This window comes from Methylorubrum aminovorans, assembly GCF_022179725.1.
Taxonomy (GTDB): Bacteria; Pseudomonadota; Alphaproteobacteria; order Rhizobiales; family Beijerinckiaceae; genus Methylobacterium; species Methylobacterium aminovorans.
The window spans coordinates 111,534-318,377 of sequence record NZ_BPRC01000002.1 but is presented as its reverse complement, the minus strand read 5'-3'; the positions used below and the strand labels follow the sequence as shown (position 1 = coordinate 318,377).

The window sequence follows — 206,844 nt, the reverse complement described above, 5'->3', positions numbered from 1 at the left end:
GATCAACGGCTCCAACTCACCCCACTGTGCGTCTGACAGCATCACGTCTCCTCATTCGAAACCGAGAAAACGCCAAAATTCGCAATCCGTTCAGGCGACGACAGGCCCTAGGGCCGGGGAGGGAGAATAGCCGCCCTTATCCCGGCTGCCACATCGATAATCCTCAGGTACTGCGTCGCGCTGACTATGCAGCAGCAGTCTCATCAGAACGAGCTGCGAGGAGATCGCGCTCATGATAGACAAGCTGCTTGCCGGCCTTGATGGCTGCATGAGTGTTCTTCTCAGCCAACGCGTTTTGTATAACTGACATAAACGAGGCGGCGCTGGGCATCATTTTCATGATATCAACAGCTTGGAGGAAGAAAAGATTTTCCACTTCGGCAGGATCTTCAGACAGGTGGAGCACCTGAAGGGTGACGCATAACTTCTTGCACGGTGTATCTGCCTCGCTCTCGTGTATGATCTCTCCTTCACGGAGGAACTTGCACTGGTTCTCGATCAAGAAATTGCTGTTTCTGCTGCCGTTCCTGATCGAAGCGCCGTTGATAATGAGACGCTCAAATGGCTTCAGTGTGATGCGAAGCGGCATAGCCAGATCCTTTTGATGGGCCATGCGTTCTTGGCAACGAAGTTTTAATTATTCGGAAACGCGCTTCGCTTTTCGCAATCGATTTAAGTCGGCATCAACATCTGGCTGTTATCCCTATTCGGCCGCGACAAGGCGGTTTCGATCCGAATATGGATTACTGCAAATGTCTTCCAACATCACGCTCTCAGCTGCGACACGCCAGAACCTGCTCTCGCTGCAGGACACTGCTAGCCTGCTGTCGACGACGCAGAACCGCCTCTCGACCGGTAAGAAGGTGAACAGTGCGCTCGACAGCCCCGTCAATTTCTTCACTGCTCAGTCCCTGAATTCGCGTTCCACTGGTTTGTCGAGCCTTCTTGACGGGATCAGCAACGGCATTCAGACGATCCAGGCTGCTGCAACGGGCATCACCAACCTGCAGAAACTGACCGATCAGCTGAAGTCGACTGCTCAGCAGGCGCTCTCAGCTACGTCTGCCTTCACCTCCAAGGCGACGCTTACCTCGAAGGCGCTCAACGGCGCTGTCGATACCAACCTGCTCTCCACCGGCCCGACCGAGGCGCTGAGCAACGTGCCCAGCATCGTCGGCGCCGGCGCCGCTCAGGTCACCACCGGTACAGTCACCACTTTGACCGATGCAAACATCGGGGCTATGACCGGATCCAAGACTCTGAAGATCGACGGTGTCGACCTGACTCTTGACTTCGACGGGCCGATCACCACCCAGGCGACCCTAACGAACTCCATCAACACGCAGCTGTCGGCTGGTGGCTCTTCCGTCACCGCGGCCATCACCGGCGATACGCTCGTGCTGACTGGCACGGCGACGAGCGGCCGCTTCCAGGTGGCCAGCGGCCAGGGTGCGACTGACCTGCTCGGTGCCACGCCCGCTCTCACGACGCCGGCCACCATCACTGCCGCCAACCTGACCGGCTCGACGAAGGCGCTCGCGCTTGGATTCGCGGACGGCGACAGCTTCACGGTGAATGGCTCCTCCGTCACCGTGTCCAGGACGGACACGCTCGACACCCTAGCCCAGAAGGTGGTCTCCGCAACCAAGGGCGAAGTCAGCGCAACTTTCGATGCAACGGCTGACAAGTTCACCTTTAAGGCCAAGGACGCCAAAACGGCCGTCAACCTCGCTAACGGCTCGACTGCCACTGCCCTGGTGTCAAATCTGGGCTACACCGCGACCACCCAATTCGCCTCCGGCAAGGGTACGCCGACCTCGACGGCCGATCTGGCCAACAAGGTTCTGACGGTCACGGTCGGCACAGGCGCTACCGCTAAGACGACCGCCCTCACCTTCGGAACTGGTGCCGGCCAAGTCTCAACCCTCGACCAATTGAACGATGCCTTGGCGCCCGCCAACGCACAGGCATCGATCGACTCCACCGGGCGCCTCTCGATCTCGACCAGCAACGACGCTGGCTCGCAGCAGTTGAAGCTCGGCGGCGATGCCACGGGTGCCGCTAACTCGTTCCTGACTACGAATGCTACTGCCACGATCGGCGGTGACGGGCAGGCGGCACGCAACAAGCTGGTGAACGACTATAACAATCTGCTCACGCAGATCGATCAGATGTCGAATGACTCCAGCTTCAATGGTGTCAACCTTCTGCGCGGCGATCAGATGAAGATCTCGTTCAACGAAGAGCAGAGTTCATCTATCAATGTAAAGGGTGTCGCAACCACAGCCGAAAGCTTGAAGCTGAAGGCGGTGACGGCCGACGACTTCAAGGATAACTCTTCAATCAACAACGTGTTCTCCTCGATCAAATCGGCGGGCGATACCTTGAAGTCTCAGGCTTCGACTTTTGCGTCGAACCTTTCGGTCGTGCAAAACCGGCAGGACTTCACGAAGCAAGTGATCAACGTTCTCGACACTGGTTCGGCCAACCTGACCAACGCAGATCTGAATGAAGAGGCAGCTAACTCGCAGGCGCTCTCGACCCGCAACTCGCTGGCAATCTCGGCGCTGTCTCTGGCCAACCAGTCGCAGCAGGGCATCCTGCAGCTTCTCCGCTAACCGCTCCGTAGCTTCGTAGTTGGAACGGCCAGGGCACTGCCTTGGCCGTTTCTTTTCGCTTTGTTAACCAGATCCCTGAAGTCTGCGCCGAGGGATAAAACCTAGGATTAGGTATGTCGCGGCAAGCAGCCTCGCATGGCGATCTGTCATCGGCACCAGAGGCCGAGACCATATGTGAGCGCATCTATATGCTCTTGCAGTGCATTCACGATACTAATGAGCATAATAAACTTGAGAATGAAATCGTTGTGCTGGTAAATGAATTGATGTCAGTGACAAGAGCGTATGATGTCTTGTTTTTGTATCTTCATGACAGCTTAATAGATCTAAATTTTGGGAAGGCCTTGCAAGTAGGAAAGCTGCTGCTTCAGCATGGGGCAGTGCTTAATAGCATTGCGTCCGAAAGTTTTATCGGGCGCCCAGGCCTCCTAAACTGAGCCTTACAGAAATCCACCGCCTGCGTGATCTTTGAAGACGTTCGCCCTTCGGATGTAGCCGACGACGGTGCGCGGATCGCGGTGTCCCCTCACGTTCATGATGCGCGCAAGATCCGCGCCCGAGCGCGACACCGGTCGGAACAGAGGCGCTACAGGAAGTCGATGCCCGCGTGATCTCGGAACGGATCACGCTTTCAGACCGAGCCGCGAAGGGTCCAGCGAGGAAGGCCAGCCCGAGACAGATCGTCGGCGCTGGTGGGCCTTCGCCCGGTGCTAAGACGAGGGCAGTCCCGGCCGGTCATGCCCGCGCGCTGCCCCTGCCGCAGGGAGGGTTTCAGGAGCATCCCGACTTCTTCGGCTCAGATGATGCCTGGGTCTCGCTCGGTGCCGCCCTGGAATACGCTGGCGGGCTGATGCCGCCCAAGGTTGCTCGCGCCGTCAGGCTGGCACAGCGGGCGCGCTCGATGACACAGGAGGCGGTCGCCCGACATATCGGGATCTCGCGTCCGCAGCTGGCGAATGCGTTGCAGGGGCGGTTCGGGCTCAGCCGGAGCGCCGCGGCGAACCCGTGTGCGTGGCTCGCAGCCGCCTAAAATCAGCAAAGATCATTAGCCATCACACCGCGAGCGAAGCGAGGATGCTCCTGCCCGAGGCGCGCCAAGCTGCGCACGATCGCAAGAACCTCACGGCGCATCTGATCGTCCTCAATTTCGGCAAAAGCTCGAAGCAGATCGACAGCGCCGTCGGTGGGTAGGAGGGCGGGCTCGCACAAGCTCCAACAGATTTAACCCTACAGGTAGGTGGCTGGATCTATGAGTGGGCGAGAGACGTGGCAAAAGCAAACCAGACCAGAGTGTTCATAAGAAAAGGAGAGATCTTTTTCCTGAATGACGCACTCATACGGGCGCACGACTCCGTTAATATAGAGATTATGATTTCAGATACATTCCTTATGCCAAGTCAAATTGTTTCAGAAGGCAGTTTAGTGTCGCCTCTCCATAAGGCATACTACTTTGTACAGCAGATGTTGATCGAGCCTGTTTTCAAGGATCGCTGGCAAAATAGCCTATATGCCTGTCTCGTTGATGTGCCGTTGGACCTTCGAGAAAAGGTACAAGAAGCTGAACAGGCAGGGAATTTGCAGAAGGCGCTTGGAACAATTCGTCAAGAGGTAAAAAATCTGCGAGCCCACTGAACTAGCCGATGGCCAACAATTTGGCCGAAGGAGTTATTAACTGTTGTGCATCATCACGTTGTCGCTCCTAAATCTTTTAAGCGCTTGATAACTGCTGCCATCTAGAACCGGAGGGCCGGTCATGATCGCGTTTGAAAAAACGCAGCGGCAGTCAAAGCGCGGTGGAGCAGACTTAAGAGTCTGTAGGCATGATGCCGATCTATCGAACCGGTGAGAGCCCGAGGTGTAGTGCGTTGCAGGTTAGGCTCATTCGCTGAGCCTATAGGCATGATGCCGTTCTGCTTTCCCGGTGTGAGTCCGGATGTCCTTCTGCTCACTTCTCCCGTTTTAGGATCGAAGCACTGTGACCAGCCTGCTCACTAATAATTCCGCGATGACAGCGCTGACGACGCTGAAGAGCATCAACACTCAGCTCGACGCGACTAGCAATCGCGTTTCGACTGGCCAGCGCGTCTCGAACGCCGCGGATAATGCCGCCTACTGGTCGATCGCCACGACGGTTCGCACCGATAACGCTTCACTCTCGGCTGTGAAGGACTCGCTGGGCCTCGGCTCCTCGGCGGTCGACACCGCCTATAATGGTCTGAACTCGGTCCTGTCCGACCTGCAGAATATGCGCGCCAAGCTGCAGACCGCCCTGCAGCCGGGCGTCGATCGCTCGAAGGTGCAGACTGAAATCGCGGCGCTCCAAAGCAAGATGAAGGCGACCGCCGACTCCTCGAACTCGTCGGGTCAGAACTGGCTCTCGGTCAACTCGTCCACGTCCAACAGCGCCTACCAGGCGACGCAGAAGGTTGTGGCGGGCTTCTCCCGCGACAGCGCCGGCACGATCAACTTCTCGATGATCAATGTGAACGTGCAGAGCATCAAGCTGTACGACACCAATTCGACCAGCGTCACGACGGCGGCGACGAACGCGAAGATCGCCGGCACGACCTCATTGACCGGAACGGGCGCCTTCAGCGCCGGTGCTGGCACCGCTGACTTCAGTGGGCCGAACGAGGTGAGCATGACCTTCACGCTGGGCGCGACCTCGACGACGGTAAATCTGAACGCTGCCGCGCTGAAGTCGGCCGCGAAGGATCTCACAAAGGTCACGACCGACGAGTTCCTGTCGGCCCTCAACAACCAGATCGCCGCTTCCTCGCTCAGCGGCAAGATCTCGGCGGGCCTCGACGATGCTGGCCGTCTGACCTTCACCACCACCGACACGGGCGCCTCCACCTCTCTGGACGTCAAGGTCGCCAACCCCTCTGCCACCAACAAGAAGCTGATCGACGTCGGCTTCGGTACGACCGCCGGTGTGGCAACTTCAGCTATCGTCACGGGCGGTCAGTTCACCACGTTCGATCTCTCGGGGTCTAACTCTAAGACCATCTCCATCAACGACGGCACGACCACGAAGAACATCACCCTGAACGCAGCGAGCTTCACGGCACTCGGTGCTGCAGCCACCTCGGCGAACAACACCGCCGTCAACGGCGCCGACATCGCCGCGATGCTAAACACCACGCTCTCGGCGGCGACGGCGAGCAAGGTGAGCGCCTCGTTCGCGGGTGGTCGCCTTACTCTGACAAGCTCCGACACGGGCGTTGCCAGCACGGTGACCATCGCCGGTGCCGATGCGGCTGGCTACGGGTTCGCGGCCGCTACGACGAACGGTCTGGCCGCCAGCACGGTGGTGGCACGGACGGCGTCAGGTACCAATGCCGGCACGACGCAGGCCCAGGGCATCCTCGACACCAATGTCGGGACCTACAACGCGCAGTTCGGTGGCGGTAGCTACTCGATCACCGACATCGACATCTCGAAGCTCGTCGGCACCAACGGCGACGCTGACCTCTCCGCGGTGATCACCGCAGTGGACAAGGCAATCTCGAAGGTGACTGATGCCGGCACCAAGCTCGGTGCCAGCAAGACCCAGATTGACGGTCAGAAGTCCTTCGTCGACACGCTGATGAAGGCCAACGACCGCACCATCGGCATCCTGGTCGACGCCGACATCGAGGAGGAGTCGACAAAGCTGAAGGCGCTTCAGACCCAGCAGCAGCTCGCGGTTCAGGCGCTCTCGATTGCCAACTCGGCCAGCCAGACCGTCCTCTCACTCTTCCGCTAAGCAAAATAGAAAACAATTAGGAACGGCCGGGCGAGTCCCGGCCGTTTTCGTTTTCAGGTCCTATAAGCCGTAGGGGCCGCGGAACAGGTCGCCGAGCGCCTTTCGCCTGAACAGCGTCCACCAGCGCCGCCGCATGTGTTCCGGTCGATCGTGGAGCATGTGGCAGCGCTGACACCATGCTGCGAGGTTCGCCGCGGAGTTGTCGGCTGTGTCGTGGTTCCGGTGGCCGGTGGCGAGCACGACCCGCGTTGTTCGGATCTCGCCGAGCACGTCGGCCGCATCGACCTCGATGCAGACGAGCCCACCCGTCCCATCGCGCCAGGAGGCCGCCTCGTCGTCCCACCAGCGCCCATCACCGAGGCAGAACACCGTGCGCCCGTGCGGACGCTGGCACGCTTCGCACCGCCCCTTGGCGCGGCCGAAGCGGATCACCGCCGAGAGCTGCGGCCAGTCGATTGGGTAGAAGAAACGGTGCTCGCGCCGGATCGGCATGGCAGGACATCGAGGCCAATGGCTACGCTTCTGCGTAGGCTGCGGCGCCGGCCCTGGTCGAGTGGCAAGAAATCACGCCCGACGAATAAGCGCCGTCGGGCGCGGCAGAGATTAAGCTACCGCTTGCCGTCGCCCCGACGAACGCGGCGCGCGCGTCACGGTGTACGGAGCCGCCAGCGCTTCGAAAGGAAGCTTCCAGGCCGCGCTAATGCCCCGGATCATATCGAGCGTCAGAGCCCGCTTCCGGTTCATGACCTCCCGCGTGAACAATGGCGCGCCGTCCTCCCTATCGCGACCAAGGGCTGTTCCCCTCGGAGGCAGAGATCGCCCGCCGTCTCAGCCAAGATCCGACAGACTGGATGGCGAAGGCAATCGTACTGGAGCGTGACGGGCTCCCGCGCATCGATCCGTTGATGGGCGCCCGCTACTGGCCGGCTGTGCTGGGTTACTGGAGTCGGCGCTACGGTCTCTCCCACGTCGAGGTCTCCTGCCTCGACGGACAGGAGAACCTCGATGTCCTCTGAACTCAACGCACCTGGCCTGAAGCGCCGCAAGCGCAAGAATGGCCCCGATGTCGGCTACTGGGTCGCTCGCACCGACCTCGTGAAGGCCGGCTACCGCCCGGAGATCGTGCGGCTGCCCTACGGCCTCGACGATCCGGCACAGTACGCGCTCATCACGGCGACGTGCATGCGCCTGCAAGCCGAGATGCTGGAGTGGTCCTCCGGACGTGGGCGCGAAAAGAACTGCTTCGACGGCACAATTCGCGGCCTCTCGCGGCGCTATCAGGTTGACGAGGCGAGCCCGTTCCGCCGGATCAAGCACACGACGCGTGAGAAGGACGTTCACGTCCTCCGTATCATCGAAAAGGCTTTCGGTGACCGGGCACTGGATGCCCTGAAGCTGGAGGACTTTTGGCGCTGGTACAACGCGGCCAAGCGGCCGAAGTCGCCCGGCGGACCCGAGCGAGTGCGCCGTGCCTGGGGCATCATGAAGAAGCTCCGGGAAATGGTCTCTTATGGCGTGTCGGCCGAGTTGGCATGCTGCGCCAGGGTGAAGGCGATCCTAACCGAGGTGCGGTTTCCGCAGCCGGCCCGGCGGCGCGTCACGCTCGATCTTGCCCATGTCGAGGCCTTCATTTCGATGGCCACCGAGATGGATCGGCTGTCGCTGGCTCTTGCTACGGCCCTCCAGCTCGACACGGCGCTTCGGCAGAAGGACGTGATCGGGGAGTGGGAGCCGATCCCGGCTGGCGACGCCGCCACCGGCATCGTCCTCAACGGCCATTGCTGGGTGGGTGGCCTGACGTGGGCCGATGTGGTGCTCGACGGTATCACGCGAAAAGTGACGTCGAAGACGGGCGCTATCGCGGCGCACGATCTGACGCTCTGTCCGCATGTCCAGGCGGTCGCCGCGCAGATCCCAGTCGAGCGCAGGGTCGGGCCTCTGATTGTCGATGAAAAGGCTGGCCGGCCCTACGCCGGAGACGCCTTCGGTCGCGAGTGGCGGGTCGTGGCACGTGCGGCCGGCATTCCGGATGCAGTCTGGAACATGGACGCGCGGGCTGGGGCCATCACGGAAGCCGAGGATGCGGGCGCCGATCTCGACGATACCCGGGCCGCCGCAGCTCACACACAAGCTTCGACCACGGCGCGCTACTCGCGCGGCGCAGTCGGCAAATCACGCAAGGTGGCGGCGCTTCGTATCGCCAGTCGAGGCGTGAAGAACGGCGCCTGAACAGACCATAGGGAACGCGGTGGGGAACATGGGGAACGCGAGGTCAGCGATAGGGCATTGAAAAGGCTGACGCTTCAGCAGATTAGGTGGAGCGGGCGATCGGGATCGAACCGACGACATTCAGCTTGGGAAGCTGACGTTCTACCACTGAACTACGCCCGCATCCGGCCGCGCTCGGCGCAGTGACCTGCCCTCGAGCCGGAGCGTGCTTTTCGAGCGGCAAGGCTTCGAAAGCACTCCATTTTCATAAGCGATGGCGGGCGCCTGTCCACCCCTAAAATGCACCTGCGCCGGGTCGCGTCATCCGTGCGCCGGCGCTGCGGCCGGCGATCAGCCAGTAGACGAGGCCGGAGGCGATGCCCGTCACGAGAAGGATCGCGGCGAGGCGTGTCTCCGCGCCCGCTGCCGCCGCGCCGGCGGCCGGCGGGGGGCCGCCGCGGGCAAGCCAGGGCAGGAGCGCCGTGAGTAGTCCTGCCGCGCCACCGTACCAGAATGGGGAGCGCAGACCGAGCGTCTCGCCCACGAGCGCAACCAGCGTCGGCGGCAGGATCAGCAGGAGGCCGAGCGCCTGGGCGAGGAGGATCACGGCCATCACCGCCATGTCCGGCGGAAGGCCCTGCGCGAGATCCGACAGGCCGGAGAAGAGTCCGACGAGGCCAAGTTGGCCCAGCGCATCGCGGAAGGTCGGATCGAGGAGCACTCCGGCGCCGAGGGTCAGCGCGCCGGCCGGAATCGCCAGGATCAGGGCGATGACGGAAAGGAGGAGGCGTCCGAGCCACGTCATCGGTGATCGGGTCCTTCTCTCGCTCCGCCGGAGCCGGCGCGGGAGAGATCGATAAGCCGGCCGAGCCGGACAGGGCAACGGCTTCCGCTCTGCGTCCGAGGCACTTGTCCGGTCACCCATGCGCCGTGCGCGGGGCGCGGGGATGGCACCCACCCAAACGATTGGGCGGATGCCAGCGAACCGCTCAGCAATCGAGCGTGGTGTCGCGCTCCCATTGCGTCAGATGGCGGCAGTAATCGTCCCATTCCGTGCGCTTGAGCTTGAGGTAGCTCGGCACGAAGGCGCCGAGCGCCTCGTTGAGGACCGGGCTCGCCTCCAGCGCGCGAAGCGCGTCGAGCAGGTTGAGCGGCAGGCGCTTCACGCCCTCGACCGTGTGGCCGTCGGTGTACATGTTGATGTCGAGGCGCTGGCCCGGATCGCGTTGCTGACGGATGCCGTCGAGGCCGGCGGCGAGGATGCCGGCCTGGAGCAGGTAGGGGTTGGCCGCACCATCGGCGAGGCGGAACTCGAAGCGCCCGCCATCGGGAATGCGGATCATGTGGGTGCGGTTGTTGCCCGTATAGGTCACGGTGTTGGGCGCCCAGGTCGCGCCGGAGGTGGTGCGCGGTGCGTTGATGCGCTTGTAGGAATTCACGCACGGGTTGGTGAGCGCGGCGAGCGCGTCGGCCGAGTGGATCAGGCCGCCGATGAAGTGGTAGCCGATCTGCGACAGGCCGATCTCGTCCGAGCGGTCGGAGAAGACGTTCTGGCCATCGCGCCAGAGCGAGACGTGGGCGTGGCAGCCCGAGCCCGTCAGGTCCATGAAGGGTTTCGGCATGAAGGTCGCGCGGAAGCCGTGCTTCTCGGCGATCGAGCGGGTCATGTACTTGAAGAAGGCGTGCCGGTCGGCGGTCACGAGCGCGTCGTCGTAGTCCCAGTTCATCTCGAACTGGCCGTTCGCGTCCTCGTGGTCGTTCTGGTAGGGCTTCCAGCCGAGGCTCAGCATCGCGTCGCAGATTTCGGTGATCACCTCGTAGCGGCGCATCAGGGCGGATTGGTCGTAGCAGGGCTTGGTCTGCTTGTCGGCGGTGTCGGCGGGCTCCGAGCCGCAGGGCGTGATCAGGAAGAACTCGCACTCGACGCCGCTCTTCATCTGCAGCCCCTCGCGGGCCGCTTCCTTGATCAGTCGCTTGAGGATGTTGCGCGGGCCCTGCTCGACCGCCTTGCCGTTCATGACGAGGTCGGCGGGCAGCCAGCCGACTTCCGGCTTCCAGGGCAGTTGGATCAGCCCTTCCGGATCGGGCATCGCCAGGAGGTCGGCATCGGCCGGGCTCATGTCGAGCCAAGTGGCGAAGCCGGCAAACCCCGCGCCGTTGCGGCAGGTGCTGGCGATCGCGGCGGCCGGCACCAGCTTGGCGCGCTGGGTGCCGAACAGGTCGGTGTAGGAGACGAGGAAATACTTGATGCCGCGTTCCCGGGCGGCGGCTTCGAGTTCGTGCGTCATTGCAAGAATCCTCCCGGCTTGGTGGTTCGGCCCCATCGCCACAAAAGAAAGAGGGCCGCCCTCGAAGCCTCGGGAGCGGCCCTCGCAGATCACATGCCGGACGCCGTCGGGTTCTTGCCCGGAATCCAGCCGGTCCCGGCGAGCGGCACCTGCGCCATCGCCGCGGCCTCGATGGTGAGCGCCACCAGATCCTCGGGTTCGAGGTTGTGCAGGTGGCTCTTGCCGCAGGCCCGCGCGATGGTCTGGGCCTCCAGCGTCATCACCGCGAGGTAGTTGGCGAGCCGGCGGCCGGCGAGCTCCGGATCGAGCCGCTTGGCCAGTTCCGGATCCTGCGTGGTGATGCCGGCGGGGTCCTTGCCCTCGTGCCAGTCGTCGTAGGCGCCGGCCGTGGTCCCGAGCGCCTCGTACTCCGCCTGCCAGCGCGGATCGTTGTCGCCGAGCGCAATCAGGGCGGCGGTGCCGATGGCGACCGCGTCGGCGCCGAGCGCCAGCACTTTGGCGACGTCCGCGCCGGAGCGGATGCCGCCGGAGACCACGAGCTGCACCTTGCGGTGGAGCCCCAGATCTTGAAGCGCCTGAACGGCGGGGCGGATCGCGGCGAGCGTCGGGATGCCGACATGCTCGATGAACACGTCCTGGGTCGCGGCGGTGCCGCCCTGCATGCCGTCGAGCACCACCACGTCGGCGCCGGACTTCGCGGCGAGCGCGGTGTCGTAGTAGGGGCGCGAGGCGCCGACCTTGACGTAGATCGGCTTCTCCCAATCGGTGATCTCGCGCAGCTCCTCGATCTTGATCGCGAGGTCGTCGGGCCCGGTCCAGTCCGGGTGGCGGCAGGCGGAGCGCTGATCGACGCCGGGCGGCAGGCAGCGCATGCCGGCGACGCGCTCGGTGATCTTCTGGCCGAGCAGCATGCCGCCGCCGCCGGGCTTGGCGCCCTGGCCGATCACCACCTCGATGGCGTCGGCCTTGCGCAGGTCGTCCGGGTTCATGCCGTAGCGCGACGGCAGGTACTGGTAGACCAGGGTCTTGGAGTGGCCGCGCTCCTCCGGCGTCATGCCGCCGTCGCCCGTGGTGGTGGAGGTGCCGGCGATGGTGGCGCCGCGCCCGAGCGCTTCCTTGGCGTTGGCCGAGAGCGAGCCGAAGCTCATGCCGGCGATGGTGACCGGCGTCTTCAGGTGGATCGGCTTCGAGGCGAAGCGCGCGCCCAGCACCACCTCGGTGCCGCAGCGCTCGCGGTAGCCTTCCAGCGGGTAGCGGCTGATCGAGGCGCCGAGGAACAGGAGGTCGTCGAAATGCGGCAGGGCGCGCTTCGCGCCGGCGCCGCGGATGTCGTAGATGCCGGTCGCCGCCGCGCGGCGGATCTCGGACATCACGTCGGGGGTGAAGGTCGCCGACAGGCGCGGCTTGGTGCGCGGAGGCTGGCGATGATCGGTCATCAGTAGGCTCCGGCGTTGTCGACGTGGAAGTGGTAGAGGGTGCGGGCCGAGCCGTAGCGACGGAACTCGCTCGGGTTCACCTCGCCTGCGAGGCCGGCGGCGGCGAGCTTGTCGGCGAGCTCCTTGAGGTGCTCGTCGCGCATCTCTTTCTCGACGCAGTCGGCGCCGAGGCTTTTGACCGAGCCGCGCACGTAGAGCTTGGCCTCGTAGAGCGAATCGCCCAACGCCTCGCCGGCATCCCCCAGCACGGTGAGCGTACCGGCCTGAGCCATGAAGGCCGACATGTGGCCGATCGAGCCCTTCACGACGATGTCGACGCCCTTCATCGAGATGCCGCAGCGCGCGCCGGCATTGCCGTCGATGATGAGCATGCCGCCATGCGCCGTGGCGCCGGCCGACTGGCTGGCATCGCCCCGCACGTGGACGAGGCCGGAGATCATGTTCTCGGCCACCCCGACGCCCGCATTGCCGTTGACGAGAACGGTCGCGAGCTTGTTCATGCCGGCGCAGTAATAGCCGACATTGCCCTCGATCTCGACGCTGACGGGGGCGTCGAGCCCGGCGGCGATGGCGTGGCGCCCGTCCGGACCGGTGACGGTCCAGTGGGTCTCGTTGGTGTCGGGCCGCAGGGCGTGGAGCGCCCGGTTCAGCTCGCGCAGGGGCGCGGATCGCAGGTCGAAGCTCGGCATCACTGGCGCTCCCCGGAGGCGTGGCGGCTGCTGCGCTCCCACGCGTAGACCTTGGCCGGCTCGGGCTCGAACACGCGGGCGGTGTCGATGCCGGGCAGGCCGACCAACGCCCGGTACTCGGAGCCGAAGGCGACGTAGTCGTCGGTCTCGGCCATCACGGCGGGTTTGCAGGCGATGGGGTCGCGCACCACGGCGAAGCCCGTCTCGGTGCCGACCACGAAGGTGAAGAAGCCGTCGAGATCGGTCAGGCTCGATTCCAGCGCCTGCTTCAGGGACGCGCCCTCGCGCATGCGCCAGCTCAGGTAGCCGGCGGCGACCTCGGTGTCGTTCTGTGTGACGAAGCTCAGGCCCTCGTGCCGGAGGCGGCGGCGCAGGTCGTTGTGGTTCGACAGCGAACCGTTATGGACGAGGCACTCGTCGGTGCCGGTCGAGAACGGGTGGGCACCGTTCGTCGTCACCGCGCTCTCTGTGGCCATGCGGGTGTGTCCGATGCCGTGGGTGCCGGACATCTTCTCCAAGGTGAAACGCTCGGCGACGGACGCCGGCAGGCCGACCTCCTTGTAGATCTCCATGCGCCGACCCGCGCTCACCACGTCGATGCCCGGCGCGTTGGCCTTGAGCCAAGCGCGGATCTCCGTCTCGCGCTCCGCCGGGACGGACAGGACGGAGTGGGTGTCGCGCTCGGTCGTCTCAGCGGAGAGAGACAGCGCACCTTCCATCTTCGAGACAGCTTCGCGCAGGGCCGAGGCGCCGGGACCGCGCAGGGTCAGCTTCACGCTGCCCGTATCCGAGACGCCGTCCGAGCCGTACACCGCGAAGCCCGCACTGTCGGGGCCGCGATCGGTCATCGTCTCCAACATCTTGGAGAGCATCGCGCCGAGCTGCGGTTCAAGCTTCGGATTCTTGAGGAATAGTCCGACAATACCGCACATCGGCGTCGCCCCGTCCGTTCGTTCACTTGGGAAAGTGATCGCACGGTGGTGCGACGACGTCAACTTTCAAGCACGAAAATTTCCTCTCATGAAACGAAGGGGCTTGGGCCTGGGCAGCTTCGATCCTCCCCTTCCGTCATCGCGAGGCAAGGCCGAAGCGATCCGGGGCGCCGCATTTTCCCGGGAGGTCGTGCCGCCGAATCGCTTCGCTGACGCTCGCGATGATGAAGGGAGGGAAGGACAAGCGCTGGCCTCGGTCTCAACCCTCCGCTTCCTGGCGGTGCCGTCGCCGCTCGGCCCGCGACAGCTCGTCGGCGCTGGCAAAACCCGTCGCGGTGGCGATCTCGGCGCGGCTCAGCGCGCTCTCGCGGCCGAGCTGGTGCGCCCGGTCGAGGCGAAGGTGCAGGTAATGGCGGTGGAGGCCCCGCCCGAGACGGTCGCGAAACAGCCGCTCCAACTGACGCACGGAGACGTGGGCGAGATCCGCCAGGGCCTCGCGCGGCAGCGGCGCCTCGAGGTTCGCCTCCATCGCCGCGAGCACCCGCAGCAGGCGCGGGTCGCGCACGCCGAAGCGCTGGCGCAGGTCCATCCGCTGCGGGCTGAGGCCCTCGCGGATCTGGTTGTGCAGGAACCAGTCGCTGACGCCCGCCGCGAGCCCGGCACCGTGGTCGCGCCCGATCAGGTCGAGCATCAGATCCAGCGCCGCGATGCCGCCGGAGCAGGTGATGCGATCGCCCTGGATTTCGAACAGCGAGCGGACCACGTCGATCTCGGGATAACGCTCCTCGAAGGCCGGCACGTGTTCCCAGTGCAGCGTGCAGCGGCGCCCGGCGAGCAGGCCGGCGCGGGCGAGCAGATACGGGCCGCCGGAGATGCCGCCGAGCGTCGCCCCGTGCCGGGCGAGCCCGCGCAGCCACGCGAACAGGGCGGGATCGTCGAATTCGGCCGGATTGCCGCCGGCGCAGACGAAGATGCGGTCGGCGTGCGCGCTCGCGCCCACGGTGACGTCGGTGAGGATGCCGAGTCCGTTCGAGGCCTGCACCACGCCGCCACCGGGTGCGGCGTGCCACCAGCGATAGAGCTCGCAGCCCGACAGCGTGTTGGCCGCGCGCAGCGGTTCGACCGCCGCGGTGTAGGCCATCAGCGGAAAGTCCGGCACCAGCACGAAGCCGACCGTGCGCGGGGCGGGTGTGACGGCCCGCGGCGCCCTGCGCCCGGAGCGCGTCCGGCCGGTCGGTTCGTGTGCCTCATGCATTTCGACGTGATGTGCCGGAATCATGTCGCGAAATGCAAGTCCAACTGCGGGCGATGTTCGCTAGTGATGGGGCGAGCGACACTCCTCCGGCGATTGAGCGGATTCCCGCATGCGCTACTCCCTCTTCAGCGTCCTGGGACAAGCCCTGCGCGGCCAGCGCGACTGGACCCCGCAATGGCGCGACGCCGCCCCGCAGGACGCCTACGACGTGGTCATCGTCGGCGGCGGCGGGCACGGGCTCGCCACTGCCTACTACCTCGCCAAGGAACACGGCATCACCAACGTCGCCGTGCTGGAGAAGAGCCACATCGGCTCGGGCAATGTCGGGCGCAACACCACCATCGTGCGCTCGAATTACGGCTTGCCCGGCAATATCCCGTTCTACGAGCGGTCGATGAAGCTCTGGGAGGGGCTGGAGCAGGACATCAACTACAACGCCATGGTCAGCCAGCGCGGCGTGCTGAACCTCTACCACTCGGACGCCCAGCGCGATTCTTACGCCCGCCGCGGCAACGCCATGCGGCTGGCCGGGATCGACGCGGAGCTCCTCGACCGCGAGGGCGTGCGCCGCCTCGTGCCGTTCATCGATTTCGACAACGCGCGCTTCCCGGTGAAGGGCGGCCTGCTCCAGCGCCGCGGCGGCACCGTGCGCCACGACGCCGTGGCCTGGGGCTACGCCCGCGCCGCGAGCGACCGCGGCGTCGACATCGTCCAGAACTGCGCCGTCACCGGCATCCGCCGCGAGAACGGGCGCGTCACCGGCGTCGAGACCAGCCGCGGCTTCATCCGCGCCAACAAGGTGGCGATCTCGGTCGCCGGCTCCTCATCCCTGCTCGCCGGCATGGTGGACATGCGCTTGCCGATCGAGAGCCACGTGCTCCAGGCCTTCGTCAGCGAGGGCGTGAAGCCCCTGATCGATGGCGTGATGACGTTTGGGGCCGGTCACTTCTACGTCAGCCAGTCGGACAAGGGCGGCCTCGTCTTCGGCGGCGATATCGACGGCTACAATTCCTACGCCCAACGCGGCAACCTCCACACCATCGAGGACGTGATGGAGGGCGGCATGGCGCTGTGGCCCGGCCTCGGGCGCCTGCGGCTGCTGCGCCACTGGGGCGGCATCATGGACATGTCGATGGACGGAAGCCCGATCATCGACCGCACCGATATCGGCGGCCTCTACCTCAACGCCGGCTGGTGCTACGGCGGCTTCAAGGCGACGCCGGCCGCGGGCTTCTGCTTCGCCCACCTGATCGCCCGCGACGAACCGCATGCGGATGCGAGCGCCTACCGCCTCGACCGCTTCGCCACCGGCCATCTCATCGACGAGAAGGGCATGGGCGCCCAGCCCAACCTGCACTGACGCTTCCTTGGCGGCGCCCGCTGCAGCGGGCACCGATCTCGAAGAGGACGATACGCCATGCGCATCCGATGCCCCCATTGCGGCGAGCGCGACAACGGGGAGTTCAGCTACCTCGGCGACGCCGCGCCTCAGCGTCCCGACGGGATGGAGGCCTCGGTGCAGGCCATGCACGACTACGTCTATCTGCGCGACAACCCGGCCGGGACGATCCGCGAGCTCTGGTACCACGCCGCCGGATGCCGCTCCTGGCTGGTCGTGACCCGCGACACCCGCACCCACGCGATTGAATCGGTGGAGCCGGCGCGCGACGTCGCGCGGGCGCGCCGCTCGGGAGAGGCCGCATGACCACGCTCGCCCTTCAGCGTGCCGAGGCTCCTGCCTCCATGGCCGCAGACACGCAGCCGTTCCGCACCGCCGCTGGCGGCCTGATCGACCGCAACCGGCCGCGCGATTTCACCTTCGACGGCCGGCGCCTCACCGGCTTCCACGGCGACACCCTGGCCTCGGCCCTGCTCGCCAACGGCGTGCGCCTCGTCGGCCGCTCGTTCAAGTATCACCGGCCCCGCGGCATCCTCTCGGCCGGCTCGGAGGAGCCGAACGCCCTGGTGGAACTTCGCTCCGGGGCGCGGCGCGAGCCCAACACCCGCGCGACCATGGCCGAACTCTACGAGGGGCTGGAGGCGACGAGCCAGAACCGCTGGCCCTCGCTCGCCGTCGATGCGCTCTCGGTCAACGCGCTGCTCTCACCGGTCTTCGCGGCGGGCTTCTACTACAAGACCTTCATGTGGCCGGCCGCGTTCTGGGAGAAGCTCTACGAGCCGATGATCCGGCGCGCGGCGGGCCTGGGACGTGCCGCCGACGCTCCCGATCCCGACACCTACGACCACGCCTACGCCCATTGCGACGTGCTCGTCATCGGCGGCGGCCCGGCCGGCCTCTCGGCGGCTTTGGCGGCCGGCCGCTCCGGGGCCCGTGTCATCCTCGTCGACGAGGACTTTTCGACCGGCGGGCGCCTTCTGGCCGAACGGCGCGAGATCGGCGGCGCGAGCGGGGCCGAGTGGGCCGCCCGCGCGCTGGCCGAGTTGGAGAGCCTTCCGGAGGTGCGCATCCTGTCGCGCACCACCCTGTTCGGCGTCTACGATCACGGCGCCTACGGCGCGGTCGAGCGTGTCTCCGACCATCTCGCGGTCCCCCCGGCCCACACCCCGCGCCAGCGGCTGTGGCGGATCGTGGCGCGGCGCGCGGTGCTCGCGGCCGGCGCCATCGAGCGCCCGCACGTCTTCGGCGGCAACGACCGGCCCGGTGTGATGCTGGCCGGCGCGGTACGGACCTATCTCAACCGCTACGGCGTGCTGCCGGGCCGACGCCTCGCCGTGTTCACGTCGAGCGACGACGGCTGGCGCACCGCCGCCGACATCCTGGCCGCCGGCGGGGGGCTTGCGGCGGTGATCGACACCCGCGCCTCTATTCCCCCTGCGTTACGCCGGATGGCGGAAGCCGCAGGCGCCCGGGTGGTGGCGGGCGGCTATGTCGCCGGCACCAAGGGCCATCTCGGCTTGAGCGCGATCCAGATCGTGGACGGCTACCACAGCACGGACGTCATCACCTGTGACGGCCTCGCCATGGCCAATGGCTGGAACCCGATCGTCCATCTCGACTCGCACCTGTCCCGCCGGCCGGTCTGGGACGAGGCGATCCACGCCTTCGTGCCGGGCGCCCTCCCCTCCGGCATGCAGGCGGCAGGCGCCGCCGCCGGGCGCTTCACCCTGGCCGAATGCCTGGAGACCGGCGCGCGGGCCGGCGCCGAGGCGGCGAGCGCCTGCGGCTTCACCGCGACGCCCGAGGCCACACCGCAGACCGACCCGGAGCGCGTCGATCACACCCCGCTCTGGCGCGTGCCCAAGCCCCGCGGAAAGGCTTTCGTCGATTTCCAGAACGACGTGGCCGCCTCCGACGTCGAACTCGCCCACCGCGAGGGGTTCCGCGCGGTCGAGCTGCTGAAGCGCTACACCACGCTCGGCATGGCGACCGACCAGGGCAAGACTTCGAACCTCGCCGGCCTCTCGATCATGGCCGAGCTGACGGGCAAGGACATCCCGAGCGTCGGCACCACGGTGTTCCGCCCGCCCTTCACGCCGGTCGCCATCGGCGCCTTTGCCGGCCATCACCGGGGAAAAGAGTTCCGCGCCACCCGCCATGTCCCGTCCCACGCCTGGGCCGAGGAGAACGGCTGCGTCTTCGTCGAGACCGGTTTGTGGCTGCGCCCGGCCTACTTCCCCCGCGCCGGCGAGACCGACTGGCTCGACACGGTGGTGCGCGAGGTCGAGACCGTGCGCGCCCGCGTCGGGATCTGCGACGTCACCACGCTCGGCAAGATCGACATCCAGGGCCCCGACGCGCTCGCCTTTATCGAGCGGGTCTGCGCCAACCCCTTCGCGACGCTCCCCGTCGGCAAGGCGCGCTACGCCGTGCTGCTGCGTGAGGACGGTTTCGTCATGGATGACGGCACCGTCGCGCGGATGGGCGAGACGCACTACGTCATGACCGCGTCGACGGCGAACGCCGCGCGAGTGATGCAGAACCTCGAATTTTGCCGGCAATGGTTGTGGCCGGACCTCGATGTGCAGCTCGCCTCGGTCAGCGAGCAATGGGCGCAATACGCGGTCGCCGGCCCCCGCGCCCGCGACACCCTGCGCCGGATCATCGATCCCGGCTTCGACATCGGAAACGAGGCCTTTCCGTTCCTGGCCTGCGCCGACATCACCGTCGGCGGCGGCATCCCGGCGCGGCTGTTCCGCATCTCGTTCTCGGGCGAACTCGCCTACGAGTTGGCAGTGCCCGCAAGCTACGGGGATGCCGCGTGGCGGGCGGTCATGCAGGCGGGCCTGCCCTACGGCATCACCGCCTACGGCTCCGAGGCGCTCTCGGTCATGCGCATCGAGAAGGGCCACGCGGCCGGCGCCGAGATCAACGGGCAGACCACCGCCCGCGACCTCGGGCTGGGCGGGATGCTCGCCAAGAAGAAGGATTACATCGGCCGCCTGATGAAGGAGCGCCCTGCGCTCACCGATCCGGATCGGCCGATCCTGGCGGGCTTCCGACCGGTCGATCCGAGCGCCCGGCTGCGGGCGGGCGCGCATTTCCTGAGCCTCGATGCGGAGCCGAGCCTGGAGGCGGATGAGGGGGTGATGACCTCTGTCGCCTATTCACCGAGTCTGAGGATGTGGATCGGTATCGGCCTGATCCGGCGCGGGACGGAGCGCCACGGCGAGCGGGTCCGCGCCACCGATCCGGTGCGCGGCGCCGATATCGAAGTCGAGATCTGTTCGCCGGTCTTCGTCGATCCCAAAGAGGAGAAGCTGCGTGTCTGAGCCGGCAACGACCCGAGCTTTGGCCTCCCAGGCGCCCTCAACGCTCTGGCGCCCCCGCGGCGCCTGGGAGGGGGCCGGAAAGACCGGACGGTACGGCGCGGCGAAGGGGCCGGCCGGCATCCGCCTGATGCTCCGCGACGGATTCGGGCTCGCCACGCTCATCGCTGCGGACGGAAAGGAAGCCGACTTACGAGCGATCCTGACGGAGCGCTTCGGCCTGTCCCTGCCGGAGGCCGGCGCGGCGCATATCGAGGGCGAGCGCGGTCTGGTCTGGTCCGCGCCCGGCCAGTGGCTGGCGGTGGCGCCGTCGCCGCGCGATTTGCGGGACCTGCCCGAGGCCCTGCGCGGCGTCGCGGCGGTGACCGACCAGAGCGACAGCCGCGCCCTGGTGCGGATCTCCGGCCCGCAGGCGCGCGCCATGCTGGCCAAGGGTGTAGCGGTCGATCTGCATCCCCGCGCCTTCGGGCCGGGGCAGGTTGCGGTGACGAGCATCGCCCATATCGGCGTACAGCTCTGGCAACGCGATGCCGAGCCGACCTACGAGATCGCGGTGGCCCGCAGCTTCGCCGGAAGCTTCTGGCACTGGTTGGAGCACGCGGCCGCCGAGTTCGGCTACGAGGTCGAGAACGCGTAGGCTTCCGATCAGCGCCAGCCGAAGAAGTGCCGGTAGGCGGCCTCGCCGTCCTGTAACGGCATGGTCAGGCGCCCCGTCCGGTCGATGAGGCCCCAGCGCCCGCCGACCATGGAGGCGGGCTCGCGTCCGTCCGAGCGGCAGCCCTCGCAGACCAGCGCCTCGCCGCGTGCGTTGAACGGGAAGGCCCAGTCGTAGGGCGTGGCGAGGACGAGCCGCAGCCGGCGGTCGGAGAAGGCGACCTTGCCGTCCCGCCAATGGCGCACGAGGCCCTGCGCGAACGGGTCCGGCCCGTTGTCGAGGGTGAAGACGGGCAGTGCGAGGCCGTCGCGCCGAACCCAGAGACAGCCGATCCCCGGCACGCGCAACTCGGCCAAGCCGCGCTCGAAATGCATCCGAGCGGCGTGGGCCGGAGCGACCCGGACCATCCCGCCCTCGCGCCGGGCGCAATGCGCGTACTGGTCGAGATCCCGACGGAAGTAGGCGCAGGCCAGCGGATACGCGGATGCCGCGCCCTGGCCTGCACTGAGCGCCGGTAGAGGATACGCCGCCAGAGCCGCGAGGATGGCGATCACCCCTCGTGCGGTCGGACACCCGCTCCGGCTGCGAGGCCGGAATGACACGGTTTCCGGTTGGTCGCCTCGGGCTTGTCCCCCTTCGTCATTGCGAGCGTCAGCGAAGCGATCCAGCCGCGCGACATCTCCGAATCGGGCGCGCGGTGGGATCGCTTGCGCCGAGCCTCGCGATGACGGGCGAAGGGCCGAAGGGACCAAGCGGAATTCGTATGACGCGGCGCTGATCGCTGTCGTGAGCATCGGCCGGCTCTACGCGTCTCCCGTGTGGTGGGCAAACCGTGCCAGTCGAAGGCGACTACCCCACCCCGGTCGGCCCGTCGATCACCCGCCGCACCCGGCGGGCCAGCTCCATCCGCTTGTAGGGCTTGTTGATGATCTCGAACTCGGTGCCGCCCGCGTCGGTGCGCTCCATCGAGGCCTCGGCGTAGCCGGTGGTGAGCAGCACCTTGATCTTGGGCTGGCGCTCGCGCGCGGCGCGGGCCAGCATCACGCCGTTCATGCCGCCGGGCATGATCAGGTCGGTGAACAGCAGGTCGATGCGCCCCTCGCCGTCGAGGATGTCGAGCGCCGCCCTCGGGCCGTCGACCACGGTGACCCGGTAGCCGAAATCCTCCAGGATGATGCCCGCGGTGGCGGCGACGTCGGGCCGGTCGTCCACGACGAGCACCGTCTCGGTGCCGTGCCGGTCGGCGGCGCGAATCGAGGGCTTGTGCTCGTCCTCGGCTTTCTGGTCGGAGGCGGGGAACAGGAGCCGCACCGTCGTGCCATGTCCGACCTCGGAATAGATCTTCACCGAGCCGCCCGACTGCTTGGCGAAGCCGTAGACCATGGCGAGCCCGAGCCCCGTACCCTTGCCCTCCTCCTTGGTGGTGAAGAACGGCTCCATGACGCGGGCCAGGATCTCCGGCGGCATGCCGAGGCCGGTATCGGTGACCGAGATCACCACGTAGGCGCCCGGCGGTACGGTCTTGTAGAGGGCGGTGTCCTCGTCCTCGATCAGCAGGTTCTCGGTCCGCACCGTCACCGAGCCGCCCTCCGGCATCGCGTCGCGGGCGTTGATCAGGACGTTGAGCAGGGCGACCTCGGCCTGGGTCGGATCGATGCGGGTGGTCCAGAGATCGGGCGCGAGCACGGATTTCAGCACGACGTCGTCGCCGAGCGTCCGCCCGGCCATCTCGCCCATGCTCTCGACGAGGCCGTTGAGGTTCAGGAGCCGCCCCTCCAGCCGCTGCTTGCGCGAGAAGGCGAGGAGCTGGTGGGTGAGCTTGGCGGCGCGGTCGGTCGCCGCCCGCACCGCCTCGCCGGCCCGGCGCATCCGCGACACGTCGAGGGTGGGGTGGTCGAGCAGCGCCAGCATCACTTCGTTATGGCCCGACACCACCTGGAGCAGGTTGTTGAAGTTGTGGGCGATGCCGCCGGTGAGCTGGCCGAGGCTCTCCATCTTCTGGGCCTGATGCAGCGATTCCTCCGCGTCGCGGCGGCGCGACACGTCGAGTTGCGAGCCGAAGAAGTAGACGAGGTCGCCCGAGCGGTTGAACACCGGGCTGACGAACAGCGCGTTCCAGAACGAGGAGCCGTCCTTGCGGTAGTTCAGAACCTCGGTCGCGAACTCGCGATGCTCCCGGATCGCGTCACGCACCTCCGAGATGGTGTCGCGGTCGGTGTCGCGGCCCTGAAGGAAGCGACAGTTGTTCCCAATCAACTCCTCGATCGTGTAGCCGGTCATCCGGATGAAGGCCCGATTGGCGAAGATGATCGGGTTGTCCGGCTGGTGCGGATCGGTGACGATCATTGGCATGCGCGTCGTTTCGACGGCCGCGAAGAAGATGTCGTGATGCTGATCGACGACGCCCGAAGCACCGCTGCCAATGACGGGCGTATTCGGCCCGGGTGCCCTGGGCTTCTCGGGTGACGAGGGCATCGAAACTTTCCAGCGGGTACGACCCACTGGGTCGGATTGCGCGTGTCAATCCGAAGCTACAACAGCGCGTTCCCGATGAAATGGCGGTTTGAACGCTTCGTGAACGACACAAGGTCGCATAGTCATTTCTGAAGTTGTCGGTGGCCGGACCCGGCAGGCCGGGTCCGGCATAGCGATCAGACGTGGATCGCGCGCTTGTCGACCGCGAGCGCGGCTTCCTTGACCGCTTCCGTCAGCGTCGGGTGGGCGTGGCAGGTGCGGGCGATGTCCTCGGCGGAGGCCGCGAACTCCATCGCCACCGCGACCTCGGCGATGAGGTTGCCGGCATCCGCCCCGACGATGTGCACGCCGAGCACGCGGTCCGTCTTCTCGTCGGCCAGGATTTTCACGAAGCCGTCGGTGGTGCCGTTGGCCTTGGCGCGGCCGTTGGCCGTGAAGGGGAACTTGCCGGCTTTGTAGGCGATCCCGTCCTTCTTCAGCTCCTCCTCGGTCTTGCCGACCGAGGCGACCTCCGGGAAGGTGTAGACCACGTTCGGGATCACGCCGTAATTCACGTGGCCCGACTGCCCGGCCAGGATCTCGGCCACCGCGACGCCCTCGTCCTCGGCCTTATGGGCCAGCATCGGCCCGGCGATGACGTCGCCGATGGCGTAGATGCCGGTGACGTTGGTGGCGTAGTGGCTGTCCGTCTCGATCCGGCCCTTGTTGTCGGTCGCCACACCCACCGTCTCCAACCCGAGCCCCTCGGTGTAGGGCACGCGGCCGATGGCCACGAGCACCACGTCGGCCTCGATTTTTTCCGACTCACCACCTTGAGCCGGCTCGACGGTGACGGTCGCGCCGCCGTTCTTGCCGACCTCGACGCCGGTCACCTTGGTCGAGAGCTTGAAGACCATGCCCTGCTTGGCCAGGATGCGCTGGAACTGCTTGCCGACCTCGCCGTCCATGCCGGGCAGCACGCGGTCGAGATACTCGATCACCGTGACCTCGGCGCCGAGCCGGCGCCAGACCGAGCCGAGTTCGAGCCCGATCACGCCCGCGCCGATCACCACGAGGCGCTTGGGCACCGCGCTGAGTTCGAGCGCGCCGGTGGAGGAGACCACCGTCTTCTCGTCGATCTCGACGCCCGGCAGCCGCGTCACATCGGAGCCGGTGGCGATGACGATGTTCTTGGTCTCCAGCATCTGGTTGCCGCCGTCATCCGAGATCACCTCGACGCGGCCGGCCCCGGCGATGCGGCCGCGGCCGTGATAGGTGTCGACCTTGTTCTTCTTGAGCAGGAACTCGACGCCCTTGGTGTTGCCGTCGACGCCGCCCTGCTTGAACGCCTGCATCTTCGTCAGATCGAGTTTCGGCGTGCCGACATCGATGCCGAGTTCACCGAAGTGCTTGTTGGCCTCCTCGAAGGCCTCCGAGGCGTGCAGCAGTGCCTTCGAGGGGATGCAGCCGACATTGAGGCAGGTGCCGCCATGCGTCGCCCGCTTCTCGACCACGGCGGTCCTCAGCCCGAGCTGGGCGGCGCGGATGGCGCAGACATAGCCGCCGGGGCCGGTGCCGATGACGACGAGATCGTAGCTCATGGTTGGGTCTGTCCTCGTGATGGCGTGTCGGTTGAGCCGGTGCGCTCCCAGGCCTCGATGACGGCGAGGAGTTGCGGCGACCGGGGTGTCTTGAGGGAGCGGGCGTAAGCCGGATAGGTCTTCCGCTCGTCGCCGAACTGCAGGTACGGCGGCATCAGGGTGGGCGCGCCGTGCCGGACGAGGCGTTCGAGCGCCTCCGGCTTGTCGAGGCGGATCGCTTCGAAGGTGAAGGTGCCCCCGACGGCTTCGATCGGCGTCTCGGGTGCGATCCGGCCCGCATCGAGCAGGGCTGCGAAGGCGGCACGATCATCGGACTTCAGCGCCGCGTAGCCCCGCTCGCTGTCGCGGCGCTGCTCCGGTGTCAGCCCGGCCAGGGCCGCGGCGACGGCGATCTCCTGCGGATCGCGCCCGTCGCCGTTCTCGATGATCCCGAAATCCGTGACGAGCCGGAGCGGCTGCCCGGCTGCATCGAGGCCCCAGTACGAGGCGTAGACGCCGTCACCCCAGCCGCTGGAGAAGACCGCGACCCGCGCCGGATCATCCGGCAGCGGCCGGTGCATGACCCAGTTCAGGTTCGAATCCTTCAGCTCGCCGGCCAGCACGTCGTCGTAATAGTTGCTGTAGCCGGCCCGCTTCTGCTCCTGCGCCTCGCGACGCGCCATCGCGGCGCGCGCGGCCGTGTCCATGAAGCAGCCGAGGCCGGCATCGACGGGATAACCGAAGATCTCGCCCGCCTTCAGGCTGGCGATGTCCTGGCCCGGCACGAGGGCGAGTTCCCAGCGCGCCGGCGTCCCGTCGGCGAAGCCAAGCTCGGCCAGGGCGACCCGACCTTGCGCCTGATAGAGCGTGACGGGATAGTCGCCCGGCGCGACCCGGCGGGTGAAGGCCTCGCGCTCGGGCTGCACCAGCGGATCGGTGGCGATTACCGCCCCGTTCGGCAGCGGCAGGGGGCCGAGCACCATGCGCGTGATACCCCGCTCCCGCAGAGCGTCGTCGGGCAACCCGGTCACGGACAGGTTGGACTCATTCTCGCGAGGATCGTAGGGGGCATCGGCCACCGGCTGGTCTCCTTCGCGGCTCGCCCGTTGCCACGGGAAGAGCTTGGCGAGCGAGGCCGCGAGGCCCGCCGCGACCGCCGCCGCGGCGAGACCGAGGGCGATGCGCCGGCCTGGGTCGGTCAATCGAGGCATGGTCACACGCTCGGCCGCGCCCGGCCCCCTGCGCCCGGCCGGGAGCCGGCGCGAGCGTAGGGGCGGGTGATGCGGCCGCGTCGGATCAGAGGTCGAGCACGAGGCGGGCCGGATCCTCCAGCGCCTCCTTGACGCGAACGAGGAAGGTCACGGCCTCCTTCCCGTCGACGATACGGTGATCGTAGGAGAGCGCCAGATACATCATCGGCCGCGCTTCGATCTTGCCGTTCCGCACCACCGGACGCTCCTCGATGCGGTGCATGCCCAAAATGCCCGATTGCGGGGCGTTGAGGATCGGCGTCGACATCAGCGAGCCGTAGATGCCGCCGTTGGTGATGGTGAAGGTGCCGCCCTGCATCTCGTCGATGGAGAGCTTGCCCTCGCGCGCCTTCTTGCCGAAGCCGGCGATCTTCTTCTCGATGCCGGCGATCGACAGGTCGTCGGCGTCGCGCACCACCGGCACGACCAGGCCCTTATCGGTGCCCACCGCGATGCCGATGTGGTAGTAGTTCTTGTAGACGAGGTCCTGCCCGTCGATCTCGGCATTGACCGCCGGCACGTCCTTGAGCGCGCCGATCACCGCCTTGGTGAAGAAGCCCATGAAGCCGAGCTTCGTCCCGTGCTTCTTCTCGAAGATGTCCTTGTACTGCGAGCGGAGCGCCATCACCGCGCCCATGTCCACGTCGTTGAACGTGGTCAGCATCGCCGCCGTGTCCTGGGCGCTCTTGAGGCGCCGGGCGATGGTCTGGCGCAGCTTCGTCATCCGCACGCGCTCCTCGCGCGCGGCGTCGTCCGGTGCGGACGGCGCCCGCGGCGGGGCCTTGGTCTCGGTCCTGGCCTCCTGAGCCGGAGCCTTCGGGACGCCCTTGTCGATGGCGGCGAGCATGTCGCCCTTGGTCACGCGGCCGTCCTTGCCGCTGCCGTTGAGGCTGGCGGGATCGATGCCGGACTCGCGGGCGAGCTTGGCCACCGCCGGACCGCTCTCGTCGGCGCCGCGGCCCCCCGCCGGCGGGGCGTCGCCGTGGCTGCCGTAGGAGGCGGAGGATTCCTGGGCGGGCGCCTCCTTGGCAGCCTTGCCCTCGCCCTTCTCCTCGCGGCTCTGCGTCTTGGTCTCGGCGGGCTCGGCGCTCTTCGGGGCCGGCTTGCTCGCGCCCTTCTCGGCAGCCTTGCCGCCCTCGACGATCGAGCCGAGCACCGCGCCGGGCTCCACCGTCTCGCCGTCCTTGACCAGGATCTCGCCGAGCTGGCCCGCGGCCGGAGCGTTCACCTCGAGCGTGACCTTGTCGGTCTCGAGTTCCACCAGCGGCTCGTCGGCGGCCACCGTGTCGCCGGGCTTCTTGAACCAGCGGCCGATCGTGGCCTCACTGACGGATTCGCCGAGCGTGGGGACGAGGATATCGGTCGCCATAATCTGTGTTCACCGGAGTTTCGGGACGCGCCTCGGGCGGCGCGGCCCCGGTTGGTGGATCGAGCGAGAGGGGGACCGGCGGATCAGACCGCCAGCGCCTCGTTGAGGAAGGCCTGGAGCTGGGCGAGGTGCTTCGACATCAGCCCGACCGCGGTCGAGGCCGAGGCCGGACGGCCGACGTAGCGCGGGCGCTTCGAGGCGGAGCCGGCCTGGCCGAGCACCCAGTCGAGATAGGGCTCGACGAAGGTCCACGAGCCCATGTTCTTGGGCTCTTCCTGACACCACACCACCTCCGCGTTGCGGAAGCGGCTCATCTCGTTGGCCAGCGCCTTGAGCGGGAAGGGATAGAGCTGCTCGACCCGCATCAGGTAGACGTCGTTGACGCCGCGCTTCTCCCGCTCCTCGTAGAGGTCGTAATAAACCTTGCCGGAGCACAGCACGACGCGGCGGATCTTGTCGTCGCGGGTGAGCTTGATGCCGCTCTCGTCGTGCTCGGCGTCGTCCCACAGGATGCGGTGGAAGGTCGAGCCCTCCGCGATCTCCTCGATCTTCGAAACCGCCCGCTTGTGGCGCAGGAGCGATTTCGGCGTCATCAGGATCAGCGGCTTGCGGAAGTCGCGCTTCAACTGACGGCGCAGGATGTGGAAGTAGTTCGAGGGCGTCGAGCAGTTGGCGACCTGCATGTTGTCCTCGGCGCACATCTGGAGATAGCGCTCCAGACGGGCGGAGGAGTGCTCCGGCCCCTGGCCCTCGTAGCCGTGGGGCAGCAGCATCACGAGGCCGGACATGCGCAGCCACTTGCGCTCGCCCGATGAGATGAACTGGTCGATGATGACCTGTGCGCCGTTGGCGAAGTCGCCGAACTGCGCCTCCCACAACACCAGGGAGTTCGGCTCGGCCAGAGAATAGCCGTACTCGAAGCCGAGCACCGCCTCCTCGGAGAGCATCGAGTTGATGACCTCCAGGCTCGCCTGCCCCTCGCGCACGGAGTTGAGCGGCGTGTAGCGCTGCTCGTTCTCCTGATCGATCACCACGGCGTGGCGCTGCGAGAAGGTGCCGCGCTCGACGTCCTGGCCTGAGAGCCGGACGCGATGGCCCTCGATCAGCAGCGAGCCGAAGGCCAGCGCTTCCGCCGTCGCCCAGTCGATGCCGACGCCCGTCTCGACCGCCTTGGCGCGGTTGTCGAAGAAGCGCTGGATCGTGCGGTGCAGGTGGAAGCCCGGCGGCGGCGTGGTGATCCGGGTGGCGATGTCGCGCAGGGTCTCGACCGGCACGCCGGTGCGGCCGCGGCGCGGATCGTCCACGTCCTCGCGCACCGCCTTGAAGCCGGACCAGCGCCCGTCGAGCCAGTCGGCCTTGTTCGGCTTGTAGCCGCCGGCGATGTCGAGCTCGCTCTCCAGCATGGAGCGGAACTCGGCCTTGCGCGCGTCGAGCTGCTCCTGGGTGACGTCGCCCTGCTCGACGAGCTTCTTGCCATAGGTTTCCAGCGCGGTCGGATGCTTGCGGATGCGCTGGTACATCTTCGGCTGGGTGAAGGCCGGCTCGTCGCCCTCGTTGTGGCCGAAGCGGCGATAGCACAGCATGTCGATCACGACCGGCTTGCCGAACTTCTGTCTGTATTCGGTCGCGACCTTCGCGGCGAAGGTCACGGCCTCGGGGTCATCGCCGTTGCAGTGGAAGATCGGGGCTTCCACCATCTTCGCCACGTCGGACGGATAGGGCGAGGAGCGCGAGAAGCGCGGGTCGGTGGTAAAGCCGATCTGGTTGTTGATGATGAAGTGGATCGAGCCGCCGGTGCGGTGGCCCTTCAGGCCGGACAGCCCGAAGCACTCCGCCACCACGCCCTGGCCGGCAAAGGCCGCGTCGCCGTGGATCAGGAGCGGCAGCACCTTGCGGCGCTCGACATTCGGCTTGGCCTTCTGGTCCTGCTTGGCCCGCACCTTTCCGAGCACCACCGGATCGACGATTTCGAGGTGGGACGGGTTGGCGGTGAGCGAGAGGTGAACGGTGTTGTCGTCGAAGGCGCGGTCGGAGGAGGCGCCGAGATGGTACTTCACATCGCCCGAGCCCTCGACCTCAGCGGGTGAGGCCGAGCCGCCCTTGAACTCGTGGAACACCGCGCGGAAGGGCTTGGCCATCACGTTGGTGAGCACGTTCAGCCGGCCGCGATGGGCCATGCCCAGCACGATCTCTTCGACGCCGAGCGCGCCGCCGCGCTTGATGATCTGCTCCAGGGCCGGGACCATCGACTCGCCACCGTCGAGGCCGAAGCGCTTGGTGCCGGTGTACTTGAGATCGAGGAATTTCTCGAAGCCTTCCGCCTCGATCAGCTTGTTCAGGATCGCGCGGCGCCCTTCCGGCGTGAACGAGATTTCCTTGTCCTTGCCCTCGATGCGCTCTTGGAGCCACGCCTTCTCCTCGGGATCGGAGATGTGCATGAACTCGACGCCGAGCGTCTGGCAGTAGGTGCGCTCCAGGATGCCGACGATCTCGCGGATCGTCGAGAATTCCATGCCGAGCACGTTGTCGAGGAAGATCTTGCGGTCCCAGTCGCTCTCCTGGAAGCCGTAATGCTGCGGATGCAGCTCCTCGTGGTCGCCGCGCGGGGCGAGCCCGATCGGATCGAGCTTGGCGTGCAGGTGGCCGCGCATGCGGTAGGCGCGGATCAGCATGATCGCGCGCACGGAGTCCTTGGTGGCCTGCTCGACCGAGACGCCGGTGGCGGCAACGATCGCCGCGCCCTTGGCCGAGTCGCCGGGCTTTCCCGGTTGCGCCTTGGCCTGGATCTTCTCGCCGAGAGCCCTTTCCAGGGCGCCCCAATTGCCGTCGAGCGCGGAGACGATCTCGCCGTTGAGCGGAACCGGCCAGTTGGGCTTGGCCCAGGAGGCGCCCTCGGCGTTCTTCTTCACCAGGGCGTCGTCCTCGCCCAACTCCTTAAAGAACTGCTGCCACTCGGGATCGACCGAGTTCGGGTCGCGGGCATAGGCTGCCTGCAATTCCTCGATCCAGGCGGCGTTGGCGCCGTAGAGGAAGGAGGTTTGGAGAAGCGCTTCGTTCGCGTCCTGGCGTGCCATCGCTGCCTGTCCTACCGCTCGGGCGGCGCTGTTCCAGCGGGCCGCCGCGTCGTGTCCGATCCGGCGGCCGGGCTGAGCGGGGAGCTACCGCCCCACGTCGCGCCTCCGGATCCGGCCGGGGCGCGGACGCGCCCCGGCTTGTTCTTCCACATGGGTCGCCCGAGCTTGCGTGCGGTGCAACACAGCCAGGCAGGTCCCGGTTACAGACCCCATCAACCCTTCAGCACTTCCACGAGGGTGGAGCCGAGACGGGCCGGCGAGGGCGAGACGCGGATGCCCGCCGCCTCCATCGCCGCAATCTTATCCTCGGCTCCGCCCTTGCCGCCGGAGATGATGGCGCCGGCATGGCCCATGCGGCGGCCGGGAGGCGCCGTACGGCCGGCGATGAAGCCGACCATCGGCTTCTTGCGGCCGCGCTTGGCCTCGTCGGCCAGGAACTGCGCCGCCTCCTCCTCGGCCGAGCCGCCGATCTCGCCGATCATCACGATCGACTCGGTCTTGGGATCGGCCAGGAACAGCTCCAGCATGTCGATGAACTCGGTGCCCTTGACCGGATCGCCGCCGATGCCGACGGCGGTCGTCTGGCCGAGGCCGGCATTCGAGGTCTGGAACACCGCCTCGTAGGTCAGCGTACCCGAGCGCGAGACGATGCCGACCGAGCCCGGCTTGAAGATGTTGGCCGGCATGATGCCGATCTTCGATTGGCCGGCGGTGACGACGCCGGGGCAGTTCGGCCCGATCAGGCGCGACTTCGAGCCTTCGAGCGCGCGCTTGACCCGCACCATGTCGAGCACCGGAATGCCCTCTGTGATGCAGACGATCAGCGGGATCTCGGCCTGGATCGCCTCGCAGATCGCGTCCGCCGCGCCGGGCGGCGGCACGTAGACGACCGAGGCGTCGGCGCCGGTGGCCTCGCGCGCCTCGGCCACGGTGTCGAACACCGGCAGGCCGAGATGGGTCGAGCCGCCCTTACCCGGCGAGGTGCCGCCGACCATCTTGGTGCCGTAGGCGATGGCCTGCTCGGAGTGGAAGGTGCCGTTCTTGCCGGTGAAGCCCTGGCAGATGACCTTGGTGTTGGCGTCGATCAGGATGGACATCGGTCAGCTCAGCCCTTCTTCACGGCGGCGACGATCTTCTGCGCGGCGTCGTCGAGATCGTCGGCGGGGATCACGTTGAGGCCGGAGTTCCGGATGATCTCCTTGCCCTCCTCGACGTTGGTGCCCTCAAGCCGCACGACGAGCGGCACTTCCAGGCCGACCGCCTTCACCGCCGCGATCACGCCGCGGGCGATGACGTCGCACTTCATGATCCCGCCGAAGATGTTGACGAGGATGCCCTTCACCTGCGGATCGGCGGTGATGATCTTGAAGGCCGCCGTGACCTTCTCCTCGGAGGCGCCGCCGCCCACGTCGAGGAAGTTCGCCGGCTCCTCACCGTAGAGCTTGATGATGTCGAGCGTCGCCATCGCCAGGCCCGCGCCGTTGACCATGCAGCCGATTGTGCCGTCGAGCGCGATGTAGGCGAGGTCGTATTTCGAGGCTTCGATCTCCTTGGCGTCCTCTTCCGTTTCGTCGCGCAGCGCGACGATCTCGGGGTGGCGGTAGAGGGCGTTCGAGTCGAACGAGATCTTGGCGTCGAGGCACTTGAGAGCGCCGTCGCCGGTGAGCACCAGCGGGTTGATCTCCAGCATGCTCATGTCCTTGGCCGTGAAGGCCGCGTAGAGCTTTTCCGTCAGCGCGCCCGCTTCCTTGGCCTGGGCGCCCGAGAGGCCGAGCGCCTTGGCGACGGCACGGCCGTGATGAGGCATGATGCCGGTGGCCGGATCGACCGAGAAGGTGACGATCTTCTCAGGGGTGTCGTGGGCGACCTGCTCGATGTCCATCCCGCCTTCGGTCGAGACGACGAAGGCGACGCGGCCGGTCTCGCGATCGACCAGCATCGACAGGTAGAACTCGGCGGCGATCGAGGCGCCTTCCTCGATGTAGAGGCGGTTGACCTGCTTGCCGGCCTCGCCGGTCTGCACCGTCACCAGCGTCGCCCCGAGCATCTCGCCCGCGAACTGCACCACCTCGTCCTTGGACTTGGTGACGCGCACGCCGCCCTTGGCGCCCGCGGGCGCGCCCTTGAAGGTGCCCTTGCCACGCCCGCCCGCGTGGATCTGCGATTTCACCACCCAGACCGGGCCGCCGAGCGCGTCGGCCGCGGCGGCCGCCTCTTCCGGCTTGAAGATCGCCACGCCGCGGGAGACCGGCAGGCCGAACTCCTTCAGGACGGCTTTGGCCTGGTATTCGTGGATATTCATCGAGACCTCGTCGAGCGGATAGGGCCTAGCCAATAGCGTAGAGTGGCAGTGGAGCGAAGGGCGTCGAGGCCGCCCGTTCGCCGTTCACGGCCCGCTCTTCGCGGCTTTTCACACGAGCTTCTCGTTGATGCCCTGGCAGGCCGCGATCAGGCCCTTCACGGAGTTGACCGACTTCTCGAACATCGCCTTCTCGGCCTCGTCGAAGGTCACTTCGAGGACGCGCTCGACGCCGTTCTCGCCGATCACCACGGGCACGCCGACATAGAGGCCGTCGATGCCGTACTGGCCGTCGAGATAGGCGGCGCAGGGCAGAACCCGCTTCTTGTCGCGCAGGTAGCTCTCGGCCATGGCGATGGCAGAGGCCGCCGGCGCGTAGAAGGCCGAGCCGGTCTTCAAGAGGTTGACGATCTCGCCGCCGCCCTTGCGGGTGCGCTCGACCATGGCGTCGAGCTTCTCCTGGGTAGTCCAGCCGAGCTTGACCAGATCGGTCAGCGGCACGCCGGCCACCGTCGAGTAGCGGGTCAGCGGCACCATGTCGTCGCCGTGACCGCCGAGCACGAAGGCGGTGACGTCCTCGACCGAGACGCCGAACTCTTCCGCGAGAAAGTGGCGGAAGCGGGCGGAATCGAGCACGCCGGCCATGCCGACGACCTTGTTGGTCGGGAGCCCCGAGAACTTCTGCAGCGCCCACACCATCGCGTCGAGCGGGTTGGTGATGCAGATCACGAAGGCGTCGGGAGCGTGCTCCTTGATGCCGGCACCGACCGCTTCCATCACCTTCAGGTTGATGCCGATCAGGTCGTCGCGGCTCATGCCGGGCTTGCGCGGCACGCCCGCCGTCACGATCACGACGTCGGCGCCGGCAATGGCCGAATAGTCGCTGGCGCCGGAATACTTGGCATCGAAGCCGTCGACCGGGGCGGATTCGGCGATGTCGAGCGCCTTGCCCTGCGGCACGCCGTCGACGATGTCGAACAGCACCACGTCACCGAGTTCCTTGAGGCCGGCGAGGTGGGCGAGCGTGCCACCGATCTGCCCGGCTCCGATGAGCGCGATCTTGCTGCGTGCCATGGGTGATCTAGCCTCCGGTCGGAATTCGCGACGGTTCGGAAAAACGTGTCAGCGATGTCGCGGATGGTGCGCTGCGGCCGAACCTTCGCCGATCCATTCTGATGCGGGCGGTGTTTGGCGGAAAAGCCACAGGCCTTCAACCCGACGAAGGTCCGGGTCAGCGTGGCCGGATCGCGGCCGAAGACGCCTCCGCAGCAATGAGGCTTTTAGAAAAACTTTGAAATTCAGATGCTTGGCCTCCTTGATGGCGGCAAAGAACAGCCGGCAAGGGGTTGGTGACAGTATTTTCAGTCTGTCATTCCACGCTAATTCTGTCGCGCCGCGATGCAGCGGCAGCCTCATATTTCGTATTCAGAAAGTTCCTGTCCGCAGGGCCCGCTGAATCGACTGGATCACGGCCCCGAGACGGGCATCCAGCAGGTCGCGGGGCACGTCCGCATCGTGCTGGATCGCCACCGGATGGGTGAAGCGATAGCTCGCGTCGAAGATGACGGCGATGGCGCGCTCGCGGTCGCGGGCGGCGAAGACGCCGGTGCCGATGCCTTCCTCCACGACGCGCTCGACGAGGGCGCGCAGACGCACACGGTGGCGGCGGGCGATCGGACGGGAGGCGACGGTGGCATCGAGATGCACGGCGAACAGGTTGGGCTCGCGGGTCAGCATCTCGCTCTGAGCGTTGGCGAGCGCGCTGATGAAGCGCTCGATCTTGTCGTCGGCAGGATCGGGCGCGTCGGCGATGCCGGCGAGTTCGGTTTCGAGGTCGCGCAGCCAGCGCCCGGCGACGGCGTCGAGCAGGGCGTCCTTCGACGGGAAGTAGCGGTAGACGTTGGCATGGGTCATGCCTGCTTCTGCAGCGACCGCCACCACGGTCACCCGTTTGGGCCCGAGCCGGGTCAGGTGTTCCGTGGCGATGGCCAGCAACCGCGCATCCGTCGAGACCGGTGTGGGTCTGGCGCGGGCCGCGGGGCCGCTGAGGCGTGAGGGGCGGGAGGAACCGGCGCGCGGATCGGAGTTCGGATCATTCGCCTCCCCCTCGCTATCGGTCAGGGTGACGGGAAGGGAGAGAGATCCGTACGGCAACATGACTTTCCTGGCACTGAGACAACAAGCGTGGGGGCACTCGACGAGGCAAGCCTAGTCGAGAGCGGTGCCGTCCCACGCGCTCGCGTACGAGCCTTCCCGTCCACGCGACACTTTGCAACCCCTAACAGTCATGGTTTTTGTACTGATCCCGTTTGGACAAGGGGCGGGAAGAGACTGAAGGGGTTTCGACTCGGCGCCGACGGCGGTACCGGACGCTTCGCCGTGTCCGCAAAACCGTCTATGACCGCCCGATGACCGCTCCCCTGCCGCCGGCGCCGCCGCTTGGCGAACCGATTGAAGCACGCCTGCGCCGTGGCCTCGGAGCCCGATCGATCGTGCTCGTCGGCCTGATGGGGGCGGGCAAGAGCACCGTCGGCCGCCGCCTCGCCAGCCGGCTCGGCCTGATGTTCAAGGACGCCGACCACGAGATCGAGGCGGCGGCCAAGCTCACCATCGCCGACATCTTCGCCATCTACGGCGAGGCGAGCTTCCGCGAGGGTGAGGAGCGCGTGATCGCGCGCCTGCTGCGCGAGGGGCCGATGGTGCTGGCCACCGGCGGAGGCGCCTTCATGCGCGAGGCGACGCGGGCGCGAATCGCCGAGGGCGGCATCTCGGTCTGGCTCAAGGCCGATCTCGATGTGCTGATGCGCCGCGTGCGCAAGCGCAACACGCGCCCTCTTCTCCAGACGGAGGATCCGGAAGCGACCATGCGTGCGCTGATGGAGGTGCGCCATCCCGTCTATGCCCAAGCCGATGTCACGGTCTTGTCCCGCGAAGTGTCCCATGACCGCGTGGTGGAAGACGTGATGGAAGCCCTCGACCTTCACATCAACCCGTCCCGCGTGTCCCAATCGCAACATTTGACATATTCCATGAAGCAACCGTCAACGCGCGTGAACGTTCCTCTCTCGGGCGGGCGTGAATACGATATCCGCATCGGACGCGGCCTGATCGACGCGGTGGGCGCGGAGGCGCGCGATCTCGGCGCGAGGGCCGCGGGCATCGTCACGGACGAGACGGTCGCCGGGCTCTACGGCGAGCGCGTGCGGTCGAGCCTCGAGGCCGCCGGCCTGCGTTGCGGGATCATCGCCGTGCCGCCGGGCGAGGCCTCGAAAAGCTACGCGGAATTCGCCCGCGTCAGCGATGGTTTGCTGGCTCATAAAATCGAGCGCGGCGACCTCGTGGTGGCGCTCGGTGGGGGCGTGGTCGGGGATCTCGCGGGCTTCGCGGCGGCCTCGCTGCGCCGCGGCGTCCGCTTCCTCCAGGTTCCGACGACCCTGCTCGCGCAGGTTGATTCCTCCGTCGGCGGCAAGACCGGGATCAACTCGCCGTTGGGAAAGAACCTGATCGGCGCCTTCCATCAGCCACGCCTCGTTCTGGCCGATACCGCCACCCTCGACACGCTCTCCGAGCGCGAGATGCGGGCCGGCTATGCCGAGGTCGCCAAGTACGGCCTGATCGGCGACGCCGACTTCTTCGAATGGTGCGAGGCGAACTGGGCCGGCATCTTCTCCGGCGGGTCCGAGCGCGACGAGGCGGTGGCCGCCTGCTGCCGCGCCAAGGCCGGGGTCGTGACCCGCGATGAGCGGGAGGATGGCGAGCGGGCCCTGCTCAATCTCGGCCACACCTTCGGCCACGCCCTGGAGCGTCTGACCGGCTACGACGCCGCCCGCCTCGTCCACGGCGAGGGCGTCGCGATCGGGCTGGCGCTCGCCTTCCGCTTCTCGGCCCGGCTCGGCCTGTGCCCTGGCCAGGATGCCGGGCGCGTGGCCAACCATCTCGCGCTCGCCGGCCTGCCGACCCGCCTGAGCCAAGTGCCGGGCGGGGCCGGCGATCCCGACACGCTCCTCGACGCCATGGCCCAGGACAAGAAGGTCCGCGATGGCCAGCTCACCTTCATCCTCGCCCGCGGCATCGGCCAGAGCTTCATCGCGCCGGGGATCGATGCGGGCGAGGTGCGGGCGTTCCTCGAGGAGGAATTGCGGGGCTGAGGCGCGTGACCCGCGCTTTCCCGGCCTCTGCCCGAAATCCAGCGCAGTCGCGTTCCCGCCCGAATGCGCCTATATGAGAGCCGTTCCAGCTTCCTAAGGTCTTGAGCCATGGCGACGGCGTCGTTCGACTCCGCCCCGGGCGCATCGCGCGCCCTCCCCGCAATCGAGAAGGCCCCCGAGGTCACCGCCCTCTCGACCCTGCCCGGCCGCAAGGCCTCCCTCGTCGGCCTGACCCGCGAGGGATTGAAGCAGGCGCTCATCGGCATCGGCGTGCCCGAGCGCGAGACGCGGATGCGGGTGAGCCAGGTCTGGCACTGGATCTACGTGCGCGGCGCGCGCGAATTCTCCGAAATGACCAATGTCGGCAAGGGGCTGAAGGCGCAGCTTGCGGAGCACTTCACGCTGGAGCGGCCGGAGGTCGTCACCGAGCAGGTCTCGCGCGATGGCACCCGCAAGTGGCTGCTGCGCATGGCGCCCACCGGGGCGCACGACCACAATCGGGGCGCCGAGATCGAGTGCGTCTACATCCCCGGCGACGACCGCGGCACGCTCTGCGTCTCGTCCCAGGTCGGCTGCACGCTGACCTGCTCGTTCTGCCACACCGGCACGCAGCGCCTCGTGCGCAACCTCTCGACGGCCGAGATCGTCTCGCAAGTGGTCGTCGCCCGCGACGCCCTCGGCGACTTCACCGGGCAGATGCCGGGCAAGGATGGCGGCGAGGCCGGGCGGCTCGTCACCAACATCGTGTTCATGGGCATGGGCGAGCCGCTCTACAATCTCGACGCGGTGATCGACGCCATCGCGGTGATGTCGGACCAGGAGGGCCTCGCCCTCTCGCGCCGCCGCATCACGGTCTCGACCTCCGGCGTGGTGCCGCAGATCGAGCGGCTGGGGTTGGAGGCCAACGCCATGCTGGCGATCTCGCTGCACGCCGTGCGCGACGATCTGCGCGACGAGCTAGTGCCGCTCAACCGCAAGTACCCGATCGCGCAGTTGCTCGACGCCTGCCGGAACTATCCGGGCCTCAGCAACGCCCGGCGCATCACCTTCGAGTACGTGATGCTGAAGGGCGTCAACGATTCGGACGCCGACGCCCGCGCCCTGGTGCGCTTGCTCAAGGGCATCCCGGCCAAGATCAACCTGATCCCGTTCAATCCCTGGCCCGGCTCGAAATACGAGTGCTCGGACTGGGAGCGGATCGAGCGCTTCTCCGAGATCGTCTTCACCGCCGGCTACGCCTCGCCGGTGCGCACGCCGCGCGGGCGCGACATCCTGGCGGCCTGCGGCCAGCTCAAGAGCGAGACGGAGAAGCTGCGGGCGCGTGCCCGGATGATGCTCGAAGAGGGCATGGGCGCCGAGGCCGTCTACGCCGACCAAGTCGACTGAAAGTAACCCTCGCCGTCATGGCGAGGTGACACTGACGCTATCCAGGACGCCGACCTTTTCGAAGTGGGCACGCCGCTGGGTCGCTTCGCATCCGCTCGCGATGACGGCGCGCGCGGCATCGACCCGTTCGACGACCCCTCCCCCGCGAGAGGGAGGGGAAGCGCGCGTTACGCCGCGATCGGTGCGGCGACCGGCTCGGCGGCGCGCACGTCGGCATCGACATGGCTCTCGAAGCGGGTGAAGTTCTCTCGGAACATCGTGACGAGGCGGGTGGCGGTCTCGGCGAAGGCCGCCTTGTTGGTCCAGGTCTCGACCGGCGAGAGCACCTGCGTCTCGACACCGGGTACCTCGACCGGCACCGAGAAGCCGAAATACGGATCGCGCCGGAACTCGGTCTGTGCCAGCGAGCCGTCGAGCGCCGCCGAGAGCAGACGGCGGGTGACGCGGATCGGCATGCGCCGCCCGGTTCCGACGCCACCCCCGGTCCAGCCAGTGTTGACGAGCCAGCAATCGACGCCGTGCTCGGCCATCAACTGCCGCAGCAGGTTGCCGTAGACGCTCGGGTGGCGCGGCATGAACGGCGCGCCGAAGCAGGTCGAGAAGGTCGCCTCCGGCGCCGTCAGCCCGCGCTCGGTACCCGCCACCTTGGCGGTGTAGCCCGAGAGGAAGTGGTACATCGCCTCGGCGCCTGTCAGCTTGGCGATCGGTGGCATCACGCCGAAGGCGTCGCAGGTCAGCATCACGATGTTCTTGGGGTGCCCGGCGCGCCCGGTGGCGCTCGCATTGGCGATGAAGTCGAGCGGGTAGGCGCAGCGGGTGTTCTCGGTCAGCGAGGCGTCGTCGAAATCCGGCACGCGGGTGAGCAGGTCGATGACGACGTTCTCCATCACCGTGCCGAAGCGCTCGGTGGTGGCGTAGATCTCCGGCTCGGCGTTGCGCGAGAGCCGGATGGTCTTGGCGTAGCAGCCGCCCTCGAAGTTGAAGATCCCGTCCCGGCTCCAGCCGTGCTCGTCGTCGCCGATGAGCTGGCGCGAGGAATCGTTCGACAGGGTCGTCTTGCCGGTGCCGGACAATCCGAAGAACAGGGCCGAGTCGCCGGTCTGGTCGAGGCTGGCATTGGCCGAGCAGTGCATCGGCATCACACCCGCGCCGGGGAGCACGTAGTTGAGATAGGTGAAGACCGACTTCTTCATCTCGCCGGCATAGGCCGAGCCGCCGATCAGCACGATCTTCTGGCTGAAATCGATGGCGATGACGGTCTTGGAGCGGCAGCCGTGCCGGGCCGGATCGGCCTGGAAGCTCGGCAGGTCGATGATCGTCAGCTCTGGCACGTACTGGCTGAGTTCGTCGCGCTCGGGGCGGATCAGCAGGTTGCGGATGAACAGGGAGTGCCACGCGAGTTCGGTGTAGACCCGCGCCCGCACCCGGTGGGCCGGGTCGGCACCGCCGTAGAGATCCTGGGCGAACAGCTCCTTGCCGCGGGCATGGGCGCGGAAATCGTCGAGCAGCGTGGCGAACTGCTCGGGCGTGATCGAGCCGTTGTTGTCCCACCAGATCTCGTTCTCGGTGCTGGCATCGCGCACCACGTACTTGTCCTTGGGCGAGCGGCCGGTGTGGCTGCCGGTGGTGGCGACCAGCGCGCCGCCGCGGGCGAGCTGCCCCTCGCTGCGCCGCAAGGCTTCTTCATAGAGGCGGGGTGCTTCGAGGTTCCAATGCACGGCGGCGAGATCGGTGAGGCCGATCGCCTCCGGTCCATGGGCCGCGTTGAATTCACCGATGGTCTTCACGGGTTTTCTCTCCCTCACGGCCCCTGATCGCGCCGTCGCGCCGGTCTCTCCGGCTGTTTCGCGTCTTCTGGCGAGGCGTCCGTGCGGTCGGTCAGGGCCGCCGCACGCAGGTTCTCCGCCCCGGTTGCCCAATGGATCGGTCTCGGGCTGGGCCGTCAACTAATCCTTGGTATGGGCTCAAATTAAATTTGCGTGCCGGCTTCTCGGGGGATGGCCGCCCGTCGGAATCGGGAACGGGCAAAATGCCGGCGGAAGGCCTATGTGAGGGAGGGCGCCCGCCGTCCGTCCCCAGCCACAGCCGTATCGCCCCGCATGCCCCAAGCCGTCGCCGGCCCCGAGATCGAGCGTCTGATCCAGCTACTCGGGCGCATGCCGGGGCTGGGACCCCGCTCCGCCCGCCGGGCCGCGCTCCAACTGATCAAGAAGCGCGAGACCTTGCTCAGCCCTCTGGCCGACGCGATGCGCGTCGCGGCCGATCGCATCGTCGTGTGCCGCTCCTGCGGCAACGTCGATACCAGCGAGCCCTGCACGATCTGCCGGGACGAGACACGCGACCCCACCACCCTCGTGGTGGTCGAGGACGTGTCCGATCTCTGGGCCCTGGAGCGCTCCGGCGCGGTCAAGGCGCGCTACCATGTGCTCGGCGGCGTGCTCTCGGCGCTCGACGGGGTGCGGCCCGAGCACCTCACCATCGGCCGCCTCGTGGAGCGGGCGGGCGAGCCCGGAATGAAGGAGATCATCCTGGCCCTGAACGCCACGGTCGATGGCCAGACCACGGCCCACTACGTCACCGAATCGCTCAAGCCTTTCGGATTGACGATCACCCGCCTCGCCCACGGCGTGCCGGTGGGCGGCGAGCTCGACTATCTCGACGAGGGCACGCTCACGGCGGCGATCCGCAGCCGCACGGCGTTCTAAGGACGGTCGTTCCGTGCGGAGCGAGAACGAGGGCCGCGCGGGGACAATCATCACGCTCAAGCCGCACGGCACGGCGAGAGGTCCGGACCGGGGTTCGAGGCTGCCTGCTCGACGCTCCCGTTCGGAGCGATCCCGTAACGGCTTCTTAAATCACACCATGACAAATCTGGTCGCGGACCGGCGCGGTTGTGCCGAAAGACAGTATTTCCCGCACGGACCGTCCCGGCTCGACCATGATGGATCTTCAAGCAGATCAGGGTCCTGGCCGTGGGACGAAGTTCCAGGGTCCGAAAAATCAAGGTCCGAAAAATCAAGTTCCGAGACATCAAGCGCCGGGATCTGAAGTCCCGCGGCTCCACGAGCGGCTGGCCACGCCCTTCGTGGTGCGGATGCTCCTCCTGAGCCTCGCTGCGGTTATGCTCAGCAAGGCGCTGCGCTACGCCGGGCTTCTTCCCGCTCAGGAACTCACGGATTTCGATGCCTTCCACGTCGCTGGCCGGATGGTGTGGCGGGGCGACATCGCGCAGGCCTACCATCTTCCGACTCTGCTCGAGGTGCAGAAGGCTCTCACCGGCGAACAGGCGTTCCTGCCCTGGACCTATCCCCCGCCCTTCAACCTCGTGGTGGCGGCGCTCGCACCTCTGCCGATCAGTCTCGCCTATCTCGTCTTCGCCGGCTCGACGCTCGCGGCCTACCTGCTCGTCCTGCGCCGGATTGCCGGGCCGCACTTCGCGACTGTCGTCGTCGCGCTGGCGCCGGCCCTCTTCATCGCGGTGGCCGGCGGCCAGAACGGCTTTCTCACCGGTACGCTGATCGGGCTGACGGCCCTCGGTCTCCTCGGCGGGCGGGCGCTGGCCGGGCTGCCGCTCGGCCTGATGGTGATCAAGCCGCATCTTGCCGTCGGGCTTGCGGTCTGCGCCCTCGTTCTGCGCCGCTGGCGATGCCTCGGGCTCGCCGCCGCGACGGCGGCGCTCGCGCTCGCCCTCTCCACCCTGATGCTCGGCCCGGCGATCTGGCCGGCCTTCCTCGGCGGCGTGGAGGAGGCCAAGGCGTTTCTCGCCGCGGGCGCCTACCCGCTCTTTCGCATGATCTCGGTCTATGCGTGGCTGCGCAGCCTCGATCTGCCGGCCGGCCTCGCGCTGGCGGCGCAGATGGCGACGGCGGTCGCGGTCCTCGGCCTCATCCCGCTCGCCCTCTGGAACGGCATGCCGCGGCGGCAGGTCGTGGGCCTTGCCGCGATGGCCAGCCTGTTCGTCAGCCCCTACGCCTACGACTACGACCTGCCGCTCTACGGCATCGCCCTCGCTCTGCTGCTGCCCGACCTGCTCCGGCAGGCGCGTCGAGGGCAGGTGCTTGTTCTGTTCGCGCTCGGCTGGATCGTCGGTGGCTACGGCATCGTGGCGACGCCGCTGCACGAGGCCCTGAGCGGATCGGCCCTGGTAACCTCCGTCGGGATCTCGCTCGCGGCCCCGCCCTTCCTCCTCCTGCTCGCGCTGGTCTGGCGCATCCTGCGCCGGACGCAGACCCTGGCCGTGCCGGATTCGGTGGAGGCCACGGCCGCACCGGCCCGCACGGTTGCCGCCTGAGCGCCCGGCGATGCACGCGAACCCTGCCCTCGCCGATGCCGGCCCGGAGGCGCGCAGCCTGCGAGCGATTTCCGGCTGGGGGCGCTATCCCCGCGTGGCCAGCGAAATTCTGACGGCGGATGCGCCCGAGACCCTGCCCGCGCTCCTGCGCGGCCGGCGGGGCGTGATCGCGCGGGGCGCCGGGCGCGCCTACGGCGACGCAGCCGTGGGCCAGCGCACCACGTGCCTGACCGGCGCCCTCGACAGGATCCGCGGCTTCGACCCCGCCACGGGGCGGCTGCGGGCCGAGGCCGGCGTCATGCTGGCCGACATCGTCCGCACCTTCCTGCCGCGGGGCTTCTTCCCGCCGGTCGTGCCCGGCACGCAGTTCGTGACGCTGGGCGGGATGATCGCCTCCGACGTTCACGGCAAGAACCACCACCGCGAGGGCGGCTTCGGCGCCCATGTCGAGGCCTTGACGCTGCTGACGCCCGACGGCGTCCCGCGTGCCTGCTCGCGTGAGCAAGACCCCGATCTCTTCGCCATGACGCTCGGTGGGATGGGGCTGACCGGCACGATCCTCGACGCCACTGTCCGCCTGCGGCCGGTCGAGAGCGGCTGGATCTGCCAGCAGACGCGCGTTGCCGCCGACCTTCCGGCGATGCTGCGGGCGCTGGATGAGGACGATGCGGCGACCTACTCGGTCGCCTGGATCGACTGCCTCGCCCGCGGATCCATCCTCGGGCGCGGCCTCGTCTATCGCGGCGAGCATGCGGACCGCGACACCTGCCACGCCGCCGGACGGGACCTTCTTCCGCTCCCAACCCGTAGCCGGCTTACAGTGCCGCCTGGACTGCCGGGCTGGACCCTGAACCGCGCCTCCGTCACGGCCTTCAACGCGCTCTACTTTCACCGAGGGAGGGTGGCGCCGGCCTCGGGTCTCGTGCCGTGGCAGAGCTATTTCTTCCCCCTCGATGGGCTGGCGGCCTGGAACCGCCTCTACGGCGCCCGCGGCTTCGTGCAGCACCAATGCGTCGTGCCCCGGCGGGGCGCCGAGTCCGTCCTGGCCGGAATCCTCGATCGGGTCGCCCGGCTCGGCACCGCCTCGCCGCTGGCCGTGCTCAAGCGGCTCGGCCCTGGCGGGCACGGGTTGTCCTTCCCGATGGAGGGCTACACGCTGGCCCTCGACCTGCCGGCAAATGCAGCGACCTTCGCTCTGCTCGACGCGCTCGACCGAAGCGTCGTTGCGGCTGGCGGACGGCTCTACCTCGCCAAGGATGCCCGCCAGAGCCGGGATACCTTCGAGGCGGGCTATCCCGCCCTCGCCGCCTTCCGAGACCTCCGGCGCCGGCTCGGCGCCGACGGGGTGCTCGCCTCCCGCCTCTCCGCGCGCCTGGGATTGTGATGGCCGGAACCCTGCTCCTCGTCGGGGCCACCTCCGATATCGGTCACGCCGTGGCCACGCGCTACGCCGAGGGCGGCTGGCGCATCCTGCTGGCCGCGCGCGATCCCGAACGGGCGCGGCGCAACGCCGACGATCTCAGGGCGCGACACGGGGTCGATGTCACGCTGCTGCGCCTCGATATCCTGGAGAGCGAGGGCTTCGCCGCGTGGCTCGACGGGCTGCCGGTCTGGCCTGACACCGTGGTCTGCGCAGTCGGCGAACTCGGCGACCAGGGTAGGGCCGAGGGCGACCTCGCCCATGCCGAGGGGGTGATGCGGACGAATTTCCTGGGGCCGTCGCTGCTGCTCGGTCTCGTCGCCGAGCGCTTCTCCGCGCGCGGTCGCGGCGCCATCGTCGGGATCAGCTCGGTCGCCGGCGACCGGGGGCGCGGCTCGAACTACGTCTACGGTGCCGGCAAGGCCGGCTTCACCGCCTTTCTCTCCGGCCTGCGCAACCGCCTGGCCAAGAGCGGGGTCCGGGTGGTGACGGTGAAACCCGGCTTCGTGCGCACCCGGATGACTCGGAACTTGCGCCTGCCGCCGCTCCTGACCGCCGAGCCGGTCGAGGTCGGGCGGGCGGTCTATGCCGCCGCGGAAGGGCGCGGGAGCGATGTCGTCTACGTGCGCAAGATCTGGCGCCTCGTCATGACGGTGATCAGTGCGATCCCCGAGCCCGTGTTCAAGCGCCTGCGGCTGTGACCGCGCATACCTCTCCCGTCGGCATTTGACCGCCTCCGCGCCGCCGCCTATCTCCGGCTGAGGCAACGCGTTTTCGCGCGCGTTCGCACAACCCTTGCCCCTCCCGGCCCGGAAGCCATGACCGTCCGCCCCCTCGTCATCCTGCCCGACGCGCAGTTGCGCCGCATCTCCGAGCCGGTGAGCGCGATCACCGACGAGATCCGCACGCTCGCCCGCGACATGATCGAGACGATGTACGACGCCCCCGGCGTCGGCCTCGCCGCGATCCAGATCGGGGTGGCGAAGCGCGTCGTCACCATCGACACCTCGAAGGACGAGAACGCCAAGAACCCGACCGTCTACCTCAATCCGGAGATCGTCTGGTCGTCCGAGGAAAGGCGCGTCTATGACGAGGGCTGCCTGTCGATCCCCGAATTCTACGGCGAGGTCGAGCGGCCGGACCGGGTCCGGGTCCGCTACATGACCCTCGACGGCGAAACCGTGGAGCAGGAGGCCGACGGCCTGCTCGCCACCTGCCTCCAGCACGAGATCGACCACCTCAACGGCGTGCTGTTCATCGACCACCTGTCGAAGCTCAAGCGCGACCGGGTGATGAAGAAGTTCACCAAGGCCGCCAAGCGCGACGCCGCCTGAACGGACCCGATGCGCATTGTCTTCATGGGGACGCCGGATTTCGCCGTCCCCACCCTCGACCGTCTCCACGCCGACGGCCACACCATCGCCGCCGTCTACACCCGCGCCCCGGCCAAGGCTGGTCGCGGCATGGCGCTGAAGCCCTCTCCCGTCCATGCCCGCGCCGAGGTCCTGGGCCTGCCGGTGCTGACACCGGCGACGCTGAAGAGCGAGGCGGCGGCGGAGGATTTCGCCGGGCACGGGGCGGACGTGGCCGTCGTCGTCGCCTACGGCATGCTGCTCCCCCAAAGAATCCTCGACCTGCCGCGCCACGGTTGCCTCAACCTGCACGGTTCGCTGCTGCCGCGCTGGCGCGGCGCCGCGCCGATCCAGCGTGCGGTGATGGCGGGCGACGCGATGAGCGGCGTCGGCGTGATGCGGATGGAGGCCGGGCTCGATACCGGCCCCGTGGCGATGGAAGAGCGCATCGCGATCACCGAGGGCATGACGGCCGGTGAGTTGCACGACGCCTTGATGCCGCTCGGCGCCGACCTGATGGGGCGCGCGATCCGGGCGCTGGACCGGGAGGGCCTCACCTTCGTGCCGCAAGCCGAAGAGGGCGTCGTCTACGCCCACAAGATCACCAACGAGGAGGCGCGGATCGACTGGTCGCGGCAGGCCACGGAGGTGGCGCGCCACATCAACGGGCTGTCGCCGTTTCCCGGCGCCTATTTCGAGGCCGATCTCGGCAAGGGCCCGGAGCGGGTGAAGGTGCTTCGGGCGTTGCCCGCGGACGGGTCCGGCGCGCCGGGCACGCTGCTCGACGCCGCCTGCACGGTGGCCTGCGGCACCGGCGCGGTGCGGCTCATCGAACTGCGCCGGGCCGGCAAGGGCGGCGTCGCGAGCGGCGAGGAGTTTTTGCGCGGGGCGCGGCTGGCGGCGGGAGCCTCCTTCGCGTGAGCGCGCCCGTCTGATGCCCCGCTACAAGCTCGTCATCGAGTATGACGGCGGACCGTTCTGCGGCTGGCAGCGTCAGGCCGACGACCCGACCGTGCAGGCGGCGATCGAGACCGCCGTGACGCGGTTCTCCGGCGAGACCGCGCGGCTGACCTGCGCCGGCCGCACCGATGCGGGGGTGCACGCCATCTATCAGGTCGCCCATCTCGATCTCGCCAAGGACTGGCGCACCGATACCGTGCGCGACGCGCTCAACGCGCACTTGCGCCCACAGCCGGTCTCCATCCTCTCCGCCGAATCGGTGACGGACGCCTTCGACGCGCGGCACTCGGCGATCCGGCGGCACTACCGCTACCGCATCCTCAACCGGCGCAGCCCCGCCGCGCTGACCCGCGCTCATGTCTGGCACGTGCCCTGGCCTCTCGACGCCGGGCTGATGCACGCGGCCGCCCAGCGCCTGCTCGGCCGCCACGACTTTTCCGCCTTCCGCGCCGCCGAGTGCCAGGCGAACTCGCCCGTGCGCACGCTCGAACAGCTCGACGTGACACGCGAGCGGATGGGCCTGTTCGAGGAAATCGTGATCGCGACCTCGGCGCGTTCCTTCCTGCACCATCAGGTGCGGGCCATGGCCGGCACGCTGATGCTCGCCGGCTGCGGCCGCCTCTCCGCCGACGATGTGGCCGAGATTTTGGCCACCAAGGCCAAGCATCGCTGCGGGCCGCTGGCGCCGGCCTGCGGGCTAACCTTCGTCGGCGTCGACTACGACGAGAAGTAGCCCTCCAGCACCCGACCGTAGATCGCGGTGAGCCGTTCCAGATCCACCACGGCCACCCGCTCGTCGGTCTCGTGCATGGTGCGCCCGACGAGGCCGAACTCGATCACCGGGCAGGCATCCTTGATGAAGCGGGCGTCCGAAGTGCCCCCCGTCGTAGACAGGGCCGGGCGCCGCCCGGTCTCGGCTTGAATCGCGTCCGCCACCCGATCGACGAAGGTGTCGGGCTGCGTGAGGAAGGCCGGCGAATTCGAGGGCTGAAGGTCGAGGCTGAAGCGCACCGTATTGCCGGCTGCCGCCTCCAGCCGCCGCCGGATCTCGGCCCCGAGGGTGTCGGCCGTCCAGTCGTCGTTGAAGCGCACGTTGAACACGGCTTTGGCCGAGGCCGGGATCACGTTGGTGGCGGGGTTGCCGACATCGATCGTCGTGAATTCGAGGTTCGAGGCGTCGAAATGCGCGGTGCCGCCGTCGAGCGGTTCGGCGATCAGCGCCGAGGCGAGGCGCAGCAGGCCAGGAATCGGGTTCTCGGCCCGGTGCGGATAGGCGACGTGGCCCTGGCGCCCCTGCACGGTGAGACGCCCCGTGAGCGAGCCGCGCCGGCCGATCTTGATCATCTCGCCCAGCGTATCGGGATTGGTCGGCTCGCCGAGCAGGCAGTGGTCGAAGCGCTCGCCCCGCCCTTTCGCCCATTCGAGCAGCTTGACGGTGCCGTTGACCGCCGGCCCCTCCTCGTCGCCGGTGATGAGGAAGGCGATGGAGCCGCCGAAATCCGAGCCCCTTGCGTCGAGGAAGGCGAGTGCCGCAGCGAGCATGCAGGCGATGCCGCCCTTCATGTCCACCGCGCCGCGTCCGTAGAGGAAGCCCTCGGCGACCTCGCCGGAGAAGGGCCCATGGGTCCAGGAGTCCATCTCGCCCGGCGGCACCACGTCGGTATGGCCGGCGAAGACGAGGACGGGACCCTTTGTCCCGATGCGGGCGTAGAGATTCTCGATGTCCGGCGTGCCGGGCTCGGAGAAGACCGGGCGCTCGACGGAGAAGCCCGCGCGCGCGAGGACGTCTGCCAGGAACGACAGCGCGCCCCCCTCCTCCGGGGTGACGGAGGGGCAGCGGATCAGCGCCTGGGCGAGGGCGAGGGGGGAATGGTCGGACAAGGGCGGTCCCGGTGGCTCGCTTCTCCCATCCTGTCCCTCATCCCGGGGTGCCCGCGTCGGCGGGCCTCGAAGGACCGTCCAGTTCCCGTGCGATCCCTGGAGGATCCTTCGAGGCCTCCGCTCCGCTCCGGCACCTCAGGATGAGGAATTCGGGTGGGAAACAGTGACTCTTCATTGGTGGGCCAGCCGTAGCACGCAGCCGCCCTGCGCGCAGCAAGCCCTGACCCGCTTCCGCCGCCGGCCCGAGGCGCTTACATGGCGGGCATGGCCCTCTCGTCTGACGAAATCGAACGCTACGCCCGCCACCTCGTCCTGCGCGAGGTCGGCGGCCCGGGTCAGGCCCGGCTGAAGGCCGGCCGCGTGCTCGTCATCGGCGCGGGCGGGCTCGGCGCGCCGCTGATCCAGTACCTCGCCGCCGCCGGCATCGGCACGATCGGCATCGTCGATGACGACACCGTCTCGCTGTCGAACCTGCAGCGGCAAATCATCCACGGCACGCCCGATATCGGCCGCCCGAAGGTCGAGAGCGCGGCCGAGGCCGTCGCCCGTCTCAACCCGCATGTGCGCGTCGAGACCCACGCCTGCCGCCTGACGCCGGAGAACGCCCCGGCCCTACTCGAAGGCTACGATCTCGTCGCCGACGGCTCCGACAATTTCTCGACTCGCTATGCCGTCTCGGATGCCTGCTTTGCCGGCAAAAAACCGTTGGTGACGGCGGCGCTCGGCGCCTTCGACGGCTCGCTCACCACGATCCGCGCGCACGAGACCGGATCGGGGGGCGAGCCGAACCCGACCTATCGCTGCCTGTTCCCGAGCCCGCCGCCGCCGGGCAGCGTCGCGCCCTGCGCCGAGGCCGGCGTGCTCGGTGCGCTTGCCGGCGTGATGGGCTCGCTGATGGCGATGGAGGTGATCCGGGGGCTCGCCGGCTTCGGCGAGCCCCTGGTCGGGCGCCTGCTGATGGTCGATGCCCGCTCAATGCGCTTCGAGACGCTTCACTATGCCTGGGACCCGGACAACCCGTTGAACGGGGCCGGGGTCAGGACAGGCCCGGAAGCCGCACCGGCGGAGCAGACGCCTCAGCCGCGTTGAGGCAGCACTTCTTGAACTTCTTGCCCGAACCGCAGGGGCAGGGATCGTTGCGCCCGACATCCTTGAACGGGTTCGTGACCGGCTGGCCGTAGGATTCCTCCGTCCAGGCCAGCGCCTCGACCGGATCGTCGAGCGTGCCGTAGCGGTCCCCGAATTCGCTCAGGTCCGGCGGTTCGGCACTGGCTTGGCGCAGCGCCTTGCGGAACCACGCGGCATCGCTGAATTCGTCGGTGAGGCGGCCGTCACGCCGGGCCGCCTGCGATCGCGGCGCGAGATCGGTCAGGCCGAGATAGGCGATCGCCTCCTCCCAGCCGACCCAGGCCATGTCGCCCTCGACCGCAGCCTGCGCGGCGTCGAAGCGGAGCAGCAGGGCGCGGGCATCCTCTAGCGGCAGGCGGCCCTGCCGGGTCAGGTAGGCCAGGGCGGTGAAGGCCTCGTTGCGGATGAAGCCGTCGGCGGCGCTATCGAGAATCAGCGCGTGGAGCGGGCCGGCATCGCCATCGAAGACGCTGGCGATGATGCGGGCCGTAGTGATCGTGGTGGCGTCGCCGAGCAGCGCTTCGACGGCTTCACCGTCCTGATGCAGCAGGCGCATCAGAGGCGCATAGACCCGCGGGTCCCTCGCCGCGGCCAGGGCGTGCAGGCCCCAGAACAGGAGGTTGGCCTCGTGCTCGCTCGGCGCGTCGGGATCCTCCGCCGCGGTCGCGAGCAGCCCGAGCACGGCCTCGGCGATCGCCTCCGGTTCGGTCACGGCCTGCCGGAGGGCGTCCTTCGGCATGTGCTCGGCGACGGAAAGCCGCTCGATCAGGTCCGCGTCCATGGCCCTGCCTCCTTCGATCACGAACGGAGCGTCGCTCCGGTCTTCTTCGACACCTCGGCGACGATCTTGGCGCTTACTGCCTCGATCTCCGCGTCGGTCAGCGTGCGCTCGGAGGGCTGCAGCCGCACCGCGACCGCGACCGACTTCGATCCTTCCGGGATGCCGGCGCCTTCGTAGAGATCGAACACCTCGATCCCGGTGATCAGCTTGCGCTCGGCCCCCTGGGCCGCCTTCAGGATGTCGGCCGCTTGCACGTCGCGCGGGACGACGAAGGCGAAGTCGCGGGAGATCGCCTGGAGGTCGGAGAGCGCCAGCGCCGGCTTCGCCTTGGTCGGCCGGTGGCGCGGCAGCGGCAGGGCATCAAGGGTGATCTCGAAGGCGACCAGCGTGCCCTTCAGGTCCATCGCCTTCAGGAGCCGTGGGTGCAACTCGCCGAAGTGGCCGACCACGTTTTTTGGCCCGAATTGGAGCGTGCCCGAACGGCCGGGATGCAGCCAGTCGGGGCCGCCGGCCACGATCTGGAGACCGCCGGTCGGCACGCCGAGGGCCGCGAGCAGCGCGAGCGCGTCGGCCTTGGCCTCGAACGCGTCGACGGTGTCCGCCGCGCCGCTCCAGTGCCGCCCGGCGCCAGCGTGCCGCGCCGTGCCGCGACGCAGGCCGGTGGCGCGCAGGGACTGACCCTCCGGCTCGTCGCTGGCGAAGCACTGGCCGACCTCGAACAGGGCGGTGTCGGGGAAGCCGCGGTCGGCATTGCGCTGCGCCGCTCGCAACAGGCCGGGCACGAGGCTCGGGCGCATGTCGGAAAGGTCGGCGGCGATCGGATTGGCGAGCGCCAGATCGGCCTTGCCTCCGCCGAACAGGCGCGCGTCCTCGTGCGGAATGAAGGAATAGGTCACCGCCTCCAGCATGCCGCGGCTCGCCAGCGCCCGCTTGGCGAGGCGCCCGCGCCGCTGCAGCACGGTGAGCATCGGCTCGACCGCCACGGTCTCGATCCGCGGCAGCGGCTTCGGCTCGATCCGGTCGAGGCCGGCAATGCGCACGATCTCCTCGACGAGGTCGGCCTTGCCCTCCACGTCCGGCCGCCAGGACGGCGGCAGCACCTTCACCCGGTCTCCCGAGCCGGAGATGTGGAAGCCGAGGGATTCCAGCGTCACCTTCATCTCGGCCCGCGACAGCTCGATGCCGGCGAGCCGCCGCACCTCGGTCCAGGGGAAGTCGATGACGCGGTCGAGATCCGGGATCTCGCCGGAGATGGTGGCCTCGCTCGGGCTGCCGCCGCAGAGATCGATCACGAGGCGGGTGGCGAGGTCGAGGCCCGGCAGGGCGAAGGCCGGATCGACGCCGCGCTCGAAGCGGTATCGCGCGTCGGTGATGATGCCCAGCCGCCGCCCGGTGCGGGCAATGTTGCGCGGATCCCAGAGCGCCGACTCGATCAGCACGTCGGTGGTGGTCTCGTCGCAGCCCGAGGCCTGCCCGCCCATGATGCCGCCGATCGACTCGACGCCGTTGCCGTCGGCGATGACCACGGTATCGGAATCGAGCCGGTAGGTCTTGCCGTCGAGCGCGACGAGGCTCTCGCCGTCTTCCGCGAGGCGCACGGTGAGGCCGCCCGCGACCTTCCCGGCGTCGAAGACGTGCAGCGGCCGGCCGCGGTCGAAGGTCATGTAGTTGGTGATGTCGACGAGCGCGTTGATCGGGCGCAGGCCGATCGCTCGCAGGCGCTTCTGCATCCACTCGGGAGAGGGGCCGTTCTTCACGCCGCGCACGAGGCGCAGCGCGAAGAGCGGGCAGAGCCCCTTGTCGTGCGCGTCGAAGCGCAGCGTCACGGGGGTCGGGCAGGCGCCCTCGCCGCGGACCGGCGGCATCGGCTCGCGCTTGAGGGTGCCGATGCCGGTGGCGGCGAGATCGCGGGCGATGCCGTGGATCGAGGCGCAGTCCGAGCGGTTCGGCGTCAGATTGATCTCGATCACCGGATCGTCGAGCCCGGCCCAGAGGGCGTAAGGCGTGCCGACCGGTGCATCCTGAGGAAGGTCGAGGATGCCGTCGTGATCCTCGCTCAAGCCCAGTTCCGCGCCAGAGCAGAGCATGCCGCGGCTCTCGACGCCGCGGATCGTGCCGACCGAGAGGGTGATGTTCTTGCCCGGCACGTAGGTGCCCGGAGGCGCGAAGACCGAGAGCATGCCGCTGCGCGCGTTCGGCGCGCCGCACACGACCTGGAGCGGCTGGCCGTCGCCGGCATCGACCTGACACACCCGCAGGCGGTCGGCGTTGGGGTGCTGCTCGGCCGAGATGACCCGCGCGATCACGTAGGGGCGAAGCGCGGCGGCCTTGTCCTCGATGCCTTCGACCTCGAGGCCGATCCGCGTCAGAGTCTCCGCGATCGCGTCGAGGGAGGCCTCGGTGTCGAGGTGGTCCTTGAGCCAGGAGAGGGTGAATTTCATCTCAGAACATCCTCGCGGCCGCCGGAGCGGGCCGGGCCGGGATCAAAGTCGGGGCGGCGGGGCTCAGGCGGTCAGGCCGCCCACGAGGCTCGGCACGTCGATCGGCCGGAAGCCGTAATGCTCCAGCCAGCGCACGTCCGCCTCGAAGAAGGGGCGCAGATCCGGCATGCCGTATTTGAGCATGGCGAGCCGGTCGATGCCCATGCCGAAGGCGAAGCCCTGGACCTGATCCGGGTCGAGCCCGCCGCTGCGCAGCACGTTCGGGTGGACCATGCCGCAGCCCAGGATCTCGAGCCAGTCGGTGCCCTCCCCGAAGCGCAACTCGCCGCCTTTGCGCGAGCACTGGATATCGACTTCGGCCGACGGCTCGGTGAAGGGGAAGAACGAGGGACGGAAGCGCATCGTCACCGCCTCGACCTCGAAGAAGGCGCGGCAGAACGATTCCAGTACCCATTTCAGGTTGGCGATGTTGGCCGAACGGTCGATGACGAGCCCCTCGACCTGATGGAACATCGGGGTGTGGGTCTGGTCGGAATCGTGCCGGTAGGTGCGGCCGGGCATGATCACCCGGATCGGAGGCTGCTTGGCCCGCATGGTGCGCACCTGAACCGGCGAGGTGTGGGTGCGCAGGAGCTTGCGCCGTCCGAGATGGTCGGGCGCCAAGAAGAACGTGTCGTGCATCTCCCGCGCCGGGTGTCCCTCGGGGAAGTTCAGCGCGGTGAAGTTCAGCTCGTCCGTCTCGATGTCCGGCCCTTCCGCTACCGAGAAACCGAGATCGGCGAAGATCGCGGTGATCTCCTCGATCACCTGGCTGATCGGGTGGATTCGGCCGCGGATCTCCGGTGCCTCGCGAAGCGGCAGCGTCACGTCGATGCGCTCGGCGGCGAGCCGCGCGTCGAGGGCGGCGTTCGCCAGCGCCTCGCGCTTTTGCGAGAGCGCGCCCTGCACCCGGTCGCGCAGGCCGTTGATGAGGGGGCCGCGCTCCTTGCGTTCGTCGGGCGTCATCGTGCCTAGCGTCTTGAGCAGTTCGGAGACGCTGCCCTTCTTGCCGAGGGCTGCCACCCGCAGGGCCTCGAGGCCGGCCTCGTCCCCTGCCTGCTCGATCTGCCCGAGAAGATCGCGTTCGAGAGCGTCGAGATCCATCACCACTGTCCTTGGCCAGTCGTCCGGGACTGCCTTCGCGCGTCGTTCGCATTCCTGCAAGCGCGCGATCGAGGCGGGCCGGGGCCGCCGGGCGAACATGCCCCGGCCCAAATGAAGAAGGCGCGGCGCTTGCCGCGCCGCGCCTTGTCAAAGCTTCGATCGTTCCGCCGTTCGGCGGAGCGCGATCAGGCGGCCTTCGGCAGGGCCGACTTCGCCTTCTCGACCACCGCCGCAAAAGCGGCCGGCTCGTGGATGGCGAGCTCGGAGAGGGCCTTGCGATCCACCTGGATGCCGGACTTGGCCAAGGCATCGATGAAGCGGGAATAGGTCAGGCCGTGCTCGCGCACCGCCGCGTTGAGCCGCTGGATCCAGAGGGCGCGGAAGGTGCGCTTCTTGTTCTTGCGGTCGCGGTAGGCGTACTGCAGACCCTTCTCCACCGCCTGCTTGGCGATGCGGATCGTATTCTTGCGCCGGCCATAATAGCCCTTGGCGGCCTTCAGAACCTTCTTGTGCTTCGCGTGACTGGTCACGCCACGCTTGACGCGGGCCATGGGAAATCTCCTGGAACGTTAAGACAAAACAGATCGCGAGGGGTGGAAGAACTTACCGCTGGTTCGGCAGGAAGTACTTCTTCACGTTGGCGGCATCGCCCTCGAACAGGGTCGTGGTGCCGCGCAGGTTGCGGATCTGCTTGTTGGTCCGCTTGATCATCCCGTGGCGCTTGCCGGCCTGGGCGTAGACCACCTTACCGGTGCCGGTAACCTTGAAGCGCTTCTTGGCGCCCGACTTCGTCTTCAGCTTGGGCATTTGGCTCTCCTGAAACGCGACAGCGATCCGACCGGCGGCCGGCACTTCGCGCTTGAATGCTGCTGGAGCAACGGGAACCGCCACGGCAGCCCTGATCGGCCGGGCGGTTCAACGCGGGCGGCTTATGGCAGAAACCGTTTCTCGTTTCAATCGACTGCGGACGCAACAATCGCCCTCAAGCGTTCGGCGGCGCTGTCAGGCGCTCTTGAGAGCGCGCAGCGTGGAATAGTCGTGCTCCGCGACGGCTTTCGACAGATCGTGGGCGGTCTGGAGATTCATCCAGAATTCTGGTGTGGTCCCGAAGAACCGGCCGAGGCGGCACGCCGTGTCCGCGGTCATCCCGCGGCGACCGCGCAGAAGCTCGCTGATGCGGTTTGCAGGCACCTCGATCGCTTTGGCCAGAGCATTGGCGCTCATGTCCAAGGGCCGAAGGTACTCTTCGAGCAGGATCTCGCCCGGATGGGTTCTGATGCGAGCCATGCCGCATCCTCCTTCAGTGATAATCGACGATCTCGACGTCCTCTGGCCCCGAACTGTCCCATCGGAAGCAGATGCGCCACTGATCGTTGATCCGGATGCTCCACTGGCCCTCGCGATCACCCGATAGCTTCTCCAGACGGTTGCCGGGCGGGCTGCGCAGGTCGCTGACGAAGGAGGCAGCGCTCAGCATATCGAGCTTACGCTCGGCCGCCGCCTGAAAGGACCGCCAGCGGCGATGGCACACGCCGTGCAAGTCCAGCGCTTCGGTGTGTCTGTCGCGGTAGCTGAGGATCATGGATCTGCTATTGTACGGACAGCGTACAACTCTGTTCGAGGCCCTGCAAGCGGGTGGCTGCCGTGCGCGATCCTATTCCGCGCTGCGGCGAGCATCTGTGGAAAGAGAGCATTCGGTGGGCTTGCAAAGATTGCCGCTCGCCCCAGTCGCCGGGCGGAACCATAAACCTTGGCTGTCTGTTTCGTTCATGTCCTGCTCAGGCCGCGTCCCCCATTAGTCTGCCCAACATCCCTATTTCCTGTCACAGGAGACGTCTTCGTGCGCATTGCCCAGGTTGCCCCGCTCGCGGAAGCCGTGCCGCCGAAGTTCTATGGCGGCACCGAGCGTGTCGTTTCGTGGATCACGGAAGAACTCGTCCGCCAGGGTCACGACGTGACCCTGTTCGCGAGCGGTGATTCCCAGACTTCGGCGAAGCTCGCCGCCTGCCATCCGGAAGGCCTGCGCCTTCTCGGCTACCGCGATCACACCGCGGGCCATCTCGCCATGCTGCACCACGTGCATCGCCGGGCGCACGAGTTCGACGTGATCCACTTCCACATCGATCTGCTGCAGTATCCGATGTTCGAGGATCTGTATCACAAGTGCCTGACGACCATGCACGGTCGCCTGGACGTGCCGGACTTCATGCCGGTCTACAATACGTTCACGGGCATGCCGCTGGTGTCGATCTCAGATAACCAGCGCGAGCCGATGCCGGAGAGCTCCAACTGGCTGGCCACGATCCATCACGGCCTGCCGAAGGAGAACTGCCCCTACTATCCGGACGCCAAGGGCGGCTACCTCGCCTTCCTCGGCCGCATCTCGCCCGAGAAGCGCCCCGACCGCGCGATCGAGATGGCCATCCGCTCCGGCATCCCGCTGAAGATCGCCGCCAAGGTCGACAAGGCCGACCAGGAATACTGGGACGAGACGATCGAGCCGATGATCCACCACCCGCTGGTGGAGTATATCGGTGAGATCAACGAGGAGCAGAAGAAGGACTTCCTCGGCAACGCCCTGGCGCTCGCCTTCCCGATCGACTGGCCGGAGCCCTTCGGCCTCGTGATGATCGAGGCGATGTCGGCGGGTACGCCGGTGATCGCCTTCGGCAACGGCTCGGTGCCGGAAGTCATCAAGGACGGTGTCTCGGGCTTCATCGTCAACACGATGGACGAGGCGGTCGAGGCCTGCCGCAAGGTCAAGGATCTGCCGCGCGCCGGCGTCCGTGCCTATTTCGAGGGCCGCTTCACGGCCGAAGTGATGGTGCGCAAGTACGTCTCGGCCTACGAGCAGCTCCTGGCCGGCCAGGGAAACGTGATCAAGATGCCCGCCGCCGGCGCTTTCTCGCCCCAGTACGGTGAACTGAACGGCACCGCCCACGGCCCGATCCACGTCGCCGCGATGCCGGCCTGAACGGCGCGACAAACTCTCTTCCGGCCCCTCGCCGGGGCCGGGAGAGCGCCTAACTGAACGGGTCCGACGGGGCCGCCGGTCGCTGCGAGGCACCCGGCGGCCTTCGTTTTGCGAGGGCGACCTCGCTCGCATCGGATCAACGGCAAAAAGGCGCTTCGCATGGCGGCACAGGACGACGCAGCCCATCTTCACGCCGAAGGCTCCGAGGAGCGGACGGCCTCGAAATTCGGCCTGCTCGACGCCGACGAGAACCTGCCGCAGTACCATATCGAGGCGCAGGCCTCCCTGGTGGACCGCCCCTTACGCGCCCTCAAATACGGCGAGGCCTTCGCCGTTCTCGACAGCTACGGCGACATCGGCTGGACGCCGGGGCCGGAGGGCCTCTACTTTCAGGACACGCGCTACCTCTCGCGTCTCGCGCTGACGATCGAGGACGAGCGGCCGATGATGCTGTCCTCGGCGATCCAGGACGACAACGGGGCGCTCAGCGTCGATCTCACCACCCCCGACATCCGGCTCGACGCGGGCGACGAGACCTCGATCCCCCGCGAGCTCATCGCCATCGAGCGCACCAAGTTCCTGTTCAAGGGCGCCTGCTACGACCGGATCGGCCTGCGCAACTACGACACCCGCCGCCGTCACTTGCGCATCGGCATCACCTTCGACGCCGATTACCGCGACCTGTTCGAGGTGCGCGGCTCCGACCGGACGAATCGCGGCAAGCGCACGGTCGAGCGCCGCAGCGAGACCGAGGTGCAGTTCCGTTACGCCGGTCTCGACGAGATCGTGCGGACCACCTCGGTGCATTTCGGGCCGAAGCCGCGGACGCTGGAGCCGGGCAAGGCCGAGTTCGTGGTCGAGCTGGAGCCCGGCGCCAACACCTCGCTGTTCATCCGCGTGGTCTGCCAGTCGCACCGCGCCTATACCAGCGCGCCGGGTCCCGAGAAGGCGGGCGAATCCGCGGCGCTCGCCCTGTCGCGCGCCGCCGGCAGCCTCGCCGAGCAGCCGGACCGGCATTTGAGCGAAGGGCGCATCTTCGCGCGCGCCTACCGGGACAACCGCCGCGACCAGCGCCAGATCACCGCCGGCATCACCACGATCATCTCCTCGAACGACCAGTTCAACGAGGGGCTCTGCCGCGCGACGGCCGACCTCTACATGCTGGCGACCCGCACGCAGGAGGGCATCTACCCGTTTGCCGGCATCCCCTGGTACTCCACCGTGTTCGGGCGCGACGGCATCATCACCGCGATGATGGCGCTCTGGATCGACCCGAATTTCGGCAAGGGCGTGCTGCGCTTCCTCGCCGCGACCCAAGCCAAGGACGTCGATCCGGCGGCGGATGCACAGCCTGGCAAGGTGCTCCACGAGACCCGCCGCGGCGAGATGGCGATGCTCGGCGAGGTGCCCTTCCGCCACTATTACGGCACCATCGACGGTACACCGCTCTTCGTGATGTTGGCGGCGCAGTATCACGAGGTGACGGGCGACCTCGACACGATCCGGGCGATCTGGCCGCAGCTCAAACTGGCGCTGGACTGGATCGACCAGTACGGCGACCGCGATGGCGACGGCTTCGTCGAATATGCCCGCGAGACCGAGCAGGGGCTGGCCAACCAAGGCTGGAAGGACAGCCACGACTCGATCTTCCACGCCGACGGCGCCATGGCCAAGGGGCCGATCGCCCTGTGCGAGGTTCAGGGCTACGTCTACGCCGCCAAGCGCGGTGCGGCGCGTCTCGCGAGTCTCTTGGGCGAGGACGACCTGTCCGTCCGCCTGACCGGACAGGCCAACACGCTGCGCGAAAACTTCGATAAGGCGTTCTGGTGCGAGGAGATCGGCACCTACGCGCTCGCCCTCGACGGGGCCAAGCGGCAATGCGCCGTGCGCTCCTCGAACACCGGCCACGCCCTGTTCACGGACATCGCCCTGCCGGAGCGGGCCCCGCAGGTCGCGGCGCAGCTCCTGTCCAACGATGGCTTCAATGGCTGGGGCATCCGCACCATCGCCAAGGGCGAGGCGCGCTACAATCCGATGTCCTACCACAACGGCTCGATCTGGCCGCACGACAACGCGATCTGCGTCCTCGGGCTCGCCCGCTACGGCCTCAAGGAGGAGGCGGCGCGGGTGTTCGAGGGGATGTTCGACACCAGCCTGTACTACGACCAGAAGCGGCTGCCGGAGCTGTTCTGCGGCTTCATGCGGCGGCGCCAGCGCGGACCGGTGAGCTATCCCGTGGCCTGCTCGCCCCAGGCCTGGGCGGCGGCGGCCCCCTTCGCCTTCCTGGCGGCCTGCCTCGGGCTCGAAATCGACCACGCCCGCAACCGCATCCGCTTCCGCAACCCGATCCTGCCGCGCTTTCTCGAGGCGGTGGAGCTGTTCAACCTCAAGCTCGGCGACTCGCGGGCCGATATCCGCCTGCACCGCCACGGCGGCGACGTCACGGTGGCGGTGACGCGACGCAGCGGCGACGTGCAGATCTCGATGCTGAAATAGGGTTTCCGCGTGATGCCGGCGGTCTCGTTTCCGAGGCTGTCGGCAGCGCTTCAAGTAAAAACGAAAAATGCGCCGCCCCCACAAGGGAGCAGCGCATTTGCAGACGAGCCTTTTCCGCGGGACAGCGGAGAGGTCGAAACGTGTCAGCGCGGCGCCAGGATCATGATCATCTGGCGGCCTTCGAGCATCGGCTCGCTCTCGACCTTGGCGATCTCCTGGGTCTCCTGCTTCACGCGCTCGAGGAGGCGGAGGCCGATATCCTGGTGGGCGATCTCACGACCGCGGAAGCGGAGGGTGACCTTGACCTTGTCGCCTTCCTCGAAGAACCGTTGCACGGCCTTCATCTTCACGTCGTAATCGTGCTTGTCGATGCCGGGGCGGAGCTTGATCTCCTTCACCTCGACCGTCTTCTGCCGCTTGCGGGCCTCGTTCTGCTTCTTCTGTTCGTTGAAGCGGAAGCGCCCGTAATCGAGGAACTTGCAGACGGGAGGGACGGAGTTCGGCGCGATCTCGACGAGATCGAGCCCGACCTCTTCAGCCATGGCCAGCGCGTCGAAGAAGGGCACGACACCCCGGTTCTGCCCGTCCTGGTCGATGAGCTGGACGTCGCGGACGCCGCGGATGTCCCGGTTTGCGCGCGGCCCGTCCTTCTGCGGGGCCGGCATGGCTCTCATTGGTCTGCGAATGGCTCAGTTCTCCTGTATCAACGACAAAACGGCAGCCTGAGAGCCACCGCGTCTGGCGAGCCCCGGCCACCGATTGATCCGGCTCGGCCGGACGGCACTAACTTGGCAAATCTTCTTGCCGAGTCAACTCGCGGGACTGATTTCGGTTCACCCTGTCACGTTTTCGCTCGGTTCAGAAGCTCGGCGTAGACGCCCAAGGTGCCTTCGATCATCCGGTCGAGGGAGAAATTCGCCTCGACATGGGCTTGCGCCCGCCGGGCGAGGCCATCGCGGGCGCTGGCACCCAGCGACAGCGCCTCCTTCAGCGCGTCGGCGAGAGCGGCCGCGTCGCCCGGCGGCACCCGCCAGCCGGTGCGCTGGCCGGGCTCGACGTCGGGGGGCGCCAGCACCGTCTCGGGCACGGCGCCGAGATCGGAGACGACCACGGGAATGCCGAGCGCCTGCGCTTCCACCGCCGAGCGGCCGAAGGCTTCGGGCTCCACCGAGGGCACCGCGACGACGGAGGCCGCGCGGAAGGCCGCCGGCATGTCGGTGCAGTGGCCGACGCGGCGCACGATGCCGCTGAGGTTGCGTGCCTCGATCAGTGCATCGAGTTCGCGCTCGTAGGCCGTGCGTCCCTGCGGATCGCCCGCGAGCACCACGGCGAAGTCGGCGAGACCGAGGTCGCGCAGACGGGCGGCGGCCTCGATCAGCACGCGCTGGCCCTTCCAGGCGGTGAGCCGGGCGGCGAGCAGGACGACCCGCTCGTGCGGGGCCACATTCCAGGCCCGGCGCAGGCTCTCGACCCGCGCAGCCGAGACCGCGGAGGGCGTGAACGCCGCCAGATCCGTGCCGCGATGGATCACGCTGATCCGCCCCCCGGCCTGATCGGGGTGGGTCCGGCGGATCAAGTCGGCGGTGTAGTGCGAGTTGGCGATCACGACGTCGCCCCGCGCCATCACCGAATTGTAGAGGACCTTGACGCTGGTCCGCCCCGAATAGCTGCCGTGATAGGTCGTCACGAAGGGCAGCTTCAGCCGCCGCGCCGCGCCGAGCGCGACCCAGGCAGGCGCCCGGGAGCGGGCGTGCAGGATCTGCACGTTCTCCCGGCGGCAGAGCCGGGCGAGGCGCTCGACGTTGAGCGCCATAGCCAGCGGATTCTTGGTGTTGGCCGGGAACGGCACCCAGATCCCGCCCTTGGCCTGCAACTCGCCGACGAGCCGGCCGCCTTCCGTTGCCACAAGCGGACGCGCCCCGGCCTCGGCGAGTGCGGCGGCCACGTCGACGGTGGTGCGCTCGGCACCACCCGCCTCCAGGGCCGGGATGATCTGCAGCACCGTGACACCCGCCAGGGGCGAGGTCTCGGACATCTGCACCGGGCCGCCCGACAGGCTGCCTCCGTTCATCGCGTCACCCGAGACGGGACGGTCGCTTGGGACTGTATCATGGGGTAAGGATCGTCCCGCGGCTTTACGGTTCGGTAAACGAAGCGTCGCCGAGTTGTTTCAGAATCACAGGATTTTGCGCGCCCGTGAGCGATCCGGAGACTTCACCGGGCGACTTGCCCATCGTGACACTCGATGTCGCAAGCTCCTCCCCGCGCCGTCTGGCGGTGCGGGTGCGGGAGGGTGAAGGGCCGCCGGTGGTCTGGCTCGGCGGCTTCCGCTCCGACATGCGGGCGACGAAGGCCGCTGCCCTCGACGCCTGGGCTGCCGAGAACGGCCGGCGGATGGTGCGGTTCGACTATTCCGGGCACGGCGAGTCGGAGGGGCGCTTCGAGGACGGCACCATCTCCGATTGGCTCGCCGACGCCTGCGCCGTCATCGACCGCTACGCGAACGAGCGGCCGATCCTCGTCGGCTCGTCGATGGGGGGATGGATCGCTTGCCTCGTCGCCCGCGAGCGGGCGCGGCGCGGGGCCGAGATTGGCGGAATGGTGCTGATCGCGCCCGCCCTGGACTTCACAGAGGCGCTGATGTGGGACGCCTTCCCGGCGCAAGTCCGGCAGACTCTGGAGCGCGACGGCGTCTGGTATCGCTCGACACCCTACGCCCCGGAGCCGGACCCGATCCGCATAGCGCTGATCGAGGACGGGCGGCGCCATCTGCTGCTCGATGCGCCGCTCGAGCCGGGCTGTCCGGTCCACATCCTTCAGGGTATGGCCGATCCGGATGTGCCCCATCCGCACGCGCTGCGCATTCTTGAGCGCCTGCCGGCGCATGGATCGCGGTTGACGCTGATCAAGGATGGCGACCACCGCCTATCGCGGCCCGAGGATATCGACCTCCTCGTGCGCACGGTCGCGGCGATGGCCTGAAGGCGCGTCCCCGCCCTGCGGCGGGGATGCGGCCTCGGTGCGGGTTCAGTGCAGGCTCACCGGGTAAAGCTGGTGGGCCATGGCGTTCGCCACGGCGACCTCGCGGGAATCGGTGAGCAGGATCGGCGCGCCGCTCGCCGAGAGCAGGGCGAACAGGTCGAGGCCCGGGCCCATCTCGGGCGCCTGCGGGAACAGGGTGCGCACCTCGTCCGAGCGGATCGGCCGGACATAGGCGATGTGCCCCTCGCCGAGTGCTGCGAACTCCGCCGGATCGATGGCGGGGGTGGCGGTCGTGTCGATGGTCAGGTCAGTCGTGGTGACGTCGGTCATGGATGCCCTCCTTCGAGGCAGAGCGTTGAACCGGATATGGTCCCGCACATCGGCAGCGACAAATCCGGGTTGGGATTGAGGTCGGGGTGACGGCCGGGTTCGGCCTGCGCTTCATCGACGCGGTCTGGCGCGCCGCGCGGTTCACGCCCCGCGTCTCGGATCCGTGTCACGGATCCTTGGCGGCGATCGCGATCTTGCGCACGATGCGCTCCGGCTCCGGGCGGGCGAGATCGATCGCGAGCAGGCCGTTCGACAACTCCGCCCCCAGCACCTCCATGCCGTCGGCGAGGAGGAAGGCCCGCTGGAACTGCCGCGCGGCGATGCCGCGGTGCAGGAACTGGCGGGACTTGTCATCGACCTGCCGGCCGCGCACGACCAGTTGGTTCTCCTCCAGGGAGATATCGAGCTGGTCCTGCGTAAATCCGGCCACCGCGAGCGTAATGCGCAAGCGTTCCGGCTCGCGCTCGCTGCGGGTGATCCGTTCGATGTTGTAGGGCGGATACCCGTCGCTCGCGGCCTTGGAGACACGATCGAGTGCCTGCTCGATCTCGTCGAAGCCGAGCAGGAACGGATACCCGAACGGAGACGGCCGCGTCATCGTCACTCAAACCTCCGGCAAGGCCCTGGGGATCGACAGGCGTCGTTCCCTTGGCGGCACCTCGCGGTTTCGAGCCCGCCTCGCGGCAGCGCTCTTGAGTCGGGATATGGAAAGCGCCGAAGCCCCGATCAAGGGCGCGGCCGGAGGCGCCGACGCGCGCTGGCGAGCGGCCGCTCGGGACGAAACGGCAAATTAATTCGGGATGAATGGGAAGCCGCGCCGGCTGGAGGCCGCCTGCTCCAATAGTTTGGAATTGCTCTGAAATTCTTTGCAAACCTTGATCAACACCCTGCTTGTCGGATAGGGACGCCGACAAACGTACACGGTGCTGTGGGGAGCGCCGGGCGTGATCTTTGCTGTATCCGCACATCGCCAAACGGCCGGGAACGGCGTCGCGGTGATCCGGCTCCGGGAGGGCGGCGCCGACCGGCGCGGTCGAAATCCGGCGGGGGAAACGTCTGCGGGACGGCCGACGTCCTTCGGGCTTGAGGCTGGGCATTCCGCTTCAAATGACCCGGAGTACCGTGCGGTTAGGGAGATGAGATCGTCGTGAAGCAGAAAGGTTGGGGAATGGGGCGTGCAATGCCGGGACGCAGCGGGATCGGGGGACGTCTCCTCGCGGGCATCACCCTCGCCGCATTCCTGACCGCCCCGGTTCCGGCCGCGATGGCGCAGGATGGAACGCCGGCGGCCAAGTCGGATGCCACCAAGTCGGATGCCGCCAAGTCGGAGTCCAAGCCGGATGCCTCTCCCCTGAAGATCGAGCTGAACCGGCTCGAACCCGCGGGCGAGGCCTGCCGCACCTACATGCTCGTCGACAACAGCCGCGGCCCCGCGCTGAAATCGCTCAAGGTCGATCTGTTCGCCTTCGACACTGAGGGCGTCGCTCAGAAGCGCCTCGCCGTCGAACTCGGACCGGTCCAGGAGAAGAAGACCGTGGTCCGGCTCTTCGACTTCGCCGGCCTCGCCTGCCCGAAGATCGGCCGCCTGCTGCTCAACGACGTGCTCGCCTGCGAGGGCGGCGACGCCACCCGCGAGACCTGCCTGGAGCGGATCGAGCCCGCAACCAAGACATCGGCCGCCTTCGACCGCTGAAGCCGGCCGCGCCCGTCCCGCCGGCCCGGCCGGCGTGACGGACGATCCCCAGAGCCACGAGGAGTCACACATGGATCCGACGTCCGTGCCCGCCGAGGCGGTCGCTACAGCCCACGACATGTCGTTCATCGGCCTGTTCCTTCAGGCCGACCCGATCGTCAAAAGCGTGATGATCCTCCTCGTGGTGGCCTCGCTCGCCTGCTGGACCGTCGTGTTTGAGAAGCTGGTGCGGCTTGCAGCCGCCAAGCGGCAGGCCAAGGCGTTCGAGGCGATGGTGCGCTCGGAGGGCACCATCGACACGTCGCAGAAGGGCATCGCCGGCCACGTGGTCAAGGCCGGGCTCGACGCGTGGCGCGACCAGGATTCCAGCGAGAGCCGGGCCGAGCGCCGCGAGCGGATCGAGCGGGCGATGAAGGGCGCGCTCGGCGTCGAGGTGAAGCGTCTCCAGGCCGGCCTGTCGCTGCTGGCGACCTCGGGCTCCACCGCGCCCTTCGTCGGCCTGTTCGGCACGGTCTGGGGCATCATGAATTCGTTCTCGTCGATCGCGAAGAGCCAGGACACCAGCCTCGCGGTGGTGGCCCCCGGCATCGCCGAGGCGCTGTTCGCCACCGCCATCGGCCTCGTCGTCGCGATCCCGGCGGTGATGGCCTACAACAAGCTCTCCGGCGACGTCGCCCGCATCCAGTCGGGCTTCGTCTCCTGCATCGCGGTGCTCGGCAATCGCCTCGCCCGCGATCGCGGCCCCCACGCCCGCGCCGCCGCGGCCGAATAAGCCTCCGCGCGTAAAGCACCCCGTAACCCTCGACGCGACGCCCGCCCGGTTCGGCGGGGCGCCGCCGACGCCCGGGAGGGCGATGTCATGGCCATGGGAACCGTTCGTTCGGCGAGCGACGACGAGGACGGCCTCGACGCGACGCCGATGTCCGAGATCAACGTCACGCCGATGGTCGACGTGATGCTGGTGCTGCTGATCATCTTCATGGTCGCGGCGCCGCTGATGACGACGGGCGTGCCGGTGCAACTGCCGAAGACGACCGCCGCCAAGGTGGCGCAGTCGCAGAAGCCGCTCGAAGTCTCCATCGACAAGGACGGCATGCCCTACATCGCCAAGGACGGCTTCACGCCGGACACGATCCTGCCGCGGCTCAAGCAGCTCAAGGCGGAGAACCCGGATCAGGTCGTGCTCGTGCGCGGCGATCGGGACGTGCCCTACGGCAAGATCATGGAGGTGATGGGCCTCGTCGGCCAGGCGGGCTTCACCAAGGTCTCGCTGATCGCCCAGTCGGGCGGCGCCGCGCCGGCCGCAGGGACCGCCCGTTAACCCGATGGCCGCCCCCAAGCCAGCCCCGAAGGCCGCCGCCATGCCGCCGATGCCGGCCCCGATGCCCGCCCCCCTGCCCGCTCATGCCGGTCACGGGCTGCCCTCGGGTCCCTCCGACGGGGGCGGCCAGGGCCGCCTCGCGGCTGCCTTCGCCCTGGCCCTGGCGCTCCACGCCGCGGGGCTCCTCGGCATCGCTTATCTGCGCCTGACGCCGCCCTCTCCCCCGGGGGAGCAGGAGATCACGATCGATCTCGCGCCTCAGATGATGGAGGCCGAGACTCAGTCGCCCGCCGAAACCCAGCAATCGGAAGCGATTCCGGAAGAGGCCAAGCCCGAGGGCGAGCCGGAGACGGCCCAGCCCGTGGAGACCCCGCAGGAGGTGCAGCCGCCGCCCCCGCCGGAGATGACACAGGTCGCCCCGGAGGAGGTGCAGCCGCCCCCGCCCACCGAGATGACGCAGGTGATGCCGGAGGAGGTGCAGCCCCCGCCTCCGCCGCCGGAGGCCGTCACGGAGGCCCCGCCCGACACGCCGCCCCCGCCGCCGGAAGAGCAGATCATCGCGTCCGAGGCGCAGGAGGCGGAGCCGCTGGCGCCGCCGCCGCCGGTGGCGGCGAAGCCCGAGCCGCCCAAGCCCGATCCCAAGATCGAGGAGCGCCGCAAGGCCGCGCTGGAGAAGAAGCGCGAGGCCGAGCGCGAGGCGCGCCGCAAGGAGATCCTGGAGAAGAAGCGCGAGGAGGCCCAGAAGGAGGCGCGGATCAAGGCGGCCAAGGCGAAGGCCGAGCGCGACGCCGCCCGGCGCGCCCAGGCCGCGCAGGCGGGCAATTCGCAGCGCAGCTCCGCCGCGACCTCGCGCCAGAGCGCGACGGGATCGGCGGCCGCAGCCAGCGATCCCAACGCCATGGCCGCTTGGCGCGGGGCGCTCGCCTCGGCGATCAAAGGGCGCATGAACCGTGAGGCGGCCGCCGGCACCAGCGGCGGCGTGGCCACCGTGCGGTTCACCGTGAGCCGTTCCGGCGCGGTGAGCGGCGCGGCCTTGGTCGGCAGCAGCGGGGTCGGCGCCATCGATGCCGCCGCGCTCGCAGCGGTGCGCGGCAGCCTGCCGCCAGCGCCGGCCGGTGTTACGCAGTCGAGCCTCGCCGTCACCGTACCGCTGCGCTTCAGCCCCGGCCGCTGAGGCCGGCATCGTTCTCCCCTCCGCCGCGTTGTCCCGCTCACAGCGGACGGCGCGGCGGATGACGGTCTTCTTCACCAGCGACACGCATTTCGGCGATCCGCGGATCCTGCGGATCGACCGGCGCCCCTTCCCGGACCTGCCGACGCACGATGCGGCCCTGGTCGAGGCCTGGAACGCCGTCGTCGACCCCAAAGACAGCGTCTGGCATCTCGGCGATTTCGCCCTCGGTCCGCCGCCCGAACGCATCGCGGCCCTGCTCGCCGCGCTCCACGGCAAGAAGCACCTCATCATCGGCAATAATGACGGCCCTGCCACCCTGGCGGCGCCCGGCTGGGCCTCGGTGGCGCATTACGCCGAGACCGAGGTCGAGGGCCGCCGGCTCGTGCTGTGCCACTACGCCTTCCGGACCTGGAACGGCCTCGGCCGGGGCGCGATCAACCTGCACGGCCACAGCCACGGCCGGCTCAAGCCGATTCCGCGCCAGTACGATGTCGGCATCGATGCGCAGGGCCTGCATCCCGTCACCCTCGACCAGATCCTCGTCTCCCGCCGGGGACGCGGCGGGAAAGTTCTCGGTCGCGCGGATGCCGCCGGGGCGCAGGAGGAACCGATCGAGACTGCGCCGGCCGAAAGGTCCGCCAAGAAGCGGCGCAGATCCGGTCAAGGGCTTTCGGAACCATCGGCTTAGCGTCACCGTTCAAATGACCGACACGGACGGCGATGCAACGGCCTCAGCAGTGACGACACTGTGCGGCCCGCGGGTCGAGCGTTCTTTAACCTTTCCATGACTTCGGTCGAACCAGCGTCGGTCTGCCCATGCGTCACCTCATGCGACACACCGCTCTCGCCGGCCTCGCGGCCTCTCTTGTTGGCGTCTCCCTCGTCTCCTCTGCGCTCGCGGCGCCCGGCTGCATCGACGGCCGCCGCAAGATCCAGGAGGCCAGTGCGCTTCGCTATCAGGCGCGCCAGGAGGCCAAACTCGGCAATCACGACAGGGTCTGCGACACCCTCGATGAGATCGGCGACCGCTACCACGAGGCGCAGGATGCCTTCGAGGATTGTGGGGCCGACATCGTCTCGATCGATCTGCGCAGCGAACTCCGCTCCCTGCGCGTCGCCAAGCACGTGAACCGCTGCGACTGATCGGGGCTCTGCCCCATCGAACTACGGGACGTCACCTAACGCGGTGTTGTGAAAGCCGGAATCGCCCCGGGGACGGGTGCGGTCCCGCACTGCGAAGCCTTGGCTTACGGCCCAGGTTCATCCCAACGAAACGACTCGATTCGCGCCGGACGAAACCTCTCATTCCCCTCAGGATTCTGCCATGATCACCACCGACAGCAGCCGTCGCCAGCCCGCCGCCGAGATGCAGACCGGCCCGTCCTTCACCGCGGCTCTGTGCGGCTTCCTCGGCAGCACGGTCGCGACGACGATGGTGATGTTTCTGCTCAGCAGCAGCGTCTGAGTTCAGTCCGCGAAGTTCACGGCGCGACCGACCAGAGGCGGTTGGGCGAGAACAGCATCTCCGGCTTGCCGACCTGCAGGGCAGTCTTCGGCGCCGGGCATTGGGGTGTCGCCTCGGAGCGCGGCGGCGGTGCCACCGCCGCCTGAGCGGGGGGCACGAGACCCAACCGCAACTGCACCGTCGGGTGCCGCGCGGCGGTGATGGTGGCGACACCGGCGATGATGCAGCCGGCCATCAATCCGAGAAAGAAGTTCGTCATCTGAAGCGGGTTCCGAACCCGATGCGGCACGGATGGGCGACGAGGCCGGCCACGGCGAAGCACTCTCTCCCTTTCGGGGCGCCAATACGGCAGAACCCTCGCATACCTGCTTTTAACAAAGCAGATGCATGATTCGTCCGCGACCGGCCGAGGGCGGCGCTGGGAGAACTCCGATCATGCAGTATGCGGCCAATGCCTACGCGAAAGTCGCGCGCGTGGCGCTCTCGCCTCGGGAGGCCGAGGCCGCCGTTCTGCTGAAGGCCGCCGGCCGTCTGCAGGCCCTCGGGCCCAAGGTCGAGATGGGGGCTGCCCTCAACGAGGCGCTGACCTTCAATCAGCGGGTCTGGACGATTCTGGCGTCTGCCGCGACCGAGCCGAGCAGCCCGCTTCCCATCGAGGTGCGCAACGGCATGGCCCAGCTCTCGACCTACGTGTTCCACACCATCGTGGACGCGATGATCGAGCCGACGGCGAAGAAGATCGAGTCCCTGGTCTCGCTCAACAACCACATCGCCGCGGGTCTCCAGGGCGATGCCGGGCCGGGGGCCTGAGTTGCTCGAACGCGGTGTCTCTCAGCCATAACCGGCCCGAGCGCTTCGGGACTGTGCCCGTCGGGTCCCGAGCGGCGTGTCTCCCGCCGTAGAACCAGCACATCCTTCGCCGGAAAGTGTTCCCGTCATGCGAAGGGACGCGGCCGGATGAGGTGCGCATCCGCCCGCGGGCGTCGCACGATCTCCGGACACGTCCTGACCGCGCGCGGCCTTTCGCGGAATGGCTCGTCGTCGGGCTCGACCGAGCGACGCTCAGGCAGTCTTGGCGATGCGCTCGCCCGGATAGGGCGCCGTTTCCCGCGCATAGGCGCGTGCCTTGAGGATCACCTCGTCGGGGATCTGCATCACCACGTCGCCGGTCTGCGGATCGGTGACCCGAAAGACGAGGCTTTGGCTCTCCGCATCGCGGGTATAGGCGCGCCGCTCCGGTTCGGACGGCCTCGCCTCGCTCTCCGGACTCACCGCGACGGTGACCGCGGGATCGAGCACGCGGGAGGCCGGAGCCTCGTCGCGGAGGGCCTCGGCGACGGGACGGATGGGGGTGACGGGTGCGGTCGAGATCGGCGGCGGGGAGGCCGCGGCCCTGATCGGGTCCATGGCTGCATTCCTTCGAGTTTCGGCACGAGGCCGGTCCTCAGAAGATTGCGCGCGTCGCTACCGGAGTCTTAAAGGCCGCCGCTTGTCCCCCGGCAACGGCCGGCACCCTGACTGAACCGTAAAGATTACCTGAAGATTTTTCACGACTGGGCCGGCAAACTGATTTGGGGAGGATGGCGGTCCTTCCGGGCCGCCATCCTCTGCTTCAGATCCGGTCTACTCCGCGGCGTCGACGTAGAGCTTGCCGCCCTCGGCCAGGAACTCCTGCGACTTGGCCGCCATGCCGGCCTCGCGCTCCGCCTCGGAGAGCGGCTTGGCTTGGCCCAGCACAACGCCGGCCTCCTCCATGGCGAGCACGTCGGCGCGCAGGTCCTGCGTGATCTTCATCGAGCAGAATTTCGGGCCGCACATCGAGCAGAAATGGGCGACCTTGTGCGCGTCCTTCGGCAGGGTCTCGTCGTGGTAGGCGCGCGCCGTGTCGGGATCGAGCGAGAGGTTGAACTGATCCTCCCAGCGGAAGTCGAACCGGGCGCGGGAGAGCGCGTCGTCGCGCAGCTGCGCGGCCGGGTGGCCCTTGGCGAGATCGGCGGCGTGGGCGGCGATCTTGTAGGTGATGACGCCGGTCTTCACGTCGTCGCGGTTCGGCAGGCCGAGATGCTCCTTGGGCGTGACGTAGCAGAGCATCGCCGTGCCGAACCAGCCGATCATCGCCGCGCCGATACCGGACGTGATGTGGTCGTAGCCCGGCGCGATGTCGGTGGTCAGCGGGCCGAGGGTGTAGAACGGCGCCTCGCCGCACTCGCGGAGCTGCTTCTCCATGTTGACCTTGATCTTGTGCATCGGCACGTGGCCGGGGCCCTCGATCATGGTCTGGCAGCCCTTATCCCAGGCGATCTTGGTGAGTTCGCCCAGGGTCTCCAACTCGGCGAACTGGGCCGCGTCGTTGGCATCCGCGATCGAGCCGGGCCGCAGGCCGTCGCCGAGCGAGAACGACACGTCGTAGGCCCGCATGATGTCGCAGATCTCGTCGAACCGCTCGTAGAGGAACGATTCGCGGTGCCCGGCGAGGCACCAGCGCGCCATGATCGAGCCGCCGCGCGAGACGATGCCGGTGGTGCGCCGGGCGGTCAGCGGCACGTGGGCGAGCCGCACGCCGGCATGGATCGTGAAGTAGTCGATGCCCTGCTCGGCCTGCTCGATCAGCGTGTCCTTGAAGACTTCCCAATCGAGTTTCAGCGGGTCGCCGCCGACCTTCTCCAGCGCCTGGTAGATCGGCACGGTGCCGATCGGAACGGGCGAGTTGCGCACGATCCACGAGCGGATGTTGTGGATGTTGCGGCCCGTCGAGAGGTCCATGACCGTGTCCGCGCCCCAGCGGATCGACCAGACCAGCTTCTCGACCTCTTCCGCGGCCGAGGAGGTCACGGCCGAATTGCCGATATTGGCGTTGATCTTGACCAGGAAATTGCGGCCGATCGCCATCGGCTCGAGTTCGAGGTGGTTGATGTTGGCCGGGATGATGGCGCGGCCGCGGGCCACCTCCTCGCGCACGAATTCCGGCGTGATGAAGGGCGGCACCGCCGCGCCGAAGCTCTGACCGTCGGCGAGCGCGGCCTCGGCGCGCTCCAGCATCTGCTCGCGGCAGGCGTTCTCGCGATGCGCGACGTAGATCATCTCCTCGGTGATGATGCCGGCGCGGGCGAACTCGTACTGCGTCACCATCTGGCCGGGTTCGGCCCGGCGGATCGTGCGCTCGGCGGGGCACGGGGCGACGAGCTTGTCGGCCGCGGCGAACCCGTTGTCCTCGGGCTTCACGTCGCGGGGCTTCACCGCCGCGTAGCCGCGCCCGACGATCCAGGGCTCGCGGACGGGGGCCAGACCCTTCTCGAGGTCGATCGCCGCGTCGGTCTCGGTGTAGGGCCCGGACGGATCGTAGACCCGCACCGGCTCTTCCTTCGGATCGGAGAGGGCGATCTCGCGGTAGGGCACGCGGATGTCGGGGCGGCCGGGGACTTGGGCGTAGACTTTTTTCGAGCCCTGGACCGGGCCGGTGGTGACGCTGGCAGGGCTGCCGTTGGGGAGATCTTTGGGACGGACGGGTGCGTTCATCGCTGTCGCTCCTGAAGTGGGAGACGACCCGTGGTCCCGACGATGGTGCGGATGGCCGCAACTGCTTCGAGCAGCGGCCACTGGTTCCCGTCCCTCCGCCGGTACGAGCCGGATCAGGTTCAAGGGTCAGGGCGCCAGCCCACTCTCAGCCCCCTCACGGGGCCCCCCTCGGAACGATTCCAACCTCTTCCCTGCTGCGATCCTTGTCAATGCATCGCCGGAACGGTCCGATTTGGAGGAAACATTTTTCCGTTTCGGAAGAGGGCGGCTGTCACGGCCAGGGCAACGAAGGGAACGGAGGCCCGAGATCGCGGTGGCGGCCATTGGCAATCGGGGGCCGAGATCGAATCGGGCATTGCCTCAGGCGGTCGCCCTGTGTCACGGCGCGAAAGCTTGACCATGTGCCGCGGATGCGAGCCACGCTTTCGACGAAAAACTCACCAATTGCGGCAGGAACCTCCCTTTGGCGACCGCGAGCGGCGGCTTGGGTGTGGATGACGCCCGGTCGGCGGGTGGCCATGCGCCCGCCTTTTCGCGACACACGATGGCGATGAGCACGATCATCCCTTTCCGCCGCCCTGCCCCCGTGACGCCGGCCCGCGCCGGTTGCGACGTGGCGGCCGTCGCGGGCGACCTTCTGGTCGTGCTGGATCAGCTCGAAGGGCTGGTGGCGCGGGCCGCCCATATGGACCGACCGCGGATCGAGGTGGAGCGCAGCGTGCAGCACCTGCTCGATGCGATCAGCGCCGTCGAGCGGGCCTCGGATACGCTGGGCGAAGGCAGCAGCATCTCCGAACCGGCCTGAGTCGAGATCCGAGGCTGGGATTTAAGCCCCTGCGTTCAGGACGCTCGTTATGATCGTCCCGTAATGGCACGCGGTCGCGGCGAGGACGAAACCGTGCCAGATCGCGTTCTGGAACGGCAGGCTCCGCCAGACGTGGAACACCACGCCCACGGAGTAGAGCAGGCCGCCGACGGCGAGGAACCCGAGCGCCGATGGGGTGAGCCCTGAGATCACCGATTCGTAGGCGAGCACGCCGCTCCAGCCCAGCATCAGGTAGAGCACGATCGAGACCCGGTCCCAGCGCCCCGGCATCAGGATCTTGATGGCGATGCCGGCGAGCGCCACCGTCCAGATCAGGGCGAGAAGCGTCCAGGCGACGGGACCGGAGCCCACCAGCGCCACCACCGGCGTGTAGGTGCCGGCGATCATCAGGTAGATGAAGGCGTGGTCGAGCCGGCGCAGGATCCACTTGCGCGGACTGACCGGCCACATGTTGTAGGCGGCGGATGCGCCGAGCATGGCCAGCATCGCGGTGGCGTAGACCAGCAGAGAGGCCCGCTCGATCCAGCCGAGATGGGTCAAAGTCGCGGTGACAACCAAGGATACCGCACCGAGAAGCCCGAGAACGAGGCCGGCGATGTGGACCACACCGTCCGCACGCAATTCGCGCGGCGTGTAGTTCCAGGTCAGCGCGATCGGGCGTCCGTCCTCGGCCAGAAACATCCCCTGCTCCCATGCTGGCGAGCTATTTAATTCTATAGAACCACGAGTTGTTCCACCGTCGAACTACCGAGTGCGTCGTCTTCCACCGAAATTGTCGCTGCGACGACTGGCATCCAACGATTGCGCCGCAAGATAAGCCGAATTTTATGCTGCATCGCAGTCGGCCGAGGTGCTGTTTCCAGCATCGGGACCAATGGCGAAGATTTCGTGACCCTGCCCCGGGAGCGAGGCAGGTTTCACGCCATTCGGAAGGGATGAGGCGCGTTTGCTTCAGGCGCCGCGGCCGACGAGCGTTTCCAGGCCGATCGGCACATCCCCCGCCTCGGGCGCGGCGGCGGCGGGCACGCCGAGGCTGAGGCGGGCGTGGACGGTCGCCATGATCAGCACCGCCATGGCGAAGACCTGATGCGCGAGCCCGGCCCAGAGCGGCACCTGCAGGAGCAGGGTGACGATGCCGAGACCCATCTGCGCCGTGGCGAGTACCGCCACGCCCATTGCCCGCCCGGCGGCGGCGCCGGGCGCCGCGCGGACGGCCTGGATCGCGTGGGCGAGGGCCGCCAGCACGACGAGATAGGCGAAGAGGCGGTGGTTGAACTGCACCAGAGCGAGATTGTCGACGAAGTTCTCGATCCAGGGCACCTTGTCGAACAGCACCCGGGCAGGCGGTACGAGAACGCCGTCCATGTCGGGCCAAGTGTTGTAGAGCAGGCCCGCCTTCGAGCCGGCGACGAGCCCGCCGAGCCAGATCTGGATCAGAACCAGCACCGGCAGCAGGCCGGCGAAGAGCCGCACCGACTCAGGAGCCGGGGCGAGCGCCCGCGGGCGTGTGCCGGCAGCTAGCCAGACGAGGCCGGCCAGGATCAGGCTCGCGGTGGTGAGGTGGAGCGCGAGCTTGAGCGGCGCCACCGCCGTCATGCCGGGCTGGAGGCCTGAGGCGACCATGATCCAGCCGATCGCGCCCTGCAGGCCGCCGAGCAGGCCCAGCCCGAGGAGGCCGAGAAGGAGGCGCCGCCCGAGCATGCCGCGGATCCAGAACCACGCAAACGGCAGGAAGAACACGAGGCCGACGATCCGCCCGAGCAGGCGATGGCCCCATTCCCACCAGTAGAGGGTCTTGAAGCCGTCGAGCCCGATGCCCTGGTTGAGGATGCGGTATTGCGGCGTGTCGCGGTACTTGTCGAACTCCAGCGCCCAGTCGGCTGCGCTGAGCGGCGGCACCACGCCGGTCACCGGCCGCCACTCGGTGATCGACAGCCCCGAGCCGGTGAGCCGCGTCGCACCGCCGATGGCGACCATCGCCACCACGAGCACGGCCAGCAGATAGAGCCACGCGCGCACCGGGCCGTGCTCGGGCCGGTACGAGGCGGCCGGAACGGCGTCGAAGCGGTCGAGGGGCGGATGTGTCGACAGTCTCATGGTCTCGCGTGCCAGATCCGGCGGTCGGGAACGTTCGGGTGTGGCTTACGGGAAGCGGCCCCCCGCGCGCAACGCGAGCTATGACGCATGCCCCCTGCATTGCGGCGTCCGGGCAGGACCGATACGACCCGTTTCGGCGCGCGGACCGGCGCGCCGTCCCGACCCGCGAGAGATCGAAGGCCCCCATGCGCCGCCGCACGCGCACCCTCCTCGGAACCTTCGGGATCCTCGCCTTCGTGATCGTCTACGCGCCGCTCGCCATGGCGCTCGCCGACAGTCGCATCTCGGAGACCCATCCGGCGGTGCAGACGGTGATCTACTCGATCCTCGGCATCGCCTGGATCTTCCCGCTGATGCCGCTGATCCGCTGGATGGACCGACCGGACGATTAGGATTTCCGACGCGGTCGAACACGGTGGGCCCCTTTTTTCGCCGCACTCCCCGGCAAGAAGGCGGGACGTCCTACGCCCAAGGTTCATTCCCGAAGGTCGCCCGCCGCCCATGCGCCCCTCCTCGCGCCGCCTCGCGCTCTCGTTCAAGCCCTCCCTTCTCGCCGCCTCGCTCCTGCTGCTCGCCGCCCAGAATGCCGTGGCCCAGGGGACGCCGCGCTCGATGGCGGAATGCGAGCGGCTGAAGAACGACCTCGCCTACAACCAGTGCCTCGCCATGTTCGGCCCCCCGGCCCGGAACGTCGCGAGCGGCGGCGGCTATGCCAGCGGCGGAGACGCCCCCTCCAGCACCGCGTCGGTCGCCTCGACCGCGACGATTCCCGGCATTCCCTCGATCGAGGAGCCCGATGTCGAGCCGGCGCGGCGCCGCGGGCGGCGCTCCGGCCGCCGCGGCCGGGCCAGCGCCAGTTTCGATGTCGGCAGCGTCGATGCCGGGACGGGGGTGAGCGACACCGGCTCGTCGCGCTCGCGCCGCCGGCGCCGCTGAGGCGGCGCTCCCGTCTGAGTGTCTCTCAGGCCACGTTGACCCGCCGCCCGCGGTTCCAGGCCAGGAACGGGACGCCGGAGAGAAGGCTCGCCAGCGCGGCCTCGGCCTGGTGCAGCCCATTCACCGAGACCCGCGGCAGGGCATGGTGATGCGCCGCGTGTTCCGCGAACAGATGGCCCGGCCGGGTCGTCACCGCGGTGGCGAAGCCGAGTCTCTTGGCCGTTTCGAACTCCCGTGGCCCGGCCGAGGTCGGATCGCCGACGGGATAGGACAGGTGCCGCACCGGGCGGTCCAGCTCGGCCTCGATCCGCGCGCGGCTCTCGGTGATCTCGCGCTCCGCGAAATCGGCCTCGTGCTTGGCGAGCATCGGGTGTGTGAGCGTGTGCGCGCCCAGCGTGACGGCCGGGTCGCGGGCCAGCGCGCGCAATGCGTCCCAGGTCAGGCAGAGTTCGCGGGCAAGGCCGCCCGGCGCGAACCCGGCCTCGCGGCACAGCCGGGCGATCTCGTCGAGCAGCATCGGCTCCGGTCCCGCCCGCAGGATGCGGTAGACCGTCTCGAAGGCCGCCATCTTCTCCGCATCGGTCCGGGCCGGCAGGACGAGGCCGGAGCCGAGCCGCACCGTGTCGAGGCGCGCCACCGCCCGCTCCAGCTCGATCCACCACAGCCGGCCGCGCCCCTCGGCGAAGTCGCTCGTCACGAACAGCGTCCAGGGCGCCCCGTGCCGGGCCAGCACGGGCCGGGCGTGCTCGACATTGTCGCGGTAGCCGTCGTCGAAGGTCAGCACCGCGAAGGGGCGCCCGCCCTCCGGGGCCGCGAGCCGCTCCGGCACTTGATCGAGGCCGATGAGTTCGAAGCCGCGGGCGGCGAGCAGGCTCAGCGTCCGGTCGAGGAAGGCCGGGGTGATCGACAGGAGGGCGTTCGGCGCGAAGCCCGGCACCGGCTCGGGGCGCACGTGGTGGAACGTGAGGATCACCCCGCGCCCGCGGGCGGCCGGGGCGAGCCAGCGGTCGGCACCCACGGCGGTAATCGCCCGGAAGCCGGCGCGGAACAGGCGGTGTCGGGTGCGGGGCGACAGCATGGCGCGTCAGGGCTCGGGGCACCGGGCAGCCCCGGCATCGGCTGAAGCCTAGCGGCGGACGCGAGAAGCTTTCGTTACCCATCCCCGCAGATCGGGGCGCAGCATCAACCGCCGTTTCAGGACAAGGCAGGCAGGGTCCCTAGCGATTGCGCGGCCTGCGTCCGACGGGCAGAGGCGCCGGGGAAGACGGGCATGGTGGCTCTCGCCGAGGATCTGAGGCGGCCGACGCAGGCGGTGCGAGGCCGGGGCGGCCTCACCGCGGAGGTGTTCTCCGATCTCGCCGCGGCCGAGGGGCTGTGGCGGGCGCTGGAGACCGATCCGGCCGTCCTGATGACGCCCTACCAGCGCTTCGACTGGGTGGCGGCCTATTGCGCCGCCGGGATCGATGCGGGCGAGGCGACGCGCATCCTCGTGCTGCGTGACGGGCTCGGGCGGGCGCGGGTGCTGCTCCCGCTCACCGTCGGGCGGCACGGCCCGTTGCGGGTGGCCCGGGTGGTCGGTGACCGGCACGCCAACTTCCACATGCCGCTCTTCGCCTCCCGCGAGGCGGCGGCGATGCCGGCCGAGGACCTGACGGCGGCGCTCACCGATGCCGGCCGCGCGGCGGGTATCGACGCCTTCGTCTTCCGCAACCAGCCGCGCTTCTGGGATGGAACCCCGAACCCGCTGGCCGGAGGCGGCCTGCCGGCGCCGAGCGACGCCTACGGCATGCTGCTCGGTCCCGATGCCGAGGCGACCCTGCGCCGGGTGTTCAGCGGCGACACCCGCAAGAAGCTGCGGGCCAAGGAGCGCAAGCTCGTGGAGTTCCTGGGCGCGATCGAGCACCGCGTCGCCGGGACGCCGGAGGCGGCGGCCGAGATCCAGGCCGCGTTCTACGCGCAGAAGGCCGCGCGTTTCGCCGATCTCGGCATCGCCGATCCCTATGCGGACGCGGCGGTGCGCCGCTTCATCGCCACCGCGACCGCCACCGCGCCGGGCGCTACGCCGGCGATCGAGGTTCATGCCCTGGTGGCATCCGAGAGCGGGCGCATCCTGGCGACTTTTGGCGGCGCGGTGGACGGCGCCCGCTTCTGCGGAATGTGGACCTCGTTCGACACCGACTCCGAACTCGGCCGGTTCAGCCCCGGCGAGATCCTGCTGCACCGGCTCGTCGGCGATCAGGCCGCGCGGGGGCGCCGGGCGCTCGACCTCGGCGTGGGCGAGGCGGGCTACAAGGCCAAGACCTGCGACGAGACCATCGAACTCGTGGAGCAGACCGTGCCGGTGAGCCCGGCGAGCCATGCGCTGGCCCTTGCCTCACGGGTCGCGGTGCGGCTCAAGCATCGGATCAAGCGCTCTCCGCGGCTCTGGGCGGCGGCCCAGAGCCTGCGGCGGCTGCGGCGGCGCTGACGCCGTTCGAGGTCAGAAGCCGCGGTTGGCGATCGAGGGCAGCGAGGGCTGCGTGTAGGCGCGGTTCACGTCCCGGCGGGTCTGGGTGCCGTTGGTGTCGGAGGACCGGCGGAAGTTGCTCGCCTCGAAGGCGGAGGACAGGCCGGGGCCGCCGGAATCGGTGCTGTTGCAGGCCGAGAGCCCGCCCGCGAGGAGGGCGGCGGCGAGGACGATCAGGGTGGGACGCATCGGGACTTCCTGTCGAAGGCGGGGCAGCCCCGCGGGTCGAACGGAAGGCGTGCCGTGCTCCACCACCCCTCGGCAAGGGGAAAGTCGCGGCGCGGGAGCGATCCCGCGCCGGGTGTGACCTATTCAACCTCGCCTGTTCGGCGTGATTACTCGGCCGCGGCCTTGAGATAGCGGGCCGGGTCGTAGTTGAGGATCGGTCCGAGCCAGCGCTCCACCTCGGCGATGTCCATCCCCTTGCGCAGGGCATAATCCTCGACCTGATCGCGCTCGACCTTGGCGACGCCGAAGTAATGCGCCTCCGGATGGGCGAGATAGAGGCCCGAGACCGAGGAGCCCGGCCACATGGCGTAGGACTCGGTGAGCTTCACGCCGATGCGGCTCTCGGCCTTGAGCAGATCGAACAGCGTGACCTTTTCCGTATGGTCGGGCTGGGCCGGGTAGCCCGGCGCCGGACGGATGCCGTCGTACTTCTCGTGCACCAACTCATCCGGGGTGAAGTTCTCTTCGGGTGCGTAGCCCCAGAACTCCCGGCGAACGCGCTCGTGCATCCGCTCGGCGAAGGCCTCGGCGATGCGGTCGGCCAGCGCCTTGACGAGGATCGAGCGGTAATCGTCGTTGGCTCGCTCGAAGCGCTCGGCGATGCGCACTTCTTCCAGGCCCGCGGTGACGACGAAGGCGCCGACATAATCGGCAATCCCCGTCTCGGCCGGTGCCACAAAGTCCGAGATCGAGGTGTTGGGGCGTCCGTCGCGCTTCGAGAGCTGCTGGCGCAGGCCGTGGAAGGTCGCGAGCGTCTCGGAGCGGCTCTCGCCGGTGAAGAGGCGGATATCGTCGCCGACACTGTTGGCTGGCCAGAAGCCGATCACCGCCTTCGGGTTGAACCAGCGCTCCTCCACGATCTGCTTGAGCATCACCTGTGCGTCCTCGAACAGGGCGCGGGCGGCCGGGCCCTGCTCCGGATCGTCGAGGATCGCGGGGTAGCGGCCCTTGAACTCGTAGGTCTGCAGGAACGGCGTCCAGTCGATGTAGGGGACGAGGTCCGCCACCTCGTAGGAGCCGTAAACGCGGGTGCCGGTGAAGCTGGGCTTCTTCGGAGCGTAACCCGACCAGTCGATCTTGAAGGCGTTGGCGCGGGCTTTCGCCAGCGGCAGGCGCTGCTTGTCGGCCTCCGAGCGGCGATGCGCGTCGGCGACCTTGGCGTATTCGGCTCGCACCTTCTCGATGGTCGATCCGCGGGTCTCCTTCGAGATCAGGCTCGACACCACGCCCACCGCGCGGCTCGCATCGGTGACGTAGACCGCCTGGCCCTTCTCGTAGGCCGGATGGATCTTCACCGCCGTGTGGACACGGCTGGTGGTGGCGCCGCCGATCAGGAGCGGCATCTCCATGCCCTCGCGCTCCATCTCGGCGGCCACATGCACCATCTCGTCGAGGGAAGGCGTGATCAGGCCCGAGAGGCCGACGATGTCGACGTTCTCGCGTTTCGCCGTCTCGAGGATCTTGGCGGCCGGCACCATCACGCCGAGATCGATGATCTCGTAATTGTTGCAGGCCAGAACCACGCCGACGATGTTCTTGCCGATGTCGTGGACGTCGCCCTTCACGGTCGCCATCAGCACCTTGCCGGCGGCCTGGCGCTGGCCGGTGCCGCCATTGGCCCGCTTCTCCTCCTCCATGAAGGGTTCGAGATAGGCCACCGCCTGCTTCATCACGCGGGCGGACTTCACGACCTGGGGCAGGAACATCTTGCCGGAGCCGAACAGGTCGCCGACCACGTTCATGCCGGCCATCAGCGGGCCCTCGATGACATGGAGTGGGCGCTCGGCCTCTTTGCGGGCCTCTTCGGTGTCGGCGACGATGTACTCGGTGATGCCGTTGACCAGCGCATGCTCGATGCGCTTGGCGACCGGGGCCTCGCGCCACGACAGGTCGGCGGTCTTGGCCTGGGCCGAGGCGCCGGTCTTGAAGCGCTCGGCGGCCTCCAGCAGGCGCTCGGTGGAATCCTCGCGCCGGTTGAGGACGACGTCCTCGCACAGCTCGCGCAGTTCGGCCGGGATCTCGTCATAGACCGCGAGCTGACCCGCGTTGACGATGCCCATGTCCATGCCGGCCTTGATGCAATGGAACAGGAACACCGCGTGCATCGCCTCGCGCACCGGCTCGTTGCCGCGGAAGGCGAAGCTGAGGTTCGAGACGCCGCCGGAGATATGGGCGTGGGGCAGGGTCTCGCGGATCGTGCGGGTCGCCTCGATGAAGGCGACGCCGTAAGGGTTGTGCTCCTCGATGCCCGTGGCGACCGCGAAGATGTTGGGGTCGAAGATGATGTCTTCCGGCGGGAAGCCGACCTGCTCGGTCAGGATCTTGTAGGCCTTGGTGCAGATCTCGACCTTGCGCTCGTAAGAGTCGGCCTGGCCCTGCTCGTCGAAGGCCATCACGACGACCGCCGCGCCGTAGGAGCGGCAGATCTTGGCGGATTCGATGAACTTCTCCTCGCCCTCCTTCATGGAGATCGAGTTCACGATCGGCTTGCCCTGGATGCATTTCAGGCCGGCCTCGATCACCTCGAATTTCGAGGAATCGACCATCACCGGCACGCGGGCGATATCGGGCTCGGCGGCGACGAGGTTGAGGAACTCGACCATCGCCTTCTCGCTGTCGAGCAGGCCTTCGTCCATGTTGACGTCGATGACCTGGGCGCCGGCCGCGACCTGATCGCGGGCGACGTCGAGCGCGGCGGCGTAGTCGCCGTTGGTGATGAGCTTCCTGAACTTGGCCGAGCCGGTGACGTTGGTGCGCTCGCCGACGTTGACGAAGGGGATCTCCTTCGTGAGCACGAAGGGCTCCAGGCCCGACAGGCGCATCAGGCGCGGGATCTCGGGAATCGCGCGCGGCGTCTTGTCGGCCACCGCCTCCGCGATGGCGCGGATATGGTCCGGCGTGGTGCCGCAGCAGCCGCCGACCATGTTGACGAGGCCGGAGGCGGCAAACTCGCCCACCAGCTTGCCCATGGCCTCCGGGCTCTCGTCATAGAGGCCGAACTCGTTGGGCAGGCCGGCATTCGGATAGGCGCAGACCAGCGTGTCGCAGATGCGCGACAGCTCGGCGATGTGGCCGCGCATCTCCTTGGCGCCGAGCGCGCAGTTGAGGCCGAAGGTCAGCGGGCTCGAATGCCGCAGCGAGTTCCAGAACGCGGCCGGGGTCTGGCCCGAGAGGGTGCGGCCGGAGAGATCGGTGATGGTACCGGAGATCTGGATCGGCAGGCGGATGCCGGTCTCGTCGAACACCTGCCACGCAGCGGCGATCGCCGCCTTGGCGTTGAGCGTGTCGAAGATCGTCTCGATGAGGATGAGTTCGGCGCCGCCGTCGATCAGGCCGCGCACCTGCTCGACATAGGCCTGCTTGACCTGATCGAAGGTCACGGCGCGGTAGCCGGGATTGTTCACGTCCGGCGAGATCGACAGCGTGCGGTTGGTCGGGCCGATGGCGCCGGCGACGAACCGGCGGCGCCCGTCCTTCTCTTCGGCAAGCTTGGCGGCCTCGCGGGCGAGGCGAGCGCCCTCGGCGTTCAGCTCGTGGATGATTGATTCCATGCCGTAATCGGCCTGGGCGATCGTGGTGCCGGAAAACGTGTTCGTCTCGCAGACGTCGGCGCCCGCGAGGAAGTAGTCGAGGTGGATCTGCCGGATCGCGTCGGGCTGGGTCAGGATCAGGAGGTCGTTGTTGCCCTTCTGGTCGTGGCCGTGATCCTTGAAGCGATCACCCCGGAAATCCTCTTCCGTGTATTTCAGCCGCTGGATCACCGTGCCCATCGCCCCGTCGAGGACGAGGATCTTTTCCGAGGCGCGCTGGCGCAGGGCGCGCTCGATCTCGGTGCCGTCGACGGGAGGGAAAGCGGTCATGTCGGACGATCCTGGGATGTTCCGGGACGGCGATGGCCGAAAGCGTCGGCCGCATCAACCCACCTCATCCTGAGGTGCCGGAGCGAAGCGGAGGCCTTTGAGGCTTCCAGAACATGCGATCGCTCCCGAGCCCTCCCTCAGCGATCGCGGCGCGGTCGCTGAGGGGGATGAGGTTCGGGAGCGGCGTGGCGAGGGGTCAGGCCGCCTTGGCTTCCGGCTTCGCCACCGGCTTGGCCGGCGCCTGCGAGCGCAGACCGAGCAGGTGGCAGATGGCGTAGACCAGATCCGAGCGGTTCATTGAGTAGAAGTGGAAGTCCTCCACGCCCTCGTCGACGAGGTCGAGCACCTGCTCGGCGGCGACCGCCGCGGCCACGAGACGGCGGGTCTCCACGTCGTTGTCGAGACCTTCGAACCGGGCAGCGAGCCAGTAGGGCACCGAGGCGCCGGTGCGGCGGGCGAAGTTGGCCGCCTGCTTGAAGTTCTGCACGGGCAGGATGCCTGGGATGATCGGGATGTCGATGCCGGCCGCGCGCACCTTGTCGAGGTAGCGCAGATAGATCTCATTATCGAAGAAGAACTGGGTGATCGCCTGATCGGCGCCAGCATCGACCTTCGCCTTCAGCGCGTCGATGTCGGCATCGAGCGAGGCGGCCTCCGGGTGCTTCTCCGGATAGGCCGAGACCGAGACCTTGAAGTCGCCGATCCGCTTGATCCCGGCCACGAGGTCCGAGGTCTGGGCGTAGCCGCCGGGATGCGGCCGGTAGCTGTGGCCGACGCCCTCGGCCGGGTCGCCGCGCAGGGCCACGATGTGGCGCACGCCCGCATCCCAGTAGGACTGCACCACGGCGTCGATCTCTTCCCGCGTGGCGTTCACGCAGGTGAGGTGGGCGGCCGGCTTGAGGTTGGTCTCGCGCACCATCCGCGCCACGGTGTTGTGGGTGCGCTCGCGGGTGGAGCCGCCGGCCCCGTAGGTCACCGAGACGAATTTCGGCTGGAGCGGCGCGAGACGCTCGATCGAGGACCAGAGGATCTTCTCCATCTCCTCGGTCTTGGGCGGGAAGAACTCGATCGAGACGCGGATCGGGCGGAAGCCGTCGCGGCTGGCGCGGTGCCGGGAAGCGCTGGGCATCTGTCGTCCCTTCTGAAGTCTGTTCGTCTTGGGGCCGCGGCTCAGGCCACGGCACGTTCGGGGGCAGCGGTCTCGATTCCGGCGGAGGCGTCGTGCGCCAGCCAGAGCGTGACGGTGAGAGGCAGTTCGGTGCCGTCCTCGGGGGCGAGGTCGCGGCTCTCGACATCGGACAAGCCTGCCTGGACCAGCCAGCCCGCCACCTGATCGGCGCCGAAGCCGAGGCGGCGGTGCGCTTGGCTCTCGCGCAGGTGTTCGAGATTGTGCGGCGCAAAATCGACGACGAGAAGGCGACCGCCCGGCGCCACGAGGCGCGCAGCCTCGCGCAGCGCGCGTGCCGGATCGTCGAGGTAGTGCAGCACCTGATGCAGCACCACGAGATCGAAGCCGCCACGGCCGAAGGGCGGCGCGTGCAGGTCGCCCTGGCGCAGGTCGACCCGCGACAGGCCGAGCCGCTCGAGGTTGGCGCGGGCGACCGAGAGCATGGCGTGGCTCGAATCGAGCCCGGTGGCGCGGCCGGCCAGCGGCGCCAGCAGGCCGAGCATCTTGCCGGTGCCGGTGCCGAGATCGACCACGTGACGGATCGGCCGGTCGCCGAGCGCGTCGAGCACCGCGGCCTCGACGGCGGCCTCGGGCACGTGGAGCGAGCGCAGGCCATCCCATTTCGGTGCGAGCCGGGCGAAGAAGGACTGAGCGGCCTCGGCGCGCTGGGCCCGGACCGATTCGAGCCGGGCACGGTCTTCCGAGAGCGGCGGGGCGGCATGGTCCAAAGCCGCGATCAGCGGCTCGACGAAGCCGATCGCTGCCTCGCGCAGACGGAAGAAGGCCCAGGCGCCCTCGCGGTGGCGCTCGATCAGACCCGATTCCACCAGGAGCTTGAGATGGCGCGAGATGCGCGGCTGCGACTGGCCGAGGATGTCGGTGAGGTCGGAGACCGACAATTCTCCCTCGGCGAGCAGGGCGAGGATGCGCAGCCGCGTCTCCTCCGCCGCTGCCCGCAGCACGGCAAGCGCTTCGGCGAAGGGCACCGGGGCGGGGTCGAGATTTTGCCTGGAACTGCTCTCGCTAGACATAAAGATATCTTTATGTGCGTAGCGGGCTTGGCGCAAGAGGGTTTTGCGACCCCGTGAGACGACGTGCGCGGTTCTTCATCGTCGCTCTCGACGAGGCCCGTCATTCCGGGGCCGCGCACCGGAGCCCGGAAGCCACCCGTGATGCGCGGTGCCCGGTCTCAGTCGAACCGTGGCGGCCCGTCAAAAACTCCGTGTTCGCCGGCGACCCCGGAATGACGACGGAACGGGCGCGTTCAGCCATGACGCGCCTCACAGCGTTCGGAGCGTCGACGGCCGCTACTGATAGGCCTTCTTCAGATCGACGGAGCAGCGCACGCCGACCTCGGCATAGCCCGCATCGAGCCAGGCCTTGGCCGCGCTGCGGCCCCTGTCGCGCAGACGCTCGATGACGTGCCAGCGGGCATCGAGGCGCGTGGAGGCGGCGTAGTCGTCGAGCTCATCCGTGCCGTCGATGCGGTGGAGGAAGACCCGCTCCAGGCCCGGAACCTCCTGTCCGCCCTCCTCGATCAGGCCGTGCACGAAGTCGATGGCGCGCAGTTCCCGCATCAGGTTGGCGTTGAAGGTGATCTCGTTGAGCCGGTTCTGGATGTCGCGGGACGAGCGCGGCGTCTCGCGGCGCTCCACCGGGTTGATCTGCACCAGCAGGATGTCGCGGGTGCTCGCCCCGTGCAGGGGATAGAGGGCCGGATTGCCGAGATAGCCGCCGTCCCAGTAGGGCACGCCCTCGATCTCGACCGCCTGAAACACGGTGGGCAGGCAGGCCGAGGCCATGAGGTGGTCGGCGGTGAGGCGCTCGCGCTCGAACACGGCGAGCTTGCCGGTCCAGACATTGGTGGCGGAGACGAACACGTTGGCGGTTTCGGCCCCGCGCAGGCGGTCGAAATCGACCGTGCGCTCCAGCGCTCCGCGCAGCGGATTGATGTTGAGGGGATTGGCCGTGTAGGGGCCGGGATTGACGGCCTTCAGCCACATCTCGATGAAGGGGTTGCCCTTCCAGACATGGAAGAGGCCGTCGATCCAGCTCTGCTGCGCCGGTTTCAAGTCGGCATCCAGGCTCGCTTCGCGCCAGAATTTCGCGAGCGCCGCCCGCGCCCCATCGGGGCCGCCCGCGAGCCAGCCGTCCACCAGCACGACAGCGTTCATCGCCCCCGCGCTCGCGCCCGTCACCGCCTCGAAGGCGATGCGTCCGTCCTCGATCAACGCATCGAGCACGCCCCAGGTGAAGGCGCCGTGCGAGCCGCCGCCTTGGAGGGCGAGCGAGACCGCCTTCTCGGCCTGCGGTCCGGCCAGCCCCCGGAAGCCGTGTCCGACGCGCGTCGAATCGGCGATCGGAACGGGCACGACGGTCGCCGGATTATGGGCGTTATCGTGCGGCGCGTCCGGCCGATCGGTTTCGGCCGCTTGCTCGGAGAGAGGCGTGTCCATCGTGGCTCGCACGGTTGTTGCAATGCACTCATAGATGGTGCGCTGCGATAGAATGGTTCGTGCGGTCCTTTGCCTCGTGGGCCGTTGATGCCATAGGAGAGAACGAGCATGGCTGCATCGGCATCCTTGCATCGAGACGACGCACGCTCGACATCTGGCTCGGGATGCGACATGGAAGCGGCCTTGTATCGAGGCATGCGGCGCATCCGTTCGCGCGGGCGCGGCGGCAGGTCGCGGATCGCACCGGATTCGGATAAGATCATGCCCGCGCCTGCGGGACGCCGAAAGCCGGCACGCGCGGACGATAATTGACCCGCGAAGGCACGATGGAAGTCATGGAAGCTCCCGACGCCCTGGCAAACCCGCTCGATTCTCAGAGCCCGAACATGAAGGGCCCGGAGATCGCCGGGCCGGCACCGCGCCACCGCACCGTCGGCGTGCAGATCGGACAGGGTGAAGGCGCGGTCACCGTCGGCGGCGGCGCCCCGATCGTCGTGCAGTCGATGACCAACACCGACACGGCCGATATCGACGGCACCGTGGCCCAGGTCGCCCAGCTCGCCCGCGCCGGCTCGGAGCTGGTGCGCATCACGGTCGATCGCGACGAGGCGGCGGCGGCCGTGCCGAAGATCCGCGAGCGGCTCGACCGCATCGGCGTTCACGTGCCGCTGGTGGGCGACTTCCACTATATCGGCCACAAGCTCCTGTCCGACCATCCGGCCTGCGCCGAGGCGCTGGCCAAGTACCGGATCAATCCGGGCAATGTCGGCTTCAAGGAGAAGAAGGACACCCAGTTCTCGACCATCGTCGAGCAGGCGATCAAGTACGGCAAGACCGTGCGCATCGGTGCGAACTGGGGCTCGCTCGACGGCGAGCTCCTGACCCACCTGATGGATGAGAACGCCAAGTCGCCGACGCCGATCGACGCTCGCGCGGTGATGCGTGAGGCGATGGTGCAGTCGGCTCTGACCTCGGCCGACCGTGCGGTGTCGCTCGGCCTGCCGAAGGACCGCATCATCCTCTCGGCCAAAGTCTCGGCGGTGCAGGACCTCATCGCCGTCTACCGCGAGGTGGCGCGCCGCTCCGACTACGCGATCCATCTCGGCCTGACCGAGGCCGGCATGGGCTCGAAGGGCATCGTCGCCGCCTCCGCCGCCATCGGCGTGCTCCTGCAGGAGGGCATCGGCGACACGATCCGCTACTCGCTGACGCCGGAGCCCGGCGGCGACCGGACGGTCGAGGTGAAGGCGGCGCAGGAACTGCTGCAGACCATGGGCTTCCGCACCTTCGTGCCGCTGGTCGCCGCCTGCCCCGGCTGCGGCCGCACCACCTCGACGACGTTCCAGGAACTGGCCCGCGACATCCAGAACTGGATCTCGACCTCCATGCCGGAGTGGAAGAAGTCCTATCCGGGTGTCGAGGGGCTCAACGTCGCGGTGATGGGCTGCATCGTCAACGGACCGGGCGAGTCGAAGCACGCCGATATCGGCATCTCACTGCCCGGCACCGGTGAGAGCCCGAGCGCCCCGGTCTTCATCGACGGCAAGAAGGCGATGACCCTGCGGGGCGCGACGCTCGCCAAGGATTTCGAGGCGATCGTGATCGACTACATCGAGCGCCGCTTCGGCCAGGGCAAGCGCGACGCCGCCGAGTGAGTTCTCTCGGTGAGACGGCCGCCTTCATCGCCCGCGCGGGTGGATGGGGCGGCCGTCTTTCCGTTCCGGGACGGGTCGCCCGCTCCGACCTGCCTTCCTCCTTTCCGACCGCCGTGATGTCCGGTCCGCGTTTCGCGATCCGAACACGCGCCACCCCGCCTCCGGCGAGCCGCTCCGTCGCGACCGGGTGCCCGCTCCGGCACGACCGATCCGCACGACTGACGCATTCCCTTCATGCGACTCCGGCACACCCGGCCGGACGACGCGCGAGCCCAGGCAAGCCTGCCCGATGACCCAGCCTGCCAGCCCAAATGGCGCGAGTCCAAGTTCGGCCGGCGCGAGTCCGGCCGGCACAAGTCCGGCGAGCCCGATTCCGTCAGGCGCTCCCGCCGCGGGCGGTCCGGCGCCCGGCGAAGGAGGCCCGGTCGCGGCGTCCGCCGGCGCGCACGATCCGTCCGACGCGGCGGCCGAGGGCCACGCCAAGGCGGGCTTTTGGGCGCTCACGGTCGGCTCCGTCGGCGTGGTTTACGGCGATATCGGCACGAGCCCGCTCTACGCCTTCCGCGAGGCGCTCGCGCCCTCGCGCAGCGACGGCATCCTGCTCGCCGAGGAGGTGATCGGCACCGCCTCGCTCATCATCTGGGCGCTGCTGCTGATCGTCACGATCAAGTACGTCGCGATCCTGCTGCGGATGGACAACAACGGCGAGGGCGGCATCCTCTCGCTGATGGCCCAGGCGCGTCACGCGCTCGGCGGCTCCAAGATCGTGTTCATGCTGGGCCTGCTCGGCGCCTCGCTGTTCTACGGTGATTCCGTCATCACCCCGGCGATCTCGGTGCTCTCGGCAGTGGAAGGGCTCAAACTCGTCACGCCGGCCTTCAACGACTACGTCCTGCCGATCACGGTGGCGATCATCCTCGGCCTGTTCGCGGTCCAGAGTCACGGCACGGCCCGCGTCGCGACCTTCTTCGGGCCGGCCATGGTGGTGTGGTTCCTGGCCATGGCCGCCGCCGCCCTGCCCCACATCGCCGGTAATCCCGGCGTGCTCGCCGCCTTCAATCCCTGGTACGCGGTGCATTACCTGCTCGGCCACGGCACCGGTGCGCTGGTGGCGCTCGGCGCGGTGTTCCTGGCAGTGACCGGAGCCGAGGCCCTGTTCGCCGATCTCGGCCATTTCGGGCGCCGCCCGATCCAGGTGGCGTGGCTCGGCCTCGTCGCGCCCTGCCTCGTCCTGAACTATCTCGGCCAGACCGCTCTGGTGCTGGCCAAGCCCGAGACGACCGATCCGTTCTACCAGCTCGTGCCGGAATGGGGCCTGATCCCGATGGTGCTGCTGGCCACACTCGCCACGGTGACGGCGAGCCAGGCGGTCATCACCGGCGCCTTCTCCCTGTCGCGGCAGGCGATCCAGCTCGGCATGCTGCCGCGCATGGAGATCCGCCACACCTCCGAGGCGCATTCGGGCCAGATCTACCTGCCGCAGATCAACACCCTGCTCGCCCTCGGCGTGGTGGTCCTGGCAGTGACCTTCCGCTCCTCCTCCGCGCTCGCCTCGGCCTACGGCATCGCCGTGACCGGTACGATGCTGCTCACCGCCTCCATGGCCTACGTGGTGCTGTGGAAGGTGGTGCGCCTCTCGCCGCTCGTGTCGGCGGCGATCATCATGCCCTTCATCGTGCTGGAAACCCTGTTCCTGCTCTCGAACCTGCTGAAGCTGCACGAGGGTGGCTACGTGCCCCTGATGCTGGCCGGCGGCCTGATGCTGATGATGTGGACCTGGGTGCGGGGCGTCACGATCCTGTTCAACAAGACCCGCAAGACCGACGTGCCGCTGATCGAGCTCGTCGGCATGCTGGAGAAGAGCACCTCCTATCAGCGGGTGAAGGGCACGGCGGTCTTCCTGACGAGCGACCCCGAGATCGCGCCCGCCGCGCTGCTGCACAACATGAAGCACAACAAGGTGATCCACGAGAAGAACGTGGTGCTCACCGTCGAGACCATGGACCGGCCCCGCGCGAGCCAGGCCGAGCGGGTGCGGATCGAGCCCGTGGGCTTCGGCTTCTACCGGGTGGTGATGCGCTTCGGCTTCATGGAGACGCCCAACATCCCGCGCACCCTGACCCTGCTCAAGCGCGAGGGCTTCAAGTTCGACATCATGTCGACCTCGTTCTTCCTGTCGCGCCGCTCGATCCGCCCGGCCGCCCATTCCGGCATGCCGCTGTGGCAGGATCGGATCTTCATCACGCTCGCCAAGAACGCCAACGACGCCACGGACTTCTTCCAGATCCCGACCGGTCGCGTCGTTGAGGTGGGCACTCAGGTCACCGTCTAGAGCATCGTCCCGGATATCGGATCCGGGACGATGCTCTCTCTCGGTGTTTGTGCATCGTCTTTTCCTGAAAGCCGGCAACCACCTGTCGGGGCGATGCTCTGGACGTAACGGGCCGGCACCAACTGCCCGACCCCAACTGCCCGGCCTCATGGGCGGCAGCGTCGAGCGGGTATTCGTTTCGGGCGGACAGCGTAAAGTTGCGAAAAGTTCTGTGGCCGACCCGCTACAGGACGATGATTTGCGCGCGATGATCTTGTGTCCCCGCACATCGTGCCGTACGGCTGAGCTTACGAAAAGCAAGCAACAACAACAGTTTAGCATAATTCCAAACAACCGACCGGTCTCGTTCCGCGCATTGCAGCGGAGGCCGTCGGCTGTGCCGGACAAATGGAGTCAGGCGTATGGGCTCGGTTCGCACTCTCGTCGGCGTCCGCGCCCTGCGGACGATGGCGCTGGCAGGCGCCTCACTCTTCGCACTCACCGCAGGCGCCACAGCGCAGCAGGCGACCGCGCGCCTGGAAGAGCTGTCGGTCGAAGGCACCGGCCGGGGGGCGGGCGCCACCGGTGGCGGGCAATCCGCCCAGCGCGGCGCCGATGGACGTGCGGCCCCCGAGGATCCGCGCGGCCCGGTCACGGGCTACGTCGCCACCCGCTCCGCCACCGCGACCAAGACCAACACCCCGCTGATCGAGACCCCGCAATCGATCACCGTGGTCGGCCGCGAGCAGATCGACGCGCAGAAGGCGCAGACGCTCACCCAGGCGACGCAGTACACGGCCGGCGTCTATTCCGGCACCTTCGGTGCCGACACCCGAGTCGATTATTTCAGCCTGCGCGGCTTCATCGCGAGCGATTACGGCATCTACCGCGACGGCCTGCAGGTGCTGAACTACGGCTTCGGCACCTTCAAGGTCGAGACCTTCGGCCTTGAACGGATCGAGGTGCTGCGCGGCCCCGCGGCCGTGCTGTTCGGCGCGGGCAATCCGGGCGGCATCATCAACCAGATCACCAAGCGCCCCACGACCCAGCCCTTCGGCTATGTCGAGGTCGGCGGCGGCTCGTTCGGACAGGTCTACGGCGCCTTCGACATCGGCGGCCCGGTCGACGATTCCGGCCACTGGTTCTACCGCCTGACGGGCTTCGGGCGGCAGGGCGGGACCCAGGTCGAGGGCGCGCCCGACGACCGGGCCTACATCGCGCCGGCCCTGACCTACCGCCCGGATGCCGGCACCTCGCTCACCCTGCTGACGAGCTACCAGCGCGACTCGACCGCGGTCACGGCGAACTTCCTGCCCTATCTGGGCACCGCTCGGCCGAACCTGAGCGGGCTGCGCATCCCGCGCTCGCTCAATGTCGGCGACCCGACCATCAACACCTTCCAGCGCGAGCAGGCCTTCGCGGGCTACGAGTTCGAGCACGCCTTCAACGAGACTTGGACCTTCCGCCAGAACCTCCGCTACTCGTTCAGCGACGCCTTCCAGAATTCCTACCTCAACCAGACCGGCTACGCCGACGCGGCGCAGACCCAACTGGCGCGCTACCAGTTCCTGACGAGTTCGAAGGTCGGGATCTTCCAGGTCGACAACCAGGCCGAGGCACGCTTCTTCGACGGCTACTTCGCCCACGACCTCCTGATCGGCCTCGACTACAAGCGCTACGACCTGCACGACAACCAGGGCACCAACTTCGCGGCGGGCTACAGCGTCACCCCGCTGAGCATCATCAACCCGATTTACGGCCAGATCCTGGGCCGTCCGGCGCCCTACCTCGTCAATTCGGACACCTTCCAGCAACTCGGCATTTACATTCAGGATCAGATCAAGCTCACCGACCGCCTGACCTTGGTGCTCGGCGGCCGCCAGGACTTCGCCGACAACGTGGTGCGTGACCGGCTCAGCCCGACCAACAGCAGCCGCCGCAGCGACGAGGCCTTCAGCGGCCGCGCCGCCCTGATCTACAACTTCCCCGAGGGGCTCGCGCCCTATGTCAGCTACTCGACCTCGTTCCAGCCGCAGATCGGCTCGGACGCCAATGGTCGGAGCTACGCGCCGGAATACGGCGAGCAGGTCGAGGTGGGCGTCAAGTTCGAGCCCGTCGGCTACGGCTTCTTCCTGACGGCGGCTGCCTTCGACCTCGTGCGCCAGAACGTGCTGCAGCCGGTGCCCGGTACGTTCTTCAGTTCGCCGCTCGGCGAGGTGCGATCGCGCGGCGTCGAGGTCCAGGCGGTCGCCAACCTCGCGCAGGGGCTGAACCTCGTCGGCGCCTTCACCGCCTACGACCTCCAGACCATCAAGGGCAACGCCGATCAGGTCGGCCGCACCCCGACCCGTATTCCGGAGGTGCTGGCCTCGGTCTTCGCCGACTACACCATCCCCACCGGCGATTGGCGCGGCTTCGGCTTCGGCGGCGGCGTCCGCTATGTCGGGCGCTCCTTCGCCGATGTCGCCAACACCCTGACGGTGCCGGACTACGTGCTGTTCGACGCGCAGATCCATTACACCTGGGACAACTGGCGCGCGGCGATCAACGCCACCAACCTCGGTGACCGCCGCTTCGTCTCCTCCTGCATCTCGGCCAACGAGTGCTTCTACGGCGAGGCTCGCCGCGTGCTGGCGAGCGTGAGCTACAAGTGGTGAGTCGCCGCAGGGCCCGTCCGCGGGCCCTGCACATGCTTGGAGGCGGCCGGCAGCCGGGCTATCTCGGGTTCGCTTAAGCGGATCGTGAGAATCCGCTCGCTCGAGGAACGCCTGCCGTCATGATCGTCCGTCCCCTTCTCGCCGCCGTCGCGGCCGCCGGCCTCGTCTGTCCCGCCGCCGCGCAGGAGCCGGCCGCCCCGCCGCCCGCTTCGCAGGAGCCCTCGAAGGAGGCCGCGCCGCCGCGGCCGATCCGCAACGCGCCGAGCCCACGGGCGCTTGAATTTGCCGCCTATATCTTCTCGGCGGTCAATGTCTGCGGCTACCGGCTCAACACGTCGGAATTCGAGGCGCTGCTCGCCAAGCAGAACACGCGGCCCGAGGATGTCAGCCCCCGCGGGCCCTTCGGCAACCGGGTGATCGGCATCTTCACGCTGATGTCCAACCAGATGAACCTCAACCGCGAGCAGTCCTGCCTCGCGGTGGCCGGCGAGTATGGGCCCGAGGGGAGTGTGGTGAAGAACGTCCTGCTGCCGCCGGGCTCCGACGCACCGCCCGCCGCGCCCGCAGGCAAGCCGGCACAGCCTTAGCCGTCCCCATTCGAGCGTCGGGCCCGCCCCATCGTGGACCCGACGGCCGATCGGCACCCCGCGATGTCGGCGGCTCCCCGTTCCCGCGAAATGCTGTAGAGGGACGGGGCAGACCTCCGTCCGACTCTTCCGCTGGCCCTGGCCCCATGTCCGTGATCGACCCCGTGCTTCGCCCTCAGCCGCGCCCCGGCGTGCTCGCCATCGAGGCCTACGTGCCCGGCAAGAGTGCCGCGCCGGGTGTGGCGAAGATCCACAAGCTCTCCTCCAACGAGACGCCGCTGGGCCCGAGCCCGCGGGCGATCGAGGCGGTGCGGGCCGAGGCCGCGACGCTCGCCCTCTATCCCGACGGCAGCGCCACCCGCCTGCGCGCGGCGATCGGCGCCCGCTACGGGCTCGACCCCGCCCGCATCGTCTGCGGCGCGGGCTCGGACGAGTTGCTGACCCTGCTGGCGCTCGCCTTCGTCGGGCCGGGCGACGAGGGCATCTTCTGCGAACACGGTTTCCTCGTGTACCGCATCGCGATCCTGACGGCCGGCGGCACGCCGGTGGTGGCGCCGGAGACGAACCTCACGGCGAATGTCGACGCGATCCTCGCCGCGGTGACGCTGCGCACCCGGATCGTCTATCTCGCCAACCCGAACAACCCGACCGGCACCTACCTGCCGTTCGAGGAGGTCCGCCGCCTGCAGGCCGGCCTGCCCGGCAACGTGGTGCTGGTGCTCGACGGGGCCTATGCCGAGTACGTGCGGGCCAACGACTACACCGCCGGCCTCGAACTCGCCCTCGACGCGCCCAACGTCGTGATGACGCGCACGTTCTCGAAGATCCACGGGCTGGCGGCGCAGCGGATCGGCTGGATGGTCGGGTCCGAAGTCGTGGTCGATGCGGTCAACCGCATCCGCGGACCGTTCAACCTGTCCGCGGGCGGTATCGCGGCCGGCGCGGCGGCGATCGCCGACGAGGCCCATGTCGCGGCGGCGATCGCCCACAACGACGAGTGGCTCGCTTGGCTCACCCGCGCGGTCGAGGCGCTGGGGCTCACCGTGACGCCGAGCGTCGGCAACTTCCTGCTCGTCCACTTCTCCGACGCGCCCGGCCGCACGGCGGCGGAAGCGGATGCGCACCTGACGCGCGCCGGCGTGATCGTTCGGCGGGTCTCCTCCTATGGCCTGCCCAACGCCCTGCGGGTGAGCGTCGGCAGCGCGGAGGCCAACCGCGCCTTCGTCGATGCGCTCGCCGACTTCCTGGGACCGCAGCGCTCGTGACCGCGGTCGTGGAGCGCCTCGCCATCGTCGGGCTTGGTCTGATCGGTTCCTCGATCGCCCGCGGCGCCCGGACCTACGGACTCGCCCGCGAGATCGTGGCGATCGACCGCGATGCCGGCGTGATCGAGCGGGTGAAGGCGCTGGGACTGGCGGACGTCGCGAGCACCGAGGCGTCGGCGGTCGCAGGGGCCGACCTCGTCATCCTCTGTGTGCCGGTGGGCGCCATCGGCGACGTAGCGGCGCAGATCGCCCCGCACCTGAAGCCGGGCGCCGTCGTCTCAGACGTCGGCTCGGTCAAGGCTGCCGTCGTCGCGGCCGTGACCCCGCATCTCTCTGAAAAGAATCCGTTCGTGCCGGCGCATCCGGTGGCGGGCACCGAGTATTCGGGGCCGGATTCGGGTTTCGCCACCCTGTTCTCGAATCGCTGGTGCATCCTCACCCCGCCGGAGGGGGCCGACCCGGCGGCGGTCGAGCGGGTGCAGGGCCTGTGGCAGGGGTTGGGCGCCATCGTCGAGACCATGACGCCCGAGCACCACGACCTCGTGCTCGCCATCACCAGCCACGTGCCGCACCTGATCGCCTACAACATCGTCGGCACGGCGGCCGATCTCGAAGCCGTCACGCAGTCCGAGGTCATCAAGTTCTCCGCCGGCGGTTTTCGCGATTTCACCCGCATCGCCGCCTCCGATCCGACCATGTGGCGCGACATCTTCCTGACCAACCGCGACGCGGTGCTGGAGATGCTCGGGCGCTTCAACGAGGATCTGTCCGCCCTTTCGCGGGCGATCCGCTGGGGCGACGGCGAAGCCCTGCACGACCTGTTCACCCGCACCCGCGCGATCCGCCGCGGCATCGTCGCCATGGGTCAGGAGACGGCCGAGCCGGATTTCGGGCGCGCCCGCAACGCGGCGGCGCCCGAGGCACGGCAGAGCTGAAGGAGAGGCGCGGAAGATGCGGACATTCGCCATCGTCGCCGTGGTCGAGGGCGCGGCACCCGACCTGTTCGAGTGGGTCTCCTTCCACCGCGCCGTCGGCGTGCGCCATTTCGTGATCTACGACAACGGCCTCGACGTCGAAGCGGCGGCCCTCCTGAAGGCGCACGAGGGCATCGGCGTCACCGCCCTGCCCTGCCCGACGCGCATCGACATGACGCCGCGGTTTGCCGCCTACAATCACTTCCTCGCCTCGAGGGCGCGGCTGTTCCGCTTCGCCGCCTTCCTCTCGCTCGACGAGTTCCTCGTGCCGGCGCCCGGCCGCTCGATCCAGGACTGGATCGCCCGCATCCCGCCCCATGCCGGCGCGGTGGTGGTCAACCGGCGCGTCTTCGACACCGCAGGACTGGATGAAAACCCCTCCGGGCTGGTGCTGCGCCGCTTCCCCCGCGCCCTCGCGAACTCGGAGGACGAGGCGAACCGCCCCGTCACGGAGATCTATCGGCAGGGCGCTGTCGCCGCGATCATCGACACGGGACTGGCGACGCTGGTCCAGGGCGAGCGGCTGATGAGCGATTTCAGCCCCGCCGAGCCGGATCCGGTGCGGCCCGGTACCGTGCTCGGCGTGCGCCAGGGCGAGATCCGGCTCAATCACTATCCCCGCCCCGCCCCGGCTGCCTCCGCGACGGGGCCGCACGCGGAAGCCGAGCCGTGCTTCCGGACGCAGAACTGGGTTGGGCCGACCCTCGACGAGATGCGCCACGCCCTCGCCTATCTGGAGGGCGTCGCGCCGGCCGAGGCCTTGCGGCTGCGGGCGCGGTCCGGGGCCGTGCCGGAACTGGCGCGGCCGGTCTCGCCACGGGAGCACCGTCTCTGGCGGCTGCGCCACCTGCATCAGCCGCGCGTCGAGGCCGCCGGTCGGTTCCTCCAGCGCAAGCTCTTCGGGGCGCCGCGTCCCTGGTAGGAGACGGCGGCAACAACCGTTCGGGACGATGCCTTAACGCTGCGCCCTTCGCGCAGCGGGCGCCTTCTTGCCTTTGGCCGCCCCGGCCTTCCGCACGGACGCACTGCCTCCGCCCTTGGATTTCGCCGCCCGCGCCTGTCCGGCGGTCCTGAGGAAGCTCATCGCCCGAGGATTGCGCGCTGCGGCCGAAGCCCGGATCAGCGCCAGGCCGCCCTCGACGTCGCGGTCGATGCCGCGGCCGGCCACAAGGTTTCGGCCGAGCTGGAACTGCGATTCCGAATAGGCCGCGGCGTCGATGTCCGAGCGGTTGTCGATCGACTGCCGGAACCAGTAATTCGCCTCCGCGTCGTCGGGGACACCGTCCCAACCCTGGATCAGGGCCATGCCGAGATTGTGGTAGGCGACGGCCGCCCCGTCCACGGCGGCCTGCCGCAGCATCCGCACCGCCCGCGCCCCTTTGGGCTGCGGCCGCTCCATCTCCATCAACGCGAGGTCGTTGAGTGCCTGGGGCAGCCCCTGCTCGGCCGCCTCCTGCAGCAGGGTGAGGCCGCGGATCGGATCCTTCTTCACGCCGCGGCCCTTGAAATGGAGGTTGGCGAGGTTGAGCTTGGCGGTCCGGTCGTTCTTCGCGACGGCCTGTTCGAGCCAGCGGACGGCCTGCCCGTCGTCTCGCGTCACCCCCCGGCCCGCCATGTAGGCGTAGCCGATGTTGTTCATGGAGGCGGCCGAGCCGCGCTCGGCGCCCTTGCGGTACCAGGCCAGGGCCTCGGCGAGGTCGCGCGGCACGCCGCGAGCGTGGTCGTACTGCATCCCGATGGCGGTATAGGCCGCCGCTACTCCCTTCGCCGCCGCCCGGTCGTACCAGCGCCGCGCCTCCGCGTGATCGACTGGCACGCCCTGGCCGTAATCGTAGATCGTGCCGATCTGGTTCATCGCCCGGCCGTCGCCGGCCTCCGCCGCCCGGCGGAACCACTTCATCGCCAGGGCGTAGTCGCGCACCACGCCCCCCGCATCCTGATAGCGGACCCCGAGCCCGTGCGCGGCCTCGATCGAGCCGCCCTCGGCCAACCGTTCGAGGAGCACGAGACCGAGCATCACGTTGGTCGGCGCGTTGTCGATGTGGGAATTGGCCAGGGCGAACGTCGCCGTGGCGTTGCCGAGGCCGCTCGCCCGCAGGAGCCAGCGCCGCTGGCCAGCGATGTCCACGGGGCCGCCCTCGCCGTCCCGCATCATTCCGGCAAGTTCCAGCATGGCCGCGATCGAGTCCCGCTCCGCGGCCAGGAGGTAGAAGCGCCGGGCCGCCGCGAGGTCCCGCTTCAGCCCGATCCCCCTGTCGTGCAATTGCCCGTAGACGAAGGCGGCGTACCGGCTTCCGCTCGCCACGGCCTCCTCCAGGAGGGCGCGGATGCGTGCCTCGTCCGGGGCGGGCTGCCCGTCCGCTTCCTCCGCGATCCGCCGCGCCCAATCCGCCTTGGCGGGGGCGTGCCCCGCGCGGGCGGCTTCCTCCAAGAGGGTGAGCGCCCTGGCGCTGTCGCGCAGTGGCGGCTCGGCGCTCGCGAGGTTCCGGGCCAGATAGCGCTTGAGCTCGGGATGACCGGTCCGCGCGACGCCCTCGCTCAGCACGGCGAGACCGGCGGAAGGATCTTTCGGCAGGGCGGGCCCGTAGAGCCCGTCGAAGCGCCCTTCCGCGATCGCGTCGTAGCCGCCGGGATAGTTGCGTTCCTTCGCCCGCGTGAAGGCGGCGAGCGCCGCGTCCTTGCGTTTCAGCGCCTTGAGGGCGAGGCCGAGCCGGTAGGAGGCGCCCGCCTCCGCCGGCTCCGCGGCGGCGCAGACGGTCGCGGCGGCCTCCAGGGCGGCATTCCGTCCCTCGGCCACGCCGTCGAGGATTGATCGGTCAGGGGTTACGGCCTCGATCTCCTTCGGGAGAGCGATGGCGCGGTCGCAGGCCTCGCCCGGCCCGACGGGATCGCCCGAAGCCTTCTCGGATGAGGGTGTGGATGAGGAAGCCGACGAGGCGGGCGCCGGACTCGGCGCTTGCTCGGCCCGAACGGCGTCCGACGCCGCGAACGCGCTTCCGATGAGGAAAGCGGCGAAGAAGTGGCGTGCCGGCCTTTGCCGGCGCGGTTCGGAGCGATCGCCCTCGGACGGATCGGCGGGAGCCGGCAGCGGCCACGGCGAAGTGCCGGCGCGCTCGCATCGCGCCCTGCATGCCCTGCGAGGGTCCGGCTTGGCGGCCGAGGGCGCTGCGGTCTTCGACGACATGGCTCGCTCTTGCGACGGCACCGTTCGCGGACGCGTCCTCCTGGCGGTGCCTTAGGGGGCCGGGAGGGCCGCTTTTCGCGCGCTGAGATGGTGCACACGCCGGCGTTGTCAGCGACGGGATATTGAGGGCGCCGCCGAAGCGTCAACGGTTCCGGTTTGGTCCCTCGCCGCGAGAGCAACCTCAGTACAAGGCCGGCAGCGCCACGTTCGGCACGGCGAGCGGGCCGAGCATCAGGCGCCCGTCACCCAACCGCAGGGTCGGCAGGGGCTTGAGGCCGTTGGGGTTGTCTGCCTGCGCCTCTCCGGAGGCGTCCTCGCGCTTGCGCAGGCCGCCGAGGAACTGGCCGACGAGGTTGCCGATCAGCGCGCCCTTGTCCGAGCCGAAGCGCTGGCCCATCACCTGCCCGACCAGAGCTTCGAGCCCCACGGCGCGCAACTCGAAGCGGCCTTCAGGGCGATGCGCCTCGTCGAGGCCGACTTCGCCCTTGGCCTGGAGCCGGCGCTCGCCCTTGGCGATCGACAGCCGGGTCACGTCGAGGCGGCCATCGGCCCGTCGCCACTTCTCCAGTTCCCGCGCCACCGTGCCGGTGCGCAGCACCGCGGCCTGCTCGATCGTCGTGTCGAGGTCGATATCGGCGGGGTCGCTGCTGCCGGCCAGCGCGTCGAGCCGCGGAACGGAGGCCTTGGCGAGGCGCAGGCTGACATCGACGGCGCCGTCGCTCTCGAAGCGGCCGGGCGTGGGGCGGGCGTGGAGTTCGAGGTGCCCGGCGGCGAAGTCCACGGGGCCCGGATCGGGGGATTGAATCGTGCCCTTGGGTGCATCGACGACGAGGGAGGCGCGGCTGAACCCGTTCGAGGCGGCGTGGAAGCTCGCTTCGAGAGAGGACCAAGTGACGTCGCCGGTCAGGTCACCCTGCTCGACATGGAACGGGCCGGCGACCTCGAGAACGACGTGGCGCGGATCGTAGACCTGCACCACGGCGGTGGTCGGCCCGAGGGTGAAGCGGCCATCGGAACGGGCGAAGCGCACGGAGGCGCAGCGCAGTTCGAGGCGGAAGGGGAAGCCTGTGATCGAGCGGTCGGCGCAGGTCCACTGGCGCCCGGCCTGGGCCTCGCGGGCGAGCCAAGCGTCCATCTCGCTCTCGGCCTTGCCGCGGATGAAGAACCACGCGGTGGTCCAGGCGAGGGCAAGGGTGGCGAGCAGGATGTAGGGAAGGAACAGGCCGATCCGCCTGCGCCGCCGCGGGAGCGGTCCGCCGGGAATCGGTTCGGGTGTCTGCGCCATCGGCCTCGTTCCTGCGCGGTCCGGCAGGACCGGCCGGACGCCCCGTGTTTGGAGAGAGGGGCGGCGCAAGGCAAGGGGCAGCCCTGTCCCCGGCCGTCACGGGCCGGAGAGTGGACGGGGCTCGGACAAGGGTTCAGGCGCTCGCCTGCTCCGTTTCGATGGCGAGGTCGGCCACGACGGCGCGGCGCTCCTCCTCGCCCTCGGCGAGACGGTGAACATGCATCTCCGTCGCACCCTTCTGACGGGCGCGGGCCAGCCAGTTCCGGTGCAGGCGCTCGCGCGGTCCCTTGCCGGAAGCGGCGATCGAGACGGCCTGGGCGATGCCGGCATCGTCGCGCCGCACGGCAATCACCACCGCCTCGTCCACCTCGTCGAGGTCGGGCTCGGCCAGATCGTGGACGCCAACGACGTAGCGGCGGCCGGAACGCCCGCGCCACGCGCTCAGGGCAGGAGCGGCGCCGCGCAGGCCCGCCATGGTTCGGAGACGCTCCTCGCGCACGTCCGCTCTCCGGGATCGATCGTCCTTCAGATCGCGGAGCGCGACCGACCAGGACAGGGCTCGTTTGTTCGCCATTTGTTCTGTTCTACGCCGCTCGTCCGATCGCCGTCAAGGCGCTGTTTCGGAACAGGTTCGTGGGTCTGCATAAGGTGGGAATCGCCCTCCGGTTCCGCAAGAAACCAGCGCCCTGATGAAGGCTGCCGCGTCTCGATCCGCGCACCGCGCCACGTCTCTCTGCGCAAGCCGCGCGGCGTCCCGATTCGAGCATCCGATCATCGTCTCGCCGCACAGCCTTCGTAAAGCATGCGTCTGGCAGGGTGACCGGGCGCGGGGCCTGCCGTACAAGCGGAACCGTGTGCCGGCCCGGCTTGACGAGACTTGGTTTTCCGAGACTTGGCTCTCCGACGGATCGGTGTGGTGCGGCGAGGAACAGCCTTGAGGCGGGTGATGGGTGTGGCGACCAAGGGGCCGGGGGTTCGAATCGCGCGGCTCGTGCTCGCTGCCGGCCTCGCGCTGAATCTCGGCGCCTGCTTCCGTCCGCTCTACGGGCCGACCGCGTCGGGTGAGTCGATGCAGGGGCTGCTCTCCGCGATCCAGGTCGACGACGTCAACATGGCGCAGGATCAGGAGCGCCTCGGGCATTACCTGCGCAGCGAGCTGATCTTTGACCTCGACGGCTCCGGACAGCCTGCTGTGCCGAAGCGCTACCGCCTGAAGATGCAGGGCTCGGAACAGGTCCAGACACCGATCGTCTCCTCGACCACGGCGCGGGCGGAGGCCGGCACCATCGTCGGCACAGTGAAATTCTCGCTGGAGAGCCTCGACGGGCGCCGCATCCTCACCGAGGGCATCGCGACGGGCACCGCGACCTACGATCGCTCGATCCAGCGCTTCGCCTCGCTGCGCGCCGCGCGCGACGCGGAGATCCGACTCGCCAAGCTGCTGGCCGAACAGATCAAGACCCGGATCGCCTCCGTCCTCGCCGTCAAGCCAAACCTCTGACGGCGACGGCATGACGGCGGTCAAGGCCGGCGACGTTGAGGGGCTGATCCGGCGCGGCCCCGATCCGCGCATCGCGGTGACCTTGGTCTACGGACCCGATACCGGGCTCGTAGCGGACCGCGCGGCGCGGCTGGTGCGGGGCATGGTGGCGGACCCCGACGACCCCTTCGCGCTCATCAAGATCGACGGCGATACCCTTGCCTCCGATCCGGGCCGGCTGGTGGACGAGGCCGGCACCGTCGGCCTGTTCGGCGGCAGCCGCACGATCTGGGTGCGCTCCGGCAGCCGCAACTACGCGCCCGCCGTCGATGCCGTCCTGAAGACGCCGACCGAGGGCGCCCGCATCGTGGTGGAGGCCGGCGACCTCGCCCGCTCAGCGCCCCTGCGCACCCTCTGCGAGGGCTCGCCCAAGGCGCTCGCCCTGCCCTGCTACCCCGACGACGAGCGCACGCTCGCCGACCTGATCGAGCGCACGCTGCAGGAGGAGGGGCTGCGCATCGACCGCGACGCCCGCGACCTGCTGGCGGGCAGCCTCGGCAGCGACCGCCGCGCCAGCCTGTCGGAGATCGGCAAGCTCGCCCTCTACGCCCGTGGCCAGGGCAGCGTCGGTGTGGACGATGTCGAGGCGATCGTCAGCGATGTCGGTGCGAGCGTGCTCAATGCGCTGATCGACGCCGCCTTCGCCGGCCGTGCGAGCGAGGCCGAGCGCGAATATCGCCGCTTCCGCCACGAGGGGATGGACCCTTCGGCGATGCTCGGTGCCGGCCTGCGGCACGCGCTCACCTTGCTGTCCCTGCGCCTCGACAATCCGCGCGGCAGCGCGAGCCAACTCGTCGCCACTTGGCGCGGCCTGCATTTCCGCCGCAAGGCCCTGGCCGAGACCCAGCTCGCCCGCTGGTCGGTGCCGGGGCTGCAACAGGCGGTGGCTTGGCTGCAGGACGCGGTGCTCGCCTGCCGCCGCTCCGAGCCGGATCTCGCCCATGCGCAGGCGCAAGGCGTGTTCCTGCGCATCGCCGTCGAGGCAGCGCGGCGTCGCGGCTGAGCCCGCTCAGGCAAACCAACGGGCCAGCTCTGTCCGTAATCGGCCTCGCCACGCCGTTGTCCGGCGCGGCCGAGGATCGATCGGTCAGGCTCCGCCGAGCTTGCGACAGAGCGCGTCGCGCTCCTCGGCTGTGGCGTAGCGGATGCGGATCTCGCCCTCTCCGCTCGCCTTGGCCTTCACCGCCACGCTGTAGCCCAGCGCCCGGCCGAGCACGTCTTCCAGGGAGCGCAGGGCGGCGTCACCTTCCGCCGAGCGCCGCGGGCGGCCCGGGCGGGGCGTGTCGTCCTGCGGGGCTTCCGCCGCAGCCAGCGCCTCGACTTCGCGCACCGATAGCCCTTCGGCCACAATGCGGCGTGCCACCGCTTCCGGATCGCGCACGGAGAGCAGCGCCCGGGCATGGCCGGCGGTGATCTCACTGGCGATGACCCGATCCTGGATTCCCGGCGGAAGCTGGAGCAGGCGCAGGGTGTTGGCGAGATGGCTGCGGCTCTTGCCGAGCAGGTCGGCGAGTTCGGCCTGGGTGTACTTGAACTCGCCCATCAACCGCTCGTAGCCCGCCGCCTCCTCGATGGCGTTCAGGTCGGCGCGCTGGACGTTCTCCAGGATTGCGTATTCGAGCGACGTGCGGTCGTCGATCTCGACCACCACCACCGGCACCTCGTTGAGGCCCGCCCGCTGGGCCGCGCGCCAGCGCCGCTCGCCGGCCACGATCTCGAAGGTGCCGGGCACGCCCGTCAGCGCACGGGCGACGATCGGCTGGATCACGCCGCGCTGGCGGATCGAGGCGGCCAGTTCGTCGAGTTCCGGCTCCGAGAAGCGGCGTCGCGGATTGCGCGGGTTCGGGCGCAGGAACTCAACCGCCACCTTGCGCTGCGGGTGTCCGGTGCTGCGGGCCGCCTCCTCGGGGGCGTCGTCGGAAAAGTCGCCGATCAGCGCCGCGAGGCCGCGTCCGAGCCGCGGCCGCGCCGCATCATCCGCCATTGCCACGATCGAAACTCCAAACTTTTGAATGACTTAAGCGGCGGCAGCGGGCGGGGGCGCGCGGCCCTCGCGTTGAATCACTTCGGAGGCAAGGCGCAGATAGGCCTGCGAGCCGGCACATTTGAGGTCGTAGAGCAGCACCGGCTTGCCGTGCGAGGGGGCCTCGGACACCCGCACGTTACGCGGGATCATGGTCTCGTACACCTTGTCGCCCATGAAGCCGCGCACATCGGCGACGACCTGGGTCGAGAGGTTATTGCGCGGGTCGTACATCGTCAGCACGACGCCCTGGATCTGGAGCTTCGGATTCAGCGCCCCGCGCACCTGCTCGACGGTGCGCAGCAACTGGCTCAAACCTTCGAGGGCGAAGAACTCGCATTGCAGCGGCACCATCACCGCGTCGGCGGCGGCGAGCGCGTTGATCGTCAACAGGTTCAGCGAGGGCGGGCAATCGATCAGCACGTAGGTGATCGGCTCGATGCCTTCAGGCGTGGTGAGTTCGCGCAGGATGTTGCGCAAGCGGTGGGCCCGGTCCTGCGCGCTCGCCAGTTCGAGTTCCAGACCGAGCAGGTCCATGGTCGAGGGGGCCACGGAGAGGCGCGGTACGGCGGTCGGCGTGATGGCGTCCGCCAGCGGGGCCTCCCCCGCCATGACATGATAGGTCGAGACCTTGCGGCGGCGGCGATCGATGCCGAGACCGGTGGAAGCATTGCCCTGAGGATCGAGGTCGATCACCAGCACCTGCTCGCCGATGGCGGCCAATGCCGTGCCGAGATTGATCGCTGTGGTGGTCTTGCCGACGCCACCCTTCTGGTTGGCGAGCGCCAGCACCCGGAGCGGCTTGGCTTGCGCCGGAGCGGCCTGGGCGGAGGAAGCCTGAGGCCGTGCGGCCGTGGGGAGATCGGTCATGGGTCCACGCGGGAAAGCGACGTGACGCGCACGATCCGTGCCTGCGAGTCGGTGCGGCTCGGAATCAGGTCGCGGGTGAATGTCCACGCATCCTCGGCCTCGGTCAATTCCGCGGCTGCATCACGCCCCTTCGGAAAGAGCCCAACAGTGCCGCTTGTCAACAAAGGTTCGGTCCAGGTCAGAAGCTGAGTGAGGGGAGCCAGGGCTCGCGCGCACACGACGTCGATTCCGGTCAGCGAATTGACGGTCGCCTCGATACGCGCGTTGTGGACGGTAACGGGGGCGCCGGTGAGGCGGGCCGTCTCCGAGAGGAAGGCGCATTTGCGCGCATTGCTCTCGACGAGGCTGACATGGAAGTCCGGACGGCCCTTTCCGGCAATCGCCAGGATCAGGCCAGGGATGCCGGCGCCGGATCCGAGATCGAGCCAGCGTTTAGCATCTGGTGCCAGGGCGAACAATTGCAGCGCATCGGCGACATGGCGGTGCCAGACCTCGCTCAGCGTCGCCGGTCCCACGAGGTTCTTGACGGTCTGCCAGCGCGTCAGCTTTGCGACATAGAGGTCGAGAGCCTCGGCTGTTTCACGTGAAACATTGTGCTCAATGAGGACGCGTGCGCGAAGATCAGTTCTCATCTCGATACGGCTCTGATCTCACGCCGGCGCCTGGGCCCGGCCGCGGCGAGCGTGGGCAGCGAGCAGCGTCAGAGCCGCGGGCGTCACACCTTCGATGCGGGCCGCCTGTCCGAGCGTGATCGGGCGCACGCTGTCGAGCTTGAGCCGCATCTCGTTGGAGAGGCCGGGGATTGCCCCGTAATCGAGGGAGGCAGGCAGACGAACCGCTTCGTCACGGCGAAAAGCGGAGATGTCGGCCTGTTGCCGGTCGAGATAGACAGCGTAGGTCGCGTCCGTGCACAGCCGCTCGGTGACCCGAGGCGGTACCGATTCCAGTTCCGGCCAGACCGCCGCAAGCCGGTCCCAGCCGATCTCCGGATAGGATAGGAGCTGAAACGCGCGGCGGCGCAGGCCGTCGCGGTTGAGGGAGAGGCCGTGGCCGGCCGCCTCGTTCGGGGTCAGGCTCAGGGCATCGAGCCGGGCACGCGCCTCGGAGAGCGCCGCCTGCGAGGCTGCGAAATGGGCAGCGCGTGTTGGGCCAACGCAGCCGAGGGCGGAGCCGCGGGGCGTGAGCCGCTCGTCGGCATTGTCCACGCGCAGGCTCAGCCGATACTCCGAGCGCGAGGTGAACATGCGGTAGGGCTCGCTCACCCCATGGGTGACGAGGTCATCGATCATCACGCCGAGGTAGGATTCGGCCCGGTCGAAGATCGTGAGATCGGAGCCGCCCGCCAGCCGCGCCGCGTTGAGGCCGGCGACCAGCCCCTGCCCCGCCGCTTCCTCGTAGCCGGTGGTGCCGTTAATTTGACCCGCCAGGAACAGGCCGGGGAGGCGCTTTGTCTGGAGCGTGGCGTCGAGTTCGCGCGGATCGACATAGTCGTACTCGATGGCGTAGCCGGGCCGCAGGATACGGGTTCGCTCGAGCCCCGGAATGGCGGCGATGATGCCGGCCTGAACCGCCTCGGGCAGCGCCGTCGAGATGCCGTTGGGGTAGACGGTCGGATCGTCGAGCCCCTCCGGTTCGAGGAAGATCTGGTGGCCCTCGCGATCGCCGAAGCGCACCACCTTGTCCTCGATCGAGGGGCAGTAACGGGGGCCACGGCTGCTGATGCCGCCGGAATAAATCGGCGAGCGGTGAAGGTTGGCCCGGATCAGGTCGTGGACGGCCGTCGTGGTGCGGGTGATGCCGCAGGCGATCTGCGGCGTGGTGATGCGCTCGGTCAGAGTCGAGAAGGGCACGGGCTCGGCGTCGGCGTACTGCATCTCCAGGGCGGCCCAGTCGATGCTGCGCCCATCGAGGCGCGGCGGCGTGCCGGTCTTGAGGCGGCCGAGGCGGAAGCCGTGATGGTCGAGGGTCCGTGCCAGCCCCATGGCGGGCGCCTCGTCGACGCGACCGGCGGGGATCTGCCGCTCGCCGATATGGATCAGCCCACGCAGGAAGGTGCCCGTCGTGATGACCACGGCCGCGGCGGCAAGGCGGCGCCCATCCGCGAGCACGACACCCACGATGTGACCCGCCTCGACGATCAGGTCGTCGGCCTCACCCTCGATCACGGTGAGCCCCGGCGTCTCCGCGACCGCCGCCTGCATGGCGCGGGCGTAGAGGGCCCGGTCGGCCTGGGTCCGGGGGCCGCGCACGGCCGGACCCTTGCGGCGGTTGAGCAGACGGAACTGGATGCCGGCCGCATCCGCGACGCGGCCCATCAACCCATCCAGGGCATCCACCTCACGGACCAGATGCCCCTTGCCGAGACCGCCAATGGCCGGGTTGCAGGACATCGCGCCGATGGTGGCTGCGCGGTGCGTGACCAGGGCCGTGCGGGCGCCGACCCGAGCGGAGGCCGCCGCCGCCTCGACGCCGGCATGACCGCCACCGACGACGATGACGTCGTAGCTGGAAGAAGGGATGTGCATGACCAGTGCTTATGCGCGTGCCATGGACGAGGTCAACGCACAGCCTCTCCAGGACCCGGTGTGGCGGCCGGTTGCAGGTTGCGGGAACGTATTCTCCGCGGGCAATCGATGCCGGCGCCGGATAGGAGCAGTGGCTGCGCAGCAATCGAACCGCGTCCTTAGCCTCCCAGGGCACAGCGATCAGATGATCGGCGGAGAGTCTGCGCGCCCGTCGGAGACGCGGAGGGCGCACAAAGACATGGGCAAACCTCGCCCCGCTTCAGCGAGCGGTAATGGGGGACCAAGTCACATCAAGGGCAACAGGATCACCGTCTTCTGGCGCGATAGGGCCCGAACGCCCCCGATCGGCCCTTCCCTACTTGCCGATACAGAAGCCGGAGAAGAGGCGGTCCAGCATCTCCTCGACTCCGACATGACCGCCGACCTCACCCAGTGCCCGGACGGCGAGCCGCAGGTCCTCCGCGATCAGCTCCGGCGGAAAGCCGGCCGGCGCAGCGGCGACACGGTCGAGATGACCGGCCGCGCGGGTCAAAGCCGCGCGATGGCGCTCACGGGTGACGAGCGCATCGCCCTGGCCGAAAGAGGCGGCTGCCGCGGCCTGCACCGCATCGAGCAGCGCGTCGAGGCCGGCGCCCGTGATGGCGGAGACGGCGAGGGTGCCCTCCCCCGCTCCGGGCGCGAGGTCGCTCTTGGTGCGGACGCGAAGGGTAGGAATATCCCCGAGCCCGTCGGCAACGGCCGGTCCATCGGCCGGCACGAGGTGGAGCACGAGGTCGGCGCTCCGGATACGGCGGTGCGTGCGCTTCACGCCCTCGGCCTCGATCGCATCCTCCGTCGCGCGCAGACCCGCCGTATCGACCAGGATCACCGGCAGGCCGCCGAGATCGCACCGCACCTCGATGGCATCGCGGGTCGTGCCCGGAATGTCCGAGACGATGGCCGCGTCGCGCCCGCTCAGGGCATTGAGCAGGGTCGATTTTCCGGCATTGGGGGCGCCGGCCAGCACGACGCAGAAGCCCTCGCGCAGGCGCTCGCCCCGGCGCCCGTCGGCGAGAGCGCCTTGAATCGCGTCGCGCAGGGCGGCGGCGCGGCCGGAGAGGGCGGCATCGAGATCGTCCGCATCCACGTCGCCCTCGTCGGCGAAGTCGAGGGCCGCCTCGGCGCCGGCAAGCAGTTCGATACCGGTCTCGCGCCACACCGCGACCTGTCGGCCGAGGGCGCCGTCGAGTTGGCGCAGGGCCTGGACGCGCTGCGCCTCGGTCTCGGCGTCGATCAGGTCGGCGATGCCTTCCGCCTCGGTGAGATCGATGCGGCCATTGAGGAAGGCGCGGCGGCTGAACGCCCCGGCCTCCGCCGGCCGGCAGTCCGGCACGGAGGCGAGGGCCCGCAGCACCGCGGCCCGCACCGCCAGACCGCCGTGGAGGTGGAGTTCGGCCATGTCCTCGCCGGTGGCAGTGGTGGGCCCGGGGAGCCACGCGACGAGGGCTTGATCGAGGATGGCGCGCGTGTCGGGATCGTGCAGGCGGCGCAGGGAGAGCCGGCGCGGCTCCGGACGCCCGCCAGCCAGGCGGTCGAGCACCGCGCCCGCTGCCGGCCCGCTGATCCGCACCACCGCAACCGCCGCGCGGCCGAAGCCGCTCGCCGGGGCGAAGATGGTGTCGCCGCGGTCAGGGAGGGCGTCGGTCATGCTTCAATCCCTTCCGTCCGCCTCCCCTCTCGGCGTGGAGAAGCGGGGGTCTCGACGTGAGCTTTCCGGCAGAAAGGATCACACCACCAGATTCACGATCCGGCCCGGCACGACGATGACCTTCTTCGGAGGGCGGCCTTCGAGGGCGCGCTGCACCGGCTCCAGGGCGAGCGTCGCCGCTTCGACGGCCTTCGCGTCGGCATCGCGCAGCACGGTGACGTCCGCCCGCTTCTTACCATTGATCTGCACCGGCAGGGTAATCTCGTCCTCGACCAGCAGCGCCTGATCGGCCTGCGGCCAAGACGCCTCGGCGACGAGCCCCGTCCCGCCGAGCACACGCCAGCACTCCTCGGCGAGATGCGGCATCATCGGCGCAATGAGCTGCACCAGGATGCGTGCCGCCTCCCCTGCCGCGGCCCCGGATGCGCCGCCGCGCAGACCCTCGTCGAGAGCGTTGGCCAGCGTATAGATGTGGGCAACGCAGCGGTTGAACCGCAGGCGCTCGATATCCTCGCCGACCGCGGCGAGTGCCCTGTGCGCGGCCTTGCGCAGGGCAGTGTCACCACTCCCGCTCTGCCCACTCGCGGCGGCCGCGCCGTGGACGAGGCGCCAGACGCGCTGGACGAAGCGGGCGGCCCCCTGCACCCCCTCCTCCGTCCAGATCACGTCGCGCTCAGGGGGAGAGTCGGAGAGCATGAACCAGCGGGCGGTGTCGGCACCGTAGCTGGCGATGATGTCGTCGGGATCGACGACGTTCTTCTTCGACTTCGACATCTTCTCCGTCGGGCCGACCTCGATCGGCACGCCGGTTTTCACGTGAAAAGCCTTGCGCGCCCCACCCTCGTTCTCGAAGCGGATCTCGGCCGGCGGCACCCAGGCGCCGGAGGGATCCTTGTAGGTCTCGTGGACCACCATGCCCTGCGTGAACAGGCCGGCGAACGGCTCCGACACGCCGGCCCACCCGGTCTCCCGCATCGCTCGCATGAAGAAGCGCGAGTAGAGCAGGTGCAGGATCGCGTGCTCGACGCCGCCGATATACTGATCGACGGGAAGCCAGTGGTCGACGGTCTTGCGGTCCGTTGGCGCCTCGGCGAGCCAGGGCGCAGTGAAGCGGGCATAGTACCAGGACGAATCGACGAAGGTGTCCATGGTGTCGGTCTCGCGCCGGGCCGCCTCGCCACAGCGCGGGCATGGCACCTGCCGCCAGGCATGGTCCCGCTCCAACGGGTTGCCGGGCTGATCGAACGAGACCTCGTTCGGCAGCTTCACCGGCAGGTCTTCCACCGGCACGGGGACCGGGCCGCAGGCCTCGCAATGGATGATCGGGATCGGGCAGCCCCAGTAGCGCTGGCGCGAAACGCCCCAATCACGCAGGCGGAACTGCACTTTGCGGCGCCCGACGGGGGCGCCGTTCAGCGTCTCGCTCTCCAGGCGGTCGGCGACAGTCCTGAAGGCCTCGTCGGTGGTCATGCCGTCGAGGAAGCGCGAATGGATCATCCGTCCGTCGCCGTCATAGGCGGTGTCCGTGATGATGAAGGTGTCGGGGTCCTGTCCTTCGGGGCAGACCACCGGGGTGTTGCCGAGCCCGTACTTGTTGGAAAAGTCGAGGTCGCGCTGGTCGTGAGCCGGGCAGCCGAACACGGCGCCGGTGCCGTATTCCATCAGCACGAAGTTCGCGACATAGACCGGCAGCTCCCAGGACGGATCGAGAGGGTGACGCACGGTGAGCCCGGTCTCGAACCCGAGCTTCTCCGCGGTGTCGATCGCCTCCTGCGCCGTCCCGATGCGGCGACACTCCTCGGCGAAGCTCTGCAGCTCCGCGGCCCGTGGGCCGGATTCGGCGAGTGCTCTGGCGAGCGGATGATCGACGGAGATCGCCAGGAACCGGGCGCCGAACAGCGTATCGGGCCGGGTGGTGTAGACCGTCAGCTCGTCCGTGCCGGCGAACGGCCGGGCGAGCGCGAAGCGCACTTCCAGCCCTTCCGAGCGGCCGATCCAGTTGCGCTGCATCAGCCGGACCTTTTCCGGCCAGCGCTCCAACCCGTCGAGAGCGTCGTGCAGATCCTGCGCGAAGTCGGTGATCTTGAAGAACCATTGGGTCAGCTCGCGCTGCTCGACGAGCGCACCCGAGCGCCAGCCGCGCCCGTCGATGACCTGCTCGTTGGCAAGCACGGTGTGATCGACCGGGTCCCAGTTCACCTTCGCCGTGCGGCGGGTGACGAGACCCTTGGCGAGGAAGTCGAGGAACATCCGCTGCTGGTGCTTGTAGTAGTCGGGATCGCAGGTCGCGATCTCCCGGCTCCAGTCGAGCGACAGGCCCATGCTCTGGAGTTGCCCGCGCATGGTGGCGATGTTCGCGTAGGTCCAGTCGCGCGGGTTGACCTTGCGCTCCATGGCCGCGTTCTCGGCCGGCAGGCCGAAAGCGTCCCAGCCCATCGGATGCAGCACGTTGTGGCCCTTGGCGCGCTTGTAGCGAGCCACGACGTCGCCCATGGCGTAGTTGCGCACGTGGCCGATATGGATGCGCCCCGAGGGATAGGGGAACATCTCCAGCACGTAGTATTTCGGGCGCGGATCGTCGTTCTTGGTCTCGAACAGCTTGGCCGCGTCCCAGGCCTGCTGCCAGCGCGGCTCGGCGTCCTTCGCGTTGTAGCGCTCGTGTGCCGTTGGGGAGGGCTGTGCGGGATCGGTCATCGTGGGCGCCGGGATCAGCGAGAAAGGGGCGGACCGCCCGCGAGGCTGTCGCAGCGGCCGGAACCCGGCACCTAGCATATCCGCACCGCGAAGGGTCAACGATGAGGGCGGTTCAGGTCTGCTGGTAGACCGCCACCACCCGCTCGAAACGGCGCTCAGAGAGATCGGAGGCGCGGATCAAGAAGTACACCGTGCCCTCCCCGTTCTCCTGCAGGAAGTCGCCGACATCGATTTGGAGAAGGAGACGCCAGGAGCGGGCGCCGGCCTCGATCTCGGGCTTGTGCGCCTTCCACTGGTCCTGGCTGAGATGCTGCACGCCGAAACGGCTGACGACCTCCGCCTCGAAGCGCGGATCGCTCTGCTCCGGCAGCGGCGAGCCGAGGAGCTGGTTGCGTCGGCCTGCATTGGCGGCGCCGTGATAAGTGTCGAACGCCCTCGTGAAGAGGTCTTCGTAGGCGTCGCGAAAGCTCTCCTCGCCATCGCTGCGCAGCGCCAGCGCCGCCTTCAGGGCCGGCCGCGTCTCCATCTCCAGGCTCTCGATCGCCGGGGGGCGCAGGGTCGCGTGCAGGCTCATCGGCCGGGCCGGGCCGCCATAGGGTGTGCCGGAATCGGGCTTCGGCAGGGGCAGCTTGAACTCCCGGTTGACCTTGGCGATCTCCGCCCGGTGGTCCTCGGCCGCCGCCGCGAGGTCGGGCGGCGGGACGTGAGCGGCCAGCCCCTCGCGCGGGCTCTCGTCCCAAATCACGCGGGCGGATTCGGTGCCGTTGTCCCAGGGGCCGGCAGAGAGATCGTAGAAGAACAGGAGCCGCCCATGCCCCGGCAGAGCGTCGGCGAGAGCGCCCTGCCCTTTCATCTTCTCTTTCGCCTCCCCGAGATCGACCTGCGCGAAGAACGCGTAGGGCAGCTCCTTGCGGAAGTGCCGCCGCATCTCCTCCCCGGACTCCGCGTTGCCGCGCTTGGCGATCGCCTCGATATCGGCGGGCTTGGCCCGGCGCGGCCATGCGAGGCCCGGCGGGAGGTCGGGCGTCCCGCCGATCCGCGTTCCGCCGAGGTTGGCCTTCCCCTTCGGTTGAGGCCGGAACACCAGCGTCGGCACCAGCGCCTCGACGACCATCGCGACCTGCGGACGCGTCAAGTGTTGCGCGAGCTGGGCCTGGGCGTCGGCGGGCGTATCGAACATCGGGCCGGGCGTCTCCGTTTGTCTCGGGAGAGGCCAGCATATCGCGGGCGGGGGCGATGGAAAGGCGCCGCCGCCCTTGAAGTCGCGGCAGTGCCGCCGCAAGGAGGGCTCATGATCGACCCACATCAGACCACCGACCCGAGCCAGGCCCCGGACCAGGCCCAAGACACCGCGCCTCGCGATATCGAGCCCCTCGATACCAAACCACCGGTCGGCGAGGCCGATGTCGCCGCGGGTCTCGCGGAGGTGCGCGCCAGCATTCGCCGGGCGGCCGAGGACAACGAGCGCGATCCGGACAGTGTCCACCTCATCGCCGTCTCTAAGACGGTTCCGGAAGAGGGCATCCTGCCGGCGCTCGAGGCGGGTCAGCGGCTTTTCGGCGAGAACTACGTGCAGGAATCGCGGGCCAAGTGGCCGGCCCTGCGCAAGCGCTATCCCGATGTCGAGCTGCACCTCGTCGGCCCGCTGCAATCGAACAAGGCGCGCGAAGCGGTCGAGCTGTTCGACGTGATCCACTCCCTCGACCGGCTCTCGCTCGCCGCGGCGCTCGCCAAGGAGATCGAGCGGAGCGGCCGGGCGCCCAAGCTCCTGATCCAGGTCAATACCGGCGACGAGGCGCAGAAGGCGGGCGTCGCCCCCGATCAGGTCGATGTCCTGCTCTCGGAATGCCGCGAGACCCACGGCTTGGCGATCCATGGCCTGATGTGCATCCCGCCGGCCGAGGATCCGCCCTCCCCCCATTTCGCCGTGCTCGCCCGCCTCGCCGAGCGCCACGGCTTGCCGATCCTGTCGATGGGCATGAGTGCGGATTATCCGGCGGCGATCCAGATGGGCGCGACCCATGTCCGCGTCGGCACTGCCATCTTCGGGCAGCGGGCGAAGCGAGGCTGAGGCCCGCCGTCGGCTGAGCCGCTCAACGACCGATCTTCATCCGCGTTCTCGGTCCGAGGCGGCGGAGCAGGCGCAGCAGATCAGAGGGTTTCAGGGCGACGCAGCCCTCCGTCGGGCGGTAGCCGCTGCGGGCGATATGCAGGAAGATCGCCGACCCCCGGCCCGGCCGGATCGGCCCACGGTTGTAATCGAGATCGATCACAAGATCGTAGAGGCCGTCGTCGCGCCAGAGCCGTTCGGCGCTGGCCGTATTGCTCGGGAATCGGATCGGTCGGTTGTAGCGACGGTCCTCGGGCGCATCGCACCAGCCGTCGTCGCGCCGCGTCGCGCGGAGGGGAAGGGCGCTGATCGGCCGGACGGGGAAGCGGTCGGGCCGATAGAACCCGCCGCGCAGGCGGAACACGCCCCGCGGCGAGGCTCCGTCCCCCTCCCGCTTGCGGCTCGTGATGCCGGAGCGCCCAAGGGCACAGGGGATGACGGCCCCGCCCGCGAGCAGCGTGCCGCGGGTCGCGTCACCCGGCAGAGGGCGCACCCGCAACAGGGCAAGAGAGCCGGCCTTCCCCTGCCCCACGGCTTTGCCGCCTTTCCGCTTCGCAACCTGAGGGCGTGGCATTGCCGGTTCGTCCCAACCTGTCCCGAATGGCGTCGGGTCCGACGTCATGTCGCGGCAGAGAGCGGTGGAACATGGCGAAAATTCTGCATAAGCGCGCAATCCGGATTTCCCGGCGCGTAAAACGAACTAGGTTTGTCGCGAAGTGGGACCGTCCGGGTTCCGTTTGCGGCCAGCCAGCGGGCAATATGCCTTTTCGGATGGGTGCGCCGTCATGAAATCGTCTTGGCTGCCTGCCTGATCGTTCCGCGAAGTTCAGGTGGCCGGAAAGCTTGTCGAGAGCCGCTGCGTCGATGTCCAACCCCTATTGCCTCCTCGTCTGTGACGACGACGACGCCCTGCGTGAGGCATTGACGGAGCAACTCGACGCCTACGAGGAATTCTCGGTCCTCGGCGAGCCGACCGCGTCCGGGGCGCTGACCCGCGTCACGCAGGAGCCGGTCGATCTCGTCGTAATGGATGTCGCCCTGCCCGACATGGACGGGCGCGAGGCGGTGCGGACCCTGCGCCGCAACGGCTATCGCGGCCCGATCATCATGCTGACGGCGCAGGAATCCGACGACGACATGGTCGAGGGCCTGGAGGCGGGCGCCAACGATTACGTGGTCAAGCCGTTCAAGTTCGCCGTGCTGCTCGCCCGCATCCGGGTGCAATTGCGCCAGCACGAGGCGAGCGAGGACGCGGTGTTCCGCATCGGTCCCTATACCTTCCGTCCCGGTGCCAAGCTGCTGGTGGGAGAGCGCGGCTCCAAGCTGAAGCTGACCGAGAAGGAGACGGCGATTCTGCGCTACCTCTATCGGGCCGGCCGCGAGGTGGTGGGGCGCGACACGCTGCTCGCCGAGGTGTGGGGCTACAACGCCCACGTCACCACCCATACCCTCGAGACGCATATCTACCGGCTGCGCCAGAAGATCGAGCCGAACCCGGCGGTCGCGGCGATCCTCGTCACCGAGGGCGGCGGATACAAGCTGCTGCCCTGATCCTCGGCCGGAGCCGCTATCCACCTCCGCGCACAGCCGGCGACCGCACGGCATATCGCGGGGCCTGCGCATCGGTTAAGCTTGGCCCTCCGAAGGGTAGAGCGTATCGCGGCCGGGGGGACGGACAGGCGTTGGGGCTCGACGACGACATCGCGATCCTCGCCGCAGCGCCCGTGTTCGAGCGGTTCGGGCGCGATGCCCTGCGCCTGCTGTCCTTCGCCGGTGAGCGGCGCCTTCTGGAGGACGGCGAGGTGCTGTTCACCCGCGGCGCGCCGTCCGACGGCGGCTACGTCGTCATGTCCGGCACCATCGCCCTGGCTCCGGCACGGCAGGATGTCCCGCCGGTCACGGTCGCCCGCTCCGGCGTGATCGGACGCAACGCTCTGTTCCGCACCCTTCCGCGGCCGGCCGATGCGCGAGCGTGCGAGGCCTCGGAGGTGATGCGGGTCACGCCCTCGCTGATGAGCCGCGTCCTGCGGGAGTTTCCCGATGCGGCCGCCGCGATCCATGACGGGATGGCCGAGGAGCTTCTCGGCCTCGTGCGGGGCTTGTCCGGCGTGCGCGAGCGGCTTGTGGGCCTCGCGCCACGCAAACGGTGACAGGGCCGGGCGGCTTTTGTAAGCACAACCACCTTTCGCGCCGTCGCGAAACGCCGGCCCGGCCGCAGCGAACCGGCGTCTTCAGGTCTTTGTGTCACCGTGCATTCTCTCGGCGAACCGTTCGCCCCGTCGTCGGAATGCAGTCCAGTCCGGAAAGTCCCGATGTCACACGCCGATCTCGAAAAGACCATCGAAGCCGCCTGGGAAGAGCGCGCGGGCATCTCGACCGCGACCACCGGCGCCGTGCGCGAGGCGGTGGACGAGGCGCTGAACCTGCTCGATTCCGGTCGGGCTCGCGTCGCCGAGAAGGCCGGCGACACTTGGCAGGTGAACCAGTGGCTTAAAAAAGCGGTGCTGCTCTCCTTCCGCCTCAACGACATGGTGCCGATCGAGGGCGGTCCCGGCTCGTCGGCATGGTGGGACAAGGTGCCCTCGAAGTTCTCCGGCTGGGGCGAGACCGAGTTCCGCGCCGCGGGCTTCCGCGCCGTGCCGGGCTGCTTCGTGCGCCGCGGCTCCTACATCGCGCCGGGCGCGGTGCTGATGCCGAGCTTCATCAATCTCGGCGCCCATGTCGGCGAGGGCACCATGGTCGACACCTGGGTGACGATCGGCTCCTGCGCCCAGGTCGGCAAGAACTGCCACATCTCGGGCGGTGCCGGCATCGCCGGCGTGCTGGAGCCGCTCCAGGCCAACCCGGTCATCATCGAGGACAACTGCTTCGTCGGCGCCCGCGCCGAGGTCGCCGAGGGCGTGATCATCGGCGAGGGCTCGGTTCTGTCGATGGGCGTCTATATCGGCGCCTCGACCCGCATCATCGACCGCACCACCGGCGAGACCTTTTTCGGACGCGTGCCGCCCTACTCGGTGGTCGTCTCCGGCACGACGCCCGGCAAGCCGCTCCCCGACGGCACCCCCGGCCCCGGCCTCTACTGCGCCGTGATCGTCAAGCGCGTCGATGCCGGCACCCGCGCCAAGACCGGCATCAACGAGCTGCTGCGGACCTGATGGCAGCGGAGCGCTCCTCGGTCGCCACCCGGATCCTCGACCTCACCGTCGCGGGGCATCGGGTGGCGACGCCTTCGGCCGTGATCGGGGAGGGCGCCGACGCGCTGCTCCTGCCCGCCCTCTCCTCGATCTCGGCCCGCGAGGAGATGCTGCCGCTCGCCCACGAACTCGGCGACACCTACCGCTGCCTCGTGCCCGACTGGCCGGGCTTCGGTGCGCATCCCCGGACCCGGCTGCCGCTGAACCCGGCCAACCTGCACGCCTTCCTCGACGCGCTGCTGGCGGCCGTGCCCGGTCCCTACGCGCTCGGCGTCGCGGCGGGCCATGCCGCGCCCTACCTCGTCGCGGCGGCGCGTCGGCATCCGGGTGCCTTCGCGCGGCTGGTGCTCGTGGCGCCGACCTGGCGCGGGCCCCTGCCGACGGCGATGGGGCCGGAGCGCGCCGGGTGGTTCGGCCGAATCCGCCGGGCGGTCGAGATGCCGCTCCTCGGTGAGGCGCTCTATCGGATCAACATCAGCCCGCCGATCATCGGGCGGATGATGCGCGCCCACGTCTATGCCGAGCCGGCCCACGTCACGCCGGCCGTGGTGGCCGCCAAGCACCGCATCACCCGCCAGAACCGGGGCCGCTTCGGCACCGCGGCCTTCGTGACGGGCGGCCTCGATCCGGCTGCGTCGCGCGAAGACTTCCTCGCCTTGTTCGGACACGGCCTGCCGCCGGTGCAGGTGTTGCGTCCGGATAAGGCGCCGCGCCGCTCCGGCGCCGAGATGGACGCGTTGATCGCCACGGGCCGCGTCACCGCCCTCCCCGTGCCGGGGGCCCTCAGCGCTCACGAGGAATTCTCGGGCGACGTTGCCGCCGCGATCCGGTCCGCCTGATCCGCTCGCGAAGACGGACGGGCTCGGCGGACGCGCATGGCACCGAAGCCCGAAATCGGTATCGCGAGGCAAACGGGCGGGTTTCGTATGACAGGGGGATCGGACTGTGACGCATCTGTCGTACGTCCCTTCTAGACAGGCCCGAAGCATCGGTTCGAGACTGGTGCCCAGTCCCGTCTCCTCCGTCCCGGTCTTTCGATCCGGCGCCCGAAAGCTGCTTCTCCGATGTCCCGCCCGACCCGTGCGCCGGTGCGCCGCGCCGCCCTGCTGACGCTGATCCTCGCGACCGGACCGCTCCATATCGGGTCCGTCCATGCCCAGTCGTCGGGATCGTCCGGCCCGGCGATCGCCGCGCCTTCGCTGGAGAAGGACAAGCTCACGGCCGCCGCCCCGAAGGGCTATCTCAGCGAGGAGGCGACACCGAACCTCGCGGCGATCCTGCCGCCGCCGCCCGCCGGACACTCGGCGGCGGAAGCCGCGGACCGGGCAATCTACAATGCCACGCGGGCCTACCAGGGCACGCCGCGCTGGGCGCTTGCCACCAACGATGTCGCCGATGGCGGGGCCGCGCTGCTGGAGGACTATGCCTGCGTGCTCGGCCAGCGCATCGACCAGACCCGCGTGCCCGATCTGATGCGGCTGCTCGACCGGGCCCGCATCGACGTCGCCCGCGCCACCCGCGTGGCCAAGCGGCGCTACCGCCGCCTGCGCCCCTTCGTCGGCAACGAGGCGCCGATCTGCGTCGCCCGCTCGCCCGAACTCGCCGACAGCTTCAGCTATCCGTCCGGTCACGCCGGGCAGGGCTGGGCCTACGGGATGATCATGGCGAGCCTGATGCCGGAAAAGGCGACGCAGTTTCTGGTGCGCAGCCGGCTCTACGGTGAGAGCCGGGTGGTGTGCGGTGTCCACTGGCTCAGCGACGTGGAGGCTGCCCGCACCGGTGCCTCGGCGCTGATGTCGGTGCTCCTTGCGGATGCCGGCTTCCGCGCCGACCTGGAGCGCGCACGCGCCGACCTGAAGCGTGTCCTGGGCGGGGAGGGGACGAAGCCCGACCCCACGATCTGCGCCCGCGAGGACGCCGCCGCGCGCCAGCCCCTGCTCTGACGAGACGGGCCAGGGCCGATCAGGACCGCCCCTCGGCCCCTTACCGTTTCCAGACGCCGAGCCGCTCGGTGCGGGCATGGTCCTCGGCGGCGACGAGGTCCGGCGTCGCCTCGGACGAGGCGCGGCCGCCGCCGTTGAACAGCACCACCTCGGACAGGTCGCGCCCCTCGACCGTGCAGATATACGCGCTGCTGCCGGGGGCCGGCTGGCAGGTCACCGTGCGCTTGCGCAGGTACTTGCCCAACTCGTCGGCCTGACCGCCGCGGACCCACTCGACGCCGAACAGGCGCACGACCTTGCCGCCCACCCTCAGGGTCGCGGTATCGATCACCTCGGGCACGCCGACGATGGCATTGGCCTCCTTGCGCGGCGGCTGCGGCTCGGGCGGCTGCTCGGTTTCGGCCGGCGGCATCTCCGTGGAGGCGTCGGGCGCCGGGTCCTTCGCCGGGGCGCGGTCCCCCGCCGGTGGGGCCTCGGTCGGGGCTGATTGCGGCGGCTGAGCCTCGGCGGTCTGCCGCGTGGGGCGTCCCGACTCCTCGGCATCGCGCCCGCTCAGCGAGAGCGCGGCGACGAGGCCGGCGCCGGCCAGGGCGCCAAGCGCCATCAGCGCGACCGGGCGGCGGTTGCCGGCGGCCAGCGCGTCCTCTGTCAGGTCGCGCAGCCGTGCCGCGGTCCGGCGCGGCTCGATCCTGCCCGCCACGCGCCGCCAGCCCTCCTCGACGCGGGCGCGCGCCTCGGTCAGGCGGTCTGCGGCCGTCGGCCCGGCCGCGGTCTGCCCAGCCTCGGCTGGATCAAGGGAAGTCCCGACCGGTGCGGGCCGTGGCCGCGCCCTCAGGCGCTCGGCGAGCCGGCTGCGCCAGCCCTCGACGGTCTCGCTGGCGGCACTGGCGAGCGCCCGGCTGCGCTCGGCGGAGCTGTTGGCCAGGGAGCGCGCCAGGGCCGATTGCGTCTCCACGAAGCGGGCGCCCGCGGCCCGCACGTCGGCGATGGTGTCGCGGGCCGGTTCCGGCTCCGGTTCGGGGACAGGGGGCAGGAACAGCGGGGCGTGCTGCGCGCGCAGTTCCTCGACGAGGTCATGCAGCGTCAGCGGCACGCCGGTCTCGGCCTCGCCCCGCAGGCGCACCGCGCCGGTCCGGTCGACGATCCGGTAGCCGGGCACGCCGTCGGCGGGCTCGACGAAGCCCTCGGCGATGAGCGCCAGGGTGCGGCGCGCCACCGGTCGCGCCCCACGCCGGTCGAGTTCGGCCAGGATCAGCGCACGGATGCGGCGGTCGTCCTCGGAGACCGGCGATTCGGGCGGTGCCGCCGTTTCCTCCTTGCTCCGGCCTGCGGCCTTTGCCGATCCCTTCACGCGCGCGATGCCCTGTTCTCGATCGTTCCGGGGCGCCCCCTCTCGAGGCGCCGTCGGCTGCTTCTACAGCATGGACCGGCCTGAGTATCCGGTCGATGCGGCGGCTGAACCCGCGTCTCGTACCAAATCCGATGGATCCCTTCGGGATGGCGGATTTGGCGTCGCTCAAGCGCCGCGCGGGCTTGATGAGACGATCCCCGCTTTGATCAAGCGGAGACCGTCTCAGGCGCCCGCGCGGCTCAGGACGCGGCTCGATTCTGCGACGATGACTGGGGGCCCGCCGGTGAAGCTCACCGTCAGCGTGAGTTCGGCGACACCCTGCGAGCGTCCGCCGCGGGTCGGGCTCTGGGCCGTGAAATCGTGAACGACGCGCACGAGGCAGGTGGCGCTCGCCCCGTCGCAGGCGACCCGCGGCTCCCCCTGCGGCTCGTAGCGCCGCTCCGGCCAGCGCCGGGCGAAGCGCCGCTTCTCGGCAAGCAGCGCCCCGATCGACATGACGCGCCCGTGGAAGCGCACCGTGCCGCCGTAGAAGCGGGGCGCGGAGGCCAGCATCGCGCCGTTGGGCGCCGAGACGCTGTCGAGATAGTCGAGGCTCAGGCGCCGCGCGGTCACGGCCCAATCCGAGAAGCGCGGATCCGGCTCGCTCCGTGCCATCCGGGCGGGCGGCGGGGCAGGGCGCTCGGCGAGGCGCTCCGTCCGTGCGGTGTGGGCCTGGCCCTGCTCGCGTGCGCGCTCGCGAATGGCGGCCCGGCGTTCGCGACGCATCTCGGCCGCGCGGGTGCGGTCGTGACGGCGTGTCTCCCGCCGGGCCGGAGAGGGGGCGGCCGACCGGTGTGCGTGGGTTCGCCCGTCCGCTTCCGCCTCGAAGCGAGGGCCCGGCTTGCTCGACGGCTTGGCCGCCGGCTTCGCGCGCTCGCCCTCAGAGGCGGAGGGGCCGGATTTCCCCGGTGGATCGATCCAGTTCGATCCCGACTGCGCCAGGGCGGCCCCGGTCGCGCAGGCCGAGGAGAGGAGGAGGGTCAGAAACAGGACGGGGCGCATGACGGAGCCGATCGGGCGAGCAGGCCTGAAGGTGCCTCACGAAGCGCCCGGCGACCGTCGGTTCTCACCTCGGACGGATGACGGCGGCGGGCATTCCGCAGAAGGCGGTCGGTGGGACGGAACGCGTGACCGCACCGCGACGGTTCCACGCTCTTCGCCACCGATCGCGTTCCTATACCGCGTCCGCTCCCCTTTGCGACAGGCGCCGCGCCGAAGCGCCCGTTACCCCCGTTGTCCCTCCCCGGCGCGATCCCGAGACTGGCTTGCCCGTCTTCGACCCTTCGCATGCTTTTGCACCCTCAGCGTGCTTCTGCTCGTCCCGTTTCCCGGCCCCTTGCCAACACGCGGGAAGTCCCCACCTTGAGCGTGGCGGTCCTGGTCTCCTCCTGTCCGCAGGGCGGAACAGGCCGAGCGTTCCCGGCGGGGGCGTTGGGCGGGATTGCCGAGGACGGGTCCGGGCCCCTCTGACGGTCGAGGCGTCGATCGTGATGTCGGATTCTTATCGACGCTGGCGCGAACGCGGCGCTTGAGCGTGTGAGGACAGCCTTTTGCCGGCCATGGTGGTTTCCCTGTTCCGTCCGGTCACGCGCGGAGCGGGCGCTTGAGCGCGACCCCGAATCCGAAGAAGCGCCGCGCACTCCTTCTCGTGAACGGAAAGGCCCGCAGCGGCTCCGCGCCGCTGGATGCGATCCGGACGATCCTCCGCGAGGGCGGCCTCGACCTCATCGAGCCTCAAGGCAGCACTGATTGCAAGGAAGTGATCGGGCGCCATGCCGGCGCGGTCGATCTCGTCATCCTTGGCGGTGGCGACGGCACCATGAACGCGGCGGCGCCGGCCCTGGTCGAGACGAAGCTGCCCTTCGGCATCCTGCCGCTCGGCACCGCCAACGATCTCGCCCGCTCGCTGGGCCTGCCCCTCGAACCGGAGGCGGCCGCGGGGCTGATCCCCACGGCGCCGGAGAAGGCGATCGACCTCGGCTGGGTCAACGGGCACTACTATTTCAACGTGGCGAGCGTCGGCTTCTCCGCCGACCTCGCCAGCGAATTGACGGCGGATGCCAAGAAGGCCTGGGGCACGGTGGGATACGCCATCGCCGCGATTCGCCTGCTGCGCCGCGCGCGCCCCTTCACGGTGACGATCGAGCATGATGGCCGCACCGAGAAGGTGACGACGATCCAGGCCTCGGTCGGCAACGGCCGCCATTACGGCGGCGGCATGACGGTGCAGGAGGACGCCACCGTCGATGACGGGCGGCTCGATTTCTACAGCCTGGAGGTCGCCCATTGGTGGCGGCTGATTGCGCTGCTGCCGGCCCTGCGCCGGGGCACCCACGGCAAGGCCGCGGATGTGCGCGCCTTCGAGACGACGGAACTGGTCCTGACGACCCGCAAGCCGCGGGCGGTCAACACCGACGGCGAACTCACCACCTGGACGCCGGCTCATTTCAAGGTCGTGCCGAAGGCCGTGCGCGTTCTCGCGCCGCCGAACGCCGCACCCGGCGCCACGAGCCGCTTTCCTCTTCCCTTCTGAACCGACCGACGACGGGTGGACTTCCCCTTGGACAGCCTGCTGCAACTCACCGCCGATCCGACCGCCTGGGCCGCCCTGGCGACTCTCGTGGTGATGGAGGTCGTGCTCGGCATCGACAACCTGATCTTCATCTCGATCATCACCAATAAGCTGCCGGCCGAGCAGCAGAGCCGGGCCCGGCGCATCGGCATCGGCCTCGCCCTGATCCTCCGGCTTGCCCTGCTCGGCACCGTGGCCTGGATCGTCCACCTCACCGAGCCGGTCTTCGAGGTATTCGGGAAGGGCTTCTCCTGGCGCGACCTCATCCTGATCGCGGGCGGCCTGTTCCTCTTGTGGAAGGCGACCAAGGAGATCCACCACAGCGTCGATCCGAGCCCGGAGGAGAAGATCGGCAATGCGGCCACGATCACTTTCGGCTCTGCCATCGTCCAGATCCTGATCCTCGACCTCGTCTTCTCGATCGACTCGATCATCACCGCCGTCGGCATGACCGAGCACGTCGCGATCATGGTCATCGCCGTCGTTTCCGCCGTGACCGTGATGCTGCTCGCCGCCGACCCGCTCTCGCGCTTCATCGCCGCCAACCCCACCGTGGTGATGCTGGCGCTCGGCTTCCTCATCATGATCGGCATGACGCTGCTCGCCGAGGGCTTCGGGGCGCATGTGCCGAAGGGCTACATCTACACAGCCATGGCCTTCTCGGCGGGCGTGGAGATTCTCAACATGCTGGCCCGCCGCCGCAGGCGGGCGAAGACCCCGGCCGGGCGGGCCTGAAGCGCGGCTGTTTTCCCGTGAAAACTGCCGACGGGATGGGGCATCGCGCTGGATCCGGTATCCAGCGCGATGCGCAAAGGCCCGTTATTTCTGCATCGCCCCGGAAGCTGGAGACCACCTTTCGGGGTGATGCACTGGGACCGGATGCGGTCGATCTGAGCGAAGCGCTCAACGAACAGTCAGGCATGACGGCCGAATCTCGACCGCTCCAGCCCGCGCGGTAAGGGTCCGTTCACGCCGAACCGGTCGCTTGAGCGGATTGACCTGATCCCAGGCGACCGCTCCATGCGCTTCCTTCTCGCACCGGCCCTGCTCGCCGCCGCGTGCGGCCCTGCCTTTGCCGCCGCGCCCTCGCCGTTCCGCGCGACCCTCGACGCGGCCGGCGGCTGCGGCGCCCACCGTGGCCTCGCCGAGGAGCGGCTCGGCCGGCTCGGCGCTGCCTCGGCGACCGCCGTGCCGCAGGGCGATGCCGATCTGTTCGGCAAGCCCGCCGGGCAGTGGACCGACGCCGAGATCCGCGACGCTCTCACCGCCTATGCGGACTGCGAGATCCGATCCGGCCCCGCCGGCACCGCGCGGAGTGAGCGACTCGCCCGCGAGCTGCGCGGCCTCGACGCGGCTCTGCGCCGAGCCATCGTTGCCGGGCATGCCCAGGCCCCGCTCGAAGTCGGAGTGGAACGGGCGCCGCACGGCGCCGGCCGCGGGGATGTTGCGGGCGCAGCCGGCCGGCTGCGCCAGGGACCAGCCTTTACTCCCGCCCTGCGCGGAGGGGGCGCCGCACCGATCGCCCCGCGCGCCGTCGCAGCACCCGGCGGCACCCGCTCCTCGGACGTGCCGCGCACGGTCGCCGCGGCACCCGCGGCCTTGCCCGGTGGATGGGATGATGCGCCCCCGGCCCCAGGGTGGCACGCGCAGCCCGCGGCTGCCGATCCGGCACCGGCCGCGCCGTCCGAACCGGTGCGGGCCGCCGCTCACCGGCCGCCGACGGAGCGCACCCAGTGTCCGGTTAGTCTCGTCACCTTCGAGCTGCTCCAAGCCGAGATGCGTCTTCCCGAGGTCGAACGCCTGCTCGGCTGCCGCGGTACCCTCGATGCCACCGCGACGATCCCCGGGCTCGGCAGCTTCGAGACCTATCTCTGGTCCGACCGCGGCAGCAGCGCCACCGTGACACTGGTCTTCCAGAACAATCGCCTGCGCTCGAAGGTACAGCGCGGCCTCGTCGCGGAAGCCGGGCGCGGCGGCTGAGCGCTCGAACACGCTCACAGCCTCTCGGTGCCGCTGATTTCGACACTCACCTCAGGACGAGGGAGGATGGGATCAGCCGCCCGTCGCACCCTGCCCGAGAAGGGGACAGATTCCCTCGCATCTGGAGAATCCGGGCAAACCGTTCCGCAGGCAGCAGACCCGGCGACGCGGCGCGTCCAGGCCCGCCAACGCGTCACTGCGCATCAGGGTAAGTGCCGCGCAGGCTTCGCGTGGCCAGCGCAGAGCCTGTAGCGCCTCGGTCGCCTCGTCGGCCCGGTCCGCGTTTTCCCGCGCGATCGTCTTCAGCGTCCAGAACAGATGACCGCCGGCATTCTCCCATAGCAGACGGCGCGACAGCCCTGTCTCGGCCCTCAAAGCCTGAATCACCGGCATGATGCCCTCGGCCAGCAACCGGTCCACCTGGGCCGGAAGAGGGGAGGGGAGGGCGAGCTCCGGTGCGAGATGGAGGGTTTCCGGCAAGCCCGAATCCGGTGCGAAGCGGATCGCCTCGACGGCCACGGCCACCCCGAGCCGCGCGCCCACTGCCAGCGTCGGCGCGATCAGCGCGGCGAAGAGGTAGGCGCTCCACAGCGAGGCGACCGCCTTGCGCTCGGCTCCGGGATAGGCATCCGCGAACAGGGCGATCCCGTCGGGGATCGCTTCGCGCGCGAGCTCCGGCAGCGCGCAGGCCTGCGGATCGGGGTCGCGGCGAAGCCGGCCTGAGAAGGAGGCGAAGGCACCGGTCAGGGCGCTGTCGAGGAGATCTTGCGTAACGGGGGCCAGGGCGGGCTTCGCCTCACCAGCGATCGATCAGACTTGCGGTGAACGGGCAGGGCTGGCCACGAGAGCAGCCACCGCTTGGCATGCGAAATAGCGGCGGTCGAACTCGTTGTTCACGTTGACTTGACGTCGCATGCCCGCCAGCCGCGGATCAACCTTGGCGACGTGGTAGGCCGCCACCGCGTCGAACCGCGTTACGGTCGCGTTGCGGACGCAGCCCCGCACTTCGTTGGCCGGGCCGGTACCGGCGTAGCGGAGGCCGCCGCCCCTGCTTGTCCCCGACCCCAACGCTGCCGGGCGCGGGTGAAAGGGACGGGTGCGCCGGTTGCCGTGCGCTCTGCGCCGGGCCCCGTCCCGCTGGCTGGCCACGACGGCCCTCGATCGAAATGGTTTCCAGCGTCGTGCCCGCCTGCTGGGCGAGGATCGGTCCGGCCAGCGTCGTTCCGGTCAGGTCAGGAGCAGCCCGGGGATGTGCGGGCATCGACTTCGGGCAACCCGGCGCGGCTCCCTCCAGAGAGGCCACGCCGGTGCCGTTCCGGTTCAGCGCAGCAGGTTGGTCTTGGCCAGATCGAGGATGGCGTCGCCGCGCCCGTTCATCACCGCCTGGAGGGCGTAGAGGCTAAAGCCCTTCACCTGCTCGGCCTGGAGCTTGGGCGGCATGGCCAGCTCCTGGCGATTCGTCACCACGTCGAGGAGGGCGGGTCCGGGATGGGCCAGCACGTCGCGGATTGCGCCTTCCAGATCACCCGGATCCTCGACCCTGTGGGCATGGATGCCGATGGCGTTGGCCATGGCGGCGAAATCGGGATTGTCGAGCGTCACGCCGGTCTCGAGATAGCCCGCGGCCTTCATCTCCAGCTCGACGAAGCCGAGCGTGCCGTTGTTGAAGATGACGACCTTCACCGGCAGCTTCTCTTGGCGGAGCGTGAGGATGTCGCCCATCAGCATGGCAAAGCCCCCGTCACCCGACAGCGAGATTACCTGCCGGCCGGGGCTCGCCGCCTGGATCCCGATGGCGTGGGGCAGGGCGTTGGCCATCGAGCCGTGGGCCCAGGAACCGATCAGGCGGCGCCCGGCGGTCATGCGGAGGTAGCGCGCCGCCCAGACGGTGGGCGTGCCGACATCGGCCGTGAACACGGCGTCTTCGTGCGCCGCCTCGCTGAGGAGCCGGGTGAGGTATTGCGGGTGGATCGGCTTGCGCCCCGGCTTGCCGGTGGCGAGGTCGTCGAGGTCTTCGCGCGCCTTGGCATAGTGCTTGAGGCTGGCCTCCAGGTGGCGGGCATTGTCGTTGCCGGTGAGACGCGGCAGCAGCGCCTCGATCGTGGCGGCGACATCCCCGACGAGGCCGACGTCCAGCCGGCAGCGCTTGCCCAGATTCTCCGGGCGCAGATCGACCTGCGCGATCCTGGCATGCTCGGGGTAGAACTGGCGGTAGGGGAAGTCCGTGCCGAGCATCAGCAGGGTCTCGCAGGCCTCCATCGCCGCGTAGCCCGAGGAGAAGCCGATCAGGCCGGTCATGCCGACATCGTAGGGGTTGTCGTGCTCGACATGTTCCTTGCCGCCGAGCGCGTGGACGATCGGGCTCTTGAGCCGCTCCGCCAGCCGCATCAGCGGCGCGTGCGCCCCGGCGCAGCCGCGCCCGCACAGCAGCGTGATCTTTTTGGAGGCGTTGAGAAGGTCGGCTAGGCGGTCGAGCTCGTCGGCCGGCGGCACGGTGACGGGCGTGCGCGGGCGCAGGGTCGCCGGCGCGGCAAGGGCGCGCTTGGGCGCCTCCTTGAGGGCGACCGTGCCGGGGATGACCACCACGGCGACGCCGCGCCGGCCCACCGCCGTGCGGATCGCGGTCTCGAGGACGTTGGGCAACTGCTCCGGATCGGAGACCAGTTCACAGAAATGGCTGCAATCGCGGAACAGCTCTTCGGGGCGCGTCGCCTGAAAGTAGTTGAGGCCGATCTCGCTCGACGGGATGTGGGCGGCGATCGCCAGCACAGGCGTGCGGGTGCGGTGCGCGTCGAACAGGCCGTTGATGAGGTGGAGGTTACCCGGTCCGCACGAGCCGGCGCAGACCGCGAGTTCGCCGGTCACCTGCGCCTCGCCCGCGGCGGCAAACGCCGCGACCTCCTCATGGCGGACATGGACCCAATCGATGACGCCGCGGCTGCGGATCGCTTCCGTGATCCCGTTCAGGCTGTCGCCGACGAGACCGTAGATGCGGCGCACCCCCGCCTGCTGGAGCGTCTCGACCACGAGATCCGATACGTTGCGGGTTGCCATGCGCCGTCTCCGAACAGAACCGCCTCGTGAGGCGGTGACGGCGGGCCAACGTCACACCCAACCGATGGTTCGAATGGCTGGAAGATTTTGCGATTACTGCACAATTTCGCATGAAGGGAGCACGGCTCCCGGCAGGATCGTCCTTCGTCATCGGGGCGCTTGGAGCGCTTCGGCTTTGCCTCGCAGTGACGGTGCGGAACCGAGCTGATCATGCGAGGGGCGTGCGACACGAAAAGAGGCCGGCCGATCATCTCGGCCGGCCTCTCGCCGGGATGTCCCGGAAAGCCGTTGCGCCAGGCGGTTCGCCTTACGTGTTCATCGAGTCGAAGAAGTCGCTGTTGCTCTTGGTCTGTCGCAGCTTGTCCATGAGGAACTCGATCGCGTCGGTGACGCCCATCGGGTTGAGGATGCGGCGCAGCACGTAGGTCTTCTTGAGCGAATCCGGCGGCACCAGCAGCTCTTCCTTACGGGTGCCGGAGCGGGTGATGTCGATGGCCGGGAAGATGCGCTTGTCCGAGACCTTGCGGTCGAGAATGATCTCGGAGTTGCCGGTGCCCTTGAACTCCTCGAAGATCACCTCGTCCATGCGCGATCCGGTGTCGATCAGTGCGGTCGCGATGATGGAGAGCGAGCCGCCCTCCTCGATGTTGCGGGCCGCGCCGAAGAAGCGCTTGGGCCGCTGCAGGGCATTGGCATCGACGCCGCCGGTCAGCACCTTGCCGGAGGACGGCACCACGGTGTTGTAGGCGCGGCCGAGGCGGGTGATCGAGTCGAGGAGGATCACCACGTCGCGGCCGTGTTCGACCAGGCGCTTGGCCTTCTCGATCACCATCTCGGCGACCTGCACGTGGCGGGTGGCCGGCTCGTCGAAGGTCGAGGCGATGACCTCGCCCTTCACCGAGCGGATCATGTCGGTCACCTCTTCCGGGCGCTCGTCGATGAGCAGCACGATGAGGTAGCATTCGGGGTGATTGAGGGTGATCGACTGCGCGATGTTCTGCATCAGCACGGTCTTGCCGGTGCGCGGCGGCGCGACGATCAGAGCGCGCTGGCCCTTACCGATCGGCGAGACGATGTCGATGATGCGGGGCGAGAAATCTTTCTTGGTCGGGTTGTCCAGTTCGAGCTTGAACCGCTTGGTCGGGAACAGCGGCGTCAGGTTGTCGAAGTGGACCTTATGCTTGATCTTCTCCGGGCTCTCGAAGTTGATCGTGTTGACCTTGATCAGCGCGAAGTAGCGCTCGCCGTCCTTGGGGCCGCGGATCGGGCCTTCCACCGTGTCGCCCGTGCGCAGGCCGAAACGGCGGATTTGCGTGGGCGAGATGTAGATGTCGTCCGGGCCGGGCAGGTAGTTCGAGTCGCTCGAACGCAGGAAGCCGAACCCGTCCTGGAGCACCTCGACGGTGCCGGCGCCGATGATCTCGGTCTCGTTGGCCGCGAGCTGCTTGAGGATCGCGAACATCAACTCCTGCTTGCGCATGGTCGAGGCGTTCTCGACCTCGACCTCCTCCGCGAAGGTGATGAGTTCGGTCGGCGATTTGGACTTGAGGTCCTGGAGCTTCACCTCGCGTCGGGCGGCGAGATCGGCCGGCGCGACGGCGGCTTCGGCCGGAGCTTCGACGGGGGCGAGAGCGTCGTTCTGTGACGTCATGTGGGGAGATGCAACCAACGAAGGGCGGGAAGAAATCGGCCGGTTCGGGAGCAGGGCCGGGCGCCGGGGAAGCGCCCCGGGATCCGTAGCCGTCGCGGGCGCGCGGCCCGGCCCACGCATCGGTTCCGCTGGGCCGAAGAGACCGAGGAATGCGACACGGCTGCAATGGGAGAGCATGGCTCAGTAGCGCGTTTCGCCACCCGGCTCAAGAGCCCTTTGCTGATTTTACCTCAGGTGCCACCGGGCCGGGATCGGCAGGCGTTTCGTCGTCGGGCTCAGCGCCGCCGCAGCCGCACGTAGAGGGCGCCGGCTCCGCCATGGTGACGCGCCGCCTCCTCGAAGCCGATCACGAGACCGCGCAGTTCCGGGCCCCGCAGCCAGTGGGGCACGCTGCGCCGGAGCACGCCGCGCTCCGAGAAGCCGCGGTCAGACCCACCGAACCCCTCTCCGCCCTTGCCGGTCACCACGAGCACGCGGGCATGCCCCGCGGCGCGGGACCGCAGCAGGAAGCCGACCAGAGCGGCGTGCGCCTCCGCTTGGTAGAGGCCGTGCAGGTCGATGCGTGCCTCGATCGTCAGGGTGCCGCGCTCCAATCCGCGCCGCTCGCGCCGCTCGAGCCCTGGCGCGCCCGGTGAGGCCGGCGCGGGAACGGGAGCCGGCGCGGCGGAAGCACGGGCGATCTCGGGCGCGAGGTCGCCGAGCTTGAGCGGCTTCGAAGCGGCGCGCGGCAGCGGGACGGCCGGCGTCGGCCGCGCCGGGGGAGGGGAGGCGGATTTCGGTGCGGTTTTCGGGGAGGGCCTGGTTGCCGGTTTCGCGGCCGGCCTCGCGACCGTCGGCGGCATGGTGGGCTTCTCCGCCTCGCCCGCAGGTGCTTTCGCCGCCACCTTCCGCGGCCGGGCGCGGCCCCGCAGCGGCGTGATCAGCTTGGCGATCTCGCCCCAGAGATGGGCCTCCTCGCGCGAGAGCAGGCGGGGGCGCCGCGGTGGCCGCTCCCTCACGGCCGCGGCTCCCCGCCGACGGCCTCCGGCACGGCCGCGTCCTTCGCCGCGTCGTCCTTCGCGGCGGGCGCCGGCTTCGGGAGCAGCACGACGAACCCCATGCGGTCGTGCAGGTCACCCGCCGCCCGGCCCGCAGCGGCGCCGGTGCCGACATAGAGATCGCCCCGCGCCGGACCGACAATGGCCGAGCCGGTATCGGCGGCCACGACGAGGTGGCCGCGCCCGGGCTGGCCCGGCAGCTTGCCCTCCAGCCAGAACGGCAGCCCGTAGCGCCACAGGTTGCTGTCGACGGCCATGCTGCGCCCCGGACTGAGCGGCACGCCGGCCGCACCGGGCGGGCCGAGGGTCGGGTCTGTCACCGGCTCGGTCCGAAAGAAGATGTAGGACGCGTTCATCCGCATCAGCCGGCGAGCGTGGTCCGGATTGGCCCGCAGCCAGGTGGTCCAGCGCTCCAGGCTCAGGCCGTTGAGGGGCAGGTGGCCCTCGGCGACGAGGAGCTTGCCGATCGAGGTATAGGGCTGGCCGTTCTTGCCGTCGTAGAGCACCCGCATCCCGCGCCCGTCGGGAAGCCGCACCCGGCCGGACCCCTGCACCTGCAGCACGAAGAGATCGACGGAATCGCGCAGCCACAGCAGCGGCCGGATCCGCTCGCCGAGCGCCCCGTCCTCGATCGCGGCGCGGTCGGGATAGGGCACGAGGCCGGTCTCGGTGCGCCGGCCGGCTCTATAGACGGGGTCGAGCCCCGGCGCGGTCTCGCCGGGAGCGAGGCTGACGAGGTCGTCGGGCCGGGCCAGCACGGGGGCGGTGTAGCCGGGGCCAGGCGTGAGCGACCCTGTCAGTTCCGGCTCGAAATAGCCGGTGAGGAAGCCGACCCGGCGCTCCGGCTCCGTGCCGGAAGCCGGGCGCACGATGCGGTAGGCGGAAAACCGTGCCTCGAAGAATTTCTTCGCGTCCTCAGGCCGCACCGCGGCTGCGGCGGCACAGGCGGTCGCGAGGTCGGCAGGCGAACCCGTCACCACCTGGGCCTGCGGCGGGTTCGGCCCCGGCCCGGCGCAGGTGCGGCGGAAGGTGTCGAGGGCCGCCGCGCCGTCATCCTCGCGCCAGCCGGGGAGAGCTTTGAGCGCGACCGGTTCCAGTACGGCGCCCGGCACTTGGGGAGCCCCCTGCGGCGGCACGCGCGGCGGTTCGGCCGCGGGCTGCGACGCGGCGGGAACGGAAACGGCCGCAGCGGCGAGGACCGCTGCGGCCGAAAGGGAAACGCGGGAACGCGGCATGACGCGGATCGATCAGCCGCCCGCGTCGGTGGCGACGAGCTGCCAGTTCGGGTCGCGCGAGCCCAGCGTGCGGGCGAAGGTCCACACGTCGGGCACCTCGACACCGGTCTCGGCATTGCCGTCGATCACCTTGCCGTCCGCGTCGCGGGTGGCGGTGATGAGGTTGGAGAGGAAGCGCACGGTGACCTGCGCCACGCGGTTCTTCACCTCGACGGCGACCATCTCCGCCTTGTCGATGGAGATGAAGGTGGTCTCGACGGTCTCGCGGCGCTTCTCGCGCTCCGAGATCGCCCGCTCGAAGCCCTCGCAGACCTCGCGCGAGAGCAGCGCGCGCAGGGTCTTGCGATCGCCCTTGGCGAAGGCGATGACGATGGCCTCGTAGGCTCCCTTGGCGCCCTCCAGGAAGGCGCGCGGCTCGAAGCCCGGCTCGACCTGGACCACCTGCTCCAGGCCGCGGGCGACCGCCGAGCCCGGCTCGGCGATGCCGCGCCAATCGCGGGGCGCGGTCTGGACCGCCGCGGCCTGTCCGCGGTCGGCGCCGGGCAGGCGCACCACGTTGTCGCCCTCACTGCGGCCGGCGGCCGGCGGCTCGGTGCGATTGCGCTCGACCGGCCGGAACGGCGAGCGCTCAGTGCCGGTCTTCTGGCCGAGGACCGAGCGCAGCCGCCAGATCACGAAGACGGCCAGCGCCAGGAAAATCAGAGTGGTTGCGTCGAAGGAATCCTGCATCACCGATCCGAATCGTGACCGTCGCACACATAAATCCGGCGCCCGCGAGGCTGCCCGGACGAGAAGGGCCGTTCCGTGATCCTGCCCACCGTGCTCCGGCAGATGATCTTGCGAGGTCCCCGCCCGTCACCGGAAAAGGGTTCGCAAAACCGGCTCTTAGCCGAGGGCGGCGCGGGGATCGAGCCGGAAACGGGCGTCTTGATAGGCGCTTGGGTCTGAGTGTCTCCGACTGTTCGAAGTGCGTGACCTTATCGTGATATGGGCGCACCTGCGAGCTATTCCAGGCAAACGAATGATACGAGGCTCCGCGTCCCATTCGCGCGCGCCCCGTTCGTGTGAGGGCTGAGGTTCCGGGCCTTGCCCGCGGGACCGACGGCGTCTCGCTCGGGTTCGGCTTGTTCGCCGCATACGGGCATGGTAGCCGCAGCCCGCGCCGGAGGGGCGCTCTTCGCGCGGAACACGTGCGCGCAAGACGACGCAAGTAAGGAGAGACGCCATGGCCGATACCGCGGCACCGAACGGCAACGGCGCGCAGTCCCAGGATCTCGCGCCCGCGATCAACGCGCTGGCGCAATACGCCAAGGATCTCTCCTTCGAGAACCCGAACGCGCCGCGCTCCCTGCAGCCGCAGGAGGGCGGGCCTCAGATCAACATCCAGGTCAACGTCAACGCCCAGCAGATCGCCGAGGCCGATTTCGAGGTCGAGCTGACGCTGGAGGGCGATGCCAAGATCCAGAACGAGGTGCTGTTCGCCTTCGAACTGAAATATGCTGGCATCTTCCGCATGCGGAACATCCCGCAGGAGCAGATCCACCCGGCGGTGATGATCGAGTGCCCGCGCCTGCTCTTCCCCTTCGCGCGCCAGATCGTCGCCGAGGCGGTGCGCAACGGCGGCTTCCCGCCCCTCTACATCGACCCGATCGATTTCGTCGGCCTCTACCAGCAGAAGATGATGGAAGCCCAGGCGGCCGGCCAGGGCTCGGGCGCCCCGCTCGCCTCCTGAGGCGGAGCTTCGAGGCTTTCCCCTCATCCGGAAGGTCTTGCGGATCATCAAGCCCACGCGGCGCTTGAGCGACAGCCAAATCCGCCATCCGAAGGGAACAATCGGATTTGGTATGAGACCCCGGTGCCGATGGCGCCGGGGTTTTTTCATCGGCTCCGTCCCGCCGCGCCGAGCGGTCGCGGCCAGGCGCGGGCGGTTTTCGGCGTTGAGGCGGGGTAGGGCGTCCCGGCCCCATGATCGCCTCCTCCATTGCTCCTCGATCGGTGCTGCGTTAGGGGGCCGCCCCCGGCCCTCCGGCCGGCTCAGCTCCAAGGACAGCATGGCGCCCACCACCCACCTCGCCCTGATCAACGTCTTCATCGGCGACATCCAGGGCGGGCTCGGGCCGTTCCTCGGCACGTGGCTCGCGCAGATGCGGCAGTGGAGCCCCTCGCAGGTCGGGCTCGTCACCACGCTGGTGGGCGCGGGCGTGCTGCTGCTGAGCGGTCCCTTCGGCGCGCTGGTCGACCGCCTCGGGCGACCGCGCCTGCTCATCGTGATTTCCTGCGCCGCGATCCTCGCCGGTACGCTGCTTCTGATGCCGGCCCATTCCTTCGTGCCGGTGCTGGCGGCGCAGTTCCTGGCCGCCGCCGGCGGAACGCTGCTGCTGCTCGCCGTCACGGGGCTGACGCTCGGCGTCGTCGGCAAGGAGGCGTTCCCGCGCCAGCAGGGGCGCAACCAGGCCTTCAACCATGTCGGCATCCTGATCGCTGCCGGGCTCATCACCTTCGGCACCGCCCATTTCGGGCCGGAGATCGCCTTCTGGGTGCTCGGTGCCATGGCAGCGGCAGCCATCGCCGCCACGCTGGCGATGCCGGCCCGCGCCTTCAACCGGCGCCGGGCGGTGGGCTTCAAGGAGGAGGACGAGGCGGAGCCGGCGCGCTCCTCCTACGCGCAGATCTTCACCAACCGGCGGCTGCTGGTGCTTGCCGTGGCGCTCGCCCTGTTCCAGCTCGGCAATGGCGGCATGCTGACCCTGCTCGGGCAGAAGCTCGTCCACACGGCGGACAACCCCACCGCCTGGACCGCCCGCTACGTCATGGTGGCCCAACTCGTGATGGTGCCGGTGGCGCTCGCCGCCGGCTCGCTCGCCGACCGGCGCGGCCGGCGCCAGCTCCTCATCGCCGCCTGCCTCGCCCTGCCGGTCCGGGCGGCGCTCTCCGCCTTCATCGACGACCCCGTCTGGCTCATCTCGGCCGAAATCCTCGACGGCGTGGCCTCCGGCATCATCGGCGTGGCGGTGCCGGTGGTGGTGGCCGACCTGACCTGGGGCTCGGGCCGCACCCAGACGGCGCTCGGCACCGTCAACGCCGTGCAGGGGGGCGGCGGCGCGCTCTCGGCCTGGTACGGCGGCCTCGCCCAGGAATGGTTCGGCTGGAGCGGGTCCTTCCTGGCGCTCGGCGCGGCGGGTGTTCTGGCGCTCGCCCTGGTCTGGTGGCTCGCCGCCACCACCGAGGACAGCCGGTCCCAGCATCGTCGCAGCCGGCGCGACGAGCGCCGCCGCGCCGCGCTTTCCGCCGAGAAGCCGGCCTGAGCTGCGTCCGACCAGCACGGAACAGGCCGGCGCGCCAGCCGTTCACAGGGCGCTTTTCCCCGGTCGCGAGGCGCGCATGGCCGAAACCCTGGACGACGAGACCGGCCGCACGATCCGCGTCTATGAGCCCCGCACGGTTCCCTGGCTCAGCGTCGTGTTCGGCTACGGCCCGATGCTGCCCTTCATCGCCGGGGCGGTTCTGGTCTGGCTGCTGCCCGGTGCTCTGGCCGAGGCGGTCTTCACCCTGACGCTGCTCTGGGCCTGCGCGATTCTGCTGTTCCTCGCCGGCGTGCGCCGCGGCGTCAGCTTCCGCACCGAGGGCGGGGCGACGGTCACCCAGATCGCCACGATGCTGAGCCTGTTCCTGCTCGGCTACGGCGCCCTCATCGCCTTCGCGCTGGGCAAGCCGGCGATCGCCCTTGGCCTGCTGATTGTCGGCTTCACCGAGATCACGATCCTCGATCCGATCGCCGCGCGCCGGGGCGAGGCGCCCCTGTTCTTCGAGCGCCTGCGGCCGGCGCAGATCCCGCTCGCGGTCCTCGGCCTCGCGGCGCTGCTGGCCTACCGTCTGACGCTGTGAGATGCCCTTGCGGGAAATCCCCGCGCGCTTGGACCGGCCCATGCATGTCAGCCACGATCCCACGGCCCCGGAATCCGAAAAAATCGGGTTCGACACCTTCCTCGCCGTTGATATCCGCGTCGGCACCGTCGTCTCGGCCGAGCCCTTTCCCGAGGCGCGCAAGCCCGCGATCAAACTCCTCATCGATTTCGGGCCGGTGATCGGGACCAAGCGCTCCAGCGCACAGATCACCGAGCATTACACGTCCGACACGCTGGTCGGCCGGCAGGTCGCGGCGGTGGTGAACTTCCCGCCGCGCCAGATCGGGAAGTTCCTGTCGGAGGTGCTGACGCTGGGCTTTGCCGACACCGCCGGCGCCGTCGTGCTGTTCGCTCCCGACCAACCCGTGCCGGATGGCAGCCGGCTGTTCTGACTTCTTGCCGGCCTCACATGCCGGCGCCCGCCTCCCCGGACTGCCTCGGCCCCTCAGGCTTTCGCGCCGCGAAGCCGCTCACGCAGCTTCGAGCGATCGCCTCAGGTTCCACACCCCTCGGGTTGCCGCCTCACGGCCGCCTGCGATAGAGCCGGGCTTCCCTTCAAAGAACCGCTCCGATCGGCGACGACATGGCCAAGGCCGACACTCTGAAACCCCGCCTGCCGCGCGGCTTTCCCGACCGCACCGAGGCCGACCTCCTGGCCCAGGGCCGGATGCTGGACACGATCCGGCAGACCTTCGAGCTCTATGGCTTCGAAGCGCTGGAGACGCCCTTCGTCGAGTACACCGAGTCGCTCGGCAAGTTCCTGCCGGACCTCGACCGGCCGAACGAGGGCGTGTTCTCGTTCCAGGACGACGACGAGCAGTGGCTCAGCTTGCGCTACGATCTCACCGCGCCGCTCGCCCGCCATGTCGCGGAAAACTTCGACGCAATCCCGAAGCCGTATCGCAGCTATCGGGCGGGCTACGTCTTCCGCAACGAGAAGCCGGGGCCGGGCCGCTTCCGCCAGTTCATGCAGTTCGATGCCGACATCGTCGGCGCTGCTTCCGTCGCGGCCGATGCCGAGACCTGCATGCTGATGGCCGACACGCTGGAGCGGCTCGGGCTCGCCGGGCAGTACGTGGTCAAGGTCAACAATCGTAAGGTGCTCGACGGTGTGATGGAGGCGATCGGCCTCGCCGGTCCCGACAAGGCCGGCCAGCGCCTCACCGTGCTGCGCGCCATCGACAAGCTCGACCGCCTCGGCGCCGACGGCGTGCGCCTGCTGCTCGGCCCCGGCCGCAAGGACGAGAGCGGCGACTTCACCAAGGGCGCTGGCCTCGCGGACGACGCGATCGAGCGCATCCTGGCCTATGTCGGCTTCGAGGCGAGCCCGCACGAGGGCGCCGACCGGATGGCGTTCTGGGAGAAGTTCTTCGGGTCTTGGCACGCGGTGGTCGGCGATTCCGAGACCGGCCGCGAGGGCATCGCCGAACTCCACGCGATCATGCGGCTGTGCGAGGCGGCGGGCTACGGCCACGACCGGGTGCGCGCCGATCCGAGCGTGGTGCGCGGGCTCGAATACTACACCGGCCCGGTCTACGAGGCGGAACTGACCTTCCCCGTCACCAACGAGGACGGCCAGACCGTGCGCTTCGGCTCGGTGGCAGGCGGCGGGCGCTATGACGGCCTCGTCGGGCGCTTCCGCAGTGAGCCGGTGCCGGCGACCGGTTTCTCGATCGGCGTCTCACGGCTTTTCTCGGCTCTGCGGCTGACCAAGAGCCCGCTGGTCGAGGGCGCGGCCAAGCCCGGCCCCGTCGTCGTGCTGGTGCTCGATCGCGAGAACATCGCCGAGTATCAGGCGCTGGTCGCGCGGCTGCGGGCCGAAAACATCCGGGCCGAACTCTATCTCGGTGCCGCTGGGATGAAGGCGCAGATGAAATATGCCGACCGCCGTCGCGCCCCCGCGGTGGTGATCCAGGGTTCGAACGAGCGCGAGGCCGGAGAAGTCCAGATCAAGGACCTGATCGAGGGTGCCCGCGCGGCGGAAGCAATCGCCAGCAACGCCGAGTGGAAGGCGGCCCGCCCCGCCCAGGTCTCGGTGCCGGTGGAGCGGATGGTCGAGACGGTCCGCGAGACGCTGGCCCGGCATTTCGGGTGAGGCACTGACCGGGAGCGGTCGTCTTCAAGGGGATGCGCATCCCCTCTCCCCGTGTGCAGGGAGAGGGGGAAGACCGGTGCTTGATCGTTACAGACGGTGCGTCGTCCGGTCGGTCTCGTCGAAGCCCGGCCGGGAGGCAGTCGGTTGGCCGGTCGCTTTGCCCGTCGGTTGGCCCGTCGCCGGCCCGCCCTGCGGGCCCCCTTCCGCGCTCGCCCGCTTGACCGCGGCGTCGAGGTTCTCGGGGTCGAGCGCTGTCTCGACGAAGGCACGGCCGCGATGGGTCAGGTCGCGAGCGTAGCGGATCCCCTGGTCGCGCAGGTCGTCGGCGTAGGGGCCGAGCGCCCGGTCTTCCTGACGTGTGCGCGGCAGGAGCGCGCCGAGCAGCAGGCCGGCGGCGAGGCCGACCACGCCGACGAGGAGCGGGTTCTCGGAGACGAACTGCTCGGTCGCAGTGCGGCCCTCGTGCAGGCGGCGGGTGCCGCGATCGGCGAGGTCGGCCGCGCGCCGACGTTGCGTCTCGTAGCGATCCTCCGCCCAGGAGCGGGCATCCTCGTAGGTCTCGCTCGCCCGCTCGCGGACCGCGCGGACCGTGTCACCGGCTTGGCTGCGGGCGGAATCGGCCGCCTCGCTCACCCGGTTTTTGACCTCCGAGGCCCGGTCCGCCGCCTGATCACGCAGGTTGCGCGCGCCTTCCCGTGCCTGTTCGCTCGTGTCCTCCAGGCCGGCCTGGAGGCGGGCATTGGCGTCGCGGCCCTGCGCGGTCGCCCGGTCGGCGATGTCGTGAAGGCTGTGATCGACGCCGGTCTCGCGGGGCATGCCGGAGCGGGCGGCGATGTTCTCCGGCAGGGTCTCCACCGGGGCGCCGACGGGCGGCGTGGTGACGGGGCCTTGATGGTTGGGGCCTTGGCTCATGATGGGCTCCACTGTCTGCGGCCGTCGGCGCGGGGATTCGCGCGCGGCCCGTAACGGGTCAGACCTGACGCTCGGGCGGCAGATCGTGGGGGGGACGTCCGCCGGGGGCGTCGGGATCGTAGGTGCGGTCGGCGCCGGTCACCGTGACCGGTTTGGAATCGACCGGTACCAGGGCACGTGAGGTCGGGCGGCGAACCGTCCGCATGCCGTTGAGCAGCAGGCCGACACCCGCCGCGATCAACAGCACCGGAAGGGGGTTGCGCCGCACCGCCAGCAGGGCGTCGTCGTAGAAGCCGCTGTAGGGCGTCTGCCGGGCCGAGCCGAGCATCTCGTCGACGAGGCTCGACGCGTTGAGGCGCCCCTGGATCCGGTCGATCGTCTCGTCGAGACGCGCACGGCTCTGCTCGATGTCCTTCTCCAGGTCCGAGATCGATTCGCTCATCCCGAAACCCTTTCCGTCAGCGCGCGGGCATCCTGCCGGACCTGCCGCGTGGTCCGGGTCGGCGCGAGATTCGACAGCGACATCGCCCGGGCACCGATGATGCCGAGCACCACCGCCACGAGCAGCAGCCCGCCGCCGACCAGCAGCGCCGCGAGCCATTCGGAGCCCACCAGCGTCGCGACGTACTTCACCAAGGCGCCGATCAGCACCAGCATGGCGGTGACCGCGAACACCGCCGCCAGCACCATCATCGCCAGGCCGACGAACAACGAGCGGACGTTACTCGTCATCTCCGTGCGGAAGAGAGCGATCTCCTTGCTGGCAAGCTCGCTCGCCTCGCGCAGGGCGTCCGCGACGAGGGACTGGATCGAAGAGGGGGGCGGAGGGGGTGAGGCGGATGGATTATTGGGGCTTGCCATGGTTCCCGTCCCCTCAGGCCCGGTAGCCGTCGTAGGCGCGCTTCGGCTCCACCTCGCCCGACGCCTTGACGAAGCGCGACAGCAGGAAGCCCGCCGCGAAGGCTCCTACCGCGACGGTCACCGGGGAGCGGCGGGCATAGGCCTCGGCCTCACGGTAGAAATCGTCGAGGCTGCGCCGCTCGATCGAGCCGGCGAGATCGTCGAGGCCCTCAGCCGCGCTGTCGAAGAAGGCGCGGATGTTGGGGCGGTCATCGAAGGTCTTCCCGGAATCGCGCAGGGACTTGGCGAGGTCCGAGACGGAGCGGGCGGCCTCACCCTTGCGGTCGTCGACATAGGCGAGCGCCTGCTGTCGCGCGGCCGCAGCGAGCCCCTTGCTGCGCTCGGCCGCAAGGCTGGCGGTGTCCTCCACGTCGTGGCGCAGATCCTCCAAATCGGCCTTGGTCTCGGCCGGCTTGGGGCCGCCGACGGGACCTGGGGACGCGGACGATGTCATGGGCGTGTCTCCGGCTGGACTCTCTGGATCGGCGCGGGTTGCGCTTCGATCTGCGATGAACTCGGCCGGAGAACCGTTTGCCGCCTCGTGGGGTTCCGCTTTCAGAGCCCCTTCCGCGCGGCCTTGCGCTGGACGGAGGGAGTTCGGGCGTAATGAGAAAATGCGAGGAAGCACCGCCACCCCCATGTCGACGTTTCCACCGATCGCACGCCGTGGGCGGGTTCTGCTCCGGGGCTGGATGTCAGCGCCCGTTCAGCTTGGCCCTTGCATGGTGGCGCCGGCTCTGCTGCACTGCCGAGAACGTGGACGTGCACGGGAGCCGGGCGGGCGGATGCGGGATGGAACAGCGGTGACATCGTCGGGCCGCCTGCTTGACCCGCCGGTGGCGATGCGCTTGGCTGCCGTCCGACGGATCGCGCCAGGCTTCCGCGCGTTTTCCCCCAGACGCAAGACCCTCAAGACCCTTAGGCCGGCGCGCCCCGCGTGCCGGCTCCAGCGAGGACCGGAGCCGGGTTCGTGGCACGTCTGATCATCGTCTCCAACCGTGTCGCCGTGCCCGCCGAGGGCAAGGATGCGGTCTCCGCAGGGGGGCTCGCCGTCGCAGTCAAGGAGGCGTTTTCCTCCTACGAGGGACTGTGGTTCGGCTGGAGCGGAAACATCTGCGACAATCCGAGCACCGAGCCGGAGCTGATCGACCGCGGGCCGATCCAGTACGCCGTCCTCGATCTCTCGCCGCAGGACCACCGCGAGTACTATGCCGGCTTCGCCAACCGGGCGCTCTGGCCGATCATGCACTACCGGATCGGGCTGGGAACCTTCTCCCGCTCGGATTATGCCGGCTATCAGCGGGTCAACCAGACCTTCGCCCAGGCGCTCGCCAAGCTGGTCGAGCCCGACGACCTGATCTGGGTGCACGACTACCACCTGCTGCCGCTGGCCTCCGAGCTGCGCGGCCAGGGCATCGCCAACCCGATCGGCTACTTCCACCACATCCCGTGGCCCGCGGCCGACGTGTTCAACACCCTGCCGGCGAGCAGCGAATTGCTGCGCGCCATGGCCGATTACGACCTGATCGGTCTGCAGACCGATTCGGACGTGCAGAACCTCTCGCGCAACTTCATCGATACGATGCGGGCGATCCCGCTCGGCGGCGGCTCGATGATGGTCGACGGGCGCCGGACCCGGATCCGCTCCTTCCCCATCGGCATCGATGTGGCGAGCTTCAAGGAGGCCGCCGACAAGGCCGGCTCCAACAAGGTGGTGCGCGAGACCATGGCGGGCCTGCGCACGCGCAAGCTGCTGATCGGCGTCGACCGGCTCGACTACTCGAAGGGTGTGCCCGAGCGGATGGAGGCGGTGGACCGCTTCTTCGCCTCGAACCCCGACCAGCGCGGCAACGTCGTCTACATCCAGATCACACCGAAATCCCGCAGCGAGGTGCCGGAATACGAGCAACTCTCGCGCGAGGTGAACGAGAAGGTCGGCGACATCAACGGCATGCTCGGCGAGCCAGCCTGGACGCCGATCCAGTACGTCACCAAGGCCTACCCGCGTCCCGTGCTCGCCGGCCTCTACCGCGCCGCCCGCGTCGGTCTGGTCACGCCGATGCGCGACGGCATGAACCTAGTCGCCAAGGAATACGTCGTCGCCCAGAGCGAGGAGGACCCCGGCGTCCTCGTGCTGTCCAAGTTCGCGGGTGCCGCACGGCAATTGCCCGAGGCCTTGCTCGTGAACCCCTACGATCGCTTCGAGGTCGCCGAGGCGATCCGGCAGGCGCTCTACATGCCCCGCGGCGAGCGCCTGGAACGCTGGAAGCCGATGGCCGATCGCATGCTGCGCGAGGATGTCGATTGGTGGGCGCGCAACTTCATGGCGGAGCTGGAGACCTTCCGCACCGTCGAGCGCGAGCCGCCAAGCACGACGGCGGCGGCGGCGGAGTAGTTTTGCCCGAATGGCGAAGCGGTTGATTGTCCGAACCGCTTGAGTTTTTTTGAATCGATCGAGGCATTCTCCCGCCCGCGGCCTCATCCTGAGGAGCCGCGGGCGGGAGAATGCATTTTGACGGGACCCTGAATCGACGGGCCCCGCTTCACGAAGGACTGGAATGATCGTCATCGAGGAGGGCCTGCCGACGCCGCTCGGCGCGCATTTCGACGGCCGCGGCGTCAACTTCGCCCTCTTCTCGCAGAACGCGACGCGGGTCGATCTCTGCCTGTTCGAGCCGGGTGCGCGACACGAATCGCGCACGATCCGCCTGCCCTGCCGGACCGACGACGTCTTCCACGGCTACCTGCACGGCCTGTTGCCGGGCCAGCAATACGCCTACCGGGTGTTCGGCCCCTGGGACCCGGCGGCGGGGCATCGCTTCAACCCGGCCAAGCTCGTCCTCGACCCCTATGCCCGCGAGATCGCCGGCCGCATCCGCTGGCACGACGCGCTCTACAGCCATCGCCGCGGCGGCGCCCGCGAGGATCAGATCGACCGGCGCGACAGCGCCCCCTTCCTGCCTCGCGGCGTCGTCACCCGCCCCGAGACACCCGACGCCGTCGCTCTGCCGGCGCCCCGCCCGCTCCACGAGACGGTGATCTACGAGGCCCACGTCAAGGCGCTGACCCGGACCCATCCGGCGCTCTCGGAGGCCGAGCGGGGCACCTATCTCGGCCTCGCCCATCCGGCGATCATCGAGCACCTGTTGAAGCTCGGCGTCACCGCCCTCGAACTCCTACCGATCCAGGCGTTTGCCGACGACCGTTTCCTCGTGGACAAGGGGCTCGTCAATTTCTGGGGCTACCAGCCCTACAACTACTTCGCCCCCGAGCCGCGCTATCTCGGGGAGGGCGGCGCGAGCGGTCTGCGCTTCGCCATCCGCGAACTCGCCTCGGCCGGCATCGAGACCCTGATCGACGTGGTCTACAACCACACGGCGGAAGGCGACCATCTTGGGCCGACGCTCGCGTTCCGCGGCATCGACAATGCGAGCTACTACAAGCTCGATCCCGAGAACCCGCGCCGCAACATCGATTGCACCGGCTGTGGCAACACCCTCAACGTCGCCCACCCGCGGGTGATGCGGATGGTGCTCGATAGCCTGCGCCACTGGGTGACCGCTTACGGTGTCGCGGGCTTCCGCTTCGACCTCGCGACCAGCCTCGGCCGCACGCCCGCTGACTTTTCCCCGCAGGCGGCCTTCTTCCAGGCGGTGCAGCAGGATCCCGTGCTCTCGCGGGTCAAGCTCATCGCCGAGCCCTGGGACATCGGCGGGGGCGGCTACCAGCTCGGCGGCTACCCTTACGGCTGGAGTGAGTGGAACGACCAGTTCCGCGACAACCTGCGCGGCTTCTGGCGGGGCGATTCCGGCACGCTGGCCAAGCTGACCCAGGGACTGTCCGGCTCGCGCGAGATTTTTCTGCCGTCCGGCCGCTCGCCCTTGGCCAGCATCAACTTCGTCGCCTCGCATGACGGCTACACGCTGGCCGACGTCGTCGCCTACGCGGAGAAGCACAACGAGGCCAACGGCGAGGAGAATCGCGACGGCCACGGCCACAATCTCTCGGCCAATTACGGTGTCGAAGGGCCGACCGACGATCCCCGCATCCTGGCGTTACGCGCCCGGCAGAAGCGCAACATGCTGGCCTGCGTGTTCTTCGCGCAAGGCGTGCCGATGCTGCTGATGGGCGACGAGCGCTCGCGCTCGCAGTCCGGCAACAACAACGCCTATTGCCAGGACAACGCCGTGAGCTGGATGGATTGGGAGGCCGATCCCGATCCGACGCTGAGCGAATTCGTCGGCAACCTCGCGGCCCTGCGCCGGGCCTGCCGCTCCTTGCGGCGTCGCCACTTCCTGCTCGGCAGCCGCGTCGGCGAGACCGACCTGAAGGACGTCCACTGGCTCTCCCCGGACGGGACCGAGATGGATGAAGCCGCCTGGGGCGACGGCGAGCGCCGTGCCTTCGGCATGCAGATGAGCAACGACATCGAGGGCTCGGAACGCGTCCTCATCCTGATGAACGCGGCGCCTGAGCCCTGCCCCTTCGCCCTGCCGCCGGATCTCGGCGGGCCTTGGCGCCCGGTCTTCGACACCACCCTCGCCACCGGTGCGGTTCCCGACGGCACCCGCCCGCCGGTGCGGGCCGGCGGCACCGTCGATCTACCCGAGCGGGCAGTGCTGGTGCTGAAGTCGCCGCCGATCCTCGATTGAGCCGCCGGCCTAAGAGCATCGTCCCGAAAGGTGGTCACCGGCTTTCGGAAAAAGACGATGCACAAACAAGGGGATAGAGCATCGTGTTGGATCTGATATCCAGCACGATGCTCTAGAAAACGTCGCGCGCGTCTCGGTTTCCGCCGCCGCCCGTGGCATCGTGCTGGCCGATCGCGACAGCCATGGAGACGGGTTCGATGCAGGCGGAGAGCGGTGGCGCGGCCCGGGTGACGGTGGTCGATCACCCCCTCGTCCAGCACAAGCTGACGATGATGCGCGACGGCGAGCGCTCGACCAAGGGATTCCGCGAACTCCTCAACGAGATCGGCATGCTGCTGGCCTACGAGGTAACCCGCGATCTGCCGCTCGAACCGGTCACCATCCAGACGCCGATCCAGGCGATGGAGGGACGCCGGATCGCCGGCAAGAAGCTGGTGCTGGCTCCGATCCTGCGCGCCGGCGTCGGCTTCCTCGACGGCATGCTCTCGCTGATGCCCTCGGCCCGCGTCGCCCATGTCGGGCTCTACCGCGATCCCGACACGCTCCAGGCGGTGGAGTACTATTTCAAGAGCCCGTCGGATCTGGCCGACCGCACGGTGCTGGTGCTCGACCCCATGCTCGCCACCGCCAATTCCGCGGTCGCGGCGGTGGAGCGGCTCAAGAGCCGAGGCGCGAAGGATCTCCGCTTCGTCTGCCTGCTTGCCGCCCCCGAGGGCATCGCCCGCTTCCAGGAGGCGCATCCCGACGTGCCGGTCTGGACCGCCGCGATCGACAGCCACCTCAACGACCACGGCTACATCGTGCCGGGTCTGGGGGATGCCGGGGATCGGATGTACGGCACGCGCTGAGTTTTCCGCTCAGCTCTGCCGGTGTTGGGCGGCATGGCGGATCGTGACGATGATGACGGCATCGGCCCTCTCATCGACAGTGTAGTAGATCAGGTAAGGAAGCCTTGGCACGACGAAGCGGCGCACCTTCGGCCGCACGACGCGCCCGGCATCCGGATACACCGTCAGAAGCGCAAAGGCGTCTCGGATCGTCTTCTGTACTTGGATGGCGGCCGAAGGGTTTTCTCGATGGATGTGGTCAGCAATCTCGCGCAGGCGCCGGGTTGCGCGCCGAGAGACTTCGAGCTTCATCGCTCGAAACTGCGGAAGGCGGCCTCGATCTCTTCCGTCGAGGCCAACTCGCCCCTCTCGATCTCGGCCAGCCCGGCCAGAACATCTTCCAGGTGCTCGGGATCGATGTCCTCCGCTGCGCCGACGCGCGCGAGGCCGAGCATGGCCTCGGCGATTGTGTCTTGATCGGCCGCGGGGAGCCGGCGGACGGTTTCGACGGCTTGTTCGAGCAGCTTCGTCATGAGGGCACCTTCAGCGTCCGAGTGTAACACGGCTCGACGCGCCCCGTCCCATGCGCCATCTGAGCCGGGCGTACGAGCGACCAACCCGCCGCGTGAACCCCGAGGAAGCCCCATGACAAAAAGCCTGCCCGACACCATGCGCCAGATCCGCTTCACCGGCGCGGGCGGACCGGAGGTCATCGCGGTCGAGACCGTGCCGCTGCCGAAGCCCGCAGCCGGGCAGGTTCTGGTCGAGGTGGTCGCGGCGGGCGTCAACCGGCCCGACATCATGCAGCGCCAGGGCAGCTACCCGCCGCCGAAGGGCGCGACCGAGATCCCCGGCCTGGAAATTGCCGGCCGCATCGCCGCGCTGGGCGAGGGCGTGACGGATCTCGCCGTGGGCGACGAGGTCTGCGCGCTGGTCATCAGCGGCGGCTATGCCGAGTTCGCCGTCGCCGAAGTGGGGCAGGTGCTGAAGCGGCCGGGGCCGCTCTCGCTGGTGGAGGCGGCCGGGCTACCGGAGACGGTCTTCACCGTCTATTCCACGGTGATCCAGCGCGGGCGGCTGCAGAAGGGCGAAACCTTCCTCGTCCATGGCGGGTCGAGCGGCATCGGCACCACCGCGATCCAGATCGCCAAGCAGCACGGCGCCCGCGTCCTCACCACGGCGGGCTCGGCCGAGAAATGCCGGTTCTGCGAGGAACTGGGGGCGGATGCCGCCATCAACTACCGCGAGGCGGATTTCGCCGAGGAGGTGAAACGCCTCACCGACGGCAAGGGCGTCGATGTCATCCTCGACATGGTCGGCGCTGCCTATCTCCAGAAGAACATCGCCTCGCTCGCCGTCGAGGGGCGCCTCGTCCAGATCGCCTTCATGCAGGGCTACAAGGCCGAGAGCCTGACCCTGACCCCGATCATGCTCAAGCGCCTGACGATCACAGGCGCCACTCTGCGGGCCCAGGCCAAGGAGGCCAAGGCCGCCATCGCCGAGGGGCTGAAGCGGGACGTCTGGCCCCTGGTCGAGGCGGGCAAGATCCGGCCGATCATCCACGCCACCTTCCCGCTGGAGGAGGCGTGCAAGGCACATGAGCTGATGGAGACGAGCAGCCACACGGGCAAGATCCTGCTCGTCACCGGGCGCTGAGGGCACAGGCTTCGGTAGGAACTCTCGAAGCCGGACCGGCGTTGGCCAAGCATAACCGATACTGACGCCGCCCCTTTGTCGGGCGGAAGAGAGGGAGTTTCATGGCCCAGATCGAGAACCAGACCGATGCCCGCCAGGGTGCGAAGGGCAAGCCGGTCCTCTACGTGCTGGTGGCGAGCCTCGCCCTGCTGGCGGTGGCGACCGTCGGCCTCCTGAGCTGGAACCGGGCCGAGTCACCCGCCGACCATGCCGGCAAGAGCCAGGAATCGGCCCGCGAGATGACGACGGGGTCCGTCAACAAGGCACCGTCCTCCAACAGCGGCAACGTGCCGGCCGAGAACCCGGCCTATCCGCAGCCGTCGCAGAAATCGGCTCAGTAAGCCTCAAGTCGCTGGACATCACGAAATAAGCCGCCCGAGACACTGTCTCGGGCGGCTTTTTCGTTTGGGCGTTCGACCTTAGCGGGTCGGGACCGGTGTCTCACCGCGGTAATCGTAGAAGCCGCGCTTGGTCTTGCGGCCGAGCCAGCCGGCCTCGACATATTTCACCAAGAGCGGACAAGGCCGGTACTTCGAATCGGCCAGCCCCTCGTAGAGCACCTGCATCACCGACAGGCAGGTATCGAGGCCGATGAAGTCGGCGAGCTGCAGCGGGCCCATCGGATGGTTCGCGCCGAGCCGCATCGCGGTGTCGATCGATTCCACCGAGCCGACGCCTTCGTAGAGGGTGTAGATCGCCTCGTTGATCATCGGCAGCAGGATGCGGTTGACGATGAAGGCCGGGAAATCCTCCGACATGGTCGAGGTCTTGCCAAGCTTGGCGATGAAGGCCTTCGCCGATTCGTAGGTCGGGTCCTCGGTGGCGATGCCGCGGATCAGCTCGACGAGCTGCATCACCGGCACCGGGTTCATGAAGTGGATGCCGATGAAGCGGTCCGGCCGGTCGGTCGCGGCCGCGAGCCGGGTGATCGAGATCGAGGAGGTGTTGGTCGCGACCAACGCGTCGGGCTTGAGCGAGGGACAGAGCGTCTGGAAGATCTTGCGCTTGGTCGCCTCGTCCTCGGTCGCGGCCTCGATGACGAGGTCGCAGGGGCCGAGATCGTCGAAGCTGCGCGCCGCCGCGATGCGCGCCAGGGCGCTGCGGCGCTGCTCGTCGCTCAGCGTGCCCTTCTGGACCTGACGCGTGAGGTTCGCGTCGATAAGACCGAGCCCGGCCGCGATCCGCTCGGGATCACGGTCGTGCAGCCGAACGTCGAGGCCGGAGGCCGCGCAGACATGCGCGATGCCGTTCCCCATCTGGCCGGCACCGACGATGCCGACCGTCTTGATCTCGATGCCCATACCCGTATCGCGTCCTACCTGCTGCGGCATCGTCCTCTCGACCGCATCGCTAGAATGCGGCACTGCAACAAATGCGTCAAACCGGCCTCAAGCCGCAGGTGCGGGAGTGTGTCCCGAGGCCCGTTCAACGCGTATCGTGCAGTCCGTTACCGATCCTTCTACCGGTCCTTGGCCTTGGCGATCTCGGCCTGCAAGTCCGGCACGACCTGAAACAGATCGCCGACCAGCCCGTAATCCGCCACTTGGAAGATCGGTGCGTCCTCGTCCTTGTTGACGGCGACGATCACCTTCGAGTCCTTCATGCCGGCCAGATGCTGGATCGCGCCGGAGATGCCCACCGCCACGTAGAGGTCGGGGGCCACCACCTTGCCGGTCTGGCCCACCTGCCAGTCGTTCGGGGCGTAGCCCGCATCCACCGCCGCGCGGGAGGCGCCGACCGCAGCGCCGAGCGCGTCGGCCAGCGGCTCGATCAGCTCCTTGAACTTCTCCGCCGAGCCGAGCGAGCGGCCGCCGGAGACGATGAACTTGGCCGAGGCCAGTTCCGGCCGGTCGGACTTGGCGATCTCTTCCGACTTGTAGGCGGCGCCCAGCGCGTCCGGCGTCGCAGCCGAGATCGGCTCGACGGGAGCGGCGGCACCGCCCTCTTCGGCCGGCTTGAAGGCGGCGGTACGCACGGTGATGACGCGCTTGCCGGCACCGGCCTGAACGGTCTGGATCGCGTTGCCGGCGTAGATCGGTCGCTCGAACGTGTCGGGCGAGACGACTTTGATGATGTCGGAGATCTGCGCGACGTCGAGGAGCGCGGCGACCCGCGGCAGGGTGTTCTTGCCCGTGGTCGTGGCGGCGGCCACGATCGCGTCGTAGGGCTCGGCGATCGCGGCGATCAGCGCGGCACTCGGCTCGGCGAGATCGTGGTCGTAGGTGCCGTCCTCGGCGTTCAGCACCTTCTCGACGCCGTCGAGCTTGGCCGCGGCCTCGGCCGCCGCCTTGGAGCCGGTGCCGAGCACTAGGGCGTGGATGGGCGCGCCCAGTTCCTTGGCCGCGGTCAGCGCCTTCAGCGTACCGTCCTTGATCTGTCCGTTGGCGTGCTCGACGTAGAGGAGCGTGGTCATCGGCGAAACTTTCGAAGAGGGGAGGGGGCGTCGCTCGACCGAAATCGGGAGCGGCGCGGCCTAAGAGACGTCAGAGCACGCCGGCTTCGATCTTGAGCTTCTGCACCAGCTCGGCCGCGGAGCCGACCTTGACGCCGGCCTGCCGGCCCGGCGGCTCGGCGACCTTGAGCACGGTCAGCTTCGGCGTGACGTCGATCCCGAGGCCTTCCGGGGACAGCTCCTCCAGGGGCTTCTTCTTCGCCTTCATGATGTTGGGCAGCGACGCGTAGCGCGGCTCGTTGAGGCGCAGGTCCGTCGTGACGATCGCCGGCAGCTTCAGCGACACGGTCTGGAGACCGCCATCGACCTCGCGCGTCACGTCGATGCTTCCATCGCCGAAGTCGAGCTTGAAGGCGAAGGTGCCCTGCGGCCAGCCGAGCAGGGCCGCCAGCATCTGGCCGGTCTGGTTCGAATCGTCGTCGATCGCCTGCTTGCCGAGGATGACGAGGTTCGGACTCTCCTTCTCGACCACCGCCTTCAGCACCTTGGCGACGGCGAGCGGCTCGCAATTCACGTCGGTCTTCACGAGGATCGCCCGGTCGGCGCCCATGGCGAGCGCGGTGCGAAGCGTCTCCTGCGCCTGCTGCGGGCCGATCGAGACGGCGACGATCTCGCTGACCTTACCCTTCTCCTTCAGTCGGATCGCCTCCTCGACGGCGATCTCGTCGAAGGGGTTCATCGACATCTTGACGTTGGCCAGTTCCACGCCCGACCCGTCGGCCTTGACGCGGATCTTCACGTTGTAATCGACGACCCGCTTGACGGGCACCAGAACCTTCATGGCTGTCGCTTTCCTCCGCTCCTGCGAGGTCCCGGCGTCGCTTGACGGACGGCTCTCGGACCCGCTTGACCGCGCTTGATGGGATTGTCGGGGCGGCGGGACCGTAACGAGGCGATTTCCCGCTTGTCAACGCGCCTTATCGGGGGCGTGACCTGCGGATATTTACCGGTTCTGGCCGGGCACCCAGAGCACGTCGTCGGCGCCGTCGTGGTTGGCCGCGCGGGAGGCCACGAACAGGAAGTCCGAGAGCCGGTTGAGATATTGCAGGGCCTCGGGCGAGATCGCCTCGCTCTCGATGCCCGACAGCGCCACCACCAGCCGCTCGGCGCGGCGGCAGACGGTGCGGGCGAGGTGGAGCGCGGCGGCCGTGGCCGACCCGCCGGGCAGGACGAAGGATTTCAGCGGCGGGATGTTGGCGTTGAGCGCATCGATCTCCGCCTCCAGCCGCTGCACCTGGGCGGCGACGACGCGCAGGGGCTCGTAGCCCAGCGGCTTGTCGCTCGGCGGGGTGGCGAGATCGGCGCCGAGATCGAACAGGTCGTTCTGGATGCGCGCCAGCATCGCGTCGAGGGCGGGTTCGGCGGTGAGGCGGGCGAGCCCGATGCAGGCATTGGTCTCGTCGACGGTGCCGTAGGCCTCCACCCGCAGATCCGCCTTCGAGCGGCGCTCGCCGTTGGCCAGCCCGGTCGTGCCCTGGTCGCCGGTACGGGTGTAGATGCGGTTGAGCTTGACCACGGCGTCCCTCCCGCGGGCCCGCTGTTCTCGAAATGAAAGACCCGCCGGGCGATGTTTCGCGCCCGGCGGGTCTTTGCAAGCCGTAAAAGTCCGACAGGCCGCGAAAGCGGCCGACGGTCAGAAGGTGTAGCCGAGCTTGCCGCCGAAATTGGTCAGGCCGCGGTTGTCGCCGCACAGGCCGGCATTCGACATGTGCTCGACGGTGGCCATCACGCTCCAGTGCTCGTCGATGCGGAAGCCGAGCGCTGCCGCCTCGCGGAACAGCGGGTTGCAGCCCAAAGCATTGAAGCCGTAGGGCGCGTTCGCCTTCAGGCCGGTATAGCCGTTATGCGCCGCGCCGCCGAAGAAGCCTTCGAGGAAGACACGCCGGTTCAGGGTCTCGGGGAAGAGGTCCACGGTCCAGGTCGCGCCGATATAGGCGTAGCTGGTACGGCCGCCGGTGTTGTAGCTGCCGCCCACCGTCGGACGCGGCACGAAGGCCTGCCAGAACGGATCGGTGGTGATCTGCGGCTTGGCGAACAGGATTTCGCCGTTGACGTTCGCAGTGCTGAAGCCCGGCAGCTTGCCCTCGGCGCTGCCCGGATCCTGAACCGAACCGCCGATGCGGACCTCGGATACGATGGAGTAGGGCTGGACGGGGGCGAAGTAGGGGGGCGGTGCGGGAGCCCGGGCGGCGCGGAAATCGGCGGCCTGCGCGGCTGTGACGGCCGTGCCGGCGAGCACGCCGACGAGAATCCGGGCAAGAGGTGACTTCATCGGCGGTCGATCCGTCCGTTTCAACCCGCCTCGAATATCACGGCGCCGGAGGCACAGCCCGCGGATTCATCCCGCTCCGCCGCTTTTGCCGCCTCGGTGGGGCGTGGACGCCACACTTCGCTCGTGCCCGTCCTTCGCCCCTCACGCGCATCCGAAACGCGGCCGTGATCGCGCAAGGTGTTGCGTCAGGCTGCCCGCCACCAGACCACGCCCATGATGACGATGATGGCGACGAATTGCAGGAGCACGCGCAGGCGCATCAGCTTCTGCGAGAGGTTGGCGCTGCCGCCCCGCATCATGTTGACGAGGCCGAGGAGGAGCACCACGGCCACGGCGAGGCAGGCGAGAAGGACGAGCTGGTTGGAGGACATGGGTCGGTGATCTCGTGGGGGACCGTGCTCGCGCGAGCATGGACCGCGTGGTGATTCTTCGGCGATGATGCCTTTGGAGCGTCAGTTCCGGCGCAGCAGGCGCTCGAAATAATCGAGTTCCTCCTGCGGACGCGAGGGGTCGCCGAGCTTGCGCCGCAACTCCTCCATGATCCGCCGGGCACGCTGCACCGCGGATTCGTCGGCATTGGGCACCCTGACATTGCCGTTGGAGAGGTCGCGCCCGCGGGTCGGGCGGCCGAGAGGATCGTCGTCGCCGGAGCCCGAGCGGCCCTGCTGGCTCTGCGACTGCCCGTCCTTCTGGCCCTCGCCCTGTCCTTCGCCCTCGGCCATCTGCTGCATCTGCTTCTGCATGCCCTCGGCGCCGCGCTTCAGCCCGTCGAGGGCACGGCCCTGGGCATCCACCGCGTCGCCGCTGCGGCCGCGGCCGAGCGCCTCTTCGGCCTCGCGCATGGCCTCCTCGGCATCGGCCAGACCTTCCTCGCCCTGAAGCCCCTGCTGCTTCATCCGGTTCTTGAGATCCTGGAGCTGCTCACGCAGGCCCTGCTGGCGCTGGCCCATGCTCTGGCCCTGCTGCCCGCCGCCCTGACCCTGCTGGCCTTGACCCTGTTGGCCCTGCTGACCCTGGCCCCGCTGCCCCTGCTGACCCTCGCCCTGTTGGCCGGGCTGCTGCCCGCGCTGTCCCTGCTGCTGGCCCGGTTGCGGCCTCTGGCGTTGGCCGGGACGCTGCTGGCCCTGCTGGCCCTGCTGGCCTTCCTTGTAGGTCTCGTCGCGCAGCTCCTGCTGCTCGCGGGACATCTTGTCGAGCTCGTCGAGCTGCCGGTTCATCTCGGCCATGCCGCCATCGGACTTCTGGCCGCCCTCGGCGTTCTGGAGGTTTTCGAGCACGTTGCGAAGCTGTTCGAGCAGGCGCTGGGCTTCCGCCGTGTCGCCGCGCTGCATCGCCTCCTGCATGTCCTTGATCATCTTCTCGAGATCGTCGGGCGTGACGGTCTGGCCGTTCTGCTGCTGTTGCTGACGCTCCGCCTGCTGCCGGTTCTGCGGCTTCGCGCGCTGGGCGAACTCCTTCATGAACTTGTCGAGGGCCTGTTTCAGATCCTCGGTCAGTTTTTTGATTTCCTCGTCCGGGGCGTTGCGCTCGATCGCCTCCTTGAGGCGGTCCTGGGCGGCGCGCAGGGCCTTCTCGGCATCCGAGAGGTCGCCGTCCTCGATCTTGAGGGCCATCTCCCACAGAAGGTCGGCGACGCCTGTGAGATCCGCGTCCGACTTCGCCGCGCGCAAGCGGTTGGCGGCGGTGGTGAGCCCGAGGAAGATGCCGGGCTGCGGCGTGAAGCGCTCCGGGGCGATCCGCAGGGCATCCAGCGCGGTCTGGACGCGGGCGCGGTCTTCGTCGGGCGCGGTCACCAGGCGGCGGCGCTCCTCGGCGAGCGCACGGGCGAGCGGCTGGGTGAAGGGGCGCGCCGGCAGCACGATCTCGGCGGTCTCGGTGCGGCCCTCCTGCCCGGCCTCGTCGCGCACCACGAGGGTGAGCTTCACCCGCGCGCCCGACCAGGGATTGTCGGTGAGATCGACCAGCGTCTTGGTTTCGGTCTCGCCGGTGGCGTCGGTGGGAAGCGCCAGACCGATCTTGGGCACGGGCACGAGCGAGCGGCCGGCTTTCAGCGGCTCGACTAGCCCTTCGGCGGAGGCGATGCCGTAATCGTCCTTGGCGCGATAGGTGAGGTTGAAGGTGCCGCGGCCGTTGACCTCCAGATCACCGACCCGGCTCACTTCCGGGGCGCGGTCGGGGATGGTCTCGATCACGAGGCGCTGCGGCTCGGAACCGGAGGCAGCGATGCCGAGCTCGGCGGTGCCCCCGGCGAGCCGGAAGCGCTCCTCCCGCAGGCTGGTGCGGGTCTCGCTCGACTGAGCACCGCTCTGCAGCGCCGGCCGGCTGGAGGCGGCTTTCTCGTCCTTCGGGATCGGAACCAGGGCGGCGTTCGGCGTCAGCTCCGCCTCGCCCTGGCCGGCAATGCGCACGATCAGGGTGGAATTGACCGGCGCGCGCAGCCGCTGCACCGCGTCCTTGGCCGCGCCCGACATCGTCACGATCAGCGGCGGCACGCGGGTGTAGATCGGCGGGTCGATCCAGCCGTCGACGCGGAAGCTCGGCGCGGCGGCCTGCGGCGCGCGCCAGTCGAAGGCGGCGGCGACGCGCCCGCGCCATTCCGGGCCGGCAACGAACAGGGCGGCGAGCGCCGCGACGAGAACGCCGGCGCGGAGCGCCAGGGGATCGTGGCCGGGCATGTGCGGGCGCGGGCGCCCGGCCTTCAGTCGCGCGACCGCCGCGGCGGCCCGCGACTGATGCAGGGCCCACAGGGCGCGGGTGACCGGGTCGCTCTGGCCGACAGCCAGGGTGTCCTCGATGGACGAGGCCGGGTCGTGCGCGCTTCCGCCCTGCCGGGTGGCTTCCCGGTCGATGCGGGTGAGCGCCTCGCGGCGGCTCAAGGGGCGCAGGCGAAGGGCCGGCAGCAGCGCCGCGACGAACAGGAGGGCGAACAGCCCGAGCCCAACGATCCGCCAGAGCGGCGACAGATCGAGCCATACCCCGAGCCACGAGACAGCCAGGAAGGCGAGGACGACGCCGAGCCCGCGCCAGAGCACCGGCCAGGCCCGCTCCCACAATCCTGCCGCCCGCGCCCGCGCCACCAGCTGGTCGAGGCGGCGGCGCGCCGCACCCTGGCGGTCATCGCTCGCGGAGATCGTCCGTTCGGCCTCGCTCATCGTGTCCGGTCGCGGCTCCCACGGGCGCCGGGCAGAGGCGCCCCGCGCACGAATGAGGAAGCTAGCATGGTGACGGGCGCGCTCCGCCGGGTCAAATCCGCCCAGTCACGCTTGAGCCGCTCATGCCGCGGCGCGCGAGAGGTCACGGCCGATCCGTGCGGCCAGCGGCACGCTCGCTTGGTTCTTGCCCTTGGCTTCGATCTCGAAGTCGGTCCAGACGAGGTGGCGGGCGACCAGCGCGTTGACCGCCTCGTTCCACATCAGATCGGAATGCGCGGCAAGATCGCGCCAGGAATGACCCCCATCGGAAAGGGCAGCAAAATCCGGCAGGGCGGTGGGATCGTGCTCCGGTAGCAGTGTTTCCCGTGAAACACTGATGTGGCTCACCGGCCGCACGCCGCGCCACGAACCGATCACCGCCTGGATGCGGGGATCATCAGGCTCGATATACTCGCCGCGGCTCTCGACCCAGTGGTGGTGCAGGTCGAGTACCACCGGGACGCGGTCGCCAAGCCGTAGGACCGCGTCGAGGCCGAACAGCGACTCGTCGTTCTCGACGGTGAGCAGGTTGCGCGCGGTTTCCGAGATCAGCGAAAGGCTCTCGCGGAAACCCTCGATGCCGGGCTCGCGTCCGCCGATATGGATGTTCACGTGCGCGCCGAACGGGTGCCAGCCCGAGCCGTAGCCCAGCATCGCCATCACCTCGGCATGATATTCCAGTTCGGCGATACCGTTCGTCTGCGCGTTCGGGTTGCGCGAGGCGATGATACAGAACGGGCCAGGATGCATGCTGAGCCGCACATCCCCCGCCCGCGCCTGCTCGCCGATCCGGGCGATGCCGGTCTCGATCAGGGCGCGCATCGGGGCCTGCGCGTAGAGCGGCGCGGCCACCGGATGGGTATAGCCGGGCAGGACCGAACTCGCCATGCGCAGGAGACGCTCCAAGGGCGGTCTGGCCGAAACCCAGGCGATCTGACGCTCAAGCGCCGCAAGGTTGTGGCGCACCACGCCTTCCAGCTTCTCATAGCGCGCGGCGGGGCCGAGGCGCTCCAGATGCGCCATCGTCACCGTGCCGAGATTCATCAGCTTGGCCGCGTCCTTGGCGGCCTTCAGGGTTTTGTGGGTCGGGTCCGGATCGGGGATGAAGGTGCAGCAGAAGCCGAGGCGGGGCGGCTCGGGCGGGTTCGGCTCGGAACGGTTCGGTTTGCGCGACATGGCGCGATAACGCGTCAGGGCCGGCTTCGTCCCCTTCTGGAAAGGATCAATCCTCTGCGCGCAGGGCGTCCACCGCCGCGCCCGCGAGATTGGCCGTCATCAGCCGCTCGGCCTCGCTCTCGACCGGCCTGAGGCGGGCGCTGAGCTCTGCGATCCGAGCCGCCTGTTCGCGGGCGAGGCGGGTGGCCGTAGCGAGGTCGACCGCCTCGAACCGGACCGTCTCGCCGGGGCGGCACTGGGCGATCCGTCTCAGATCGGCGGAGATCACAGTAGCGATTTTCGGATAGCCGCCGGTGGTCTGGCGGTCGGCGAGCAGGACGATGGGGCGCCCCGAGCCCGGAACCTGCACCGAGCCCGCCACGGTGGCGTCGGAGACGATGTTGAAGCCGGTGGGGCCGTGGGCGATCTCCGGCCCGTCGAGCTGGTAGCCCATCCGGTCGGCGCGGTTCGAGACGGTGAAGGCCCGGCCCAGGAAGGTCGCGAGGCCGGCTTGCGAAAAGTGATCGTCCTGGGGGCCGAGGACGACGCGGATCGGCGCCTCGCGCTCCAGCGCGATCGCGTCGAGGCAGGTCTCCGCCTCGCCTGTGGCGAAGGCGATCAGAGGCAGGCGGTCGCCCTCGCGCAGGGCCCGCCCGTCGAGGCCGCCAAGCGCCGCGCGCTGATGCAGGGCGCGGCTGCCCATGACGCTGCGGACGGTGAATCCACCGGAGACGGCGAGCGTGGCGAACACGCCCTCGCGCGGGCGCTCGACCGTCAGCTCCGAGCCTTCCCGCAGAATGAAGGAGCGGTGCGCGGCCACCGGCTCACCGTCGAGGCGCAGTCCGCTCGGCGCACCCGCCAGCGCGAGGCGTGCCGCGCCGCCTTCAATCCGCAGGCTTGCCCCGGCGAGGCCGAGTTCGAGCGCTGCCGCATCGGGCGCGTTGCCGACGAGGACGTTGGCCGCCGCGTGGGCGAGCGGGTCCATCGGTCCCGACGCCGAGAGCCCGAAGCGCAGGTAGCCGCGCCGGCCGCCGTCTTGGATCGAGGCCGCACCGGTGAGACGGGTGAGGTGAAGGCGGGCGCTCACCCCTCGCACAGCTCCGCCACCGGCTCGCCGGCCTCCGCCGCGGCGGCGAGCGCGTCCCAGCGCCGGGCCGGTGTCGGGACGAAGCGGACCCGGTCGCCGGGGCGAAGCAGGAAGACGGGGTCGCGCTCCGGTACGAAGGTCTTTTCGGGGGTCCGCCCGAGAAGATGCCAGCCGCTCGGGGCCGCGATGCTCGCCACCAGCGCCTGGGCGCCGCCGATGGAGATGGTGCCGGCCGGCGTCACCGGGCGCGGGCTCGGGCGGCGCGACAGGGCGAGACCGGGGTCGAGCCCTTCGAGATAGGCGTAGCCCGGCAGGAAGCCGATCATCGCGACCCGGTACTCGGGTGCGCTGTGGCGCGCGATCACCGCGTCGGGCGCGAGCCCGTGATGGGCGGCGACCGTCTCGAGGTCGATTCCGAACTCACCGCCATAGACCACGGGAATGCGCCACAGCCGCGAACTCGGAACCGCCGCGAGCGGCTCGCCCGCGAGCGCCAGGACAGCGCGGCCGAGTTCGGCCGGGTCGGCGCATAGCGGATCGAGATGGACGGTCAGCGAGCGGTAGGTCGGCACCGTCTCCACGATGCCGGGCAGCGCACGCGCGGCGAGCGCCGCGTCGAGGGCGAGAACGCGGGCGCTGAGATCCGCGTCGATCGATGCGCCGAACTCAATGGTGAAGGCGGTGTCCCCGCAGGCGAGAAGCCGCGGCGCGGGCTCCGCCGTGACCGATTGCGTCATGACCGATTGCATCTTGGCCGGCAGGCTAACCGATCCGGCGGCCTGCCGCGAGGCGATGCGTTCAGAACCCCGACGCGAGGCGGTGGGGCGTCGCCGCCCGCCCGGCGGCCGCGGCCTGGCGGTAGAGGCCCCGGTGCTGGGAATCCGGGACAAGGGCCTCCGTCAGACCGATCACGGTCTCGGCCGCCCCCAGCAGAAGCGCGCCGTCGGGGGTGAGCGTCTTGGCGATCCGCTCCAGCACGTCGGTCTTGGTCGGCGCGTCGAAGTAGATCAGCACGTTGCGGCAGTAGACGATGTCGAACTGGCCGAGATGCTCGAACGGGCTCAGCAGGTTGAGCGGCCTGAAGCTCACCATGTTGGCCAGTGACGGACTGATCCGCCACTGCTCGCCGACCTGGGTGAAGTGCTTCACGAGAAGCTGGACGGGGAGGCCGCGCTGCACCTCGAAATGACTGTAGAGGCCCAGGCGCGCCTTCTCCAGCACCTCCGTCGAGAGGTCGGTGCCGACGATCTCGATCTGCCAGCCGGCGAGCTGCGCCGCGGCCTCCTGGATCATCATCGCAAGGGAGTACGGCTCCTGCCCCGTGGAGGCCGCCGCCGACCAGATCCGCAGGCGGCGCTGGGCGCCGCGGGCGGCGATGGCCTTGGGCAGCAGCACGTCGCGGAACAGGTCGAACGGCGCCCGGTCGCGGAAAAAGAACGTCTCGTTGGTGGTCATCGCTTCGACCACCGCCCGCTCCAGCGGGCCCTCCCGCGACAGGCGCAGGGTGCCGACGAGGTCGGTCAGCGTGTTGATCCCGAAGCGGCGGCAGACCGGGGTGAGCCGGCTCTCGACGAGATAGCGCTTCTCCGCGCCGAGGCTCAGCCCGGATCGCTTCTTCAGGTAGTCGCGCAGGAAGGCAAAATCCGATTCGGTCATCAGACCCGCTCCCCGATCGCGCTGCGCAGGGCCGGTCCGATCTCGGGGAGCGGCAGGACGGCGTGACACAGGCCGGCCTTGGCGACGCTGCCGGGCATGCCCCAGACCGTGCTGGTCGCCTCATCCTGGGCGAGCAGGGTCCCGCCGGCCTCGACCAGCGCGCGGGCGCCCGCCGTGCCGTCCGAGCCCATGCCGGTGAGGATGACGCTCAGCGTCGCTCCGCCGTAGAGGGCGGCGGCGTCGAGGAACATCACGTCCACCGCCGGGCGGCAGAAGTTCACCGGGGGGCCGTCGTCGAGGCGGATCACGGTCTCCGCCGCAGAGCCCGACAGTCGCATGTGGCGCCCGCCGGGGGCGACGTAGATGCGGCCGGGCTGGATCCGCTCGTCGGCCTTGCCCTCGGCGGCCGGCAGGCCGATCCGCGCGCCGAGATGCTCGGCGAACACGGCGGTGAAGACCGGCGGCATATGCTGCACGATCAGCACCGGCAGGCGCCGGAGCGTCGCCGCGCCGATCTTCTCCAGAACCTCGCCAACCGCCCGCGGGCCGCCGGTGGAGGATCCGACCAGCAGGACGCGAGGCGGGGCTACGGTGCGGGGTTTGGGGCGCAGCGTCACCGTGCCGGAGAGGCGCGAGATCGGCGGTGCAGCGGGCGCCGCGGAGGCGGACGAAGCGGTCTCGACCGCGCTCGGGGCCGGCCGGCGCCGGGCACGGGCAGCACCGAACACCCGGATGCGTTCGAGCAGGTCGTTGCGGAAGCCGTCGGAGGTGGTGACGCCGCGGTTGCTCTCGGGCTTGGGGATGTAATCGACCGCGCCGAGCGAGAGGCAGCGCAGCGAGACGTCGGCGTTGCGCTGGGTCAGCGTCGACATCATCACGACCTGCACCCCCGGCTGCTTGGCGAGGATGAGGGGTAGGGCCTGGATGCCGTCGAGTTCCGGCATCTCGATGTCGAGGAGCACCACGTCCGGGTTGCAGCGGGCGAGCGCATCGACGGCGGCGCGGCCGTTGGGGGCGGTGGCGACCACCTCGTGACCGGCCTCGCTGAGCCAGCGGGAGACGAGCCCGCGCACCACGGCCGAATCGTCAGCGACGAGCACCTTGATCGGGCTACGTGCCGGGGAAGCGTGCGCGACGGCTGGAATTGCCGACATGGAAGACTCGTTTCCGCGGAGCGAGAAAGGGGCGGGGACCTCGCGGCCCCGCCTGAGGATTTGGGAGGAGGCCGGGAAGATCCCGGAAGGGTTTGGAGTGCTCACGAAACGCCCGATCCCCAACCGCTCCCGCTCCGGCGAGGACGGCGCACCGGGCATTTTATGAGAGCCGTTTAGGCGGCCTCGGAGGAGCGCATCGCGAAGCCGACCTGATCGAGCTTGGCGATCATGATGTCCCGGTCGAAGGGCTTCATGATGTACTCGTCGGCGCCCGCGTGCAGGGCGCGGGCGATGGCGCCGACATCGTTCTCCGTGGTGCAGAACAGCACCTTCGGCCGGTCGCCGAGGGGGGACTTCCGCAGATGCCGCAGCACCTCGTAGCCGTCCATGTTCGGCATGTTCCAGTCGAGCAGGATCACCGTCGGCATCGCCTCCGCGCACATCGCCAGCGCCGTGGCGCCGTCCTCCGCGTCGCGAACGGTGAAGTCGAGGGTTTCGAGGATGCGGCGGGCAACCTTACGGATGACCGCCGAGTCATCGACGATCAGGGCCGTCTTCGCCGCGTCCCCGGTCGAAGTCTTGGTGGACGTGTTGGCCGAGCTGGTCATCATGGGCGCATCTCTCGGGGCTTCAAGCGACCTTCGACTCGCGGGCGTCGCCGAAGGCGAGCAGCGCATCGACGTCGAGGATGACGAGGAGGCGTCCGTCGAGACGGTGGACGCCGAGCGAGATGTCGCGCCAGCGGGCATCGAGGTTGATCGGCACCGGCTCCTGCGTGTCGGCGCCGAGCTTCAGCACCTCGCCGACGCCGTCGACGATGAGGGCGAAGGTCTCGCCGGCCTGCTCCAGGCCGATGGCCATCTCGGCCGCGCCGGACTCGCGCCCCGGAATGCCGAGGCGGCGGCGCAGGCAGAGCGCGGTCACGACCCGTCCGCGCAGGTTCAGGAGGCCGACGATCTCACGCGGCGCCAGCGGCACCGGAGTGATGCCCGCGGGCACGAACACGTCGTGCACCCGGTCGATGGTGAGCCCGAACATCGTCTCGCCGACGAAGACGGTCACGTAGTCGGTGGTGTCGGTGGGAACGGCGTTGCCGTTGGCGGCCTGCATGGCGGCGTGTCCTTTTCCGGTCCGTTCAGGTCTCAGGCGGCGGCGCGGGTGTCGGCGGGCTTTGCATTCTCGCCGATCTCGGCGAGTGCCGCGAGCAGGCCGCTGCGGTCGAACTTGGCGACGAGGTCGCTGATCGCGAGGCGGCGCGCTTGCTCGATGGCGTCGGCGGCCACCGTGCCGGTGAGCGCCACCACAGGCATCTCGGCGAGCCGCCCGCCGCTCTTGCGCATGGCGGCGACGAGGTCGAAGCCGCTGCGGCCGGGCATGTCGAGGTCGCTGACCACGAGATCGATGCCAGCCGTACCCTTGAGCAGGCCGAGCGCCTCCTCGGCGGAGGACGCGGTGGTGACGCCGTAACCCGCCGCCTTGAGCACGGGGGTGAGCATGTCACGGAAGAAGGCCGAGTCGTCCACGAGCAGGAGCGAGGGCGCCTTGACCACAGTCTTGCGGGGCCCGCGCGCCCAGTCGTCGTAGGCGAGCGGCAGGAAGTGGGCGATGTTGATGATGTCGGTGGCCCGACCCCGCAGCACCGCCGAGCCGATCAGGTCGGAGCGGTCGGCCGAGATCTCGATGTCGAGGCGCTCCTCGACGATGTCGACGATCTCGTCCACGACGAGGCCCATCGCCCGGTCGCCGTCGGAGAACACGACCAGCGCCTGGTTGCCCTCGGAGCGGATCTCGATGCCCGGGTCGGCCGGCACCAGCGGCATCAGGCGGCCGCGGTACTGGATGAGCGGGCGCCCGCCGAGATGCTCGATCTTCGAGGCATCGACCTCCTCGAGGCGGGTGACGAGGGAGAGCGGCACCGCCTTGAAGCCGCCGGCACCGCCCTTGAACACGAGGAGCGTCGCCTTGGCGTCGCCGGCCTCGACCTCTTCGGCTTCGGTCTCGGTCGCGGCGCCGGACTGTGCGCTCTGGCCGACCAGCTTGGCCACGCCGTTGGGATCGACGATCAGCACCACGGCGCCGTCGCCGAGGATCGTGTTGCCGGCAAAGAGCGGGATGTGCCGCAGCTTCGACGACATCGGCTTCACCACGATCTCTTCCGTGTGGAAGACCTCGTCCACGAGCACGCCGAAGCGCTGCCGGCCGACCTGGGCCACGACCACGAAGCCGGACTCGACGATCTCGCCCTCCTCGACGGTCGCCTGACCGCGCATCAGCCCGTCGAGGGTGACGATCGGCAGGAGCCGCTCGCGCAGGCGCAGCACCGGCGCGCCGTGAATGCGCTCGATCGAATTCGCGCTCTTGTTCTCGCCCTTGGGATCGACCCGGACCAGTTCGAGCACCGCGATCTGCGGCACGGCGTAGCGCTGCTCGCCGGCCTTGACGATCAGCGCCGAGACGATGGCGAGCGTCAGCGGGATCTTGATGGTGAAGGTGGTGCCCTTGCCGAGTTCGGTGGCGATGTCGACCACGCCGCCGATGGTCTCGATGTTGGTCTTGACGACATCCATGCCGACACCGCGGCCCGAGACCGAGGTGATCGCCTTGGCGGTGGAGAAGCCGGCATGGAAGATGAACTTCGCAACCTGCGCGTCGGTCATCCGCTCGATGTCGGCGGCGGGCGCAAAGTTGCGCTCGATCGCCTTCTTGCGGATCGCGGCGAGGTCGAGACCCTTGCCGTCATCGGCGATCTCGATCGTGATCGTGCCGCCCTCGTGATAGGCCGAGAGGCGGATCGAGCCGCGGGCCGGCTTGCCGGCCTTGAGGCGGTCCTTGGTGGCCTCGATGCCGTGGTCGGCCGAGTTGCGCACCATGTGGGTGAGCGGGTCCTTGATGACGTCGAGCACCTGGCGGTCGAGCTCGGTCTCGGCGCCCGACATCACGAGGTCGATGCCCTTGCCGAGTTCGGCCGAGAGGTCGCGCACGACGCGGGGCAGCTTCTGCCACGCATTGCCGATCGGCTGCATGCGCGTCTTCATCACGCCTTCCTGCAGCTCGGCCGTGACATGGCTGAGGCGCTGCAGCGGGACCTTGTAGCCGGAATCCTCGTGGCGGCGGGCAATCTCGAGGAGTTGGTTGCGGGTCAGCACCAGCTCCGAGACCATCGTCATCAGGTGCTCGATGGTGTCGACGTTCACGCGGATCGTCTGCACCTTGGCAATCGGGCCCTCGCCGCCCTCGGCGGCGGGCGTGGCGGGACGTTCCGGGGCCGCGGCGGGGGCTTCCGGCTCGTGCGCGCTCTCGAACACGGGTTCGGGGTCTTCGAGGACGGGCTCGGGGGCTTCGAAGGCCGGCGCGGCGGGGACGTCGTCGGGGCCGGGCGCCTCCATGAAGGCGCGCTCCAGATCCTCCAGCGAGACTTCGCCGGGCTTGAGCTCACGCTCGACGATCGGCGGCAATTCGGGCAGGGCCGGCGGGGGAGGCGGCGCGGCGGCGGCGGGCGCCTCGTCGGAGGCCATCGCTTCCAGCGCACCGATCAGGTCGGCGTCGGCGCCGGCCGGCTCGGAGCCGGTGGCTTCGAGATCGGCGAGGATCGCTTTCAGCCGGTCGAGGGTTGCGAGGATCAGCGTGACCGAGGCGCCGCTGACGGGATAGCCGTCGCGGAAGCGCCCCATCAGGGTCTCGGCGGCGTGGGCCAGCGCTTCCAGCCGCGGCAGCCCGAGGAAGCCGCAGGTCCCCTTGATGGTGTGGACGAGCCGGAAGATGTTGCGCAGGATCTGCTGATTATTGGGATCTTGCTCGAAACGGACAAGCTCCGCATCGACCGTGTCCAGATGCTCGGCGCTCTCGACCAGAAACTCGCGAAGCAGATCGTCCATGGGGGGTACTCGTCTACGCGCACTAAGGGACGTGCGACGAGCACTCTCGCCTTGGAAAGTTAGTGAAGCGTTGAGGGCGGGACCGGCTTCACAATTGTTTTTAGAAAGAAACGCGAAGAGTTTGAGATGAAGCGCCCCGCCTCGCTTGCCGGCGCAAGAATCCGGCGCCTCAGGCGAGCTGCGTGTCCGGCGGGGCGCTGTCGGAGGGGCGCTCGTCCTCGACGCTGGGGGCGGGGGCGCCGGGCAGCCCGACCGCGGCCTCGGTGGGCGTGGCGGTGACCGTCACCTCGTCGCCCTCAATGGCGAAGCGCACGTCCATCGCCGCCGCGCGCGCGACGAGGCCGGCATAGAAGGGCAGGATGCCGTGGGCATCGACGTTGCCGCCCTCGGGCGTGCCGGCGATCAGCGCCTCGACATGGGGCGGGATGCGGGCATGGCTGCCTTTGGCGCGCAGGACGAAGCGCGGGGCATCACCGTCACCGGTCACCGCCACGTCGATCAGGCCGCCGCGGGGAATCGCGCTCGAGGCGATCACCACGAGGTTGAGCAGGAGCTTGACCTTGTTCTTCGGGAACAGGGCCTGCGGCGCGCTCCAGGCGATCTGCGTCTTCTCGTCGGCGAACATGGCCTTCGAGACCTTCTCGGCATCGGCCAGATCGATCGAGGCGCCGGCCGAGCCTGCCGCGCCGAAGGCGATGCGGGCGAACTGGATCCGGGCCGAGGCGGTGCGGGCGCTCTTGCGGATCAGTTCGAGCGCGAATTCGCGCATCGAAGGGTCGTCGTCGTCCTCCAGCACTTCGAGGCCGTTCACGATCGCGCCGATCGGGCTGATCACGTCGTGGCACACGCGCGAGCACAGCAGAGCCGAGAGGTCGAGGGCGTCGAGGGTGAGGCTCGTGGTCCCGCTCATACTACCGCTCATGGCGCGCTCCGTTCCCGGTTGTCGAAAGAGGTGTCGCGAGGTGTCGTCGTTCAGGGGCGGCCCGCCCCCTCGGATAGGGCGGGTGCCGGATCGGGCCAAGCGAATAGTCACCGGCGGCCGCTTTGGAAAGCCGCGGAGGTCGATCGGCCTGGTCTTGTCGGCCACCGGCAACGGTTGGATCCCAACCCGATCTTCGATCCCAACTCTTGGTAAAGACTTGGTCAAAGGGGCGTTGCAAAGGCCCGAATGTCCCGAATTCGCCGCAACCGGCGCGCAGGGGAGCGGGTCACCAAGCTTGCGCACCGAATTTGCTCGGGTTGCGGATCGACAGGCCTCCCTCCGTCATTGATGACAATACGATGACCGCCCCCGCTCCCATTCCGGCCGCTCCGTCGGCGGCCCTGACGGCTCCCGTTCCGGACTCGATGCGCGATGCCATCGCGGAACAGCTCGCCGGGATCGCCTGCGAGGCGGGACGCATCCTGCGGGGCTATCAGGGCGGCGATTGCCCGCACGTCATCAAGCCGGACGGCTCGCCCGCGAGCCTCGCCGACACCCGATCCGAGGAACTGATCGTCGCCGCACTGGCGCGCGCCTTTCCCGGCATCCCGGTGATTGCCGAGGAGACGACGGGCCATGCGCGGCCCGCCCCCCTGTTCTTCCTCGTCGATCCGCTCGACGGAACGCGCGACTTCCTGGCCGGCAACGATCAGTATTGCGTCAATATCGGCCTGGTTCAGGGAGACCGCCCGATCGCCGCCGCCCTGGCGGCGCCGGGCCTCGGCCGGGTCTGGGCCGCGGGCACCACTGCCCGCGAGGCGCCGATCCGCGAGGGGCGGCCGGGCGCATTCCGGGAGGTTCACGTGCGCGCGGCATCCGCCGAAGGACTCGTCGCCCTGGTCAGCCGCCTGCACGGCGACAGCCTCACCGATGCCTGCCTGGAGCGGATGCCCATCGCCGAGCGCCGGGTCACCTCCTCGGCCCTCAAGTTTTGCCTGATCGCGGCGGGCGAGGCGGACATCTACGTGCGGTGCGTTCCGACCATGGAGTGGGACACAGCGGCCGGCGACCATGTGCTGACCATGGCCGGCGGGCGGGTTGTCGGCCCGGGCGGCAAGACAATCACCTACGGTCACCATGCCCGCTTCTACCGCAACGGCCCCTTCGCGGCGCTGGCCTCACCGGCCTATCGCGACGGGCTCGACCTGCCGCAGGAGAGCGCCGTCTCTTATTTCGACCGGCGCCGGGCGGGGGAGGCGGTCTCCCCGCCGGATACAGGCCCGGGCGCTTAACCGCCCGTTAACCCAATCTTGACTTGATCGGGCGCGAGACTGCGCGCTCCCTGCGTGCCTCGATCCGACGGCTTCCAGCCACGGAAGCCTCCGCGCGCCGGCTTGGACGGGCGCGGGCGGCGAGCGACGGGGGAGCCGGTGAGGGAGACCGACATGCCGCACGATCCCATCCGCACGGCGACGACCCGCCGCGCCGCCCTGCTCGGGCTCTCCGGTGGCCTTCTGGCCGGCGCCTTCCCGGCGCTCGCCTACAGCGACGACAACGTGCGTCCGGACTCGTTCCGGGCCGCCGAGATGGTCGAGAACGGGCACCGCTTCTTCGGCAGCGTGTCGCGTGGCCTCGCACTGACCGTCGAGGAGGCGACCCGCCGCTGGGGCGAGCCCAACGGCTACATCCTCGGCCAGGAGGCGTCCGGCGCCATCGTCGGCGGGCTGCGCTTCGGCGAGGGCACGCTCTACACCCGCAATGCCGGGCAGCGCCGGATCTACTGGCAGGGGCCGACGCTCGGATTCGATGTCGGCGGCGACGGGGCGCGGACCATGATGCTCGTCTACAACCTGCCGGCCGTGCGCGACCTCTACCGCCGCTTCGGCGGCGTCGACGGCTCGGCCTACTTCATCGGCGGCTTCGGCATGACGGCCGTGACCGATGGCGGCATCGTCGTCGTGCCGATCCGCTCCGGCGTCGGAGCCCGGCTCGGCATCAATATCGGCTATCTGAAATTCACCGGTCGCCCGACCTGGAATCCGTTCTGATCCGCCTTCGAACCATCGCTGCCGCGCGAGGGCGCTTGCTTCCGCGCGGGCAAGACGGGCAAAAGACGCAGCGGCCGGACCTGCCGGCCGAGGCGGCGTGAGGGCCCGTTCGTGATCGAGACCGTGATGATCTTCGGGCTCGGCTTCCTCCTGGCGAGCCTGTGCGCCCTGACGATCCTGCCGACCGTGAACGCCCGCGCTGGCCGTCTCGCCCGGCGGCGGATCGAGGCGACCCTGCCGGTGAGCGTGTCCGAGGTCGTGGCCGAGCGCGACCACCTCCGGGCGGAGTTCGCCGTGGTGCAGCGCCGGCTCGAGCGGAAGGCCGAGGCCATCGCCGCCCGGCGCCACGCCGACATGGCCGCCATCGGCACCCGCACCATGGAGGCGGAAGCCGCGGTCGCCGCGCGCATCCTGAGCGAGGCGGAGGTCGCCCGCGCCCTCGAACGCATCGCCGGGCTCGACCGGGACCTCGCTAAGGCTCATGCCGAGGGTGAGACGGGGCTTGCCACCCTGCACGCCCTGGAGGAGGCCCACCGCGCCATCCTCGACGATCTCAAGGCGGCGCGCCGCGCGCAGGCGGGCACCGCGCCGCTATCGGCCGAGGGCGCCGTCGACGGGGCCATGCCCCTGCGCGCCGAGATCGAGACGCTGCGCTCGGAGCTGGCGGCCGCCCGGGCTGCCCAGTCTGCTCCCCTTGCCGCGCCCGCGGGCGAGGACACCGCCGAGCTGCGCCGCCGCATCAGTGAGGTGGCCGACGCCCTGGCCCGGCGCGACCGTCTGCCCCAGGCCGGAGGCTTCCCAGCCGCCTCGGCGGCGCTCGCCGAGAGCTGAAACGCACCGAGCGGCGTAGGGGAACGGCCTAACGTGCCGGCATCCCTTGCGATGCCCCGCACGAGACCGTAAGCACCGAACCACCTTGCGTTTGCCCCGGACCCGCCTCGTTTCGGACATGCGGGGGCATCATCGCGCCCGGATCTCCTCACACGAATCCTCCCACGAACCGCGATCGAGCGAACATCATGGCCTTGAAGCTGACGCCCCTGGTTCTCGCACTGACCGGCGCGGCCGCCCTGCTGGCCGCTCCGGCACAGGCCCAGCAGTCGAAGCGCGGCAACGAGACGCTCAAGAAGTACTGCACCGGCGATTACCTCAGCTATTGCGGCAATCTCGACCCGGACGATCCGGCGACCGATCAGTGCTTCAAGACCAACTGGGCGAAGCTCTCCGAGAATTGCCGCCGGGCGATCGACGCCTATACGCCGCCGAAGGATTCCCAGCGCGGTAACAAGAAGAGCTGAGATCGCAGCCGGGCCGTCCCGGAGTCGGGCGCGCCCGGCGGGTGGCCCGCTCCGGCGTGCATCGTCCTCGTCCGAGACGCCTATGGCCACCTTTCGGGATGCGGCTCCAACGGCTAAGCTGGCGCAGACCTGCCGGAAAGACTGCCGGAAATCCTGATGCCCGCCCGCTCCGCCCGCCTCTCGATCTTGATCGCGCTCGGCCTTGTCCTGGCCTGCACGGCTTGCGGCCGGCGCGGCAGCCTGGAACCGCCGGGAGTCGCCGTGTCGCAGACCGCCCCGGCGGGCCCGCGGACCGGTGCGCCGGCCTCGGCCCGCAGTCTGCCCGGCAGCACGGTCTCCGTCGGCGATCGCGGGGCCGCCCCCGATCCGGAGGCGGTGCAGGCGGGCGACGAACTGAGCGCCGCGGCGATCCCCGCTGGCGGCGACGGCGTTCCGGTCACGACCACCCGAGGATCGAAGCGCGGCTACAGGGTTCCCAAGGAGCCGTTCATCCTCGATTCGATCCTGTAGCGGTGCCGGCGCTCGGACGAGCGCTGCGCCGCAGCCTCGGTTCGCGGTAGACAGCGCACCGCGCCCGGGGGCATTCGGGCGTGCCGCCCTTTTTTCCGCGCGGCGGATGATCCTGACATGCACCACTTCCACTATCGGGACGGGCGTCTCCACGCCGAGGACGTCGATCTGACGGCGCTGGCGGACGAGGTCGGCACGCCGTTCTATTGCTACAGCACCGCCACCTTGGAGCGGCATTACCGCGTCTTCGCCGAGGCCTTTTCGGGCGACGACTCGCTGGTCTGCTTTGCCATGAAGGCGAACTCGAATCAGGCGGTGCTCGCCACCCTCGCGCGCCAAGGCGCGGGCATGGACATCGTCTCCGAGGGCGAACTGCGCCGGGCGCTGGCCGCGGGCGTGCCAGGGGAGCGCATCGTCTTCTCCGGCGTCGGCAAGACCCGCGAGGAGATGGCCGCCGCGCTCGATGCGAACATCCTCTGCTTCAACGTCGAGAGTGAGCCCGAACTCGCCGCCCTGTCCGAGGTCGCTGCCGCGCGGGGGCGCAAGGCGCCGGTCTCGATCCGGGTGAACCCGGACGTCGATGCGCTGACGCATGCCAAGATCTCGACCGGCAAGTCCGACAACAAGTTCGGCATCCCGATCTCCCGTGCCCGCGCGGTCTATGCCGGGGCCGCCCGGCTGCCGGGCCTCGAGATCGTCGGCGTCGACGCGCATATCGGCAGTCAGATCACGGATCTCACCCCGTTCGACAACGCCGCGCGCCTGCTCTGCGAACTCGCCCGCGATCTGCTCGCCGACGGGCACCGGCTGCACCACGTCGATTTCGGCGGCGGGCTCGGCATCCCCTATCGGGACGACAACGCCCCTCCGCCCGATCCGGCAGCCCTCGCCGCAATCCTGCGCCCGCATTTCCGGCCGCTCGGCCTGCGACCGGTCTTCGAGATCGGGCGGATGATCGCGGGCAATGCCGGCATCCTCGTCACCCGCGTGATCTACGTGAAGCCGACGGAGGAAAAGACCTTCGTCATCGTCGACGGGGCGATGAACGACCTGATCCGCCCGACGCTCTACGAGGCGTTCCACGCCCTGCGTCCCGTGCGCGAGCCGGCCCCCGACACGCCCCGGCTGACGGCGGACGTGGTCGGCCCGGTCTGCGAGAGCGGCGACTACCTCGCCCTCGGGCGGGAGATGCCGGCGGTGGCGCCGGGCGACCTGGTCGCGGTGATGAGCGCGGGCGCCTACGGTGCGGTCCAGGCCGGCACCTACAACAGCCGCCGCCTCGTGCCGGAGGTGCTGGTGACCGGCGACCGGTCCGCGGTCGTGCGCCCACGCCCCAGCTACGACGACCTGATCCGCCTCGACCGCCTGCCCGACTGGCTCGCGTGACAGGGGAGCCGGGCGGTCCGCCGCCCGTTGGATCGGGGCGACCTTCCGAGAAGACTTCCATGAAGACTGCCGATTGCGACATCCTGATCCTTCCCGGCTATGCCGGCTCCGAGGAGGACCACTGGCAAGCGCGCTGGGCGGCGCGGCTCAAGACCGCGCGGATCGTCGCGCAGGACGATTGGCACCGGCCCGATCCCGAGGCGTGGCGCAAGCGTGTCGTCGAGGCCGTCGAGGTGGCGACCCGGCCGGTGATCCTCATCGCCCACAGCCTCGGCGTCGTCGCGGCGGTGGAGGCGGCCCCCCGCTTTCCCGCGGGCGTGGTGCGCGGCGCCCTGCTGGTCGCCTTCCCCGACATCGAGGCAGGCGCCGATCTCCCCGAGAGCGTGCGCGCCTTCGCGCCGGTGCCGCGTGATCCGCTGCCCTTTCCCTCGCTGCTGGTGGCGAGCCGCACCGACCCGCACTGCACCTACGAGCGGGCGGAAGACTATGCCTATGCCTGGGGCTCGGCCCTGGTGGATGCGGGCGAGGCCGGCCACATCAACGTGGCGAGCGGACACGGCCCCTGGCCGGAGGGCCTGATGCGGCTGGCCGGCTTCCTCGCGCCGCTCTGACCGTGCGAGCCGGCCCGAACGGAGCGGATCCGGAAAAATAGTGTATTTTGCATCAGCGACTTGGGGCGATTCCTATCAAATGTAAGGCGATGCGGACCCAAAAATATTCTTTGATGCAGGATAAATCGGGAACTTAAATTTCCTTAATTGCTTTCCTCGGGCAGACCGGACGGCAAAGCCGATCGGAAAATTTCGGAGGGACGCAAACGTGACGCTCACGAAGACCATCGCTACTGCCACCGCTTTCGCCTTCATCGCCGGTTCCGCGCTCGCCGCCCCGTGCAACACCGGCAGCACCAACGCCAAGGCGCCGGGCGACTCCACGGCTGCCAACAGCAGCACCGGCAGCGGCGCCGATGCGGGTTCGAAGAACCTCGCGGGCGGCCAGCAGCCGGCTTCCCCCGGCACCGTGGGTGCGATGAACAATGTCGGCGCCGGTCAGGGCGTCGGCAACAAGCCGGGCTCGGATCAGACGTCCTCGGCCAAGAACACCGCCGGCGGCGACCAGCCGGCCGCGCCGGGCACGGTCGGCGCGATGAACGCCGCCGGTCACGATCAGAAGCTCGGCGAGAAGAAGGGCGGCGACGACTGCTGATCGCAGCGCCTGACCCGTAAGGAACGAAGGCTCCCGCACCGGCCGGTGCGGGAGCCTTCTGTTTTGGACGCTGCTCCGAACTCAGTCAGAGGGATGATCCCCTTGGAATTCCGCTAGAGCCGTATCCGACCTGATTGCATCAGGCCGGCGGCTCTAGGTCTTTGTTTTGTCGCGCTTTCTTTCGACGAACCGGCCTCCACTTCGTCGGAAAGCGCTCTAGGTCTTGTCCTCTCCGCCGCGGAAAAGCTGGCCGGCCACATCGTTGACCGTGGGCGGCGTGGCGCGAACGAAGGGGAGGGGCCGGCACACGGCGAGCGCCGCGAGGCCGAAGCGGGCGGTCATTAGACCGTTGAGCACGCCCTCGCCGAGCTTGGCCGAGACGCGAGCGGCAAGCCCGAGGCCGAGCACTTGGTGCAACATGCCCTCGCCCACGGCCATGCCGCCGGTGACGGTGAGATGGGCGAACGCCGCACGCGCGAGCCGGAGGAAGCCGAGCAGGCCGGGCCGCCCGCCATAGATTGCCGCGATCCGGCGCAGCAGCCGGGCGGCGGAAAAGACCACGAAGGCGACATCGACGATGGCCCGCGGGCTGAGCGCGGTGACGGCTGAGACCTGGCTTGCCGCCTGGGCGATGGCCGCCTTGGCCTGCCGGTCGAGGGGTGCGAGCAGCTCGCCCTCGGCCAGCGCCAGCCGATCGTCGACGTCGAGGATCGCGTCGCCTACCGCATCGAGGCGGCGAACGCCGCCGGCGAGCGCGGGCCGGTCGGCGTAGAAGCCCCGCAACGCCTGCACCACCTCCTGCGCCGCGGTATGGTCGCGGGTCGAGAGCGCGGCGAGCGCCCGCTCGCGCAACGCCTCGATCTTGCGCTCGCGCCAGACGCCGAGTGCCTCGCGGGCGACGATGGCGGTCAGTGCGATCACGGCGACGAGCAGCAGCGCCAGCGCGACCCAGCCGAGCCAGGGCGCCGTGGCGAACAGGTCGGCGATCAACCGTTCGACCGAGAGCCCGACGGCGATGGTGACGAGGCCGCCCAGCGCGCTGAACAGGATCGACAGCCACGGCGCCCGGCGCTTGGGCGTCACCGGCACCGCGACGCCGTCGGCGGCATCCACGATCTCGTAGGGCTCCTCGACGAAGCGCACATCCGGCCGCGGCGGAGGCGGGGCCTCGGCGGTGGCCGCTTCCGGCGGGGGCTGATCTCCGGAGGGGAGGCGGAAGGCGCGCGGGCGCTGCGGGTTGGTCACGTCAGCCGATCCCCGATCAGGAACTGCATGGCCCGGTCGAGCCGGATCTGCGGCAGGTGGCCCGGCCGCCCGAGCGCATCGGGCTTGACCGGCGGTGGGCGGAAGCGGGGGAAGCGGAACGAGCCCGGCGGGACCGCCCCGTCGAGCACCGCCTGCGGGTCGGCGGGCAGCTCGCCGGGAAACACCGCGGCCTCCGAGAGCCCGTCGAAGATCTCATCGCCGACATGCTCGCCCGCCTCCGGCGTTCCCGAGACGGCGCGCAGGACCTCGCCGCCGTCATGCACCGTGGTCTCGCGGGTGGCACGCACCGAGGCCAACGCCACGGTGCCGACCCGTGCGCCCGCGGCCTCGGTCCGGCGCATGGCGCGGGAGACGAGGAGGCGCAGCAGCGCGTCGAGCCGGTCGTGGCTCGATTGGTGGAGATGGTCGGCCTTGGTGGCGGCGAACATGATCCGGTCGGCCCGCGGCGCGAAGAAGCGCGAGAGCAGGCTGTTGCGCCCGATGCGGAAGGCGAGCAGCACGGCGTCGAGCGCCTCCTCCAGCTCGGCGAGCGCCGCCGGCCCGGAATCGACCGCCGAGAGCACGTCGACCAGGACGATCTGCCGGTCGACCCGCTGGAAATGCTCGCGGAAGAACGGCTCCACAACCTTGGACTTGTAGGCCTCGAACCGCCGTTCCATCAGCGCGCCGAGGCTGCCGGGGACTTGTGTCTCCTCCAGGCGGTCGAGGGGGGCGAAGGTCAGCATCGGCGAGCCGGCGAGGTCGCCCGGCATCAGGAAGCGCCCCGGCGGCGTGGTGGCCACCGATTCCGCACCCGCGCGAAGCGCGGCGAGATAGGCTTTGAAGGCGTTGGCGGCGCGCTCGGCCAGCACCTCGTCGAGGGGAGCAGTGGGATCGAGGTCCCGCATCAGTGCGAGCCAGGGTGCGGCGATCTCGGCCCGGCCCGCCCGGCGGGTGCCGGCGATGGTGGCGCGCGACCATGCCACGTAACTCTGATCGACCAGCGCAAGATCGAGCAGCCACTCGCCGGGATAATCCACGACGTCGAGCATCAGCGTCGCCGGGCCGCTGCGCCAGCCGCCCGCGCGCTCGTACTCGATGGCAAGGCGGAACTGGCTGATCCGGTCGGTCGAGCCCGGCCAGCGCCGCGCCTCGGTCAGCGCCGAGAAATTCTCTTCGAAGGGAAAGCGGGGCACGTCGTCGTCGGGCTGCGGCACGAGGCGGGCCCGGCGCAGGCGGCCGGCTTGCGCCGGCTCGAAGGCGGGCAAGGCGTGGCCCTCGACGAGATGGTGGATCAGGGCGGTGGTGAACACCGTCTTGCCCGAGCGGGCGAGACCGGTGACGCCGAGGCGCAGCGTCGGCTGGATCAGCAGATCGCTGGAGGCTTCCGCGAAGGCCTTGATCGCGGAACCCGCTTGCGCGGCGTAGTCGAAGAGGGGCGGCAAGGCGGGCTCTGGCGGCGGGCTTCGGTGCGGAAGCGGGACGGGCTGTCAGGTGGCGCGGCGGAGCGGCGATCTCAAGACGTACCCTTCTCGGGACGAACGCGGCCCCTCACGCGAACGGAAGCCGGTCGCGGTCGAGGCGCGGGTCGTAGAGCCCCTTCCGGACTTTGCGCGCCGTGATCTTCGCCGCGTCGGGATGGACGGGATTGATGAGGCCGTTCTGCTCCTCCGGCACGATGACGGAGGGGACCAGCAGGAGCGCCGAGCGATGATCGTTCGCCCAGTCCGTGCCGAAGGCGAGGCTGTCGAGGCCCGCGGGTTCGGCGTCCCAGCCGACAGGCAGCGTATCCGGCGTCGCGACCTCGGCCGCTGCCCAGACCTCGTCCGGCACCGTGATCTCGACGAGGTATCGGTTCAGCGGCAGGCCGCCGGCATTGAGATGGACGAAGGTTTCGAGGCAGGCCAGCGCACGGCTGCTCGCCGCGTAGACGAGAGCGACCCCGACGGCATTCCATCGGCCGCCGGAGAGCTTGGCCCCGGTCCCCGACAGGTCGTCGGCGGTGTAGGTCCTGGCATCGGTGCCGATCCGCCAGAGCGATCGACTCACGCATAGGCTCCGCTCTGGATCTGCGCCAGCGCGCGCGAGACCAGTGCCTGGCCTTCCATCGTATCGAGAAGGTCGAGCGGCTTGCCGCCGCCGAGCGCCGGCAAGGGCTCGCGCAGCCAGCGCGACAGCCAGGCCGGCGCATCGAAATTCTCGGCCTCCCCAGCTTCCTCGATCATCGCTTCGAGCTGCCCGACGAGCTTGGCGAGACCGACGACCCGCTCGCTGTCCTCGGCCGAGAGGGGCTCGTCCTTGGCCGCCTTCTTGTTCACCGTGGCCGTCTTCAGATTGAGGGCGTCGAACATCACCTGCTGGTCGAGGTGCAGCGCGGTGATGAAGCGCTTGACCGACTTGGCCGAGACGCCGGCCTTGATGACTTCGATGCGGTCGAAGGGTGAGGCGCGATAGAGATCGAGATAGGCGAAAGGGCGGGAGCCGGAGCGTGCGTCTTGCAGCTTCCTCCGCTTGGCCGGGACGATGACCCTCATATCGGACATCTATGCTGCTCCTTTGAGCAGAAACATAGCTCGTTCGAGCGGGGCCGCAAGGGGGGTCACGCCGCCCGCAGCGCCCGGATCGCGCCGAGCGTATCCATCCGCAGCGTGGCGAGGCGGTGGATCAGGCCGGGCAGGTCGCCGCCGTCCCGGCAGGCCGCCTCGATCTCGCGGCACAGATCGGACAGGGCGACAAAGCCGAGGGCGCCTGCTGCGGCGACCATGGCGTGGGCGTCGTAGGCGAGCTGCTCCCGGTCGAAATCGATCCGGTTCGGCTCGACGCCCTCCGGGAGGAAGCGCAGTTCGAGATCGAGCTCGAGCAGCGAGAGGAGCGACAGCACGCGCTCGCGGCCCATCGTATCCTGCACGGCGGCGAAGGCGGCCCGATCGAGCACGGGACCCTCACCGGGCTCGCCGGCCCCGAGCACGGGCTGAGGGCGGAAGGGGGAAGGCCTGTCGTCCTGCCGGGGCGCCCCGGTGACCGCCGCCTCTTCGCGCGCCCGCTCCGCGCCGACGGGCCGCCAGCGCTCGATCACGGCGCGGAGCTGGGCACGCTTGAAGGGCTTGCCGATGTGGTCGTCCATGCCCGCCGCGATCAGGTCGTGGATCTGTCCGTCGAGGACGTTCGCCGTCATCGCCACGATCGGCAGGCGGGCGGCGGGGCCCGCCATGGCTCGGATCCGGCGGGTGGCGGTCAGGCCGTCCATCCCCGGCATCTGCACGTCCATCAGCACGACGGCGTAGGGGGCGGTGTCGCCGTCCGGGCCGTAGGCCGCCTCGACGGCCGCGAGCGCCGCGTGCCCGTCGCCCGCCACATCGACGCGATAGCCCTCCGCCTCGAGCACGGCGCGGGCCAGCGTCTGGTTGATCGGAACATCTTCCACGAGCAGCAGACGGACGCTCTCCGCCGCATCCGGGCGGCGGGTGAGGATGGCGGCCTCGGCCGTGGGTGGTGCCGCGCCGCGCGGCAGGGCCAGGGTGAACCAGAACGTCGAGCCGACGCCCTCCAGGCTCTCGACCCCGATCTCGCCCCCCATCATGGTGACGAGGCGGTGGCAGATCGCGAGGCCGAGTCCCGACCCGCCGAAGCGCCGGCTGATCGAGCCGTCGACCTGACTGAAGGGTTTGAACAGCCGGTGCCGCTGCGAGGGCGCGATGCCGATGCCGGTATCGCTGATCTCGAACCGCAGGGCTTCCAGGGCAAGGCCGTCGGCGCCGCGGACGGATCCCTCGTAGCGGACGCTGAGCGTGACGGAGCCCGCCGGCGTGAACTTGACCGCGTTGTTGAGCAGGTTGAACAGCACCTGCCGCAGGCGGTTCGCGTCGCCGATCACGCTCGCGGGCAGGTTGGGGTCGATCCGCGCCTCGACGGTGAGCGCGCTCTTGAGCGCGCTGCCGCGCATGATCGCAACGGTGTCGTCGATCAGCTTGGCGAGACCGAAGGGAAGCGGATCGAGTTCGAGCTGGCCGGCCTCGATCTTGGAGACGTCGAGAACGTCGTTGACCACGGTGAGCAGGGCTTCGCCCGACACGCGGATCAGTTCCAGACGGCGCTGATCCTCCGGATCCCGGCCGGGCCGGTCGAGCAGCAGGTCGGCATAGCCGAGGATGCCGTTGAGCGGCGTGCGGATCTCGTGGCTCATGGCCGCGAGGAACTCGCTCTTGGCCGCGCTCGCCCGCTCGGCCTCCACCGTAGCGGCGCGGGCTTCCGCCGTGGCCGCGCGCAGGGCCGCCTCGGCCGCCTTGCGCTCGGTGATGTCGAGATGCAGCCCGAGCATCCGGTAGGGCCGGCCGTCGCCGTCGTAGAGCGTGCGACCGGAGGTATAGAGCCAGCGCCCACCCACCCGATATTCGGCGATGAAGCGGCTCTGGCTATCGACGGCGTGGTGGATCCGGTTCCAGGCCTCGACGACGTCGTCCGGGTGGATGGTCGCGGTCCATTCCGTCGGTGCCAGGGCGCGCGGTCCGCCGGTTTCGGGCAGGCCGTAGAGGCGCACGCTCTCCGGCGAGAGCACGGTGATGCCGGTGCGCAGGTTCCAGTCGAAGGTTCCGGCCTCCGCGCCTTCGAGGGCGATGCCGAGCAGGCGGCTCGTATCCTCCACGGCGAGCCGCGCGGAGACGATCTCGTCGATGTCGAGGGCGGTGCCGATCCACTCGGCCACCTCGTCAGGGTCGGCCGCGTTGCGGATCGGGGTGACTGACATCTTGTGCCAGCGGTAGGAGCCGTCCCGCGCCTTCAGGCGCCACTGCCCGTCGTAACCCTGGCCGCTGGCTTGGGCCGCCTGCCACGCCACCTCCATGGCCGCGGCGTCGTCGGGATGGTTGCGGGCGAGCCGTTGCACCCGCGCGGCACCGATCGGTCCGTAATATTCCTCAAAGCGCGTGTTGGCGTAGGTCGCCTCGCCGCTCTCCGGATCGACGGTCCAGACCAGCAGCGGCAGGGCGTCGGCGAGGCTGCGGTAGCGCATCTCGCTGCGGCGCATCTCCGCCTGGATCTGCACCCGGTCGGTCACGTCCATCAGGATGCCGAACAGCCCGATCGTCCGGCCCGCCTCGTCGGTCTTGCAGGTGCCCCGCACCATCACGTCGCGGACCGTTCCGTCGGGCCGCGCGAACCGCGCCTCGAACTCGAAATCCTGGCAGCCCGCGATCGCCGCGGCGATGACGGCCTCGACGCGCCCGCGATCGGCGGGATGGCACAACTCGGCGAGGCCGGGATGCCGGCCCACGGGCGCCGCCGGGTCCAGACCGGCGATGCGCAGCAGGCTCTCCGAGTAGATCGGGTGGCCGCTGGCGAAATTGATGCGCCAGTGGCCCACCTGGGCGATCTGCTCGGCCATGGTGAGGAGGGAGTTGGCGCTCGCCCGCCGCTCGATCTCGTCACCCTGGGCGCGGATGGTGCTCTCGTGGATCTGGCGCAGCGCCCGCTCGCTGGCGAAGGCGAGGTTGTCGCGCCGCAGCCGCATCTGCGCGGTCACGATCTCGGCGAGGTCGCGCAGGGCCGCCGCGTCGTCCGGCGTGAAGTCGCGCGGCTGCGGATCGATGAGGCAGAGGGAGCCGAGTTGCACGCCCGGCCGCAGGGTCAGTGGAGCGCCCGCGTAGAACACGACGTGCGGCGGGCCGGTAACGATCCCGAGAGCGGAGAAGCGCGGGTCGCGGCGGGCGTCGGATACGACGAGCAGCGCATCCTGCTCGATCGTCCTGTCGCAGAAGGAGTCTTCGCGCGGCGTCTGGATCGGCATGGTGCCCGCGCAGGCCTTCAGCCATTGCCGCTCGGCATCGACCAGGGAGATGTAGGCCACCGCGACGCCGAACAGGCGCTGCGCCGTCCGGCAGACGGCATCGAACTGCGCCTCCGGATCACTGTCCAGAATGCGCAGGGCGTGCAGGGCTGCGAGGCGCTCGGCCTCGCTCGCCGATCCCGTGGTCACGGACTCACCTTCGTTCCGAACGCCGCGTATCCGCCTCCGACCATAGCCCCGCCCGTCCCGACCCGCGATGCAACGTTCGGATGTCCTTCGATGCGCCGCGGGAGGGGGAGGGTCAAGGGTGGATTCGCCCCGCGCAGACGGGCTGCTTCCAATGCCCAGACCATTCCGAGCATCATGTAGACGTGCCGCCACTTCTCCACGTCGATCTGCATCGCCTGGACGAAGAACATCAGCAGCGCCGGGAACACGATCTGTGCGTAGGCCCGGTAGGGCGAGGGGCGCAGCATCAGCCGGAAGCCGACGAAGCAGGTGGCTGCCACCAGGGCGATGAAGGTGGCGCCCGCGAGCCAGCCGCCGTTGGCGAAACTGCCGATGTAGGAGTTATGCGGCTCCAGGTTGAAAATCTGGCGCCAGCGCAGCGGGCCGAGGCCGAGCGGCTCCTCCAGCATCATCCCCATGCCGCGGATCTGGTTTCCGAAGCGGCCGGTCTCGCCCTCGTCGTAATCCTGCGTGACCGCGGCGCGGGTCTGGAAGGTCTGGGCGACGCTGTCGATCGAGAGGAGCCCCGCGAGGGCAACCGCGCCGAAGCCGATAGTGACGAGGCCGAGGGTCACGATCCGCCGCCGCAGGGCCGGCGAGCGGCTCGTCACGTAGAGCGCCCCGATCATCACGGTGACCGCGATCACCGTGCCGCCCCAGGAGCCGCGGGAGAACGACAGGAAGATGCCCGCCATCACGACGACGAGACTCGCCAGCGACAGGAGCGGCCACCGGGTCGAGCCCGAGAGGAGGCCGTGGATCAGGTAGAGCGCGCCCAGCGTCAGGAAGGAGCCGAACACGTTCGGGTCCTGGAAGGTGCCCGAGGCCCGGCCGTACTTGTAGAACAGGTCCTCGATGCCGAGGAGCTGCAGGTAGCCGACGATGCCCAGCGCCGCTGAGAGCACGCAGCTCGCCGTGTAGGCCTTCAGCGCGACCTCGATGCGCGCCCGCGTGTCGTCGGCATAGAGCATCGCGAAGAAGAGGCAGGTCACGATCAGGTAGGCGAGCTGCACCGTCCACGTCACCGAGAGCGGCTCGTTGAGGTAGGGCAGCAACGCAATCCCGATCCCCGCGAGGTAGACGAGGAGCAGGAGCACGAGGGGCACCGCCCCCCGGTGCAGGCGGATGCCGAGCGCCAGCCACAGCACGATCGTCGGGATCGCCACGAGGTCGTAGGGCGAGGCATCCGAGAAGGCGAAGCAGGCGAAAAAGATGAAGGCGGCGTGGAGGAGGGTCGCCAGCCCCTGGATGACGCGCAGGGCTGGGACGCGGCCCCAGGCGCCCGCGGCCCAACGCGACGGCGACGCGGCGGCCGTCGCGCCCGTCAGCGCGGCTGTCGTGGAGGACATCGGCGAACTCGAACTCTCGCGGGGTGCCGCGCACGCCACCTGCCCGAGCCGCTCGACGCGGCATCCGGCAGGATTGCGGACCCCTCAACCGGGCTGATCGAACCACCGAAAGGTTGCGTTTTAACCAACACCCCGAAAAGCGCTCCAGGCGCCCCCTGTCAGGGCGTGACGCTGCGCCCGTGCCGCGGCGCCCCGACTTTCGCCAGCACCCGTACCGATCCGATCTTCGATCCGGCGCGGGATCAATCTCTCGAGGGATACAGGTCGAATGGCCCGGCTGTCGCGCCCATGACTGGAGCCGCGGACGCCGCAGCGTTTTGGTTCCCTATCAGCGGGTGCGCCACGGCACGGCACGCCGGGCAAGCGCTTCCCATATTCAGTTTATCGAAGACGAGGCGAGCCGTGATGGCCTGGCCCAACTGATATTCAGATCGGAGAAATTGATGAAGAACCGTATCGCTGCTGCTGTTGCCGGACTTGTTCTCGGCGTCGCTCCGCTTACGTCTGCCATGGCCCTCCCTCATACGCATGGCTACCCGGCTCCGGTGGTGTCCGGCTGGTCGGCTCCGCTCGGCACCTATGACAGCCCGTTCTACGCCGCCTGCCCGATGAATTCGGCAGCCGAAGGCAACGCCAACCAGCAGAACTTCCCGGTCAAGCAGTACGGCCAGACCGCCGGCGGCAACCGCTGCTGATCCCGCCGGATCGGGGCCGGTGCCACGCCCCCTTCCCTGACTGGATGCGGACTGCTTCGCCGACCCGACATCCGGTCGGCGACAGGCGCGCGGATCAAACGGATTGAAGGATGATGAAGGCGTTTTCTTACGGAATGATCGGTGCGCTTGCGGTCGGAATCGCGACCGCCGTGTTCGGCGCCACGAGCCTGTTGTTCAACCCATAACGCCCGACCCATAGACCGGTCGCAGCAAGGGCCGCCCGCGAGGGCGGCCCTTTTTTCGTGCCTGGGCCCGATCGGAACCGCCGGGCGGAGGGCCGCCTCACACCTTGCAGGCGAAAAAGCCCTCGCGGATGGCCTCCGGGTCGAGGTTGCGGCCGATGAACACGACGCGAGAGACACGCGGCTCGTCGGCGCCCCACTCCCCCTGGACATCGCCGTCCAGGATCATGTGCACGCCCTGGAAAACGAAGCGCTTCGGCTCGTCGGGGAAGACGACGATGCCCTTGCAGCGCAGGATGTCTGGTCCCTGAACCTGGGTCAGGTTCGAGATCCAGGGCATGAACTTCTCCGGATCGACCGGGCCGTCGATCTTGGCGGAGACCGACTGCATCTGTTCGTCGTGGTGATGGTGGTGGCCTTCTTCCAGGAAGTCGGGCTCCACGTCGAGGATGCGCGAGAGATCGAAGGCGTTGCGGTCGAGCACCTGATCGAGCGGGATCGCACAGCGCTCGGTGCGGTGGACCTTGGCCCACGGGTTGATCGCGCGGATCTGGCTCTCGACCCGGTCGAGGTCTTCGCCCGAAACGAGATCGGACTTGTTGAGCAGGATCACGTCGGCAAACGCGATCTGGTTCTTGGCCTCGGGCGCATCGGCGAGTCGGTCCGTGAGCCATTTGGCGTCGGCCACCGTCACTACCGCGTCGAGCCGGGCGGCTTCGCCGACATCCTGATCGACGAAGAAGGTCTGGGCGACGGGGGCGGGATCGGCCAGCCCGGTGGTCTCGACGATAATCGCGTCGAACTTGCCGCGCCGCTTCACCAGCCCGTCCATGATGCGGATCAGGTCGCCACGCACGGTGCAGCAGACGCAGCCGTTGTTCATCTCGAACACTTCCTCGTCGGCGCCGACCACGAGGTCGTTGTCGATGCCGATCTCGCCGAACTCGTTCACGATCACGGCGTAGCGCTTGCCGTGCTGTTCGGTGAGGATGCGGTTGAGCAGTGTCGTCTTGCCCGCCCCGAGATAGCCGGTGAGCACCGTCACCGGGATCTTCTCGGACGAGGCGGCGAGGGGGGAGGCGTCGGACATACGGGATCCTGGGACGTGTACGGTGGGGCGATGATACCTGTCATATTGTATCATCCGGCGGCCGTGGAAGGCCGACGTGACGCATCCCGGCCCTGTCATCGTCAGGAGGCTGGCCGCAGCCCCTCGCCGAGCGCCGCCAGCGTCAATCCGAATCCTTCCGGTCCGGCGAGGAAGCGCTCCAACAGGAGCGCGCCCTCCAGGGCCGCCACGATCAGCCGTGCATGGGCCTGCGGGTCGAGGCCGGCGCGGACGCTGCCGTCGATCTGTCCCTCCTCGATCACCCCGGCGAGCCAGGCGATGTGCTTGTCGAAGAAGGCGGTGATGGCGCGGCGCAGGGTCTCGGGGAGCGTTTCCAGCTCGACGGCGAGCGCCGCGCACAGGCAGCCGAGTCCCTGCTCGACCCCGCCGAGATAGAGCTGGCCATAGGCCTCGATCCGGGCGACCCCGTCGCCGGTCGCGTCCGAGATCGCGTCGAGCGCCGCGTCGTAACGCGCGTCGTAGGCTTCGATCAGTGCCTGAGCGAGTGATTCCTTGGTGCGGAAATGGTGGTGGATGCTGGCCTTGCGGATGCCGACCGCCTCGGCGAGGTCGGCGTAGCTGAAGCCGGAATAGCCCCGGCCGCGCACCAGGATCTCGGCCTCGCTGAGGAGGGACGCGCGCGTGTCTCTCATCGTCCGTCCGTTCGTGCCGGGCCGATCACGTGCTCGCGACGACCCTCTTCGTTTCGCGAGGGTGGCACTTGACGGCCGAAAAATCTACCTACTAGATGGTTTGCACTATATCGACAAAATCAGCGGGAGAAAGCGGCCGATGGCGGCACGGACGTGCCTGGGTCGGGAGTCCGGCGGAGGCGGGCGGTGAGCGCCCGTCGGAGCGCTCCCCTCACGCGCCGCGCGGCCCTGTTCGCGGGCCTGTGCCTGTGCTGCCTGCCGCGGCCCGGTTTCGCGGCCGACGCGCTGTCTATGGACGAGGTCGCGCCGGGCGTCTTCATCCGCCGGGGGCCGGACGCCGAAGCGACGCCCGAGAACGCCGACGGCATTGCCAATATCGGCTTCATCATCGGGCGCGACGGCGTGCTCGTCACGGAATCCGGCGGCAGCCTCGCCGACGGGCAGTGGCTGCGTCGGGAGATCACCCGGCGCACCGACAAGCCAATCCGCTACGTGATGCTGACCCACGTGCATCCCGACCACGTCTTCGGCGCCGCCGCCTTCCGCGGCGACAACCCGACCTTCGTCGGCCATGCGGGCTTGCGTGGCGCGCTCGATGCCCGCGGTGAATTCTACCGCCAGCGGCTCGCCGAGATCCTCGGGGCGGACAAGGCCGGGGAGGTCGTCTACCCGACGATGGAGGTGCGGGACACGGCGGAGATCGACCTCGGCGACCGCACGCTCCGGCTCACCGCCCACGCTAGCGCGCATACGACGTGCGACCTGTCGATGCTCGACACCGGCAGCGGGCTCCTGTTTCCCGCCGACCTTCTCTTCGTCGGCCGCGTTCCTTCGCTCGATGGCAGCCTGCTCGGCTGGTTCAAGGCGATCGAGCAGCTGAAGGCGGCCGGCGCCACAGATGCCGTGCCGGGCCACGGCCCGACGCGAGTGGCCTTCGCGCCGGCGACGGACGATCTCGCGCGTTATCTCTCGGCGCTGCGCGACGAGACCCGCAAGGCGGTGGCCGGCAGCGTGCCGATCGAGGCCGCGGTGCGGACGGTAGCTCAGGGCGAGCGGGACAAGTGGGCCCTGTTCGACACCTATAACGGCCGCAACGTCACGCAGGCCTACCAAGAACTCGAGTGGGAATGACCCGCCGCACGCTTCCTGGGGCTTGCCAGAAGGAGAAGACCATGAAACGCCTGATGTTCGCCCTCGGCCTGACGCTCTCCGCGGCGGCGCTCGCGCCCGTCCCCGGCATGGCCGGCGCCACCGATACCGACGAGGAGCGCGCCGCCCGCTGGAGCGAGATCAAGACCTCGATCTTCGGCGACCGGAAGGTCGAGGCCAGCGCGAGCGCGGTCGCCATCGACGCCCCGGCCCGCGCGCTCGATGCCGCCCTGGTGCCGATCGGCCTGACGCTCGCCGACAAGGACAGCGTGAAGGGCCTCTCCTTCGTCATCGACGACAACCCCTCGCCCTACGCGGCGCGCTTCACCTTCGGCCCGGCCGCCGATCCGGGCGAGATCAAGCTCCGGGTGCGGGTGAACAATTACACCAACGTTCACGCCGTGGTGGAGACCAAGGACGGCCGGCTTCTCGAATCGGCCAAGTTCGTCAAGGCGTCGGGCGGTTGCTCGGCGCCGATGGGCATGAGCGACGAGGAGGCGATGAAGGGCATGGGCGAGATGCGCCTGAAGTTCGCCGGGGAGCCTCAGGCCGGCAAGCCGATCGAGGCGACGCTGATGGTCCGCCACCCGAATTTCTCGGGCATGCAGATGAACCAGCTCACCCGCGACTACACGCCCGCCCGCTACATTGAGAAGCTCGACGTGACCGCGGGCGACACGCTGGTGTTCCACCTCGCCGGCGACATCTCGATCGCCTCGAACCCGGTCATCAACTTCGCCATGCGGCCCGACATCCGGGGCCCGGTCAAGGTCGTGGCCTCCGACAACCAGGGCGGACGCTGGGAGCAGAGCTTCCCGCTTCCGTCGGCGAGCAACTGATGGCGAGGGAGCGGAGCGTGCGGGTGATCGCCAGGGTCGCGGCCGTCACGGCCATCGGGCCCCTCCTCGGGCTTCTGCTCGGCGCGGCCGGGCCCGCCGACTCGCCGGTCAACGTGCCGGAGCCCGACGGCCTCTATACCGGGCCACCGCGGGGCTACACCCCGGCGACCCTCAAGGGCGCGACGGTCATCGACCGGAAGGGGCTCGAAGCCCTGCTGCCGGAAGGTCCGGTTCTCATCGACGTGGTGCTCGCCGACCACCGGCCGGCCGGCCTGCCCGCCGACCGGCCCTGGCTGCCGACCCACCGCTCGATTCCCGGCGCGGTCTGGATGCCGGGGGCCGGCGGCGCGCCGCTGAGCCCCGAGAAGGAGGAGGCCTTCCTGCGGCGGGTGGCCGAGCTCACCGGCGGCGATCGGGCCAAGCCGGTGGTGACCTTCTGCCGGCCGGAATGCTGGGGCAGTTGGAACGCCGGCAAGCGGCTGGTCGCGGCCGGCTACAGCCGCGTCCACTGGTTCCCCCTCGGCGTCGAGGGCTGGCAGGACGATCACGACACCGCCGTCGCCAAGCCCGATCCGGCCTGGACGGCGGCGACCGGTGCGCGCGCGGCCGAACGCTGAGGAAGCCGGGCGCCGAGGGACGAGGGGGAGCGCCATGAGGATGTGCCGATGACGACCCGCCGCCACCTCCTCGCCTTCGCACCCGCGCTCCTGGCCTTCGGCCTGCCCGGTCCCGGTCACGCGACGGAGCCGGTCGCCTACGACGCGCAGGCCTTCGAGGCGGCCCAGGGCGAGGGGCGGCCGATCCTCGTGCAGATCTCCGCGCCCTGGTGTCCGATCTGCCGGGCTCAGAAGCCGATCCTGGCGGCGCTCTCGGCCGATCCGCGCTTCAAGGCGCTCGCCGTCTTCACGATCGACTTCGACACGCAGCGCGACCTCGTGCGCCGGTTCGGAGCGCAGATGCAGAGCACGCTCATCGTCTACAAGGGTAAGACTGAAGTAGCCCGCTCGGTCGGCGAGACTCAGCCCGAATGGATCGAGCAACTCCTCGAAAAAGCGCTCTGACACATCGTTGCCATCATGCGGTCGGGCCGCTCCTGCAACGGAATTTCGAGCAACCTCAAGTCTCTCGATGATCGGGCAGGCCATTGACACCGATCAAGATGTGGCGGAAAAACGGCACGCCCGGAGGTGGTCCGAAGTCTAGGGAGGAAACGCCCGCAAAAGGGCAGACGGGGCGACCGCGTTAAACTTCACATCGTCCGTCGGCCACGGGGCCGATGGCCGACGCGTGAAGAACCGGGACGCTCCTGCAGGAGAAGGCCGAGCCCCTCCGGGTGACACTTCTCGTCCGATCCACCGGAACCGGCCCCTAGGCCCCCTGCGAGGCAGCGCGAACGGGCCTATAGAGGCGTTCCGCACGCCGTGCCCGGCCCGCCGGGCACCCCGGGAATGCCAGCCTTCCGGATCACGAGCCATGTCGCAGGTCGTTCAAACCCGTCGTCTCCAGGCGGTCGATCTGATCAAGCGCAAGGCCGAGGGGCGCAAGATCATCGCGCTCACGGCCTACCACGCGCACACCGCCCGCATCGTCGATGCCTATTGCGACTTCGTGCTGGTGGGTGACTCCCTCGGCATGGTCATGCACGGTATGGAATCGACCCTGCCGGTGACCCTGGAGATGATGATTCTCCAGGCCCAGGCGGTGATGCGCGGGACCTCGCGCGCCCTGGTCGTGGTCGACATGCCGTTCGGCTCCTACGAGGCGAGCCGCGAGCAGGCCTTCCTCAACGCCGCCCGCGTGCTCAAGGAGACGGGCGCCGGCGCGATCAAGCTGGAGGGCGGCGCGCGCTTCGCCGAGACGGTCGCCTTCCTGACCGAGCGAGGGGTGCCGGTGATGGGGCATATCGGCCTCACCCCGCAATCGGTGAACACGATGGGCGGCTTCAAGGTGCAGGGCCACGGGGCCGGCGACGAGGACCGGCTGCGGGCCGATGCCCGCGCGATCAGCGATGCGGGGGCCTTCTCCATCGTCATGGAGGGCATCGTCGAGCCGGTGGCGCGGGCCATCGCCACCGACCCCGCGATCCGCGCGGCGACCATCGGCATCGGCGCGACCGCCGCCTGCGACGGCCAGATCCTCGTGCTCGAGGACATGCTGGGCCTCAGCGACCGGGTGCCGAAATTCGTCAAGAGCTTCGGCTCGCTGCGCACCCATATCGAGGAGGCGGTGCGCGCCTACGCCGACGAGGTGCAGGCGGGCCGCTTCCCGGCCGAGGGACACACCTACCCGCCGCGGTGAAGGCAGGCCGCGGCCCGTGGCTTGACGAAGCCCCTCCCATCGGGCATTGACCGCGCCGGAATTCGGCCGGGGCTTCCCGGCCTTTTGCGTTTCGCCTGCGCTGGCGCGCCACCAGCGAATCGCCCCTCGACCCGCTTTAGGAGCGCCCCGCCATGGCCAAGGCCGTTACCGTCAAGATCCGCCTCGTCTCGACCGCCGATACGGGCTACTTCTACGTCACGAAGAAGAACTCCCGCACGCAGACCGAGAAGATGGTCATGAAGAAGTATGACCCGGTCGCGCGCAAGCACGTCGAGTTCAAGGAAGCCAAGATCAAGTAAGCGTCCCGCTTCCATCCCTGCGCGGATGCGTCGAGGCCGCCCCGGCAACGGGGCGGCCTTTCGCGTTCGGGGCATGGCGTGGGGCGGGCTCGCGCAATTTTGTCGGCGCGCCGAGGCGTCGGCATCATCCCCGCGCAAGCCAAATCGTGTAGAGCCAGAGGTATGAACGCCTCTGCCTCGCATCTTGTTCCCGCCGGCATCGCGCTGACGATTGCTTCCGCCGCCACGGTCCTCGAACGGGCCGGATACGCGCATTCGGCCGAGACGACCATCGGCGCAGCGCTCGCGGCCACCGCGGTGATGGTGCTGATGCGCGCCGCGCCTGCGTGGTTCCGGGTCGGCTGATCCCGAAGCGTCGGAGCACCGAACCGGCTTTCGTCAGGCGCGGTCGAGGCGGGCCGACAGCATCCGCACCTTGAGCCGGGGCGAGAAGGGCAGGCCCGCGAGCAACCGCTCGCGCCGAACCACGTCGCCCGGTCGCGGACCGCGCACGCCGACGACGCTTTCCCCCCGCGCGGCGATCCGGGCCGGCAGGGCCGCGTGCGCGCGGCGCATCCGGCCGAGCGCCATGTCCGGACGGGCCGTGCCGACGAAGCGGTCGAGGCTGCGGATCCAGCCCTCCGCCGGGATGTCGCCCGGCTCCAGGCAGAGAAGCCACTCGCGCCGCGCCGCCCGCGCGCCCGCGCCCCACGGATTGGCGCCGGGCGGGCGCACCACCAGGGTGGCGCCGCTGCCTTCGGCCATCGTCTCGAGGGCCGGACAGCTCTCCGCCGTGACGATCACCGCATCGCCCACGAGGCCGGCCGCCACGCCCGCGACGAGCGCGCTCAGCGTGTCGGCGAGGCACTCGATCGCGACCGGGTCGGAGGATCGTGCCACGTGGATGAGGCCGGAGATCATGCCGCGCGAATAACCGATTTTACGCCCTCGCAAAGCCTTCCTTGCGCAGCCGTTCCCGTGGACGGCCCCGAATGAGGGGGGAAAGTCTGCTGCTGCATGAAACTTGTGCATTCGGGCTTTCAATGTTCTTGATATGTTCCTAAGCCGACAGTCGATAGGGCGGCGGGGATGCGATGGGCGTCGGAGTGGGTGACAGGCGAAAGCCAATGCGAGGCGGGCCGGATGGCCGCCGCTACGAGGCGTCCCAGGTCGCGCCCGAGGCCCGCCGCGGACGCGGGGCGACTGCCAACCCGGACGGACGCTTCGAGGCGACCCGGCGCGAGAGCTTCGACGACGGCTGGCCCGACGAAGCGGAGCGGTCCCGGCGCACCGAGGTGACGGCGGAGCGCGCCCGCCACATCATCACCCGTAACGCCTCGCCGGACATCCCCTTCGATCGCTCGATCAATCCGTATCGCGGCTGCGAGCACGGCTGCATCTACTGCTTCGCCCGGCCGAACCACAGCTATGTCGGTCTCTCGCCGGGCCTCGATTTCGAGACGCGGCTGTTCTCCAAGCCCGATGCCGCGGTGCTTCTGGAGCGGGAATTGTCGGCGCCCGGCTATCGGCCGCGGACCATCGCGCTCGGCACCGCGACCGATCCCTACCAGCCGATCGAGCGCACCCACGGCCTCACCCGCGCCGTGCTGGAGGTGCTCGCCCACTTCCGTCACCCGGTCGGGATCGTCACCAAATCGAACCTGATCCTGCGCGACCGCGACCTGCTCGCCGAGATGGCGGCGCAGGGTCTCGTGAAGGTGGCGATCTCCGTCACCACCCTCGATCCGGATCTCGCTCGGCGCCTGGAGCCGCGCGCGCCGCATCCGCGCAAGCGCCTGGAGGCGATCCGGGCTTTAAGCGAGGCGGGCGTACCGGTGATGGTAATCGCCGCCCCCATCATCCCCTCGCTCAACGACCACGAGATCGAGGCGATCCTCGAAGCCGCCCGTTCGGCCGGCGCGCGAGAGGCGAACTACGTGCTGCTGCGCCTGCCACACGAACTCGACGACCTCGTCGGCGACTGGTTCACGGAGCATTATCCGGGGCGCAAGGCGCACGTGTTCTCTCTGCTGAGTGCGGCCCGCGGCGGCAAGACCTACGATGCCGCCTTCGGCACCCGCATGATCGGCCAAGGCCCCTACGCCGACCTGATCCGCCGCCGCTTCGCGCTCGCCAAGCGCCGCCTCGGCTTCCCGGAGGAGCCGGTCCGCCAGACGACGGAGCTTTTCCGCGTGCCACCGCGCGCGGGGGATCAACTCGCGTTGTTCTAAGGGGGCTCGTACGGAGAGCGCAGCCCCCTCGCCCCGCCTGCGGGAGGAGGGGCGCGACGGCGCCCGCCGCAACCGAGCCGGCACCGCATCACCCTCCCGAGACCACGGCCGCGGCCTCGAACCGCCCCGTAAAGCTCACCCGGTGATGCGGGGAGCGCCCCTGCGTCGTCAGCCCGGCGAGGTGGGCGGCGGTGCCGTAGCCGGCGTTACGCTCCCAGGCATAGGCCGGATGGCGCAGGGCGAGCCGGCGCATGATCTCGTCGCGAACGGTCTTGGCGACGATGGAGGCGGCGGCGATCTGCGGCACGAGGCGGTCGCCGCCGACCACGGCGCGACAAGCCTGCGTCAGGCCGGGGATCGCGTCGCGCCCGTCCACCAGCACGGTCGCATCGAGCCTGAGGCCGGCGACCGCCCGGCGCATGGCGTCGAGGGTCGCCCCGCGCACGTTCACCCGATCCACCAGCGCCCGCGAGCCGCCCGCGAGCGAGACCCGCGCATGTGCCCGGATCAGCGGCGTCAGGGCCTCGCGCGTCGCACGGTCGAGGCGCTTGCTGTCGTCGAGCCGGGCCAGGATCTCGGGGGGGAAGGCGAGGGGGTCGAACCAGACGGCGGCCACCATCACCGGCCCGCACAGCGCGCCGCGCCCGACCTCATCGCAGCCGATCACCGCCGGGTAGGTCGCGGCGAGGGAAGGGTCGAAGGGGCGCGCGGCTTTGACGGGGTTCGAGCGGGGGGGCATGGCGCCGACCCTCGCATTCCCGCGCGCGTCCGTCATCCCGAGGCCGGCGAAAGCCCTGCGGACAAGGGGGCCGACGAGGGGGAAATCAGCCGGGGCGAGGCAGGGCGTCCGCGCTCGGACGGCGGTCGGGGCGCTGCATCGGTCCCAGCGCGTGCGCGGTCGCGATGTTGTCGTAGAATTGCCGCGCGCTCTCGGCCCAGGTGTAGCGCAGGGCCTCCGCCCGGCATCGCTCCCGCGGGATCGTCAGCGCGGCCAGCGCGGCCGTGCGCAGATCGGCATCGAGGACGCCTGCATCGGTGCCGCCGATGACGTCGAGGGGGCCGGTGACGGGGAAGGCCGCCACCGGCAGGCCGGAGGCCAGGGCTTCGAGCAGCACGATGCCGAAGGTGTCGGTCAGGCTCGGGAAGACGAAGGCGTCGGCGCCGGCATAGACCCGCGCCAGCGCCTCGCCGGTCAGCGCGCCGAGGAAATGCGCGTCGGGGGCCAGGGCCTGGAGCCGGGCCCGGTCCGGCCCGTCGCCGACCACCACCTTGGAGCCCGGCAGGTCGAGGGCGAGGAAGGCGGCGAGATTTTTTTCGACCGCGAGCCGCCCGACCGAGAGGAAGATCGGGCGCGGCAGATCGGGGAAGGCGTCGCGGTCGCGAGGCCGAAAAAGCTCGGTGTCGACGCCCCGGGTCCAGCGCATCAGGTGGGTGAAGCCGCGCCCCGAAAGCTCCCGCTCCAGCGAGGGCGTGCTGACCATGGTGCCGCTCGCCGCCGCGTGGAAGCGGCGCAGCCACGCATAGCTCCAGGCTTCCGGCACCGGCGCGCGGGCGGCAAGGTATTCGGGAAAGCGGGTGTGGTAGCTCGTGGTGAAGGGCTGGTTCAGCGACAGGCAGGCGGCGCGCACCGCGTGGCCGATCGGCCCCTCGGTCGCGATGTGGACGTGGCTCGGCGCCAGCCGCTTCCAGCGCGCGAGCACCCGCCCACGGGTGACCAGCGAAAGCCGGATCTCGGAATAACCCGGCATCGGCAGCGAGGCGAAATCGGCCGGGGTCAGCATCAGCGGCTCGACGCCGAGTCCGGCACCGGCCTCGGCCATGCGCTCGACGGAGCGCACCACGCCGTTGACCTGCGGGTGCCACGCATCGGTGGCGAGCAGCAGCCTCATGCCGGCCTCACGAAAGATTGCATGGCTCAGGCGACGGCGCGGCGGATCTCGGGTTCGAAGCTCTCCGCGGCGCGGCGCTCGCGCAGCATGGTCGGGTAGTGCAGCACCTCCATGCGGCCGTCGTAGTGCTCGACGATGCCGGTGCAGGATTCCACCCAGTCGCCGGTGTTGAGGTAGGTCAGCCCCTCGACCTCGCGGTGGGCCGCGTGGTGGATGTGGCCGCAGATCACCCCGTCCGCCCCTTGGCGCCGGGCCTCGCTCGCCAGGAATGTCTCGAACTGGCCGATGAAGTTGACCGCGTTCTTCACCTTCAGCTTGGCCCAGGCCGAGAGCGACCAGTAGGCCAGCCCGAGGCGGCGGCGTACGCGGTTGACCACGGTGTTGACGGTCAGCGCCGTGGTGTAGGCCCAGTCGCCCAGATGGGCGAGCCACTTGGAATGGCGCACGACCATGTCGAACTGGTCGCCGTGGATGACGAGGTAGCGCTTGCCGTCGGCCGCGACGTGGACCCGGCTGTCGGCGATCTCGATGCCGCCGAAGGTCATGCCGATATAGTCACGCAGGAACTCGTCGTGGTTGCCCGGCACGTAGACGACGTGGGCGCCTTTGCGCACCTTGCGCAGCAGTTTCTGCACCACGTCGTTATGCGCCTGCGGCCAGTACCAGCCCGAGCGGAGCTGCCAGCCGTCGACGATATCGCCGACGAGGTAGATCGTATCGGCATCGACGTCGCGCAGGAAGTCGAGCAGCAGGGCCGCTTGGCAGCCCTTGGTGCCGAGATGAAGATCGGACAGAAACAGCGTCCGAACGCGGATGGTCGATTCCGGATCTTGGGACACGGGCGCCTCCGGCCTCTCACAACCGCATCGCGACAGGAGAGAGCCAAATCGCATTCCGATCTCAGTTTGATGACGGCAGCGGGCATCATCATGCCGCGCTCCGGTTGCCCGATCGCCCTTCCAGGCGGCGGGACGGAATTCGCCACGCAACGTCGGGACCGCCCGCCGCAGACCCCGCCCGCGGCCCGTGCATGCGAAAATCTTTTTGTTTTTCAGTTCAGTTTTTTCCGTTTTCCATTCCCAGGCAGGGGAGGCATAACGGCAGCCAAGGTCATCCGCCGCGCGTGTTTCGATCCGCGCGGGAAGCATCCCTCAGTGGTGCGGGAATGGCCGGGACGGATGGGAGCGCTGGACAATCAGCAGGAGCGCGCTTGAATGCAGCGCTGGGCTGACGCATCGAGGGTTCGGGCCTCTGGAGGCGACCGGCGTGGCTGCACGCGCCGCGACGCGGGCGGCATGACGGCCGTTTCGCCGCTCCGGGCCGATCAACGATCCGACATCGCAGTGGTGGGGTCCCGGCCCGCGCGAGATTTTTCGCGCGCCGCTTTGCGGCGGGGCTGAACGACGTTTCGCGGCGGGCGCGTGCCTGTCATCAGGATCGGGCGGATCACGGCCGCGAAAGGCCGGCCCGCCCAGAACGACTTAAATTGGAGGAAACTTTCATGGCGGCAACGAGACGTCCGGGACGCAACCACCTGTTCGTTCCCGGCCCGACCAACATCCCGGACCGGGTGATGCGCGCCATGATGGTGCAGTCCGAGGATCACCGCTCGGTCGATTTCCCGTCCCTGACGAAGCCGCTCTTCGAGGACACCAAGAAGGTGTTCGGCTCGACCGAGGGCACGATCTTCCTGTTCCCGGCCTCCGGCACCGGCATCTGGGAATCGGCGCTGACCAACACGCTCGCCCGCGGCGACAAGGTGCTGACCTCGCGCTATGGCCAGTTCAGCCACCTCTGGATCGACATGGCCCAGCGCCTCGGCCTGGACGTGATCGTCCAGGAGGAGGAGTGGGGCACCGGCGCCAAGCCCGAGAAGATCGAGGAGGCCCTGCGCGCCGACAAGGATCATCAGATCAAGGCCGTCATGGTGGTCCATAACGAGACCGCGACCGGCGTGACCTCGAACATCGGCGCCGTGCGCAAGGCGATCGACGCCGCCGGCCACCCGGCCATGCTCTTCGTCGACGGCGTGTCCTCGATCGGCTCGCTGCCGTTCTACGCCGACGAGTGGAAGGTCGATTGCGCCATCGCCGGCTCCCAGAAGGGCCTGATGCTGCCGGCCGGCCTCGGCGTGATCTGCGTCAGCCAGAAGGCGCTCAAGGCGGCCGAGGGCCAGTCCGGCCGCAACGACCGTCTCGCCCGCGTCTACTTCGACTGGGAAGACCACAAGAAGCAGAACCCGGCCGGCTACTTCCCCTACACCCCGCCGCTGCCGCTGCTCTACGGCCTGCGCGAGGCGCTCGCCTGCCTGTTCGAGGAAGGCCTGGAGAACGTCTACCACCGCCACGCCGTGCTCGGCGAGGCGACCCGTCAGGCCGTCGCGGCCTGGGGCCTGAAGACCTGCGCCAAGTCGCCGGAGTGGAACTCCGACACCGTCACCGCCATCCTGGCGCCCGAGGGTGTGGACGCGGCCAAGATCATCAAGCACGCCTATGTGCGCTACAACCTCGCGCTCGGCGCCGGCCTGTCCCAGGTCGCGGGCAAGGTGTTCCGCATCGGCCACGTGGGTGATCTCAACGAGCTGTCCCTGCTCGGCGCGATCGCCGGTGCCGAGATGTCGCTCCTCGACAACGGCGTGAAGGTGACGCCGGGCTCGGGTGTGGCCGCGGCCTCCAGCTACCTGCGCGAGAACCCCCTCTCGAAGTCCTGATTTTTTGGCGGCGGCGCCGGTTCAAACGGCGCCGCTTCCGCTAAGTAGAAAACGCGCCCCGCGAGACGTCCGGCTTTCCGGCCGCTTCGCGGGAGACGCGTCAAAGCAGGTGAGGAAACGGGGCCGGCGCCAGTGCCTCGCGAAACGCCCGACCCCTGATCGTTCTCGCTCCGGCGACGACGGGGCCGCGGGAGGTTCGTGAGAGACACGCTCGTCCGCCGGTCGATCCGGAAGGGGTCCAGAATGACAAAGAAAGTCGTCTTCCTCGATCGCGAGTCGCTCGACGCGACCGTGCGCGAATTCAACTTCCCGCACGAGTACAAGGAATACGAGTCGACCTGGACGCCGGAAGAGATCGTCGAGCGCCTTCAGGGCGCCGAGATCGCGCTGATCAACAAGGTGCCGATGCGCGCCGACACGCTGAAGCAGCTTCCCGACCTGAAGCTGATCGCGGTGGCCGCCACGGGCACGGACGTCGTCGACAAGGCCGCGGCGAAGGCCCAGGGCATCACCGTCGTCAACATCCGCAACTACGCCTTCAACACGGTCCCCGAGCACGTCATCGGCCTGATGTTCGCGCTCCGTCGCGCGATCGTGCCCTACGCCAACTCCGTGCGCCGGGGTGATTGGAACAAGTCGAAGCAGTTCTGCTACTTCGACTACCCGATCTACGACATCGCCGGCTCGACGCTCGGCATCATCGGCTACGGCGCGCTCGGCAAGTCGATCGCCAAGCGGGCCGAGGCCCTCGGCATGAAGGTGCTGGCCTACGACGTGTTCCCGCAGGACGGGCTCGTGGATCTCGAAACGATCCTGACCCAGTCCGACGTCATCACGCTGCACGTGCCGCTGACCCCCGACACCCGGAACATGATCGGGGCCGAGCAGCTCAAGAAGATGAAGAAGTCCGCGATCCTCATCAACACGGCCCGCGGAGGGCTGGTGGACGAGGCGGCCCTGCTCCAGGCGCTCAAGGACGGCACCATCGGCGGCGCCGGCTTCGACGTGGTGGCCCAGGAGCCTCCCAAGGACGGCAACATCCTGTGCGACGCCGACCTGCCGAACCTGATCGTCACGCCCCACGTGGCCTGGGCGAGCAAGGAAGCGATGCAGATCCTCGCCGACCAGCTCGTGGACAACGTCGAGGCCTACGTCGCGGGCAAGCCGCAGAACGTCGTCGAGGCGTAAGGCCAACCACCCGCTCGTGAGTCCGGGGCCGCGCAGCGGAACCCGGAGTCCACGACTCGGCACGACGGATCGGTGCTCGTCGCCGCATCACGGGTGGATTCCGGGTTCGCTTGTCAGCGCCCTGGAATGACGGTTTGAATGAGTGGCCTCCGGGGCCGCTCAAGGAAGCGCTCCGCGCCTCGCGCGGCCAACTTGCCCAGAGGAATCATGTCCAAGAAGCTGCTCTTCCAGTTCGACACCGATGCCACCCCGAGCGTGTTCGACGTCGTCGTCGGCTACGACGGCGGTGCCGACCACATCACCGGCTACGGCAACGTCACGCCCGAGAACGTCGGTGCCTATGTCGACGGCACGATCTACACCCGCGGCGGCAAAGAGAAGCAGTCGACGGCGATCTTCGTCGGCGGCGGCGACATGGCGGCCGGCGAGCAGGTGTTCGCGGCGGTGAAGAAGCGCTTCTTCGGCCCGTTCCGCGTCTCCTGCATGCTCGATTCGAACGGCTCCAACACGACCGCTGCGGCGGGCGTGGCGCTCGTCGTCAAGGCGGCGGGCGGCTCGGTGAAGGGCAAGAAGGCCGTGGTGCTCGCGGGCACCGGCCCGGTCGGCATGCGCTCCGCCGCTTTGCTGGCCGGCGAGGGCGCCGAGGTCGTGCTGTGCGGGCGCAAGCTCGACAAGGCGCAGGCCGCGGCCGACTCCGTGAACAAGCGCTTCAAGGTGAACGTCGCCGCGGCCGAGACCCCGGACGACGCCTCGCGTTCGGAAGTGATCAAGGGCGCCCATCTCGTCTTCACCGCCGGCGCGATCGGCCTCGAATTGCTGCCGCAGGCGGCCTGGCAGAACGAGGCCTCGATCGAGATCGTGGCCGATTACAACGCCCAGCCGCCGCTCGGCATCGGCGGAATCGAGGCGACCGACAAGGGCAAGGAGTATGGCGGCAAGCGCGCCTTCGGGGCGCTTGGCATCGGCGGCCTGAAGCTCAAGCTGCACCGCGCCTGCATCGCCAAGCTGTTCGAGTCGAGCGAGGGCGTGTTCGACGCCGAGGAGATCTACAAGCTGGCCAAGGAAATGGCCTGACGCTCCACGGACGATCCGGGTGGCGCTGGTCTCGGGCCGGCGCCGCCCCATGAAATCAACAAGAACCGACAGGGCAGGGAAGCCATGGCCGCGAACGAGACGATCGAAACCTTCCTCGACGGTCTGGCCAGTTCGGCCCCGACCCCCGGCGGCGGCGGGGCCGCCGCGATCTCCGGCGCCATGGGCGCGGCGCTGGTCTCGATGGTCTGCAACCTCACCATCGGCAAGAAGAAGTACGTCGAGGTCGAAGCCGACCTGAAGCAGGTGCTGGAGAAGTCGGAGGGCCTGCGCCGGACGCTCACCGGCATGATCGCCGACGACGTCGAGGCCTTCGACGCGGTGATGGGCGCCTACGGGCTGCCGAAGACCACCGACGATGAGAAGGCCGCCCGCGCCCAGAAAATCCAGGAGGCGCTGAAGACGGCAACCGACGTGCCGCTCGCCTGCTGCCGCGTCTGCCGCGAGGTGATCGATCTGGCCGAGATCGCTGCCGAGAAGGGCAATCTCAACGTCATTTCCGATGCCGGCGTCGCGGTGCTCTCGGCCTATGCCGGTCTGCGCTCGGCCGCGCTCAACGTCTACGTCAACGCCAAGGGCCTCGACGACCGCGCCTTCGCCGAGGAGCGGCTGAAGGAGCTGGAAGGTCTGCTGGCCGAGGCCGGAGCGATCAACGAGCGGGTCTACGAGGTCGTGAAGGCCAAGGTGAACTGAGGCGGTTCGCGTCCCCTGCCGTCATCGCAAGCGGATGCGAGGCGATCCAGGGGCGCGACTTTTCCGGAGCAGGCGGAGGCCTGGATTGCTTCGGCTCTGCCGCGCAATGACGGGGGCGAAAAGACCGAGAGGGATGTCCGCCGCCTTAAACCTGTCCCTCATCCTGAGGTGCTGCGAAGCGGCCTCGAAGGATGCTCCAGGTCCCGCGCGATTCCCGGAACATTCTTCGAGGCCTCCTCTGCGCTCCGGCGCCTCCGGATGAGGACGAGGGTGGGGCGAGCGTCGCCGTGATCCGTGCCCTGCCCCGCATGTTCCTCAGTTTAGAAGCCCGCTAAGTCTCTGCCGGGCAAGCAAACTAAAGCCGAAAACAAGAAAAAATTGAGAGCCGACCCGCTTCCCGAAAAGTAATTTTTCCGCGAAGGTTGGCCCAACAAAAACGACGGAAACGCGAAGGAGGTCTCGATGGACGTTCACGAGTACCAAGCCAAGGAGCTGCTCGCGAGCTTCGGGGTCGCCGTCCCGAAGGGCGCCGTGGCCTTCAGCCCGGATCAGGCGGTCTACGCCGCGACCGAACTCGGCGGCTCGTTCTGGGCGGTGAAGGCTCAGATTCATGCCGGTGCCCGCGGCAAGGCGGGCGGAATCAAGCTCTGCCGCACCTACAACGAGGTACGCGACGCCGCCCGCGATCTGCTGGGCAAGCGCCTCGTGACGCTTCAGACCGGCCCCGAGGGTAAGCCGGTCCAGCGCGTCTACATCGAGACCGCCGACCCGTTCGAGCGCGAACTCTATCTCGGCTACGTCCTCGACCGGAAGGCCGAGCGCGTCCGCGTCATCGCCTCTCAGCGCGGCGGCATGGACATCGAGGAGATCGCCGCCAAGGAGCCCGAGGCGCTGATCCAGGTCGTGGTCGAGCCGGCGGTGGGCCTGCAGCAATTCCAGGCCCGCGAGATCGCGTTTCAGCTCGGCCTCAACATCAAGCAGGTCTCGGCCGCGGTGAAGACCATCATGAACGCCTACCGGGCGTTCCGCGACTGCGACGGCACCATGCTGGAGATCAACCCGCTCGTCGTCACGAAGGACGACCGGGTGCTGGCGCTCGACGCCAAGATGTCCTTCGACGACAACGCCCTGTTCCGTCGCCGCAACATCGCGGACATGCACGATCCGTCCCAGGGCGATCCCCGCGAGGCCCAGGCGGCCGAGCACAATCTCAGCTATATCGGGCTGGACGGCGAGATCGGCTGCATCGTCAACGGCGCCGGGCTCGCCATGGCGACCATGGACATGATCAAGCACGCGGGCGGTGAGCCGGCGAACTTCTTGGATGTGGGCGGTGGCGCCAGCCCGGATCGCGTCGCCACGGCCTTCCGGTTGGTCCTGTCCGACCGCAACGTGAAGGCGATCCTCGTCAACATCTTCGCCGGCATCAACCGCTGCGACTGGGTCGCGGAGGGCGTGGTGAAGGCCGCGCGCGAGGTGAAGATCGACGTGCCGCTCGTGGTGCGGCTCGCCGGCACGAATGTCGAGGAGGGCAAGAAGATCCTCGCCGAGAGCGGGCTCGACCTCATCACCGCCGACACCCTCACGGAAGCCGCGCGCAAGGCCGTTGAAGCCTGCCACGGCGCCAAGCACTGACGAGAGAGGGAGGAATCACGCCATGAGCATTCTCATCGACGAGAAGACCCCGATCCTCGTTCAGGGCATCACGGGCGACAAGGGCACCTTCCACGCCAAGGAGATGATCGCCTACGGCTCCAACGTCGTCGGCGGCGTCACCCCCGGCAAGGGCGGCAAGACCCATTGCGGCGTGCCGGTGTTCAACACCGTCAAGGAGGCCGTGGAGGCCACCGGCGCCACCACCTCGATCACCTTTGTGGCGCCTCCCTTCGCGGCGGACGCGATCATGGAGGCGGCCGATGCGGGTCTGCGGCTCGTCTGCTCGATCACCGACGGCATTCCGGCCCAGGACATGATGCGGGTGAAGCGCTACCTGCGCCGCTACCCGAAAGAGAAGCGCACCATGGTGGTCGGCCCGAACTGCGCCGGCATCATCTCGCCGGGCAAGTCGATGCTCGGCATCATGCCCGGCCACATCTACCTGCCGGGCAAGGTCGGCGTGATCTCGCGCTCGGGCACGCTGGGCTACGAGGCCGCCGCGCAGATGAAGGAGCTCGGCATCGGCATCTCGACCTCGGTCGGCATCGGCGGCGATCCGATCAACGGCTCCTCCTTCCTCGACCACCTCGCCCTGTTCGAGCAGGATCCCGAGACGGAAGCGGTGCTGATGATCGGCGAGATCGGCGGCCCGCAGGAGGCCGAGGCCTCGGCCTGGATCAAGGAGAATTTTTCGAAGCCCGTGATCGGCTTCGTCGCCGGCCTCACCGCTCCGAAGGGCCGCCGCATGGGGCATGCCGGTGCGATCATCTCGGCCACCGGCGACAGCGCCGCGGAGAAGGCCGAGATCATGAAGTCCTACGGCCTCACGGTCGCGCCCGATCCGGGCTCGTTCGGACAGACCGTGGCCGACGTGCTCGCCCGCGCGGCGTAAAACTCCCATTCCCTTCCCCCTTAGCGGGGAAGGGAATGCTCCGTGGATCGGAGTGATCCACCGTCCCGCAGGCCTGCCCACGGGAGTCCGAAAAAAGAACCTCGCCAGGGGGGATCCCATGACCAAGACGCTGCACGCCCGGCCGTCAGCCGCGACCGACTCGACCTTCGCGCCGCCGGTCATCACCGGCACGGCGACCGAGGACGCCCTCGACATCCTGTTCCACGCCCTGCTCGACGTCGCCCGCCGCCACGATCCCGAGCTGGAGGACGTGCTGCACGGACGCGCCGACATCTCGTCCTACACGCCGGAGATGCTGGCCCGCGCGCTCCAGGTGCAGGGCATCTGGTTCCAGCTCGTCTCCATCGCCGAACAGAACGCGGCCATGCGCCGCCGCCGCCATGTCGAGCGCGACCAGGGCCGCGAGGCGCTGAACGGCTCGTTTGCCAAGGTTCTGGCTGAGGCCTCCGCCCGCGGGATCGGCGCGTCGCAGATCCACACGCTGCTGAAAGACCTGCGCATCCGCCCGACCATCACTGCGCACCCTACCGAGGGCAAGCGCGTGACGGTGCTGGAGAAGCTGCGCCGGATCTACCTCGTGCTGCGCGAACTGGAACTGCCGCGCTGGACCGAGCGCGAGCGCAACGGCCTGATGAACGAGCTGCGCGACCAGATCGAGCTGATCTGGATGACCGGCGAGCTGCATTTGGAGAAGGCCACCGTCGAGCGCGAGGTCGCCTGGGGCCTGCACTTCTTCGACGAGACCCTGTTCGAGATGCTGCCCGAGATGCTGCTCTCGCTCGAAGAGAGCCTCGCGCAGTACTATCCCGACGAGACCTTCGAGGTGCCGCCCTTCTTCCAGTTCGGAAGCTGGATCGGCGGCGACCGTGACGGCAATCCCTACGTCACCGCCAGCGTGACCCGTGAGACGCTCCAACGCAACGCGCTGGCGTCGCTCCGCCGCTACCGCGACCGCATCATTCATCTCGGGCGGGTACTCTCGATCACCGAGCGCTCCCTGCCGGTGCCGGAGACCTTCCGCAGCGAACTCGCGCACATGCTGGCCGAATCCGGCGATGCGCGGGCGATCGCCAACCGCAATCCCGGCGAAGCCTACCGCCAGTTCCTCTCCTGCGTCCTGCGCAAGCTCGAGGCGACGATCGCCCGCAACAAGGGCGCTCGCTCGGTCGGGCCCGATTATCCGAGCGCGGACGGGCTCATCAACGACCTGAGGACGCTGGAAAAGGGGCTGGCCGACGCCAAGTGCGGCGCGCTCGCCACCGACATCGTGCGGCCCGTGCGGCGGATGGTCGAGATCTTCCGCTTCTCCACCGTGCGGCTCGACCTGCGCGAGAACTCGACCCGCACCACCAAGACGCTGCACGCCCTGTGGAAGCTGCGCAACGGCGACCGCGAGCCGCCGGAGCTGGATTCGCTGGCCTGGAAGGAGTGGCTGCTCACCGAACTCGCCCGGCCGCGAAACCCTGAGACCTCGTTCGAGGACTTCGCCGACCGTCTGCCCGACGACGCGCGCGAGACGCTCGCCACCTTCGCGCTCGTCGGCGAGATGCGCGACACCCTCGACCGCGAGGCCTTCGGCGCCTTCATCCTGTCGATGACGCGCTCGACCGTCGACGTGCTCGGCGCCTACCTGCTGGCCAAGGAAGCGGGCATCTTCCTCGATGCGACGGGCACCGAGATCTGCCCGCTGCCGATCGTGCCGCTGTTCGAGACCATCGACGACCTGCGCGCCGCGCCCGCCATCATGAAGGAGCTGCTCGGCATCCCCGTGGTGCGCCGCTCCACCCGCTGGCAGGGCGGCGTGCAGGAGGTGATGATCGGCTATTCCGATTCCAACAAGGACGGCGGCTTCATCGCCTCGAACTGGGAGCTGTACAAGGCGCAGGTGCGGCTCACCGTTCTCGGCAAGCATCTCGGCGTGCCGATCGCCTTCTTCCACGGCCGCGGCGGTTCGGTCAGCCGCGGCGGCGTGCCGACCCATCGCGGCATCGCGGCCCAGCCGCCGGGCTCGATCAACGGGCGCTTCCGCATCACCGAGCAGGGCGAGGTCGTCTCGTTCAAATACGCCAACCGCGGCACGGCGGCCTACCAGATGGAACTGCTGGCGGCGTCCGTCTTCGAGCACGCCCTGCTCTCGGAAGGCAATGGCAACGGCTCGCGCGCCGAACTCGACGACGCGCTGGAGGCGCTCTCGGGCGCCTCGCGGGCGGCCTATGTCAACTTGCTTCAGGCCGAGGGTCTGGTCGACTACTTCCAGGCGGCAAGCCCGCTCGACGAGATCGCGCTGCTCAACATCGGCTCGCGGCCCGCGCGCCGCTTCGGTGCCAAGTCGCTCTCGGATCTGCGCGCGATTCCTTGGGTGTTCGCGTGGTCGCAGAACCGGCACGTCATCACCGGTTGGTACGGCGTCGGCTCGGGGCTGAAGAGCTTCATCGACATTCGTGGTGAACAGGGCGAGGCCCTGCTCCGGCGCATGTTCCGGGATTGCCGGGTGTTCCGCCTCGTCCTCGACGAGGTCGAGAAAACGCTGATGATGGTCGATCTGGAGATTGCCCGCGACTATGCCGGTCTGGTCGAGGACGAGACCGTCCGCGCCCGCATCTTCGGCATGATCGGGCAGGAATACGCGCTGACCCGCGAGATGGTGCTGCGGGTCTCCGGCGACCGCGAACTCGCCCAGCGCTTTCCGCAATTCCGCGAGCGCCTGCAGGGGCGCCTGCCGACCATCAATCAGGTCAGCCGCGAGCAGGTCGAGCTGCTGCGCCGCTTCCGCAGCGAGCCCGACGAGGACAAGCGCGAGGCGGTGAAGTCCGCGCTGCTGCTCTCCATCAACTGCATTGCCGTCGGCTTCGGCGCGACTGGATAATGCATACAATCTCGGTCACGTGTTCCGGGTCAGGCTGGACGGCCGGTTCGGGCGCGCGAGATAGAAGCGCGGCATGCGAGTAAGCGGGTGACCGCGCCCACGACACGACGGTCTCAAAGAACGGAGGACTCCCGATGAGCTTCACCCTGATTCAGCAGGCGACGCCCCGCCTGCACCGCTCGGAACTCGCGGTTCCCGGCTCGAACCCGACCTTCATGGAGAAGTCGGCCGCCTCGAACGCCGACGTGATCTTCCTCGACCTCGAGGACGCGGTGGCGCCCGACGACAAGGAGAAGGCGCGCACCAACATCATCCAGGCGCTGAACGACCTGGATTGGGGCAACAAGACCATGATGATCCGCATCAACGGTCTCGACACCCACTACATGTACCGCGACGTCGTCGACATCGTGGAGGCCTGCCCGCGCCTCGACATGATCCTGATCCCCAAGGTCGGCGTGCCGGCCGACGTCTACGCTATCGACGTGCTGGTGACGCAGATCGAACAGGCCAAGAAGCGCGAGAAGAAGATCGGCTTCGAGATCCTGATCGAGACCGCCCTCGGTATGGCCAATGTCGAGGCGATCGCCACCTCTTCCAAGCGCCTCGAGGCGATGTCCTTCGGTGTGGCCGACTACGCCGCCTCGACCCGCGCCCGCTCTACCGTGATCGGCGGCGTGAACCCCGACTACTCGGTGCTCACCGACAAGGACGAGGCCGGCAACCGCCAGACCCACTGGCAGGATCCGTGGCTGTTCGCCCAGAACCGCATGCTGGTGGCCTGCCGCGCCTACGGCCTGCGCCCGATCGACGGTCCCTTCGGCGACTTCTCCGATCCGGACGGCTACAAGTCGGCGGCCCGCCGCTGCGCCGCGCTCGGCTTCGAGGGCAAGTGGGCGATCCACCCCTCGCAGATCGATCTCGCCAACGAGGTGTTCACCCCCTCCGAGGCCGAGGTCACCAAGGCCCGCCGCATTCTCGAAGCCATGGAAGAGGCCGCCAAGGCCGGCCGCGGCGCCGTCTCGCTCGACGGCCGCCTCATCGACATCGCCTCGATCCGCATGGCCGAGGCGCTGATCCAGAAGGCCGACGCGATGGGCGGCAAGTAAGCTTTTTCGCAAGCCGACGTGAGAGAGGCCGGGTTCGCCCGGCCTTTCTTTTGAGGGCTGCCGGAGGTCACGCTTGGCCGTTGCGCTCGATCTCGTCGAGGACGGCGTCGGGCGCCACATCCTGGCTGAGTTCGCCGACCTCCGGATCGGCCCTCGTCTCGATCCCCATCCGATCGGTGATGGCCGAGACCATCGCGACGAGCTTCGTCACCTCGTGCTCGGCCAGAAGGCCGATATGGAGATCGAGGTCTGCCCGCTTGTCGGCCGCCGCGGCCATCCGGTTCTGGCTGATCAGCACGAAGGTCGAGAGGAAGATCGCCTCGACGGAGGCTGAAGTGCCGAGGATCACGAAGGACGCGTCCCATTTCGGCAGGATCGGCAGCAGACCCGTGTTCACGAGTGTCCAGAAGCCGAAGAGCACGACGTGCAGCGCCACGAATGCCATGCTGCCGGTGAACCGCGTGATCGTCTCCGCCACGCGATCCTGCAGGGAGGCCTCGCGCTCCGCCGCGTTCCGGCGCTCCTGCAGCGCTCGGATGTTGCGCACGAGCGCAGGCGCCAGTCCGTCGGGCTGAGGCGGCGGGAAAGTCGTCCGTGCGGCGGAGGCGTTCCGCTCGTCTTGGCTTCGCATCATCACCGGTCTCAAGGGGAGCCTGAGCGAGCAACCGGCCGGGACCATGGCATGATCCCGCGTCAGGCCGGGATGCCGCCCGAACGGCCGGTTGGGTTCGGAAGCCGACGCATCGGGCGCTGCCCCGGTGAAAGCCGACACCGCTCCGGCGCGACCGTCGCCATTTGCCGATCCGCCACTAAGTGTCTCTCACGAAACTCCCGCTGCGCTGTCCTCGCCAAAGCGAGAACGGTCAGTGAGCGGGAGTGTTGTGAGGCACTCTATGCCTGCCGCCGGGCTCCGGCCTGCCCGATCGATCCATCCTTCGAGAGGCGCGCATGACCGCGTTCGATGCCGACCTTCGCAGCCTCGCGGCGCAGACGACCCTCTCACGCCGCACCGTGATCGCCACGAGCCTCGCCACCGGCTTCGCGCTCGCGGTGCAGCCCGTTGCGGCCCAGACCACGATCACCACGGACACGAACGGGCTGAGTGCTGGCGAGGTGAAGATCCCGACCCAGGACGGCGAGTTACCGGCCTATCGGGCAATGCCCGCCGAGGGCGGACCCTTTCCGACGATCCTGGTCATCCAGGAGATCTTCGGCGTTCACGAGCACATCAAGGATGTGTGCCGCCGGCTGGCCAAGCTCGGCTACTTCGCCCTGGCGCCCGAGCTCTACGCCCGGCAAGGCGACGTCTCGCGGCTGACGAACATCCAGCAGATCGTCAGCGAGGTCGTCTCCAAGGTGCCCGACGCGCAGGTGATGCGCGACCTCGACGCGGCGGTCGCCTATGCCAAGGGAACGGGCAAGGCCGACACGGCCCGCCTGGGCATCACCGGCTTCTGCTGGGGCGGGCGCATCACCTGGCTCTACGCCGGGCACAATCCCGGCGTGAAGGCGGGCGTTGCTTGGTACGGGCGCCTCGTCGGCGACGCCTCGGACCTGATGCCGAAGCATCCGGTCGATGTCGCCGCGGACCTCAAGGCGCCGGTGCTCGGCCTCTACGGCGGGGCCGACCAGGGCATCCCCGTCGCCACGATCGACCGGATGAAGGAGGCCTGCCGGGCCGCGGGCAAGACCTGCGACTTCGTAGTCTACCCGGACGCGCCGCACGCCTTCCACGCCGATTACCGCCCAAGCTACCGCGCCGAGCCGGCGCAGGACGGCTGGCGGCGGTTGCAGGACTGGTTCCGGCAGTACGGCGTGGCCTGATCCCGCGGCCGGCGGATCGCTTCGGTCCGGACGCCACCACCGTCATTCCGGGGCGCTGACGAGCAAACCCAGAATGACGGGAGGCGGCACCGAAGCGATCCATCGGAGACAGTATTATTTGTCGTACTTGATGTAGGCGAAGCGCGGATCGGTCGGCGTGCCCTCCAAGGCGCCGCCTTCCGCGCCCGGCTGCCAAGTTACGACCTCCTCGATCTTCTTCGCCAGCGCAAAGTCCTTGTCGGTGATGCCCTTGGCAGCGTGGTTCATCAGCCGGACCTCGACCCAGGCGTAAGAGGCGGTGAGGTCCGGATGGTGCCACGCGGCTTCGGCCAGATGGCCCACCGTGTTGATGACCATCAACGTGCTCTTCCACGAGGCGGTCTTGTAGGTCCGCCGGATCCAGCCGTCCTCCAGCCGCCATTCCGGCAACTCGTCCTTGAGCCGGCGTTCGACCGTCGCGTCGTCGAGGACGCCTTCACGTGTTTGCGTCATAATCATTCTCCCATCGGATACGGCGAAAACGTGCTTCGGGACCGGCGGCGGCGCAAGCGGCGACCGTGAAGCGCGAAAGCCCGCATGTCGCAGCGGAAACGCTCGGGCGCGCTGTGGACGGGGCGGGAGCGAGTCCCTATTAAAAAATTCAACAGAAACTCCGGCCTTCCAAGGGCCGGGATGCTCTGACCGAGAATTCATGAGGACGCCCATGCTGTCACGGCGCGGAATGCTCGCGACGGCGGCTCTGTCGCTCGCGGCGGCGCTGCCGATGGCTCGCCGTGCGCGGGCGGCGGGCGAGACGTTCCGACTCGGCGTGCTGCCCTTCGGCACCGCCTCCTGGGAGGCGGCCGTCATCAAGGCGCGCGGCCTCGACGCGGCCAACGGCTTCACCCTCGACATCGTCAAGCTCGCCGGCAACGACGCCGCCCGCATCGCCTTCCTCGGCGGCCAGGTGGACGCGATCGTCGGTGACCTGATTTTTGCGGCCCGCCTCGGCAACGAGGGGCGCGGCGTGCGCTTCTCGCCCTACTCGACCACGGAAGGGGCGCTGATGGTCCCGGCCGGCAGCCCGATCACCGATCTGAAGGGCCTGTCGGGCCGGCGGCTCGGCGTGGCCGGCGGGGCGCTCGACAAGAACTGGATCCTGCTGAAGGCGCAGGCGCAGGAAACCGCGGGACTCGACCTCGCCACCGCCGCGCAGGTCGCCTACGGCGCGCCGCCGCTCCTGGCGCAGAAGCTGGAGAGCGGCGAACTCGACGCGGCCCTGCTCTACTGGCAGTTCTGCGCCCGCCTCGAAGCCAAGGGCTTCAAGCGGCTGATCTCGGCCGACGACATGATGCGCGCCTTCGGCGCCAAGGGCGCCGTCTCGCTGATCGGCTATCTCTACGAGGGCCAGACCGTGGCCGACCGGGGCGAGGTGGTGCGGGGATTCGCCCGCGCCTCGGCCGCCGCCAAGGACGCGCTGGCCAACGAGCCGGCCCTTTGGGAAACGGTCCGCCCGCTGATGGCGGCCGAGGACGACGCCACCTTCGCAGCGCTCAAGCGCGACTTCCTCGCCGGCATCCCGCGCCGGCCGATCGCCGCCGAGCGCGCGGACGGCGAACGCATCTACGCGGCGCTGGACCGGCTCGCGGGCGCGCAGCTCCTCGGCGTCGGCAAGACACTGCCGCCGAACCTCTATCTCGATGCCGCGGGCAACGGCTGACGTCTTGGCGATCATTTCGGCGATCATCGCGGCGATGACGGCTCCGGCCCCGGTCCATTGACCCTGCGCATGGCCCTGCTCGCGCGCCTTCTCTCCCTCGGCGTCCTCCTCGCACTCTGGCAGGGCGTCTCCGTCTACGCCGACACGCGGACCCTGCCGACGCCGAGCGCGGTGCTGGCCTTCGTCCTGCGGGAGGCGGAGACCGGAAGCCTTCTCTTCAATGTCGGCGTCACGCTTGCCCGTGTCGGCGTCTCCTTCGTGATCGCCATGAGCCTCGGCGTGCTGCTCGGCATCGCGCTCGGCCGCTCACGGCTCGCCGACCGGCTGCTCGATACGCCGCTCCTCGTCGTCCTCAACACGCCGGCCCTCGTCATCACGGTGCTGGCCTATGTCTGGCTCGGGCTCACCGAGACCGCGGCCATTGTCGCGGTGGCGCTCAACAAGCTGCCCAACGTCGCCGTTATTATGCGCGAGGGCGCCCGCGGCCTCGATCCGGGCCTGGAGGAGATGGCGACGACCTATCGCTTCGACCGGCGCACCTGGATCGCCCACGTGCTGCTGCCGCAGCTCCAGCCCTTCATGGTGGCGGCGGCGCGTTCCGGCATCTCGCTCGCCTGGAAGATCGTGCTGGTGGTTGAGCTGCTCGGGCGCCCGAACGGCGTGGGTTTTGCCATCAACTACTACTTCACCCTCTTCGACGTCACCGCGGTGATCGGCTACAGCCTCGTCTTCATGAGCGTGATGCTCGCCATCGACGCCCTTCTCCTCCAGCCCCTCGATGCCCATGTCCGCCGCTGGCGTTGAGGCGACGGGCGCGACCGGCGGCGGACCCGTGCCGCTCCTGACGGTGCGCGTGGACCGCAAGGTCTACCGCAAGGCCCGCACCGAGGCCGTGGAGGCGGTGCGCGGCCTCGCCTTCGAGCTTCATGCCGGCGAGATCACCTGCCTCATCGGTCCCTCGGG

At 69.0% G+C, this 206,844-nt stretch carries 189 protein-coding genes, 1 tRNA gene, 1 pseudogene and 1 riboswitch (1 of these 192 cut by a window edge); of the genes and pseudogenes, 92 read left to right on the top strand and 99 right to left on the bottom strand.

Annotated features, from left to right (window positions below; genetic code table 11):
• Nucleotides 1-184: 184 nt before the first annotated feature.
• Nucleotides 185-589: a flagellar biosynthesis repressor FlbT gene (locus MFF24_RS06480; protein ID WP_238223333.1), complete on the bottom strand. Its 405-nt coding sequence runs from the start codon at nucleotides 587-589 to the stop codon at nucleotides 185-187.
• A gap of 163 nt (nucleotides 590-752) precedes the next feature.
• On the opposite strand from MFF24_RS06480, the gene MFF24_RS06475 reads away from it, so the two are divergent.
• From MFF24_RS06475 to MFF24_RS06465, 3 genes are all read left to right on the top strand, one after another.
• Nucleotides 753-2,618 carry a flagellin N-terminal helical domain-containing protein gene (locus MFF24_RS06475; protein ID WP_238223308.1) on the top strand — a complete coding sequence of 622 codons (1,866 nt, stop codon included), beginning with the start codon at nucleotides 753-755 and terminating at the stop codon, nucleotides 2,616-2,618.
• Between the two features lie 1,266 nt (nucleotides 2,619-3,884).
• A complete protein-coding gene (locus MFF24_RS06470; protein ID WP_238223299.1) occupies nucleotides 3,885-4,250 on the top strand; it encodes a flagellar biosynthesis repressor FlbT in 366 nt (121 codons plus the stop codon).
• A 343-nt stretch (nucleotides 4,251-4,593) separates the two neighbouring features.
• The gene (locus MFF24_RS06465; RefSeq protein WP_238223298.1) at nucleotides 4,594-6,366 is read left to right on the top strand and encodes a flagellin N-terminal helical domain-containing protein; all 1,773 of its coding nucleotides are present in this window, start codon (nucleotides 4,594-4,596) and stop codon (nucleotides 6,364-6,366) included.
• Between the two features lie 60 nt (nucleotides 6,367-6,426).
• Here MFF24_RS06465 and MFF24_RS06460 read toward each other — a convergent pair whose 3' ends face one another.
• A complete protein-coding gene (locus MFF24_RS06460; RefSeq protein ID WP_238223296.1) occupies nucleotides 6,427-6,858 on the bottom strand; it encodes a hypothetical protein in 432 nt (143 codons plus the stop codon).
• Between the two features lie 269 nt (nucleotides 6,859-7,127).
• On the opposite strand from MFF24_RS06460, the gene MFF24_RS06455 reads away from it, so the two are divergent.
• Nucleotides 7,128-7,382: a hypothetical protein gene (locus MFF24_RS06455; protein WP_238223294.1), complete on the top strand. Its 255-nt coding sequence runs from the start codon at nucleotides 7,128-7,130 to the stop codon at nucleotides 7,380-7,382.
• A 79-nt stretch (nucleotides 7,383-7,461) separates the two neighbouring features.
• Nucleotides 7,462-8,595, top strand: coding sequence for a site-specific integrase (locus MFF24_RS06450; RefSeq protein WP_308445592.1), 1,134 nt, complete (start codon nucleotides 7,462-7,464; stop codon nucleotides 8,593-8,595).
• A gap of 87 nt (nucleotides 8,596-8,682) precedes the next feature.
• On the opposite strand, the gene MFF24_RS06445 is transcribed toward MFF24_RS06450, so the two are convergent.
• The 7 genes from MFF24_RS06445 to MFF24_RS06415 form a co-directional block, all read right to left on the bottom strand.
• Nucleotides 8,683-8,757: transfer RNA gene (locus MFF24_RS06445), tRNA-Gly, on the bottom strand.
• A 112-nt stretch (nucleotides 8,758-8,869) separates the two neighbouring features.
• Nucleotides 8,870-9,379, bottom strand: coding sequence for a hypothetical protein (locus tag MFF24_RS06440; protein WP_238223291.1), 510 nt, complete (start codon nucleotides 9,377-9,379; stop codon nucleotides 8,870-8,872).
• A 184-nt stretch (nucleotides 9,380-9,563) separates the two neighbouring features.
• On the bottom strand, nucleotides 9,564-10,862 hold the full coding sequence (glnT, locus tag MFF24_RS06435) for a type III glutamate--ammonia ligase (protein ID WP_108939655.1): 1,299 nt from the start codon (nucleotides 10,860-10,862) through the stop codon (nucleotides 9,564-9,566).
• Nucleotides 10,863-10,951: 89 nt separating this feature from the next.
• Nucleotides 10,952-12,298: an FMN-binding glutamate synthase family protein gene (locus tag MFF24_RS06430; RefSeq protein WP_238223288.1), complete on the bottom strand. Its 1,347-nt coding sequence runs from the start codon at nucleotides 12,296-12,298 to the stop codon at nucleotides 10,952-10,954.
• Entirely contained in the window at nucleotides 12,298-12,987 is a 690-nt protein-coding gene (locus tag MFF24_RS06425; RefSeq protein ID WP_108939657.1) for a GltB/FmdC/FwdC-like GXGXG domain-containing protein, read from the bottom strand. Before MFF24_RS06425 ends, MFF24_RS06430 begins: the two co-directional genes overlap by 1 nt.
• Nucleotides 12,987-13,919, bottom strand: a complete 933-nt coding sequence (locus MFF24_RS06420; RefSeq protein ID WP_238223286.1) for a class II glutamine amidotransferase — start codon at nucleotides 13,917-13,919, stop codon at nucleotides 12,987-12,989. The genes MFF24_RS06425 and MFF24_RS06420 overlap by 1 nt, the downstream gene beginning before the upstream one ends.
• A 259-nt stretch (nucleotides 13,920-14,178) precedes the next feature.
• On the bottom strand, nucleotides 14,179-15,174 hold the full coding sequence (locus MFF24_RS06415; protein ID WP_373322664.1) for a GlxA family transcriptional regulator: 996 nt from the start codon (nucleotides 15,172-15,174) through the stop codon (nucleotides 14,179-14,181).
• A gap of 109 nt (nucleotides 15,175-15,283) precedes the next feature.
• Here MFF24_RS06415 and MFF24_RS06410 point away from each other — a divergent pair, with 109 nt between their 5' ends.
• The 4 genes from MFF24_RS06410 to MFF24_RS06395 are packed head-to-tail and all read left to right on the top strand — an operon-like array spanning nucleotide 15,284 to nucleotide 20,539.
• A complete protein-coding gene (locus tag MFF24_RS06410) occupies nucleotides 15,284-16,534 on the top strand; it encodes a sarcosine oxidase subunit beta family protein (RefSeq protein ID WP_133088038.1) in 1,251 nt (416 codons plus the stop codon).
• A 57-nt stretch (nucleotides 16,535-16,591) separates the two neighbouring features.
• A complete protein-coding gene (locus MFF24_RS06405; RefSeq protein ID WP_166058990.1) occupies nucleotides 16,592-16,879 on the top strand; it encodes a sarcosine oxidase subunit delta in 288 nt (95 codons plus the stop codon).
• Nucleotides 16,876-19,905 carry a sarcosine oxidase subunit alpha family protein gene (locus MFF24_RS06400; protein WP_238223284.1) on the top strand — a complete coding sequence of 1,010 codons (3,030 nt, stop codon included), beginning with the start codon at nucleotides 16,876-16,878 and terminating at the stop codon, nucleotides 19,903-19,905. The genes MFF24_RS06405 and MFF24_RS06400 overlap by 4 nt, the downstream gene beginning before the upstream one ends.
• Complete coding sequence (locus MFF24_RS06395) at nucleotides 19,898-20,539, top strand: sarcosine oxidase subunit gamma (RefSeq protein ID WP_238223282.1); 642 nt, start codon at nucleotides 19,898-19,900, stop codon at nucleotides 20,537-20,539. The genes MFF24_RS06400 and MFF24_RS06395 overlap by 8 nt, the downstream gene beginning before the upstream one ends.
• An 8-nt stretch (nucleotides 20,540-20,547) precedes the next feature.
• Here the strand turns inward: MFF24_RS06395 and MFF24_RS06390 are convergent, their stop codons facing one another.
• The 10 genes from MFF24_RS06390 to MFF24_RS06345 all read right to left on the bottom strand — a co-directional run bounded on the left by MFF24_RS06390 (nucleotide 20,548) and on the right by MFF24_RS06345 (nucleotide 34,740).
• On the bottom strand, nucleotides 20,548-21,111 hold the full coding sequence (locus MFF24_RS06390) for a hypothetical protein (RefSeq protein WP_238223274.1): 564 nt from the start codon (nucleotides 21,109-21,111) through the stop codon (nucleotides 20,548-20,550).
• A 295-nt stretch (nucleotides 21,112-21,406) separates the two neighbouring features.
• Entirely contained in the window at nucleotides 21,407-23,032 is a 1,626-nt protein-coding gene (locus MFF24_RS06385; RefSeq protein WP_238223273.1) for a hybrid sensor histidine kinase/response regulator, read from the bottom strand.
• A 176-nt stretch (nucleotides 23,033-23,208) separates the two neighbouring features.
• Nucleotides 23,209-24,612, bottom strand: coding sequence for a dihydrolipoyl dehydrogenase (gene lpdA / locus MFF24_RS06380; RefSeq protein ID WP_238223271.1), 1,404 nt, complete (start codon nucleotides 24,610-24,612; stop codon nucleotides 23,209-23,211).
• The gene (locus MFF24_RS06375) at nucleotides 24,609-25,802 is read right to left on the bottom strand and encodes a DUF4241 domain-containing protein (protein ID WP_238223269.1); all 1,194 of its coding nucleotides are present in this window, start codon (nucleotides 25,800-25,802) and stop codon (nucleotides 24,609-24,611) included. The genes lpdA and MFF24_RS06375 overlap by 4 nt, the downstream gene beginning before the upstream one ends.
• Before the next feature lie 85 nt (nucleotides 25,803-25,887).
• The gene (odhB, locus tag MFF24_RS06370; RefSeq protein WP_108939667.1) at nucleotides 25,888-27,210 is read right to left on the bottom strand and encodes a 2-oxoglutarate dehydrogenase complex dihydrolipoyllysine-residue succinyltransferase; all 1,323 of its coding nucleotides are present in this window, start codon (nucleotides 27,208-27,210) and stop codon (nucleotides 25,888-25,890) included.
• Between the two features lie 83 nt (nucleotides 27,211-27,293).
• The gene (locus tag MFF24_RS06365) at nucleotides 27,294-30,284 is read right to left on the bottom strand and encodes a 2-oxoglutarate dehydrogenase E1 component (protein WP_108939668.1); all 2,991 of its coding nucleotides are present in this window, start codon (nucleotides 30,282-30,284) and stop codon (nucleotides 27,294-27,296) included.
• A 212-nt stretch (nucleotides 30,285-30,496) separates the two neighbouring features.
• Nucleotides 30,497-31,381 carry a succinate--CoA ligase subunit alpha gene (gene sucD / locus MFF24_RS06360; protein WP_108939669.1) on the bottom strand — a complete coding sequence of 295 codons (885 nt, stop codon included), beginning with the start codon at nucleotides 31,379-31,381 and terminating at the stop codon, nucleotides 30,497-30,499.
• Nucleotides 31,382-31,389: 8 nt separating this feature from the next.
• Nucleotides 31,390-32,586: an ADP-forming succinate--CoA ligase subunit beta gene (gene sucC, locus MFF24_RS06355; protein ID WP_238223267.1), complete on the bottom strand. Its 1,197-nt coding sequence runs from the start codon at nucleotides 32,584-32,586 to the stop codon at nucleotides 31,390-31,392.
• A gap of 108 nt (nucleotides 32,587-32,694) precedes the next feature.
• Nucleotides 32,695-33,657 (bottom strand): malate dehydrogenase, encoded by a 963-nt coding sequence (mdh, locus tag MFF24_RS06350; protein ID WP_108939671.1) that lies wholly within the window; start codon nucleotides 33,655-33,657, stop codon nucleotides 32,695-32,697.
• A gap of 351 nt (nucleotides 33,658-34,008) precedes the next feature.
• Complete coding sequence (locus tag MFF24_RS06345) at nucleotides 34,009-34,740, bottom strand: TetR family transcriptional regulator (RefSeq protein ID WP_108939672.1); 732 nt, start codon at nucleotides 34,738-34,740, stop codon at nucleotides 34,009-34,011.
• 251 nt (nucleotides 34,741-34,991) lie between these two features.
• Here MFF24_RS06345 and aroB point away from each other — a divergent pair, with 251 nt between their 5' ends.
• Nucleotides 34,992-36,731 (top strand): 3-dehydroquinate synthase, encoded by a 1,740-nt coding sequence (aroB, locus tag MFF24_RS06340; RefSeq protein ID WP_166058997.1) that lies wholly within the window; start codon nucleotides 34,992-34,994, stop codon nucleotides 36,729-36,731.
• Nucleotides 36,732-36,839: 108 nt separating this feature from the next.
• Nucleotides 36,840-38,117, top strand: a complete 1,278-nt coding sequence (gene rlmN, locus MFF24_RS06335; protein WP_133088052.1) for a dual-specificity RNA methyltransferase RlmN — start codon at nucleotides 36,840-36,842, stop codon at nucleotides 38,115-38,117.
• Nucleotides 38,118-38,284: 167 nt separating this feature from the next.
• On the opposite strand, the gene MFF24_RS06330 is transcribed toward rlmN, so the two are convergent.
• Entirely contained in the window at nucleotides 38,285-39,904 is a 1,620-nt protein-coding gene (locus MFF24_RS06330; RefSeq protein WP_238223265.1) for a phosphoenolpyruvate carboxykinase, read from the bottom strand.
• A 312-nt stretch (nucleotides 39,905-40,216) separates the two neighbouring features.
• Between MFF24_RS06330 and recR the strand changes: the two genes are divergently transcribed.
• The 7 genes from recR (at nucleotide 40,217) to truA (ending at nucleotide 46,873) form a co-directional block, all read left to right on the top strand.
• A complete protein-coding gene (recR, locus tag MFF24_RS06325) occupies nucleotides 40,217-40,822 on the top strand; it encodes a recombination mediator RecR (protein WP_108942869.1) in 606 nt (201 codons plus the stop codon).
• 389 nt (nucleotides 40,823-41,211) lie between these two features.
• Nucleotides 41,212-42,408, top strand: coding sequence for a glycosyltransferase family 87 protein (locus MFF24_RS06320; protein WP_238223263.1), 1,197 nt, complete (start codon nucleotides 41,212-41,214; stop codon nucleotides 42,406-42,408).
• A 10-nt stretch (nucleotides 42,409-42,418) separates the two neighbouring features.
• Complete coding sequence (locus MFF24_RS06315; protein ID WP_238223261.1) at nucleotides 42,419-43,792, top strand: FAD-binding oxidoreductase; 1,374 nt, start codon at nucleotides 42,419-42,421, stop codon at nucleotides 43,790-43,792.
• A complete protein-coding gene (locus MFF24_RS06310) occupies nucleotides 43,792-44,529 on the top strand; it encodes an SDR family oxidoreductase (RefSeq protein ID WP_238223259.1) in 738 nt (245 codons plus the stop codon). The genes MFF24_RS06315 and MFF24_RS06310 overlap by 1 nt, the downstream gene beginning before the upstream one ends.
• Nucleotides 44,530-44,646: 117 nt before the next feature.
• Nucleotides 44,647-45,162 (top strand): peptide deformylase, encoded by a 516-nt coding sequence (locus MFF24_RS06305; RefSeq protein WP_166059002.1) that lies wholly within the window; start codon nucleotides 44,647-44,649, stop codon nucleotides 45,160-45,162.
• A 9-nt stretch (nucleotides 45,163-45,171) separates the two neighbouring features.
• The gene (gene fmt, locus MFF24_RS06300) at nucleotides 45,172-46,101 is read left to right on the top strand and encodes a methionyl-tRNA formyltransferase (RefSeq protein WP_238223258.1); all 930 of its coding nucleotides are present in this window, start codon (nucleotides 45,172-45,174) and stop codon (nucleotides 46,099-46,101) included.
• Between the two features lie 13 nt (nucleotides 46,102-46,114).
• On the top strand, nucleotides 46,115-46,873 hold the full coding sequence (gene truA / locus MFF24_RS06295) for a tRNA pseudouridine(38-40) synthase TruA (protein ID WP_238223256.1): 759 nt from the start codon (nucleotides 46,115-46,117) through the stop codon (nucleotides 46,871-46,873).
• On the opposite strand, the gene dapE is transcribed toward truA, so the two are convergent.
• The gene (gene dapE / locus MFF24_RS06290) at nucleotides 46,858-48,021 is read right to left on the bottom strand and encodes a succinyl-diaminopimelate desuccinylase (RefSeq protein ID WP_238223255.1); all 1,164 of its coding nucleotides are present in this window, start codon (nucleotides 48,019-48,021) and stop codon (nucleotides 46,858-46,860) included. The two genes, truA and dapE, sit on opposite strands and share 16 nt — an antisense overlap.
• A 264-nt stretch (nucleotides 48,022-48,285) precedes the next feature.
• Here dapE and MFF24_RS06285 point away from each other — a divergent pair, with 264 nt between their 5' ends.
• Entirely contained in the window at nucleotides 48,286-49,110 is an 825-nt protein-coding gene (locus tag MFF24_RS06285; RefSeq protein ID WP_238223329.1) for a HesA/MoeB/ThiF family protein, read from the top strand.
• Here the strand turns inward: MFF24_RS06285 and MFF24_RS06280 are convergent.
• From MFF24_RS06280 to MFF24_RS06250, 7 genes are all read right to left on the bottom strand, one after another.
• A complete protein-coding gene (locus MFF24_RS06280; protein WP_238223253.1) occupies nucleotides 49,058-49,930 on the bottom strand; it encodes a DUF1186 domain-containing protein in 873 nt (290 codons plus the stop codon). The genes MFF24_RS06285 and MFF24_RS06280 overlap by 53 nt on opposite strands.
• A gap of 17 nt (nucleotides 49,931-49,947) precedes the next feature.
• A complete protein-coding gene (gene pheT / locus MFF24_RS06275; protein ID WP_238223250.1) occupies nucleotides 49,948-52,371 on the bottom strand; it encodes a phenylalanine--tRNA ligase subunit beta in 2,424 nt (807 codons plus the stop codon).
• A gap of 63 nt (nucleotides 52,372-52,434) precedes the next feature.
• A complete protein-coding gene (gene pheS, locus MFF24_RS06270; protein ID WP_197711621.1) occupies nucleotides 52,435-53,514 on the bottom strand; it encodes a phenylalanine--tRNA ligase subunit alpha in 1,080 nt (359 codons plus the stop codon).
• A gap of 185 nt (nucleotides 53,515-53,699) precedes the next feature.
• Nucleotides 53,700-54,065 carry a 50S ribosomal protein L20 gene (rplT, locus tag MFF24_RS06265; RefSeq protein ID WP_108939684.1) on the bottom strand — a complete coding sequence of 122 codons (366 nt, stop codon included), beginning with the start codon at nucleotides 54,063-54,065 and terminating at the stop codon, nucleotides 53,700-53,702.
• A gap of 52 nt (nucleotides 54,066-54,117) precedes the next feature.
• Nucleotides 54,118-54,321, bottom strand: coding sequence for a 50S ribosomal protein L35 (gene rpmI, locus MFF24_RS06260; protein ID WP_009863555.1), 204 nt, complete (start codon nucleotides 54,319-54,321; stop codon nucleotides 54,118-54,120).
• A gap of 195 nt (nucleotides 54,322-54,516) precedes the next feature.
• Nucleotides 54,517-54,801, bottom strand: coding sequence for a HigA family addiction module antitoxin (locus tag MFF24_RS06255; RefSeq protein WP_238223249.1), 285 nt, complete (start codon nucleotides 54,799-54,801; stop codon nucleotides 54,517-54,519).
• 13 nt (nucleotides 54,802-54,814) lie between these two features.
• On the bottom strand, nucleotides 54,815-55,096 hold the full coding sequence (locus MFF24_RS06250; protein WP_238223248.1) for a type II toxin-antitoxin system RelE/ParE family toxin: 282 nt from the start codon (nucleotides 55,094-55,096) through the stop codon (nucleotides 54,815-54,817).
• 258 nt (nucleotides 55,097-55,354) lie between these two features.
• Here MFF24_RS06250 and MFF24_RS06245 point away from each other — a divergent pair, with 258 nt between their 5' ends.
• Both MFF24_RS06245 and MFF24_RS06240 read left to right on the top strand, forming a co-directional pair.
• Nucleotides 55,355-56,488 carry a glycosyltransferase family 4 protein gene (locus MFF24_RS06245; RefSeq protein WP_238223247.1) on the top strand — a complete coding sequence of 378 codons (1,134 nt, stop codon included), beginning with the start codon at nucleotides 55,355-55,357 and terminating at the stop codon, nucleotides 56,486-56,488.
• A 159-nt stretch (nucleotides 56,489-56,647) separates the two neighbouring features.
• Nucleotides 56,648-58,984, top strand: a complete 2,337-nt coding sequence (locus MFF24_RS06240) for an amylo-alpha-1,6-glucosidase (protein ID WP_238223246.1) — start codon at nucleotides 56,648-56,650, stop codon at nucleotides 58,982-58,984.
• Between the two features lie 143 nt (nucleotides 58,985-59,127).
• On the opposite strand, the gene infC is transcribed toward MFF24_RS06240, so the two are convergent.
• A complete protein-coding gene (infC, locus tag MFF24_RS06235) occupies nucleotides 59,128-59,649 on the bottom strand; it encodes a translation initiation factor IF-3 (protein WP_231346348.1) in 522 nt (173 codons plus the stop codon).
• A 176-nt stretch (nucleotides 59,650-59,825) separates the two neighbouring features.
• A complete protein-coding gene (locus tag MFF24_RS06230) occupies nucleotides 59,826-61,055 on the bottom strand; it encodes a glycosyltransferase family 4 protein (protein ID WP_238223245.1) in 1,230 nt (409 codons plus the stop codon).
• A gap of 125 nt (nucleotides 61,056-61,180) precedes the next feature.
• Here MFF24_RS06230 and MFF24_RS06225 point away from each other — a divergent pair, with 125 nt between their 5' ends.
• Nucleotides 61,181-61,966, top strand: coding sequence for an alpha/beta hydrolase (locus MFF24_RS06225; protein WP_238223244.1), 786 nt, complete (start codon nucleotides 61,181-61,183; stop codon nucleotides 61,964-61,966).
• A gap of 45 nt (nucleotides 61,967-62,011) precedes the next feature.
• Here the strand turns inward: MFF24_RS06225 and MFF24_RS06220 are convergent, their stop codons facing one another.
• Nucleotides 62,012-62,296: a BQ00720 family protein gene (locus MFF24_RS06220; protein ID WP_238223243.1), complete on the bottom strand. Its 285-nt coding sequence runs from the start codon at nucleotides 62,294-62,296 to the stop codon at nucleotides 62,012-62,014.
• Between the two features lie 166 nt (nucleotides 62,297-62,462).
• On the bottom strand, nucleotides 62,463-62,894 hold the full coding sequence (locus MFF24_RS06215) for an Hsp20 family protein (RefSeq protein ID WP_133088236.1): 432 nt from the start codon (nucleotides 62,892-62,894) through the stop codon (nucleotides 62,463-62,465).
• 570 nt (nucleotides 62,895-63,464) lie between these two features.
• On the opposite strand from MFF24_RS06215, the gene MFF24_RS06210 reads away from it, so the two are divergent.
• From MFF24_RS06210 to MFF24_RS06180, 7 genes and pseudogenes are all read left to right on the top strand, one after another.
• The gene (locus MFF24_RS06210; protein WP_133088065.1) at nucleotides 63,465-63,989 is read left to right on the top strand and encodes a Tat pathway signal protein; all 525 of its coding nucleotides are present in this window, start codon (nucleotides 63,465-63,467) and stop codon (nucleotides 63,987-63,989) included.
• Nucleotides 63,990-64,059: 70 nt separating this feature from the next.
• Nucleotides 64,060-64,761: a MotA/TolQ/ExbB proton channel family protein gene (locus MFF24_RS06205; protein ID WP_108939691.1), complete on the top strand. Its 702-nt coding sequence runs from the start codon at nucleotides 64,060-64,062 to the stop codon at nucleotides 64,759-64,761.
• An 87-nt stretch (nucleotides 64,762-64,848) separates the two neighbouring features.
• Nucleotides 64,849-65,310, top strand: coding sequence for a protein TolR (gene tolR, locus MFF24_RS06200; RefSeq protein WP_108939692.1), 462 nt, complete (start codon nucleotides 64,849-64,851; stop codon nucleotides 65,308-65,310).
• A gap of 4 nt (nucleotides 65,311-65,314) precedes the next feature.
• Entirely contained in the window at nucleotides 65,315-66,484 is a 1,170-nt protein-coding gene (locus tag MFF24_RS06195; RefSeq protein ID WP_373322660.1) for an energy transducer TonB family protein, read from the top strand.
• 58 nt (nucleotides 66,485-66,542) lie between these two features.
• Nucleotides 66,543-67,076 (top strand): annotated as a pseudogene (locus MFF24_RS06190) (metallophosphoesterase family protein); the annotation flags it as partial.
• 224 nt (nucleotides 67,077-67,300) lie between these two features.
• The gene (locus tag MFF24_RS06185) at nucleotides 67,301-67,627 is read left to right on the top strand and encodes a hypothetical protein (RefSeq protein ID WP_133088067.1); all 327 of its coding nucleotides are present in this window, start codon (nucleotides 67,301-67,303) and stop codon (nucleotides 67,625-67,627) included.
• Between the two features lie 181 nt (nucleotides 67,628-67,808).
• Nucleotides 67,809-67,949: a hypothetical protein gene (locus MFF24_RS06180; protein ID WP_238223241.1), complete on the top strand. Its 141-nt coding sequence runs from the start codon at nucleotides 67,809-67,811 to the stop codon at nucleotides 67,947-67,949.
• 16 nt (nucleotides 67,950-67,965) lie between these two features.
• On the opposite strand, the gene MFF24_RS06175 is transcribed toward MFF24_RS06180, so the two are convergent.
• Nucleotides 67,966-68,208 (bottom strand): hypothetical protein, encoded by a 243-nt coding sequence (locus MFF24_RS06175; RefSeq protein WP_108939696.1) that lies wholly within the window; start codon nucleotides 68,206-68,208, stop codon nucleotides 67,966-67,968.
• A 176-nt stretch (nucleotides 68,209-68,384) separates the two neighbouring features.
• Between MFF24_RS06175 and flaF the strand changes: the two genes are divergently transcribed.
• Nucleotides 68,385-68,759, top strand: a complete 375-nt coding sequence (gene flaF, locus MFF24_RS06170; protein ID WP_238223238.1) for a flagellar biosynthesis regulator FlaF — start codon at nucleotides 68,385-68,387, stop codon at nucleotides 68,757-68,759.
• 252 nt (nucleotides 68,760-69,011) lie between these two features.
• On the opposite strand, the gene MFF24_RS06165 is transcribed toward flaF, so the two are convergent.
• From MFF24_RS06165 to MFF24_RS06155, 3 genes are all read right to left on the bottom strand, one after another.
• Complete coding sequence (locus tag MFF24_RS06165) at nucleotides 69,012-69,356, bottom strand: flagellar protein FlaG (RefSeq protein WP_133088068.1); 345 nt, start codon at nucleotides 69,354-69,356, stop codon at nucleotides 69,012-69,014.
• Between the two features lie 216 nt (nucleotides 69,357-69,572).
• Nucleotides 69,573-71,465 (bottom strand): phosphomethylpyrimidine synthase ThiC, encoded by a 1,893-nt coding sequence (thiC, locus tag MFF24_RS06160; protein ID WP_238223236.1) that lies wholly within the window; start codon nucleotides 71,463-71,465, stop codon nucleotides 69,573-69,575.
• 73 nt (nucleotides 71,466-71,538) lie between these two features.
• A riboswitch (TPP riboswitch) is annotated at nucleotides 71,539-71,644 on the bottom strand.
• A gap of 199 nt (nucleotides 71,645-71,843) precedes the next feature.
• Complete coding sequence (locus MFF24_RS06155; RefSeq protein ID WP_162940387.1) at nucleotides 71,844-72,029, bottom strand: hypothetical protein; 186 nt, start codon at nucleotides 72,027-72,029, stop codon at nucleotides 71,844-71,846.
• Here MFF24_RS06155 and MFF24_RS06150 point away from each other — a divergent pair.
• Nucleotides 72,010-72,270 carry a hypothetical protein gene (locus MFF24_RS06150; protein ID WP_108939700.1) on the top strand — a complete coding sequence of 87 codons (261 nt, stop codon included), beginning with the start codon at nucleotides 72,010-72,012 and terminating at the stop codon, nucleotides 72,268-72,270. The genes MFF24_RS06155 and MFF24_RS06150 overlap by 20 nt on opposite strands.
• Nucleotides 72,271-72,291: 21 nt before the next feature.
• Here MFF24_RS06150 and trhA read toward each other — a convergent pair whose 3' ends face one another.
• Together trhA and MFF24_RS06140 are read right to left on the bottom strand one after the other, a co-directional pair.
• The gene (trhA, locus tag MFF24_RS06145) at nucleotides 72,292-72,972 is read right to left on the bottom strand and encodes a PAQR family membrane homeostasis protein TrhA (protein ID WP_108939701.1); all 681 of its coding nucleotides are present in this window, start codon (nucleotides 72,970-72,972) and stop codon (nucleotides 72,292-72,294) included.
• 270 nt (nucleotides 72,973-73,242) lie between these two features.
• Nucleotides 73,243-74,388 (bottom strand): COX15/CtaA family protein, encoded by a 1,146-nt coding sequence (locus tag MFF24_RS06140; RefSeq protein ID WP_238223234.1) that lies wholly within the window; start codon nucleotides 74,386-74,388, stop codon nucleotides 73,243-73,245.
• A 185-nt stretch (nucleotides 74,389-74,573) separates the two neighbouring features.
• On the opposite strand from MFF24_RS06140, the gene MFF24_RS06135 reads away from it, so the two are divergent.
• Nucleotides 74,574-74,780 (top strand): DUF2842 domain-containing protein, encoded by a 207-nt coding sequence (locus MFF24_RS06135; RefSeq protein ID WP_009863569.1) that lies wholly within the window; start codon nucleotides 74,574-74,576, stop codon nucleotides 74,778-74,780.
• A gap of 109 nt (nucleotides 74,781-74,889) precedes the next feature.
• A complete protein-coding gene (locus MFF24_RS06130) occupies nucleotides 74,890-75,324 on the top strand; it encodes a hypothetical protein (RefSeq protein WP_238223233.1) in 435 nt (144 codons plus the stop codon).
• A gap of 25 nt (nucleotides 75,325-75,349) precedes the next feature.
• Here MFF24_RS06130 and MFF24_RS06125 read toward each other — a convergent pair whose 3' ends face one another.
• Complete coding sequence (locus MFF24_RS06125) at nucleotides 75,350-76,402, bottom strand: polysaccharide deacetylase family protein (protein ID WP_238223231.1); 1,053 nt, start codon at nucleotides 76,400-76,402, stop codon at nucleotides 75,350-75,352.
• 192 nt (nucleotides 76,403-76,594) lie between these two features.
• Here MFF24_RS06125 and MFF24_RS06120 point away from each other — a divergent pair, with 192 nt between their 5' ends.
• A complete protein-coding gene (locus MFF24_RS06120) occupies nucleotides 76,595-77,791 on the top strand; it encodes a GNAT family N-acetyltransferase (protein ID WP_238223230.1) in 1,197 nt (398 codons plus the stop codon).
• 12 nt (nucleotides 77,792-77,803) lie between these two features.
• Here the strand turns inward: MFF24_RS06120 and MFF24_RS06115 are convergent, their stop codons facing one another.
• The 5 genes from MFF24_RS06115 to MFF24_RS06095 all read right to left on the bottom strand — a co-directional run bounded on the left by MFF24_RS06115 (nucleotide 77,804) and on the right by MFF24_RS06095 (nucleotide 85,542).
• Nucleotides 77,804-78,019, bottom strand: coding sequence for a hypothetical protein (locus tag MFF24_RS06115; RefSeq protein WP_133088075.1), 216 nt, complete (start codon nucleotides 78,017-78,019; stop codon nucleotides 77,804-77,806).
• Between the two features lie 146 nt (nucleotides 78,020-78,165).
• On the bottom strand, nucleotides 78,166-81,918 hold the full coding sequence (metH, locus tag MFF24_RS06110; RefSeq protein ID WP_238223227.1) for a methionine synthase: 3,753 nt from the start codon (nucleotides 81,916-81,918) through the stop codon (nucleotides 78,166-78,168).
• Between the two features lie 196 nt (nucleotides 81,919-82,114).
• The gene (gene metF / locus MFF24_RS06105; RefSeq protein ID WP_108939708.1) at nucleotides 82,115-83,047 is read right to left on the bottom strand and encodes a methylenetetrahydrofolate reductase [NAD(P)H]; all 933 of its coding nucleotides are present in this window, start codon (nucleotides 83,045-83,047) and stop codon (nucleotides 82,115-82,117) included.
• Nucleotides 83,048-83,088: 41 nt separating this feature from the next.
• Nucleotides 83,089-84,117 (bottom strand): ArsR/SmtB family transcription factor, encoded by a 1,029-nt coding sequence (locus MFF24_RS06100; protein WP_238223226.1) that lies wholly within the window; start codon nucleotides 84,115-84,117, stop codon nucleotides 83,089-83,091.
• Nucleotides 84,118-84,393: 276 nt separating this feature from the next.
• Nucleotides 84,394-85,542, bottom strand: a complete 1,149-nt coding sequence (locus MFF24_RS06095; RefSeq protein ID WP_238223224.1) for a patatin-like phospholipase family protein — start codon at nucleotides 85,540-85,542, stop codon at nucleotides 84,394-84,396.
• A 326-nt stretch (nucleotides 85,543-85,868) separates the two neighbouring features.
• Between MFF24_RS06095 and ispG the strand changes: the two genes are divergently transcribed.
• The 7 genes from ispG (at nucleotide 85,869) to MFF24_RS06060 (ending at nucleotide 95,913) form a co-directional block, all read left to right on the top strand.
• Complete coding sequence (gene ispG / locus MFF24_RS06090) at nucleotides 85,869-87,197, top strand: flavodoxin-dependent (E)-4-hydroxy-3-methylbut-2-enyl-diphosphate synthase (RefSeq protein WP_108939711.1); 1,329 nt, start codon at nucleotides 85,869-85,871, stop codon at nucleotides 87,195-87,197.
• A 289-nt stretch (nucleotides 87,198-87,486) separates the two neighbouring features.
• Nucleotides 87,487-89,529 (top strand): potassium transporter Kup, encoded by a 2,043-nt coding sequence (locus tag MFF24_RS06085; protein ID WP_108939712.1) that lies wholly within the window; start codon nucleotides 87,487-87,489, stop codon nucleotides 89,527-89,529.
• 401 nt (nucleotides 89,530-89,930) lie between these two features.
• Nucleotides 89,931-92,165: a TonB-dependent siderophore receptor gene (locus tag MFF24_RS06080; RefSeq protein WP_238223221.1), complete on the top strand. Its 2,235-nt coding sequence runs from the start codon at nucleotides 89,931-89,933 to the stop codon at nucleotides 92,163-92,165.
• A gap of 119 nt (nucleotides 92,166-92,284) precedes the next feature.
• Nucleotides 92,285-92,752: a hypothetical protein gene (locus tag MFF24_RS06075; RefSeq protein WP_238223219.1), complete on the top strand. Its 468-nt coding sequence runs from the start codon at nucleotides 92,285-92,287 to the stop codon at nucleotides 92,750-92,752.
• A 155-nt stretch (nucleotides 92,753-92,907) separates the two neighbouring features.
• On the top strand, nucleotides 92,908-94,017 hold the full coding sequence (locus MFF24_RS06070; protein WP_238223324.1) for a pyridoxal phosphate-dependent aminotransferase: 1,110 nt from the start codon (nucleotides 92,908-92,910) through the stop codon (nucleotides 94,015-94,017).
• Nucleotides 94,014-94,952 carry a prephenate/arogenate dehydrogenase family protein gene (locus tag MFF24_RS06065; protein ID WP_238223217.1) on the top strand — a complete coding sequence of 313 codons (939 nt, stop codon included), beginning with the start codon at nucleotides 94,014-94,016 and terminating at the stop codon, nucleotides 94,950-94,952. The genes MFF24_RS06070 and MFF24_RS06065 overlap by 4 nt, the downstream gene beginning before the upstream one ends.
• Before the next feature lie 16 nt (nucleotides 94,953-94,968).
• Nucleotides 94,969-95,913, top strand: a complete 945-nt coding sequence (locus MFF24_RS06060; RefSeq protein ID WP_238223215.1) for a glycosyltransferase family 2 protein — start codon at nucleotides 94,969-94,971, stop codon at nucleotides 95,911-95,913.
• 33 nt (nucleotides 95,914-95,946) lie between these two features.
• On the opposite strand, the gene MFF24_RS06055 is transcribed toward MFF24_RS06060, so the two are convergent.
• The 3 genes from MFF24_RS06055 to MFF24_RS06045 all read right to left on the bottom strand — a co-directional run bounded on the left by MFF24_RS06055 (nucleotide 95,947) and on the right by MFF24_RS06045 (nucleotide 100,034).
• Complete coding sequence (locus MFF24_RS06055) at nucleotides 95,947-97,788, bottom strand: tetratricopeptide repeat protein (protein WP_238223213.1); 1,842 nt, start codon at nucleotides 97,786-97,788, stop codon at nucleotides 95,947-95,949.
• A gap of 568 nt (nucleotides 97,789-98,356) precedes the next feature.
• Nucleotides 98,357-99,460, bottom strand: coding sequence for a DUF2125 domain-containing protein (locus MFF24_RS06050; RefSeq protein WP_238223211.1), 1,104 nt, complete (start codon nucleotides 99,458-99,460; stop codon nucleotides 98,357-98,359).
• A 133-nt stretch (nucleotides 99,461-99,593) separates the two neighbouring features.
• Nucleotides 99,594-100,034, bottom strand: coding sequence for a hypothetical protein (locus MFF24_RS06045; protein WP_238223209.1), 441 nt, complete (start codon nucleotides 100,032-100,034; stop codon nucleotides 99,594-99,596).
• A 372-nt stretch (nucleotides 100,035-100,406) separates the two neighbouring features.
• On the opposite strand from MFF24_RS06045, the gene lptE reads away from it, so the two are divergent.
• Both lptE and holA read left to right on the top strand, forming a co-directional pair.
• Nucleotides 100,407-100,961, top strand: a complete 555-nt coding sequence (lptE, locus tag MFF24_RS06040) for an LPS assembly lipoprotein LptE (RefSeq protein WP_238223207.1) — start codon at nucleotides 100,407-100,409, stop codon at nucleotides 100,959-100,961.
• Nucleotides 100,962-100,971: 10 nt separating this feature from the next.
• Nucleotides 100,972-102,003, top strand: a complete 1,032-nt coding sequence (gene holA / locus MFF24_RS06035; RefSeq protein ID WP_238223206.1) for a DNA polymerase III subunit delta — start codon at nucleotides 100,972-100,974, stop codon at nucleotides 102,001-102,003.
• Between the two features lie 84 nt (nucleotides 102,004-102,087).
• Here the strand turns inward: holA and MFF24_RS06030 are convergent, their stop codons facing one another.
• The 7 genes from MFF24_RS06030 to MFF24_RS06000 form a co-directional block, all read right to left on the bottom strand.
• A complete protein-coding gene (locus MFF24_RS06030; RefSeq protein ID WP_108939722.1) occupies nucleotides 102,088-102,984 on the bottom strand; it encodes a ParB/RepB/Spo0J family partition protein in 897 nt (298 codons plus the stop codon).
• A gap of 33 nt (nucleotides 102,985-103,017) precedes the next feature.
• The gene (locus MFF24_RS06025) at nucleotides 103,018-103,893 is read right to left on the bottom strand and encodes a ParA family protein (protein WP_238223204.1); all 876 of its coding nucleotides are present in this window, start codon (nucleotides 103,891-103,893) and stop codon (nucleotides 103,018-103,020) included.
• Nucleotides 103,890-104,525 carry a 16S rRNA (guanine(527)-N(7))-methyltransferase RsmG gene (rsmG, locus tag MFF24_RS06020; RefSeq protein ID WP_238223203.1) on the bottom strand — a complete coding sequence of 212 codons (636 nt, stop codon included), beginning with the start codon at nucleotides 104,523-104,525 and terminating at the stop codon, nucleotides 103,890-103,892. The genes MFF24_RS06025 and rsmG overlap by 4 nt, the downstream gene beginning before the upstream one ends.
• A gap of 18 nt (nucleotides 104,526-104,543) precedes the next feature.
• A complete protein-coding gene (gene mnmG / locus MFF24_RS06015) occupies nucleotides 104,544-106,418 on the bottom strand; it encodes a tRNA uridine-5-carboxymethylaminomethyl(34) synthesis enzyme MnmG (protein ID WP_238223201.1) in 1,875 nt (624 codons plus the stop codon).
• A gap of 355 nt (nucleotides 106,419-106,773) precedes the next feature.
• A complete protein-coding gene (mnmE, locus tag MFF24_RS06010; RefSeq protein WP_238223199.1) occupies nucleotides 106,774-108,105 on the bottom strand; it encodes a tRNA uridine-5-carboxymethylaminomethyl(34) synthesis GTPase MnmE in 1,332 nt (443 codons plus the stop codon).
• A 78-nt stretch (nucleotides 108,106-108,183) separates the two neighbouring features.
• The gene (gene leuS / locus MFF24_RS06005; protein WP_238223197.1) at nucleotides 108,184-110,799 is read right to left on the bottom strand and encodes a leucine--tRNA ligase; all 2,616 of its coding nucleotides are present in this window, start codon (nucleotides 110,797-110,799) and stop codon (nucleotides 108,184-108,186) included.
• Between the two features lie 112 nt (nucleotides 110,800-110,911).
• Nucleotides 110,912-111,979 carry a DUF1963 domain-containing protein gene (locus MFF24_RS06000; protein WP_238223190.1) on the bottom strand — a complete coding sequence of 356 codons (1,068 nt, stop codon included), beginning with the start codon at nucleotides 111,977-111,979 and terminating at the stop codon, nucleotides 110,912-110,914.
• Between the two features lie 111 nt (nucleotides 111,980-112,090).
• Between MFF24_RS06000 and MFF24_RS05995 the strand changes: the two genes are divergently transcribed.
• Nucleotides 112,091-112,870, top strand: a complete 780-nt coding sequence (locus MFF24_RS05995) for a YggS family pyridoxal phosphate-dependent enzyme (RefSeq protein WP_238223182.1) — start codon at nucleotides 112,091-112,093, stop codon at nucleotides 112,868-112,870.
• 22 nt (nucleotides 112,871-112,892) lie between these two features.
• Here MFF24_RS05995 and MFF24_RS05990 read toward each other — a convergent pair whose 3' ends face one another.
• Entirely contained in the window at nucleotides 112,893-113,483 is a 591-nt protein-coding gene (locus MFF24_RS05990) for a L,D-transpeptidase family protein (protein ID WP_373322659.1), read from the bottom strand.
• A gap of 290 nt (nucleotides 113,484-113,773) precedes the next feature.
• On the opposite strand from MFF24_RS05990, the gene MFF24_RS05985 reads away from it, so the two are divergent.
• From MFF24_RS05985 to MFF24_RS05965, 5 genes are all read left to right on the top strand, one after another.
• Nucleotides 113,774-114,460: a response regulator transcription factor gene (locus MFF24_RS05985; protein WP_108939729.1), complete on the top strand. Its 687-nt coding sequence runs from the start codon at nucleotides 113,774-113,776 to the stop codon at nucleotides 114,458-114,460.
• Between the two features lie 131 nt (nucleotides 114,461-114,591).
• Entirely contained in the window at nucleotides 114,592-115,059 is a 468-nt protein-coding gene (locus tag MFF24_RS05980; protein ID WP_238223179.1) for a cyclic nucleotide-binding domain-containing protein, read from the top strand.
• A gap of 162 nt (nucleotides 115,060-115,221) precedes the next feature.
• Nucleotides 115,222-116,064, top strand: coding sequence for a 2,3,4,5-tetrahydropyridine-2,6-dicarboxylate N-succinyltransferase (dapD, locus tag MFF24_RS05975; protein WP_108939731.1), 843 nt, complete (start codon nucleotides 115,222-115,224; stop codon nucleotides 116,062-116,064).
• On the top strand, nucleotides 116,064-116,942 hold the full coding sequence (locus MFF24_RS05970; RefSeq protein WP_238223177.1) for an alpha/beta fold hydrolase: 879 nt from the start codon (nucleotides 116,064-116,066) through the stop codon (nucleotides 116,940-116,942). Before dapD ends, MFF24_RS05970 begins: the two co-directional genes overlap by 1 nt.
• Nucleotides 116,943-117,167: 225 nt before the next feature.
• Nucleotides 117,168-118,046, top strand: coding sequence for an acid phosphatase (locus MFF24_RS05965; RefSeq protein ID WP_238223175.1), 879 nt, complete (start codon nucleotides 117,168-117,170; stop codon nucleotides 118,044-118,046).
• A 40-nt stretch (nucleotides 118,047-118,086) separates the two neighbouring features.
• Here MFF24_RS05965 and MFF24_RS05960 read toward each other — a convergent pair whose 3' ends face one another.
• Complete coding sequence (locus tag MFF24_RS05960) at nucleotides 118,087-119,397, bottom strand: thermonuclease family protein (RefSeq protein WP_238223173.1); 1,311 nt, start codon at nucleotides 119,395-119,397, stop codon at nucleotides 118,087-118,089.
• Between the two features lie 222 nt (nucleotides 119,398-119,619).
• Nucleotides 119,620-120,438 carry a hypothetical protein gene (locus MFF24_RS05955; RefSeq protein ID WP_238223171.1) on the bottom strand — a complete coding sequence of 273 codons (819 nt, stop codon included), beginning with the start codon at nucleotides 120,436-120,438 and terminating at the stop codon, nucleotides 119,620-119,622.
• A 601-nt stretch (nucleotides 120,439-121,039) separates the two neighbouring features.
• On the opposite strand from MFF24_RS05955, the gene MFF24_RS05950 reads away from it, so the two are divergent.
• The 3 genes from MFF24_RS05950 (at nucleotide 121,040) to MFF24_RS05940 (ending at nucleotide 123,988) form a co-directional block, all read left to right on the top strand.
• Complete coding sequence (locus tag MFF24_RS05950; protein WP_231346392.1) at nucleotides 121,040-121,969, top strand: lipid kinase; 930 nt, start codon at nucleotides 121,040-121,042, stop codon at nucleotides 121,967-121,969.
• Nucleotides 121,970-121,996: 27 nt separating this feature from the next.
• Nucleotides 121,997-122,743, top strand: a complete 747-nt coding sequence (locus MFF24_RS05945) for a TerC family protein (protein ID WP_108939737.1) — start codon at nucleotides 121,997-121,999, stop codon at nucleotides 122,741-122,743.
• A 285-nt stretch (nucleotides 122,744-123,028) separates the two neighbouring features.
• Nucleotides 123,029-123,988 (top strand): hypothetical protein, encoded by a 960-nt coding sequence (locus MFF24_RS05940; RefSeq protein WP_133088103.1) that lies wholly within the window; start codon nucleotides 123,029-123,031, stop codon nucleotides 123,986-123,988.
• 72 nt (nucleotides 123,989-124,060) lie between these two features.
• Here the strand turns inward: MFF24_RS05940 and fhuF are convergent, their stop codons facing one another.
• The 6 genes from fhuF to MFF24_RS05910 form a co-directional block, all read right to left on the bottom strand.
• On the bottom strand, nucleotides 124,061-124,627 hold the full coding sequence (gene fhuF / locus MFF24_RS05935) for a siderophore-iron reductase FhuF (protein WP_283214479.1): 567 nt from the start codon (nucleotides 124,625-124,627) through the stop codon (nucleotides 124,061-124,063).
• A 681-nt stretch (nucleotides 124,628-125,308) separates the two neighbouring features.
• On the bottom strand, nucleotides 125,309-127,042 hold the full coding sequence (poxB, locus tag MFF24_RS05930) for a ubiquinone-dependent pyruvate dehydrogenase (protein ID WP_238223169.1): 1,734 nt from the start codon (nucleotides 127,040-127,042) through the stop codon (nucleotides 125,309-125,311).
• Between the two features lie 307 nt (nucleotides 127,043-127,349).
• Nucleotides 127,350-128,693 carry a transcription termination factor Rho gene (gene rho, locus MFF24_RS05925; protein WP_108939741.1) on the bottom strand — a complete coding sequence of 448 codons (1,344 nt, stop codon included), beginning with the start codon at nucleotides 128,691-128,693 and terminating at the stop codon, nucleotides 127,350-127,352.
• Nucleotides 128,694-128,968: 275 nt separating this feature from the next.
• On the bottom strand, nucleotides 128,969-129,691 hold the full coding sequence (locus tag MFF24_RS05920; RefSeq protein ID WP_238223168.1) for a Smr/MutS family protein: 723 nt from the start codon (nucleotides 129,689-129,691) through the stop codon (nucleotides 128,969-128,971).
• A complete protein-coding gene (gene mltA / locus MFF24_RS05915; RefSeq protein ID WP_238223167.1) occupies nucleotides 129,688-130,965 on the bottom strand; it encodes a murein transglycosylase A in 1,278 nt (425 codons plus the stop codon). Before mltA ends, MFF24_RS05920 begins: the two co-directional genes overlap by 4 nt.
• Nucleotides 130,966-130,977: 12 nt before the next feature.
• A complete protein-coding gene (locus tag MFF24_RS05910; RefSeq protein ID WP_238223165.1) occupies nucleotides 130,978-131,694 on the bottom strand; it encodes a Tim44/TimA family putative adaptor protein in 717 nt (238 codons plus the stop codon).
• A 496-nt stretch (nucleotides 131,695-132,190) separates the two neighbouring features.
• Here MFF24_RS05910 and secB point away from each other — a divergent pair, with 496 nt between their 5' ends.
• From secB to hisS, 5 genes are all read left to right on the top strand, one after another.
• On the top strand, nucleotides 132,191-132,697 hold the full coding sequence (gene secB / locus MFF24_RS05905; protein ID WP_108939744.1) for a protein-export chaperone SecB: 507 nt from the start codon (nucleotides 132,191-132,193) through the stop codon (nucleotides 132,695-132,697).
• A gap of 319 nt (nucleotides 132,698-133,016) precedes the next feature.
• On the top strand, nucleotides 133,017-134,270 hold the full coding sequence (locus MFF24_RS05900) for an MFS transporter (protein WP_238223159.1): 1,254 nt from the start codon (nucleotides 133,017-133,019) through the stop codon (nucleotides 134,268-134,270).
• 76 nt (nucleotides 134,271-134,346) lie between these two features.
• Nucleotides 134,347-134,850, top strand: a complete 504-nt coding sequence (locus tag MFF24_RS05895) for a DUF3429 domain-containing protein (protein ID WP_133088108.1) — start codon at nucleotides 134,347-134,349, stop codon at nucleotides 134,848-134,850.
• Nucleotides 134,851-134,890: 40 nt separating this feature from the next.
• On the top strand, nucleotides 134,891-135,262 hold the full coding sequence (locus MFF24_RS05890) for a tRNA-binding protein (RefSeq protein ID WP_238223149.1): 372 nt from the start codon (nucleotides 134,891-134,893) through the stop codon (nucleotides 135,260-135,262).
• Between the two features lie 191 nt (nucleotides 135,263-135,453).
• Nucleotides 135,454-136,965, top strand: a complete 1,512-nt coding sequence (hisS, locus tag MFF24_RS05885; RefSeq protein ID WP_133088109.1) for a histidine--tRNA ligase — start codon at nucleotides 135,454-135,456, stop codon at nucleotides 136,963-136,965.
• Nucleotides 136,966-137,052: 87 nt separating this feature from the next.
• Here hisS and MFF24_RS05880 read toward each other — a convergent pair whose 3' ends face one another.
• Genes MFF24_RS05880 through MFF24_RS05865 form a run of 4 tightly spaced genes read right to left on the bottom strand, consistent with a single transcriptional unit; the run spans nucleotide 137,053 to nucleotide 139,231 of the window.
• Nucleotides 137,053-137,877, bottom strand: a complete 825-nt coding sequence (locus MFF24_RS05880) for an apolipoprotein A1/A4/E family protein (RefSeq protein ID WP_238223147.1) — start codon at nucleotides 137,875-137,877, stop codon at nucleotides 137,053-137,055.
• A gap of 58 nt (nucleotides 137,878-137,935) precedes the next feature.
• Nucleotides 137,936-138,319: a DUF3618 domain-containing protein gene (locus MFF24_RS05875; RefSeq protein WP_108939750.1), complete on the bottom strand. Its 384-nt coding sequence runs from the start codon at nucleotides 138,317-138,319 to the stop codon at nucleotides 137,936-137,938.
• On the bottom strand, nucleotides 138,316-138,738 hold the full coding sequence (locus tag MFF24_RS05870; protein WP_108939751.1) for a phage holin family protein: 423 nt from the start codon (nucleotides 138,736-138,738) through the stop codon (nucleotides 138,316-138,318). The genes MFF24_RS05875 and MFF24_RS05870 overlap by 4 nt, the downstream gene beginning before the upstream one ends.
• A gap of 13 nt (nucleotides 138,739-138,751) precedes the next feature.
• Nucleotides 138,752-139,231 carry a hypothetical protein gene (locus MFF24_RS05865; protein ID WP_238223145.1) on the bottom strand — a complete coding sequence of 160 codons (480 nt, stop codon included), beginning with the start codon at nucleotides 139,229-139,231 and terminating at the stop codon, nucleotides 138,752-138,754.
• 516 nt (nucleotides 139,232-139,747) lie between these two features.
• On the opposite strand from MFF24_RS05865, the gene MFF24_RS05860 reads away from it, so the two are divergent.
• The 3 genes from MFF24_RS05860 (at nucleotide 139,748) to upp (ending at nucleotide 144,277) form a co-directional block, all read left to right on the top strand.
• A complete protein-coding gene (locus MFF24_RS05860) occupies nucleotides 139,748-141,172 on the top strand; it encodes an alpha,alpha-trehalose-phosphate synthase (UDP-forming) (RefSeq protein WP_108939753.1) in 1,425 nt (474 codons plus the stop codon).
• A gap of 163 nt (nucleotides 141,173-141,335) precedes the next feature.
• Nucleotides 141,336-143,429, top strand: coding sequence for a glycogen debranching protein GlgX (glgX, locus tag MFF24_RS05855; RefSeq protein ID WP_238223144.1), 2,094 nt, complete (start codon nucleotides 141,336-141,338; stop codon nucleotides 143,427-143,429).
• A 197-nt stretch (nucleotides 143,430-143,626) separates the two neighbouring features.
• Nucleotides 143,627-144,277: a uracil phosphoribosyltransferase gene (gene upp, locus MFF24_RS05850; RefSeq protein ID WP_133088112.1), complete on the top strand. Its 651-nt coding sequence runs from the start codon at nucleotides 143,627-143,629 to the stop codon at nucleotides 144,275-144,277.
• Nucleotides 144,278-144,286: 9 nt separating this feature from the next.
• Here upp and MFF24_RS05845 read toward each other — a convergent pair whose 3' ends face one another.
• Nucleotides 144,287-144,568 carry a type II toxin-antitoxin system RelE/ParE family toxin gene (locus MFF24_RS05845; protein WP_238223142.1) on the bottom strand — a complete coding sequence of 94 codons (282 nt, stop codon included), beginning with the start codon at nucleotides 144,566-144,568 and terminating at the stop codon, nucleotides 144,287-144,289.
• Complete coding sequence (locus tag MFF24_RS05840; RefSeq protein WP_238223141.1) at nucleotides 144,565-144,789, bottom strand: hypothetical protein; 225 nt, start codon at nucleotides 144,787-144,789, stop codon at nucleotides 144,565-144,567. Before MFF24_RS05840 ends, MFF24_RS05845 begins: the two co-directional genes overlap by 4 nt.
• Before the next feature lie 112 nt (nucleotides 144,790-144,901).
• Between MFF24_RS05840 and MFF24_RS05835 the strand changes: the two genes are divergently transcribed.
• Together MFF24_RS05835 and MFF24_RS05830 are read left to right on the top strand one after the other, a co-directional pair.
• Nucleotides 144,902-145,912, top strand: a complete 1,011-nt coding sequence (locus MFF24_RS05835; protein WP_238223140.1) for an NAD(P)H-quinone oxidoreductase — start codon at nucleotides 144,902-144,904, stop codon at nucleotides 145,910-145,912.
• 101 nt (nucleotides 145,913-146,013) lie between these two features.
• Nucleotides 146,014-146,292 carry a hypothetical protein gene (locus tag MFF24_RS05830; RefSeq protein WP_108939757.1) on the top strand — a complete coding sequence of 93 codons (279 nt, stop codon included), beginning with the start codon at nucleotides 146,014-146,016 and terminating at the stop codon, nucleotides 146,290-146,292.
• Between the two features lie 78 nt (nucleotides 146,293-146,370).
• Here MFF24_RS05830 and MFF24_RS05825 read toward each other — a convergent pair whose 3' ends face one another.
• The 16 genes from MFF24_RS05825 to chpT all read right to left on the bottom strand — a co-directional run bounded on the left by MFF24_RS05825 (nucleotide 146,371) and on the right by chpT (nucleotide 163,703).
• Nucleotides 146,371-147,252: a 3-hydroxybutyryl-CoA dehydrogenase gene (locus tag MFF24_RS05825; RefSeq protein ID WP_108939758.1), complete on the bottom strand. Its 882-nt coding sequence runs from the start codon at nucleotides 147,250-147,252 to the stop codon at nucleotides 146,371-146,373.
• A gap of 158 nt (nucleotides 147,253-147,410) precedes the next feature.
• Entirely contained in the window at nucleotides 147,411-148,364 is a 954-nt protein-coding gene (locus MFF24_RS05820; protein WP_108939759.1) for an electron transfer flavoprotein subunit alpha/FixB family protein, read from the bottom strand.
• Nucleotides 148,365-148,434: 70 nt separating this feature from the next.
• The gene (locus MFF24_RS05815; RefSeq protein ID WP_108939760.1) at nucleotides 148,435-149,184 is read right to left on the bottom strand and encodes an electron transfer flavoprotein subunit beta/FixA family protein; all 750 of its coding nucleotides are present in this window, start codon (nucleotides 149,182-149,184) and stop codon (nucleotides 148,435-148,437) included.
• A gap of 162 nt (nucleotides 149,185-149,346) precedes the next feature.
• Complete coding sequence (locus MFF24_RS05810) at nucleotides 149,347-149,919, bottom strand: cob(I)yrinic acid a,c-diamide adenosyltransferase (protein WP_166059053.1); 573 nt, start codon at nucleotides 149,917-149,919, stop codon at nucleotides 149,347-149,349.
• A gap of 117 nt (nucleotides 149,920-150,036) precedes the next feature.
• Nucleotides 150,037-150,675: an acyloxyacyl hydrolase gene (locus MFF24_RS05805; protein WP_108939762.1), complete on the bottom strand. Its 639-nt coding sequence runs from the start codon at nucleotides 150,673-150,675 to the stop codon at nucleotides 150,037-150,039.
• 185 nt (nucleotides 150,676-150,860) lie between these two features.
• On the bottom strand, nucleotides 150,861-151,046 hold the full coding sequence (locus tag MFF24_RS05800) for a twin transmembrane helix small protein (RefSeq protein ID WP_108939763.1): 186 nt from the start codon (nucleotides 151,044-151,046) through the stop codon (nucleotides 150,861-150,863).
• Nucleotides 151,047-151,127: 81 nt separating this feature from the next.
• Nucleotides 151,128-153,827, bottom strand: a complete 2,700-nt coding sequence (locus MFF24_RS05795; RefSeq protein ID WP_238223139.1) for a TIGR02302 family protein — start codon at nucleotides 153,825-153,827, stop codon at nucleotides 151,128-151,130.
• Between the two features lie 120 nt (nucleotides 153,828-153,947).
• Entirely contained in the window at nucleotides 153,948-155,042 is a 1,095-nt protein-coding gene (locus MFF24_RS05790) for an apurinic/apyrimidinic endonuclease family protein (RefSeq protein WP_238223138.1), read from the bottom strand.
• A gap of 46 nt (nucleotides 155,043-155,088) precedes the next feature.
• Nucleotides 155,089-156,108 carry a 5-oxoprolinase subunit C family protein gene (locus MFF24_RS05785; RefSeq protein WP_238223137.1) on the bottom strand — a complete coding sequence of 340 codons (1,020 nt, stop codon included), beginning with the start codon at nucleotides 156,106-156,108 and terminating at the stop codon, nucleotides 155,089-155,091.
• Nucleotides 156,105-156,845, bottom strand: a complete 741-nt coding sequence (gene pxpB, locus MFF24_RS05780) for a 5-oxoprolinase subunit PxpB (RefSeq protein ID WP_238223136.1) — start codon at nucleotides 156,843-156,845, stop codon at nucleotides 156,105-156,107. The genes MFF24_RS05785 and pxpB overlap by 4 nt, the downstream gene beginning before the upstream one ends.
• Nucleotides 156,846-156,906: 61 nt before the next feature.
• The gene (locus tag MFF24_RS05775; protein ID WP_238223127.1) at nucleotides 156,907-157,764 is read right to left on the bottom strand and encodes a CheR family methyltransferase; all 858 of its coding nucleotides are present in this window, start codon (nucleotides 157,762-157,764) and stop codon (nucleotides 156,907-156,909) included.
• Nucleotides 157,764-158,918: a protein-glutamate methylesterase/protein-glutamine glutaminase gene (locus tag MFF24_RS05770; RefSeq protein ID WP_238223125.1), complete on the bottom strand. Its 1,155-nt coding sequence runs from the start codon at nucleotides 158,916-158,918 to the stop codon at nucleotides 157,764-157,766. Before MFF24_RS05770 ends, MFF24_RS05775 begins: the two co-directional genes overlap by 1 nt.
• A gap of 173 nt (nucleotides 158,919-159,091) precedes the next feature.
• Nucleotides 159,092-159,529 carry a response regulator gene (locus MFF24_RS05765; RefSeq protein ID WP_373322658.1) on the bottom strand — a complete coding sequence of 146 codons (438 nt, stop codon included), beginning with the start codon at nucleotides 159,527-159,529 and terminating at the stop codon, nucleotides 159,092-159,094.
• A 19-nt stretch (nucleotides 159,530-159,548) separates the two neighbouring features.
• The gene (locus MFF24_RS05760) at nucleotides 159,549-160,028 is read right to left on the bottom strand and encodes a chemotaxis protein CheW (protein ID WP_108939769.1); all 480 of its coding nucleotides are present in this window, start codon (nucleotides 160,026-160,028) and stop codon (nucleotides 159,549-159,551) included.
• Between the two features lie 32 nt (nucleotides 160,029-160,060).
• Nucleotides 160,061-162,793 carry a hybrid sensor histidine kinase/response regulator gene (locus MFF24_RS05755; protein ID WP_238223123.1) on the bottom strand — a complete coding sequence of 911 codons (2,733 nt, stop codon included), beginning with the start codon at nucleotides 162,791-162,793 and terminating at the stop codon, nucleotides 160,061-160,063.
• Nucleotides 162,794-162,962: 169 nt separating this feature from the next.
• A complete protein-coding gene (chpT, locus tag MFF24_RS05750; RefSeq protein ID WP_108939771.1) occupies nucleotides 162,963-163,703 on the bottom strand; it encodes a histidine phosphotransferase ChpT in 741 nt (246 codons plus the stop codon).
• A 371-nt stretch (nucleotides 163,704-164,074) separates the two neighbouring features.
• On the opposite strand from chpT, the gene MFF24_RS05745 reads away from it, so the two are divergent.
• The 8 genes from MFF24_RS05745 to MFF24_RS05710 all read left to right on the top strand — a co-directional run bounded on the left by MFF24_RS05745 (nucleotide 164,075) and on the right by MFF24_RS05710 (nucleotide 170,163).
• Nucleotides 164,075-165,007, top strand: a complete 933-nt coding sequence (locus tag MFF24_RS05745; RefSeq protein ID WP_133088123.1) for a 3'(2'),5'-bisphosphate nucleotidase CysQ family protein — start codon at nucleotides 164,075-164,077, stop codon at nucleotides 165,005-165,007.
• A 153-nt stretch (nucleotides 165,008-165,160) separates the two neighbouring features.
• The gene (locus MFF24_RS05740) at nucleotides 165,161-165,763 is read left to right on the top strand and encodes a DUF1134 domain-containing protein (protein WP_108939773.1); all 603 of its coding nucleotides are present in this window, start codon (nucleotides 165,161-165,163) and stop codon (nucleotides 165,761-165,763) included.
• 126 nt (nucleotides 165,764-165,889) lie between these two features.
• Nucleotides 165,890-166,594 (top strand): hypothetical protein, encoded by a 705-nt coding sequence (locus tag MFF24_RS05735; RefSeq protein WP_238223320.1) that lies wholly within the window; start codon nucleotides 165,890-165,892, stop codon nucleotides 166,592-166,594.
• Between the two features lie 188 nt (nucleotides 166,595-166,782).
• A complete protein-coding gene (locus MFF24_RS05730) occupies nucleotides 166,783-167,061 on the top strand; it encodes a 3',5'-cyclic-nucleotide phosphodiesterase (protein ID WP_108939774.1) in 279 nt (92 codons plus the stop codon).
• Between the two features lie 156 nt (nucleotides 167,062-167,217).
• Complete coding sequence (locus tag MFF24_RS05725) at nucleotides 167,218-167,571, top strand: hypothetical protein (RefSeq protein ID WP_166059061.1); 354 nt, start codon at nucleotides 167,218-167,220, stop codon at nucleotides 167,569-167,571.
• 117 nt (nucleotides 167,572-167,688) lie between these two features.
• Complete coding sequence (gene lysA / locus MFF24_RS05720; RefSeq protein WP_238223121.1) at nucleotides 167,689-168,957, top strand: diaminopimelate decarboxylase; 1,269 nt, start codon at nucleotides 167,689-167,691, stop codon at nucleotides 168,955-168,957.
• A 59-nt stretch (nucleotides 168,958-169,016) separates the two neighbouring features.
• Entirely contained in the window at nucleotides 169,017-169,568 is a 552-nt protein-coding gene (locus MFF24_RS05715) for an RBBP9/YdeN family alpha/beta hydrolase (RefSeq protein WP_238223119.1), read from the top strand.
• A gap of 208 nt (nucleotides 169,569-169,776) precedes the next feature.
• A complete protein-coding gene (locus MFF24_RS05710; RefSeq protein WP_108939778.1) occupies nucleotides 169,777-170,163 on the top strand; it encodes an exopolysaccharide production protein YjbE in 387 nt (128 codons plus the stop codon).
• A gap of 216 nt (nucleotides 170,164-170,379) precedes the next feature.
• On the opposite strand, the gene MFF24_RS05705 is transcribed toward MFF24_RS05710, so the two are convergent.
• The 6 genes from MFF24_RS05705 to MFF24_RS05680 all read right to left on the bottom strand — a co-directional run bounded on the left by MFF24_RS05705 (nucleotide 170,380) and on the right by MFF24_RS05680 (nucleotide 178,767).
• Nucleotides 170,380-171,408, bottom strand: a complete 1,029-nt coding sequence (locus tag MFF24_RS05705) for a YcjF family protein (protein WP_238223117.1) — start codon at nucleotides 171,406-171,408, stop codon at nucleotides 170,380-170,382.
• On the bottom strand, nucleotides 171,405-172,853 hold the full coding sequence (locus MFF24_RS05700) for a YcjX family GTP-binding protein (protein ID WP_238223116.1): 1,449 nt from the start codon (nucleotides 172,851-172,853) through the stop codon (nucleotides 171,405-171,407). Before MFF24_RS05700 ends, MFF24_RS05705 begins: the two co-directional genes overlap by 4 nt.
• Before the next feature lie 106 nt (nucleotides 172,854-172,959).
• Nucleotides 172,960-173,457: a type II toxin-antitoxin system Prs ADP-ribosylating toxin ParT gene (gene parT, locus MFF24_RS05695; RefSeq protein WP_238223115.1), complete on the bottom strand. Its 498-nt coding sequence runs from the start codon at nucleotides 173,455-173,457 to the stop codon at nucleotides 172,960-172,962.
• Nucleotides 173,454-173,951, bottom strand: a complete 498-nt coding sequence (locus tag MFF24_RS05690) for an Xre family toxin-antitoxin system antitoxin (protein WP_133088129.1) — start codon at nucleotides 173,949-173,951, stop codon at nucleotides 173,454-173,456. Before MFF24_RS05690 ends, parT begins: the two co-directional genes overlap by 4 nt.
• A 56-nt stretch (nucleotides 173,952-174,007) precedes the next feature.
• Complete coding sequence (locus tag MFF24_RS05685; RefSeq protein ID WP_238223114.1) at nucleotides 174,008-177,379, bottom strand: PAS domain-containing protein; 3,372 nt, start codon at nucleotides 177,377-177,379, stop codon at nucleotides 174,008-174,010.
• Nucleotides 177,376-178,767, bottom strand: coding sequence for an O-antigen ligase family protein (locus MFF24_RS05680; protein ID WP_238223113.1), 1,392 nt, complete (start codon nucleotides 178,765-178,767; stop codon nucleotides 177,376-177,378). The genes MFF24_RS05685 and MFF24_RS05680 overlap by 4 nt, the downstream gene beginning before the upstream one ends.
• Nucleotides 178,768-179,210: 443 nt before the next feature.
• Between MFF24_RS05680 and MFF24_RS05675 the strand changes: the two genes are divergently transcribed.
• A complete protein-coding gene (locus MFF24_RS05675; RefSeq protein WP_133088245.1) occupies nucleotides 179,211-179,462 on the top strand; it encodes a hypothetical protein in 252 nt (83 codons plus the stop codon).
• A 303-nt stretch (nucleotides 179,463-179,765) separates the two neighbouring features.
• On the opposite strand, the gene MFF24_RS05670 is transcribed toward MFF24_RS05675, so the two are convergent.
• Together MFF24_RS05670 and MFF24_RS05665 are read right to left on the bottom strand one after the other, a co-directional pair.
• Nucleotides 179,766-180,755 carry a CobW family GTP-binding protein gene (locus MFF24_RS05670; protein WP_238223109.1) on the bottom strand — a complete coding sequence of 330 codons (990 nt, stop codon included), beginning with the start codon at nucleotides 180,753-180,755 and terminating at the stop codon, nucleotides 179,766-179,768.
• A gap of 101 nt (nucleotides 180,756-180,856) precedes the next feature.
• Nucleotides 180,857-181,426 (bottom strand): TetR/AcrR family transcriptional regulator, encoded by a 570-nt coding sequence (locus tag MFF24_RS05665; RefSeq protein WP_238223108.1) that lies wholly within the window; start codon nucleotides 181,424-181,426, stop codon nucleotides 180,857-180,859.
• Nucleotides 181,427-181,612: 186 nt separating this feature from the next.
• Between MFF24_RS05665 and MFF24_RS05660 the strand changes: the two genes are divergently transcribed.
• From MFF24_RS05660 to MFF24_RS05630, 7 genes are all read left to right on the top strand, one after another.
• Nucleotides 181,613-182,557, top strand: coding sequence for a quinoprotein relay system zinc metallohydrolase 2 (locus MFF24_RS05660; RefSeq protein WP_238223107.1), 945 nt, complete (start codon nucleotides 181,613-181,615; stop codon nucleotides 182,555-182,557).
• A gap of 41 nt (nucleotides 182,558-182,598) precedes the next feature.
• Nucleotides 182,599-183,414 (top strand): quinoprotein dehydrogenase-associated SoxYZ-like carrier, encoded by an 816-nt coding sequence (locus tag MFF24_RS05655; RefSeq protein ID WP_238223106.1) that lies wholly within the window; start codon nucleotides 182,599-182,601, stop codon nucleotides 183,412-183,414.
• 17 nt (nucleotides 183,415-183,431) lie between these two features.
• Entirely contained in the window at nucleotides 183,432-184,031 is a 600-nt protein-coding gene (locus MFF24_RS05650) for a rhodanese-like domain-containing protein (RefSeq protein ID WP_238223317.1), read from the top strand.
• Between the two features lie 48 nt (nucleotides 184,032-184,079).
• Entirely contained in the window at nucleotides 184,080-184,475 is a 396-nt protein-coding gene (locus MFF24_RS05645; RefSeq protein WP_238223105.1) for a thioredoxin family protein, read from the top strand.
• A gap of 412 nt (nucleotides 184,476-184,887) precedes the next feature.
• Nucleotides 184,888-185,712 (top strand): 3-methyl-2-oxobutanoate hydroxymethyltransferase, encoded by an 825-nt coding sequence (panB, locus tag MFF24_RS05640; protein WP_238223103.1) that lies wholly within the window; start codon nucleotides 184,888-184,890, stop codon nucleotides 185,710-185,712.
• A gap of 152 nt (nucleotides 185,713-185,864) precedes the next feature.
• On the top strand, nucleotides 185,865-186,032 hold the full coding sequence (gene rpmG / locus MFF24_RS05635; RefSeq protein ID WP_003602581.1) for a 50S ribosomal protein L33: 168 nt from the start codon (nucleotides 185,865-185,867) through the stop codon (nucleotides 186,030-186,032).
• Between the two features lie 162 nt (nucleotides 186,033-186,194).
• Nucleotides 186,195-186,377, top strand: coding sequence for a hypothetical protein (locus MFF24_RS05630; RefSeq protein ID WP_108939791.1), 183 nt, complete (start codon nucleotides 186,195-186,197; stop codon nucleotides 186,375-186,377).
• Nucleotides 186,378-186,410: 33 nt separating this feature from the next.
• On the opposite strand, the gene MFF24_RS05625 is transcribed toward MFF24_RS05630, so the two are convergent.
• Nucleotides 186,411-186,932 carry a hypothetical protein gene (locus MFF24_RS05625; protein WP_238223101.1) on the bottom strand — a complete coding sequence of 174 codons (522 nt, stop codon included), beginning with the start codon at nucleotides 186,930-186,932 and terminating at the stop codon, nucleotides 186,411-186,413.
• 173 nt (nucleotides 186,933-187,105) lie between these two features.
• On the opposite strand from MFF24_RS05625, the gene MFF24_RS05620 reads away from it, so the two are divergent.
• The gene (locus tag MFF24_RS05620; protein ID WP_238223100.1) at nucleotides 187,106-188,242 is read left to right on the top strand and encodes a PA0069 family radical SAM protein; all 1,137 of its coding nucleotides are present in this window, start codon (nucleotides 187,106-187,108) and stop codon (nucleotides 188,240-188,242) included.
• Nucleotides 188,243-188,330: 88 nt separating this feature from the next.
• On the opposite strand, the gene rnhB is transcribed toward MFF24_RS05620, so the two are convergent.
• The 3 genes from rnhB to MFF24_RS05605 form a co-directional block, all read right to left on the bottom strand.
• The gene (gene rnhB / locus MFF24_RS05615) at nucleotides 188,331-188,981 is read right to left on the bottom strand and encodes a ribonuclease HII (RefSeq protein WP_238223098.1); all 651 of its coding nucleotides are present in this window, start codon (nucleotides 188,979-188,981) and stop codon (nucleotides 188,331-188,333) included.
• 85 nt (nucleotides 188,982-189,066) lie between these two features.
• Nucleotides 189,067-190,131, bottom strand: coding sequence for a glycosyltransferase family 4 protein (locus tag MFF24_RS05610; RefSeq protein WP_238223096.1), 1,065 nt, complete (start codon nucleotides 190,129-190,131; stop codon nucleotides 189,067-189,069).
• A 26-nt stretch (nucleotides 190,132-190,157) separates the two neighbouring features.
• Nucleotides 190,158-190,970, bottom strand: a complete 813-nt coding sequence (locus MFF24_RS05605; protein ID WP_108939796.1) for a UDP-2,3-diacylglucosamine diphosphatase — start codon at nucleotides 190,968-190,970, stop codon at nucleotides 190,158-190,160.
• 69 nt (nucleotides 190,971-191,039) lie between these two features.
• On the opposite strand from MFF24_RS05605, the gene MFF24_RS05600 reads away from it, so the two are divergent.
• The 9 genes from MFF24_RS05600 to MFF24_RS05560 all read left to right on the top strand — a co-directional run bounded on the left by MFF24_RS05600 (nucleotide 191,040) and on the right by MFF24_RS05560 (nucleotide 202,358).
• A complete protein-coding gene (locus MFF24_RS05600) occupies nucleotides 191,040-191,345 on the top strand; it encodes a hypothetical protein (protein WP_238223094.1) in 306 nt (101 codons plus the stop codon).
• 287 nt (nucleotides 191,346-191,632) lie between these two features.
• On the top strand, nucleotides 191,633-192,841 hold the full coding sequence (locus MFF24_RS05595) for an aminotransferase class V-fold PLP-dependent enzyme (protein WP_108939797.1): 1,209 nt from the start codon (nucleotides 191,633-191,635) through the stop codon (nucleotides 192,839-192,841).
• Between the two features lie 243 nt (nucleotides 192,842-193,084).
• Nucleotides 193,085-194,029 carry a D-2-hydroxyacid dehydrogenase gene (locus MFF24_RS05590; RefSeq protein WP_108939798.1) on the top strand — a complete coding sequence of 315 codons (945 nt, stop codon included), beginning with the start codon at nucleotides 193,085-193,087 and terminating at the stop codon, nucleotides 194,027-194,029.
• A gap of 207 nt (nucleotides 194,030-194,236) precedes the next feature.
• A complete protein-coding gene (locus tag MFF24_RS05585; RefSeq protein ID WP_238223092.1) occupies nucleotides 194,237-195,103 on the top strand; it encodes an NADP-dependent methylenetetrahydromethanopterin/methylenetetrahydrofolate dehydrogenase in 867 nt (288 codons plus the stop codon).
• 84 nt (nucleotides 195,104-195,187) lie between these two features.
• Nucleotides 195,188-195,814, top strand: a complete 627-nt coding sequence (gene fchA / locus MFF24_RS05580; protein ID WP_238223090.1) for a methenyltetrahydrofolate cyclohydrolase — start codon at nucleotides 195,188-195,190, stop codon at nucleotides 195,812-195,814.
• 462 nt (nucleotides 195,815-196,276) lie between these two features.
• A complete protein-coding gene (locus tag MFF24_RS05575) occupies nucleotides 196,277-197,449 on the top strand; it encodes a malate--CoA ligase subunit beta (RefSeq protein WP_108939801.1) in 1,173 nt (390 codons plus the stop codon).
• 22 nt (nucleotides 197,450-197,471) lie between these two features.
• Nucleotides 197,472-198,362 carry a succinate--CoA ligase subunit alpha gene (gene sucD, locus MFF24_RS05570; RefSeq protein WP_108939802.1) on the top strand — a complete coding sequence of 297 codons (891 nt, stop codon included), beginning with the start codon at nucleotides 197,472-197,474 and terminating at the stop codon, nucleotides 198,360-198,362.
• A gap of 118 nt (nucleotides 198,363-198,480) precedes the next feature.
• Nucleotides 198,481-201,249, top strand: a complete 2,769-nt coding sequence (locus MFF24_RS05565) for a phosphoenolpyruvate carboxylase (protein ID WP_238223088.1) — start codon at nucleotides 198,481-198,483, stop codon at nucleotides 201,247-201,249.
• A 134-nt stretch (nucleotides 201,250-201,383) separates the two neighbouring features.
• Complete coding sequence (locus MFF24_RS05560) at nucleotides 201,384-202,358, top strand: HpcH/HpaI aldolase/citrate lyase family protein (RefSeq protein WP_108939804.1); 975 nt, start codon at nucleotides 201,384-201,386, stop codon at nucleotides 202,356-202,358.
• A 67-nt stretch (nucleotides 202,359-202,425) separates the two neighbouring features.
• Here MFF24_RS05560 and MFF24_RS05555 read toward each other — a convergent pair whose 3' ends face one another.
• A complete protein-coding gene (locus MFF24_RS05555) occupies nucleotides 202,426-202,992 on the bottom strand; it encodes a DUF1003 domain-containing protein (protein WP_238223086.1) in 567 nt (188 codons plus the stop codon).
• Between the two features lie 314 nt (nucleotides 202,993-203,306).
• On the opposite strand from MFF24_RS05555, the gene MFF24_RS05550 reads away from it, so the two are divergent.
• Complete coding sequence (locus MFF24_RS05550; RefSeq protein WP_238223084.1) at nucleotides 203,307-204,182, top strand: dienelactone hydrolase family protein; 876 nt, start codon at nucleotides 203,307-203,309, stop codon at nucleotides 204,180-204,182.
• Between the two features lie 114 nt (nucleotides 204,183-204,296).
• Here the strand turns inward: MFF24_RS05550 and MFF24_RS05545 are convergent, their stop codons facing one another.
• Nucleotides 204,297-204,674 (bottom strand): 4a-hydroxytetrahydrobiopterin dehydratase, encoded by a 378-nt coding sequence (locus MFF24_RS05545; protein ID WP_238223082.1) that lies wholly within the window; start codon nucleotides 204,672-204,674, stop codon nucleotides 204,297-204,299.
• 211 nt (nucleotides 204,675-204,885) lie between these two features.
• Here MFF24_RS05545 and MFF24_RS05540 point away from each other — a divergent pair, with 211 nt between their 5' ends.
• The 3 genes from MFF24_RS05540 to MFF24_RS05530 form a co-directional block, all read left to right on the top strand.
• Entirely contained in the window at nucleotides 204,886-205,881 is a 996-nt protein-coding gene (locus MFF24_RS05540) for an ABC transporter substrate-binding protein (RefSeq protein WP_238223079.1), read from the top strand.
• A gap of 69 nt (nucleotides 205,882-205,950) precedes the next feature.
• Nucleotides 205,951-206,685 (top strand): ABC transporter permease, encoded by a 735-nt coding sequence (locus MFF24_RS05535; RefSeq protein ID WP_166059078.1) that lies wholly within the window; start codon nucleotides 205,951-205,953, stop codon nucleotides 206,683-206,685.
• Nucleotides 206,666-206,844, top strand: the 5' portion of a protein-coding gene (locus MFF24_RS05530; RefSeq protein WP_238223077.1) for an ABC transporter ATP-binding protein. It continues 595 nt past the right edge of the window; the window shows 179 of its 774 coding nt (coding positions 1-179); its start codon is at nucleotides 206,666-206,668; the stop codon falls past the right edge of the window. The genes MFF24_RS05535 and MFF24_RS05530 overlap by 20 nt, the downstream gene beginning before the upstream one ends.

Excerpts from the sequence above, each read along its gene's own strand:
- MFF24_RS06080 (WP_238223221.1), top strand. The coding sequence starts at position 89,931 with ATGGGCTCGGTTCGCACTCTCGTCGGCGTCCGCGCCCTGCGGACGATG.
- MFF24_RS06195 (WP_373322660.1), top strand. The coding sequence starts at position 65,315 with ATGGCCGCCCCCAAGCCAGCCCCGAAGGCCGCCGCCATGCCGCCGATG.
- MFF24_RS05535 (WP_166059078.1), top strand. The coding sequence starts at position 205,951 with ATGGCCCTGCTCGCGCGCCTTCTCTCCCTCGGCGTCCTCCTCGCACTC.
- infC (WP_231346348.1), bottom strand. The coding sequence starts at position 59,649 with ATGCCGGCCCCGCAGAAGGACGGGCCGCGCGCAAACCGGGACATCCGC.
- pxpB (WP_238223136.1), bottom strand. The coding sequence starts at position 156,845 with ATGACGCAATCGGTCACGGCGGAGCCCGCGCCGCGGCTTCTCGCCTGC.
- MFF24_RS06125 (WP_238223231.1), bottom strand. The coding sequence starts at position 76,402 with ATGCTGTCGCCCCGCACCCGACACCGCCTGTTCCGCGCCGGCTTCCGG.
- MFF24_RS06050 (WP_238223211.1), bottom strand. The coding sequence starts at position 99,460 with ATGGCGCAGACACCCGAACCGATTCCCGGCGGACCGCTCCCGCGGCGG.
- aroB (WP_166058997.1), top strand. The coding sequence starts at position 34,992 with ATGACCGCTCCCCTGCCGCCGGCGCCGCCGCTTGGCGAACCGATTGAA.
- MFF24_RS06425 (WP_108939657.1), bottom strand. The coding sequence starts at position 12,987 with ATGCCGAGCTTCGACCTGCGATCCGCGCCCCTGCGCGAGCTGAACCGG.
- MFF24_RS05715 (WP_238223119.1), top strand. The coding sequence starts at position 169,017 with ATGAAGACTGCCGATTGCGACATCCTGATCCTTCCCGGCTATGCCGGC.
- MFF24_RS05770 (WP_238223125.1), bottom strand. The coding sequence starts at position 158,918 with ATGTCGGCAATTCCAGCCGTCGCGCACGCTTCCCCGGCACGTAGCCCG.
- MFF24_RS06475 (WP_238223308.1), top strand. The coding sequence starts at position 753 with ATGTCTTCCAACATCACGCTCTCAGCTGCGACACGCCAGAACCTGCTC.
- upp (WP_133088112.1), top strand. The coding sequence starts at position 143,627 with ATGCAGGCGGAGAGCGGTGGCGCGGCCCGGGTGACGGTGGTCGATCAC.
- MFF24_RS05625 (WP_238223101.1), bottom strand. The coding sequence starts at position 186,932 with ATGATCTCCGGCCTCATCCACGTGGCACGATCCTCCGACCCGGTCGCG.
- MFF24_RS05550 (WP_238223084.1), top strand. The coding sequence starts at position 203,307 with ATGACCGCGTTCGATGCCGACCTTCGCAGCCTCGCGGCGCAGACGACC.
- MFF24_RS05725 (WP_166059061.1), top strand. The coding sequence starts at position 167,218 with ATGCCCGCCCGCTCCGCCCGCCTCTCGATCTTGATCGCGCTCGGCCTT.
- MFF24_RS06400 (WP_238223284.1), top strand. The coding sequence starts at position 16,876 with ATGACCACGCTCGCCCTTCAGCGTGCCGAGGCTCCTGCCTCCATGGCC.
- MFF24_RS05730 (WP_108939774.1), top strand. The coding sequence starts at position 166,783 with ATGGCCTTGAAGCTGACGCCCCTGGTTCTCGCACTGACCGGCGCGGCC.
- MFF24_RS06220 (WP_238223243.1), bottom strand. The coding sequence starts at position 62,296 with ATGACCGACGTCACCACGACTGACCTGACCATCGACACGACCGCCACC.
- MFF24_RS06120 (WP_238223230.1), top strand. The coding sequence starts at position 76,595 with ATGGTGGCTCTCGCCGAGGATCTGAGGCGGCCGACGCAGGCGGTGCGA.
- MFF24_RS05865 (WP_238223145.1), bottom strand. The coding sequence starts at position 139,231 with ATGACATCGTCCGCGTCCCCAGGTCCCGTCGGCGGCCCCAAGCCGGCC.
- MFF24_RS05540 (WP_238223079.1), top strand. The coding sequence starts at position 204,886 with ATGCTGTCACGGCGCGGAATGCTCGCGACGGCGGCTCTGTCGCTCGCG.
- metF (WP_108939708.1), bottom strand. The coding sequence starts at position 83,047 with ATGCCCAGCGCTTCCCGGCACCGCGCCAGCCGCGACGGCTTCCGCCCG.
- MFF24_RS06210 (WP_133088065.1), top strand. The coding sequence starts at position 63,465 with ATGGGGCGTGCAATGCCGGGACGCAGCGGGATCGGGGGACGTCTCCTC.
- MFF24_RS06135 (WP_009863569.1), top strand. The coding sequence starts at position 74,574 with ATGCGCCGCCGCACGCGCACCCTCCTCGGAACCTTCGGGATCCTCGCC.
- MFF24_RS05740 (WP_108939773.1), top strand. The coding sequence starts at position 165,161 with ATGCCGCACGATCCCATCCGCACGGCGACGACCCGCCGCGCCGCCCTG.
- MFF24_RS06410 (WP_133088038.1), top strand. The coding sequence starts at position 15,284 with ATGCGCTACTCCCTCTTCAGCGTCCTGGGACAAGCCCTGCGCGGCCAG.
- MFF24_RS06155 (WP_162940387.1), bottom strand. The coding sequence starts at position 72,029 with ATGATCGTGCTCATCGCCATCGTGTGTCGCGAAAAGGCGGGCGCATGG.
- MFF24_RS06205 (WP_108939691.1), top strand. The coding sequence starts at position 64,060 with ATGGATCCGACGTCCGTGCCCGCCGAGGCGGTCGCTACAGCCCACGAC.
- MFF24_RS06280 (WP_238223253.1), bottom strand. The coding sequence starts at position 49,930 with ATGGACGCGGACCTGATCGAGCGGCTTTCCGTCGCCGAGCACATGCCG.
- MFF24_RS06285 (WP_238223329.1), top strand. The coding sequence starts at position 48,286 with ATGGCCCTCTCGTCTGACGAAATCGAACGCTACGCCCGCCACCTCGTC.
- MFF24_RS06130 (WP_238223233.1), top strand. The coding sequence starts at position 74,890 with ATGCGCCCCTCCTCGCGCCGCCTCGCGCTCTCGTTCAAGCCCTCCCTT.
- MFF24_RS06415 (WP_373322664.1), bottom strand. The coding sequence starts at position 15,174 with ATGCATGAGGCACACGAACCGACCGGCCGGACGCGCTCCGGGCGCAGG.
- thiC (WP_238223236.1), bottom strand. The coding sequence starts at position 71,465 with ATGAACGCACCCGTCCGTCCCAAAGATCTCCCCAACGGCAGCCCTGCC.
- fmt (WP_238223258.1), top strand. The coding sequence starts at position 45,172 with ATGCGCATTGTCTTCATGGGGACGCCGGATTTCGCCGTCCCCACCCTC.
- MFF24_RS05575 (WP_108939801.1), top strand. The coding sequence starts at position 196,277 with ATGGACGTTCACGAGTACCAAGCCAAGGAGCTGCTCGCGAGCTTCGGG.
- mltA (WP_238223167.1), bottom strand. The coding sequence starts at position 130,965 with ATGCCGCGTTCCCGCGTTTCCCTTTCGGCCGCAGCGGTCCTCGCCGCT.
- MFF24_RS06180 (WP_238223241.1), top strand. The coding sequence starts at position 67,809 with ATGATCACCACCGACAGCAGCCGTCGCCAGCCCGCCGCCGAGATGCAG.
- hisS (WP_133088109.1), top strand. The coding sequence starts at position 135,454 with ATGGCCAAGGCCGACACTCTGAAACCCCGCCTGCCGCGCGGCTTTCCC.
- MFF24_RS05875 (WP_108939750.1), bottom strand. The coding sequence starts at position 138,319 with ATGAGCGAATCGATCTCGGACCTGGAGAAGGACATCGAGCAGAGCCGT.
- leuS (WP_238223197.1), bottom strand. The coding sequence starts at position 110,799 with ATGACCGATCCCGCACAGCCCTCCCCAACGGCACACGAGCGCTACAAC.
- MFF24_RS06250 (WP_238223248.1), bottom strand. The coding sequence starts at position 55,096 with ATGATCCTCAGCTACCGCGACAGACACACCGAAGCGCTGGACTTGCAC.
- rpmG (WP_003602581.1), top strand. The coding sequence starts at position 185,865 with ATGGCCAAGGCCGTTACCGTCAAGATCCGCCTCGTCTCGACCGCCGAT.
- MFF24_RS05655 (WP_238223106.1), top strand. The coding sequence starts at position 182,599 with ATGAAACGCCTGATGTTCGCCCTCGGCCTGACGCTCTCCGCGGCGGCG.
- MFF24_RS05680 (WP_238223113.1), bottom strand. The coding sequence starts at position 178,767 with ATGTCCTCCACGACAGCCGCGCTGACGGGCGCGACGGCCGCCGCGTCG.
- rlmN (WP_133088052.1), top strand. The coding sequence starts at position 36,840 with ATGGCGACGGCGTCGTTCGACTCCGCCCCGGGCGCATCGCGCGCCCTC.
- pheT (WP_238223250.1), bottom strand. The coding sequence starts at position 52,371 with ATGAAATTCACCCTCTCCTGGCTCAAGGACCACCTCGACACCGAGGCC.
- MFF24_RS05880 (WP_238223147.1), bottom strand. The coding sequence starts at position 137,877 with ATGAGCCAAGGCCCCAACCATCAAGGCCCCGTCACCACGCCGCCCGTC.
- MFF24_RS05835 (WP_238223140.1), top strand. The coding sequence starts at position 144,902 with ATGACAAAAAGCCTGCCCGACACCATGCGCCAGATCCGCTTCACCGGC.
- chpT (WP_108939771.1), bottom strand. The coding sequence starts at position 163,703 with ATGAGCGGGACCACGAGCCTCACCCTCGACGCCCTCGACCTCTCGGCT.
- MFF24_RS05820 (WP_108939759.1), bottom strand. The coding sequence starts at position 148,364 with ATGACCACGCTCCTCTACGTCGAGCACGCCAACGGACAGATCAAGGAC.
- MFF24_RS06310 (WP_238223259.1), top strand. The coding sequence starts at position 43,792 with ATGGCCGGAACCCTGCTCCTCGTCGGGGCCACCTCCGATATCGGTCAC.
- MFF24_RS05545 (WP_238223082.1), bottom strand. The coding sequence starts at position 204,674 with ATGACGCAAACACGTGAAGGCGTCCTCGACGACGCGACGGTCGAACGC.
- rplT (WP_108939684.1), bottom strand. The coding sequence starts at position 54,065 with ATGGCCCGCGTCAAGCGTGGCGTGACCAGTCACGCGAAGCACAAGAAG.
- MFF24_RS05755 (WP_238223123.1), bottom strand. The coding sequence starts at position 162,793 with ATGGACGATCTGCTTCGCGAGTTTCTGGTCGAGAGCGCCGAGCATCTG.
- MFF24_RS05595 (WP_108939797.1), top strand. The coding sequence starts at position 191,633 with ATGGCGGCAACGAGACGTCCGGGACGCAACCACCTGTTCGTTCCCGGC.
- MFF24_RS05870 (WP_108939751.1), bottom strand. The coding sequence starts at position 138,738 with ATGGCAAGCCCCAATAATCCATCCGCCTCACCCCCTCCGCCCCCCTCT.
- MFF24_RS06060 (WP_238223215.1), top strand. The coding sequence starts at position 94,969 with ATGCGGACATTCGCCATCGTCGCCGTGGTCGAGGGCGCGGCACCCGAC.
- MFF24_RS05675 (WP_133088245.1), top strand. The coding sequence starts at position 179,211 with ATGAAGAACCGTATCGCTGCTGCTGTTGCCGGACTTGTTCTCGGCGTC.
- odhB (WP_108939667.1), bottom strand. The coding sequence starts at position 27,210 with ATGGCGACCGATATCCTCGTCCCCACGCTCGGCGAATCCGTCAGTGAG.
- MFF24_RS06140 (WP_238223234.1), bottom strand. The coding sequence starts at position 74,388 with ATGAGACTGTCGACACATCCGCCCCTCGACCGCTTCGACGCCGTTCCG.
- MFF24_RS06440 (WP_238223291.1), bottom strand. The coding sequence starts at position 9,379 with ATGACGTGGCTCGGACGCCTCCTCCTTTCCGTCATCGCCCTGATCCTG.
- MFF24_RS06455 (WP_238223294.1), top strand. The coding sequence starts at position 7,128 with ATGGCGCGCCGTCCTCCCTATCGCGACCAAGGGCTGTTCCCCTCGGAG.
- MFF24_RS05665 (WP_238223108.1), bottom strand. The coding sequence starts at position 181,426 with ATGAGAGACACGCGCGCGTCCCTCCTCAGCGAGGCCGAGATCCTGGTG.
- pheS (WP_197711621.1), bottom strand. The coding sequence starts at position 53,514 with ATGGATCTCGACGCTCTCGAACGCGATCTTCTCGGGCAGATCGAGCAG.
- lysA (WP_238223121.1), top strand. The coding sequence starts at position 167,689 with ATGCACCACTTCCACTATCGGGACGGGCGTCTCCACGCCGAGGACGTC.
- MFF24_RS06045 (WP_238223209.1), bottom strand. The coding sequence starts at position 100,034 with ATGGCGAACAAACGAGCCCTGTCCTGGTCGGTCGCGCTCCGCGATCTG.
- MFF24_RS05955 (WP_238223171.1), bottom strand. The coding sequence starts at position 120,438 with ATGCGCCCCGTCCTGTTTCTGACCCTCCTCCTCTCCTCGGCCTGCGCG.
- mnmE (WP_238223199.1), bottom strand. The coding sequence starts at position 108,105 with ATGACCGACGCCCTCCCTGACCGCGGCGACACCATCTTCGCCCCGGCG.
- MFF24_RS06365 (WP_108939668.1), bottom strand. The coding sequence starts at position 30,284 with ATGGCACGCCAGGACGCGAACGAAGCGCTTCTCCAAACCTCCTTCCTC.
- MFF24_RS05590 (WP_108939798.1), top strand. The coding sequence starts at position 193,085 with ATGACAAAGAAAGTCGTCTTCCTCGATCGCGAGTCGCTCGACGCGACC.
- MFF24_RS06375 (WP_238223269.1), bottom strand. The coding sequence starts at position 25,802 with ATGCCTCGATTGACCGACCCAGGCCGGCGCATCGCCCTCGGTCTCGCC.
- MFF24_RS06230 (WP_238223245.1), bottom strand. The coding sequence starts at position 61,055 with ATGAACGGAGGCAGCCTGTCGGGCGGCCCGGTGCAGATGTCCGAGACC.
- MFF24_RS05910 (WP_238223165.1), bottom strand. The coding sequence starts at position 131,694 with ATGCAGGATTCCTTCGACGCAACCACTCTGATTTTCCTGGCGCTGGCC.
- fchA (WP_238223090.1), top strand. The coding sequence starts at position 195,188 with ATGGCCGCGAACGAGACGATCGAAACCTTCCTCGACGGTCTGGCCAGT.
- MFF24_RS05805 (WP_108939762.1), bottom strand. The coding sequence starts at position 150,675 with ATGAAGTCACCTCTTGCCCGGATTCTCGTCGGCGTGCTCGCCGGCACG.
- MFF24_RS06315 (WP_238223261.1), top strand. The coding sequence starts at position 42,419 with ATGCACGCGAACCCTGCCCTCGCCGATGCCGGCCCGGAGGCGCGCAGC.
- MFF24_RS05630 (WP_108939791.1), top strand. The coding sequence starts at position 186,195 with ATGAACGCCTCTGCCTCGCATCTTGTTCCCGCCGGCATCGCGCTGACG.
- metH (WP_238223227.1), bottom strand. The coding sequence starts at position 81,918 with ATGACCGCTTTCCCTCCCGTCGACGGCACCGAGATCGAGCGCGCCCTG.
- MFF24_RS06430 (WP_238223288.1), bottom strand. The coding sequence starts at position 12,298 with ATGACCGATCATCGCCAGCCTCCGCGCACCAAGCCGCGCCTGTCGGCG.
- lpdA (WP_238223271.1), bottom strand. The coding sequence starts at position 24,612 with ATGAGCTACGATCTCGTCGTCATCGGCACCGGCCCCGGCGGCTATGTC.
- trhA (WP_108939701.1), bottom strand. The coding sequence starts at position 72,972 with ATGTTTCTGGCCGAGGACGGACGCCCGATCGCGCTGACCTGGAACTAC.
- glnT (WP_108939655.1), bottom strand. The coding sequence starts at position 10,862 with ATGACGCACGAACTCGAAGCCGCCGCCCGGGAACGCGGCATCAAGTAT.
- MFF24_RS05670 (WP_238223109.1), bottom strand. The coding sequence starts at position 180,755 with ATGTCCGACGCCTCCCCCCTCGCCGCCTCGTCCGAGAAGATCCCGGTG.
- MFF24_RS05795 (WP_238223139.1), bottom strand. The coding sequence starts at position 153,827 with ATGAGCGAGGCCGAACGGACGATCTCCGCGAGCGATGACCGCCAGGGT.
- MFF24_RS05845 (WP_238223142.1), bottom strand. The coding sequence starts at position 144,568 with ATGAAGCTCGAAGTCTCTCGGCGCGCAACCCGGCGCCTGCGCGAGATT.
- MFF24_RS05900 (WP_238223159.1), top strand. The coding sequence starts at position 133,017 with ATGGCGCCCACCACCCACCTCGCCCTGATCAACGTCTTCATCGGCGAC.
- MFF24_RS06185 (WP_133088067.1), top strand. The coding sequence starts at position 67,301 with ATGCGTCACCTCATGCGACACACCGCTCTCGCCGGCCTCGCGGCCTCT.
- MFF24_RS05965 (WP_238223175.1), top strand. The coding sequence starts at position 117,168 with ATGTCCCGCCCGACCCGTGCGCCGGTGCGCCGCGCCGCCCTGCTGACG.
- MFF24_RS05815 (WP_108939760.1), bottom strand. The coding sequence starts at position 149,184 with ATGAAGGTTCTGGTGCCCGTCAAGCGGGTCGTCGATTACAACGTGAAG.
- sucD (WP_108939669.1), bottom strand. The coding sequence starts at position 31,381 with ATGTCCATCCTGATCGACGCCAACACCAAGGTCATCTGCCAGGGCTTC.
- MFF24_RS06420 (WP_238223286.1), bottom strand. The coding sequence starts at position 13,919 with ATGTGCGGTATTGTCGGACTATTCCTCAAGAATCCGAAGCTTGAACCG.
- poxB (WP_238223169.1), bottom strand. The coding sequence starts at position 127,042 with ATGGCAACCCGCAACGTATCGGATCTCGTGGTCGAGACGCTCCAGCAG.
- sucD (WP_108939802.1), top strand. The coding sequence starts at position 197,472 with ATGAGCATTCTCATCGACGAGAAGACCCCGATCCTCGTTCAGGGCATC.
- MFF24_RS06405 (WP_166058990.1), top strand. The coding sequence starts at position 16,592 with ATGCGCATCCGATGCCCCCATTGCGGCGAGCGCGACAACGGGGAGTTC.
- MFF24_RS06075 (WP_238223219.1), top strand. The coding sequence starts at position 92,285 with ATGATCGTCCGTCCCCTTCTCGCCGCCGTCGCGGCCGCCGGCCTCGTC.
- MFF24_RS05760 (WP_108939769.1), bottom strand. The coding sequence starts at position 160,028 with ATGCAGGCCGCCAACGGCAACGCCGTTCCCACCGACACCACCGACTAC.
- MFF24_RS05645 (WP_238223105.1), top strand. The coding sequence starts at position 184,080 with ATGACGACCCGCCGCCACCTCCTCGCCTTCGCACCCGCGCTCCTGGCC.
- panB (WP_238223103.1), top strand. The coding sequence starts at position 184,888 with ATGTCGCAGGTCGTTCAAACCCGTCGTCTCCAGGCGGTCGATCTGATC.
- MFF24_RS05825 (WP_108939758.1), bottom strand. The coding sequence starts at position 147,252 with ATGGGCATCGAGATCAAGACGGTCGGCATCGTCGGTGCCGGCCAGATG.
- MFF24_RS05765 (WP_373322658.1), bottom strand. The coding sequence starts at position 159,529 with ATGATGACCAGCTCGGCCAACACGTCCACCAAGACTTCGACCGGGGAC.
- MFF24_RS06320 (WP_238223263.1), top strand. The coding sequence starts at position 41,212 with ATGCTCCTCCTGAGCCTCGCTGCGGTTATGCTCAGCAAGGCGCTGCGC.
- secB (WP_108939744.1), top strand. The coding sequence starts at position 132,191 with ATGGCCGATACCGCGGCACCGAACGGCAACGGCGCGCAGTCCCAGGAT.
- rsmG (WP_238223203.1), bottom strand. The coding sequence starts at position 104,525 with ATGAGAACTGATCTTCGCGCACGCGTCCTCATTGAGCACAATGTTTCA.
- MFF24_RS05735 (WP_238223320.1), top strand. The coding sequence starts at position 165,890 with ATGATCTTCGGGCTCGGCTTCCTCCTGGCGAGCCTGTGCGCCCTGACG.
- MFF24_RS05610 (WP_238223096.1), bottom strand. The coding sequence starts at position 190,131 with ATGAGGCTGCTGCTCGCCACCGATGCGTGGCACCCGCAGGTCAACGGC.
- MFF24_RS06030 (WP_108939722.1), bottom strand. The coding sequence starts at position 102,984 with ATGGCGGATGATGCGGCGCGGCCGCGGCTCGGACGCGGCCTCGCGGCG.
- MFF24_RS05800 (WP_108939763.1), bottom strand. The coding sequence starts at position 151,046 with ATGTCCTCCAACCAGCTCGTCCTTCTCGCCTGCCTCGCCGTGGCCGTG.
- rnhB (WP_238223098.1), bottom strand. The coding sequence starts at position 188,981 with ATGCCCCCCCGCTCGAACCCCGTCAAAGCCGCGCGCCCCTTCGACCCT.
- MFF24_RS06305 (WP_166059002.1), top strand. The coding sequence starts at position 44,647 with ATGACCGTCCGCCCCCTCGTCATCCTGCCCGACGCGCAGTTGCGCCGC.
- MFF24_RS06000 (WP_238223190.1), bottom strand. The coding sequence starts at position 111,979 with ATGTTCGATACGCCCGCCGACGCCCAGGCCCAGCTCGCGCAACACTTG.
- mdh (WP_108939671.1), bottom strand. The coding sequence starts at position 33,657 with ATGGCACGCAGCAAGATCGCGCTCATCGGAGCCGGGCAGATCGGTGGC.
- dapD (WP_108939731.1), top strand. The coding sequence starts at position 115,222 with ATGTCACACGCCGATCTCGAAAAGACCATCGAAGCCGCCTGGGAAGAG.
- MFF24_RS05990 (WP_373322659.1), bottom strand. The coding sequence starts at position 113,483 with ATGCCACGCCCTCAGGTTGCGAAGCGGAAAGGCGGCAAAGCCGTGGGG.
- tolR (WP_108939692.1), top strand. The coding sequence starts at position 64,849 with ATGGCCATGGGAACCGTTCGTTCGGCGAGCGACGACGAGGACGGCCTC.
- MFF24_RS05840 (WP_238223141.1), bottom strand. The coding sequence starts at position 144,789 with ATGACGAAGCTGCTCGAACAAGCCGTCGAAACCGTCCGCCGGCTCCCC.
- MFF24_RS05890 (WP_238223149.1), top strand. The coding sequence starts at position 134,891 with ATGCATGTCAGCCACGATCCCACGGCCCCGGAATCCGAAAAAATCGGG.
- rpmI (WP_009863555.1), bottom strand. The coding sequence starts at position 54,321 with ATGCCCAAGCTGAAGACGAAGTCGGGCGCCAAGAAGCGCTTCAAGGTT.
- MFF24_RS06095 (WP_238223224.1), bottom strand. The coding sequence starts at position 85,542 with ATGGACACGCCTCTCTCCGAGCAAGCGGCCGAAACCGATCGGCCGGAC.
- truA (WP_238223256.1), top strand. The coding sequence starts at position 46,115 with ATGCCCCGCTACAAGCTCGTCATCGAGTATGACGGCGGACCGTTCTGC.
- MFF24_RS05775 (WP_238223127.1), bottom strand. The coding sequence starts at position 157,764 with ATGACCGAATCGGATTTTGCCTTCCTGCGCGACTACCTGAAGAAGCGA.
- MFF24_RS05560 (WP_108939804.1), top strand. The coding sequence starts at position 201,384 with ATGAGCTTCACCCTGATTCAGCAGGCGACGCCCCGCCTGCACCGCTCG.
- MFF24_RS06100 (WP_238223226.1), bottom strand. The coding sequence starts at position 84,117 with ATGTCTAGCGAGAGCAGTTCCAGGCAAAATCTCGACCCCGCCCCGGTG.
- MFF24_RS06115 (WP_133088075.1), bottom strand. The coding sequence starts at position 78,019 with ATGCGTCCCACCCTGATCGTCCTCGCCGCCGCCCTCCTCGCGGGCGGG.
- MFF24_RS06165 (WP_133088068.1), bottom strand. The coding sequence starts at position 69,356 with ATGGACCCGATCAGGGCCGCGGCCTCCCCGCCGCCGATCTCGACCGCA.
- mnmG (WP_238223201.1), bottom strand. The coding sequence starts at position 106,418 with ATGCACATCCCTTCTTCCAGCTACGACGTCATCGTCGTCGGTGGCGGT.
- MFF24_RS05895 (WP_133088108.1), top strand. The coding sequence starts at position 134,347 with ATGGCCGAAACCCTGGACGACGAGACCGGCCGCACGATCCGCGTCTAT.
- sucC (WP_238223267.1), bottom strand. The coding sequence starts at position 32,586 with ATGAATATCCACGAATACCAGGCCAAAGCCGTCCTGAAGGAGTTCGGC.
- MFF24_RS05600 (WP_238223094.1), top strand. The coding sequence starts at position 191,040 with ATGACGGCAGCGGGCATCATCATGCCGCGCTCCGGTTGCCCGATCGCC.
- flaF (WP_238223238.1), top strand. The coding sequence starts at position 68,385 with ATGCAGTATGCGGCCAATGCCTACGCGAAAGTCGCGCGCGTGGCGCTC.
- MFF24_RS05585 (WP_238223092.1), top strand. The coding sequence starts at position 194,237 with ATGTCCAAGAAGCTGCTCTTCCAGTTCGACACCGATGCCACCCCGAGC.
- ispG (WP_108939711.1), top strand. The coding sequence starts at position 85,869 with ATGGAAGTCATGGAAGCTCCCGACGCCCTGGCAAACCCGCTCGATTCT.
- rho (WP_108939741.1), bottom strand. The coding sequence starts at position 128,693 with ATGACGTCACAGAACGACGCTCTCGCCCCCGTCGAAGCTCCGGCCGAA.
- MFF24_RS05830 (WP_108939757.1), top strand. The coding sequence starts at position 146,014 with ATGGCCCAGATCGAGAACCAGACCGATGCCCGCCAGGGTGCGAAGGGC.
- MFF24_RS06345 (WP_108939672.1), bottom strand. The coding sequence starts at position 34,740 with ATGTTGCCGTACGGATCTCTCTCCCTTCCCGTCACCCTGACCGATAGC.
- MFF24_RS06025 (WP_238223204.1), bottom strand. The coding sequence starts at position 103,893 with ATGACCGATCTCCCCACGGCCGCACGGCCTCAGGCTTCCTCCGCCCAG.
- MFF24_RS05565 (WP_238223088.1), top strand. The coding sequence starts at position 198,481 with ATGACCAAGACGCTGCACGCCCGGCCGTCAGCCGCGACCGACTCGACC.
- MFF24_RS05620 (WP_238223100.1), top strand. The coding sequence starts at position 187,106 with ATGGGCGTCGGAGTGGGTGACAGGCGAAAGCCAATGCGAGGCGGGCCG.
- MFF24_RS06240 (WP_238223246.1), top strand. The coding sequence starts at position 56,648 with ATGGCGGCACAGGACGACGCAGCCCATCTTCACGCCGAAGGCTCCGAG.
- MFF24_RS06175 (WP_108939696.1), bottom strand. The coding sequence starts at position 68,208 with ATGACGAACTTCTTTCTCGGATTGATGGCCGGCTGCATCATCGCCGGT.
- MFF24_RS05985 (WP_108939729.1), top strand. The coding sequence starts at position 113,774 with ATGTCCAACCCCTATTGCCTCCTCGTCTGTGACGACGACGACGCCCTG.
- recR (WP_108942869.1), top strand. The coding sequence starts at position 40,217 with ATGCCCCAAGCCGTCGCCGGCCCCGAGATCGAGCGTCTGATCCAGCTA.
- MFF24_RS06385 (WP_238223273.1), bottom strand. The coding sequence starts at position 23,032 with ATGCCCTCGTCACCCGAGAAGCCCAGGGCACCCGGGCCGAATACGCCC.
- MFF24_RS06255 (WP_238223249.1), bottom strand. The coding sequence starts at position 54,801 with ATGGCTCGCATCAGAACCCATCCGGGCGAGATCCTGCTCGAAGAGTAC.
- MFF24_RS06480 (WP_238223333.1), bottom strand. The coding sequence starts at position 589 with ATGCCGCTTCGCATCACACTGAAGCCATTTGAGCGTCTCATTATCAAC.
- MFF24_RS05940 (WP_133088103.1), top strand. The coding sequence starts at position 123,029 with ATGCGCTTCCTTCTCGCACCGGCCCTGCTCGCCGCCGCGTGCGGCCCT.
- MFF24_RS05745 (WP_133088123.1), top strand. The coding sequence starts at position 164,075 with ATGACCGCCCCCGCTCCCATTCCGGCCGCTCCGTCGGCGGCCCTGACG.
- MFF24_RS05970 (WP_238223177.1), top strand. The coding sequence starts at position 116,064 with ATGGCAGCGGAGCGCTCCTCGGTCGCCACCCGGATCCTCGACCTCACC.
- MFF24_RS05995 (WP_238223182.1), top strand. The coding sequence starts at position 112,091 with ATGATCGACCCACATCAGACCACCGACCCGAGCCAGGCCCCGGACCAG.
- MFF24_RS06150 (WP_108939700.1), top strand. The coding sequence starts at position 72,010 with ATGGCGATGAGCACGATCATCCCTTTCCGCCGCCCTGCCCCCGTGACG.
- glgX (WP_238223144.1), top strand. The coding sequence starts at position 141,336 with ATGATCGTCATCGAGGAGGGCCTGCCGACGCCGCTCGGCGCGCATTTC.
- lptE (WP_238223207.1), top strand. The coding sequence starts at position 100,407 with ATGGGTGTGGCGACCAAGGGGCCGGGGGTTCGAATCGCGCGGCTCGTG.
- MFF24_RS06215 (WP_133088236.1), bottom strand. The coding sequence starts at position 62,894 with ATGACGCGGCCGTCTCCGTTCGGGTATCCGTTCCTGCTCGGCTTCGAC.
- MFF24_RS05790 (WP_238223138.1), bottom strand. The coding sequence starts at position 155,042 with ATGTCGCGCAAACCGAACCGTTCCGAGCCGAACCCGCCCGAGCCGCCC.
- MFF24_RS05690 (WP_133088129.1), bottom strand. The coding sequence starts at position 173,951 with ATGTCCGATATGAGGGTCATCGTCCCGGCCAAGCGGAGGAAGCTGCAA.
- MFF24_RS05555 (WP_238223086.1), bottom strand. The coding sequence starts at position 202,992 with ATGATGCGAAGCCAAGACGAGCGGAACGCCTCCGCCGCACGGACGACT.
- holA (WP_238223206.1), top strand. The coding sequence starts at position 100,972 with ATGACGGCGGTCAAGGCCGGCGACGTTGAGGGGCTGATCCGGCGCGGC.
- MFF24_RS06085 (WP_108939712.1), top strand. The coding sequence starts at position 87,487 with ATGACCCAGCCTGCCAGCCCAAATGGCGCGAGTCCAAGTTCGGCCGGC.
- MFF24_RS06460 (WP_238223296.1), bottom strand. The coding sequence starts at position 6,858 with ATGCCGATCCGGCGCGAGCACCGTTTCTTCTACCCAATCGACTGGCCG.